The following is a 226,054-nucleotide window of genomic DNA, read 5'->3' on the forward strand; positions in this document are numbered from 1 at the left end:
TCAGGAGGTCGAGATCGGCCTTGCGCACGTCGTCGATCGCATAGGTTTCGTCGAACAGGCGGATGAAGGGGCCGATGGCGGAGGAGGCATTGTTGTCCTTCGCCTTGCCGAGCAGGAGCGCCGACCGGCCTTCCACGTCGCGGAGGTTGACGTCGTTGCCGAGCGTCGCGCCCTTGACGCGGCCCCCACTGTCGACGGCGAGCACGATTTCCGGCTCCGGATTGTTCCACTTGGAGATCGGATGCAGGCCGACCGAGGCACCCCAGCCGACGGAGGCAAGAACCGGCGCCTTGGTGAAGACTTCCGCATCCGGCCCGATGCCGACTTCGAGATATTGCGACCAGACGCCTTCCTCGATCAGCGCCGCCTTGACCTTGGCGGCGGCGTCCGAGCCCGCCTTCAGGTCACGCAGGCTGTCGCCGATGATGGCGGTGACGCGGCCGCGCACCTTCTCCGCCATGGCCGGATCGCCCGCCGCCTTCTCCTCGATGACGCGCTCGATCATCGAGCGGGCGAAGGTGACGCCGCAAGCTTTGACGGCCTGGAGGTCGCAGGGGGCGAGAAGGTGAAGACGGGAGAAATCGTCTGCACCTTCGACCGAGGTTTCGAGCACGGCATCAACGGCGCCGAGAGATTCGCCCGGCGCAGCGCGGGCAATCGCGGCCGGATCGTCCTTTTCCAGCAGATCGCGCATCGTCGGCAGATCGGCCGACGTGATGTCGAACAGCGCGCCGTCACGCACGACCACGATGGCCGGTCCCTGCACATCCGGACGCCAGACGCGCCCGACAAAGGTTCCCCGCGAAAAATCTCCTGCCGTCACCGCCACGCGCTGTTCCTCCCAGAATTCCTCGACTGGAGTTCTAGACCGAAAAGCCGCGTCCGGAACAGGGCCAAAAGACGTGCATGCACCGATGTGCGGGATGGCGGGGACAGACGCCGCCATCCCGTTCTCTCAGGCCGGGCGGGTGTGCACGGCCGAGACGATGGTGATCGCGGCCAGGAACAGCACCACGCCGCTTGCGACGAAGACGCTCGAAACACCGTTGGCATCGAACAGCGCTCCCCCGGCGGCGGCACCGGTCGCGATCGCGAAATTGATCGCGGCGACGAAGAGGCCGCCTGCACTTTCGGCTTCATCCGGCACCGCGCGGGTGATCCAGGTCGACCAGGCGACCGGCACCGCGCCGAAGGCAAGACCCCAAAGCGCCACCATGGCGGCATCGGCCACGAGATCGCCGCCGAACATCGAGAGCGACAGCGCCAGCGCGCCCATCACGACCGGCATGATCGTCAGTGTCAGGCGCATGGAGCGCTCCAGCAGCACGGCGCCCAGATAATTGCCGAAGAAGGTGGCGATGCCAAAGCCGAGCAGCACGGCCGAAACACCCTCCACGCCGACGCCCGTCACCGTTTCGAGGAACGGGCGGATGTAGGTGAAGAATGCGAAGTGGCCGGTGAAGACGAGCAGGATCGCGAACATCGCAAAGCCGACGCCCGGTCGCGCCAGAACCTCGACCAGCGTTCCGAAGCGCGAATGCCCGCGCGGCGGCAGCGACGGCAAGGTCGCAAGCTGCACGACGAGCGCCAGCGCGCCGAGCACGGCGGCCCCGAGGAAGACATTTCGCCAGCCGACGATATCACCGACATAGCTGCCGACCGGCGCAGCGAACACCGTCGCCGCCGAAACGCCGAGGAACATCACCGACAGCGCCTTCGGCACCACGGCCTCCGGCACCAGCCGCATCATGGTTGCCGCCGACAGCGTCCAGAACCCGCCGAGCGCCATGCCGAGCAGCACGCGGCCGACGAGCAGCATGGCGAGGTTCGACGACATCGCCACGAGCAGGTTGGAAAAAATCAAGAGGACCGAAAGGCCGATCAGCACGAGCCGGCGGTCGAGCTTGCGCGTCACCACCGTGATCAGCAGGCTCGTCACCAGCGCCACGGCGGCGGTCGCCGTCACCGCCTGTCCGGCCATGCCCTCCGAAATCCTCAAATCCGCCGCCATCGGCGTCAGCAGGCTTGCGGGCAGAAATTCCGCGCCCACCAGCCCGAACACGCCGAGCGTCATCGCGATCACGGCCCCCCAAGCCGGCCGGGCATCCGCCTCGCTCTCAGCCTCGCTCTCCGGCGCGGCTATCGTTGCATCCGTCATGTGCAGTCCCTTTCCTGTTGCAATGCGTGCTCCAACAGGTGGGTTGAAATGCCAGACGCACAATGCCATTTTATCCGCAATGTTTGATCGATCGTCCGACCCGGCCAAAAATACGCATGATCCCGTCAGCGAACTTCTGATGGGCATGCGCCTGCGCGGTGCGAGCTATGGCAGGCTCCAGCTGACGCCGCCCTTCGGTATCCGCTTTCCCGCGGGTCCGGAAGCCCGCTTCCACTTCGTCGCCCGCGGCAATGTTGTGCTGCGGACGGCCGGCGAGACCGTGCGCGAGCTCGGCTGCGGCGATGCCGTGCTGCTGCCGAGTGGCGAACCACACGAGATCGTCACCGGGCCGAACGTCCAGATACGCGACTACGACAGCTACAAGATGACACCGCTCTGCCCGGATGTGGCGGCGGTGGAGGCCTGCATCAAGGAGACGAGCCGGGAAAACGACGCGCTGATCTTTACCGGCCGCATGGAATTCGAGCTCGACACGCTGCATCCGCTCGTCGGCCTCATGCCGCAGGTCATGTCCGTCGGCGCGCTGATCGGCCGCCAGCCGGAGCTGATGCCGCTGCTCGACGCCATGGAACGGGAAATGTCGGAAGAGCGTGTCGGCTCCGCCGGCATCCTCGCCCGCCTTGCCGACGTCATTGCCGCCTCTATCGTGCGTGGCTGGGTGGAATGCGGCTGCGGCGATGCGACGGGCTGGATCGAGGCGTTGCGCGACCCCCGTCTCGGCCGCGTCATCGCAGCCCTCCACCGCGAACCCGGCCGCAACTGGACACTCGCCGAGATGGCGCAGGAGATGGGCAGCTCCCGCTCGGTCTTCGCCAAGCGCTTCGTCGAGGTAACCGGCATGACCCCACAGCGTTACGTGCTGGCGCTGCGCATGCGGCTTGCCGAACAATGGTTCCGCCGCGACAAGCTCGCCATCGACACCGCCGCCCGCCGCCTCGGCTTCGGCTCCCAGGCCGCCTTCGCCCGCGCCTTCAAACGCGTCGTCGGCGAACCACCCGGCCACACGCGCAAGAAGACGGCGGCGAACGCAGCGGAGATGGGCAAAATGGGACAGGGAAATGGCGCTGCCGGAAGGCCTTGACTCGGATCGCGGCGTTCACGGGCATTGACGCCGTTTAGCGGGAAGGTAGGCTGACGGCGAAAGGTTTTTGAGCCTATTCCTTGCCACCATGCTCGCTATTGGCTTGATGGCGGGGACTTCTGCAACTGATACAACACCCTAGAATTGCATTCCATACCAAGGATAGTCTTTTGAGCGAGGCCGGCCGGCCTCAACATTGGGGGATGATCAATGACATTTGAGAGCATGGGTGACCTGAACAAGGGCTGGGGAATATGCGGGTTCACCAGTTGCTTCTACGCACTGTACGAGGATCTGGCCGGCACGCCGACCCATGCCAGGATCATCAATGGATCCGTGGCGTTCAATGTCCTCGCGGAAATCAAAACCTATCTCCGAATTCTTCAGGCGGAAGGGCGGTTGGCCGATATCCAGGACATTGAAGCTTTTTGCCAGTCCTTCGGAGGTGCCTATGCCAAGTTCACGGTCACCGACTACTGCAAGAAGATATCGGACGCCGTTCGGTACAGCGACGCGGAAGTGCTGAAAGAGGACTTCTCCATCGGCCTGCCACCCACAACCGTCAAGGACTACCTCACCAGAATCTGGGGAATGGATTCAAAAGTCTATCGAGGCTCCGACCCCGGCGGCCAATCCATAATCGGCATGACGCACAAGGGATCGTCGACCGGGTGCGACGGCCTGGTTCACTACATGTACAGGGCGAGAAACGGGAAAATCTACAGCTGGGGCCATCCGCCCTATGCGACAATCGAAGATGCTGCCGATGGCGGCGCACCCCGCAGGAAAGGCTGGCAGATCGGCTGGGTGATCACCCTAAAATAGATCCGTGCCGGCCCGTAGCCAGATGTCAGGGGATGACGCATTGAGGTGGCGCGGGGCGGAAGTCCCGCAGCCGACGCTCAAGCTCGTCAGGAACGTCCCAGCGTTCGAAACGAGGTGACTCTCCCAGCTTCCAGGGCCTCCGGGATCGCCACCAGTTGCTCGCGACCGGACCCGAACGACCGCCTATCGCCGCGACATGGAACGGCAGCATGCCTCGTACGTTCTTCAAATGAGTATCAAACCCGAGGAGAACGTGATGGACGACGACCTCATTGCCCGGCTTAACACGACAAGCGCCGATTTGCGTCAGAGAGCGCTGGAAATCGACAAATCGAGCGAAGAGCCGGATACGGCGCTGATTATGCACGGCCTGGCGACTGCCATGGATGCAATCCGGGCTCTCGCGGCGACAACAGGACGACTGGACGGCCCGCCTGGCCTCGGAAAGAGCGGCCACTAGAGTTTGTCAGGGAAGTGGGAATCGGTTTTCCCGAAAAGACGAACGAAAACAAAAGAATCGAGAGTCCGTCTGGTTCAGTCTGAACCAGACATACTCTGGGGTTAGCAAGCTTCGAGCAGTTAACGCGGCTTCGCTGAGGGGCTTTCTGGCTGCTACTCGCCTGATTTGCTCAAGTGCTCGATCAGCGGCCGAACTTTTCCTGTCGCGTAGACGATATCTTCGATCGGCGTGTGCATGGTTATCGGCGGAACCGCGCAGGCATCTTTCCGTTCTCCCTAATTAAGTTAAACGGGAGGGTGGAATGTTTCAGGCATCTCTTGGCGGCGGCTTCGGCGCGCAGGAATATGGGCTGCATGCCTCGATAAGGGCCGCGGTAGCATACGATGAGCTTTGCTCTCAATACAAAATTGGTATCATTTTCGAGCCTCAGGCAATCATCATATCCGGGCGCGTCCCTCCCGCAGCGGCTAGGCGAGCGCGCGAAATCATTCTGGAAGTATGCGGACGTGTTTCGGTCTGGGACCGGACATTCTGGCTGTAGTATCAGCCCTCGCCGCCCGTTCGATTAACCCTTATCCGGTTTGCCCAGACTGGACCAGAGCGACGGCCAGAACTCAAGCAATTGCAATATGTTCAATCATTTCAAGGAGATAAAATGGTGCTGCTAGAGAGATTTGAACTCTCGGCCTCTCCCTTACCAAGGGAGTGCTCTACCCCTGAGCTATAGCAGCATCTTGCGAAGCAGAAGAGTGCTTCTGCGTGAGCGAGGGCCTATTGCCACAGGTGATCGGGCAGCGCAAGCGGCGATGTGGCGATTGTCGAAACAAATCTGACATGGACCACGCTTTTTTCCCAAGGGTAATTTCGCTAAGAGAGCAGCATGAGCGAAAGCGACGACAAGAAAAGCACGAAGATCCGGACCGAAGCGGAGATCCGCGCCGAGCGGCTGGCCAAGACGCTGCGTGACAATCTCCAGCGCCGCAAGCAGCAGGCGCGTTCGCGCCGCGCGGGGGCGGCCGATGAGACAGTCGGGCTGCCTGCCGCAAAAAAAGACGAATCGGACGGTTAGTCGAAAAATGTCTTCATCATGAAGGCTGCGGGGGTGGGTTTGCGAACCGGGCGCGTGAAAAAAGTCGGCGGCCGGCATGGCCTTCATTTTTCGATCGCAATGCTCTAAAGAGGCCGCCATCTCCGAAAGCCGAATTCTTTGAGAAAGGCGGGCCCGGCCCGTAATCGCACATGGATCGCATCCGAATTGTAGGCGGCAACGAACTCAAGGGCACCATCCCGATTTCCGGCGCCAAGAATGCCGCGCTGCCGCTGATGATCGCCTCGCTGCTCACCGACGACACGCTGACGCTCGAAAACGTGCCGCATCTGGCCGATGTCGAGCAGCTCATCCGTATCCTCGGCAACCACGGCGCCGATATTTCCGTCAACGGTCGCCGTGAACGCCAGGGCGAGGGTTATTCCCGCACGGTCCATTTCACCTCGCGCAACATCGTCGACACGACAGCGCCCTACGAGCTGGTCTCGAAGATGCGCGCAAGCTTCTGGGTCATCGGCCCGCTGCTCGCCCGCGAGGGCAAGGCCCGTGTCTCGCTGCCGGGCGGCTGCGCCATCGGTACGCGGCCGGTCGACCTCTTCATCGAGGCGCTGACGGCGCTCGGTGCCAAGATCGAAATCGATGGCGGCTATATCGAGGCGACGGCGCCGCAGGGCGGCCTGATCGGCGCGCGCTATACCTTCCCGAAGGTTTCGGTCGGTGCCACGCATGTCATGATGATGGCGGCGACGCTTGCCCGCGGCACGACGGTGATCGGCAATGCCGCCCGCGAGCCGGAAGTGCAGGACCTCGCCAAGTGCCTGAACGCCATGGGCGCCAAGATCACCGGCGCCGGCACCGCAACGATCACCATCGAAGGTGTCGACCAGCTCTCCGGCGCCCGCCACCGGGTCTTGCCGGACCGCATCGAGACCGGCACCTATGCCATGGCAGTCGCCATGACCGGTGGCGACGTCGTGCTGGAAGGCACCGATATCGCGCTGCTCGACACCGCGATCGAGGCGATCCGCCGCTCCGGCGCCGAGATCACCTCCACGGAAAGCGGCCTGCGCGTCGTGCGCAACGGCGGCGGCATCAAGCCGGTCGACGTGGTGACCGACCCCTTCCCCGGTTTCCCGACCGACCTGCAGGCGCAGTTCATGGGCCTGATGACCAAGTCGAGCGGCGTCTCGCACATCACCGAGACGATCTTCGAAAACCGCTTCATGCATGTGCAGGAGCTGGCCCGCCTCGGCGCGAAGATCTCGCTCTCCGGCCAGACGGCCAAGATCGAGGGTGTCGAGCGGCTGCGCGGCGCACCCGTCATGGCGACCGACCTTCGCGCCTCCGTGTCACTCGTCATCGCCGGCCTTGCCGCCGAGGGCGAGACCATGGTGTCACGCGTCTACCATCTCGACCGCGGTTTCGAGCGGCTGGAAGAGAAGCTGACGCGCTGCGGCGCCGTGGTCGAACGCGTCAGCGACTGATCTTCGAAACGCGGCGGAGTTGCAGTCCGCCGCATACCGTCCTATCTCGTGATGGAAGATCGGGATGCCGCAACCCGCGGCGTCCCGGCATTGCGACGCAATGCGGACGCAAAAGCGCTTTACGCTTTTGCCCGATTGCTCTTGAAGGACACCTATGGACAGCCTGAAACTGCTTGCCCTCGACACGGAAGACCTCTCCGTCGTCTCAGCCCACCTCCAGGACGCGGTCTTCAAGACCGACGGCCTCTCCTATGACGCCCGCCACCACGTCTTTTCCGTCGTCGTCAACCGCTTCGTCTGGGAAAACGCAAGCGGCCGCGGCAAGGCCTTCGAGCGCCGCCGCGCTGTCGTCGCCTTCAAGCGCGTCAATGCCGTGCGCTCGATCGGCATCGACCGCAAGGACACGACCAGCGTCTTCTCCCTGCTCGCCGTCAATTTCACGCCGCAGGGCGAAGGACCGGACGGCACGCTCGAACTCGTGCTCTCCGGCAATGCCTCCGTCGCGCTCGATGTGGAATGCGTCGAAGTTCAGCTTGCAGATACCGGCGGAGCGTGGGAAACCAGCTTGAAACCCCGCCATCCGGCGGTTTGAGGCAGGCGCCGGCGTCTTTTCGCCGGAAGACGACAGGGACGGACGACTTGGCGATCAGACTTGACTACCAGAGCAGCGATTTCGAAAACCGGTTCGCTGCCTTCCTGACGACCAAGCGGGAAGTCTCCGAAGACGTCAATGCCATCGTGCGCACGATCATCGACGATGTACGCGCCCGTGGCGATGCGGCGCTCGCCGACTATTCCAAGACGTTCGACGGCCTCGATTTCGCCACCACCTCCATGCGCGTGTCGCTGGAAGAGATCGATGCCGCCTTCGATGCGGTTGATGCGAAGATCATCGCCGCCCTGGAACTCGCCGCCCAGCGCATCGAAAAACATCACGCCCGCCAGCGGCCGAAGGACGACATCTACGTGGACGATCTCGGCGTGGGCCTCGGCTCGCGCTGGACGGCGATCGACGCCGTCGGCCTTTATGTGCCGGGCGGCACCGCGAGCTATCCGAGCTCCGTGCTGATGAACGCCGTGCCGGCCAAGGTGGCCGGCGTGCCGCGCGTGGTGATGGTCGTGCCGGCCAGGAGCGGCGAGATCAACCCGGCCGTGCTTGCGGCCGCGCGCATTGCCGGCGTCGACGAGATCTACCGTATTGGTGGCGCGCAGGCCGTTGCAGCACTTGCCTACGGCACCGAGACGATCCGCCCCGTCGCCAAGATCACCGGCCCGGGCAATGCCTTCGTCGCCGCCGCCAAGCGCCATGTCTTCGGCACCGTCGGCATCGACATGATCGCCGGCCCCTCCGAGGTCCTCGTCATCGCCGACGCGGAAAACGATCCGGACTGGCTGGCCGCCGACCTGCTCGCCCAGGCGGAACACGATGCCGGCGCGCAGTCTATCCTCGTCACGGACAGCGTGGCGCTTGCCGACGCGGTGGAAGCCGCCGTGGAGCGCCAGCTGAAAACGCTGGAACGCGCCGAAACGGCTGCGGCCAGCTGGCGCGACTACGGCGCCGTCATCATCGTGCCAAACCTGCAAAAAGCCATCCCGCTGGCAAACCGCATCGCCGCCGAACACCTGGAGATCGCGACCGCCGATCCGGACGCCCTGATGGGCGACATCCGCAATGCCGGCGCCATTTTCGTCGGCCGCCACACGCCGGAAGTCATCGGCGATTATGTCGGCGGTTCCAACCATGTGCTGCCGACCGCCCGTTCCGCGCGCTTCTCGTCCGGCCTGTCGGTGCTCGACTATATGAAGCGCACCTCGATCCTGCGCCTCGGGCCGGATCAGCTGCGCGCGCTCGGCCCCGCCGCCATCACGCTTGCCGAAGCCGAAGGGCTCGGCGCCCATGCCCGTTCGGTCGCCATCCGGCTCAACCGGAAAGGATAGGCGATGGGCACGAGTGGCAGTTTCCGCCTCTGCGACCTGGTGCTGGACGACACGATCGGTCGCGCCACGCCGGACGTGGAGCACGAGCGTGCCGTTGCCATCTTCGACCTCATCGAGGAAAATTCCTTCGAGCCGATCGGACACACCGGCGGCCCCTACCGCCTCCACCTGTCGCTTCTCGATTCCAAGCTCGTCTTCGCCATCCGCACCGAGGCCGGCGAGGCCGTCGCCACCCATATCCTCTCGCTGACGCCCTTCCGGCGCATCGTCAAGGACTATTTCCTGATCTGCGAGAGCTATTACCAGGCGATCCGCTCGGCGACGCCCAGTCAGATCGAAGCGATCGACATGGGCCGGCGCGGCATCCACAACGAGGGCTCGCAGACGCTGATGGACCGCCTCTCCGGCAAGATCAAATTCGATTTCGACACCGCCCGCCGCCTGTTTACGCTCGTCTGCGTTCTCTATTGGCGCGGGTGAGCGGATGGAAGGCGTTTTCCCCGGACTGCAGGACGCCCGGTCGCGAACGCCCCGTTCGATCCTCTTCATGTGTCGCATGAATGCCGTGCGTTCGCCGATGGCCGAAACGATCGCCCGCAGCCTGCTGCCCGGCACCTATGTCGCCTCCGCCGGCGTGCGCCCCGGCGAGCGCGATCCCTTCGTCGATGCCGTGCTGAACGAGGTCGGCCTCACGCTCGGCCGCCATTCGCCGCATTCGCTGGACGAGCTGGAGGACGACTATTTCGACCTCATCGTGACGCTGGCGCCCGAGGCGCATCATGCGGCCCTCGAACTCACCCGGTCCATGGCCGTCGACGTCATGTACTGGCCGACGCCCGACCCGACGGTGGCGACCGGCACGCGCGAGCAGATCCTCTCCTCCTACCGGGAGGTTCGCGAGTTCCTGAAAATGCTGATAGAGAAGCGTTTGAAGGCCCCCGGATAGGCGCCAGACAGCCCGATTTCCGGCAAATGCAGAAAGCCGGCGCTTCGGTGTTCACAAAGGACCGGGGATTGTGTAGTTTCCGGCAAATTTTTCGAGGCGGGCATCCGGCTCGCCCTCATCCACCCTACAGGAATAACATCACAAGATGGCAAAAGAAGAAGTCCTCGAATTTCCCGGCGTCGTGACCGAACTGCTCCCGAACGCCACGTTCCGCGTCAAGCTCGAAAACGAGCACGAGATCATCGCGCACACCGCAGGCCGCATGCGCAAGAACCGCATCCGCGTTCTCGCCGGCGACAAGGTTCTGGTCGAGATGACCCCGTACGACCTTACCAAGGGTCGCATCACCTACCGTTTCAAGTAAGCCCCCTTTTCAAAGCAGGACTGGGGAGCGCGCCTTCGCCTCGGCCGATACCGGGGTTCGAACAAGGCGCTTCCCGGAGACCCCATGGCGCAGAACGACAAGCTTATCCTTGCATCCGGCTCGCCGCGCCGCGTCGAGCTGCTCGCGCAGGCGGGCATCGAGCCCACGCGCCTGATGCCGATGGATATCGACGAGACCCCGAAGCGCTCCGAGCATCCCCGCTCGCTGGCACGGCGCCTGTCGACCGGCAAGGCGCAGGCGGCCCTTGCCGCCGTCAAGGGCGACCCGGCCTATGCCGGCAGCTATATCCTGGCCGCCGACACGGTCGTCTCGGTCGGCCGGCGCATCCTGCCGAAAACGGAGATGATCGACGAGGCGTCGAGCGCGCTGCATCTCTTGTCCGGCCGCAGCCACCGCGTCTTCACCGGCGTGTGCCTCATCACGCCGGATCGCACCGTGCGCCAGAAGGTCATCGACACCAAGGTGCGCTTCAAGCGCCTGTCGACCACCGACATCGAACGCTACCTCGCCTCCGGCCAGTGGCGCGGCAAGGCGGGCGGCTACGGCATCCAGGGCATTGCCGGCAGCTTCGTCGTCAAGCTGGTCGGCTCCTACACCAATGTCGTCGGCCTGCCGCTCTACGAGACGCTCACGCTGCTCTCCGGCGAAGGTTTCGATGTGCACGCCGGCTGGGCGGACGCCTGACATGAGCGATGAAAGCGAAAAGCCGGTCGCAAAGGTCGCGCCGCTGCGCAAGGCCGTGCCCTGCCCGATCTGCCGCCGCCCCTCCGCGCGCGAGCACTACCCCTTCTGCTCGGATCGCTGCCGCAACGTCGACCTCAATCGCTGGCTCTCCGGCTCCTACGCCATCCCCGTTGCCGACGACGAAACAAAAGCCGACGAAGACGACGTGTGACAGCCTCTGTCGCACACAAAAAACCTAATCTTTTCCACATCTTGAAAAGCCGGAGATTTTTCCCGCAAAAAACCGCCGACAGGGCTGGACACATTTTTGCAAGATGCTATAACCCCGCTCGCTTCCGGGGCGCAACCAAACGCCCCCACGGATTTCAAACCGAAATCCAACAGATGCCCGGATAGCTCAGTTGGTAGAGCAGCGGATTGAAAATCCGCGTGTCGGTGGTTCAAATCCGCCTCCGGGCACCATTAAGCCTCAACAAAATCAATAACTTGCGACTTTGGCGTCAACCAATTGGCGTCAATCATGTTGCATTCCTGAAGTCTCTACCGTTTACCTACCGTTCACCCTAAAACCGAGGGCGTAAGGTCTGGTCAACTTTTTTGTCAGAAGACTTCCATTTTACCTCTACCATTTCCGTCGGTGTTCCTACCGTTTGAAGGTCCGCGCCGTCGGATTCGAACCGGTCTACCCGCTGTCGCGGTGCGTGCTACCATCACACTCCCGGCGCAGACCACGAAGTGGTGTCGAGCGCTATCCCGATGCAACCCCATGCAGGTCGGGATAGCGCCCCAGCCAAAAGGACATCCTGAGGATAAGAAGTGATTGCCTGAATCGAAGACCTCGGAAGCGCGCAGCAGGAACATGTCGTGCATACGCGACAAAGACACAAAACCCGAAATGGTCGTCCGACGTCTCGTCCACTCGATGGGATATCGATATCGGCTTCACCGGAAGGACCTCCCCGGCAAACCCGATCTAACGTTCGGGCCGCGTAGGAAGATCATCGAAGTTCGGGAATGCTACCGGCATGCTCACCTTCGTTACAATCCGACATGCTGGGAAGCGCGATCGGAGGTCGTCCCGGTTTATCAATCGCTGTGCCCGTTGAGTCCGTTAACGATCCGATCGCCATTTCGCGTCTGTCGACTTGCCGGAGTCCATCGAGCCCGGCACAAAGACCTCCGACAACGACGGAGATCGCACATGGCAAATTTTGGCTCCCCCGCCCATACCGCAGCCGTAGGAAATCTCGGCGGAATGATGCTCATCGCCGGCGGTGCGATGGCACTCGCCCACGGCATCGGCGACGCCATGGCCCATGCCCGCCGCCGACACGCCTATGGCGACGCCCTCTCGGCGGCTACCGCGCATGCCGACGACATCGAAGACATCGCCCGCACGGCAGTCGTTATGGTCGCCGAGCTTGAAGCCGAAGTCGCGTCTTTGCGCGCAGCGTGCCGCCAGCGCCAGCAGGTCATCGACGTCCTTGCCGGACGGGGGCGCGCATGAGCGATGTCTCGGATCAAGAATGGAAGCTCCTGCGCTACGTCTACGGCGACATCGCTTACGAGGAGCCCCACAACCACGCAGCGATGCTCGTTGGCGCTCGGGAGAGCGTTCTGGAAGAGTATTCGGCAGGCAGGATCGCGGCACGCAAGGCTGCCGAAGTTCTGGGCCTCCGAGACTCCGCCGACCTCCTCGTAGTCCTCGGGGATGCCGGTCTTCCGATGCCGCAACCGCCCGAGGGCGAGCTCAGGGAGCAGGCCTCGACGTTCGCCAGGCTCTTCCGCGAGAACAAGGAAGCAAAGCCGGCCCTTTCTGCTGAGATGCCAGAATGAAGAAGCCCTCCGAGATTGCGGGCTTTCGGTTTTCATCCGAGCTTGAAGCGGTTCTCGATGTCTTTCTTCATGACCGCTTGCGTTTTCCAGCGGCGGTGGTCGAACGAGGGCCGCGGGGACCGGTTATTAGCGGGGACTGCGGCGTGATCCCCGACGACGGGAACGCCAAAAACTCCGTGCTGCTTACCGTCAACAAACTTTTTGATCTGCCCAGGGCCAGCCTTTCCAAGAGCAGATAGCTCGTCATCGCCCATCGTCAGGAGCATCGCCCTGGCGTTCGAGGGAACGGCACTGATGTCCATGTGGGCACGACGTTGAGGAGGTGCTGCGCAGAACTTGCGGACGGTCTCGATACCGCTCGGATCGATCGTTTGAAGCGATGCAGCACGCCGTGCCTGCTTGAAGTCGTCGAGGATGCCGGATTTCGTAATCGTCGGCTCGTAGTGCGGTAGCGGGCTTCCGCCACCTCCGAGAAGTCGGAACGGCCAAGAAATGACATCGTCGATCCCGCGTCCGATGGCGGGCAGCGATGCCCAAAAATCCTTGCCCATTGTCGCAATCGCCCGAGCTATCGCGGCGGCTAATCTTCCGAACATGTTGTCCCCTCCTTGGTTGCCGGGAGATCGTGGGCCTCGGGAACGCAAGCAACAAAAAAACGGCGGAGCCGAAGCACCGCCGCCTATTGTCAATGGCCACAAACAAAGCCGGTGAATGAGCTTATGCCTTGGAATTACGCAGGACGAACAAGTGGCTGAAGACCGGTGTCGGCCTAACCTATCGTCGCCAGGACCTCGCAGCGCACGGCCGCTTAGCAGACCGGGAGCTTTTCGCGATCTGACCCGTATGCAGGGAACTGGTCGCCAAAGATCGATCGCCAACCCTCAATCGCTGTTTTCGTGAGCCCTCGATTCAGATTGGTTTCGGCAGCGAGTGCGGAGCGATGTGCATAATCGAGTTCGGCGATCATCTTGTCGGCGTCTACCTTGCAAAGATATGGCGCTACATCGTCGCTATAGCCAGCGGGATCGGCAACCTTGCTCCAGACCTTACTTCTCATTTTGTCGAATACAAAACGGGCACCGCTGGGATAGTCGGTGATAGTTACGCCCGACAGGACATGACGAACGAGAACTTCGAGATGGAAGGATCGGAAGAGGTCGCCTCTCTGGCGGTTCCAACACTTGAGCATCTTGATCAGCGGGACCAGCGATCCGACATGGGCTTTGCTCGATGCAGACCACAATTCGACATGCTTTTTCGGATCGGTTGAAAGCCACTTCTTCATATTGGCGTCGGGAATGAGAAATCCTCCGCCCGTTGGAAAGAATCCCGGCACCACGTCCACCTTGAAATCCGAGAATGTGATGGTGACGGCCTGACCGTCGGTGTTGGTTTCCACGCAGAACTGAGCCGGTTAGGCGCATAATTTCCATTGAGAATTGAGCCATGTGACCTTCCCCCAACGCGGTCAGCGACGGGGGCAACGGAGTGATCCACATGGGACTTTTAAACATCATCCGGCGAATGAAGCTGCGCGAGAAGCAGTCGATCCGCGAGACAAGCCGCCGCGAACGATTTACGACTGGCGACATTACCTTGCCGTCATCCAGCGCAAACCCGGTGCCCTGCGCAATGGTGCATCCTTCCTGGAATTGCCGCTGGCCAAGACAGTTGCAAGACCAGATGCTTCGCCGCCCCGGCGGTGATCATGAGATGGCCGATGTCCTTGCTCTCGTTCTTCATCACGACGAGCAAGTCGTCGTCCGGGCTGTGGAGCTGGCACTGGATGCGGGCGTGGCGACCAAGACGCATGTGCTGAACCTGCTGCACCGCCTGATCGACGGCAAGACCACCGACGGTCCCGACATCGACACGCCACATGCGCTGACCTTGATGCGTGAACCCATCTGCAACGACGGGTCGGTAAGCGGAAGCGAGAGGTCGTGCACCGCATACATGGGAGTGTCGCGCTTGCTCGGAGCGGCAGCGGAGATGAATCCGGGCGTCGAGGGGGCTTCACGACAGGGGTCGAGACCCGGCGGCAATAGCGTCTTCGAACCGTCCGCGACATTCGTCCGCCCGTCAGACATGACGGGGTAGCGCCGGCTCGAGAAAGTAAGATGCAGGTCTCATCGTTAATATGAGTGATGCGTTCGGCGGAGACACCAGCCGATAGAAATCAGGGGTGGCGCTGATACTCAACACGCTGATCCTTTTGTGGAAATCAGCAAAGTTGCATCATTACACCTGCGTCGGAGCCAGAGGCGACGCCGATAAGGCTTCAACATTCTGCGTCGATTTCCAGTCCGCGCCTGTGACGTCAACGCTTTTCACTTGTCGTGATATAGATTTGGGTTCCGCTTTCGACGACGATGTGAAGGTCTCTGAGCATTTCGGCAGCGTGGAGCAGTCCGTGATACCACTCCTGCTTAGATATCCTGTCAGCGCCTGCCGCTACCGTCTGGATGTAGACGATGGCGTCCCGCCCCGAGATTGGAACAATCCTTGCTCGCGTACGGAGTTCTCTGATCATCGATATCGCTTGTTCGAGCAGTCTGCGGACCTCGATTGGTGATAGCCGGTCGACCTCGTTTGCGGACCTAATTAGACGAGCGATGATGTCGTTGATGATCATACGCGGATTTGCCTCCTACGTTTCACCGTAGGTTCTCTGCCACGGGCCGATAACACGCCTCGGCTGCTCCCACTTCCACCTTGCTGATCAGGTTCCACCTTGTGTGATCATAGTCGAAGAACTCGATGAAGCACTTGTTGGCACTGAAGTTGAGCCACTGTGCCGCCAACAAGCGGCTTCCAGTCTCGAACTGCAGTTGCATGTATGTGTTTTCCTCCCCGCCTCTTGGAAAGTCGGCTGGCCGTCCCGTGTTGTTGTCCCCGACGAACGCGAACGAACATCCCGTCCCGCAGCCGATCTGGATAACGGAGAAATGCCCAGCGAAGTTGGGGCCTTCACGCATGCCGTTTTTGATGCGGGTGCGGAACGAGTTGAATTTGCGGTCTCTGCCGCGGAAATCCGGAAGTTTGGTTCTGCCCGTGAAGCGCTCCGTCGCAGCGTAACGCGCGGCGTGCGGACGGTTTGCCTTCGATGACAGACCTTCTGTCGCAAAGTCCTGCACTTGTCCCTTGGAACCGCATCTGTGCCAGTCCATCTGGTATCCGGCCTGTCCGTCTTCGCCGTAGCAATAGCCGACCGTTTTCAGTTTTGTTGCAATGATTTCACGATGCGTGCAAGCCGCTACCGATGTCTCGGCGTCACCGGCTGTTCCGCGACATATGGCATTCTGATCGTACCACTGCGAAAAAATGCGGATCGGAGCCACGGCATCCTTGTCCGTATCGAGGACCTCGCCGCTTTCGGCAGCGATTTTTCCTGTCGATGGGTCCCAGGAAAGGAGAAAGCGTGCGGAGCCAGAAGACAGGCCATAGCCGACGTCTCGTTTCGCATACCAGTCAACGATGCCTGTGACGACGCAGTAGGCGGCGCATGAGACAGTCGCCGTTCCCGGCTTTACGTTGTAAGCCCGGACTGGCCAACGCATCACGAATTTCACCTTCTCGTCGACCACATAAATTCGAGACCTGGGTTTTCCATAGAACCCCACGGTCTCATTGTATGCGCGGTCCATGAAGACGAGTGCCTCCGCATTGCCGCGCGACCATGCCTTGTAGTAGGCGGAGACAAAAGCTAGGGCCTTGTCCTCGTTGGTGAGGGGCTTTGCTTTTTCCTCCTGCGCGGTGGTTTCTGAGGTGGGCATGGTGGAGGCTGACGACAGTGTCTCGGGGACGGTGCTATTCATCCCGGCTGTAACTTTGTATTCTCCCATCTCAGCGGCGGTCAGGTATCGCATGTCGTTCGGCGGCACCGATAGGCTGAGTTGAAGAAGTTTCGGGTCTACGCCCATCTCCAGCAGATATGTCATTATCTGCGCAGTCATCTGCTGTACTGCTGCGACTGCTAAATGCCCGTCGAGAACAGTGTCCGCTGAGAAGGACGATTGGTGAACTCCAATCGCGCCGGGCTCCGCATGGCGCACGACGCCACCGACGAAGGCCAGGGCGCAGGCGGAAGCACACTGTGTGGCCCGCAGTTGGAAACTTGAAAGGCCCAGCGACCGGATGATGCGGCCATAGGCGATCGCAGACACCACATTTCCGCCGTCGCTGTCGAAAGTGACTATCCGGGCTCCGGTGGCCGAAATCTCCCGAGTGAGTGCCTGGGGATCATCTGAGAGTGCAAAAGCCCCTTTTATGAGGATGACCACACCTCGATCCGTATCAATGCGCTGGAGTGTGACGTCCGCCCGCGCGGGCATATCAAAGACGGCGAATGCGGCCAATGCCAGCAGAACGATACGCAAGACAGCCATTTTAGTCCCCATATAAACAGGAGCACATGTTAGCAAGTCGCGGCGCGAGTGCAATCTGCACGCGATTATTCTCAGGCTGGGCGGCAAGAATTAGTGTTGGGCACAAAGAGGCTTCAGCGGGACGTCGATGGTCACGCCATATTGGACGCGTTCCACTCTAGTTGTATTTTTTTAGTTGATGCTCGCGTTTTCACATATTCGTTGCTAGGTTGCATCCCAGTTAATCTCGAAGGGGAGGACGGGATGGCCGACATACGGGGAACATTCGAGCAGGGAGGTGCGGCCCTCGGACGCGTTCATGCTAGGTCGAACAATCGGAAGGCGCTCGCCTATTGGCTTGGCTTTCTCAAGGGCATTCTAGCGAGTGAGAAAGTCGAGTCCGCTGAGTTCGCGCCGCTTCACGTCGAGGCGGAGAATTTCCTCAAGCTTCTCCACGATCCAGACGCATATGAACTCATTGAGGACCTGCGGATTTGGAAAGACGAACCGAACGAAATCTATGACATCATAGAGAACATAGTAGCAATGCGTTCTCGCGACTTCGTCATCGATGGCGAGAAGGACGAGATCAATGAGCTTTACGGCTTTTGCGCCGGAATAGCCTGCGACAATCGGATAACCGCCGAAGAGGTGGCCAAGCTACTCGGCAGGCTGGACACCTATCCCAGAATCCAAGGTGACAAGAGGGTAGCCAACCTGAGGAACGCTGCGCGCCGTTCAATCGCGGATGGAAGGGTTACGCCGGAGGAATCGGACGACATTTGCACTTGGATCACCCATCTCGTGGGGGACAGCGCAAGTGACACGGGGATGGCTACATTTGGAAACGTCGGCGTTATCGAAGGGGCGCTGGAGGATCACAACGAGGTGTTCTTCGATGGCCAGATGTTTGTCCTCACCGGAAAATTCACTCTTGGTCCCAGAAAAGCGGTCCAGGGAATGATCTCGGATCGAGGGGGCGAATTCAAAAGCACCGTCTGCAGAAACACGCACTATCTATGCGTCGCTACAGAGGCATCGCGCGACTGGAAGCATAGCCATGAAGGCCTCAAGATCATTCGAGCAATGGAGCTTCGTGACGAGGGAAAAGGTCCGCATCTGGTGCACGAGGGGACGCTGGCACGCGCACTAGGGAGATAAGCGGTCGGACGGCCCGTCCGGCGATCTTAATCTGAATGGTCGGTTCCGGTCCGATGCGCACATCCTTTGCAAGCGAAGCAAGCCTTATACTACCGCTATCAGGTCGCTGAGGCTGTGCCGCTCACTTATTAAACGGCCAGCCTCTGTTAAGATGGAGGCAGGCTAGTACTGTCCGACTGCGAGAGAGAAGAAGAAGATGGGGGCGCATGTCCAAGACGACGAGATGATATCTTGGAAAACGGCCCATGCGCACTCAGCTCTCGGCAGCATCATGCCCTACAAAGGCGGGATTCGCTTCTGTCTGAGAGTGTGGCCTAGCCTCATCTCGCGGCGGATTTGTTCGTTAGAATCATCTGTGCTTCTTAGGTTTCCAAGAATTTTCTGCGGTTGTTTGTGCAATGTCGGTGGCAGCCTCATCGTTTTCCGCATCTCCGACTGAAATCCCCGTGGATTACCAATGTCTGGAGTTCCTTCCGCAATGAAAAGGCGATAGTCTCACTTGCTAATTACTTCAGGTAGCGCGAATCTTGGAAGACGTCACTTATCTTTGGGTTGCCGAAACGGTCTTGAGAAAGCATAAGCGTCCGCTCACGGCTCGCGCACTCGTTAATTACGGACTTGAGGACGAGTTGTTCCCCGCAGCGGGATTAAGTCACACGCCACAGAAATCCATGCAGGCAAGGTTGAGCATGGACATTTTGAATAACGATAGCTCGACCTTCATAAGAACCGGTCGAGGCCGTTTCTACCTCCGCGAACTGCTTGCGCAGCAGGGCCCCGATGATCCCACGGCCTTAAAGGTTTACCACGCGGAGCGCCGGGTTCCAGTCCCGTCGTCGGAGATGGTTCTCTGCATCCCCAAGTCGGTATATGAATATTTCCTTAAGTATCAGGGCATAGGCAATGAAAGTCCGCCCAACCCGCTGCTGGGACTTCAAGATGCCGCCGTCACCTATCTGCCGCGTTCAGTTGCGGAAACGGACGATGAATTTAAGCAGGTTATCACCTACACGATCATACAGTATCAATCGAAGATACTGACCTTCCGCCGAGGTCTTTACAACCGAGCTGCAAAATTCCTCCGAGGAGCGCAGTGTGTCGGTTTCGGTGGCCACGTGAACGAGAATGATCGGGATTTGTTTTCGCTCGACGACCTGGGCATTCGGCAAAACGCTGCGCGGGAAATCTCTGAAGAACTGATGCTGCCGGCCGGCCGACCTCACTTGAATCCGGACGACTTAGAGTTCCTCGGCATACTAAATGACGATTCTTCGGATGTCGGCATCCGCCACATGGCTGTCGTCCTTAGATACTGGGTCGATGACTGGTCTCAGTGGAAATCTGTCGGCCGCGGCGAGGCTTCGATCAACAAGATCAGATGGCTCGACACGTTGAAGGAGACGATAAACCTTTCGGAGTTTGAATACTGGTCGCAGCTCGTTGTCAGGGCGTTTTTCAAGAGCTCGATGGAAATGGTCCCGAGCTATAAAATCCAACGTAAGTCAATATTCCAGGGGCCACACATTCTGTGCGTCGTGGGATCGATCGGATCGGGCAAGTCCGCGACGAGCAATCTCCTGCGTGAGAAGTTTGGCTACAGCAGCGTCAATTCAGGCCAGGTCTTGGCCAAACTGATGAATATTCCTTCCGTTCCAGCCACGCCCCGGGACATCTTTCAATCGGCAGCCGAAGCTTTCATAACTGGCACGGACGGTCCGAACGAGCTCGGCCGTGCGCTTGCTTCCGAAGCATCCAGCACCAAGTCGGACCGCGTGTTGATCGATGGGATCAGACATCCGGAAACGCTTGAGGTCCTCAAACAGCACGCGACGTTGCCGGTGGCTCTTATGTATGTCTATACGCCTCCTGACGTGGCGTTTGAGATGTATAGGGACCGGGAAGGACATGGTGAGCAGGCCATCGACTTTCCGGATTTCGTGAAGCTCTACACCGCGCCCGTGGAGAGCAAGATTCGGTACATGACGGGGGACGCCGACACCATAGTTTTCAATTGGCTTGGGTTTGAAGCCTACGAACGGGCGCTGTCTGACCTAATGGAGGAACTTGATGCTCGTTGAGACGAAAGGCGGCTATGACGAAGGATATGAGGCCATCACCGGTTTCTGGGGAACCAAACCGGGATCGCTCGTCCGCAATTATCTTGCCGACCATGATGTCGTCGGATCACGGGTGTTGGACGTCGGCGCAGGGGAAGGTAAGAATTCTGCCGCGTTTGCCCGCGCTGGAGCAGAAGTGGTCGCAGTGGAATGTTCCGCGGCCGCCATCAGGAACGGTCGGCGACTATTTCCCAGCGAGGTAATCGAATGGACGCACCGCGACGCTGTTGAAATGGATTATCCTAAGAACTCCTATGACGTCATCGTTTCTTACGGCCTGACGCATTGCCTGCCTTCCGAAGTCTTGGCGCGCCGGCTGATTTCCGAATTGCAGGCGGCGCTCGTCCCCGGCGGTACCTTCATCTTGGTGTCGTTCAATTCCGGCAGTCATGACCTGTCGGCACATCCCGGGTTTCAACCACTGCTTCTCAGCCACGCCTGGTTCGTCTCGATGTTCGACGGCTGGCAGTTTCAGAACCTGTCAGACTCCATACTTTTCGAGACGCATCCTCACAACAATATCCCCCACCATCATTCCCTCACCAGATTGACGGCAACTAAGCCATGAAAGCCACCGTTCCATCTGAATTGAAGAAGCTCTATCGCCAAGGCCGGGTCGTCCCCTTCGTCGGGGCAGGAGCTTCGATGTCGCTAGAGTGGATCACTTCTGTATCGGCAGCCGCTCAAAAAGGCCCTTCGTGGTCTGAAATGGTCAGCGAAGCGTGCCGCATCATGGGTTATTCCGATCCCGAACTTCTCAGATACCGAGGAACCGACCTCCAGATTCTCGAGTTCTTCGGGCAAAAGATGGGAAACTTCGCACCGCTGACGAATTGGCTAGTCCGCAAATTCGATGTCGACGATTCTGCTATCGCGGGCTCAAAGGTGCACACCGCGCTCGCGGCCCTGATCAACTCGCGGACTTACTACACTACGAACTATGATGACCTACTCGAACGAGCCCTGCGTCTCGGCGGAAGGCAAGTCAAAGTGGTCGCTCGGGAACGCGACATGGGAGGCACCGAACCAGTTGAGGTAGTGAAGTTCCACGGAGACTTCAACAATCCCGACCTGATGGTGTTTTCGGAAGCGCACTATTACAAGCGGCTTCGATACGATTCTCCCCTCGATCTCAAACTGCGATCTGATCTCTTGAACCGGGTCGCCCTGTTCGTGGGCTACAGCTTCAGCGACGTAAACATCGGCCTCCTCTTCGACCAGTTGAACGAACTGCTCAAGTCCCTGCCGGACAGCGATAACGGAAAGCGTGCCTACATCGTCGTCAACAATCCGTCCGACTTCGAATATACTCTCTTCAAGAGACGCAACATCGAGATCATACCAACTTACGGTGACAAGCGCACCGAAACACTATTCGAGGTCTTAGAGGAGATTGTGGCATGAATAGGCGCACTATCTTCTACGCTACGCGTAGCATCTTCAAGGGCGAGGAGCTCTCTATCATAGCCGACAACAATTTCGTCGATGGCGTGGGCATAGAGCGCCGGATTGGCGATTTGATTGACTTCCGAGTTTCCGCCATTATGACGGAGGAGCCACTCGAGATCGACATCGAGGCAATGGTGCGCCATAAGGCGCGCTCCGCGTACAAGCGAATTCTCGCGCCGTGCATTGTCGAGCATGCCGGACTGGTTCTCGAAAAGAACGCCGATCGCGGCTTTCCTGGCGGACTGACACAGCCCATGTGGGACGCATTGGGGCCGGACGGCTTCCTCGATCGAATAGGATGTGGAGGCGAGCGTGCGACCGCGCGTGCCGTCGTGGGATATTGCGATGGCATGTCGACATACACCTTCGTCGGTGAAACGAGTGGCGAACTCGCGACGGCTCCCACTCTTGGGCGGGGTTTCTATTGGGACGTCATCTTCAGGCCAGATGACGATGCGTCGAGACGTACCTACGCCGAAATTGCGGATGCAGACGGGGGCCTTGAGGCCAAGCTGCGAGTCTCGCAATCTACCAAGGCGATCCAAAAATTCGCATCATTCCTGTCGACTCAGTCTGGGGAAGCGCTCTTCAACATCGCTTAATAAAGTTGGTCGTCCGCGGAGAATTTTGCTCAGTGCACCCCTAGACGGGTCGGCTATGCCGTGGCGAGCGGTTATTCGCCGAACGCGCCTCTGCCGACCTCGCGGGCGTGCCCGTCGCGGCTTCCTATCATTTTCCGTTGCTCGCGGAAGTCGAAGTCTTTTAGAATGCAACGCCGAGGCAGAGACTCGGAGAGCATCCCAAGGAACTGCGACATGCCGGCGATAAGAAAACTCGAAATTGAAAACTTCAGGGGCATCAAAAGGCTGTCCTGGACGCCCAGCCCAGGTTTCAATTGCCTCATCGGGCCTGGCGACTCCGGCAAGACGTCAGTGCTCGACGCGATCGACCTGTGCCTCGGCGCAAGGAGGATATTCGCGTTCAGTGACGCGGATTTCCATAATGTCGAGGTATTGCAGCCGATATCCATTGCTATCGTCTTGGGAGCGCTTGAAGACACGCTGAAGGGCATTGACGCCTATGGGGACTTCTTCCGTGGATACGACGCCACGACGAAGGAACTAGAGGATGAGCCGGGCAATGGCCTCGAAACCGCCCTGTGCCTTCGCTTGACCGTCGCCCAAGACTTGGAGCCGGTGTGGGCACTGGAATCGACACGGGCCGCCGCCAAGGGATTGGAACGCAACTTGAAATGGGCGGATCGGGAACGCCTGTCGCCATTGAGACTGGGTACTGGTGGCGACAGTCATCTTGCATGGCGTCGTGGGTCGCTGTTGACCAAGCTGTCGGACGAGAAACCCAATACGTCCGGAGTTCTTTCCGCCGCGGCCCGTGACGCAAGGACGACGTTCGGCGACAAGGCAAAGGATCAGTTGAAGGACGCGCTCGATATCGTCAACAAGACGGCAAACGCCTTGGGCATTTCGGTCGGCTCCACTGCGACCGCAATGCTCGACACCCATTCGGTCGCGTTCGGGTCGGGCTCAATATCGCTGCATGACGAGACCGGGATTCCGTTGAGGGGAATGGGGACGGGGTCGAAGCGTCTGCTCACCGCAGGGCTGCACAAGGAGGCGTCGAAGTCCAAATCGATCGCTCTGATCGATGAGATCGAAACGGGATTGGAACCGCATCGGATTGTGAGATTCCTGAAGTCACTTGGCTCCAAGGACGCCGACCCGACGATGCAGGTCTTCGCTACGTCGCATTCCCCGGTCGCGCTGCAGGAACTCTCGTATAGCCAAGTCTTCATCGTCCGGCAGGACAAAGTTGGCGGCCGGACCTTGGTTCTTCCCGCACCTGCCGACGCCCAAGGCGCGCTGAGGGCCACATCGCGTTCTTTCCTGTCTAAGTCGGTCCTTGTTTGTGAAGGGAAAACCGAGATCGGCTTCGTCAGAGGCATCGACCTATTCCGCGTCGAGAAGAACGGGAAGGATTCGATCGAGGCAGCGGGGGTCTCTCTTCTCGACTGCGACGGAGGATCGGAAACGCGGCCATTCGAGAGGGCTGCCGTCTTTCAGACGCTGGGATATCGTGTCGGGGTCTTCATCGACAATGACAGGTCCATCCCACAAGCGGAGGCGAAGACATTCACAAACAATGGCGGGACCCTCTTTCATTGGGCTGAGGGCCAGTCGATCGAGGACGCCATTATCCGCTCAGCGACTGACACGACCATCCTTGACATCTTGAAGGCCGCCGAGCGGGTGAATCCGGATGACCTTGAGCTCCTGGACAGCAAGATGAAATCGGCGTCGGGTAACCAGCTTGATTTTGAGAGCGCGAAATCAATCGCCGAGGTGGTTGGCCTACTGCCGGAACAGAAGGCATGGATTGCCAAAGCGGCAGGTGGCAAGAAGGGTTGGTTCAAGGACATTGGGAGAATGGAGTCCTTGGCCAGGGAGGTGATTGGGCCGCAATTCAAAGACTTCGATGAGCCCTTCAAGACGGTCGTCAAGTCGATTGTCATGTGGGCGACCCAATGAAAGAGGTCCCGGACCTCCTAACGATTGATCGAGGATGTGTCAGCGCTCCGGCCGGATGCGGCAAGACACATCTGATTGCGTCCACGCTCGCTCGGCATCGCGGCCCGAAGCCAATTCTGGTCCTGACACATACCAATGCAGGCGTCGCGGCGCTGAAGAAGCGGCTCGACGGACTCTCCGTTCCGACCCGGAACTATCGTCTGGCGACCATCGACGGATGGGCGCTGCAGTTGATTTCCACCTTCCCGCTGCGCAGCGGACATGATCCCATCCTCCTCGAGTTGAAGTCGCCGGGAAGCGACTATCCGACGCTCAAGGCCCACGCGTTGTCTATCCTGACCGAAGGCCATATCGACGATGTCGTCAGGGCCAGCTATTCGCGCCTTTTCGTTGACGAGTACCAAGACTGCATGAAGCCCCAGCATGACATCGTCGTAGCTTTGGCCGGGCTGCTTCCTACCTGCGTCCTCGGAGACGACTTGCAATGCATTTTCGGATGGACCGGCCCTAAAGTAGATTGGCTGTCGAAGGTTCTAAAGTTCTTCCCGCTCATCGCGGAGCTCGACGTCCCCCACCGCTGGAACAACGCGGGATGTCATGACCTCGGTCAATGGCTGTTCGATATTCGCCCCCTGCTGCGCGCGGGCTTGCCCATCGACTTGTCGACAGCGCCGAAAGAAGTCGAGTGGGTGGAAATCTCAGGCCCCAAGGACTCGACCACACTGTTGAAAGCGGCCCGAAGCGCGCCGCCCAACCCGGGCGGCTCGGTCCTTATCCTCTGCGCCGGCCACAACAAGAAGAGGCAACAGGATGTCGCCCGGCATACTCCGGGGGCGGTGGTAGTGGAGAACGTCGACCTTACCGACTTTATCACGTTCGCCGAGACGTTCTCCTTCGACGCCATAGCGGCGACGGACGGCCTGATCGATTTCGCCACATCTGTCATGACGGGCGTTGACGGGTCGCACATGAAAGCCAGGATCAATTCGCTTCGAAACGGTACGGCGACGAAAGCGGCGTCCGACGCGGAACAGGCCGCATTGGATTTCGCGTCGCATCCCTCTCCGGCGAGTGCGAACGCCATGTTAGTGGAAATAAATAAGCAAGGAGGCGTGAGACCGCATCGTCCAGCGATCCTATCGGCCTGCCTTAGAACGCTGAATTCATGTGACGACGCCGAAGGGTTTCACGAACTCGCAATGGCCGTGCGTGAGCAGCAAAGAGTGGTAGGGCGCGAAATCAAAGGGAGAGCGGTTGGCAGCACCCTACTATTGAAAGGGCTCGAAGCGGATGTCGCGGTGCTTCTGGACACGTCGTCATTTTCTGCACAGAACCTTTATGTCGCTCTCACGCGAGGTGCCCGTAAGATCGTCGTATGCTCCGAAACCTGCATAATCAAACCCAAATGATCGAGTTGATTGCACACAAACATCGCCACTTGAGGTCGTCACGTTCCCAAAGCGCACATAAGAAGCCAATCCGTTGTCGATAGTAGCATATCGCCGTGCCAATCTTACTTCGCAATTAAGTGGGCCGAGCGAATATTTCTCCTTGCGCCATTTGGCGTCTTGAACACGCAACCTGAAGTCGCTCTAGAAGAACATCTTTGTAGGTGGAAAAAATATCGTGGTAATAAGGTCCGAGGCGGCGCGGTATAGAAGATTTCTTGATTTTGGCTACTTCGCCCCCGAGCTTCCTCCTTGTTTCTCTTCGCGGGGGTTCGGCGCGAAGGGAGCCTCCCTGCTCGCCGAGATAAAACGGCTGCCCAAGGTTCAAGGTAAGCCTGCTTATCGCAAGTTCGTGTCGGAGAAAGCCACCTTTTACCATCCAAGGTTCAACAACACCGACCGTCTTCACTCCGTCGTTAATCCAATCTCTCATCTACTCCTTTCGAGTCTTGTCGCGAAGCATTTCCACAAGCTGAAAAATGTCGAACGAGAGTCCGGTTATTCCCTGTCACCGTCCGTATTCGATTGGAGCGGGCAACGAGCGCTTCCGCGACCGGTCTTCTCGAAGCGGGATGAATTCACATCCCAGTTGTCACCGCGCTTCGAATACACCGTCACCACAGACGTCCGAGCGTTCTATCCCTCCGTCCACACGGGATCGATCTCATGGGCCGTACACGGCCGCGGCGCGAGCAAGCAGCTCTTGCCCGCCCTCTTTGCCAATGAGATTGGCCTTATTATTCGCAATGGTCAGGACGGACACACCACTGGGCTTCCCGTAGGTCCCGACACATCGCGGATATTGGCCGAAGTTGTCGCTTCCCGGATTGATACGGATATCGACGAAGCGTTGAATATGAAAACGGGCGATGCCGCGCGTTTCGTCGACGACTTTACTTTCGGCTGCAATTCGGTCGAGGAAGGTCGGCGAATAGTCGCGGAGGTCAGACGCGCTGCGGCAGCGTTCGAACTTGATATAGGTAAAGATAAAACGAGTATAGAGCCAACTAACCATCTCGCTTACGTCGGATGGGAGGCTTACCTGAAGTCCCATCTACCGCAGGGCGATCTGGACAAGGCATCCTTTGAGCGCTTTTTCTACGTTGTACACGACATGACGAAGCGCCACGCGAACCTTAATGTAGAGAGGTACGCTATGTCAAATTGCCGCAAAGCATTCGTAGCGAGCGAGGATTGGAATTTTCTCCAGGAGCATATCGTCTCTTCATACCGAAAAAACTCGACTTTGATCGAAAACCTTGTTGAGATCGTCCTTTTCCGACACAAGGCGCATAACGACGTCGATATGGCGGCCCTCTCCGATTTCATCGCCGCCCGCCTCCCGGTGCTGGGCGCAAGCCAAAGGACCGGCGAAATCCTCTGGCTGCTTTATCTGGCATGCTCTCTCAGGATCAAGATCAATGCAGACGCGCTATCGATGTGTTTGCGAATGCCCAACGCTTTGATCGCCATCTTGGTCACGCACGCCGAGGCCGAAGGCTTGATCGAGGGCGCGATCGACAGGTCGTTCTGGCGGTCCTATGCCAATAAGAAGGGTCTGAGATCGACCATGTTTCTTTTCGCCTACGAAGCAGCGGTGAAAGGATGGGAGAAGGACGGTGCATATTGTGAAAGCGACGAATACTACGGTCTCTTACATAGGGAAAAACTCTCCTTTTTCGACGTTGCGCGCACCGCGAAGGACCTCTCGCAGGTGCTGAAGGAACGTCAAAAAGAAAATCATTTTTCGCGTGTTCACGCTGCTTGGAACGAGTTCACACCCGATCCCGACGACGACCTCGATGACTTAGACGTAAGCGACTTCGAAATGCCGCCCGTAGACCCGAACACTTATTAGGTCCCACAAAAATGACCATCGATCAGATGAACACCGCTGTGAATGCTTCCGAGCCCGCCGCAAAGACGCTCGACTATTATAGGTATCTCGCGGAGAACGTGATGGCGGGAACGAGAGGTGCGAGGTTCACCGCAGCTCGACTTCTTGTCCTGAAGGAGCGGGTGAGCCTAGTCATCCAGTGCGTTTTAACTGTGCTGTTGATTGGAGTGTCAGTCTACCTTCTCGCTTACCCAGGTGTTGATGAAACTGATGCAAGGAGGCTGGGCCTCATCTCGACGATGTCCTCTGTATCCATCCTGGCGATCGTACTTTTCGAGTATGCGCTCGGGCGCGGGTTGTTGGCTTCCAAGCTCCACGACAGCGCGTTGAGAGCAACCGCCCTCATGCGCACGGTTGAGCGCGAGCTCGCCGCTTCGGAGCCTTCGTTGACAGTATTAGCACAGACTGCCGAAGCCTACGAACAGGAGAATATCTTGACGAACGTGAACCACTCGGCAGTGGATTTTACGTTGCACCGATACTCGCGAGCCAAATCCAAGTGTGCCCCGGTTAATTTCTTCTATCAGATAAGAAGCATCGTCGCCCAAGCTCTCGTTGTCGCGCTCGCGGTGTGGCCGGGGCTGCTTACCTTGGGGGTAGTCGGCTACCAGACCTTCGCCTTCCTGGCCTCAAGGCCTTAGCAAAGCGGCGGTAGATTAGTGGGTCACTGACACATGAAGCTGTACGACGTCTGTCGCCAGCCTCGCGGCGATCGGGTCCTTCAAAAGGCATGATCGATGATATCATGTCGGCGTCGGAAACGGTTCGCTATCTAATGGCTGTGCTTGCTGCCGGGTCGCTTTGACAATCAGTCTCGGCTTCTATCAGACGTAGGCGATCCACCTCCTGAAGCTCAGCGCCGCATAGAAAACCGTGATCCCGCCGAACCCGGCCTGGCGTAGAAACCTACTTCGTCCTTGGGCGAGAACCTCGACAAGGACATGACCGTCGTGCGCATTGGCCCGGATTGGCGTCTCGTTGCGTTTGGCGCGCCCCTCGTATTTCGAGAGCCATCCCGTTCCCGAAGTTCCGCAGGACTTGGTGGAGCACGTCTGCATCAACACTCGACAATCCCGATCGGGCGGTTTCTATGCATGGGAGTTCGGGAAGGAGGGGCGCGAACTACGCGTTCGCGTCGACGGACAGATCACGTGAACAGGTAGATGGCGCAAAACGAAGCAGCCGTGGCGGGCTACGGTATCGCCTACGTCCCGGAGTGGAACGCCAGATCGCCGACGGGAGCTCACTCAGGTTTTGGACGACTGGTGGCCTATGTTCACGGTCTACTACCTCTACTATCCCAGCCGACGTCAGAACTCGGTGGCGTTCCTGCTAATCATCAACGCTTCGCGGTTTCGGGCCGAGTGACGTCATAGTGAGCCTGTCTGCTTTTGGCGCTTCAGCGCCATGGCGGCATCCGGCCAATCGTGGACAGCCTCCACCAAAACGGTTCAACCTCGGTAGCACATTGACACGCCTGTCAGCCGACGCAACCGAGCCGCAGACCTCATCATCAATTACGCGGCCTCAGCGGCTGGCCGGCAAGTAGCGTTAAAATAAAGCGTTTGATGGCCTGTCCGCACTTAGCCCGCGGTTCAGCTGCGCCTGATATAGTAGAAGTTGATATTCTACCTACTGGACGTACAACCTCGTTTATGCATGACTTGCCCCAGCATGGGAGTGGGGCATGGTATATCAAGAATCCGAGTATGATCAGACGGCCGAACAGTCGGTTTTTCAGTCAAGTCTTTCGGTCGAAGCCAAGATCGAGCGAGCAAGAACCGAGCTCCTCGATTTCTCGGCCCGCAACAGGCTGCTGAACGTCCCGAAATTCTCTAAGAGCGCGAAGACTATCGACATCGTCGACGAGAAGGCTGCCGAGGTCTTTCGTGTACTCGTGACTGACGCAAAGGCCATGACTTTCCTCGCTGGGGCGAAGGGGCGCGAACCCAAAGACGGTGAGGCCACCGAAGAACTGATAGAGCTCGCGCTGCCGGACGACGATGACCGGGACGAAACTGGGCGGCTCCTACGTCATGGTGACACGAAGCTCCAGACTAAAATGACTCCGAACGCGCTACAAAAAAGGTTGCTGGACCTCTACTTCGACGCGCGTACGCTCGAGGAGGAGCAGGGCGTCAATATCCTCTACCTCGGCCTCGGAACCTTGAAATGGATCGATCCGAACAATTCCGAAAACATCAGATACGCGCCCTTAATCCTTGTCCCGGTTCTCCTGGAGCGAGGTAGTGCTGCGGAACGTTTCAAACTGCGCGCGCGCCAGGAAGATTTCGCATCAAATCTCTCGCTCGAAGGTTTTCTCGACCGCATCCACAAGATCACGATGCCCGCTTTCGAGGTGTCGGATCAGTTTTCCTTCGACGATTATGCCGCCCAGGTCGCGGCCGCCGTATCGATCAAGCCTGATTGGTCCGTGCAGCCTGATGACATCGTCCTTGGCTTCTTCTCGTTCGCAAAGTTCCTGATGTATCGCGACCTCGATCCAAGCCTTTGGCCTCAGAACGCCAAGTTCACTGACCGTCCACTCGTGACCTCGTTGGTCTCGAACGGGTTCACGGCAGGCGAAAGCCTCCTCTCGGAAGACGACAAGATCGACGCCCACATCTCGCCAGCCGAAATGACCCACATTGTGGACGCCGACAGTTCCCAGTCGATCGCGATCCACGAGGCCCGCAAAGGTAGGGACCTCGTCATCCAGGGACCTCCTGGGACCGGAAAATCCCAGACCATCGCCAACATTATCGCCGCCGCTGTCGCGGACGGCAAAACGGTATTGTTCGTGGCAGAGAAGATGGCCGCCCTCGAGGTCGTCAAAAGGCGTTTGGATCAGGCTGGCGTGGGCGACGCCTGCCTTGAATTGCATTCGAACAAGGCCAACAAGCGCGCACTTCTCGCAGAGCTACAACACACATGGAATCTTGGCGCACCCAAGCGGGAAACCTCTGATGCCGTCGATCGCGGCCTGACGGAAACCCGGGATGCCTTGAATTCTCACGCCGAGCGATTGCATACGGTTTACGGCCCCTACGAACTGACCCCATACCAGGTGATTGGCCACCTTTCCCGGCTGCGCCGACAGGGGGTGCCACCCGCCGATATCGAATTCTCGATCGCAGTCTCCTGGAACCCTGAATCCCGCCAGAAGATTGTCGCACTACTCTCGGAGTTGGCGCAACGGATTGACGACATCGGCCTACCCCGGGACCATGCCTGGCACGGCGTCAGGCTGACGGGCATAACTCCGCTCGATCTCGAGCGCTTGGTTGGACGCCTTGGGGACGCACATGCGGTGTCGACCCAGCTTGCCATGGACATGGAAGCCGTCACAGATACGCTGGAGCGACGACCGGTCGACACGCTCGAGGCTTTCTATGCCGAGACGGCGCTCTCCGCGCGGATCGCCACGAGACCGCAGGGGATAGACCTGACGGCGCTAAGGCACCCGACCTGGGCGAACGCCCCCGCAGATATCGGCAAGCTTCTGAGAGACGGGGCCGAGTATGTCAGATTGGCCGAGCGGGTCTCGGCGCAATTTACGGATGCAGCATGGGCGGTCGATACGACCGCCATTGGCGTATCCTTCCGCCGATTGCCAAATCAATTCTCGGATGCGGCTTTCGAAGACTTGGCGCGGCTAAACGCGGCGGTGCCCCGTTTCCTCACCGCGGCGGCGTCCCTGCGTTCTATGCTCGGCGTCAACGCCTCTCCCACGCTTGGGTCCATCGGACGGTTGCTTACCATCGGAGAGCGCGTGGCCGATGCCCCGGACGTGAGTCCGGATGCCTTTGTTTCCGCGATCTGGGAGCGCGGGCTCGAACAAGCGGGCGACCTCGCCGAGGCCGTGGCGACCTATCGGCAGGTCAGGTCGGAACTGTCCGGAAAAGTAGCAGATCAGGCTTGGGATATCGATCTTGCCGCGACCCGCACGGCAGTGGCGCTCCATGGAGATCGCTTCCTCAAGTTCGTGAGCGGCGACTGGCGGCGGGCCAAGGCGCTCCTCAAGACTGTCATGTCCGAGATGCCGCCCGCGGAGACCGTTCGCCTCCTTGATCTTCTCCAGCAAGGGAAGGAAGCGCGCTCGACAATCAAAGACGGTGACGGACTGGGCCGCGCGGCATTCGGTGCCGACTGGCGTGGTGAGAAAACCGATCCCAAGCCACTGGCGAGCCTCGTCCTCTGGATGCGGAGTCTTCGAGGGGTCGGCACCGAGGCTCGCCAGATCGCCGGGCGTTTGACCGACAAATCGGCTGTCGCCGCTAGATGCGAGCAGGTTCGCGCTCTGCTTGAAGAGACCCGGCGTATCCTCATATCGGTATGGTCGGAACTCGGCGATAATCCCGCGGCGATCTTCCCGGGATTGATCGACATTGACGAGGTCCCCCTGCCGCAGGTCGTCCCGGTTCTGAAGGAACTCAACGCCGCGGACGTCGCTTTCAAAGAACTCGCACGTCAAGGTTTCCCAGATGTAGGGGCGCGCGTCTTCGCATTGGAAACACTTTCCTCCGCAAAGGCAAGCAAACGTACGTTGGATACATCCGAGCACCTCGGAAGGTCGGCGTTCGGCACGCTTTGGCAGAGCGGCGCGTCCGATTGGTCGAAACTATCGGAAATCCTCGCATGGACGACCGCGAATTCGGATATTCGAGAACTCGCTTCCAGGATCGCTGATCCCCACCGGAACGCCGAGATGGCTAATGCCGCCGTGCAGCTGGGGCAGAGATTTATCACCACGCTGGAGGAGCTGTTGGCTTTTCTCAAAGCCGACCTGAACGAAGTCTTGGGCGTGCAAAACCTCTCCAGCGTTTCCATAGCCGCCGCTTCCCAGAAACTACTTCGCTGGATCGATAACGAGGAACAGCTCTCGAAGTACGCCGCATATAACGCTCGCGCGATGGACGCCACGCAAGCCGGTGTGGGCGCAGTGGTCGAAAGGCTGAAAGACGGACGTCTCGCTACCTCTGATGTCGTCTCCTATTTCGACATGGCTTTCTACGAAGCGATCCTGCGCGATCAGCATGAACGCGATCCGGCACTGGCCCGTTTTGACGGCGAAGTGCATGGTCGCCTAGTCGGCGAATTCGCCGAGCTTGATCGTGCTCGCATGAGGCTCTCGAGACTTGATGTCGTGCGGGCGCATCACCGGAAAATCCCTTCCGTGAGCGGGATTGGTCCGGTCGGCATTCTTCGGGGCGAAATGGCCCGCCGCCGAAACCACATGCCTATCCGCCAACTCATGCAGCGCGCGTCCCAGGCTATACAGGCTCTCAAGCCCGTTATGATGATGAGTCCGCTGTCTATCGCCCAGTTCTTGCCTCCCGGCGTTATCGAGTTCGACCTCCTCGTCATGGACGAGGCTTCCCAGATTCAGCCCGTCGATGCACTCGGAGCGGTAGCTAGGGCGAAGCAGGTAGTGATTGTCGGCGACGAGCGCCAGCTTCCGCCGACCAAGTTCTTCTCGAAGATGACCTCTGGCGGCTCCGATGAAGACGACGAGGACCAGGACGGCGCGAAGGTCTCAGACATCGAGAGCATATTGGGGCTGTTCTCAGCTCGGGGCCTCCCCGAACGTATGCTTCGATGGCACTACCGGAGCCGTCATGAATCACTCATCGCAGTCTCGAACAGCCAATTCTATGATTCCAAGCTGTTTATAGTTCCCAGCCCCTACACGAAGGACGCGGGCATGGGTCTTCGCTTCCATCATGTCGAGAACGGGGTTTTCGAAGACAGCGTCAACAAGGTCGAAGCAAAAGTCGTCGCTGAGGCGATCATCCGACACGCACTCGATACGCCTCAGCTTTCTCTGGGCGTCGCGGCCTTCTCGATCAAGCAACGCCGCGAAATACAGGATCAGCTGGAAATCCTTCGCCGTCTCAACCCGAAGACGGAAGAATTCTTCCATTCCCATCCAAGCGAACCGTTTTTCGCCAAGAACCTAGAAAACGTCCAGGGTGACGAGCGCGATGTGATCCTGATCTCGGTCGCCTATGCGAAGAACACCCAAGGTTATATGAGCATGCGGTTCGGGCCATTAGGAGCCGAGGGCGGGGAGCGACGTCTCAACGTTCTCATCAGCCGCGCGAAACGGCGGTGCGAGGTCTATTCGTCGATCACCGACGAGGACATCGATCTGGAGCGGGGTAAGGGCAAAGGCGTCTTCGCGTTCAAACTGTTCCTACACTACGCGCGGACGGGCCGTATATCCATGTCCACAAGAGCTGATCGCTCGATGGACAGCGTGTTCGAAGAGCAGGTGATGGCCGCCCTTCAGGAGAGGGGATATCAGGTCCACCCGCAGGTCGGTATCGCGGGCTTCTTTATCGATCTCGCCATTGCCGACGACAATGTCCCCGGACGGTATCTTATCGGTATCGAGTGCGACGGTGCCTCGTATCATGACGCCAGGTCCGCGCGGGACCGCGATCGCCTCCGTCAGGCGGTCCTCGAAGATCACGGGTGGACGATACATCGCATCTGGAGCACGGATTGGTTCCAGCGGCCTCGAGCGGAACTCGAACGCGTGGTTTCAGCGATCGAGCGCGCCAAGGCTGAAGCCCTCTCGGGCGGGACTGTGGGATCGAGAGCATCCCGGGCGGTCCCCGTCGAAGTCGTCACGATCGAGCGTACCGATGTCACGGAGATCGGACTTGAGCAGGTGGATCAGCCTACTGGGTCGTCGCCATTCTACGAAGAGGCCGTCCTGAATCCTCAAGTCACGGGGGAGCTACATGAGGCTCCTACAGCGATGATTGCTACCCTGGTTCGGGAAACGGTGGACGTCGAAGCACCGATCCATACCGACGAGGTCGTGACACGTATTCGGACCGCTTGGGGATTGCTGCGTGCGGGGAACAGGATCGACGCCCATGTCGGCAACGCCATACGTGTAGCGGTAAACAACGGCGATGTCGTCAGGTCGGGGGAGTTTCTTCTCAAGCCGGGCGCGGAAATCGGTCTAAGGGACCGCAGTGCCGCCGTATCGCCAAGTCTGCGACGCCTCGAGCTGATACCGCTCATGGAGATCGACGCGGGCCTCAAAGTCGTCGTCGGACAAAGCCTCGGAGCAACCGACGACGAGGCGGTCAACGCCATTGCTCGGGGTCTGGGATTCAAGGCCACGAGCGCGCAGCTTAGAGAAATCATCCGCTTGCGCATCGACGCTCTCAAGGCATCGGGTGAGCTTGAAGATCGGGGCGGGATGCTCACGCTCGGGAGCGGAGCGGCATCTCCTTGATACGAGCACGGGAACGAACGGTTGGAAGACGCGGGCGCGCCTTCGTACTGGCCGCGCTCCTTTGCGTCCCGGCCGGGACCGGTTTCGCGAACGAGCCATGCAGCGGCCGGAAAGGCGGAATTGCAACATGCCAAGGGGACACCTTCATCTGCAACGACGGGTCAGTAAGCGGAAGCACGAGGTCGTGTACCGCATACACGGGAGTATCGCGCTTGCTCGGAGCGGCAGCGGAGATGAGTCCGGGCGTCGAGGGGGCTTGCGTCTGCCGGAGCGGCAACTTCTGTGTTGGCCCCAGGGGCGGTCGTTATTGCTTGAGGGACAATGGACAAAAGAGCTATTTGAAGAAGTAGTAAACTGCCTTCTCTCTCTCTCTCTCTCTCTTTCTCTCCGAGGGATCAGCCGCTGCGGCCGTCAAAAGACGATAGGGTGTCCTCCTCCGCTTCTTGCTGTTCGTAGTCGCCACCGCGATGGAGTGAGGCTTCTCTGGTAAGCTGTCGTTCGGCGTTGAAAGCAGACGGGCGGCTTCGCGCCCGCATGTCGGTCGTTCGGGCGGTGCCCAAACAGTCCCGGAACCCGTCGTACGTCCGCCCCGCAGCGGAGCACCAAAATGGCGGAGAGCTGCCGGTCGGTGTGCCACCCTGGTAGTGAAGGACAGAGCAGGGGTCGGACTTTGCGCCTGAAACAGACCGTAGCACGTCAATCAACGTGGCCGGCCGAGGCTGACGCCAATCCAGGCCGACAGGAGGCGCTAAGAATCTTCGTCCAGACGTAATAACCCGATCGCCCGCACCGCCGTTCATATAGACAGTAAGGCAAATTGCCTCCGGCCGGGCCTGCCGGTTTTCGGGGGGCGTTGCTACTGTGGGTGCCGATAATGAAAGTTATCGGTAGCCAGGCTCTTTCGCGGTGCATAGGCAGGATGTGAACTAAAACCCTCTTCGGTTCCGCTAGCGTTCGGAAAGCCGATGAATAGTCGAGACTTGTCGACTGATTTTATTATATTTCTAGGGGCTACAGGGCCGTGGTTCATAGCCCTGCAACTTGACCAAGCCGTTTCTGATATTGTGTTCCACCTGTCCGGGAAGCCGCAGCAGGTTCAGCATCGCGTCGCCCCTTTGGTGGGCACCGGGTCCGGCTGCCCCCGGCGAAGTACTGCACTTTGTGAGGACGGTGGAGCGGGTAAATCTACCCTCTGAATTAGCGGTTTTCCTAACCTGGAATCTTACGCAACCCTTAATCGCCGTCGGGCACTGATGCCTCCGTTCTGATTGATCAACGGGGGTAAGCCATGAAACCAAGAACGATGTGCGTGGTGGCGGTGCTTTTGCCGTTTGCGGCGCATGCCGAGGAAAGCATCTGGCCGGGAGAGTATGCTGGCGATTGCGGCAGCAAGGTCCAGTGCATCATCGAGATAGCTGACGACGGTGGCGATAAGGTCGACGTCAAGCTTGTCGTCGCCAACCGCATCGACTTCAACGACGTCAAATGCAAGCTCGAAGGGCGGTTTAACCGAGCGGCAGTGCTCGGCATTTCCGGGCAGTTCAAGGGTACGCACGAAGTGCTCATTGGCAGGTACCCGGATGGTATCGAGGTGGTCGGGATACCCAAGAAGGCCTGTGGTGTGGCGTTGAACAAAAAGTACGTGATGTTCGGAGACTGAGAATATGAAAACGTTTTTGAGAATTACTCTGGTATCCGCCATCGCGGCCACATCGTCCGCCCATGCGGGAACCCTCGATACGTCGATCCTCGATCTGAAAGTGGGCATGCCGTTCGAGAGTGCTATGCAATGGGTGCGAGAAAGAATTCCGAACGCCAAGACCCAAATGGTGAACCAGTCAGATGGCGCTGACGGAAAGCCATTCTACACGTATCTGCAACTGACGACGTCCGGAACTACGAGCGAAGGGATCGAGAAACTGAAAGCCGAGAACGGTTTCCGGGGAGAAAGCTGGACGTTGTACGGCGGTGGGCCGGCATCGGGAACGCAGACCGTCGGGATCGCAAGGTCAGTGCGTTATGACGATGGCAAGGGACCCGATGTTGAGGAGTTAAAAAAAGCGCTGGTCGCCCGTTATGGCGAGCCATCGGAGACTAGGGGCGACGGTGAAGGGCTATTCTGGGTGTCGAAGGGTTCCGCATTGGATCAGTCGTCCTCGGCATGCGCACCGGATTATCGCCGCCTAAAATACTCCTTGGAATGCGGCACCTACATATTCGCGTCTCTCGACGCTGGCACAGACCGTCTCGTAGGGGAGTTCTCGATTTCGATTCTCGACCATGACCTGGCGATATCCACCATCGTGGCGGAGACAGCGGCTTTGGAAAAGGCCGCCGAAGAGAAGATGGAAAGCGATCGTCAGAACAGAGCGGCGGTGCCGAAGCTTTGATGTCCCACGTCGGCTCCATCGCCGACCTAATTGGTAGCGTGGCGAGATGCGCCACGCTATGCGCACCGAACGCCGCTTTGAGGTTTTCGAGCTTGTGTTCCAGGCGAGGGGTATGATGCAGGAATCGGCTGATGCCGAGACCGGATGCATGGGCAGCCGCAGGAGGAGCAGCGGAGCGCTGTCGCTTCGGCCGGCACCGGGACCCATGGCCCCCGGCGAGGTAGTTCAGAGCCGCCGCGGCCATTCGCTAGTTGAACAGACGGAGGATCGCTTCCGGCTCGGAGTTGGCGATCTGAAGCGCCTGCATTGCGAGCTGCTGTTGGGTTTGCAGCGCCTTGAGACGCGTGGACGCTTCGTTCATATCGGCGTCGACGAGGCGGCCGATGCCTTTGGTGACGGTCTCGATCCGTTTCTTGTTCAGTTCGTCGTGCGTGTCGAGGGAATTCTGGAGAGTGCCGAGATAGGCCATCCGGTCCGTCAGTCCCTGGAGCTTTGTATCCAGATAGTCGATAAAGTTGGAATACAGCCCCGCTCGATCTCCGCCGTTCCGCGCGATGTTGTTCTCTAGCCGCATCAGCGTATACGACGGATGGACGTCATACGCCTCGGGGTCTCCTGTCATTGGGTTCGTCAGCAGAATGTTGTACCAGGTTGCGGAGGCGGGAACGAACGAACCAGGCGTATCGATCATGTCGGAAAGATCGAATAGCGAGCGCTCGGGGTTGTGGTCCGACGGATGGCTCATCGGGTAGCCTGCGTCGTCGTTCAGAAGAAGCAGGTCCATGGCCTTCACGTCCAGCGTCTGAACCCTGGCCTCGCCGTATCCTATAACGAACGAATAGGTTCTTTCGCTGGCGCGATCAGGCTGGCCCTTGGGGTTATAGAGCAGGTTCACGCCCGAGAAGGAGGCGGACATCATCGCGTCCCGCGCCTGGTCCTGCAACTGCTGCATCTGTTGCTCGATCTTGGCGACGTCGGATTTGCCGTACTCCTCGTCGAGTGAGAAGCCCCCGATGACGAGGTTCTTGAACCCGGGTTGCGGCATATCACTGACGATGATGGCGAGGTTCCTGATCTCGACAAAACTCTTGTGAACATTTTCCATTGCGGCATAGGCGGTGTCTACGATGCCAGAGGCAAGCCCGATACTGTCTGTAACGGCGGACATCGCCAGTTTCTCCGAATGCATCGTCGTGGAGATCGACCAATAGGCAGCGTTATCGCCTGCGGTCTTCACGCGAAGCCCGGAACTGACCTGCTGGCTGGTATCGGCAAGGGAAGAGCCGATGCCCCGCAAGGTCTGGAGAGCGGACATTGCGGCCATGTTCGTCAAAATGCTTGTCATCGGACCACGCCGTTTTATCGATTCTTGAAAGGAACGGTATCGTCATGACGCCAGCGCGGCCTGACACCGCGCTCCGACTATGGTTCACAAGACATTAAGAGATGCGACAACCTGGGAGGGTAGAAATACCGGATTGGCTCGGAACGTCGGTCAACCCTGACCCATGGCGGCAGTGACGGAAAGAATGGCGAGATGCGCCACGCTACGCGCACCGAATGCGGCTTTGAGCTTTTCGAGCTTGTGCTCGACGGTGCGGAACGAGAGGCCGATCTGGCCGCCTATCTCTCTTGCGGTAAAGCCTTCCCGAAGCAATTGCAGGATCACGAGCGAGGTGGCGTCCAGGTCAGGCACCGTCGGTGCGATAGGCAGAATGCAGCGAACCCGCACGAGAGATGCGCACCAGGCGGCATGTCCGCCCGTCTTCCTGTCGGGCAAGACAATGCGATCCCCGACGATCCGGGCATGCAGAAGGCGGGCATCGACAGGCTCGATCTCCGGGCGCGCCTGCAGGATCGCCCGTTGCCGTCCCGCTACCAGTGTTTCGAGCGCGAACCGCTGATCTGCAAAATCGCGAAACGGACGGCCGGGTTCGAAGGCGAGGATATCGGCAAAGCCCGAAGGAAGCGCGTAACCGCGAACGAAAGAAAAGGTCCAGTCAAGTGGGTCGGCTGCCGACGTGTTCGTGACGGTCAACATCATGTCAGGACCCAGATATGGCATGACGTGGGCGCAGAGGACGTCAGCCCCGTTCGTTTTCGCCGTGCTGGTGATCCAGGCGTCCATAAGTCGGGCCGCGCATTGAGTGAACGAGGCCAGCGCGCGGGGACCGGATAGAAACGAACCCTTTTGTCATCACCGCCGAAACGGGTTTGTTCCATGCAAACTCCCTTGCCACGATCGGAAATCTCAAGGGTCGCCCCTCCGCATGCCTTCCCCGCGAAAAGGTTCCTTTTTGTCAAGATGACGGCGGCACGGTACGGCCAGCACAAGGTTTTCCACCGTTATGGCAATGATCGGATATGCAAGGGTTTCGACTAACGACCAAAACCTCGACCTTCAAGTGAATGCCCTGTGTTCGTCGGGATGCGAGAAGGTGTTCAAGGATCACGGCGTATCGGGTGCGGTGGAGAAACGCAGGGGCCTGAATACGGTCATGCGCAATCTCCGGAGGGGCGACACGCTCGTCGTGTGGCGGTTGGATCGCCTCGGCCGCTCGATCCGCCACCTGATCGACGTCATCAGCAAGCTACAGGCGCGGGGGATCGAGTTTCGTTCGGTGACCGAAAACATCGACACCAGTTCGGCAGGCGGGCGGATGATTTTTCATGTCATTGCGGCAATGGCGGAGTTTGAGCGGTCAATGATAAGCGAAAGGACGATTGCCGGGATGGAGGCGGCGCGCCAGCGCGGCCAGAGTCTTGGACGCCGTCGCTCTCTAACGGAGGAACAATGCGCCGATGCGGTCAAGGCGCTACGGCAGGGTCGTGAAACTCTGACGGATGTCGCCCGCCGCTACAGGGTCCATCCGCGAACGCTCAAACGGCTTATCGGCTGAGCGCTTGCAGGATGCTTCACGGCCGGACGCGGAAGCTTTGTTAGGGCAAAGCATGCCGGGGCTTGTCCTGAAGTCTGAGGCCGCGGGCGCTGGGTAGGCATCGACACATTCCCGGTTTACATCGTTCGTCAATGCGGAACCGGGTTGGTCGCCTGGGATAGCTCTCTCGGCCGCCGTCGCATACAGAGGGGAGCTGCTTGCAGAGGGAAGAACCGAGCGCAACGAAGTTTCTACCCGCTTGGACGGGAACGGATACCAAGTCGTCCACAGAAGCAAAACATTGTCGCCGAACTCGTATTCCCTCATCATCACAGACGTCATCCCCGATTTCGATGAGCCCGTGACTATGCTGCCCCGGAATTTCGGGCCTCTGCAACCCGTCGACGCTAGAGTCCGGCGCGCCGCACGCTGCGGGCGATGGTGACGTCCTTTAAGGACACGAGGTTGGACGCCAGGGGCCGTGCCGGTGCAACTTTCTCTGAGATAGAGTTTGAGCCAGACGTCGGGGTGGGCAAACAGTAAGCTGGTCGCAGGGTCCCGGTTCAGCACGCAGCGCAATGCGAGACTTCGTCGGCGTCCCTGCTGAGGCTTTCGATTATCGCTTCAAGTCGATAGGGCTTGGGTATGAATTGGCAGGATGCGGGAAGTTCGGCGTCACTCGGGTTCCTACCCCCGGAAGCGACCACAACCGTCATGCGGGCATCGAAGCCCCGCACGAATTTCACAAGATCGAGCCCGTTCAGTCCCCCCGGCATATCTATGTCGGTAACCAGACAATCGACTTGCCAAATTCCCAAGACTGCAACGGCTTCCAGAACGTTGGAGGCCTCGATCACGAGGAAGCCCTCGTCTTCGAGTGCATCCGCCAAGACCATTCGGATCATCGGCTCGTCTTCGACGACAAGGACGGTACGCTGTGACATGCTCGCCTCCGCGGTTGGTTACATAGTCAACTCGATCCCAACGCGTTTTGATCGTCCCCTACCTGAGAGACTTTGCCAACAAACTTAATAAAATGCCAACAAAGGGGCGTGCCTCCCTGATGCCGAAGTACTAGCTTTGGCTAGAGCAGGTTCCCCTCGCTTCACCCACACGATGGTCGCCGTACTCCCCGGTTTGCCGTCATCGCCGCCAAGCGGAACTTGTGGTCTTCCAAGGCGTTACCGCGAAGATCACGAACCCGTGATGTTCAGCCTGGAGCACCGCAAATGACGATACCCGTCTCTACCGCCCTTCCCCACGAAACCGTCCAGACGAGCGTCTCGACAACCGCCGCGATCAACAAGGTCAGCTGGGGCGCGATTTTCGCTGGCGTTGCGATCGCGCTCGCGGTCCAGTTTCTGCTGAACCTCCTCGGCGTCGGCATCGGAGCGGCCGTACTTGACCCCGCGACATCGGACAATCCGGCGGCCAGCACGTTCTCCATCGGCGGCGGCATCTGGTTCGTCGTCGCGGGCATCGTCGCCTCCTTCCTCGGAGGTTACGTCGCCAGCAGGCTTTCCGGTCGACCAAGCACCTCTACAGGCGGCTACCACGGCCTGACGACCTGGGCCGTCACGACCCTCGTCGTCCTTTACTTGCTGACGACGTCGGTTGGCGCGCTCATCGGCGGCGCGTTCAACGGCCTGACCAGCATAGTCAGCGGTGTCGGCCAGACGGCGGCAACTGCAGTCACTGCGGCCGCGCCCGCTCTCGCGGATTCCACCAATCCGATGGCGGGGATCGAACAGCAAATTCGGTCCACGACGGGCAACGATCCTCAGGCCCTGCAGAGCGCGGCGGTCGCGTCGGTCCAGGCACTGGTCACCGGTGACGAGGCAACTGCCGAGGACGCAAGGAACCGCGCGGCGGAAGCTGTCGCCCGTGCCCAGAGCATTCCAGTTGATCAGGCACGCACACAGGTCGAGCAATACGAGAAGACCTATCGCGAAAACGTCGAAGCCGCGAAACGGAAGGCGATCGAAGCCGCTCAGGCCGCTACTGCGGCAGTGTCGGCGGGGGCGATCCTCGGCTTCATCGCCCTGGCGCTCGGCGCGATCGCGGCGTGGTTCGGCGGTTCGTACGGCACGAAGCGTAATGTCATCGTCACGGAGACCGTGGCGCGCGGCGTCTAATCCCTGGGACTTGTCGAGGCCGGGAGCTCTTATCTTCCGGCCTTTCGCTTTATGAAGGAGAAACCAAATGGCAAGCGGTGCACTGAAAGCGCTTTTGGGCGTACTGGCCGTCGCGGGATATCAGAACCGCGACAAGATCGCCGAAATTCTGAAGGGCCTGCGTAACCCACAACAGCCCGGTCCCGACGGAAAACCCCAATCTGGCGGCGGCCTCGGCGACATCCTCGGGGGCCTCTCAGGCAACTCCGGCACGGGCGGAGGTCTCGGCGGCCTCGGCGGCCTGGGCGGGCTCTTTACCGGAGCGGCGGGCGGCGGCCTCGCGGGGAGCCTTGGCGAACTGCTTCGCCAGTTCCAGCAGAAGGGTCAGGGCGAAACGGCGGACTCATGGGTGAAGCCCGGCGACAACACGCCCATCGACGACACTCAGTTGTCGGCGGTCCTCGGCCCCGAAATCCTCGATGACCTTGCAGCCAGAACAGGGCTTTCAAAGGAGGAAATCCTCAAGCGCCTCCGCCAAGAGCTCCCGACGGCAGTGAACGACCTGACCCCGGATGGCCAACTTCCCGCGGATGATGACGATAACGACAGTTCCACGGGGCATGCGAATCCATCAACAAGGCCTGATATCGTGTGACAAGACTCGAACTCTAAGGCAGGGGGGCGGCGTGTGGACGCCGCTCACTGTGCCTGGATGGGTCACAGCCGCCGTACATTGATCCCGCTCCGCGTGACAACCCTTTGGTGCTTCACTACATTCCAAGGAGGAACGCACGGGGGCGGGAACACTGATGAAGCTGGGGTTTGGTGCGCAGAAGGTCGCCACAGCGGCGACAGCGGTAATCGTGGCGATGTTCGCCGCCCTGCTCGTTCTTCTTTGCCTGTGGCTCTACGAAAGCTACTCGTCCTCGGTCCGCCGCACACAGGAACGCGCGATTGCCGCCTCGAAGATCGTCGCGACCAACGTGACATGGATAAACGCCCTCGCCTGGCAGGCGCTCCAAAAAATCGACGGCGCGCTCGGGCCAGACATCGGCATCGCCACGGATACCGTCAAGGACATCGACGCGACGATTTCGGACCTGCCCGGAACCGTTCAGGCATATGTGGTGGACCGAAACGGAAACACGCTGCTGTCGACCGACCCCGCGATCAAGTCCATGAACATCACGGATCGCGAATACTTCTCGGCGCTCGCCAAGGGCGCGCCGACGTTCGTTTCCGACCTTCTCGTGAGCCGCCTGAATGGCCAGCAAATTTTCGTCTTCAGCCGTCGGTTGGAACGTGACGGCCAGTTCGCAGGGGCCGCGATGGTGTCGTTCCAGGGAGATTTGCTCGAGGAAGTCTGGACTACGGTCGATCTCGGTCCTGGCTCCACTGTCGGCATCATTCGTCGAGACGGCCATTTGGTCGCCCGCTTCCCGCCCCCGGCAGGGCCAGTCGACATGGCGAAATACGTGCTTTTTACCGATCTCATTCCCAAGGCTACTTCCGGTACCTACGATGCGGTTTCGCCAGCCGACGGTGTCGATCGCATCGTCGCCTACAAGGTTGTCGATGGAACGGAATTCGTCGCCGTGGGATCGGCGGCCACGGAGGTCGGGATGGCATCGTTCTGGAAAGACGCATTCGTGGCGGGGGCGGTACTGATCCTCGCCGCCGTCGCATCGTTCGCGGCCGGAACCTGGATCAGGCACCTTCACGCAAGGGACGCGGCCAAGTCAGCGCGGCTCTCCGAGGCACTGGAGGAGAACCAGTTGCTCATGCGAGAAATCCATCACCGGGTTAAGAACAATTTCCAGTCAGTGCAGGCCCTGATCCGCACCCAGCAACTTCCGAAGGACATGCAGCAGTCGTTGCTCGACCGCATCTCCGCGATGATTGCCGTGCACGAACAGATTTACAGCCATGACCAGTTCAGCACGGTTTCGGCAAAGGCCCTGATTCCCGCCGTGGTCGACACATTGTTAGCGGCATGCGGGGATCGGGTGAATGTTACCTACGATATCGAGGACATCTCCATTTCCGCGGACCACGCGACCCCGCTCGCACTTCTGGTGAACGAGATCGTCACCAATGCTCTCAAATACGCATTCCCGGGAGATCGAAAGGGTATGATCTCGATCTCCCTGAAACGACTGTCTGGTCAGCGGGCCTGCCTTGTGATCGCGGACGACGGGGTCGGTTTCGATAAGTCGATATCGACAGCTGGAATGGGCACCAGATTGGTCCGTGGGGTGATCGGCCAATTACATGGCGAGCACATCTACGAACGGAGAAACGGGACCGTGTTCACCGCCGAGATGGAAATCGTGGCTCTCCCGGATACGACAGCCGCGATGGGATGACAGCATGGAGGGCCGCAACGCGCTGTGTCAGGTTGCCGGAGGTATAAGCTCCGCGATCTAGAATTCACTCTTCGGCACGTTTCGCCTAACCGCATGGTGAGGCTGGAAAAAACGGTGAAAACGCCTTACCTATGCCCCCGGATGCATCCGGGGATGGGCGATAATATGGCGTTGAGAATAGCGAGCGCGGCGGAGTGGCCGATCGGCGGCGGCGAATTGGGCGGCCGGGTCCGGGACTTCGACTGGTCCCAGACATCCCTCGGACCTGTCTCGACGTGGCCCCAGCATCTTCGGATCAAGGTGAACTCGATCGTCAACTCGCCAATTCCGCAGGTTCTGATGTGGGGTGAAGATCACCTCATGATATACAATGACGGATATGCGGAAATCGCAGGGGGATATCATCCGCAAGCCCTCGGCGGACGTGTTCCTGATATCTGGCCTGAAATCTGGGATTGGAACAAACAGGTCCTCGAAGCTGGCTTCAGGGGTGAAGTCCAGGCGTTCAGAGACCAGCCGATGGTCCTGAACAGGGCGGGCAAGCCAGAGACCGTCATCTTCGACCTTTTTTACACCCCGATCTACGCCGAGGACGGCACGGTAGACGGCGTTCTGTGCACCGTGCTCGAGAACACGGAAAAGTTCGACGCGCTGAGCGCCCTGGCAGAAAGTCGGTCGGAACTGGTGCGGCTTACAAACGCGTTGCCGATCCTCGTTGGCTTTGTCGATACCGACCTCGTCTATCGGTTTGCCAATGACGCCTATATGGAATGGTTCGGCCGTAGTCCCGTCGAAGTCGTCGGTAGCCGCGTCAGCGAAATCATCGCTCCGGAGTATTTCGAACAGCGCCTGCCACTGCTCAGGCGTGCCTTGGCCGGAGAAACGATCGTCACCGACTCGCCCATCGTGCGCCCGGATGGCAAGTCCCGTCATGCCGAGACACGCTACGTTCCGCGTAAAACGGAAAACGGCGTCGAGGGCATTTACGTCCTGATCATCGACATCGATGACCGCAAGCGTTTCGAACTCGATCTCGCCGAGAGCAACGGGCGCTTCCGGGCGGCCGTCGACGCAATGCACGGGGTCCTCTGGACGAACAGCGCCGACGGACGAATGGTCGGGGAGCAGCCTGGATGGGCCGCGCTCACCGGGCAGGGTTACGAGGAGTACCAAGGATACGGCTGGGCCGACGCGGTTCATCCCGAAGACCGCGTGCTGACGGTCAGTGCATGGGAAGCGGCCGTCGCGGAGAAGCGTACATTCATTCACGAGCATCGCGTCCGCCGTCAGGACGGCGTGTGGCGCTCGTTCGCGATCCGCGCCGTGCCTCTCATCGCGAAAGACGGCGAGATCGCTGAATGGGTCGGCGTCCATACCGACGTTACCGAGCAGCGTATCGCCGAGCAGGCCCTCCTCGAACGATCGGAAGACCTTGAGCGGCAGGTTCACCACCGCCAGCGAGCGGAAGACCAGCTTCGTCAGCTCAACGAGAACTTAGAAAGTCGCGTCGCCGAGGAGATCGAAGAGCGCCGAAAGGCCGAGGCGAAGCTCCAGCAGTCCCAGAAGCTCGAAACCATCGGCAAATTGACCGGGGGCGTGGCCCACGACTTCAACAATCTGCTGCAGGTGGTCGCCGGAAATCTCCAGCTCCTGATGAAAGACGTGAGCGGAAACGAGAGGGCGGAACGCCGCGTGACAAACGCGCTTGCTGGCGTCAGCAGAGGTGCGAAGCTGGCAAGCCAGCTCCTGGCGTTCGGACGGCGGCAGGCGCTTGATCCGAAAGTTATCAATGTCGGTCGCTTCGTCCAGGGGATGGACGACCTGTTGCGTCGCTCTCTCGGCGAAGCGATCGAAATCGAAACCGTGATTGCAGGCGGCCTGTGGAATTCCCTGGTGGACCCCACGAACGTGGAAAACGCGCTCCTCAATCTGGCCATCAACGCGCGCGACGCGATGGACGGGGCGGGCAAACTGACGATAGAGGTGGGCAATGCCTATCTCGACGACGACTACGCCCGGGCGCATGACGAGGTTACGGCTGGACAATACGTCGTCCTGTCGGTCACTGATACGGGCACGGGTATACCCGGAGACATTCTCCAGCACGTTTTCGAGCCGTTCTTCTCTACAAAGGAAGAGGGCAAGGGTACGGGCCTCGGCCTCTCGATGGTGCACGGGTTCGTTCGCCAGTCGGGCGGGCACGTCAAGCTCTACAGCGAGGTCGGCCACGGGACGACAGTGAAGATGTATCTCCCCAGGGCGACGCAGAAGGAAGATCGCGAAGTCGTTCTACAGTCCGGGCCTATCGTCGGCGGTACGGAGACGATTCTGGTCGTCGAGGACGACGACGAGGTTCGGGAAACGGTCGTCGAGACGCTGACGGACCTCGGCTACAAGGTGCTGAAAGCTCCGAACGCCGATGCCGCCCTCAATGTCGTCGAAGCGGGCATCGCCATCGATCTGCTGTTCACCGACGTTGTCATGCCCGGTACGTTGAAAAGCCCGGAACTGGCGAAGAAGGCACGCGAACGACAGCCGGATATCGCCGTGCTCTACACCTCGGGCTACACGGAAAACTCGATCGTTCACGGTGGCCGGCTCGACGCGGGCGTGGAACTGCTGTCGAAGCCGTACACGCGAGAAGCGCTCGCCCGGAAGCTGAGGCATGTCCTTGCCAATCGCGCGCAACGCTTCCAGGCCTCCGGGTCACCCCCGGTGACCGCTTCACACGTAGAGGAGGCGCGAGCCTTGTCGCTTTCCATATTGCTTGTCGAGGACGACATGCTGATCCGCTTTAATACGGCCGAGATGATTGCCGAGCTGGGACATTCGGTCGCCGAAGCGGGATCGGGTAGCGAAGCGCTCGAACTCCTCGGGTCGCGCGCGATCGATCTCATTGTTACCGATCTGGGGCTGCCCGACATGGACGGTTCCCAGCTCGTGACCGAAGCGCGCACGAGACAGGCGTCGGTGGGTGTGGTCTACGCGACCGGGCACGACCGGAGGTCGGCGGCGATTGCGTCGGATGCGGTCGTCGTCACGAAGCCTTATGGGACCGAGGATTTGCGGATCGCCATTGAACAGGCGTGGAATGCCGTCGCGACACGCTGACGGGACTAATGTCAGCCACGGCGTGGTTAGAACGCTGAGGGTGGCAACCTCCGGCCCAGGCTTGGTCAGCGAGGCGTGCGCCGTCATGTTCGATCCGTCGGCAGGCACTTCGCGGCTGTATTCAAAGCTTGCCGTTGAAATCCTTGCTGTTCGTTTTGTTGCCCTCACGCCGTGGGCGGGCAAATTTCCGCGATGGTTTCGCGCACCATCGCGTGGCTGATCGGCTTCCCGATAAAGCGCGCCGTTTCCGGAAGGTCATCAGCGCCTGGAGTGACAGCCCCAGATGCAACGATCACACACATATCGGGCCAGTGCTCGCAAACGTGTCTGGCGAGATCGAGCCCGTCCGTATGGCCTGGCATTTGAATGTCGGTAAAAACCAATTTCAGGGACGGATGTCGCTCGAGCATGGTCATCGCTTCGTCGGCGTTTCGCGCCTCTATGACCTCGAACCCCTCCTCTGCCACCATGTCGGCGGTATCCATGCGAATAAGGGGTTCGTCGTCCACGACGAGGGCAACTGGAGGAGGTGAGTGGTGATGATCGTGTGCCATCGCCCAGAAACAACCTTTCAGACCAATGGTTCCTCGAAAAGAGCGAAGGCCACCGTCGGTCGCTCGAAACTGTCCTGTGTGTCTGCATGATGTCGTGATCCTCACGCCCAGGGCGGGTAGGTCCGAGCTTCAGGTGCAGCCCCACCTGGACCAGCGGTGGACTCACGTACCACCACTTCAGTCGTTCGCCGTTCCCGGCGCAGCCATCTTCGCGTGTTGTTCCGCAAGGATGCCTGATGGCGTGACGTTGGCCATGACTGTCTGGAGTTTGTTTTTCCATCCTGCGACGACATCGCCTTCATCGTTCATCATCGCCTGGAACCCGACCTTGGCGACGTCGGCCGGATCGTCTTTGTCCGACTGGCCGACTTCGGTATCGAGCATGTCGGCGCGTTCGAAGAACCTCGTTTCCGTAGGCCCGGGCATCAGGCAGGTGACAGTCACGCCGGTATCCTTGAGTTCGTGACGTAGTGCGAAGGAGAACGAGTTCAGGAAAGACTTCGTGCCGTTGTAGATGGCCTGATAGGTGCCCGGGATGAACCCGGCGATAGACCCCGTTATCAGAATCCTGCCCGCGCCGCGGGCGCGCATCTCGTTTGCGATAATATGGATAAGGGCAACCGTTCCGGTCACGTTGGTGTCGACGATATGCAATGCTTCGTCGAGGGCCTGGTCGAGAAACCCCTTGCCAAGCCCCCTGCCCGCATTCGCCAGCAGGATATCGACGGGCTGCCCCTTGTCACCGACGAAGTTCGCCAACGCGGCCGCACCTTCCCTGGTCGACAGATCGACTTCCATGGCGTCGACGGTAACGCCCGACGACCGGAGTTGCTGTGCCGCCGTCTCGATCGCGGGCTCGTCGGCCGCTATGATGAGATCATAGCCTTCCGCTGCGGCGATCTTTGCAAGTTCCAGACCAATCCCGGATGACGCCCCGGTGATGACGGCCAATTTCTTGAGTTCGTTGCCCATGTGGGTTTGTCTCCGGTTCTATGGCTTGAGGACAACTTTTACGCAGCCGTCCTTCTTCTCAAGGAAAGTCTTGTAGAGGTCAGGACCGTCTTCTAGTGAGCCCGTATGGGTGATGATGAAGGACGGGTCGATTTCGCCGTTCTGGATGCGCTCCATCAGGATCGGCAGGTAGTGTTGAACGGGTGTCTGGGCCATCTTGAAGGTCAGGCCGCGGTTAATCGCCGACCCCATCGGGATTTTGTCCAGGAAGCCGCCGTAGACCCCGACGATCGAGACCGTGCCGAAGTTGCGGCAGCAGTGGATCGCCTGGCGGAGAACATGTGGGCGGTCCGTGCCCATGAACGTCGCCACCTTGATGCGGTCGATACGCGCATCCCAGCTGGCCGCTGGATCGGACTCCGTCCCGACGGCGTCGATGCAGGCGTCTGCCCCACGGCCGTTAGTCAGTTCCATGATCCGATCGTAGATGTCCTTGTCCATGTAATCGAGCGTGATGGCTCCCGACTTTTCGGCGAGCGCCAGTCGTTCGGGGACGGTATCGATGGCGATGACGCGCTCGGCCCCGAGAATGAATGCCGACTTGATGGCCATCTGGCCGACTGGCCCACAGCCCCAGATGGCGATCGTGTCGCCTGGCTGGATGTTGCAGAACTCGGCGGCCATGTAACCGGTCGGGAAGATATCCGACAGAAACAACACCTGCTCGTCGGTCAGGCCGTCCGGCACCTTGATCGGGCCGACGTCGGCGTATGGTACGCGGAGGAATTCCGCCTGTCCGCCACTATAGCCGCCGAGGAGATGGGTGTAACCGAACAGGCCCGCGGGCGAATTCCCCCACATTTTGGTTACCTTTTCCGGCTTCGGATTGGACCGCTCGCATCCCGAGAAGAAACCGCGCGTGCAGAAGAAACATTCGCCGCAGGCGATGGTGAACGGCACGACGACCCTGTCGCCGACCTGCAGCTTCTTGTTATCCTTGCCGACCTCGACGACTTCCCCCATGGTTTCGTGACCCATGATGTCGCCGCTGTGCATCTCCGGCATGATACCGTTGTAGAGGTGCAGGTCGGAGCCGCAGATCGCACAGGCGGTGACTTTGATTATAGCGTCACGGCCGTCCTCGATCTGGGGATCGGGCACGCTGTCGCAGCGGATGTCGTGCTTTCCATGCCAGGTCAGGGCTTTCATCTGTCGGTCCTCTCAAAGGTTTTTTGTCTAGAAACGGTTTCCACGAGGGTCAGGGATGACCGCCGCCCCCGGCCGCCCCGTAGATTTGCCCGGTCGCAAAGCTTGCGTCATTGTCTGCGAGCTGGACATAGATCGAGGCGAGTTCAGCGGGGTGGCCCGGTCGGCCGAGCGGCGTGTCGCCGCCGAATTCGACGAGTTTTTCCATCGTCTGGCCTCCGCACACCTGCAACGGTGTCCACACGGGGCCCGGCGCGACGCCGTTCACGCGAATGCCCTTTGGCCCCAACTGTTTTGCCATCGACTTGGTGAAGCTCAAATTGGCCGCCTTCGTGATCGCATAGTCGACGAGGTTCTCGGAAGGGTCGTACGCCTGTACCGACGTCGTCTGGATGATCGACGAACCCGGGGGAAGATGTTTGACAGCCGCCTTGGTGAGCCAAAACATCGCATAGATGTTGGTTTTCATCGTCGCGTCGAACGCTTCCGTCGTGAGGTCGGAGATCGAGCCCACTTGTTGCTGTCGGCCAGCATTGTTGACGAGGATGTCGAGTCCACCCAGTGCCTTCACGGCGTCTTCGACGAGCTTCTCGCAAAAGGCTTCGTCGCGCAGGTCGCCCGGAAGAGCGATGCCTTTACGTCCTTCATCCTGGATAAGCGCGATGACCTGCCTCGCGTCGGATTCCTCATCCGGCAGATAGTTGATGGCGACGTCCGCGCCCTCGCGGGCGTAGGCGATGGCAGCGGCACGGCCCATTCCGGAGTCGCCGCCGGTGATTAGAGCCTTTCGGCCCACCAGTCGTCCGGAGCCTTTATAGGACCTTTCGCCGTGGTCCGGTTTTGGCGTCATTTCGCTGGCGAGGCCCGGGAACGGTTGCTTCTGTTCCTCGAATGGCGGCTTGGGGTGCTTGCTTGTCGGGTCTTGCATGGAATGGTCCTCTTTTCGTGTACCGCAAGTTGCGCAACACTTATGCGTTTGGCGGCACGGATGTTGTGCAGGCGCTGACTGATGAGCAGCGTCGTGGCTACGGGCGCGTAGGTTCAAGACAGCTCGAAGCCTGAACTCGCCGCCTGGGCAACTGTTCCGGGTTATGGACAGGAACCCTATGGATCGAGGTGACGCCGGAGGAACCCAAACGCCGCCTCGGCTTCCCTTCGAGATCGGGGCCAACACCGGGAAGGACCCTGACGAGAACGTCAAATCTCCCGGCTTCGAGCTGTCGGCCCGCTGCCAGGGAGGCTGCCGAGGGACTAATGTGATCGGGTCCTCGTGCACGGAGGCACTTCCGTCCGCTTGCCGACCCTTGTTGGGAGGCAGGGGTCGGCGATTACTCGCCTCGAAGAGAGCGCTGAAAAGAGCGAGGTCTGCACTTCAAGAAGAGAGTCTACAGGAGCCGATAAGACGTTGAAAAACGATTCGTTTCAGCGCGGAACGAATCGCCTCCGTAATGATTGATTCGCGAATCAGTCTTGGGAGTAGAGCGTCATGGCACAGCGAGCGCAGTGGAAGGGGTTTATCAAGTTCGGCGAGGTGACTTGTGCGGTCGGCCTCTACACCGCGGCATCGACATCGGACCGGATCACGTTCAACACCATCAACACGGCGACGGGCAATCGCGTCAACCGCGTGTTCGTGGACAGCGATACGCAGGAGGCGGTTCCGAAGGAGGCCCAGACAAAGGGCTTCGAAATCGAGAACGGTCAATACATCCTTATCGATCCCGAAGAAGTCGCCGCCACGATCCCGGAAAGCAATAAGACGCTGGAGGTCGAGGCCTTCATCCCTTGCTCCGATGTCGACGACGTATACTTCGACAAACCGTACTACCTCACACCCGACAGACTTGGTCAGGATGCATTCGCGGCGCTCCGCGACGGCATGCGGAAGTCGAAAGTGGCCGCCATCGCGCGAACGGTGCTGTTTCGCCGTCTCCGAACGGTTCTCATCCGTCCGCACGGCAACGGGCTGATCGCCACGACCCTGCAATATGACTATGAGGTGCGCTCGTCGAAGAAAGCCTTCGAAGAGGTACCGAAACTGAAAATCGAGGGCGAGATGCTCGACCTCGCCAAACACATTATCTCGACGAAAAAAGGGGAATTCGACCCGGCGGCCTTCGACGACCGCTACGAGGATGCCCTCGCCGAGCTCGTGAAAGCCAAGGTCGAAGGCAAGGCGTTGCCGAAGCGCAAGCCCGTCGCGGTATCCAAGCCCAACGACCTCCTGGCGGCACTCCGCGAGAGTGCAGGACTTTCGAAGAAGGGGTCGGAGCCTAAGCGTGCCGCCGCGAACACCAACGCGGGTAAGGACGGCGGCAAGCCCCGGCGCGCGTCCACCGCCAAACCGCGCGTATCGGCCGCGTCACAGCGCAAAGCGAGCTAGGAGACCTGGCAATGGCAAGACCGTACTGGAAGGGCTATCTCAAGCTTTCGCTCGTGACCTGCCCCGTCGCAATGTCCCCCGCAACCTCGGAGGCGGAGAAGGTCCGCTTCCATACGATCAACCAGGAGACAGGCAACCGCGTTGTATCCCAGTATATCGATTCCGTGACCGGAAAGCCCGTGAAGGAAGAAAACGAAGCCAAGGGCTACGCCCGAGGGGAAAACGACTACGTAATCCTCACCGACGACGATCTCGATGCGGTCGCTCTCGATACGGTTCGGACAATCGACATCGAGAAATTCGTGCCGGCCAACAGCATCGAGTGGGTTTACCTTGATACGCCGCACTACCTCGTTCCGAACGACCAGGTCGGAAACGAAGCGTTCGCCGTCATCCGTGACGCGATGAAGGCCGATAAAGTCGTCGGGGTGTCAAAGCTGGTGATCGGCCGTCGCGAGCGTGCCGTGATCCTCGAGCCACGCGACGAGGGCATCGTGCTATGGACACTGCGCTTCGGCGACGAGGTTCGGCCGGAAGAGAACTACTTCGAAGATATCGAGGACGAAGCTGACCCTGACCTCGTCCCCCTCGTGCAAAAACTCATTAAGCAGAAAACCGAGCGGTGGTCGCCGGACATGGTCAGTGACCCCATTCAAGAAAGCCTCCTGAAACTGATCGCCGACAAGAAGAAGGCCCTCAGATCGCCGAAGAAGCCTGCGAAGGCCAAGGGCCAGGCCGCTGCCCCGTCGAACGTGGTCAACATCATGGACGCCCTTCGCAAGTCCGTCGCCAGCGAGATGAAGACCAAGAGAAGCGGTTAGGATTCGTCCCCGGTCGTTCACGGCTCGGCGGAGGGCCAGTCGTTCGAAGGCTCGCCGATCTCATCGGTATGGTCTTCGGCTGGGTCGGGATCGCGCTCGAGGGCCGCGCGCAGTCGGTCGATCTCGCTGAGGATTTCCGCGAAAATTTGGGACTGCGTCGCCCCGGCGATAACCGCGCCGTCTACTGCCTTTTCGATCTCGAGCCGCAAGGCCGTACGCCAGTCGTCATCGTCCATTTGCTTTCCCTCCTCGTTTCGGTTTGGCCGAGAGTTCGATCCACGTCGGCGCATGGTCGCTTGTGTGCTCCCATCCGCGAACATCCTTGTCGACACCTGCTTTCGATAGCCTCGCCGCGACGTCGGGGCTGAGCAGGAAATGGTCGATCCTAAGGCCCGCATTCCTGGCATAGGCGTTCCGGAAGTAGTCCCAGAAAGTGTAGATCGTCTCGTGTGGATGTAGCGTTCGTATGGCGTCGGTCCAGCCTTGCTCGACGAGTTGCCGAAAGGCGTACCGAACTTCGACGCGAAAGAGCGCGTCGTTTAACCAACGCTCGGGTTTGTAGACGTCCAGCTCAGTCGGCATGACGTTGTAGTCACCCGCAAGGATCACGGGGACCTCAAGTTCAAGCAGTTCGGCGGCATAGGCGGTGAGCCTGCGAAACCACGCCAGCTTGTACTCGAATTTCGGCCCGGGGTACGGATTTCCGTTCGGAAGGTATAGGCAGCCGATGACCATTCCATCGACGGCCGCTTCGATGTAGCGACTGTGCGTGTCGTCCGGGTCGCCGGGGAGCCCCTTCCGAGTGAGCAACGGCTTCTTGCCCCGAGCGAGGATTGCCACGCCGTTCCAACTCTTCTGCCCATGCCAGATCGCGCCATATCCGGCCGCCTCGATCTCCCGCGCCGGAAACCGCGTGTCGGGAGCCTTCAATTCCTGAAGGCATACGACATCCGGCTTGGCAAGCTTCAGCCACCTCAGCAGGACCTCGAGGCGGCCGTTGACGCCGTTGACGTTATAGGTTGCTATCTTCACGGTAAGCACTTGCCGTCGGCTTCGTCGCCGACGGGAGTGGCACCTGTCAGGCGCGACTCCTCGTCCAGCGTCGCTAACCTCGCGTTCGCTACGTCGATGATGGACGCCAGGAATTCCGCGCGCCGCCAGCCGATTAGGTGGGCCTCTTCTTCGAGAAACTGAATGGCATAATCGACCGTCTGGTCGAGTTCGACCTCACGTTCAGCGCTTCCGGGTTCCCTGGTAGGAGGGTCGATCATCGGCGGCTTCCGTTTCGGGTCAGATCGCGGCGGACAGGTTGGGTGCTCGCCTGGCGTTTCGTTGCCCACGGAGAGAAATCGGATAAATCCCCGTGTTCACCGTCTCCGTCATGTCCGGTTGACACGCCGCGATCTTGAAAGGAAACCTCCGCCTCGCTCGAAAGTTCCTTCTTGTATGGAGGAGCCGAGCGAATGGACAAGAACGCGTACCCCGACACGCCGGACGGCCGCTACTTCGTCGTCCGAGGCCGCCTGTGGAGAAAAAGTAATCCGTCGTTGCCCGCCGAGACCCGCGATCGCCTAGTAAGCGAATTGATGTCGGCACGGCGAGCCGTCAAAGACGCCTCGGGCGATCCTGACGCAATGCGTGAAGCACGTAGCTGCGTGAACGATGCGAAGACGGCGCTCGGTGAACGTGGGCCAGTCTGGTGGAGCGACGGAGCGCCAGACTGCAACAAGCGTCTCGCGAAAAACACCGGTTACGCCTCGTGGTACGCCACCCTGAAATCAGGCTTAGATCGCAGGTGATCCAGCAGTGGAGCAACCAGATGCGCCGCTGACACGCGCCCAAACGAAAAGCCCGGCTTGAAAGCCGGGCTCCAGGTCTGCGGGCATCGCGTCAGTGATGGTGTTCGGGCATTTCCTTCAGCTGATCCTTGGTCCAGGTCGTCACCGCGTGGACGTCGCCGTCCTCGTCGCGCATGAACTCAAGATCAGTGAGCGGCACGCCCACGGGCTTTGCGCCGATTCCGAGGAAGCCGCCGACGTCGATTACGGCAGTGCTGCTCGGACCAGCACCGTGGACATGATCGAGTTTGCCAACCTTGTGGTCGTCCGCACCGTAAATCGTTGCGCCTTCGAGAACGTCAGGGGTCAGTTCGCCAGCAGTAAGGCGTACGTGGTTCGTATGGTCCATCTCGATTTCCTCCTTTTGAATTGGAGTGTGATGAACCCGAGCCGATCTTCTTTGTTCCGAATTACTGCCATCCCTCGCTCATCGTCACGGCAACGCCGCGACGGCGGCGGGCGAAGGAAGAGACGCTTGGCGGCTTATTTGATCGCGGGACCTCGGCAGTCTGTTAGAGGTGCAAAGAGAATTTTGGGGATCACCCCAGCGCGTTCGGCATCCGGAACTCGAACAAGGTCGTCTCGCCCGAGGTCACAGAAAGCGTCCCGCCATGGGCCTTGGCAATTTCGCTGGCAATATGTAGACCGAGGCCCAAGCCTTGTTCGCTCGCGGTTCTTGAACCTGCGCCACGGAAAAACGGCTGGAACAGCCGCTGTGCGATTTCGGGAGCAATAGGATCACCGCCGTTTTCAACGGTGATCACAAGATCGCCTTTCGCCACGTGGGCCGAAAAGGATATTGGCTTCTCCGGGTCTCCGTGCGCCAGCGCGTTGCCGAGGAGGTTGGAAACAAGCTGGGCTATCCGCGAAGCATCAACATGGGTTGTCTCCGGAAGATCGATCGCAGTCTCTATAACCCTGCCGCTCGAGGATTCCATTTCGGCCACGACCTGTTCGAACTCGAGTTTTAGGCGATCGCCGTACCCCCGGAGGACTGGGATGCCGCCGCCGAGACGACCACGGGTAAAATCGAGGACATCGTTGATCAGCTTGCTCATCCTGGTGACGCTACCCTCGATCAGGCGCACAACCTGCTTTCCCTTGGGAGTAAGAGGTTCGTTGGAGAGGATGCGCATTCCGCTTCCGATCGAGGCCAGCGGATTGCGCAGGTCATGCCCGAGGATCGCGATGAATTCATCTCGCAAAAGTCCCGTCTCCGTCAGTCCCGCATTGAGACGCTCGATCTCCTTGCGGTTTAGCTCACCAGCCTCGTTTGCATCGTGTAATTCGCGCTCGTACTTCCGTCGACTCGTTGCCTGGAATAGCGCGATCCTCGTCTCGGATACCTCTCCGTCGGCGTCCACGCGTTGCGTTGCGTTGGCGAGAACGGTCAGTCGCGTCCGATCCCGCCGAACGAGGTCGAGAGCAACTTCATGGAAGTAGCCCTGCATTCGGAGAAGTGGAGCGAAATGGGTCTCGTAGAAGACGCGCCCAGCCACCGGGAGCAGTTCTAGGAGGCGTTTGCCGAGCAAATCCGTGTCGTCGAGATCAAGCCATGTCCGAAGGGTGGCGTTGACCAGGACGATCCGTCCCCTGTCATTCATCACGATGTAACCGCAGGGGGCGTTGTCGAACAGATCGCGAAATTCGGGAGCGTGATCCATGGGGCGCTTAGACAAATGCGCGGATGGCCGCGACGACCTCTTTCGGAGCCGATAGATTGGGGCAGTGCCCCGTTGCGTTTAGAATGACCATCTCGCTTCCCGGGATGTGATCCCGGACGTACTCGCCGACTTCTTCCGAGGCGATGATATCTTCCCTGCACTGCAGAACAAGTGTTCTAGCGGTGACCCGCGGCAAGTCGGTGCGGTTGTCCGAGGTGAAGGTCACACGCGCGAAGGCTCTTGCTATCGCAGGATCGGTGCGACAGAAACTGTCGGCCAGCTCCTGTGCGAGGTCGGGATTGTCGGGATTTCCCATGATCGCCGGGGCCATGGCCATCGACCAGCCCATATGATTGTCCGCCAGGGATGCGAGCAACTCTTCGATGTCGTCCGCGCTGAAGCCGCCACGGTACCCGCTATCGTCGATATATCTGGGTGACGGCCCTACAAGGACCAACGCCTCGAACATCCCAGGTGCTTTGATGGACGCAAGCGCTCCGATCATGGCGCTCACCGAATGACCTACGAAGATCGCCTGTCTCAACCCAATCGCCTCCCCGATTTCAACGACATCGTCGGCATATCCGTCGAGGCTGCTGTATTTTTCGGAGTCGTAGGCGCTCAGATCGGATTTGCCAGCGCCGACATGATCAAACAGAACGGTCTGAAACCTGTCCTCGAACGCAGACGCAACGAAGCGCCACATATTCTGGTCACAGCCAAAACCATGGGAGAAGACAATCGCGCGCTCCCCTGTGCCGTTTATCGTTACGTTATTGCGGTCAAATACAGACATTCAGGCTCCCGATGGTCGGGATACAGTAACACGTCCTCGCCTGCCCTGTCGGGAAATCGACTCCGAAAGCTAGCTGTCAGTTGGGGAACCGTGAAGACCCGCAACCTCGACTTACAGTCTGGTGGAGGCGCGCGGCGGTAGCCGGAAGGCGTTCGGATCACCCTCAGGCAGGCATCTAGATACGTCAACTTGAGCCCATTTCATGGTCGGATCAAGGGCGTGCTCTCACAGAGATCGTTCCGTATCGAAGTCGCGGCGACGCCAGCCTGTCCCATGGCGTTACTGATCTGGTCGAGGCCGATTACCACGTCCCCGGCAGCGTAAAGCCCGACAACGGTGGTTCGTTGATGCGCGTCAACGGTGACACATCCCTCGTCTGACAATTCCGCACCAACCATTGCCGCGAGGTCCGAGCGCACATCGGAGCCAAGGGCGGGGTATGCCGCGGCGAACGAAAAACGTTGGCCACTTGCCGTTATCTCGATCGCACCTCCGTCGGCAGAAACGAATTCGACAGGTCCCGTCTTCACAGCCACCCCCAACTCTTCCAACCGTGCCGCCTTCTCCGCGGATAACCCATGCTCGGCCACATCCAATACCAAAGTGAGGTTCTTGGTATAGCTGCGAAGAAACACAACTTCTTTGAAAGCCCGCGAGCCGGAGCCTATGACGGCAATCGGTTTATCCGTAATTTCGTACCCGTCACACACGGGACAGTATCGGATGAGACCCGCGGACACGGCCCTGTCGTGAAGCTCGGCCGACATGGCAGGACGTCTGTTCACTACCCCGGTCGCGATTAGTACGGATCGCACATCCAGTGGTTCATGGGACAGCACCCTGAAGCCATTGCTCGTGCGATGAAGTTCCGTCACCTTTTCCGCCCGGATGTCGACACCGTGTTTTAGGGCCTGGGTCCGCATCCTGTTCAAGAGATCGCATCCCTTAATACCGTCGGGAAATCCTGCGTGATTGTGGCTCATCGGAATCGACGCCGCGCGGCTCGTGCCGTCGTCGAAGACGGCGACGGAGAGATGGTATCTCGCCAGATATATTGCAGCGGTCAGGCCCGCGGGTCCGCCGCCGATAACAGCGCAGTCGTGCATCACCCGCTCCAAAGCCTGATTATGAACGCAAAAGAAGGCGGGGCGGCAGGTTTTTGCCGCCCCGCACGCACGATCAAGCAGCCTTGGTCTTGCCCTTGCGATTGACCTTCGCATCAGCGAGCTGGGTAAGGGCCTGGTCCGTTTTTTCTTCCTCGGCGAGGGTCTGCTCGAGAAGCTGCGCCACGTCTTCCTTGCCGAGTTCCAGCGCCCAGTTGCGCAGCGTACCGTAGCGGGCGATTTCGTAGTGTTCGACGGCCTGCGCGGCGGCGAGCAAGCCTGCATCCAGCGCCGGCGAATCTTTGAACTCCTCGAGGATTTCCTGGCCTTCCTCGATAATTCCGTCGATGGCGGGGCAGGTCTTACCGCGTGCCGGCTTTCCGAGAAGTTCGAACACCTGAACGAGGCGCTCGATCTGCCCTTCGGTTTCCTGGAGGTGAAGGTCGAAAGCGGACTTCAGGTCTTGGGACTGCGCGCCTCGGGTCATTTTCTTGAGAGCGGCGATGATCTTGCGCTCGGCGTAGTAAATATCCTTCACGCCGTCGATAAACAGGTCTTCAAGGGTCTTCGTGGCCATTGTCGTCTCCAACGTGAGGTGATTTTCCGGCGGGATGAATAACCCACGGTGCAACTGAACTTCGGAGGCGCGAAATGGTTCCGCGGTGGTCTCGCTCTGGCGTTCGCGATGGGTGCGGTTGCCACTTTTGACCAACACTGGAGAAACTGGGGGAGTCAGGTCTTCGGGACCCTTGACGCAAATGTCGTGTATCCGACGCTCACTGAAGAAACCCGTCCCGAACGAACTCATCCCAGCCAGGAAGTTGAGCAGCCGCTTCGTCCTGTCTGCCCGAAGATGGCTTCGAATTTTTGCCGTTCCTCAGAGACCGGGTCAGTTTTGCCTTGTACGCGGCCCGCCGTCTGTTTTCCGCAGCGGCTACAGCGTCCTCTTCGCGCCATTCGTCGACAAGACCCTGGTCAAGCAGTTCCTCGACCATCCGGGGTTCGAAAACGTGAAACGTTATCTTCCTCGCTCGTCCCCGTAGTTTGACCGTGCGGGTCCCGGCACTCGGCAACCTGCCGTCTTTCAGCCAACGATGCCTTTCTGCCGTCGAAATCGAAAGGATGTCCTCGATTTCGCGAGGTATGACGGGCAGGTTTTCGATCCCATCCAGTTTGGCGGCGATGAGCGACAAGGATTCGTCAAACTGGCGCTCCAGGCCTGCTGGCAGGCTCAGCGTAAGCTCGTAGCCGCCGAGATCGAGGGATTTCCGCAATTCCGACGGGAGGGACGCCCTCAACTCCAGAAGGATTCCCCTCGCGCGTACAGACGAGCCTAGCGTCGCCGCCGGCGGCAGCGTCCACCTCGCGACCAGTTGCACTGTCTCGTTCGTCTCGTGTTTAGGCATCGGACAACAAATGGGGCGGCGTGGTCGCATCGTCAACAATCCTGCAGGCCCCGTGGCTGTCGGACCTAAAGCAGGAGCGGGGTTTCGGTCGACGCCTTCTTCTTCACCCAGAGCTCGCTGGTTTTGTCCATCGCCATCAACTCGAACGGGAATGTTCGTTTCTGCAAGCCGAGGATGTCGTCAAAGCTCCCGCGAAGCCAACGATCGTACTCGTCGCGGTGAAGGATAACCGGCATGCGGTTGTGCACGGGAGCGACAAACTCGTTCGCATCGGTCATTGCGCCCGAGTAGACAGGACCCCATTCGTCACTGACCCGCCAAAGCCCGGCCCACGCGAATATCGGCTCCTCCGGCAACGAGAACCATGTCCTTGTCATCGCCCCTTTGACGCCCTCGGGTTCAGCGAAGCGAGTGACGGGGATCAGGCATCGCCACTGTGGCTTGCGTGCGAGGCCCACCCAGACGCCTTTCGTAAGATCGGCGATGTTGTTGACCGCCTTGGGCTTGGCGTCCGGTTTCATCGTCGCGAACCGCATCGGAAAACCCCACACCATCGACTGCATCTCGCGAACGCCTTCACGCTCGGTCACCACCATCCCCGGCGTTCCCGGATAAACCTCGTCGGGGGCATTGGACTGCGACGGATTTGGAACGCGAAAGTGAGCGGCTACTTCGGCAGCGGATACACGGACGGTGTAGAGATTGCACATGCCATCACCTTCGAATGGGTTTATTGCTCTACAACATAGGGCGACTGGTTCTGCTGGGAATGGCCGTGGTTGGTGCACGTGCCGCCGTTCCGCCGGTGTTCGTACAGCGATCTAAGTGCTTCTTGCGTATGATCGGTGGTTCAGACGATCTTTCGGGGCCGAGAGCCAGCCGGGAGGAAAGGGTTGGTCACGCGCTCTAATCGTCTCCTCTACGCGATTGCATTTCAACCTTCCTAGTCGTGTGTTGATCAGCGTCAACGACTTTGCGCCGGTCATTTTATGACCTCAAGATAGTGTCTAGCCAATGTTTGGAGCAAAGCCGTGTGTCACAATATCAGTCCATCGCTAATCTCGGACATGTTGGGAGCGATGGTTGATCAATGGGCTTTCGGTAACCGTCGGGTACTACCAGCGCAGCATAAAAAGTGCGCGCCAGTGGTTCGCGAGTTCGGTTCGAAGGAAGACAATACGACACTCGAGGAGCTGGAGCGCTCGATGCGGCAAGCATGTTTGTTGTGATCATCCAAGCTTTGGACCCGAAATTTCATCGGATACTATGTCAGACTGATCGAGTTCAGTGAAAATTCCGGGACTTCACCTTGAGCGTATCGATGTGGAGATCGGGGACATATATGTCCCTGGCCTGCACGGCGGATTTCGGAGTGTCGCGCGGGTCGGGGCCACCGCCGTTCTTTACCTGGTCGCCACGACCATGCGGCAGGGGGAAGTCCCCATCTCGTTCGCCGAGGCTCGATAGATCAGAAGAAAAATCGAACAAACGCTGGGCGACCAGATGCACGACCTCTCCCTCTCGCTGAATCTTCCCGTGGATGCCCATCATCGACGCCGTCATCAGTACCCGTCGTTGGCGCTCGAATAGTGACGGCCAAACGACGGCGTTGACGATCCCGGTCTCGTCCTCAAGCGTCAGGAACATGACGCCCTTGGCCGATCCCGGCCGTTGCCTCACGAGAACCAGCCCAGCCGTCCAGAGCCATCGACCATCCCGCTCGCCCATTGCCTCCGCGCACGTGACGATACGCTTGGCCTTGAGATCGTTGCGCAGAAAGGACATCGGATGCGCGCGAAGGGTGAGCCCTGTATGGGAGTAGTCCTCAACGACCTCCCTGCCCTCCGTCATCGATTTCAGCGTGACCTCGGGTTCTTGCGTTTCCGACACTGTCCGCGCCTCGCGTTCGGCGGCCGCCGCCCAGAGTTCGAGCGGCTCATCGCGCAGGGCCTTGATGTCCCACAGTGCTTGACGGCGTTCGAGTTTCAACGACGGGAGGAAGGCGTCCGCCTCTGCGAGTTTCACCAAGGCCGCCGTCGGCACGCCTGAACGCCTCCACATGTCATCCGCGCTCTCAAATGGATGGACGGCGCGCGCCAGAACTATCCGCGCGGCATCGTTCTGCGAAAGCCTTTTGACGACCCGCATGCCGAGGCGAACGGCAAACCGGTCGCTCTCCCCGATCCGCTCCATCGTGCAGTCCCACCGGGAAGCGTTTACGCAGACGGGTCGGACTTCGACACCGTGTTGTCGGGCGTCGGTGACGATCTGCGCGACCGAGTAGAAACCCATCGGCTGGCTGTTGATCAACGCCGCGCAGAAGACGTCGGGATGCCAGCATTTCACCCAGGACGAGGCGTATGCGATTAAGGCAAAGCTCGCGGCGTGGCTCTCGGGAAAACCGTAGCTGCCGAAGCCTTCAAGCTGGCTGAAGGTCCGTTCGGCGAACTCGGCCGTGTAGCCGTTCTTTACCATCCCGCTCACCAGTTTGTCCTTGAACTTCGAGACGCCACCCGTAAATTTAAACGTTGCCATCGCGCGCCTAAGCTGGTCCGCCTCGCCCGCAGAGAACCCCGCGCAGACCATCGCCACCTTCATGGCCGATTCCTGAAAAAGCGGGACGCCCAGCGTTTTTCCGAGAACCGCCTCGAGTTCCGGCGTGGGGTATTCGACCTTCTCCTTGCCCTCGCGCCTTCGCAAATATGGATGGACCATATCGCCTTGAATCGGCCCAGGCCTCACAATCGCGACCTGCACCACGAGGTCATAAAACGTCCTCGGTTTGAGCCGGGGCAGCATAGCCATCTGCGCCCTCGACTCGATCTGGAACGTACCGAGCGTGTCGGCCTTCCGTATCATCGCATAGGTGCGCTGGTCTTCCTGCTCGATGTCGGCCAGCACCATCGAAACACCCTTGTACTCAGCGAGCAGTTCGAACGAGCGCGCCATGCACGAAAGCATACCGAGCGCCAGGACATCGACCTTCATGAATTTAAGGGCTTCGATGTCGTCTTTGTCCCATTCGACGACCTGACGGTCATCCATGGCGGCCGGCTCGATCGGAACCAGGTCGTCGAGGCGATCCTGCGTGAGTACGAAACCGCCGGGATGCTGGCCGAGGTGCCGCGGCGCGCCCATGAGCTGGCCCGCGAGATCAAGGGCGAGCTGGAGACGGTAGTCCGACGCATTCATGTTGTTTTCGCGGAGCTGCTTCTCGCCGACACCGTCTTTCGACCATCCCCAAATGCCCGACGACAGTTGTCCGATGAGGTCTTCCGGAAGTCCGAGGGCTTTGCCGACATCGCGCAGTGCGCCCTTCGCCCGATACCGGGTGACGGTTGAGCATAGCGCAGACCTCGAGCGTCCGTATGTCTCGTAAATCCACTGGATGACCTCCTCGCGGCGGGAGTGTTCGAAGTCCACGTCGATATCAGGCGGCTCGTTGCGCTCCATGCTAACGAATCGTTCAAACAGAAGATCGCCCGTCTCGGGATTGATGGAGGTGATGCCGAGGCAATAGCACACGGCGGAGTTGGCAGCGCTGCCCCTGCCCTGACAGAGGATATCCTTCGACCTCGCGAAACGGACGATGCTGTAGACGGTCAGGAAATATGGCGCGTACTTCATGACCCTGATCAGCTCGAGCTCGTGAAGAATGGCTTTGCGGACCTTGTCGGGAATTCCCTCGGGGTAGCGGTCGGCCGCACCTTCCCAGGTGAATTTCGTCAGTGATTGCTGCGCATCGAGACCCGGCACGATTGCCTCCTCGGGATACTGGTACTGGAGCTCCGACATGTCGAATTTGCAGCGATCGACGATCTCGCGTGTCCGCGCCAGCGCTTCCGGGTACTCGGAGAACAGGCGATGCATCTCCTCTGGGGCCTTTATGAAGCGGTCGGCATGGCGTTCGCGGTCGTAGCCGACGTCGTCGACCGTGGTCCGGTTCCGGATGCACGTGACGATGTCCTGGAGTTGGCGACGGCCGGGGCCGTGAAACAGGACGTCGTTGGTAACGACCGTCTTGACCTTGTGCCGGATGGCCATGTTCGAGAGGTTGTGCAGGCGCAGTCGGTCGTTCGGTCGGCGGCGAAGACAGAGGCTCACGTACGCCCGATCACCGAATACGGCGGCGACTTTGCGTAACTGTCCCGCGCAGACATCGTCGGCTTCGTCTGGGACAAGGACGGCGATCAGGCCCTCGCTGTAGGCTTCGGCATCCGCGAGATCGAGGATACACTTGCCCTTGCCGCCCCTGCTCTTGCCGAGGGACAGCAAGCGGGTCAGCCGGGAGTATGCCTGCCGATCGGTCGGGTAGACCAGTATTGACATGCCGTCGGAGAGATCGAGGCGGCAACCGACGACAAGACGGACGTTTGTCGTTTTGGCGGCCTCCCAAGCTCGCACGATGCCCGCGAGACTATTGCGGTCCACCACGCCGACTGCCTCGATGCCAAGTTCGGCGGCCTTCGCGAAGAGCTCCTCGGCACTCGACGCGCCGCGCAGGAACGAGAAATGGGTAGTGACCTGAAGCTCGGCATACCTCATCCGAACACCCCGTGGATGAACCACAGGTGCGACCCTGTCTCGAGATCGACGCCATCGCCAGCGCGATACACCCAGTACCGCTCGCCCTGCTCGTCTTCGACAACGAAGTAGTCGCGAACCGCCTGCATCTCGCGCGGCCGCTGCCACCATTCTCCGAATATCCGCTCGGGTCCGTCCGCCCGCTTCACGCGACGACGCTTGCCACGCCAGGTGAAGACGGCAGGCGGCTGGTCCGGCAAGAGTGCTGTGACCTCGATGCGTTCTGGGTGGGCGAACAGGCGCGAGGGCCTCGGCCATTTCACCGCCCAGTCGGCCCCGGTCTCGGGAGCCGTCGGCGCGATCCGCATGACCGAGCGCTCAGGCACGTCGGACGCGACAGGCGACAGGCGATAGAGGCGCTGTCCCCGGTTTACGAGAACGTCGATGACGGGCGTGATGTCGACAACGTCTTCCTCGATCAACGACGACGCGACCTGTCGCTCTTCGAGAGGCTCCGTCATTACGGCGACGAGGTCTAGGCGTTCGATGCCGAACCCGGGATCGATTTTCTCGATGCGGTCGCAAAGGAGTTTCGATAATCGGGATGGATCGCGCACGGGCTTGGCCAAGCCGGCCCTCAAGCATTGGCGCGTGTTGTCGACGCGATGGATGACAAGGTCAGATCGGCGGACGCCGAGGCCGAGGTGTTCCAGTTCCGTCGTAAGCCTGCCGACCAGACGTCGGACATACTTCCCGATGGTTTCCGCAGCACCGATCGGCTCTTGGAAATTCTTGGATACGACCACGAGTTCAGGCGTTCGCAGCGGCTCGATCGGTTCCGCCACCCGGCCGAACAACTGGTCCAGCCTCCTCCCCGGCTCGGGACCGAACCGCAGTGTCACAGGAGCGCGTGGCATGGCCGACAATTCACCGACCGTCTCGACGCCAAGGATACGTAGCCCCTGAATGGTGTCCGGCGGCAACCGAAGGCAATGGATCGGCAGGCCGACGACAGCTTTCGCCACCCCGCCAATGGGAACGACGGTGGTCTCTGGGGTCATCAGACGTGCGATCGCATGTGCGGCACCCCAGGTGTCGGCCACGGCGGCCCTCGCCGTCAGGCCGCGCCCGCGAAGCATGTTCACGAGTCCGGTGATCATCATCTCCTCGCCGCCTCGAAGATGGTCCGCGCCCTCGGTGTCCATCGCGATGCCGTCGGTACCATCCACGGCGACGACAGGGCTGTATTGGCGGAGAGCCCACAGAGCCAGGCGCTCGAGAGCGGCGGCATCCGCAACGGGGTCGGCTTCGATCATATTCAGGCCAGCGATGACGGCTTGGGCTTTGCTGGCGGACATACCGATACGCAAGCCGACTTTCCGCGCCGCCGTGTCGGCGGCGGAAACCCACCGTTTTGCTCCCGACCGCGATATGACGACGAGCGGTTGATTAGCTGGCACGGCTCCCTCGCCATGCCGACGTATCCTGTCTGTCGGCAGATAGGGGAAGTAGACAGATACGACCCTTGGCATCGGGGGCTCCTATTTCGAACTCGGCACACTCGCCCGCCTTCACACGCATCAATTCCGCCAGCCACCGCGCCCTCCCCACGCCCGCGACTGGCAGCGGCTCAGACGGCAGGACGCTCACGCGCCACCTTGTCGTCGAAGCCGTGGGATTTCCGTAATCGGAAGCCTCGTTCTGTCTTCGCCACCTTCTGACGACCAGGCCCAACGTCCCGGACTTCTCCGCGGCGAGGTGAAGGCGACGGGACGCTGTCATCGGCAACCTCACCAATTCCCCGACGACGGCCGCGAAACCTCCGAACGACAGCCCTTCTTCCATTGACGCCAGGACATCCTCGTCCTTCTCGCCCTCGCAATAGACAACGCGATCGGGATGCAAACCCGCCTGCGAGACCGAAGGCGCGAACAGGTCGGGCCGTGTCAGGCACCAGAGGACTTTCCCCTTGGACCTCGCGGCTATCCCCGCGGCGAACAGGGCGGCGGCCGCACCGTCAACCGTGCCGGAACCGCCACCCGCAACCTCATGCAATGCACCGAAAGCCAGCCCACCGCCAGGAAGGTGATCATCGATTTCCGGCACGCCGAACGGGAGCGTGACCGCCTTGCGCGCCGAGCCGCCTTCAAGATGGGCGATACGCTCGCGAAGATCGTCTATGAGCCTAGAAGTCCGGGCGTGCGACATCGATCACGGACCTCCTTCGGTTCGCGTTGAACGCGGGCTTCATGCCCAAGAATGTTGATGTTCTTCTTCTGTTCCTATAGGAGAACCGAGTCAAGTCGGCTCGAAACAATCGTTTTTGGGCTGGAGATTATCTCGCAGGCGGAATTCATAGCTGAATCAGGACTCTAACGACAACGCGTAAGTAACCGGCGCGATTGAATTTTTTTTGGGGCGGCGCGAGCGCTTGCGAGTAGAAAGGACTAGGCCCAGTATGCGAGCCTGCTTCATAGGGGAATACGATGGCGTCACGTTCGAGCGTTGGCGATACCGGGTCGGCGGGAAGCGTGTTGACCGAGATCGGGCAGAAGGCGCGTCCGAAGATCAGGGTGAAGCCAGGAGATCGCCACACTCCACTTCGGCGTCCATCCACAGCGGCGCGCTCTACCAAAGCGAAGTAAGCGCCTCAGCCCGCGTTTACGGCTGACACCCGATGTCTGAGGTTCCCACATTGCGCACTCTGAAAGGCGAGTTCATCGCCGTCGAGTGCAAGTCCTGCCGTCTTTACGGGCGTATGGAACGGAAAGCGCTCGTCGCCAAGTTCAAAGCGAGCGTCACGCTCCCGAAGCTGAGGCGTTCCGTCGTCGGCCGATGTGAGCGGATGTGCGAGGGCGGCGTGGATCGATGCGATGCTCGACTGTCCGCTTGCGTACCGAAGGATCGCGCCGCACCCCGCTAACCGTCAAGCCGCCCCTTGAGGTAGGAAACGGCGTGCCTCGCCTGCTCTGACGAGATTGTGTGACCGACGTTCGGGAAGATTTTTAGCGTGACATCATAACCAGCGGATTTCAGCTGTCCACTTGCCGCCACGGATGCCGTAGACGGTATCGTCCCGTCGGCTCCCCCATGTATCAATAAGATTGAGGTGTCAGATGACGATGATGTCGGGGGTAACGGCATGAGGCCAGCGAAGCTTACAAGTGCGCCGACTTTCCACCGTCCCGAGGCGACGGCGTCGAGTGCCATGATCGCGCCCTGCGAAACGCCGACAAATGCGACGTCCTGCAAGTCGTTCTGAAACCCTTCACGCTGGATGATGTCGCTGACCACCTCGTCGAAAGCACGACGCGCGGCCTTGATGCGATCCGGGCGAAGGACCTGGTCGTCGACAGTGAACCATTGTCGTCCGCCGGATCGATGGGCGAACGGAGCGTCGGGAGACACGAATTCCGTCTCCCGTAACGTTGCTTTCCATGACTCTCCGATCGCAGCCATGACGGAGCCGCGTCCCCGTATGCCGTGGAAGAATATCACCAGACGGCGGGCTTGCCGGGTCTCCGACGCGCCGATCACGTCAGCATCACTTCCCTGAACACGGCGGCCGGCGACAACATCCGCGCGTTCCGATGCCGCGGCCTTCATGGGAGGGACCAACGATGTCATAGCCATCACAAGTGCGATGGCGGATTTTAGAAAATTGCCTGAGTTTGACGTCAACTTGATATCCCTGAAAGAGGCCGCAACTGGCGGCAGGTCTGTCATTCGGCTGGACACGCGAAGGGCGCTCGACCCTATCAAGGGGAGCGCCCTTCAAACCCGGACAGCCACGAACGCGCGACGGCATCGTCACAGCAGGCAGCTATCAGGCGGGGTGTAAAACCTAGATGAGAGCTCGACTGCTAGATTTCAAGATCACAGCGCTTTCGCCGTCGTCTCGAACCACTGCCGATGGCGCAGCTCGTCATGCAATGCCTTCAGGAAGAAGGCTTTCGACTGCGGGATGGCATCCTCGTGCCGCGAAGCCCGCTCGTAGGCCGTGACCGTGTCGTCCTCGTTGGTCTTCATCGCTTTCAGGATCGCCGAGTCCCCAAACAGGTCCGCCAGCGCGATCTTGCCCGTGGTCAGCATCTGCTTCATGTCGCCCTCGGTCGGCGCGTCCGTGCCGATTTCGCGCGCCATTTCGTTGAGAACCTGAAGATGCTGGAGATGGTCGTCACGGAAAGCCGCTACTTGGGCGCTGAGCTGCTTGTCGTCGAGACGCTCGATGACGGACTCGTACGCGGCGATGGCGTCGTGTTCAAGATAGATGAGGTTCGTGACAAGCTTATCGATGGCGTCTTCAGTGCCGACCATGGTGACCATTGTGTTCTCCTCGTTTAGATGACGGGTCAAGAACCGTGTCGCCACCGATATGTTCCAGTGCAGATCGGGTTCCAGCCGATGGATGCGGTTAAATCCTTTCGTAGAACGCCTGGATTGTGGCGAACTCGATGCCGAGCTTCGTCAACGACGCGTGAACGGTCATATGGTTTTCGTCATGCAGGAAAAACCAGTCGTTGAAGCCGAATTTCGTCTTCGAACCGTCCGCCGCGGGAACCTCCCGCTGATACTTCCACTGAAAGGCGTTGCCGCTCTGCCTACCGTCGGCAGTGCCATCGATTAGGGTCTCGCGTCCCTCGTACCGTCCCTCTCCGCGATTGATGATAGTCCATGTCAGGATGTCGCGATGGCCATCCTCGAAGGCGTACGTCTCCTTCAGAGACAGCGTGTTCGCAGAAGCGTCGTAACGGCCTCCTGCCTCGATCGAGAAGCGGTTCTGAAGGTTTCCCATGCGGCTGAGGGTAATGCCCCAGCCTCTGAGCGAACCTGAAAAGAAGTTCTCGAGTACGAAAAGCGGGCGTTGGTTGGCGAAGTCGTCGATGTTCACGGGAATGCCTCCACGATTGGTCCGGATAACAAACCCGCGTCCTCCTGCGAGGTTCCGTGTTGGCATTCCTCACCGCACAAGCGACGCGCGGCCGAAATATGCAGCCTCGGCGCGTCAGCCATCCCGTACTTCCGCCCAGTGAGGATAGGTCACGAATGCGGTAAGAGCGCCATCGCCTTCGGTGGTGATCGTAACCGCCTGCCCCTTCGGCATGTAGACGATGTGACCCGGACCAGCCGTGATCGTACCGTCGGACGTGGAGACAGAATTCGACCTTCGAGGACGATCATCGTGTCGTCTACCTCCATCGTCTCCGTCAGCGACTGATCGGGCGCATAGCGTCCGTATCCGATGGTGACCGGGCCGCCATTTCTTTCGTCCACGAGGTTGCCGACATAGATTTCCGCATCCTGCCCGGGCGACTTGACCATCTTCGCGTCCGAGACACTGAACTTTTGGACCTTCATCTGACTGCTCCTATGTTGTCTCCAACACATAGTGCGCAAGCGAAACCCGCCAACCACTGCCGACGGAGAAGACATGACAGAGAGCACGTGCTCGATCCCGACACCCGAACAGCGCAAGTATCTCGAAATCAGGGAGGCGGCCGAGCGCGCGATGCTGGACAAGGTCTTCAAGGCGATCGATGACGCGGCCGCGGATGTGGCGGAACGTTTCGCGAAAGCGGGCCTCGAGTTCGAGCCGACCAGTCGCGATTACTTTACGTTCGCTACCCAACAGGTGCTATTCATGCGTCTCTGCGGCGGTGATCCGGATACGTTAAAGGGTGGTGATCCGGAAATCGGACAGCGTATCGTAAACAACGGGCAGCACATCATCGACGCCCATTGGCGCGAGAAGACGTAGAGAAACGAGGTGGCTTTCATCCCATAGGCTCGGCCCGCCCATGCTCACGAAGCGTGAGTTTTCCGACTTTTGCCGCCTTTGTTAATCGGGACCCGTGAGTTCTCAACCCAGAAGCGTGTGCTTCGTTCGGCGCATGAAGACGCCAGATAGCATTCGGCTTGGGCGGCATTCGTGACCAGCATACTGACGAACACATCAGCCATGGCGGCGCTTCAAACCTGAGGGGTATCGGCAACGATCTCGGGCGCGAGCAATCGAAGATTTCGACAGGGTTGCGCGTGGCAAGCGCATCCGACAACGCTGCCTACTGGTCGATATCGACGACGATGCGCTCGGAGACCATGGCGATGTCCGCGGTCACGGATGCGATAGGATTTGCATCCGGCATCGTAGATACGGCCTACGCCGCGATGGAAACGGTCCACAAGAATTTCGTGGAGATCAGGAATCGCGCGATTGTCGCCAGCGACATGCCGCAGCCGGTAGCCACCTGCGTTCTCGCGCCTGATGGTCGTCTGTTTTGCGAAATTGACCTCCAGGCCTTCGACTGCCAACGACGACAGCTCGGCTGCCTTTTTGGCCAACTCGAGAAGAAGGGTCAGGTCTTCCCGTTTTGGATAGGCGTACGGTTTCTTCGTGAACAGCAAGTGGGCGAGCCTGCGGTTCCGGAGCGCTTTGACATGGGATGCGATTGTGAACATACAATTGCCCTCGTTTGCGTTGGTCATCACGCCCGAGTCCACGGGCCACCATTCATCGCGCACCCGCCAAAGGTCTCCCAGGCGAATATCGGATCGTCGCTGCGCGAGAACCAACTGAGCACTGGAACAAAGCTCATCGGCCACGGTTTTCCCGACCACAAACGGGAGGACCGGCGATGGAAGAGATAGGCTCGGCTGTGCCGAAAGGTGTCGTGGATGTTCAGAAGGGATTTGTCGGCATCCAGTTTCAGAAAATGAATCCACATAGGGAGCTTGCCCGCCTCAGGAAGCAGGTCCGTCAGATACGAACCCGCGCCGAGAATATGGGCCTGCTCTCTCAAGATGGGCGACAGCGGACGAACAAAATTGCTGCGCTGGCGGTGATCGCCGGGATCACTGGATTTGCGGTAGCGGTGTGGCGATCTCGGAGCTTTTAAACGGCGTCCCGTTCGCGTTTTACTACAGGCGGAGTATCCCGGCTTCGGCGGCAGCAACTTTGAAAGCTTCGACGGCCAGGGAAGCATCGATGCGCCCGTCGATAGCGCCGATGCATTCCTTGCGGGCGACCGCAAAAGCCTTACCGCGAGGGTCCGGCCAGTTGGTCTCCACGACTCGGCAGCAGATAGTTTAAGGGAACGGACGGCCCTAGCCCCGGGGGAGCTGCTGTTTTCAAAAACGGTGCCTTAGTGGCTCCCATGTGTCAAGCGCGGCGTTTTCGCCGGCGGAAGGCAATGTGAAGCCCGGATACGAAGAAGTCCCACGAGAGGGGGGCTAATGCAAAGCTTGCAGACTTACCTACTCCAATGCCACGGTCACATCGACCATGTTCTGACCCCTAAGGCTACTCAGGTACGCTACCAGATCGTTGCACGAAACGATGTTTTCTCTGCCAAACACGCCCATCGTACCTACATCCAAGGTGCGAAGATCGATATCATCTTCCTGGTCAATGACGTCGAAGATGACAGGGACATCCAGTTCAGCCGCTGCGTGAGGGCGATGCGATCCCTCGAAGGCGACATAGAAGTCCCCTGCGTCGGCGACCCGTACTGTGGGCGAGACAAGCGTCTGCATCTCGGCCTTCACGTTCTCAAGATGTTCGGCCTCCGGCCTGTTGATCAGTCTCACTGACACGTGCGGCAACCGATATTCTTCCCTTTCTTGCTCGCCTTGCTCGCCCGGTTCCAGTGGGCGGTGGCCGCGACGTAGATGTCATCGTTGTCCTCGTCGCCTCAGGCTGCTGGCTCAGTTGCAGCCGGGACGGCGAGAAATGAACTTGTTCCATCTTCGCCGAGGAATTCCCCGCTGTCTGCGTCGTACCATTTGATGCGACTTTCCGTGATCGCTTCCACAAGTTCGCCATCGTCCAGGTCAGCTGCGACCCGCAGCATCTCGGCGACGGCACTGCGGACAATGACTCTCTCATCGTCGTCGACGCCGATCCGCTCGGCGACGTTCACGCGCACCTCTTCACCAATATAGTCCACGAAGAGGTCGATATCGGCGCACAGGTAGTCCTGGGTGTACTCACGGCTGCCGCAGTAAACATCGACCGCGAGGAGACGGACGGTCTCGTTGTATGGAATATGTTTCATTTCGATATCCTTCCTGTGTTCGCTCGGTTCCAGCGGGCGGTGGCTTTGGATCATCCGCTGCTCTCATTTCTAAAGTGCTCTGTCCCCGCGCCGGGGACAATACGCCGGAGGAATAAAAGTGTATACAAATCAATTATTTGAAGAAACATTGTTGACGCGGAATGCCCCCGGATGGGCTCTCCCGAGATCAGAATGGCAGGTCGTCGTCGTGAGCGGTATAGGCGGCCGACTCGATACGCCTGATACGCTCCAGACGAGATCGTTCAGCAGCCTCCGTTTCCCTGCGTTCGAAATCCGGATCGCGGCGCTCGAACCAGATCGGGTCGGCGGTCTGCATCTCGGGCGAGTGCCGGACGATCTCGGACGCCACGCGCTCGACGACCCGGCCGCGGCAATCTTGGACGATAAACGAGCCGACGAATGGCGCGTGCATATCATCTTCGTCCTGATCCTCGACGGTCTCAACCTCGTCATCACCAAGATGCAACTCGTAGAGATACCGAGCAAGCTGCTCAGACTGGTTGCAATACCAGTTCGCCATGACCTGGCGGACGTCGGCCAGCGCAACCTCCTCGTCGACGGTGTAGAACCCCACCGGCGACTGGTGTCCTTGCAGGCCGTAGAATTCGATTTTGTAAAGTTCGATCACGTGCGCGCCTCGATTGCTTTGAGTTCGTAGCCTGCCGCCTGGGCAAAGCGGCCGATGCGTTCGAGGACATGGGCCTCGAGGCGGCTGAGGATCACGGCCGACACCTGACGGCCCTTGGACGCCTTGCGGTATGTCGCGATCGTCGATGGCGCGACGCCCGCGATCTCGGCCGCTTCCGCGGAGTCCAGGCCACCGAGGTCGAGGAGCAGCGCGAGCTGCTCCTGCGACGTCATGAGACGTCCGTCGTCAGTGAGGTAGAGGGTGCTGCGGCTGATCACACTGCCCCCCTTTCATAGGCCAGGATGGCTCCTTCGACATCGTCGGCATCGAGCCAGACGTTGTCGCCGTTGCCTGTCACGCCGGCTCTTCCGGCATCTTCGACCACGACAACGAAGATGTTACCGTCGACATAGCCATCCTTGCCGTAAGTGTGCACGAGGTACGACTTAATGCCCTCGACATATTCGACGTAGACGGGGTCGCCATCGAAGTCCTTGATTTCTCCAGCTCTCGCCAGGTCATCCAAAAGCCCTCGTCCGACTGCGAACAGCGGCACTTCCTGAGGTTGTCCATAATCCATTGTATTCTCTCCTGATTGCCCCGCGGGACTGATTGATCGGTGCGACGGGCAGGTTCCAGATGCTCCGTCTCAGACGGCACCCGGGTGAGGTGCCGTCGAAGAAGTGCATCAGGCGGCGATGCGGCGCTGAACCCTCTCCATCGCTTCGACGAAACTTATGACCTTGGAGCCGTCGAGCCTCCAATGACCGCGGTTGATGTCCTGGCTCGCGAAAGCGGCGCGGATGGCAGCGCGAGGGGTCAACGTGAGGCCCGACAGATAAGCGTACTCGTCCGCCGCGATTTCCATCCTGATTGCCGCCATTGCGATGTCCCGGGCGGCATCGGCATCCGTGCGACCGAGCGCGCGGTGCAGGTCATCTTGGCAGCCGAAGAAGGCCACCAGTGCGTAGGTCGGGTAGCAGGCCGAGGTCTGGCGCTTTGCCAGCGACACCGTGGCCTTGGGTGCAGCCTTGCGGAGCGAGACCGGGCGCGTCAGCGAGATGGTGCAAGCGTGGTTCGTCAACGGGCGGGTCTCGCGGACCGGCTTAGCGAGGCAGACAGGCTTGGCGAGGGAAACGTAGATACGGTAAGTGCGAACATGTGATCTTCCTTTGTCGATGCGCCCGGTTCCAGCGAGCGGGGTATTGGGTTTGGCTACCGCGACCGGGTTTCCCCGGTTTCGGTCCCGGCCAGGGACCATCGTCAGGCGGCTTCTGAGGCGTTCACCTTTCTCAAGTCCCGCGCGATGGCGACCAGCTTCTCCGTGACCATGTAGGCAATGTCCCCGAGGACTCCGGAGCGGGCGTCGTCGCTGGCTTCATCATAGAGTTCCCTGTCGTCGCCGAGCGCCATCGCAACCGCATCGCGGTACTCGTTGTTGACGTCCAAGTTGCAGTCTTCGGTGACCAGGTCGAGATCGGCGTCGAGCCACTCGAGCGCGCTGTGAACAGCCGTGCCGTCTACGGCGATGTCGAAGGCAACATGCAGGTTCTCATCGGTGACGACTGTCGCGTTGACGATGGAAATGCGTTCCCACAGCGGTGCCAGGAGTTCGACCTGCGTTTCGTAGATGAAATCCTCGACAGACTTTTCGAGCACGGCTGCCGCATCTTTGATGCTCGTGTATCCCGCGTCCTGCACGTGAGCGAGAAGCGCGGCGTCGCGATCGATGCCAGCGTAAACACCGAAGACTGTGCCGTTCGCCGAGACTTTGAAGTTCTTGAGTACTTTGGTCATTGTTCTTTCCTTCCATGTTCGCCCGGTTCCGAGGGCGGTGAGAGTGCTAATTCCACCTCTCATGTAAGTATGATTACCTATCTCTACGGCGGGGACAACCCCTCTTTCCAATAAAAACTAAGCAACTTTCGTGTCTTGAATTGCGGAGTCTTGAATCTGTTGAGTTTGTAAACGAATTTAATATTCAAGAACTCGCGGTACATTTATGTTTTTCATGAATAACACACCGATGTGTGTGACAAGTATTCGGAAAATTGTCAACACTTCTATATGGATGGATACTGGGGCCGTTGGCCGCGAATACTGGTATAGAGGGATTTGGGGTCAGAACCGGCCGGTGTAAGCCGCGTTGTCGAAACAGACGCCGAGGCGCTCGACACCGCGGTAGACATCGGCGAGGTCTTGGACTGTGAGGCAGGCGTCGTCGCCGACGTCGATGACGTCACGGCGCTGGACGTAGCCGTCGGAGACGGGGACGGCAAAGAGGCGGCCGCCGACGGCGATGTGCAGGTCCGTGCCGGCGGCTTCGAGTGTGACGAGACTACTCCTCATCGTAGTCATCATCGACGTCATCGTAGCGCTCAGTCTCTCTGGCACCGATCTCGGTGACGAGCATGTCGTGCAGCGCCGCCGAGATCGGCTTCCGGACGTTCGCTTCCCAGTAGTTGCGATGCGGGGGTCCAGGTAGAATTGGCCTGGGCGTTCGACGAGGACAATTTCAGCGTTGCCGACGTCAAGCTCGATGCGCTTCTCCTGTCGGCGCAGTTCGCACTCGATGGCTGCCAGCCGTTCGTCCTCAGCACGCTGCCGATCATGCTCCTCCCGTGCGATCCACGCCTGCCGGATGATCTCGCGGGTGCCGGCAATGGCGGCGGGAAACTGATCCTCGAACGCCGCCCATCGCTCGGCGGTGACGTCGAAGTCCCTGCGCCACATCTCCGTCTTGTAGAACGACAGGTCGATGCCGGTACGAGCCGCAGCAGTTCGGCGACATCCGGGTCGTCATCCCGGGACGCAAGCCAGAACCGACGTCCCTCGAATACGAAGCTAAGGCTCATGCCGACCTGGATTTCGCTGAAGGTCCTCATGCCGCCTCGCTTTCCGGCGCAGCCTCGGCCTTCGGCACCCTCTCGCCTTTGATGACCGTCTCCACGATGCCACAAAGGACCTCATCGCGGCAGACATGGTACTGGTTGCCGTTGACAACATAGGTTCCCTGATCCCGGAGGAAGGATTTGATACCGAGGCGGATGGCCTCGAAATCGGCAAGGGAATGGTTCTCCTCGAGACAGAGCTTCTTGATGTCGTCTTCGTCGACAAAAATGGAACAACCTGCCATCGAATTGACGGCCTTAATCGGCAGATGAAACCTTTTCTCGAAAGGCTTCGAAAGATCAGCGAAGTAAAAGAGGATGAGCATATTCTCGTAGTCGATCGCCATGAATTCCGGCTGGCGGCTCGTGGTAGTTTTGGTGTCGGTGTCGGTCATACGTCCTCGCTTTCTTATTCCTCGGCATCAGGCTCACGGTATTCGACACCCCTGACGTCAGGTAGCGCGTCGATCCATTCGAGGACCTCGGCCGCGTTCGCACAGTCCGGCGTCAGGTCGTCGAAGTCGGAATCGGCTGTGATGACCAGGTCCTCGCCCCGCTCGTCGAGGGCAGTCTCCCAGCCGCCGGTCATTCCACCGGGGCAGTCCGAAAAGTTGTATACGAGCATGCTGCAGGACAGGCCCTTGCGACGGAGGGCGGATTCGATTTCCTTTTGCTGCTGTGGAGGCATCGCGCCGATCCATATTGAACAAGCAAATAAGGCGAGTTATTTTTAGCGCGAAGGGAAGTTTAAGAAGGCTGAGATGGGTACCAACTTTTTCACCAGAGGGACATTTGAACCCGAAGAACTGGGCGCGCTGAAGCAGGTTTTCGACGAAATCACAGCGCAGCCGTGGTTCGATAATTCGCAGGAAAACAAGGAGAGCTTTGCGAGGTATCTCTTTGATACTTTCCCGGCCGTGCACTTTGACCCGCGAAAGCATCGCTCGATAATCGAAGTGTCGGCGCGCATGTTCTGCACGCGCGACGACGCCAGCTAATTTCGATAGGCGATGATTGCCGATCAAATCACGCTTAAACCGGACGGCTAGATTTTTCGGATCGCCCTTGGAACGAATCTGCCCCTCCCGCATTTCACGCGAAAATATGGGAGGACACCGATGCCGACGATTGAATGGAAAGAGCCAATCGAAATCCAGCTTGGGCTGATCGGGACACGAAAAGTGGAAGGGCCCTTTGAAGCGCTGATCTATCTCATCGACAACTGGCCCAATCGCTCTGGCCCCGATTTTGTCAAAGCGAAAGTTACATGCAAGGCAGCGGTTGAAGGCCGCGTCGATGCCGAGCTTGCTCGTCGCGACTTCATTGCAGCCGCGAAAGAAGTTCATTGCTACATGAACTGACGAATGCCGGAGCATCTGCAATGAACACTAATACGCCTGGGCCAGCTTATCGGTCGTTGTGGGGTGATCTCGATGAGAGCGCACGCGTTGCGCGGGAGATTGCAACCCAGGAAAAGAAAGCGCGCGACGAGAAGACGCGCAAACTGAAGGAAGCTCGTATGCGGTGTGCGCCCGGTCATCGAGCCTTGCCGCAGATGCCGTCGAACGTTCAAAGTAGCGAGGGTGCCGTTTATTCGTTGCCGTCTCCGCATGTGACAGTGGTGGCCTTGGCATCGATGACACCACCGTTGGCTCGATAGGCCATGATCCGATCCGCGACGATCGAAAGCGTTTTCTCGTCAATGACGTGAGTATCGGCATCGACCTCATCTTCCGGAGTCTGGATTCCACCGGCATGGCAAAGATCGGCGGCTCGGGATCGGGAATTGGTTGGTCGCCGACAGGAACTTCCCATGCGGCCACCCGAGCGCCGAGACGGGGATGACGGCGGAAGCCGCGGAGGTCGGCGTAAATGTCTAGGCCGCGATCGACGATATCGGCGCAGCGCGAACGGCGGAGATGAACGTGGGCGGCGATCTGCCGGAGGCTGTGACCCACCGCGAATAGCTCGAAGATGTAGTGTTCGAGATCGGCGGCGCGGCATGCCTGGACCCATCGGCCGTGGCATGTGCGGTTTTCGATGTTGGCAGGGGTGGTCGGGATGAAGGAGCGGTCGCCGCTCAATGCGCCGCCGCCCATACCGATGCGGACCATGTCCAATCCGGGTGCGCTGAGGCCATCCTCGAGCGCTGCGCGGATCGCGAGCGCTGCCTGGAGCCGATGAGGTTCGATGTCGGACGAAAGCAGGGGATCGGACGTCACACGGCGGCGGGTCTCGGGCGTGCCGAGATCGCGCGTTTCAACAGTTTTGCCGGATTTTTTCTTCCTTGCCACTTAGCCGTTCCCCAACTGTTGAGTATAGCGCTGGGCTATCGGCGGCGAGGAACAAGTATTTATCGCCTTCCATGGGTGAAATTAACCATGAAATACTTCAATGATACTTGTGGCCATTATACAGACGAAGAAGGCGCAGGTCATTTTGGAACCCCTGCGCCCTTCCGGAAAGAATACAGCATGTTTCGACTGCACTCATGCGCGTACTATCCGTCGACATCGTTAATGTGTCAAGACAACGAAAAACCCCGGCGTCGGTGTGGACGCCGGGGTTTAGCTTACAGGCCCTGATCTTCGAGGTACCTCTCGAAGCCCACTGCCAGGCGTTCACCCGCCCAAGCAGCGAGGCGGAAGACAGAGCGCTTGAGGCGGCGGACCTCAAGGTCTTCCGCCGGTCCCGAGAGCGGGATCGTTACCACGACGCCGCGACGGGGGTCCTCTGCTCCGACGATACGAGAGTTCGTCGGATAGAGAAGCACTTCACCCTCGACGAGCAGCTTATTATTGACGCGAAGAAGACGAAGGGTCCACTTGCGCGAAATGTTGAGCTTCCCGGCGCGGGGGCCGCTGATCCAGCCCGTCAAGCCAAGGACCGTGTACTCGCGGTAAGCGCCACGTTCACGGTCACTCAGCATGATATTGTCGAAGCGAAGAACGTGGAACTTCTCCTCGTGCAAGCCAGGCCAGTACCCTTGAGGCAAAAGCTTCGGCTCGGGAGCCTCAGCGATCGGCGGCTTGGCAGGGCGGGTAACGTAGGTGTTGGTATTCGCCATGAGCGAAGTCTCCAACGGCAAAGGGTGCCGGACCCACGTTGCAAGATAGTTTGCAACGTAAAAGTCCAGGCTTTGTCATGCACGCCATGTCACACCTCCGTTCTTTGCACGGCCGATGTACGCGTCAGAAATCAAGAAACCCCTTCGGAAATCCCTCGCATTTTAACCACAGTCCGTCAGTGTGCACTTTTTTGGTGCTCAATTGCGCTAAAGCCGGACAGGCGACCGTCGAGGCCGACGTCTACATGCGGTCAATAAAATTTTCGGCAACTCGTTAGCTTTCACGCAACCTGCCCGCGTTAACATGCTATCGAGGATTGCAGAGGGGCGGACATGACATTTGCTAAAGTCGTAGCGATTTCGATGATGTTCGCGTTCGCGTCGGGCGCGACGGCAATGTATCTGATCAGCGGCAACATCGTCCCTCCCGCGAACGCGGTCACGCAGGTATCGGCCAAGCCCTTCTCACGTTGCGCCGGTGCGGTCCGCACGCACTGCGTTGTCGACGGCGATACGCTCTGGCTTTCGGGGGTCAAAGTGCGGATCGCAGATATCGACACCCCCGAAATATCGGAGCCGAAATGCGCAAGCGAGGAAGCCCTTGGGGAAAAAGCGACGGCACGGCTAATCGAGCTCGTCAATGCCGGACCGTTCGAGATGAGAGCTTGGCAGGGCCGTGACGAAGACCGGTATGGCAGGAAGCTCCGTGTCCTGGTCAGGAACGGAAAGTCCCTCGGCGATGTCCTCGTGAGTGAGAGTTTGGCGCATACCTGGTCAGGTCGGAAAGAACCTTGGTGTTGATGTCGGACACACATACCTGGTGATAACCGGAGACTGAGATGAGCTATCGAGTGCTGCGGGCTCTGGAGGAATGGCAGGCCCGGAAAACTGAAGACCCCGTCTCGTCTGCGGGGTCTGGTTTACCTGATGATGGCCGGCTGGCAGATGGCGTCGGCGGTGTCGATAATGCACTGGTCTTCCTGTCGCCTGATCCAGGCGGCCGTTGTACCATACACCGGGATCGCCCTGATCAGCCCGCTGCCGTCGAGCGCGGGTAGGTAGTACGCGTTATCCCAATCGATATGTAGCGTGTCGTCGTCGCCAGGGGTCTCGCTTGTCTCGAGGTCGTCCCAATCCAACAACTCGTCACCGAAGACTTCTAATTCGCTCGTCATCGTAAACTTCTCAACCGAATTCATCGACACGACGATGCTGACCGGCTTTCTGAGCCTCGGCAACCCATCGGCGCTGGACCTGGGCGCACTACACACGGCGGGCAAGGCTAGCGTCCTCGAAGGACACGACTTTGGACGTCGCGGACTGTGCCGGTGCGGCGCGGGTTTCGTCGAGGTAAAGTTCCAAGCACGCGATGTAGGGGTCGACGAGGGACCGCTCGGCAGGCGAGAGCATGCCGAGTTTGCCGAGGAGCTTGAGGCCGCGCGCGGTGAGGTCTTGGATATCAGGCGTCGTCATGCAGCCTCGCTTTCCACGCCGTCACGGGTGGAGATGCACACGACGGCGTCGATGATTTTTTCGGCGAGTATATGAGCCTCGACCTCGGTCAAGCGCGCGCCTTCGAGGTATTCCCGGAGCCGGAGGAGCTCACGGCTTGATGCGGTTGCTCCGACCATCTTGAACTCGAAGCCTTCGTCACCCGGCAGGCGCAGCACGACTATGGCCGTGATGGCGTCCTCGTCATCGACGGCGTAGACCCATATGCTGTCAAGGATACTAAGCTCATAGCGCGCCTCGGCACGGAGCATCCTGGGGCTATATAGGTAGCCGTCGGCATGCCTTGTCAGTTTGGTGAGGCGGACGTTACACAGATAACCGGTGAGGGTGACGTCAGGCTGCATCGGCGGCCTCCCCGGGTATAGGCTTGACCTCGTAAGAGAGTTCGACGTCGGCGTCATCGAACAGTTCCTCCCACATGCCGTCGGGCCAACCCGTGTAGCAACCGTTGAGTGACAGCACGAGGTAGTACTGGCGCTTGACGGGCAGCACGTCGAAAGCGGTGCTGGGCGGCGTATCCGAAGGCCTTGGCGATACGCCAGGCGTCGCGGGCGGTGATAACTTCGAAGTCTTGGTATTCCTCTTCGACCCGATGGACGTCGTGCTTGAACAGAACCCAGAACACGTCCATCGGGTCGATGGCACCGCCTGGAAAATGGATTGTCAGATGAATTTTGTTCATGTCGCTCTCCTCAAAAGCTTGTCTGGTTATGTTTCCGAAAAAGACCGGCATCAGACCCGCCGGCGATTTTCGAACACGGGAACGGGGACCACTGGCTCATCGTCGTCAGGCGCAGGAAAATCCAGTATTGCCGTATACAGATCGCTCCACCCCCAGGAGGTCGCCATGGGCGTAACGCGGTCGATGACGTCGGATGTCGGTGCCAGGTTGCATGGACCCGCGAACTGTCGGACGTGGCCGAGGTGGACCTCGAGCGTGCCTAGCGGCTTGTCGCTGGAATCTCGGACGCTGTAGTGGCGGGTCAGCGTCGTAGTCAGGACGTTCCCGTGATCGCCATGGCGCAGGCAGTTATGCATGCGGATGCCTTCCCGGCGGAGAGCATGCGGCGTCAGTATCTGGACGAGACTGTAGCCGTCGCCCAGGTCAGCGACATGGACCTCTTCATCGCGGTCGAGGACTATCTCGGCGGTGGCGTTACGATAACGCAGGCCCTTGGTCGCCTCTACGACCAGACGCTCGAGCGTGCCGCATTTCGTCAGCTTCGTCGGATGCCCATCGTCGTCGAGATTATACAGCCAAGGATGGTTGTCGCGTTCGGCTGTCGCAAGCCAGTCGATGACGTGCCAGACGTCTATGCTGTCCCAGTCGACCCATAGCCGCGCTCGCTGCATCCATTTCCGGTCAAGGACGCCGTCTCCCTGCTCGGGCCACCCGTCGATGCGGTGGAATGCGGGACGACCGTCAATCAGTTCACCAACGGCAATCCAGACGGCATCCTTGGCCGCCTGTTGAAGCCAAAACCGAAAGAACACTCGAACGAGGCTACACTCGATCAATGCCCGCATTTCACCGGCGTCGTACTCCGGCATGTCCAAGGCGTAGATGAAGTGCTCTGCCGCCGCATTGAACTCAGGGTGCGACGTCAGTTTGCTCATCGCATGCCCCCAACCCGTCTGGCGGGCGCATACGTCGGCAGCGGGCGCATGGACCTGCTGTTCTGGACGTCTTGCAAGATGCCGTCGGCGGCGTCGATTGCCTCGTCGAAGGACTTCACCGTCATGCCGGGACTGCTGAATTTCATCCAGTTTGCACGTAGGCGCTCGTAGTCCGCGACGTCGAGGCTGTCAGGCAGCATCAACGGATCGATACCGCGGTGACGGCAAACGCGTTCGATTTCATCGGCGATCTGGTCGGTATCAACGCCGTCCCACAGGCGCTCGTCGCCGACGTCGGCGAGATGTTTGACGCGCATGTCTGTCTGCGGCTGGCCGATGACAGCGAGGAGTTTTTCCGCGAAGGCGGCTTCTAGCGGTCGGCATGCGATCGCCAGCGGAGGAAGGCGCGAGACCAGAGACGGGATTTCCGTCATCTCGATCGCCGGGGAGAACGCGCCCGGGCCTCGGCCGAACGAGATGTAGAGCTGTGTATGTGCAAGAACGCCCCCTACGGAGCCGCGGATAGTCCAGCGCTCGACGGGATCGCCGCAGCCGACGTCTATCGGCTGCGGCAGATCGGAGAGATAGTCGATATCCATTCCCTCGGTCTGAAGCAGGGATCGGATGATCAGGAGACCGCGATGCATTTCGTGCGGCATGTAGCGGCGGACTGCCGTGATGTCGGCGTCGGAGGTCGGGCGGGCGTGCTGATCAAAGAGCATACCGCCCTTCAGCTCCACGGGCGACGGGCCCATGCCCAGGTGCCAGTGGCGCAGCACGCCTTCTGCGAGCGTGCGGCCGGCGAGATCGTTGATGTTCAAGCCATAGGTACGAACGGCGGCCTTGAGACGCCCATCCAGGCTTTCAGCTATTCCAGAAACTTTTGCCATGTTGATCCCCTCAGATTTGTTGGCTGAGGGGATCGTGTGTGCCGGCGATGCAAGGGACTAGATCACTACCTGATCAGTACTTGATTTTACGGAAAGAGGATACATTTCAAGGAAGTAATGGGGGGAAACGGATAAAAACCAGAATCTCGGAAACATTGGGAAATGCCCCAACAATCAAGGTCGCGTCATGTGATAGAGGTCGTGAGCGGGACCAGGACGGCCGTCGTCGAGTGGGTGGCTAGCCAGAACACGAAGCTCGTCGACATCAAGACGTCGGGTTCGGAGACGGACAGCGCGAAGAACTGGTGTGGGCTTCCCACCGCGTGAAACCAGAATAGACGCCGCCATCCTTTCGATGCCCTCCAGGCGCTCGAGGTTCTTTGCTTGTCGCCGTTCCTCGGCCTCGGCCCGATAGATCGCGACCGCAGCAGAGATTGCCGCATCTACGGCGTCCGTCGGCTTGCCGCCGATCTTGGCAAGCTTCTCTGTGTACCGCTCTTGAGCGGCCCGTCCGGCTTCGTTCGCGGGGTTTCTTGGTCTCGGCATCGCGATTATCTCTCTCACTACCTCATCACTGCCTGACGAGAATGGAACCTTCGGATGCAAGGAACCAATGGGACATCAGCGTCCCATTCTCAATTCAACGAGACTTGAAAAACCTCGGCTCGATCTTTCCCGCATCGACCTTCGACAGCGCCAAGGCGGCATTACCCTCGAACACGGAACTGAAGACGTCGCGGATCACGTCGGCACCAGGTCCTTCCGTAACGAGGAGGTGCAGCGCTGCATCCGTCAGGGCGTCACGGATGTGCTGCCGATTAACCGGCACGACCCCGGAAGCGAGAGCCGCCTCGACCTTTGCCCGAGTCTTATCGACGGCCATAGCGTGATAGGCCTTCCGTTTGCCCGTTGCCAGCCGACGGATCGGCGTCGGGCGGAAAGCTTCGTCTATGAGTTCGGCGAGAAGTTGTAGCGGGAGGTCGGCCATGGTTTGATCCTTGCGGCTCTGATGCTACTATCGTTTGTGCCGGCGCTCCTCGGGGCAAGTGTTTTTCATGTAAACGCTCAATGCTTGGCATTACACTGCCGCTCAATGCGTTCTCGGCATCGGCTCCGATCTCCGGGCAAGAACAGCAAAATAAGCGTAGCGCCCCGTTAAATCCAAAAATCAAAAGTCCCATGTAACGTCCGCGCCTGAAGCGCGTATCTACTTAGAATCGTGCAAAAAATCAAGAAATGCTGACGAGAAAACCCTCGCGGCACGGGGATTTGTCAGCTTCATCAAATCCCATATATCCCGGTTTTCTGACCGACCCCGAAAACCTCTAATCCCATATATCCCGGTTTTGAGGCACATAATCCCGCGAACGCTGATGCGCGGGATTTACCTTCAACTATCACCCTACTATTCGCGGGAAATTGTAATTTGAATGAAAGACTTAAATAGTAAATCCCATTACAACTCCGATTGGGAATCCAATTGCAAGTATTAAATGGGATTTACTGTTGACTGCAGCAGTGCCGGCGGCCACGATTGAGGTAGAAATACTTCTGAGGGAACTATGACGATACCACCCTTTCTAGTGCGCCAGCCATTTCAGCCGTCTCCGAGAGGCAGCACGTCCGAAGCCCTCGCCAAGGGAGCGTCCCTTGCTGTCATCGCGCCCCAGTCGCCGCGACCGGCGGAAATGCTGGCGGGCGTCGTCATCGACAACGGAGACGTCGATCTGACGGGCTTCGATCTCGCCCTGCACGAACTGCTGATATCCCGGGCGTATGAGAACGACCGCACGATGACCAAGACTTCGTACGAGATTCCGCTTGCAGAATGTCTGCGCTTCCTTGGCCCTGAAGCCCGCCGGGACGCGATCGAACGGTCTATGGCGAAGATGGAGCAGATCAAGCTCTCGTTCGCGGGCGAGGACGGCCGAAGCTTCCGCGGTGTCAAAATGCTGACGTCGTGGCAAGTCACACTGAATAGCGAGACATCGCTCGGCTACCAGTTTCCGGACCCAATCCGCTGGCTGATGAGAACGATGCCAACGTACGGCTACATCGAGCTCAACGCGCTCGGCCGCGGCAGCATGAGGTCAAAGTACAGTCACATGCTCTACAAGAGGATCGCGCTTGAGGTTGCCAGGAACCCCTGGCGGGCAGGCGAAGACAACAGGTTCGATCTGGCGTTCACGCCGGAGCAACTCGCCGAGGTCGTCGGCTTTCCCTCGGTGAAGGGCACTGTTCCGTTCGGCAAGCTGCAGGAACGGGTCCTATCAAAAGCCATCGATGACTTCTCGGCTGTCCGAAAATTCGACGTCCGGATTTCATACGACGGGTTGCCTGCGCCGAAGAAGGGTACATCCGTCCGACAGATCGAGTTCGGCGTCAGGGTCAATGCTGATCCGCATCACACCGTGCGCGCCAACACCGTCCCGCTTCAGAAAGCCGGTTACCGCATTGGAGCGCCAGACGAGCCGCGATACAGGATCAACAGCGTCTTCTGGCTGCGGGTCGCCAAGAAGTTCAAAACCCTCGGCATCGACCACTCCTTCGCGCATGCGACGTGGCTGGTCGCTCTCAAGGAGGCTCTGGACAGTTTCCCGCTGACGCCTGGCGGCTCGACCCGGATGTATCGCGGCGCGAACCTGCTTTCCTCGATCGATGCCGATGGCGTCGAAGCCGCTGCCTGGGGCTTCTTCGGGGAGGAAGCCGAACTCGGCCGCGATCTTGTCGGGTCTCTGCACGTGATCAAGAACCGCGTGCCGGCCGAGAAAGCCCGCAAGAAGAGAATGGAGCCTGTTCAGCGTCTGAAGGACACCGCGACGTCTCCAACTCCCGTATTTCCCGAAGTTGCCGTTGGCACGCGACCTGAGCCGACGTTCGACACATGCACCCACATCGACATCGAAATCGATCCTGCGGCATCGGCTGCCGAACTCGATGACTACATCTTTGCACACTTCAGCAACGTCGTCTGGGACGGCAATCGTAAGATCGTCTTGAGGGCGCATTTCTACGTCCCTGGACAACGAGACGTCCGTGACCATTTCCGTTTCCTAATCTCTCCCGCAGACGAGGAAGAACTGCTGCGCGCCGTAGGGCATCGTCGTGTCGAGAAATGGATCGATGGATATCCGGCGTATGTAATCGACGATGAGAAGAAGGCTGCCTGACATGACGACAGAGATTTCCCAAGAACGCTACGACGAACTTTTCTCCGTGGCACATCAGGCAATCCTGCTGACCGTCGAAAAAGAAGTCAGTACGGAGGAGGCCTCGGCTATCAACAAGGCCATCGCTGATCATCTCGTTCTCATCGAGGAGGCGGGTGACATGAGACCGGTATGGGTCCGGTTCCAGGCTGTGAGCCGTTGCGATATCCACCACCTCCAGTGCTACATGGCACCGTCCGATAGGTCGATTCTGAACGGCCTCATCCTCGCGGTGGATGCCGTCAACAAGTATACGATGGTGTCCTCCTTCGACTTCAGGAGCCGTCAATGGCCCAAGAAGGCCGTGAAGAAGACCAAGCTGACGACACCGCCGCGGACAAATGGAAACGACGCAGCGAATCCGGCGATCACGAGAAAGCTCGAATTCAATATACCTCCGAACCCTAGCGCGTTGCCGATGAAACTCCGCTTCATGGCCTGCGAAGAGGCAATGCGGGAAGCATACAAACTGGGCGACATCTACGACCGGTGGCCGTTCTTCGGGTTTGACCGTGACGATCTCCGTGTCTGTTCGGACAAGCTCGTCGCCGAATTCGGCACGCGCTATCCCTATCTCGCCGAGGCGGATGCGGCATTGGGGGGAAAGATTACCGCAGTGGTTACTGAGCTAGGCAAGCACCCATATCAGCCGGCCTTCGAGCGCAAACGATTCTGGATGTCTGTGAAGGCCGGTGGCGTCAATTCGTGGACGCACCTTGCTGACGAACTACTGGCTGTGATCGCAAAAGGTGCCGGGGACGATTTCAAGTATTTCGAGGAGCCGACGGCGGACACCCTCGCGTCGTCGTATATCTATTCCGACGATCGCACTGCGTTAACCGGACGTCGACACTTCGTCCCGGCCCGGAGAAAGCCCCCGTTGACAACCGGAAACGCACGCGGCATGGTTGCGGAAGATTAAGGAGTTCAAGCGATGACGTCTGCACTGCGAATAGCCCGATAGCCCCACACGCCCGCCGACCGGCAGGGCGACGCTATCATCTATTTGCAGGAGCTACCCATGTCGCGCTTCGATTCCCGGCCCTCGTTTGAATCCGCCATCGCCCGCCTCCATTTCATCAACGTCATCACCACCCTCGGACAAGGGGCGTCGGGAACGTATATCGTCACCGTCCCCGACGAGACGACGGAAGCAGAGAAATGGCTGCGGCCGGCACTCGCGTATATCCAGGCAATCCAACACGTCAGCGACATCGAAGAAGCTGTTGACGGTGAAAAGCCGCCCGCTGCGTATGATGTCGCTCTGCTCACGTCTGACGGCATTTTCGGCGGTCATACCGGTCCGCGCTGCATGCTCTATATCACCGAGGCCAGACACGAAGACCTTGGTCATCCGTCGGTCCGCCTGGCCGACGGCGTCATCGAGATCGACCTCGACCCCGAACTCGTCGTCCAGGCCGCGAAGGAGATGGGCCACGGCATCTCGGCCGACGACGCCCAGCTCTTGGTCGCGATGCCGTGGCGTCACCGCCGCCTCGCGCTTCTATCGCCGCGTCCGATTTCCGAGAGCTATGAGCTGCACCTCCTTGCGCTCGAAGCCGAGGAAGCGGTGAAGGTCGCCGAGAATCTCAAAGCGGAAAGGAGGGCTCCGATCGCTAAGAAGCGGGTTCCGGTAGGGACGCGCCTGGAAGACCTGCACGGCTACGGTGAGGCGAAGGCGTGGGGTCTTGAAGTTGTCCGTGACGTCCACGATTACCTTGCCGAAACCATCGCTTGGGAAGACCTTGACGGCGGCATCCTCCTCAGTGGTCCTCCCGGGTGCGGGAAGACGACGTTTGCAAGAGCACTGGCAGTGAGTGCTGACTGCCATTTCGTGGCAGGCTCTTACTCGCAATGGCAGTCGGCGGGTCACCAGGGCGACATGCTGAAGGCTATGCGCGCCGCATTCGAGGAAGCGAAGCGGTTCGCGCCGTCGGTGTTGCTCATCGACGAAATCGATGGATTCGTCGATCGCGACCGCGCTAATGATAGCTCGGATTATATGCGCGGCGTCGTCAACGGCGTCCTCGAATTGCTCGACGGTTCGTTCGATCGTACGGGCGTCATCGTCGTCGGCGCGACGAACAATCCGGACATAGTTGATCCTGCGCTCCGTCGTGCCGGCCGGCTCGATCGGCACGTTGTGATCGGCCTTCCCGACTGCGAGGCACGCCTGGCAATTCTCGCGCAGCACCTCGGCGTCGACAAGGACACTGGCTTCGGCCTCAAAGCGTTCAGCCGGCACACCGAGGGCATGTCCGGAGCTGACCTCGAACGTCTGGCCCGCGATGCCCGCCGTCTGGCTCGTCGTGACGGCACTGCGCTCAAGCACGCCCACGTCTGCCGCGCGTTTCCGAAACGCGTGAAGCGCACTTCGGATGAAATCCGAAACATCGCTGTCCACGAAATCGGGCATGCTGTTGTAGCGGCCGTCCTCGGTGCAAGCATCCGTGAGGTCGCGATCTACAAGGATCGCGATCCAACCGTAAAAGACGCCGTCGCGGGCTACGCGGCTGTCGAGGCGCGCACGGGCCTTCGGGATTATGAATGGTATGCCGACCGAGTTGCGCACGCGCTCGGCGGGATGGCGGCCGAGGGGATGCTTTTCGGCGCTCATGGCGACGGTGTCGTAGCGGACCTCAGCGAGGCCACGAACGTTGCCACGTTCGCGTTGGTATCGCTGGGCATGGGCGACACCCTGGTATCCGACGGCAATCGCGATCCGGCGGCGTTGGCAGCCGACCGGCAGTTCGATCCCGGCCTCCGACGACGCGTCGACGAGGCCCTGCAAGTGCAGGCCAACCGTGCGCGGGACATCCTCGAGCGCAATCGCAGTGCCGTCGAAGAACTCGTCGAAGTCCTAATTTTGCGCGGTCGGATCGACGGTGACGTCGTGAATGAAGCAATCCGGGCGAATGCACCGGTGCAGCTGTCGCTTGCGGTCTGAGGAGGGTGAGATGTTCGTTCGAAAGTTCTACATTTCTGACACCCATTGGTGCCATGAGCGCTTGCTTCAGATGCAGCCTCGCCCGTTCTCGACGATCGAGGAACACGACGAGTATCTCGTAGAAGCTTGGAATTCGGTCGTGGGCGACGAGGACATTGTCTATCACCTCGGTGATGTGTTCTTCTCGCTGAGCCGGAACGCCGAGCGGGTGCGGGAGATTTTCGCTCGTCTCCGAGGCCGGAAGCATCTCGTCATCGGAAACCATGACATCGACAAGCAGGGTCGCCTTCACCCGACACTGGCTTCGCTGGACTGGGCGGCAAGACCGGAACACGCGCTACGCACACGCGACGGCGGCCGCGATGTCTACCTTTCGCACTACGCCGCAAGGACGTGGCCGAGCCAACACCACCGCGCTGTCCACTTCTACGGTCATTCCCATGGCCGCCTACCGTCCTATGGTCTTAGCCGCGATGTCGGCGTGGATGTCCCCGACGTCGCCTTCACACCGAGGACCTTCGTCGAGCTGACCGCAACGATGGAGCTTCCCGATGACCGATGAGATCGCCGAGGCGGCCGCCTACTTCCTCTCGGTCTGCCGGGAGCATGACCGCCTGTTTCCGTTACGTAACATCCTCGTCGCCGTGCAGGCCTACCAGGCAGCCGACGACAAGGACCAGTTCGTCGCTGATGTACGTTTTTTTCTAGAACCCGAAAAGGGCAGCTCTGCCGGCGATTAGCTTCCGCCGGCTGAAGCCCGAGCACAACATTGATGTCAGTAACTCTGAGGGGAGAGACATCAATGAGATGGGATAGCGAAACGAACGCAAGGCTGATCGAACTCTGGGAGCGGGGTCTTTCGATCGACAGCATCTCCGAGCAGATCGACCGCACGCCGTCTGCAGTGCAGAGCCGGGCGAGCAAGCTGAGGCTCCGCAGGCAGCCCGGAGACAGGTCCCGGTTTGCACCGGTCACCGCTGACGGCAAGGTTATTGGACGGTGGCCGACGATGACCAGCTCCGGGCGTTGATGGCCGCCCGGATCAGCGTAGAGGACATTGCCCGACGCCTCGGCCGAACTATGTCAGCCGTCGAGACACGGCGGAAAAGGCTGTCACAGGCGAGGTCGCCGCGCGTCCAGGTCAGCGACGCCGCGAAGACACGCAGCTGCATGTGCTGCCACACGCCGTTCAAGTCTCGTGGAAAGGGAATCGTCTGTGCGCGCCCTGCGGTTCTTACGCCTCAGGGACGCGGGCACAATACGATTAGGCCGCTTGTGCCTCATTGACCTCGATGCCTTTCTGGCGGGCATATTCGTTGAGGATCGTATCGCACCAAAGCTTCATGCCCTCTTTCTTGAGTCCGAGGTGCTGCGCTCCTCCGTATGCCATCGCGGTGACCTTCGCCTGACGATGCTTCAAAAAGTCGGCGCGCTGCTTGTCGGTAGCGGTGACTGCGAGGGCTTCTTTCTCATCGAGCTCGTGCGCCAGGATCACCGACGCCCCACCCGGCAGTCCGGCCTCGTTGAGGAGCGACGTCAACGCACGACGGCAGTCGTGCAAGCTCCACCAAGGAATGCCAGCCTCTTCCAGCAGGTTCCGCCTCTCGCCGCGCGGGCGGATGGGACGTGGTGCCTCTTCCCTCTTCTTCCTTACCTTCTCGCCCCCCGCGTAGACCTTGGGGATATGCTTCTTGTTCGGCGTCGGCTCGTCGCGAGCCGCTAGGCGATACAGAATGCGATAGACGCCCGAAGCCGTAACGTGGACTTCGCCGCCCTTCGTTTCGCTCGGGAACGCCCACTCATGGCCCGCCGCCGCATGCTTTGCCTTGGCCCTCAACCGATCCACCATGGCCCAGGCATCGCTCGGGATCGGGAGTGCGTGCGACTTGCCTGCTTTCATGACGTCCTTTGCCCAAGCCGCAAGCTTCCAGCCCTCTTCCTTGTCGTCAACGACGTCGTGCGCCAACAGCGACAATCCCGCGTTGGCTCGTTGGCATGTCAGGACGATCCACCACAGACCGGCTAGGGCTGCGTATCCCACGCTGGGCGTCACCTGAGCGCGTCCCGGCAGTGGCCTATCGAGGTATTCCTCGGCCAGCAGGAGGGTTTTCACGATAGCAACGACTTCCGGCTGTCTGTCTCTTGGATTGATCTCGTAAGACGCGTTGATTAGGTCCCACCACCGATCGCCGGCGATACCGCTGTTCTTGTAGTGGTTTCGCCCGCACCACGTCATGACCGCCCGGAAATAGGTCACAGCCTTAATAGCCCCCGCTGGGGACTTGCCGACGGTGGCCAAGATTTCATCGCGGACGTCTTCGATATCACCACGAGTTACAAGCACCGCAGGCTTGTTCATTAGATGAGCGTATGCAGGGCGGTTAAAGGTCAGGCGGTAGTCCTTGACCGTATTTGCCGTGATCCGATCCTTCTCCCGGCATTCGGGCTTTGTTTTGTCGTGAATCGTCTGCTCGATACATTCTCGCAGAGTCCATGTCGTAGGACGCGAGGCCTCTTCCTCGGCAGCCTTGCGTGCGGTCTCCTCTCTCTCGATGAGTTCGGCGGCCGCCTTGCGGACGTCGCCCTTACCCTTGCTGTTGCCGTAATAAACGGACAGGAACGCCTTCACCTGGTCGACCGTCTTTCCGTCGCCGAGCATCGACCTGACAGCCCTAGCGAGTTCTCTCACTTTCGAGAGAGCCGTCAGCCGACGGTCGTTTTCGGGGTATACGTAGCCGATGGTTACGGAGCTATCACGAAAGCGGACGACCCACGCCGCCGTCTTCCCCTGCATCTGTAGACGCAGTCCAGTCTCCTTCTGATCGGCAAAGATCGTGATGTCCTTCCCGAAGCCCTCCTTCTCGGCCTTGTAGGCCATCTGTCGGACGTGGTGGTCCTCGATAGTCAGTTTCTCTGTTGGCATGCCCTACCTTACCCCGCTCCAAATCCCTACCGTTCTCTACCGTCTCTCTACCGTTTTAAAATTGGTTGACAAGAGTATGTGTGGCAGGGATTTTCATATTAGAAAAAGCTTCATTTAAGCTCTTCAGTGTTGACAATGTCCTTGTTTACCAAGGGTTTCATCAACTAGGGTCGTTGACATACGGGGGCTTGTCAACCTACTTTGATTTCCAGACATGAGGATTGAAAATCCGCGTGTCGGTGGTTCAAATCCGCCTCCGGGCACCATTAAGCCGTTGTTATCACTATCGTTTCCATGTCCGCATCGTTTCTAGAACGGCGTCGGTGTCGCATTTACGCGCCGGGTTTGACACCTTTCAATTGTTCAGTTCGGCCTTGAGGTCGGCCACTACGGCGGTTGCCTTCCGGGTTATGTCAGCGCGCGGGAGCAGTGCTTCGCCATCGCTCGGTGGCATGGCCAAGCACGAGCTGAACCGTGCCGCTGTCTTTTCCCATTTCAGCCAGGATCGTTGCGACGGTGTGACGAAGGCTCTTCAGCGTTCGTCCCGGCTGTATCGAACCGTCTTTTTCAAGTGCCTTTTTGAATTTGTCCCAGTTGGTGCTGAAGCCGTTATAGGTCCACGGCTTTCCGATTATCAGGATGAACGGTGGGGCTATCGACAGTCTAACGCTCCCGGCTAATCAGCTACCTCGAATTGCTATCGGCATGATCGGCTTCCTAGCTCGACTGCTGTCCGCTTTGCGGGAATGGTGTCGGGATAGGCCGCGAGGGAGCGCGACGCAGACGCGTCTGCGATGCCGGTCGACGCGGTCAATTGTTGACGAAAGGCCAAGTCATGGGAATGGGTGCTCTCCGAACCGTATTGGCGTTATCCGTTATATGCGCTCACGGCGGCGGCATTCTTGGTTATGACATGGCGACCGGTCGTGGTGCCGTTCAGGGGTTTTTCATGCTGTCGGGATTTCTCATGCAGCTGGTGCTTGCGGAGAAGTACAACCCTCGAAGCGATATGTTTCTATTTTATTCAAATCGCGCACTGCGTATCTATCCAACATATTTTCTCGCATTACTATTCGCCATGATGGTTTCGGCGTGTCTTCTCCCGTATTCATCCGGATTTTTTTATGACATCCGCGCCGCGCTGCCGGCGCTCACCCCCTTCGACTGGATAAGAATAGCGCTCTCCCACATCTTTATCCTGGGGCAGGACGTGTTTGTTTTTGAGCAATTCGATACGTCGTCCTTGCACTACACGTCAGCGGGTGTCGGCAACGCCGCAGAAACATTACTTCTCCTCCCCCCGGCATGGTCGATATCGTTGGAGTTGTCTTTCTATCTTCTCGCACCGTTTCTTGCGCGGCTTTCGACGGTTTGGCTCCTGGTTATCATGGCCGCGGCATTTTCATTGCGTTGCCTCGCCTGGTCGAACGGACTCGACTACGATCCCTGGACCAACCGCTTCTTCCCTTTCGAGATAGCCCTGTTCCTCGGGGGAATGGTTTCCTATCGATGCCGCAACTTTATAATCGGCGCCCTGGGATCTCGCGGGCTGCGACGGATCTTTCCGATTGCCTTACTCGGCGTTTTATCGGTTCACCCCGCCGTTCTTGCGGCAATGGCGCTCCACATAAATGTCGAATTAATCTATCTTGCTTTCTATGGCTTCGTCTTTTGCGTGTTACCCGGCCTGTTCGAACGATCAAGAAGCTCGAAATTCGATAGTTTCCTCGGTTCCTTCTCGTTCCCGGTCTATCTTTTCCATTGGCCGATCCTCTTGGCATACAACGCTTTTGCCGGAACTCATCAAGACATCTACCAAGGCACGTTGCGGACGATTGCCTGTACCGTCATCACGCTCGCCATATCTTATGGGGTCGTCATTTTGGTTGAACTGCCGCTTGAACGAATACGTTCGCGAAGGAACCAATCTGGCAAGCCGGAGGCAGCAGGCTTGGCCCCAGTGCAGCTGGCAACGACGTCGTCGCAGCTTTAAACTGGATCTCGAATCGCTGTCCTCGCCTGATTCCGCAATCGGAATGTTTTCGACATGTGCTCAAAATTCATGGAGCGGCCGGCGCGGGAAACGGCGCCTATTCGCTCAATAACGCGCCTTCCGCCGGGGGTCATATACTTTGCCGACTTCCTTTCCACCGAGGAAGAGAACGCCGTTAAAGCGCGGCTCGACGCCGGTGAATGGAGCAATACCCTCAAGCGTCGCGTGCAGCATTTCGGCTATCTCTATGACTATACGGCGCGAACCGTTACGGCGGACGCCTATCTGGGCAAGTTGCCGGAATGGCTTGAAAAGCTCGCGGAACGATTGGTCGCAAGCGGATATTTCCTCGACTTGCCGGACCAGGTTATCGCGAATGAATATTTTCCGGGCCAAGGCATAAGCGCCCACATCGATTGCGTGCCGTGTTTCGATGATACGATCGTTTCTATAAGCCTCTTGTCCCAGTGCGAGATGGTTTTTCGGGAACGGTCTACGTCCAGGTCGCTTGCTGTGCTGCTCCAACCACGCTCCGGCATAGTGCTGAAGGGGGCGGGCCGTTATGACTGGACACATGAAATTCCCGCTCGAAAGTCGGATGTGGTGGACGGTGTGAAAGTGGCTCGGGACAGACGGATTTCCCTGACGTTTCGGAAGATCACCCGTGCCATCGGGAAACCTTCTTGAAGCAGGCCTCGGCCGCCATCCGGGCCGCCATCCAGATTGTGGGCGGCTTGACGCCCTCATCGTGCGAGGGTGGACGAACAGTCCTTGGTCTGCCACAACCGTCTTGGACGCGACTGCCGATAGTTTTAGATCGGGGTCGGGCAACCGATTGACGTCACGTTGCTGCCGCGAGATCACGCTGGCCGTCCTGTCATGTCGCATTCTCCGATGAGGGCACCGGGTGTGCCTGGTCGGAAGGCGCGCTCTTCGAGGATATCCTGCCGTGGCCAAACAACCGAAACTGGAACATTCCGAACTCTCCGGGGAATATACCGAGGAGGACATCACCGTGCTCGTCGATATCTACCGGCCGGCCGGCACGCAGAACGACTGGAAGCTCGAGGTCGTCACGCAGAACGAGGACCTGTTTGAATGGGACGAACCATTCGCCACGGATCGTGAAGCCTTCGATGAATTCCTCGCCACCGTGGCGCGGGACGGCATACGGTCGTTCCTGGAAGAGGACGACGTGCCGACGACGCACTAACCCGGCTTTCGTACCTACTCCGCAGCTCGCGGAAGGGCACGCGCGGCGGGGAACCTGGGCTGGTTTCCGGAAAACAGCGCTTCGTTGCTTTTCAGCAGCGCCGCCAGACGGTCGAGGGTGATGCGGACTTCGGGGCGTTGGCGGTCGTCGTCGTTGACGGCGAGCCAGATGGGGTGGGTGAGGTCCTCGATCAGGTCGCCCTCACGCATCAGGGCGGGCAGGCTGTCGCCGAGATAGGCGGGCAGCACGCCGCGGCCGGCACCGCCGGCGATCAGCTTCGGCAGGAGTTCCGGGGCGTTGGTCCAGGTGTGGATCTGGCCCTCGCGGTGGCGGAAAACCCATTTTTCCACCGCCGACAGGGCGACCTCCGTGCCGATGGAGATCCAGGGTAGATCGTCACTGGTGCTGGACGCGACCGCGCGGTAGGCGCAATAGGCGACATCGACGGTGCGGCGTACCGCGAAATTGCCGCTCTTCGGCGCGGCGGCGAAAAGCGCGACGGTGCCGCGGCGGAAGGTCAGGTCGTCCTCCGGCAGCCAGCGTTTGCAGCAGAGACGGAAAGCGTCACCCGCGTGGCGGAGCGCTGCGGTATTTTCCGCGACGAAGCCGGAGAGCCAGATATCGCCGGCAATGGAGACGATCGGCAAGGTGAAGGCATCGCCGTGCCATTGGGTAATGTCTGCGACGGTCTTGCGCAGCGTCTGCACGTGTTCCATCAGGAACTGGCCGTCGGGCGCCAGCCGGTAGCCCTGCTGGCTGCGGATGAACAGGGTGCGGCCCATGGTGCGCTCGAGCGCCAGCATGCGCCGGCCGATCGTCGGCGGGCTGATACCGGTGAGCATGGAGGCGCCGGCAAGGCCGCCCTCCGCGGCCACATGATAGAAAAGCTTCAGATCGTCCCAATCGACTTCGCTCACATTCGTCTCCACGTGCCTTGCAAGACTATAGCGGAAAGTCCCGCCTTGCGTATCGAACGCCGGTGAAACGGCCGTTTCACGCCTGCGTCTACGATCCCATCCCGCGCCCGCCTATCTCTCCTGCAACACGGAACACGTTCGCAAGGAGAAGACCATGAGCCCGGAATGGATGATGGCATTCGATATCGCCGCCATGCGGAACGATAAACGCGGGAAGACGCTTGTCGATCCGCTGGAGCGGGCGGAATGGGAAGGGCTTGATCTTGTGTCGCGCCTTTTCTCGCGCTGGCTTTCGGCCGATGGTCGGGAAAGCCGGCGGTATCGCCCGATGCCGCACTTCAAGCCTGCACGCTTCCATCAATGAATTCAATGGGAGCGTCAGATAAACTGGCGTGAACAGAGGCGCGAAACCGGCTAGAGCTTGTCCGCCCATGCGTGGCGAGATCCTGCCGGAGTGATTTGCATGACCCTTATCGAAAGCCTCAGCCCCCGATCGCTGCGCGCGCCGGAAAGCGGGATCGTCGAGGTGGTGAATTATGCGCGCGAGCGCGAGGGGCTGATCCCGCTGTGGGTCGGCGAAGGGGATCTGCCGACGCCGGAATTCATTTCCCGCGCCGCCTCCGATGCGCTGCTGCGCGGCGAGACGTTTTATACCTGGCAGCGGGGCATTCCGGAATTGCGCTCGGCGCTTTCGCGCTACTATGCCCGTCGCTTCGGCGCGGCGCTGCCGGCGGAGCATTTCTATGTCGTCGGCTCCGGCATGCAGGCGATCAAGCTTGCCATCGAAGCGCTCGTTTCGCCGGGCGACGATGTGGTCTACCTGACGCCGGCCTGGCCGAATTTCGCGGCGGCGGCAGAGCTTTCCGGCGCCAATCCCATCGCCGTGACGCTCGATTTTGCCGGCGGGCGCTGGCAGGTGGATCTCGACCGCGTGGAGGCGGCAATCACGCCGAAGACGCGCGTGCTCTTCGTCAACACGCCTTCCAATCCGACCGGCTGGACGGCGACACGCGAGGACCTCGCAAACCTGCTGACGATCGCCCGGCGGCATGATCTCTGGATCATGGCCGACGAGATCTATGCGCTTTATCACTATGCGGGCGGGCGGGCGCCGTCCTTCCTCGACGTGATGGAACAGGGCGACCGCGTCGTCTTCGTCAATTCCTTCTCGAAGAACTGGTCGATGACCGGCTGGCGCGTCGGCTGGATCGTCGCGCCGCCGGAAATCGGCCAGGTTCTGGAAAACCTCATTCAATATTCCACCTCCGGCGTGCCGCAGTTCCTGCAACAGGGCGCGATCGTGGCGCTCGACGAGGGCGACGCCTTCGTGCAGGCGAATGTCGACAAGGCGGCGAAGAACCGCGACGTCTTCTGCGATGCGCTGATCGCCACCAACCGGGTGGAGACGCTGAAGCCGGATGGGGCGCTCTATGCGTTCCTGAAGATCGACGGCGTCACGGATTCGCGGCTCACGGCGCTCGACATCGTCGATCGGACCAATGTGGGCCTGGCACCGGGAACGGCCTTCGGCCCGGGTGGCGAGCTCTTCATGCGGGCCTGCTTCCTGCGCGATCCGAAGGACGTGGCGGAAGCCGCGGATCGCCTTGCCCGCTATATCGCGGCGCGCTGACCGTCAGGACAGGTGGCGGAGCACGACATCAGCGCGCTCCGCCACCGTTACCTTGGGCAGGATGATCGCCTCGTATCCGAGCGCGGGATAGACGTTTTTCAGGCGCTCGTATTCCGCCACCGCCGCGTCGAAGCCGTGCCGGCGTTCCGGGTCGCCCGCATAGATTTCCGGCCAGGGCGGCGTGAGGAAAACCAGCCGGTTGTAGCGATGTTCAGCGGCGAGCGTGGCCAGCACCGGCTCGCCGCTATGTGCCTCAAGCGCGGATGCGGCATCGATCAGGCCGCGGTCGAAGAAGACGAGGCCGGGGTGGTCCTGCATCGCCTCTCTGTCAGCGAGCGCCATGTCGATCGCGCGGCGGGCGAAGGCCGCGAGGTCCTGCCAGGGCAAGGCGCTGCCGCCGGTCGCAAACTCCTGCTGCACGATGCGGCGGCCGGGCTCCTCGACAACGGCATGGCCGCGCTGGCGGAGCGCTTCGAGCAGGGTGGATTTTCCGCCGCCGGAGCAGCCGGAGAGCACGATGAAACGGTCGGACATTTCGTCTATCCTTTGAAGCGAGGGGCGTGCGCGGGGTTGCGTCCGGCCGGTGTGCGGGGTGATATGCCTGCCATTCGGACGATTCGGAGGTTGGCATGGCGGTTCTGGTTACGGGTGGCGCGGGATATATCGGCAGCCACATGGTCTGGGCGCTCGTCGATGCCGGGGAAGAGGTCGTCGTGCTCGACCGGCTTTCCACCGGCTTCCGTTGGGCCGTGGCGCCCGAGGCGCGGTTCTACGAGGGCGACATCGCCGATCCGGCCGTGCTGGCGACGATCTTTGCGGAAAACCGCATCGATGCGATCATCCATTTCGCCGGGTCGATCATCGTGCCGGAATCGGTCGCCGATCCCCTCTCCTATTACGAGAACAACACCGTCAAGTCACGCGCGCTGATCGCGGCCGCCGTCGCGGCGAAGGTGCCGCATTTCGTGTTCTCCTCCACCGCCGCCGTCTACGGCACGCCCGATGGCACCGAGCCGGTGCTGGAAAGTGCGGCCCTTCGGCCGGAATCGCCCTATGGCTCCTCGAAGCTGATGACCGAGATCATGCTGCGCGATACCGCCGCCGCGCATGACTTCACCTATACGGCGCTGCGCTATTTCAACGTCGCCGGTGCCGATCCACGCGGGCGCACCGGCCAGTCGACGGCGGGCGCCACGCATCTCATCAAGGTCGCCAGCGAAGCCGCACTCGGCAAGCGCAACGGTATGGACGTCTACGGCACGGATTATCCCACACCGGACGGCACCTGCGTGCGCGACTATATTCATGTCACCGACCTTGCCAATGCGCATCTCAAGGCCTTGCAGCGCATGCGGGCCGGCGGCGGCTCGATCGTCGCGAACTGCGGCTATGGTCGCGGCTTTTCCGTGCTGGAGGTGCTGGAGCAGGTGAAGGCGGTGTCCGGCGTGGAGTTCCCGGTGCGTTTTGCCGCCCGCCGGCCGGGCGATGCGGTGCTCATCGTCGCCAATCCGTCGGTCGCGATGAAGGAACTCGACTGGAAGCCCGAGCATGATAACCTCGCCTTCATCGTGCGCACGGCGCTCGATTGGGAAGATCATCTCGGCAAGCGAAATCAGCTGTAAGATTCAGGCTTCGCCGAGCAGCTTCTTTTCGTGCTCGATGGCGTGCTGGATGAGCTCAGCCCAGATTCCTTCGTAGAAATCGCCGTCGAGGCCGTGGTCCGTCGCATTGCGTTGCGCGTTGTCGCGCACTTCTTTCACGCGCTCCGGCACGTCGGCGGGGATGCCGAGGCCGACCTTGATCTCGGCCGCGCGGTTGATGAAGCTCCAGCGTTCGGCGAAGAGCGCCATCAGCGCCTGGTCGACCCGGTCGATGTTTTCCCGGATGTCCGTCATCGTCGTGCAGTCTGCCGCAGTCTTCACCATGCCGGTCTCCTTCATGGGCAACCGGATAGCAGAGGAATGTTTGGGGGGAAAGGCATCTCTCTGTCGCGAGACACTAGGCCACATGCAGGTCCGGGGGTTAAGCGAAAGGAGGGTGCGGTCCTGTCTTCCACTTGCGGACCTGCATGCTGGCCGAGGCGGAACCTAGGCATGTAAGCTGGCGCGAAGCTGGCTAATTTAACGTTACGTAAGGTTACGTGCCGATGACGAGCTTGATGGCGAAGCCGAGGATCGTCACCGCCAGCACGCCGCCCGCCCAGAGCCCGAAGAACCACAGAAGTTTTCGCGCGGTGGAATTCTCCGTCATCAGTGATAGCCCTCCTCCGGATCGACCTTGCCGCGGAAGACCCAGTAGGCATAGGCGGTGTAGCCGAGGATCATCGGCACCAGCACGACCGCACCGACGAGCAGGAAGGCGAGGCTTTCATGCGGGGCGGCGGCCTCCCAGATCGTCAGCGAGGTCGGCACGATATAGGGATAGAAGCTGATGCCGATGCCGGCGAAACCGAGCACGAAGAGGCCGAGCGCCGCAAGGAACGGCCGGGAATCATGCTCGGTGCGCAGGCCATGGATCAGCAGCGCGAAGCAGCCAAGCACGAGCAGCGGCACCAGCAGGCTGAAGATGACGGTCGGCCAGCCGAACCAGCGTTCGAAATAGAGCGGCTCGAGGAAGGGCGTCCACAGGCTGACGATGCCCATGGCCAGAAGCATGCCGATGCCTGCCCTCAGCGCGTAACGCCGCGCGCGTTCGGCAAGCGGGCCGCTCGTCTTCATCACCAGCCAGGTGGCGCCGAGCAGTGCATAGCCGACGAGGAGTGCGAAGCCGGTCGCGATGGAGAACGGCGTCAGCCAGTCCCACCAGCCGCCGGTATAGGCGCGGTTTGCTACCGGAATGCCCTGCACCAGCGCGCCCAGCGCCACGCCTTGCGAGAAGGCCGCGACCATCGAGCCGCCGGCAAAGGCGATGTCCCAGAGGAACTCGCCGCGCTTGGTGCGCCAGCGATATTCGAAGGCGACGCCGCGGAAGATGAGGCCGAGCAGCATCAGCACGAGCGGCATGTAGAGCGCCGGAAGGATCGTCGCATAGGCGAGCGGGAAGACCGCCATCAGCCCGCCACCGCCGAGTACCAGCCATGTCTCGTTGCCGTCCCAGACGGGGGCGACGGAGTTCATCATCACGTCGCGGTCGTGTTTTTCCTTGAAGAAGGGAAAGAGGATGCCGACGCCGAGATCGAAGCCGTCGAGGATGACGTAGGCGAGCACCGCAAAGGCGATGATGGCCGCCCAGATGAAGGGAAGGTCAAGCGCCATGGTGGTGGCTCCCGGGTTTGGTGGCGATGGCAGCTGCGGGCGTGATGCCGGCGGTGCGGAGCGGGCCGTCCTGAAGATCGGGCATCGGATCGCGCGGCAGGCGACCCATCAGGCGCAGGATGTAGAAGGTGCCGGCGCCGAAGACGAGGAAATAGACGACGATGAAGGCGATGAGCGAGGTCGCGACGGCGGGCGCATCGATGGGTGCCACGGAATTCGCCGTCAGCAGGTGGCCGTAGACCGTATAGGGCTGGCGGCCGACCTCCGTCGTCACCCAGCCGGCGAGCACGGCGACGAAGCCGGCAGGACCCATCAGGACGGCGGCGCGGTGCAGCCAGCGGTTCTCGCCGAGCGAGCCCCGCCACCGACACCACAGCGACCAGAGCCCGATGCTTAGCATGGCGAAGCCGATACCGACCATGATTCGGAACGCCCAGAAGACGATGCCGACCGGCGGGTGCAGCTCCTTCGGCACGGAATCGAGGCCGGCGAGCGGGGCGTTCAGCTCATGTTTCAGGATGAGGCTCGAAAGCTTCGGGATCTCGATCGCGTAGTCGACGCGCTGTTCGGCCGAGTTCGGAATGCCGAACAGGATGAGCGGTGCGCCGTCCGGATGGCTCTGGTAGTGCCCCTCCATCGCCATCACCTTGACCGGCTGGTGTTCCAGCGTGTTGAGACCGTGCATGTCGCCGGCAAAGATCTGGATGGGCGCGACGATCGCCGCCATCCACATGGCCATGGAAAACATCTTTTTCGCGCGCTTCGGGGCATCGCCACGCAAGAGATGGTAGGCGCCGACGCCACCGACGACGAAAGCGGTCGTGAGATAGGCGGCGAGCACCATGTGCACCAGCCGGTAGGGGAAGGACGGATTGAAGATCACCGCCCACCAGTCGGTGGGCACGAACTGGCCGACATCGTTGACCGCAAAGCCGGCCGGTGTCTGCATCCAGGAATTGGCGGCGAGAATCCAGGTGGCGGAGATCAGCGTGCCGACGGCGACCATGAGGGTCGCGAAGAAATGCAGCTTCGGACCGACGCGGTTGAGGCCGAACAGCATGACGCCGAGGAAGCCCGCCTCCAGGAAGAAGGCCGTCAGCACCTCGTAGCCCATCAGCGGTCCGATGACCGGCCCGGCCTTGTCGGAGAAGACGCTCCAGTTCGTGCCGAACTGGTAGGACATGACGATACCGGAGACGACGCCCATGCCGAAGGCGAGCGCGAAGATCGTCTTCCAGAAATTGAACAGGGCGAAATAGACCTCGTCCTTCGTCCAGAGCCACAGCCCTTCCAGCACGGCGAGATAGCTCGCAAGGCCGATCGAGAAGGCCGGGAAGACGATGTGGAACGACACCGTGAAGGCGAACTGGAATCGGGCGAGCAGCGTTGCGTCCAGCGATTCGAACATGGACCGCGTCCTTTCATGAGGCTGCCGCAGGTGACTGCACGCTGCGGCTGCACGAAAGAATGCGGCCTAAAACAGGCAAAGGTCAATTCGCCGGCCTCGCCCACGTTGCCGCACCGCGACAATCGCCCGCGTGCGGCATTTCGGCCGCCGCCGACGGGCCACGCCGAAACGAACGAAGCCCCCGGCGGGTCACCGGGAGCTTCGAGACGGGAATGGCGAAAGATCTTCGTCGCTCAGCGATCGGCCAGCGTGGAGCTGTCGAGGCCAGGATAATAATCGCCATCGGCCGGGCCGATACGCTTCGTTCGAACATCTTGCGTCGTATAGGCATGCGGGTTGCGTTGGCGCTTTTCCGCAATCATCCGGTCCTGTTTGGCGCTGGGCCAGATACCTTCGTAGTAGCTACCGCCGGCCAGCGTGGCGGCACCATCGGCCAGCGCGGCGGAACCGCCGAAGAGCGTGGCAGCCACCAGCGTGGTGGCGAAGGCGAGGTTAAGGGTCTTGGTCATTGTCGTGGTCCTGATTCAGTCTTGAGAGGAATATCGGAATAAAAGCCGGGTCAGCGGTCGTTGCGATCGACGCCGCGGTAGTAGTCGCCGTTGGCCGGGCCGATATTTTCAGTGGTCCGGGTGCTCGTCACTGCATCGCCGTTGCGAATGCTCTGCGTGGTGAAACGGTCGATCTTCTGGCTTTGGGTCGGCTCGCGGGAGACACCCGAATAGTAGTCGCCGTCACCACCGGCGAAGGCTGCGGTGCCGCCGAAAACGGAGGCGGCGACGAGAGCGGCGGCAAAGGTCTTGTTAAGGGTCTTGGTCATTGTGGTGTCCTTTTCCTATAAGCTTTTGATATGTCTCTGCTTCAAAACTGACGGGCGAATTTCACCGCGGCCGCGTGACAACGCGCGCTGGTGGCGGGGTCGGTGGGGAGCGCCTTTCCGTCGGCACGCTTCGACATCGTCATCTCCCATCAGTCTTCCGGGAGCGTTATGTCGCTCTCGTGAAATAAAGATGGTCCCTCAAATTGAAGGATGGAAGGGTCTCAAATTGGAAACAGGCGTCAACGTTTATTGAACGATGAAAACCGTGCTTGCGGAGCACAACCGGAGGCGCCAGAAAATGAACAAACCGTCCGGATGGACGGTTTTTTTATCAAATTGGAGCTCTGGCAATACACTGATTTCAAATGGGGAATTTTAAGGTGCTTCGCGCGGCTACAGCGCCTGCGCGGCAAAGGTGCAGCGAGACGGTGCGCTTTTAACGATTGTGGCGCTAAAAATCCGCAGCGCGATTTCAAGGGTTTCACGAATGTGTGACGCCGCAAAAATCGGCAGAAAGACCCGCCCCGGCGGGCCTCAATTGTGGCCGGATTGTGTCGCTCAGCCGGCCCGGAGGTAGTGTTCGGCAAGCTCCGTCCAGAAGGCCGCGCCGACCGGCAGGAGATCGTCGTTGAAATTGTAACCGGGGTGGTGGAGCGACTTGTCGTTCTCGCCACCCTTGCCGCCGAGGAAGAAATAGGTGCCCGGCCGTTCCTTCAGCATATAGGCGAAATCCTCGCTGCCCATGAAGGGGCGGGCAAGGTCGACGACCTTGTCGGCGCCGGCAAAGCGGATGGCGAGTTCGCGCACCAGGTCCGTCTCGGCCGTATGGTTGACCGTCGCGTCGTAGAAGCGCTGGTAATCCACCGTCGCCGTCATGCCGTAGCTTTCGGCCTGGCGCGAGGCGATGAGGCAGATGCGGCGCTCCAGCTCGTCGCGCACCGCGGGATCGAAGGAGCGGATACCGACGACGATTTCGGCGCGGCTCGGGATGATGTTGCTGGCAGAGCCCGAATGGAAGGAGCCGACCGTCACCACCGTCGGATCGAGCGGGTGGATGTTGCGCGAGACGATGGTCTGGAGCGCCATGACGATGGAGGCGCCGCAGACGATCGGGTCCAGCGTCTCCTGCGGCTCCGCGCCGTGGCCGCCGACGCCGTTCACCGTGATGCGTGCCTCGTCGACCGCCGCCATGATCGGGCCGTCACGCAGCCCGAACTGGCCGAAGGGCAGGCCCGGCTCGTTGTGCAGCGCGAAGACGGCGTCGCAGGGGAATTTGTCGAAAAGCCCCTCCTCCACCATGATCTTGGCGCCGCCGAAATTTTCCTCCGCCGGCTGGAAGATCAGGTGCACGGTGCCGTCGAAATTGCGCCGTTCGGCGATCGCCTTTGCCGCACCGAGCAGCATGGTCGTGTGCCCGTCATGGCCGCAGGCATGCATCTTGCCCGGCGTCTTGCTGGCATAGGGAAGACCGGTCTCCTCGAAGATCGGCAGGGCGTCGATATCGGCGCGAATGCCGATCGACTTGCGGCTGGTGCCGTTCACCAGTGTCGCGACCAGGCCGGTCTTGGCGAGGCCGCGCGTGACCTTGTAGCCGTAGCTTTCCAGATGGCGCGCGATGACATCGGAGGTGCGCACCTCTTCAAGGCCCAGTTCCGGGTGCTCGTGCAGGTCGCGGCGGATCGCCACCATTTCGGGCATGGAATTTTTGAGCGTCGTATGGATCGTCATTTCAGGCACCACGTGTGGGAATTTTGCTCTCGAAATAGCGGAAGGCGGCCACCAGGATGGCGGTCAGGCAGAGATAGATGAGCGCCAGCAGCAGCAGCGGCTCATAGGTAATGTAGGTCTCCTGCCGCACCTTGGAGATGACGGCATAGAGGTCGATGACGGTGATCGTCGCCACCAGCGGCGTCGCCTTCAGCTGCAGCACGGTCTCGCCGTTCAGCGTCGGCAGGGCACGGTGCACGGCGCGCGGCAGCCAGATGCGGCGGAAGACGGTGAAGGGGCTCATGCCATAGGCACGCGCGGCCTCGAGCTCGCCCGGCGGCACGCCGGCGAAAGCGCCGCGCATCACCTCGCCCTCATAGGCGGCAAAGGAGAGGGTCAGCGCCGCCACGCCGTAAGGCCAGGCTTCGCGCAGATAGGGCCAGAGGAAGGAATTGCGGATTTCCGGAAACTGCGGGAAGAGCGAGCCCAGACCGTAATAGAGCAGCCAGAGCTGCAACAGCAGCGGCGTGCCGCGGATGACCGTGCAGAAGACCCGCGCCAGCGCCTTGAGCGGCCACGGCCCCGTCACCTGCACCAGGCCGATCGGCACGGCGAGAATGAAGCCGAGCATCGCGGTCGAAAACAGCATCAAGAGCGTCACACCGGCGCCATGGGCGAGGCGGCCGGAATATTTCGGCACCCAGTCCCAGCGCATGAACCAGACGATGCAGAAGACGAGGATCGCGGCGATCGCCATCAGCACGATGCGATGCGGTTTGAACATGCTCGCCTTCGTCGGCAGTTCGGTCAGCGCGAGGGCGGTAACGGTCGGATCGCTCATCAGGCGGTCCTCGCCATGCCGCGCCGGTAATGGCGCTCGATGAAGCCGATCAGCACGTTGGAGACCAGCGTGATCATCAGGTAGAGCACGCCGGCCGCGCAGAAGAACAGCAGGTAGGCCTTGGTGCTGCCGGCCGCCTGGCGGGTAACCAATGTCAGTTCGCTGAAGCCGACGACGGCGAGAAGCGCCGTGTCCTTGGTGGCGATCAGCCAGAGATTGGAGAGGCCGGGAATGGCGTGCGGCAGCATGGCCGGCAGCGTGATGCGGCGCATGACCTGGAACGGCGACATGCCGTAGGCGCGTGCCGCCTCCATCTGCCCCGCCGGCACCGCCTTGATCGCGCCGCGCAGAACCTCGGTGGAATAGGCGCCCTGCACGACGCCGATGACGAAGATGCCGGCCGCAAGCCCGCTGATATCGACGGGGCCGAAGCCGACGAGCGCCGAGAGTTGGTTCAGCACGTCCGTGCCGGCATAATAGAGGATGAGGATCAGCACGAGCTCCGGCACCGCCCGCACCAGTGTGGTGTAGACCTCGAGCAGATCCTTGGTGACCGGGCCACCATAGAGCTTGCCCATGGCGCCGCCCGTGCCGAGGATCAGGCCGAGCGCATAACCGCCGACGGCAATCTGGATGGAATTCCACAACCCCGCCAACAACACCCCGCCCCAGCCGGGCGGCTCAAGCGCAAGCAGGCTCCAGTTGATCAGCGATCCGGCATCGGCCATTAGGTTTCCTTCATTCCTTCAGAGGAATCGCATTGCTGCGGCCTCCCCACCCTCCCCTCGAGGGGGTGGGGTGACGCGGCCTCTCCGGAAGCTACGCCGGTGCGGATGGGGTCGCCCCCACCCGCCGCTTTGCGGCGACCTCCCCCTCAAGGAGAGGTAGGCAGCCTCAGCCGCCGTAGATGTCGAAGTCGAAATACTTCTTCGAGAAGGTGTCGTAGGTGCCGTTGGCGCGGATCGTCTTGATGGCGGCGTTGATCTTGTCCTTCAGTTCCGTCTCACCCTTGCGCAGGCCGACGCCGACGCCAAGCCCGAGGACTTCCGGATCGTCCTTGACCATGCCTTTCATGTCACAGCAGGCGGCACCCTGCTCGCTCTTGAGGAACTCCAGCATTGCGACGGAGTCGGCCTGCACCGCGTCGATGCGGCCGGAGGCGAGGTCGTTGTTGGCCTCGTCCTGCGTCTGGTATTCCTTGATCGTCACACCGGCCGGCGCAAAGTACTTGTTGGCATAGACCTGGTGGATGGTCGCTATCTGTACGCCGAGCGTCTTGCCGGCGAGGCCTTCCGGCGTCGGCTCGAACTTGGCGTCCTTCGGCCCGATGACGCCGGGAAGCGAGTTGTAGTATTTGTCGGAGAAGTCGATCGTCTGCTGGCGCTCCGCCGTGACCGACATGGAGCCGATGATCATGTCGATCTTGTTGGTGGTCAGCGCCGGGATGATGCCATCCCAGGAGACCGGCGTGATGACGCAGTCGAGCTTCGCTTCGGCGCAGATCGCCTTCATGAAGTCCACTTCCCAGCCCTGCCAGTTGCCGGAGGCATCCGGCGAGGTGAAGGGCGGATAGGGCTCGGCGGCAAAACCGACGCGGACCTGCTGGGCAGCCGCGCCCGAAATGGCCGCGAGGCCGATCGCGGCGGCAAGGGCGATTGTCTTCAAGGCACTCTTCATGATTTTCCCTCTGTTGGTTTTTTTGGTTCTCAGTGGATGGAGCTGATGAATTTCTTCAGCCGCTCCGATTTCGGCGATCCGAACAGTGCGTCCGGCGGGCCTTGTTCCTCGATGACCCCGTTGGCCAGGAAGACGACGTGGCTCGCGACATTGCGCGCGAACTTCATCTCGTGCGTGACGAGGATCATCGTGCGCTTCTCCTTGGCGAGGTCGCCGATGACGGAGAGCACTTCGCCCACCAGTTCGGGATCGAGCGCGGAGGTCGGTTCGTCGAAGAGCATGACATGGGGCTGGATGGCGAGCGCGCGGGCGATGGCCGCGCGCTGCTGCTGGCCGCCGGAGAGGAAGGCGGGATAGGCGTCGCGCTTCTCGTAGAGCCCGACGCGGCGCAGCAGCGCCTCGGCGCGGGAGATCGCCTCGTCCTTCTTGACGCCCAGCACATGCACGGGCGCTTCGATGACGTTTTCGAGGATGGTCATGTGCTGCCAGAGATTGAAGCTCTGGAACACCATGCCGAGGCGGGAGCGCAGGCGCTGCACCTGCTTGCGGTCGGATGGCGTCATGCCGCCGTGGCCATCCTTCTTCATGGCGATCGTCTCGCCATGGATCGTCACCGATCCGGCGCTCGGCAGCTCCAGCATGTTGATACAGCGGAGAAACGTGGACTTGCCGGAACCCGAACCGCCGATGATGGCGATGACATCGCCCTCATGCGCGGTGAGTGATACGCCCTTGAGAACTTCAAGCGGCCCGAAGCGCTTGTGCAGGTCCCTGACCGCGATAGCCTCGGCGCGTTCCGTCATCGTGGAGAGGTCTCCAGCGCACGGAAAATCGATGCATGGATCATGCCAAACTTCCCCTGTTTTTCAGCGTTCCCGCGGGCATCTTCGGCCCGTCGTGGCGTCTTGTGGAAAGCATCGTGGCACTTGTTAAGAAATTATTCAAGCGTATAATAGGTCAAACGCTGACTTTTCTGGCAGCGCCCGCCCATGATCAAATTTCCATGAGGAGCAGTGAATGACCGCCTACGGTTCGCAGGAAATGTCGGCCCCCCTGATGCGCGTTCTGATGCGCCGCCCCGGCGAGAGCCTGAAGGGGGCCGATGCCGCCAAGTGGCACTACGGCCCGACCTTCGACGGCGCGCGTGCCGTGCACCAGTACAAGGCCTTCGCCGAGCTAGTCGAAAAATCCGGCACCGAGATCATGTGGCTGGAGGACGAGGGCGACGGGCTGGCCGACGCCATGTTCACCCACGACCCGTCGCTGATGTCCGACCATGGCGCGATCCTGCTTCGCATGGGCAAGCCGCTGCGCGTCGCCGAAACCGCCCTGCACGAAAAGGCCTATGCCGAGCGCCAGATCCCGATCCTCGGCCGCATCCAGGGTGAAGGCACGGTCGAAGGCGGCGATTGCATCTGGCTCGACGCCAAGACGCTGATCATCGGCCGCGGCGTGCGCACCAACCAGGAAGGCATCGACCAGATTTCCGCCATCCTCGCGCCGCACGGCATTTCGGTGCTCGCCTACGATCTGCCGCTCTGGCATGGCGAGGAGGCCTGCCTGCACCTGATGAGCGTGATGAGCCCGCTTGCGGAAGACCTCGCGCTCGTCTTCGCGCCGCTGCTGCCGGCGGCCTTCTACCAGTTGCTCAAGAAGCGCGGCATCCGGCTCATCGAGGCGCCGGCCGACGAGTTCCATGCCAGCAACGGCCTGTCGCTCAACGTGCTGCCGACCCGGCCTTACGAAGTCATCATGGTGGAAGGCTTCCCGGCCACCAAGGCGGCGATGGAAGCGGCCGGCTGCACCGTCGAGACCTTCGAGGCGGATGCGCTGTGCATCGCCTGCGAAGGCGGCCCGACCTGCCTGACGCGGCCGGTGCTGCGCCGGGCGGCCTAAAGCAGTTCCAGCAAAAGTGTGCGCGGTTTTGCGTCCGGAACTGCGTAAAAACTAGAGGAGAGCCGATGGCCCGCCGGACCTTTCATCGCGCCCCCGAGGCTGAACGCCGCCACGACCTGATCGAGGCGACGCTCGACTGCATTGCCGAATACGGCCTGGAGGGCGCGACGGTCCGGCAGATCGCCATCAAGGCGGGCGTGACGGCGGGCCTCATCCGGCACTATTTCCAGTCGAAGGAGCATATCCTTCAGGAGGCCTATCGCATCGTCATCGGCCGTCTCACCGAAAAGGCCGAGCGGGTGACGGGCGATGCGGAAACGCGGCTGCGCGACTTCATCGTCATCAACCTGACGGAGCCGGTCGCCAACAGCCGCAGCCTCTCGCTCTGGGCCTCGTTCATCAGCCGGGTCAGCGTCGATCCCGAACTCGCCGCCATCCACCGTGAAGGCTATCTGAGCTTTCGCAACGCGCTGGAAAGCCTGCTTGCCGATTTCCTGGCCGAGCGCGGCAAGGATGCCTCGCCGGAGCGCTGCCGAACGCTTGCCATCGCCATCAACGGCCTGCTCGACGGGCTGTGGCTGGAAGGCTGCCTTGCCGGCGAGCTTTTCGGCGAGAGCGAGCTGGTCGAGATCGCGCTCAACTCGATCGAAACGCTGCTGGGACTACGCCTGAGGCCGGTCGACGCGACGAGCGCCTGAACCTAAACGACATCAATTGAAATGCGGAGAACGGCCATGCGCTATGCATCCATCACAGACCGGCTTCAGAATCTCGGCTCGGAAAAATGGGCCATCCATGCCGAAGCGCGGCGGATGAAGGCCGAGGGCAAGCCGATCATCGAGCTCACCATCGGCGAGCCGGACGTGCCGCCGGACCCGATGCTGCTGGCCGAGGCCGTGCGGGCCATGCATGCCGGCCGCTACCGGTACTCCAACGGCCGCGGCGAGCCCTCCATCGTCGATGCGCTGGTGCGCAAGTATCGCAAGCGCCGCAGCGACGTGACCGCCGAAAACGTGCTCTGCTTCCCCGGCACCCAGACCGCCCTCTTCGCCGTCATGCTCGGCCTTGTCGAAGCGGGCGATGCCGTGCTCGTCGGCGACCCGCTCTATGCGACCTATGAGGGCGTGATCCGCTCCACTGGCGCAGCGCAGATCCCCGTGCCGCTGCGGCCCGAAAACGGCTTTCACATGAAGGCCGCCGATCTCGAAGCCGCCATCACGCCGGAATGCCGCGTGCTGCTGCTCAACACGCCGCACAACCCGACCGGCGCGGTTCTCACCGCCGACGAGATCGCCGAGATCGGCGCCGTCTGCCGCAAACACGACCTGTGGATCGTCTGCGACGAGGTCTACGAACAGCTCGTGTTCGGCGCGACCTTCGCCTCGCCCTTCGACAATCCCGACCTTGCCGAACGCACCATCGTCGTCTCCTCCATTTCGAAGTCCCATGCCGCCCCGGGCTTTCGCAGCGGCTGGGCGATCGGGCCTGCGGATTTCTGCACGCGGCTGCTGTCGGTGTCCGAAACCATGCTGTTCGGCGGCCAGCCCTTCATCGCCGACATGACGGCCTATGCGCTCGACAATCCGATCGCCACCGCCGCCACGATGCGCGAGACCTACAAGGCGCGCGCCGCCCGCTTCGTCGCCGCCCTTTCGCGTGCGCCCGGCCTCGTGCCGCTGCCGCCGGAGGCCGGCATGTTCATCGTCGTCGACGTCGCCGAAACCGGCATGAGCGGCGAGGACTTCGCCTGGGCGCTGCTCGGCGAGGAACTGGTCGCCGTGATGCCGGGTTCGTCCTTCGGAGACGAGGCGGAAGACTATATCCGCCTCAGTTTGACCGTACCCGATGCCCATATCGACGAGGCCTGCCGGCGCATTGCAGCGCTTGCCGCCCGATCCGCAAGCCCGAAGGAGCGCCGCGCATGACCACCAAAACCGTAGGCGAAGTTCTCGTCGACCTGCTGGAGGCCAATGGCGTCGACGTCGTGTTCGGCATTCCGGGCGTGCACACGGTCGAGCTCTATCGCGGGCTCGCCGCCTCGAAGATCCGCCACATCACGCCGCGCCACGAACAGGGCGCCGGCTTCATGGCGGATGGTTATGCCCGCGTTTCCGGCAAATCCGGCGTAGCCCTCGTCATCACCGGTCCGGGCCTCACCAACACCATCACGGCGATGGCGCAGGCGCGGCAGGATTCCGTGCCGATGCTGGTGATATCGGGCGTCAACAAGCGCGATTCGCTCGGCCATGGCCGCGGCCTCCTGCATGAGCTGCCGGACCAGCAGGGCATGATGAAGACGCTGGCGCTCTACTCGCACACGCTGCTCAACCCGGCCGACCTGCCGCTCGTCGTCGAGCGTGCCTTCGCCGTGCTGCTCTCCGGCCGCCCCGGCCCGGTGCATATCGAAATCCCGACCGACGTGATGGCCAAGCCCATCGAGACCGGCAGTTTTCCGCGTGCCGTCGCGACCCGTCCGCGCGCCGATGCGGAAACCCTGCAGCGCGCGGCGATCCTCTGCACCAATGCGACGCGGCCCGTGATCCTCGCCGGCGGCGGTGCGGTGACGGCGGAAGAAGAGATTCGTGAGCTTGCGGAGCGCATCGGCGCCCCGGTCGTCACCACGGTCAATGCCCGCGGCATGCTGGCCGGCAATGCGCTCTGCGTGCCGGCGAGCCCAAGCCTCAAGGCCGTGCGCCGGCTGCTTGCCGATGCCGACCTCGTCGTCGCCTTCGGCACGGAATTCGGCCCGACCGACTACGACATCAATGTCGATGGCGGTTTTCCGCAGCTGAAGACGCTGATCCGCATCGATATCGACGCCGCACAGCTTGCCCGCACGCCGCAATCGGGCCTGTCGATCTTTTCCAGCGCCAAGACGGCGGCGGCCGGGATGCTGGGTTTCCTCGAAGGGCACAAGCCGATCGGCAACGGCGCGGCGCGCGCCGAAACCGCGCGCAAGAACGCCTGGAAGGAGCTGACGCCGAAGATGCAGGTGGAGGTGGGCGTCATCGACGCGGTCTGGCGCGCGCTGCCGAAGGCGATCATCGTCGGGGATTCCACCCAGGCCGTCTATGCCGGCAACTACTATTGCGATGCGCCGCGCGCGCGCAGCTGGTTCAATGCGGCGACGGGGTATGGCGCGCTCGGTTTCGCCCCGCCGGCGGCGATCGGTGCTGCCCTTGCCGAGCCCGATGCGCCGATCATCTGCCTCGTCGGCGATGGCGGCCTGCAATTCTCGCTGTCGGAAATCGGCTCGGCCGTCGATGCCGATGCCCGCGTGATCTTCCTCGTCTGGAACAATGACGGTTACCAGGAGATCGAGAACTACATGGTCGATGCCGGCATCACGCCGGAAGGGGTCAAACCCTCCGCCCCCGACTTCATCGCCATCGGCACCGCCTATGGCGTGCCCTCCGAACGGCTCGCGGACGTGCGCGATCTGCCGGCGGCGCTGGAGCGGGCGGGTTCGCGCAACGGCCCGAGCCTCATCGAAATCCACCAGACGAAGACGGCCGGCGCGACGGCCTGATTCGCGGGCTCGGTGCGCCCGGCGACAAAAACGGCTCTGGCCGGGGCGGATGATCCCGCTCCGGCAAAGCCTGAAATCTCCGGGGTTTCGGCCGGGCGGACGCCTCGTTCGGCCGCCTTGCTTTGCAAAACCGTCGTTTATTTGTCATGGATGGCCGCGCTGTTTGCCGCCCACCCGCGTCGACGGCGATGGCAACGGGCTCGGGCAAAGGTTGACGGACCAGCAGAAACTTCCACGACCTGTCTATCAAAGGGTGCCGCCCGGTGCGCGGCCGCCTGCGCCGTCGCTTGTCCAGAAGGTGCTCGACTGGGTGCCGATGCGCGACTTCCTGGCGGCGCAGGCGGGCTTCACCGGACGGTTCAACCGCGCGGTCAAGCGACTCGATCGCGAGGGCGGCCCGGCACTCCCGGCCGCGCAAAGCCATTTCCATTTCGGCGAACGGCTGGTCATCCCCGTCGCCGCAAAAAGCCTGACGACGCGGCTTCGCGACAATATTTCCGATCGCGGCCGGTTGCGCTGGATCGGCACGCATTTTCTCGACGGCAGCGACTGGAGCGGGATCGTCGAACCGCTGGAAAACTCCTCCTCCCATGCGGAGATCCTGGAACTCATCCGCACGCGGCAGGATTTTCGCGCGGGCGCACGCTATCGCGGCTATGCAAAACGCATCGACGATGGCGGCATCGTCAAGCGCAACCGCATCGTCATCGACACGATCGACAAGCTCGACAACTATTTCGAATACTACCTGGCGCTGATCGCCGACATCGAGACGAACGGCATCGTGCCGCATTCCGATCTCGGCCTGCTCGGCCAGACCGGCCGGCGCCACCGCTGGACGCGCACGCTCTGGCAGGACCTCGCCGAACGGGACATCGGGGTGGCGATCGATGCGGAAGGCCGCCTCGTCCGCCACACCAACGGCAAGCACCGCATGGCGGCAGCACTCGCGCTCGGCATCGAGCGCATCCCGGTCGAAATCCGCCTCGTGCATGCCGGCTGGCTCCGGCAGCAGGCCGACCGGCTCGGCCTTTCCCCAGCCGATGCCCTGCTCGCGACGCTCGAACAGGCCCGTGCCACGGGCTGGCCCGCAACGTAAAAAGGCCCGGCGAACCGGGCCTTCTCGACATATCGGCCTGCGAAACCTCAGACGGCTGAACGGCTCTTCAGAAGGTCGCGAATTTCGGTGAGGAGCAGCACGTCTTCCGGCGGCGGCGCGGGCTCGGCGGCACCGGCGGCCTTTTCCTTTTCCAGCGAAGCGCGCATGCGGTTCACACCCTTGATCATCAGGAAGATGATCCAGGCGAGGATCAGGAAGTTGATGAGGACGGTGATGAAGCTGCCATAGGCGAAGACGGCGCCCTGCTCGCGGGCGGCGGCGAGCGACGTTGCCGTCACATTGCCGGAGAGCGCGATGAAGTAGTTGGAAAAGTCGAAGCCACCCCCGGTCAAAGCACCGACGATCGGCATGACGAGGTCGTTGACGATGGATTCGACGATCTTGTTGAAGGCTGCACCAATGATGACACCCACGGCGAGGTCCATGACATTGCCGCGGGCGATGAACGCCTTGAACTCATTGAGCATGCGGGTCTCCTTTTGCTGCGACGCAAGGGCAACCTAGTGTAGTTTTTCACGGGAGGAAACTGGGGCCTATCAATATCTAGGGGTTTACGCACCGTGTATTTCAGCCCCCAACCTTAGACGCAATTTCTTTCCCGGCGTCTTTGGCCTATTCTGCGCAAAGAAGGCCGAAGGACTGCGGGAGGAAGCATGCCGGGCTCGCTGATATTCGCCTTGGCGCTGGCCTATCTGCTGCTGCTCTTCGCGGTTGCAAGTTACGGCGACCGCAAGGCCAAGCGTTCCGGCCATACATCCAAGGGCCGGCCGCTGGTCTATGCGCTGAGCCTTGCGATCTACTGCACGTCCTGGACCTATTTCGGCGGCGTCGGCCTCGCGACCACGCACGGCCTGGAATTCGCCGGTATCTATATCGGCCCGATCCTGATGTTCACGCTCGGCATGCCGCTGGTGCGCCGCATCGTGACGCTGGCGAAATCCGAACGCCTCACCTCGATCGCCGACTTCGTCGCCGCCCGCTACGGCAAGAATCCCGGCGTCGCCGCCGTCGTCGCGCTGATCTCGCTGATCGGCTATATTCCCTATATCGCGCTCCAGCTGAAGGCGGTCTCGAGCTCCGTCTCGGCCATGGTCGATACGACCGGCTTCGGCATCGCGGCCTCGGGCGGCCTCGTCGACCTGCCGCTGGTCGTGACGCTCTTCCTCGCCTGTTTCGCCATCGTCTTCGGCACGCGGCATACGGACGCGACCGAACACCAGGACGGCCTGATCCTCGCCATCTCGATGGAATCGCTGGTGAAGCTCGTCGCCATCGCCTCGATCGGCATCTACGTCATCTATTTCATGTTCGACGGCCCCGGCGACCTCTGGCAGCGCGCCTCGGAAAACGAGCGGGTCATGCAGTCGCTCACCTACGAGACGCCGGTCGCCCGCTGGATCCTGCTGATCGTGCTGTCGGCCTTCGCCATCATCATGCTGCCGCGCCAGTTCCACGTCACGGTCGTGGAGAACCGCACGGCGGGCGAGTTGCGCATGGCGGGCATCCTCTTTCCGCTCTACCTCGTCGCCATCAACCTCTTCGTGCTGCCGGTGGCGATCGGCGGCGTCATGACCTTCAACGGCACGGGCGACGGCGACCTCTACGTGCTGACGCTGCCCATCGCGCTCGACCAGCCGCTGTTGACGCTGGTCGCCTTCATCGGCGGCTTTTCCGCCGCCACCGCCATGGTCATCGTCGCCTCGGTCGCCCTTTCCATCATGGTGTCAAACGACATCGTCATCCCCGTGGTGCTGCGCCGCAACCTCATCGGCGGCGTCGAGCAGCAGGACGACCTTTCGCGCATGCTGTTGCGCATCCGGCGGCTCGCGATCTTCTTCGTGCTCCTGCTCGGCTATGCCTATTACCGTGCCGCCACCACCAATGCCGGCCTCGCCTCGATGGGCCTGCTCGCCTTTGCCGCCATATCGCAGGTGGCGCCGACGCTGCTCGGCGGCCTGTTCTGGCGCAATGCCAATGCGCGCGGCGCCATGGCCGGCATGATCTGCGGCCTCGTCGTCTGGGCCTATCTGCTGTTCCTGCCGAGCATCGGCGTCGCGGACAATGCCTATGTCGCCGAAACGGTGCTCGGTTTCCTCTTCCCCGGCTCCACCATCTTCACCGGTGCCAATGCCGATCCGCTGGTCAACGCGACGTTGCTGGCGATGATGGTCAATATCGGCGCCTATGTCGTCGGCTCGCTGACGCGCAACCCGACCTCGCTGGAGCGGGTCCAGGCCGCCACCTTCATCCGCTCGAAGCCCCGTCTCGAGCGCGCCTTCCGCGGCCGGCGCACCAAGGTGACGGTCAAGGACCTCAAGACGACGATCGCCAAATATCTTGGCGAGGAGCGCATGCAGCGCTCTTTCCACACCTATGAACGCCAGGTCGGCCGCTGGCTGGAGGACAATGCGCCGGCGGACGCCGCCATCGTGCACTTTTCCGAACAACTGCTCGGCAGCGCCATCGGCTCCTCGTCGGCCCGTCTCGTGCTGTCGCTGGTGCTGCAACGCATCGACGACACGCCGACGGATACCGACTGGCTGCTCGACCAGGCGAGCGAGGCGCTGCAATATAACCAGGACATGCTGCAGACAGCACTCGGCCAGATGGACCAGGGTATTGCCGTCTTCGACAGCGCCGGCAACCTCACCGTCTGGAACCGCCGCTTCCGCCAGCTGCTCGACCTGCCGGAATATGTCGGCCAGGTCGGCTTTCCGCTGGCCGACATCGTCGACATCCTCGTGGAGCGCGGCGATATAGCCGAGGCCGACCGCGAGGTGGCGGTGACGCGCATCATGATCTATGACGAACCCTTCGCCTTGGTGCTTTCGGGCGGCGAGCGCATCATCGAAGTGCGCACCAATGCCATGCCGGAAAAGGGCTTCGTCTCCACCTATACCGACATCACCGACCGTGTGGCGGCCGACCGCGCGCTGAAACAGGTCAACGAGACGCTGGAACAGCGCGTCGTGCAGCGCACCGCCGAACTGACCCGCGTCAACACCGAGCTTGCCGAAGCCCGCGCCGCCGCGGAAGAGGCGAATATCAGCAAGACGCGCTTCTTCGCCGCCGCCGGCCACGACATCCTCCAGCCGCTCAATGCCGCGCGCCTCTACTCCTCCTCCCTCGTCGAGCGGCTCGGCGAGACGGAAAACCGGGAGATGATCCACAACATCGATTCCTCGCTGGAATCGGTGGAGGCCATTCTGGGCGCGGTGCTCGACATTTCACGCCTCGATACCGGCGCGATGAAACCGCGCGTGCAGACAGTTCCCCTCAAGGACCTTCTCAAGCGCATCGAGACCGATTTTGCGCCGATGGCGCGGGCGAAGAACCTCAAATTTACCGTGCTGCCCTCGTCGCTCGCCATCCGCACGGACCCGAACCTGCTGCGCCGCGTCGTGCAGAACCTCGTCTCGAACGCCATCAAATACACCAATTCCGGCAAGGTGCTGGTCGGCGTGCGGCGCAAGGGCGGGCAGGCCTTCATCCAGGTGCTCGATTCCGGCATCGGCATCCCCGCCTCGAAATTCCGCACCGTCTTCAAGGAGTTCGCCCGCCTCGACGAGGGCGCGCGCACGGCGCCGGGCCTTGGCCTCGGCCTTTCCATCGTCGACCGCATCTCGCGTGTGCTCTCCCACCCGGTCGAGCTGCAATCGACGCCGGGGCGCGGCACTAGCTTCAAGGTGCGCGTACCCGTCGATGCCGCCGCAAGCCGCCCTGTCGCCGACAAGCCGGCGATCGTGCCGGCGAGCGACGAGCCGCTCCGGGGGCTGCGCGTGCTGTGCATCGACAACGAGCCGAAAATCCTCGACGGCATGCGCCTCCTGCTCTCCGGCTGGGGCTGCGCGGTGACGCTCGCCGAATCGGTGGCGGCGGTCGAGGCGCTGGTCGCGGCCGGCCCGCCTTCCATCGACGCCGTCATTGCGGACTACCACCTCGACGATGGTACGGGGATCGCCGCGATCGCCACGCTGCGGCGCGCGGCGGCGCGCGAAGTGCCGGCGCTGCTCGTCACCGCCGACCGCACGCCGGATGTGCGCGCCGAGGCGGAACGCGACAATATCCTCGTGCAGAACAAGCCCGTGCGCCCCGCCTCGATGCGAGCCTGGTTAACGCAGTTTTCCGGATTGGAAAGAGCGGCCGCCGAATAGGGCTCTTTGGTTTTACGCAATTCCGGACACAAAACCGCTTCGCACTTTTGCCGGAATTGCTCTACGCCGCCGCCTGCGCGCTGCCGATCTTGCCGAGCTGGATGACCGCCTGGGTTCGGCTGTCGACATTGAGCTTCAACAGGATTGCCGAGACATGCGCCTTGATGGTCGCCTCGGAGACGCCGAGTTCGTAGGCGATCTGCTTGTTGAGCAGGCCCTCGGCCAGCATGGCGAGCACGCGCGACTGCTGGGGCGTGAGCGTGCGCAGGCGCGCGATGAGATCGGCCACCTCGCTGTCCTGCTCCGGCGCGCGCACATAGCCGCCCGGCGTGTAGATATTGCCGTCGAGCACCGAGCCGATGCCCTCGCGGATGTCCTCGATGGAGGCGGATTTGGAAATGAAGCCGGAGGCGCCGAGATCGAGCGCGCGGCGGATGGTGGCCGGATCGTCGCTTGCCGAGACCACCACGACCGGCAGGCTCTGGAATTCGGCGCGAAGCGAGATGAGGCCGGAAAGGCCGCTGACGCCGGGCATGGCGAGATCGAGCAGCAGCAGGTCGGCGTTCGGACTGGCCGCGGCCGCCTGGCGCGCCGCCTCGAAATCGCCAGCCTCGACGATATCCGGATTGCCCGCCATTCCGGTGAGCGCCTGTTTCAAGGCGCCGCGGAACAGCGGATGGTCATCCGCGATGATGATCGTGAGTGCCGATGCCATGCGCTCCCTCCCCAGAGTACAAAGACCAGTATGGACCTCGCGACGGATGCGGCACGGTCTTCGCCGGCTAAGGATGCTCCGTCAGGTCTTTCCGGGGATCGCGTCCGTCCCGGGGGCGGTTTCCTCCTCGCCGTCCTCCAGGTTTTTCACGATGCCCATGAACCTTTGCATCATCTTTTCCATGATGCTCATCGTCCGGTCAATCTCTTCATCCGTGGGTAGTGACGGTTTTACGGCTGTTTGCCCGGTTGCGCCGCCTTTTTCCAAAGCTTCGATGCGCTTGGTCAGAAGATCGAGTTCCTTCTCGAAGGCCGCGCGCTCGTCGGCCGCCATGCGGCAGACGATCTGGCCGTCCTGCTCGCGACACAGCGAAACCTCGCCCGTCACCGTATCGAGGCGCACGAGGCCGCTGTCGGTCTTGTCCATGCGATAGCGGCCTTCGCCCTCGGCCTGGGCGGAACCCGCCAGGAGGAGAGCGCCGAAGACGAGGGGCAGAGAGCGAATTCGCATGCAAAATCCTCCAAGGACCGGTTCCCGGGCGTGTCGCCGGTGGACATTCGCCGTTCTTTGCGGCAAGCGCTACCGTGAGAACGGCAGGCAAGGGAGAGACGGACGAGATGGCCAAAACAATCTACAAGATCGTTCCGGCAAGTCTGTGGCAAAAAGCAAAGGACGCCGGGATTTTCGAGGGCGCCGCGATCGACCTCACCGACGGCTTCATCCATTTCTCCACAAGCGCCCAGGCGATCGAGACCGCCGCCCGCCATTTCGCCGGCCAGAGCGATCTCCTGCTGGTCGCCGTCGACGGCGACGCGCTCGGCGAAAAGCTGATCTACGAGACCTCGCGCGGCGGCGATCTCTTCCCGCATCTCTATGCCACCCTGCCGCTTTCCGCCGTGCTTTGGGAAAAGCCCTTGCCGCTCGGGGACGACGGCGCCCACCAGTTTCCGGAGATGACCGCCTGATGTCGCTGCTTTCGACGCTCGGCCGCAAGGGCCTCTTCCTGTTCGATCCCGAAACCGCGCATGGCATGTCGATCGCCGCGCTGAAGACCGGCATCGTGCCGGCCTGCCCGGCGAAGGCCGATCCGCGTCTCGCGCAGACCATCGCCGGCCTCACCTTTCCCAACCCGCTCGGCATGGCAGCCGGCTATGACAAGAATGCCGAGGTGCCGGAAGCGCTGCTGCGCCTCGGCTTCGGCTTCACGGAGATCGGCACGGTGACGCCGCGCGCGCAGGAGGGCAACCCGAAGCCGCGCATCTTCCGCCTCGTCGAGGACGACGCCGTCATCAACCGCCTCGGCTTCAACAATGCCGGCCATACGGCCGCGCTCGAGCGCCTGAAGGCCTGCCGGCGCGATGCGCTGATCGGCGTCAATATCGGCGCCAACAAGGACAGCGCCGACCGCGTGGCGGACTATGTCGCGGGCATCCGCACCTTCTACGATGTGGCGCGCTACTTCACCGCCAACATCTCATCGCCCAACACGCCGGGCCTGCGCGATCTCCAGGCGAAGGACAGCCTGCACGCACTGCTTTCCGCCGTGCTTTCCGCCCGTGCGGAGGAAGCGGCCCGCAGCGGCCGGCAGGTGCCGGTCTTCCTGAAGATCGCGCCGGACCTCACGGAAGAGGGCCTGGACGACATCGCCGAGGTGGCGCTTGCCCATCCGCTCGACGGCCTCATCGTCTCTAACACGACGCTGTCGCGCGCCGGTCTTCGCGATACGCGCCAGGCCGGCGAAGCGGGCGGGCTTTCCGGCAAGCCGCTCTTCGAGAAATCGACCACCGTGCTCGCCAAGATGCGCCGGCGCATCGGCAAGAACCTGCCGCTCATCGGCGTCGGCGGCGTCTCTTCCGCCGAGACGACGGCAGAAAAAATCCGTGCCGGCGCGGATCTCGTGCAGCTCTATTCCTGCATGGTCTATGCCGGTCCGGGACTGGCCGGCGAGATCGTCGGCGGCCTCTCGCGGATTTGCGATCGCGCGCAGATCGCCTCGATTTCCGCGCTTCGCGATACGCGGCTTGCGCATTGGGCCGACCGCGCGCTTTGAGCGCCACAACGGAACCAAACTCGCCCGCCAGGGTTTCTCTCCTGCGGGTGGAGTGCTCGGCAAAAGCCGACACGCAGGGCAATTCCGGCACGCGCGACGCGGTTTCGCGTCTGGAATTGCCGAAGATGCACTGTCGACGGTAGCCTGCACCGATCTCGCCCGAAACGGCCGAAAAGGCCAGGAAGGGACGATACCATGGACGACCATGACGAACGGATCCGGCAAAGGGCTCACGAAATCTGGGAGGAAGAAGGCCGCCCGGAAGGCCGCGAATATTCGCACTGGCTGCGCGCGCGGGCGGAGATACGCGAGGCGGACAACGGTGCCCCGGAGCGGGCCAGCAAGGCCGATATCGCTCTGAACACGCTACCGCCAGGCACCGTGCCGGAAAATCCGACGGCGGAAAACCCCGACCGCATCGCCCGCCCGAAACCGGTGCGTGCAAAAAAGCCGCTTGATGCCCGGGACATCGATACCCAGCTCGACCAGCCCTTCTGACGGTCGAGCGCCCGGGCCGGGGTTGCGCTCCGGCCCGACGCGCTAGCCGAATTGCCGGCCGGCCAGCGCCGGCAGGCGCAAGGCCAGGAAAATCCCACGGAATGCCAAAAACAAATTGAGCGCCAGCCAGAGGCCGTGATTGCCGAAGAGCGGCACGAAGACGGCGAGGGCCAGCAGATAGCCGGCAAAGGCCACCAGCATCATGTTGCGCATGGCCGACGACCAGGTGGCGCCGATGAACACCCCGTCCATCTGGAAGGCGAGCGCGCCGGTGATTGCCGTCAGCGCCGCCCAGGGCAGGTAGGCCGCCGCTTCCGCCCGCACGCTTTCCGTCGTGGTGAGCAGGCCGATCACATCCGCCCCGAAGACGAGGAACAGCGCCGTGGTAATGGCGCCGAGACCGAAGGACCAGAGCATGGTCAGCTTCACCGCGCGGTCGAAGGCCGGCCGGAAATTCGCGCCGAACGCCCGGCCGACGAGCTGTTCGGCCGCATTGGCGATGCCGTCGAGATAATAGCCGGCGACGAGGAAGATGTTCATCAGCACCGCATTGGCGGCAAGCACGAGCGGGCCGAACGACGAGCCGATGCGCGTCATGATGGCGAAGGCGCCGATCAGCACGAAGGTGCGGATCATGATATCGCGGTTGAGCGAGAAGAGCGCTTTCAGCCGCGCGCGGGCGAAGATTTCCGCGCGCGTCGGCCGGTTCGCGCGGTCGAAACGCGAGACGACGATGAGGAGGCCCGCCAGCATGCCGATCGTTTCGCCGGCAAAGGTTCCCCAGGCGATGCCGGCAATGCCCCAGCCGAGCCCGAGGCCGAGCGTGATCGACAGCACGATGTTGATGCCGTTGATGATCGCTTGTAGCAGCAGCCCCGTCATGCCCTGCCCGCGGCCGAGCACGAAGCCGAGCAACGCATAGTTGGCAAGCGCCATGGGGGCGGATAGCACGCGGATCGCGAAATAGGTCGAGGTCACCGCCGCAACGCCCGGCCCGGGCGCCATCAGGAAGAGGCCGGCGGAGAGCAGCAGCGGCGAAAGCAGCGCGATCGCCAGCCCGCAACAGAGCGCGATCGTCAGCGAACGCCAGTAGACCGCCTGTTCCTCGCGCCGGTCGCCACGGCCGAAGGCCTGGGCAACGAGGCCCGTGGTGGAGGCGCGCAGAAAATTGAAGCTGCCGAGCAGGAGATCGAACAGCACCGCGCCGACGGCCATGCCGGCCAGCGCATCCGCCGAGCCGAGCCGACCGGCAACCGCCGTATCGGTGAGCCCGATCAGCGGCGTCGTCAGGAAGCCGAGCGTCATCGGAATGGCGATCGCCAGCACGAGGCGGTGCGTCACCTCGAAGGGGCCGGCCTCACGGTTTTCGCTTGCTGCCGTCGCGTTCATGTCCCCGCCCCTGGCTTTTGCTTAGCTCGACAGTACCATCGCCCAATAGGGCCGGTTTCCGGTTGCGGGATTGGAGACGACCGCGACGCCAAGGCCGCGATAGCCGGCGCCCAGCATGTTTTCGAGATGTTTTGGCGAGCGATACCAGGCGTCGAACGCGTCTGCGGCGCTGTCCTGCCCGGCCGCAATGTTTTCCGCCGCCGGCAAGGCGACTTCCATGCCCTTCATGCGCTTCAGGAAATTCGCGCCGAAGCCGATATTGTGTTCCATCTTGCCCGCGGACGCCATGCGGCTTGCCTGGTCCATCGCGGCGCGGCTCGCCGCCTTGTCGATGGCGAGCGCCGGCAGACCGCGATCACTGCGCAGCTTGTTGACGAGGGCGAGCGAGGGCGGCGTCTGGTCGCTGCCGGTGCCGGCAGAGGGCGTCAGCACGCTCGTGGTGGAACAGCCCGCGGCAAGTGCTGCGACGGCGGCCGCGGAGGCGGCAAGAAGAGTGCGGCGGGAAACCATGGTCAGCGGCGATAGCTCAGCATACGGATGAGGATGAAGATCGGCACGACGATGACGGCGCCGAGCAGCAGGTAATCACCGATGCGGCCGAGCGCCTTGAAGCCGGTGTTCCACAGGTCGACCACGAAATCGCGGGCGGCAAAAAGAATGTCGTCCGGGTAGAGCCCGAAGACCGACATCAGGAAGCCCACGGCCACCGACAGGATCAGGAGCTTGATAAACACGCGCAGCGGTGTGTCGCCGAGAAACCCGTTCACGCCATTGGACATGGGCTGATTCTCCAAAAATTCGTTCGCTTCCAGATAAGCTGTCACCGGTCCCGCGGCAAGCAAGCGGCTTCTCAACGAGAATTCGCTTGCCTTTTGCCGCGGCCCTGCCATGTAGCTCCGCCAGTTTCCCCGTTTCCACAGGCCCCGATGACGAGCCCGCATTTCTCCTCCGGCGACCTCATCGCCGACCGTCGCGCCGACTATGCCCGCATGTTCGCGGAATCGGGCGAGTTCGCGGAGGCGCAGGAACTCATGGAACAGGCGCTCGAGCAGGTGCCGATGTGGGCCGCCGGCTGGTTCCGGCTCGCCGAATATGCGGAAAAATCGGGCCGGAAGGAGGCGGCGACGGCAGCCCTCGAAAAAGTCCTGGCGCTCGACCCGACCGACATTTTCGGCGCCGGCCTGAAACTCGCCGTGCTCGGCGCCAGCGCGACGCCCGCCGCACCACCAAGCCCCTATGTCGCGCGCCTCTTCGACGACTATGCCGACCGTTTCGACACGGCGCTCGTCGAGCGGCTGGAATACACCGTGCCCCGCACGCTCGCCCGGCTGGTGCGCGAGCATGCAGGCGAGAACGCGCAGTTCGGCCTCGTCTCGGATATCGGCTGCGGCACCGGCCTGTTCGGCGTGGAAATCCGTCGCCATGCCGGCCGGCTGGAAGGCTTCGACCTTTCCGCCGGCATGCTGGCCAAGGCGGGCGAGAAGGCCGTCTACGACCATCTGGCGCAGGCCGACCTGTCGCGGCCAGCGGAGACGAGCGGCCTGTTTGCCGATGCGTCGGAAGCCCGCGCCGACCTCGTCAGCGCCGCGGATGTGCTGATGTATCTCGGCGATCTCGCCGAAGTCTTCCCAAGCGTCGCCCGCCTTGCCAGGCCCGGCGGCCTTTTCGCCTTTTCCGTGGAGGATGGCGGCGACGGCGACGCGCCGCTGCTGCGCCCGTCGCTGCGCTATGCCCATCCGGAAGCCTTCATCCGTCGGCGTATGGCGGAGAACGGCTTCGATCTCATTGCGCTCGAAAAGAGCGTGATCCGGCAGGATGCGGGACAGCCGGTGCATGGCCTGCTCTTCCTCGCGCGCCGGCAGGCATAGGCTTGCGCCGGCAGCGCGGCGCTATACAACTGAAAAACACCTTCGGAGATCAGGCATGGACGTGGACAAACGGCGTTTCGGCTTCTGGAATCCCACCCCTACCCGCCATACGCCGCTGGAAGATGCGCAGGGCCTGTTTGCGAGCAGCATGATCGCGGCGCTTGGCCTCGCGCTGATGAGCAGCGCCGGGCTGGTGGCCAGCGGCACCGCCGGCGTCGCCTTCATCCTGCACTATCTCACCGGCTACAGTTTCGGCCTGTTCTACACCGTCGTGAACATCCCCTTCTACGTTCTGGCGTTGAAACGCCTCGGCTGGGCCTTCACGATCAAGACCATCATCGCCGTCTCGCTCACCTCTCTGATCACCGAGTTGCAGCCGCATTTCGTCAGCATCGAGAGCATCGATCCGATGTGGACGGCGGTGCTGGCCGGCATCCTGCTCGGCTTCGGCCTGCTCGGCCTCTACCGCCACCGTGCGAGCCTCGGCGGCGTCGGCGTGCTGGCGGTCTACCTGCAGGAGCGCTTCGGCATTCGCGCCGGCCTTGTGCAGCTCGCCTTCGACCTCGTGGTGCTGGTCGCGGCCTTCCTGGTCGCCCCGCCCTTCATCGTGTTTTGCTCGGTCGTCGGCGCCGTGGTGCTCAACCTCTTCCTGACCGTAAACCACCGCGCCGACCGCTATATTGCCATGTGATCCCATTTTTCGCGGGGTGCGGCTTCACATTCGATGGGCCGTCACTAGCTTAAACGCGTGAACAGCTTCGATTCTACCTCTGGCGAAACCGCCGCCGGCCTTGCCCTGCTGCCAAAACCCTTCGCCGACTGGTTCGCGGCCAAGGGCTGGCAGCCGCGCGCGCACCAGATGGAACTGCTCGCCCGTGCCACGGCCGGCAAAAGCCTGCTCCTCATCGCGCCGACCGGTGCCGGCAAGACACTCGCCGGTTTTCTTCCCGCGCTGACCGATCTTACGCGGCGCGGAAAAATCCCGCCTGGCTCCGCCTTCACCGGGATCCACACGCTCTATATCTCGCCGTTGAAGGCGCTCGCCGTCGATATCGAGCGAAACCTGATGAAGCCGGTTTCCGAGATGGGCCTGCCGATTTTGGTCGAGACGCGCACCGGCGACACGCCACAGGCCAAGCGCCAGCGCCAGCGGCTGAACCCGCCCGATATCCTGCTGACCACGCCCGAGCAGGTGGCGCTGCTGATCGCCAACGGCGAGGCGGAGCGCTTCTTCAAGGACCTGAAATATGTGATCTTCGACGAGCTGCATTCGCTCGTCACCTCCAAGCGCGGCCACCTGCTTTCCCTCGGCCTTGCGCGACTGCGCCGGCTGGCACCGGGGCTTCGCACCATCGGGCTTTCGGCCACCGTCGCCGAGCCGATGGACCTGCGCCGCTGGCTGGTCGAGCAGGCGACGGACGCGGAAAGTCATGCCGGGCTCGTTACGGCACCCGGCGGCGCTAAGCCGATCATCACCATCCTGAAGAGCGAGGAGCGCGTGCCGTGGTCCGGCCATTCGGCGAAATATGCCATGCCGGAGGTCTATGAGGCGATCAAGGCGCACCAGACGTCGCTGCTCTTCGTCAACACGCGCAGCCAGGCGGAAATTCTCTTCCAGGCGCTCTGGAGCATCAACGAGGACACGCTGCCGATCGCGCTGCATCACGGCTCGCTCGATGTCGGCCAGCGCCGCCGGGTGGAGGCTGCGATGGCGGAGAACCGGCTGCGCGCCGTCGTCGCCACCTCGACGCTCGACCTCGGCATCGACTGGGGCGACGTCGATCTCGTCATCCATGTCGGCGCGCCGAAGGGCGCCTCACGGCTGGCGCAGCGCATCGGCCGCGCCAACCACCGCATGGACGAGCCGAGCCGGGCCATCCTGGTTCCCGCCAACCGTTTCGAGGTGATGGAGTGCCAGGCCGCCCTCGACGCCAACTATCTCGGCGCGCAGGATACGCCGCCGGTCGGGCAAGGCGCGCTCGACGTGCTCGCCCAGCACGTGCTCGGCATGGCCTGCGCCGCGCCCTTCGACGAGGATGCGCTGTTTGCCGAGATCACCTCCGCTTCGCCCTATACCGAGCTTTCGCGCGAAAAATTCGGCCGCATCGTGCAGTTCGTCGCGACGGGCGGTTATGCGCTGAAGACCTATGAGCGTTATGCCCGTATCCGCAAGACGGTGGACGGATTGTGGCGCATCTCCAACCCTGGGGTCGCTCAGCAGTATCGCCTGAACCTCGGCACGATCGTCGAAATGCCGATGCTGAACGTGCGCATGGTCAAACGCGGTGCAAAAGGCATGGTCGGCCGCGGCGGCGCGGCGCTCGGCAAGGTGGAAGAGTATTTTCTGGAGATGCTGGCGCCCGGCGATACGTTTCTGTTTTCCGGCAAGGTGCTGCGCTTCGAAGGGATCCGCGAGAACGAATGCCTCGTCTCCCAAGCCTTCTCGCTCGATGCGAAGGTGCCCGCCTATGCGGGCGGGAAATTCCCGCTTTCCACCTATCTCGCCGACCAGGTGCGCAGCATGCTGGACGATCCGCAGCGTTGGGGCGCGCTTCCCGATCAGGTCCGTGACTGGCTGGCGTTGCAACGGGACGTCTCTGCCCTGCCGAAACGCGACGAGCTTTTGATCGAGACCTTTCCGCGCGGCAGCCGCCACTACATGGTTGCCTATCCCTTCGAGGGGCGGCTGGCGCACCAGACGCTCGGCATGCTGCTCACGCGCCGGCTGGAGCGCGCCGGCCGCCGGCCGCTCGGCTTCGTCGCCACCGACTATTCGCTCGCCATCTGGGCGCTCGACGACCTCGGCTACACCTTTGCCATCGAACGGCCGTCGCTTTCAAACCTCTTCGACGAGGACATGCTGGGCGACGACCTGGAGGCCTGGCTCGATGAAAGCTTCATGCTGAAGCGCACCTTCCGCAATTGCGCCGTGATTGCCGGCCTTATCGAGCAGCGCCATCCGGGCAAGGAAAAGACCGGGCGGCAGGTCACCGTTTCCGCCGACCTGATCTACGACGTGCTGCGCAGCCACGAGCCGGACCACATCCTGCTCGAAGCCACGCGCAACGATGCGGCGGCCGGGCTTTTGGATATACAGCGATTGGGCGATATGCTGGTGCGAATCAAGGGCCACATCACCCACCGCCGGCTCGACCGCATTTCGCCGCTCGCCGTGCCGATCATGCTGGAAATCGGCAAGGAAACGGTGGCGGGCGAGGCGCAGGATTCGCTGCTGGCGGAGGCGGCAGAGGACCTGATCGCCGAGGCGATGGGCGAGACACAGATCTAGGGATTTAATGCACGCATGCAGAGGCTGGCTCTGGCATCGATGGAGATACAGGATTTCGGCGCCGTCTCGGCCCGCACCGTCGTTGCCGGCGTGGAGGCGGTGTGCGATCCGCTCGGCGCGCTCTACCTGCCGGAAACCCGCCTGCTCGTCGTCTCCGACCTGCATCTCGAAAAAGGCGCCGCCTTCGCGCGCCGCGGCATGCTGCTGCCGCCCTACGATACGCTGGCGACGCTGAAGGTGCTGGAAGCCGTGATCACCCGGCACGATCCGGCGATCGTCGTCAGCCTCGGCGACAATTTTCACGACCGCGTCGGCTCCGCCCACCTGCCGGAAATGTTCCGCACGAAGATAACGGAGCTCGCGCGCGGGCGAGACTGGATTTGGATCAACGGCAACCACGACCCCGATGGCACCGTGGACCTGCCCGGCCAGTCGGCCGACGAACTGCACTATGCCGGCCTCGCCTTCCGCCACGAGCCGTCGCTCATTTCGCCGGCCGGCGAGATCGCCGGACACCTGCATCCGGCCGCCACCGTCATCCGCCGCGAAAAGGCGGTGCGCCGCCCCTGTTTTGCGACCGATGGCAAGCGCATGCTGATGCCCGCTTTCGGCATCATGACCGGCGGACTCGATCTCCGCCACAAGGCGATGACCGGCCTCTTCGACCGGCCAAGCCTCGTCGCCCACATGATGGGCCGCGACCGCATCTATTCGGTGCGCTTTGCCAATCTGATCGGCTAACTCGCCTTCACCAGCCTGAGGATCGTCGAGCCACCACCGCGCTGCTCGGTGATGGCGAAGACCGTGCCGTCGGGTCCGACCTTGACATCGCGGATGCGGGCGTCGAGGGCCACGCGCTCCTCGTGGCGCACCCGGTCACCATCCATGTGCAGCACGACGAGGCCCTGGCTGACGAGGCCGCCGATGAGGAATGCGCCTTTCCATTCCGGAATGGCATCACCATCGTGGAAGGCCATGCCGGAGGGGCCGATGACCGGATCCCAGTAATAGACGGGCTGCTCTGTGCCTTGCAGCGTCGTGATGCCCTCGCCCACCGGGCCGCCGCTATATTCGATGCCGTAGGTCACCTTCGGCCAGCCGTAGTTCTTCCCCGCTTCCGGCCGGTTCAGCTCGTCGCCGCCCTTCGGCCCGTGCTCGACGGTCCACAGCCGCCCCTGGCCATCCAGCGTGGCGGATTGCAGGTTGCGATGGCCATAGCTCCAGATTTCCGGCAGCGCGCCGTCCGTGCCGACGAAGGGATTGTCGGAGAGTGCCTTGCCGTCCGCATCGATGCGGAAAACCTTGCCGAACCCCTTGTCGAGATCCTGCGCGCCGACGCGGGTCTCGCGGTCCGAACGCTCGCCGACCGTCACATAGAGCTGGCCCTCCCGCCCGAAAACCAGTCGCGAGCCAAAATGCTTGTCGCCGTCATAGGTCGGCATCTGCTGGAAGATGACTTTCACGTCCTTGAGCGCCAGCTTGCCGTCCTCCTCGGTCAGCTCAGCCGAGGCGACCGACGTGCCGTTGCCGCCGTCGCGCGGTTCGGCGAAGGAGAAGTAGATGCGGTTCGAGCTTTCGAAATCCGGCGCCAGCGCCACGTCGAGCAGGCCGCCCTGCCCCTCGGACATCACCGCCGGCACGCCTTCGATCGGCGGGCTCGCCTCGCCGTTCTCCTGCGAGACGACATGCATGGCGCCTTCCTTCGTCGTCACCAGGATGCGGCCGTCCGGCAGAAATTCCATCGCCCAGAGCTGTGGCAGGCCTTCCGCCACGACATCGACGCTGATCTGCGGCACCGCGGCGGGAAGGGCCGCGCGGGTCTGGTTCTCGAAGGCCGGGGTCTGGTCCGGCGCGTTGGCCTCCGCGGTTTCCGCCGTCTGGGCGAAGGCTGGTGCGGCGAGGAGGGTGGCGGCGAGCATGGTTCCGGCAAGAAGAGACGTCGTGCGCATGGCTGTTTCCCTTGGGTTCGATCGCAAACGAGACGGCGGATCGCGCGTCCGCGATCCGCCTTAATGACCGAAGGGGTCGACAGCTTGATTTGTTTCAACACATCTCTTCAAGAAATGTTTATCGGTCTCAGGCCGCGCTCGGCGCGTAGCGCGCGAGGATCGCGCCGTTGGAAAGCGGCTTGGCCTCGATCAGGTCGAAGTCGCGCCGCCCGCCCTGCTTGAAGAAGGGCGTGCCCTTGCCGAGCTGCACCGGCACGATCGCCAGCATCACCTCGTCGACGAGCCCGGCCTCTAGGAGAGAATCCGTCAGGTCGGCGCTGCCGAAGACGTAGATCGTCTTGTCGAGCGCCTGCTTGCGCCGGGTGATTTCGCCGGCGATGTCGGTCGTGACCTCCGTGTTGTTCCAGTCGGAGGCCGTGATGGTGCGCGAGGCGACGAGCTTCGGCAACGCGTTCATATAGGTCTTCACCTCGGTCTCGCCTTCCGCCGTCGTCCAGTAGGCCTTCATGCCCTCATAGGTCACACGGCCGAAGACGAGCAGGCCGGCGCTTTCGCCGAATTCGCTGCTGAGCTTTTCCAGCTCCGGACCCCAGGCCCTGTTGTGGAAGTCGAGGTCCCATTTCTTCTCGCCCTCGAAGAAGCCGTCGAGCGTAACGAGGTTCCAGACGATTACCTTTGCCATCTTCCCGTCCTCCCTTGCGGCATCTGCCGCGTGAAACTTAACCGGTTGCGATTTGCAACTGGTTGATGGATAGCGAAACTGATTGTACTATGCAAGCAGTTTTTGGAGAATCGCATGAAAGATGCCCGCCGCTCGGGTTGCCCGATCAACCTGACGCTTGAAATCCTGGGCGACCGCTGGAGCCTGATCGTGCTGCGCGACATGATGTTCGGCAATCGCCGCCACTTTCGCGAACTGCTGACGAAATCCGACGAAGGCATCGCCTCCAACATCCTGGCGGACCGGCTGCGCCGGCTGGTCGAGGAAGGCCTGATCAGCAAGGCGGACGATCCGAGCCACAAGCAGAAATCGCTCTACAGCCTCACCGAGATGGGCATCGCGCTGGTGCCGGTCTTCGCCATGATGGGCGCCTGGGGACGGCGCTTCCTGCCGGTGACGGAGGAACTGTCGATCCGCGCGGAACTGCTGGAGGATGGCGGTCCCGCGCTATGGGACGATTTCATGGAAGAGTTGCGCGCCATTCATCTCGGCGCGCCGCGGCCGGCCCGCTCCGTCTTCGGCGAACTGCGCGCCGCCTATGAGGCGACCGTAGCACGGCGGCTGGCCGCAGCCGCCTGCTGATCAATCCTTGCGGAAGACGACGCTTGCCAGCCAGCCGGTGATGAGGGCGAGGAAAACGGAGAAGGCGCCGTAGGCGAGCGAATTGCTGTAGGCGGCGTTCGAGATCATCTGCTCGATGCCGGTCTTCATCACGCGCAGCGGCAGCGCCTTCTCGGCGATGAAGACGCCGTCGCGGAAGAGGTGGGCGCGCACGACATGGGTGCCGTTCGGCACGCTCGCCGGCAGCTTCACCGTCGCCTTGAACAGGCTGGCGCTGATGAACTGCACGCCACCCGGATCGCGCTGATAGAAACCGCCGCTTTCCTTGAGCCGGCGGAAGGCCTCGCGGAATTCGGTGATGTTGCTGCCGTCGCCGAGGAAGCCGACCGGCGACAGACGGATATGCTGGATGCCGACGCCCACACCGTTCAGCATGGCGGGTTCGGCGATCGTCTCGACGTCGCGCGTGCTCGACAGCGAATAGGATTCCGGCACGAGCTCGAAGGTCATCGAGCGGCGGTTGACCCAGATGCCGAAGATGCGCTCCTTGATGCGCACCGTATTGTTGTCCTTCGGTCCCTCCAGCGCCACGACGATATCGTATTTGCGCTGGGTGAGCAGCGCCGGGTCGTAGCCTTCGATGGCGCCGAAGATCGTGAGGTCCGCGCCGCGGAAATCCGAGGAGATCGCGATCTCGTCGGTCGAGATGCCGATCTCCAGCTTTTCCGGAAATTCCACCGGCGGGTCTTCCAGCACCTGGGCTGCGGCCGGAAAGGCCAGGCCAAACGCAAAGAGAAGGGCGAAGAGCGCTCTCATCGATAGACCCCCTCGCTGACGACGGAGTAGATATCGGCGGGTGTCGCGACGAGATCGACGGCCAGGCGGGCGCCGACGGCGAGCACCAGCAGCGCCAGCAGGGCGCGCAGCTGTTCGCCGCGCAGCTTCTGGCCGACGCGCACGCCATATTGCGCGCCGATCACACCCGCCACCATCAGGATGAAGGCCAGCACGATATCGACCGAATAGTTCGTCGTCGCCTGCACGACGGTCGTATAGGCCGTGACGAAGATGATCTGGAACAGCGAGGTGCCGACGACGACGTTTGTCGGGATGCGCAGCAGATAGATCATGGCCGGCACCATGATGAAGCCGCCGCCGACACCCATGATGGAGGTGAGGATGCCGATGCCGAAGCCGAGGCCTATGACCGGAATGATGCTGAGATAGATCTTCGATTTCTTGAAGCGCATCTTCAGCGGCAGGCGGTGCACCCAGCTGTGCTGGCCGGGGCGGCGCAGCGAGACGGGCTGGTTGTTTGCCGCGCGGCGCAGCGCCCGGATGCTTTCGAGCAGCATCAGCGTGCCGACGGTGCCGAGCAGGACCACGTAGAGAAGCGAGATGACGAGGTCGAGCTGGCCCATGCTGCGCAGGATCGAGAAGATCCATATGCCGGCCGTGGCGCCCGCGAGGCCGCCGGCAAGCAGCACGGTGCCGAGCTTGATGTCGAGCGTGCCGCGCCGGAAATGCGAGAGCGCGCCGGATACCGACGAGGCGACGACCTGGTTGGCGCCGGTCGCCACGGCAACGATCGGGGGAATGTTGTAGAAGATCAGGAGCGGCGTGATGAGGAAGCCGCCCCCGACGCCGAACATGCCGGACAGGAAACCGACGGCAGCACCCATGCCGAGAATGATGAAGATGTTCACCGAGAGCTCTGCGATGGGCAGATAGACAGTCACAATGATACCCCGATCGGCACTATTTTTCCCGCACGCGCGGATTTATCCAGCAGTCGCTTCACCTGTTTTGCCCGCCGCCGAGCTTGCTCGTCCGGCCAGGCTGCGGATGCACGGAAACGCCGCGCCGCGGGAAGGGAGGCCCCCTCCATCGGCCGGTCGCACCTTGCATCACACAAGGATCGGTCATGTTGCCGTCCTCTATGATAAGACGTCTCAGCGACGCGTATCATCTTGGAGCGACACGTAATTTTTCTACTGCATAATTCCTCAAATCAGGGCCGATTTAAGGATGAGACGTGCAGCACATACAAAATGCCACAGCGACCTTTGCGTATCATTAACGACACGCGGTGCTGTGGCGACTGTCATGCCCGCAGGGTATGGTCAAAGCCGGAGAACGAGGTTCTCCGGCGATCGGCCGATCAGCTCGGCTGCTTGTTGCGCTTCAGCAACTCCGTCACCAGCGCATCGTCGATCTCGCCGGTTTCCTTCTGTCCGACGGACTTCTGGAAGGCCTTGATGGCGGCGACCGTCTTCTTGCCCATCTCGCCATCCGGTGCGCCGGCCTTGAAGCCGTTGTTGTTGAGGATCGCCTGGATGTTGCGGATCGCCTTCTTCATGTCGACGCTGGCGGTCTTGGTCGGCTTGCCGACCCATTCATCCGGCAGGTCCGCCGAATTGGCCTTTTCGTCGAGCGGCTGCGGCTTCCACAGTTCCATCTTCGCCTTGGCGCTGGAAAGCTGCTCCGGGCGCATGGCGTTCGCCACCTCGTCGCGCTTCTGCGCCGCATCGTTGTCGCCGTCGCGGGCGGCGATGGCGAACCACTTGTAGGATTCTTCCAGATCCTGGTTCACGCCGTTGCCGCGGGCATAGAGGATCGCGAGGTTGAACTGGCTGTCGCGAACGCCGAGCTCGGATGCCTTCTGGAACCACTTTGCGGCGCCGTCGAAGTCTGGCTGCGCCGTGCCGATGCCGGTGGCGAGCAGGACGGCGAGGTTGTGCATGGCGCTCGCATTGCCCTTGTTGGCCGCGATTTCGTAAAGTTCGCGGGCACGGGCGAGGTCGCGCTCGACGCCCTGGCCCTTTTCGTAGAGGTTGGCGAGGCGGTATTCGGCCGGCGCGAAGCCGCGGGCTGCGGCCAGCTCGTACCAGCGGGCGGCTTCCGCCAGATCCGTCGCGACGCCGCGGCCTTCCGTGTAACGCGCGCCGATCTCGAACAGCGCCAGCGCATCACCCTCGGTCGCAGCCTTGGAGAGCGAGGCCGGGGTGATGGCTTCCGGAACGACGATCGCCGCCGTCTGGGTCTGGTCTACCGGCGCGGTCTCGGTGACGGCACTCGTGTCCTTGCCGTCCGCAAGCGGTTCGGCTTCCGGCGTCGTGACCGGCTCGAAGCCGGCGGTGGCGTTGTCGTCGGTCGTCGCCGGGGCCGTCAATGCGTCGGAACCGGTGGCGGACGTATGGGTCGGGGCGTCGATGACGAGGTCGTTGTCCGTGCCGGCAAGGCCGCGCGCCTCGGCATCCTCGATAGGGGCAGGATCTGTCAGGGCAGCGTCGCCCGTGGGCTCCGTCGCGACGCTGTCGCCGGCGGGCTCCGTTACGGCCTCTTCGCCAGCGACCGGTGCGGCGGCGGTGTTCGCCGTCACGGCTTCGCCCGTGCCCGTCACCGTATCGACCGGCGCGGCTTCGTTCGTGTCGATCGCCGTCTGCTCGACGACGACCGGGGCTTCGTCGCCCGTCACCAGCGTGCTGACCAGCGGATAGGACATGATCACCAGCAGAATGGCGCCGACGGCAAGCAGGATCGGCCGGCGGTGGCGCGAAAGGGCGGAGGCAGGTGCATCACCGTTGGCGACCTTGTCCGACTTCTTGGCCGGGGCGACGCGGGAAATCGTGTCGGCTTCCTCGGCGGCAACCTTTGCGGCGCGGCGGGCGGCGGCGATCTGCGCGGCCACCCGGTCGCCCTCGCCGGCCGTTGCCGTGCGATTGCCCGAGGCCTGGCCGGCGCGCACGCGCTCCAGAATGCGGCGGACGTCCGGCACGCCGGAGCCGGGCTCCAGGAGCTGGTTCGCCTCTTCCGGCGCCAGTTCGTCGGTGGGGTCGATCGACGGCGTCGGGTCGATCTGGCGGCGCTCGACGACGGGAGCGGCCTCCTTGCGACCCGGCTTGAAGCGGCGCTTCAGGCCGGCCAGCAGGCCGACCTTCTTCTGGGCTTCCGCCGGCTGCTCGACGGCAAGGGCCACGGTCTCTTCCCCGATCGCTTCAACCGGTTCCGGCCGCTCGGGAACGGGAATCGTCTCGATCTCGATCTCGGCGAAGCGGGTTTCTTCCTCGCGCGGCTCCACGACTTCGGCCGTGCGGGTCTCGCCGGCGCCGAAGCCGTCATCGTCAAAAGGGTAGTCGTTACCGTACTGGCTGGAGGCGCGTTCGTTGCCGCGGTCCATATCCATGGCCATGGCAGGCATTTCGGCGCGCGGCATCGGGCTCTCGCGGCGGCCGAAATTTTCGCGCGGGGCGTCGAGATGTTCGAGGCGGCCGGCGATCTGCACCAGCGTGTCGTGCAGGGCATCGAAGGTGCGCGCGGTGCGCTCCTCGCTGGAGCGGGTCAGCTCCTCGAGCATGCGCAGGTCGTCGGCAAGGCCGGCGATCGCTTCCATGTCGGTCGAGGCGGCCGCAGTCGGGCCGGCATGACGATAGGCTTCCATCACCGCTTCTGCGGCCTGGCGGGCGGCTTCGACGATATATTCGTCGTTGGTCGCCATGTAGTCCTCGATCGTCGCGAGGCGGTTCTCGACCTCGACCGGCACGGCAGCCGTCGACGGCGTGCTAATCAGCGTGGAGAGATGGGCGATCTGGGCTTCCAGGCCGCGCAGCGCCTCATGGTCGCCGACGGGCGCTGTGCGGGTCGCATCCAGCCGATCGGCGATTGCCGAAAGACGGCCCTCGATATGGTTGAAACGGTCTTCCTGGAACGGGCTGCCGACGGGCGCGTCGAGGCCGTCGATGCGGCGGGCGAGTGCGTCCAGGCGCTCGGCCAGCTCGCCGGTGACGCTGCCCTGGTCCAGCGCGTCGATCTTGCGGGAGATGTCGGAGAGGTAATAGGCGAGCTCTTCGTTGTCCTGGTTCTGGGCGGGCGCGGCCTGCTGGCTCTGCTCCAGCATCAGCGATAGCTGCTCGATGCGTTCTTCGAGGCGCAGTGCTGCCCGCTCGTTCGACATTTCCTCGATGCGGCTCGCCAGCGCCTCGATGCGCAGGCCGAGGCCCTGCTCCGGCGCCACCGGGGCCGGGCGGCGGGCGATCAAATCGAGCTGGCCGGCGAGATCGGCGATGCGGCCTTCGAGGCGCTGCATCATCGGATTGTCGGTGGCGGATGCCTGCTGCATGCGGCCGGCGGCGGCAATCGCCCGGCTGATCTCGTCGAGGCGCGAATCCAGCCCCTCGAACTGCGAGGTGACGGCGGAGACGAAACGGCCGTCGTCCGGCTGGGACTGGCGGGCCAGCATGTCGATGGCGCGGGCGATCGTCTCCAGCTTGCCTTCCAGCGCATGGATGGCCGGCGTCGCGCTGAGGCCGCCGATCTGGGTCTTCAGCTCGTCGAGCCGGTAGGCAAGCGCCACCAGCTCGTCGTCCCGCGTCTGGTCGAAAATGGTGAGCTTCTGCTCGACACCGCTCCAGCGGTCTTCCATGCGGCGCACGGAATCCTCGCGGGCAAGGCCGTCCAGCACCGAGCGCAGTTCGTCGAACTCGACGCGCAGCCCGTCCGTCTGGCCAGACTGGCGGCCGAGCTGGTTGATGCCCGTGGAAAGACGCAGCAGTTCCTCGCGCACGTCGTCATTGCCATTGCGGCCTTCGGCCACCTGGCGGATGCCGCGGATTTCCGAGCGCAGCGACTGCATCTCGCGCTCGAGCCCGTCAGCAATGTCCTTCTTCAGGTCCTGGCGCAGCGAAACGAGCGCCTTGGCGATGTCCTCGACAGAGCCTTCCGCGCGTACCGGTGCGGCGGTGGACGTGCCATAGGCAGCGTGCGCCTGCTGGGCAGCGGCGTAATGATCGCTGGAAACGGGGCGGCGCTCCATGCGGGGGACGACACGCTCGCGCGTGCCTTCGATGGCGCGCTGGCGCTGCATGATCTCGGAGACCGGATCGTCGCGGAGCGGAATGGTGCGCGCCGGCTCGTAGCGGGCGGTTTCGCCGCGCGGCGCGAGCCGCTCGTCCGTCCGCCCGCGCGCCTCGCGGCCGTTCGCCATCAGTCCCTCGATACGGGCTTCGAGCCCTTCGATGGTGCGATTGAGCGCATCGAGCGAGGATCTTTCGCCTGGGCGTTGCGGGTTTCGCGATCCGTTCATCTTTTGCCTCACTTTGGCGGCCAACCGGCCTGCCGGGAGATACCCTTGAGGCGCTGCCGCCCGGCTGCGCCATTTTATTTCCACTTCGGAACGGGGTCTTCGCCCGCTGCCGTCAGCCGTTGGAAACAGTATCGTCCCCGTCTCTCCCGGGTCTGCCGCCCGGAAGGAACAGAGGGAAACGAAGTGATTCCCGATCCCACGCCCTCAAGCGCCACAATTCATGAAACGTGGTAAACAAGGCGTTAACTACCCCGGAAATTTTTTAACGATTTACTCATAGAATGCCGTTTGGGAGCAAAGACGACCGCTAGCGGCACAGCGACGGTGCAGCGCCTCCTTCCGCTCCCCCCTCCCCGGCGAAAAATTCGAGGCCCTTGCGTTTTGACGTTTACGCAAACGTCAAAGTTTTATAGTATTCCAATCCAAGGACCGGACTCATGTCCGTGGGATAGGTGAGGAACGCGAAAGATGCCGATCTACAAGGCCCCCGTGAATGACACGCTTTTCATCCTGAACGACGTTCTGGCGCTGGAGCGGTACAACAACCTGCCGGGCTTTGCCGACGCGACGGGGGACATGGTCGAGGCGATTGCCGGCGAGGCCGCGAAGGTGGCGGAAGAGGTGCTGTTCCCGGTCAACCTTTCCGGCGACCAGGAAGGCTGCATGCGGAACGACGACGCGACCGTGAAAACGCCGAAGGGTTTCAAGCAGGCCTATGACCTCTACCGCCAGGGCGGCTGGATCGGCCTTGCGGTTCCCGAAGAATTCGGCGGCCAGGGCCTGCCCTATGTGCTGCACACCGCCGTCGGCGAATATATGTCGTCCGCCAACATGGCGCTCACCATGTATCCGGGCCTGACGCAGGGCGCGATTGCCGCGATCCTCGTGCATGGCTCCGACGAGCAGAAGGCCGCCTATCTGCCGAAGATGGTGGAAGGCACCTGGACCGGCACGATGAACCTGACGGAGCCTCATTGCGGCACCGACCTCGGGCTTCTGCGCACCAAGGCCGTGCCGCAGGGCGACGGTTCTTATAAAATCTCGGGCCAGAAGATCTTCATCTCCGCCGGCGACCACGACATGTCGGAAAACATCGTGCACCTGGTGCTTGCCCGCATCGAGGGCGCGCCGGAAGGCACCAAGGGCATTTCGCTCTTCATCGTGCCGAAATTCATGCTGAAGGACGACGGTTCGCCGGGCACGAAGAACGGCGTCTCCTGCGGCGCGATCGAGCACAAGATGGGCATCCACGGCAATGCCACCTGCCTCATGAACTATGACGAGGCGACCGGCTTCCTGATCGGCGCAGAGAACAAGGGCCTCAATGCCATGTTCGTCATGATGAACGAGGCCCGCCTCGGCGTCGGCCTGCAGGGCCTGTCGATTGCCGAAATCGCCTACCAGAATGCCGCCAACTATGCCCGCGAGCGCCTGCAGGGCCGCTCGCTCTCCGGCGTCAAGAACCCGAACGGCAAGGCCGATCCGCTCATCGTGCACCCGGACATCCGCCGCACGCTGATGACCATCAAGGCCTGGACCGAGGGCGGCCGCGCTTTCACGCTCTGGACGGCGCTGAAATCCGACATCGCCCACCGCTCCGCCGACGAGAAGGAACGCCAGGCGGCCGATGACATCCTCGGCCTGATGACGCCCATCCTCAAGGGCGTGCTCACCGACAAGGGTTTCGACCACGCCGTCATGGCCCAGCAGGTTTTCGGCGGCCACGGCTATATCGAAGAACACGGCATGAGCCAGTATGTGCGCGACGCGCGCATCGCCATGATCTACGAGGGCGCCAACGGCATCCAGGCGCTCGACCTCGTTGGCCGCAAGCTCGGCATGAATGGCGGGCGCGCCGTCATGGCGCTCTTCAAGGAAATCGGCGATTTCTGCGAGGAGAACCGCGACGACGAAAAACTCGCCTTCTTCACCAAGCACCTCAAGAAGGGCTTGAACGACCTCCAGGCCGGAACCATGTGGTTCATGCAGAATGCCGTGGCCAAGCCCGACAATGCCGGTGCCGGCTCGACCGACTACATGCACCTCTTCGGCCTCGTCGTCGTCGGCTACATGTGGGCGAAGATCGCCAAGGCTGCCGAGGACGGCCTTGCGGCAGGTGCCGGCGAGCGCGAGGACTTTTTGAAGAACAAGCTGATCACCGCAAAGTTCTTCATGGAACGCCTGATGCCGGAAACGGCGCTGCGCAAGACCCGCATCGAGGCCGGCGCCGACACGACGATGGAATTGGCGGCCGAAGCGTTCTAGCCTCGAAGAATCAGGCGACCCATTGCGAGTTTGACGGCGCCCGGCGCCGCTAGGGAGAAGAGACCAATGACCGACGTCTTCATCTACGATCATGTGCGCACGCCGCGCGGGCGGGGCAAGAAGGACGGCTCGCTGCACGAAGTACCGTCCGTCCGCCTCGCCGCCAAGGTGCTGGAAGCGGTGCGCGACCGCAACGGGCTCGATACCGCCAAGGTCGACGACATCGTCATGGGCTGCGTCGATCCGGTGATGGATGCGGGCTCGGTCATCCCGAAGGCCGCCGCCTTCGAGGCCGGCTATTCGACAAGGGCACCCGGCATGCAGATCTCCCGCTTCTGCGCGTCGGGCCTCGACGCCGTCAATTTCGGCGCGGCGAAGATCGCGCAGGGCGCCGACGATATCGTCATTGCCGGCGGTGTGGAGAGCATGTCCCGCGTCGGCCTCGGCATGTCGGGCGGCTCGTGGTTCATGGATCCTTCGGTCAATTTCCCTGCCTATTTCATGCCGCAGGGTGTTTCGGCCGATCTGATCGCCACGAAATACGGCTTTTCCCGCGACGACGTCGACGCCTATGCCGTCGAGAGCCAGAAGCGCGCCGCACACGCATGGCAGAGCGGCTACTTCCAAAAATCCGTCGTGCCGGTGAAGGACATCAACGGCCTGACGATCCTCGCCCATGACGAACACATGCGTCCCGGCACCGACATGCAGGCGCTCGCCTCGCTCAACCCCTCCTTCCAGATGCCCGGCGAGATGGGCGGCTTCGAGGCCGTCGCCATCCAGGCGCATCCGGAAATCGAAGGCATCAATTACGTGCACCATGCCGGCAATTCCTCCGGCATCGTCGACGGTGCTGCCGCCGTGCTGCTCGGCTCGAAGGAGGGTGGCAACATCCTCGGCAAGAAGGCGCGCGGCCGCATCAAGGCCTTCGCCAATATCGGCTCCGACCCGGCGCTGATGCTGACCGGCCCGGTCGACGTCACGGAAAAGCTGCTCGCCCGCAGCGGCATGACGCTCGCGGACATCGATCTCTTCGAGCTCAACGAAGCCTTCGCAGCCGTGGTGCTGCGCTACTGCCAAGCCTTCGACATCCCGCACGACCGCATCAACGTCAACGGCGGCGCCATCGCCATGGGCCACCCGCTCGGCGCGACCGGCGCGATGATCCTCGGCACCGTGCTCGACGAGCTGGAACGCCGCGACTTGAACACCGCCCTCGTCACGCTCTGCATCGGCGCCGGCATGGGCACCGCGACGATCATCGAACGCGTCTGAGAAAGTGGGCCACGCTCTCTCCGGTCGTCATCCTCGGGCTTGACCCGAGGATCCACCACCCGGAGCGGGATGGTCGGGTCAAGCCCGACCATGACGGAGGAGAGGATAGCGTGTGAGGCCAGATAGATTTCAGGGAAGAGGAATCCCATCATGAGCTACACGAACTTCACCATCGAGACCGACGCCGACGGCATTGCTCTGGTCACCTGGGACATGCCCGACAAGTCGATGAACGTCTTCACCATCGAGGTGATGGACGAGCTGGACAGGATCGTCGATCAGGTCGTGGCAGACAGCAGCGTCAAGGGCGTGGTCATCACATCGGGCAAATCCTCCTTCTCCGGCGGCGCCGATCTTTCCATGATCAAGGCGAGCTTCGATCTCTTGAAGGATGCGCAGGCGAAGCACCCGGCGACCGCCGTCGAAAAGCTGTTCGAAGCGACGGGCCGCATGACCTGGCTGTTCCGCAAGCTCGAAACCTGCGGCAAGCCGTGGGTCTCCGCCATCAACGGCACCTGCATGGGCGGCGCCTTCGAGATGTCGCTCGCCTGCCATGGCCGCGTCGCCTCGAACGCCAAGTCGGTCAAGATCGCGCTGCCGGAAGTCAAGGTCGGCATTTTCCCGGGCGCCGGCGGCACCCAGCGCGTGCCGCGGCTTGCCAATGCGCAGGATGCTCTCCAGATGATGACGACCGGATCGTCGCTGACGGCTGCGCGCGCCAAGGCGATGAACCTCCTGCATCAGGTTGTCGAGCCCGACCAGCTGATCCCGGCCGCCAGGCAGATGATCAAGGATGGCCTGAAGCCGGTGCAGCCGTGGGACGAGAAGGGTTTCAAGGCGCCCGGCGGCGGCATCTGGACGCCGGCCGCGGCCCAGCTCTGGCCGGCAGCACCCGCGATCCTGCGTCGCGAGACGGCTGGCAACTATCCGGGCGCGCTCGCCATTCTCAAATGCGTCTATGAGGGCCTGCAAGTGCCCTTCGAGACGGGGTTGAAGATCGAGCAGCGTTACTTCACCCATATCCTCCAGACGACCGAAGCGTTTTCGATGATCCGGTCGCTGTTCATTTCCATGCAGGAACTCGGCAAGGGCGCGCGCCGCCCGGCGGGCGTGCCGAAGGCGGAGTTCAAGAAGGTCGCCGTCATCGGCGCCGGCTTCATGGGTGCGTCGATCGCCTATGTGACGGCGGCTGCCGGCATCCCGGTCGTGCTCGTCGACCGCGACCAGGAAGCGGCCGACAAGGGCAAAGCCCATTCCGAAGGCCTCGTCACCGGCGCCGTCGGCAAGGGCCGCATGTCGAAGGAGGACGGCGAGAAGCTGCTCTCCCTCATCACGCCGACGCCGGATTATGCCAATCTCGCCGATGCCGACCTCGTCATCGAGGCGGTCTTCGAGGATCGCACCGTCAAGAAGGAGGTCACCGAGAAGATCGAGGCTGTGTTGAAGGAGGACGCGATCCTCGCTTCCAACACCTCGACGCTGCCGATCACCGGGCTTGCCAAGAACTCGAAGCGGCCGGAGCAGTTCATCGGCATCCACTTCTTCTCGCCGGTCGACAAGATGATGCTGGTGGAAGTCATCCTCGGCAAGGAGACGGGCGACAAGGCGCTTGCCACCGCGCTCGACTATGTCGCGGCCATCAAGAAGACGCCGATCGTCGTCAACGACACGCGTGGCTTCTACGTCAACCGCTGCGTCTTCCGCTATATGGCCGAGGCCTATGACATGCTGATCGAAGGCGTGCCGGCGGCGATGATCGAGAATGCGGCGAAAATGGCCGGCATGCCGGTCGGCCCGCTGTCGCTGAACGACGAAGTGGCCGTCGATCTGTCCTACAAGGTCTTCAAAGCCGCCATTGCCGATCTCGGCGAACAGGCCGTCGATCCGCGTCATCTGGATCTCGTGACCAAGCTGGTGGAGGGCGAAGGGCGCCTCGGCCGCAAGGCCGGCAAGGGCTTTTACGACTATCCGCCGAAACCCGCCAAGAAGAAGCTGTGGCCGGGTCTGAAGGACCTGTATCCGCAACAGAAGCCGGAGGATGTCGATGTGAAGGTGCTGAAGGAGCGCCTGCTCGTCACCATCGCGCTCGAAGCCGCACGCACCATGGAAGAGGGCATCGTCACCGATCCGCGCGAGGCCGATGTCGGCTCCATCCTCGGCTTCGGCTTTGCGCCCTATACCGGCGGCACGCTGTCCTATATCGACGGCATGGGGGCGAAGGCCTTCGTGGCGCTCTGCGAAAAGCTTGCCGCCAGCTACGGCAGCCACTTCCAGCCGACGCCGCTGCTGAAGGACATGGCCGCCAGGGGCGAGACCTTCTATGGCCGCTTCGCACCGCAGGAAAAGAAGGCGGCCTGAACCGCCGAGGTCGCTTGCGGTCTATCGAAAGCGTGATCCGGCGGGTCGCTGCCGGATCACCACGGACGTGTCGTGCTCTCCGTCGCAAAGCGCATTTTCGGTCCCTGTTCCGCGCGGAACAGCGGGCGGCGGGGCGATGTGGGAAAGTCTGGTCACTGGATGAGAGAGGCTCATCCATCACAGAGATCAGGCCCAACCAATCAGGAGAGACCCCATGCGCAAGATCATCGTTTCCGCCACCGTCGCAATCGTCGCCGCCGTTTCCTTCGCCGCCCCGTCGCAGGCCGGCTACTACAGCTACGGCTACCAGCCGCATTGCTTCGTCAAGAAGATCCATTCCTACGACTACTACGGCAACCTGGTCGTCAAGAAGATCAAGATCTGCAAGTAAGCGTTGCCCCACTGACCTCCCCGAAGGCCCGGATGTTCCCTGCATCCGGGTCTTTTGCCGTGCAGGGTCAGGGTTTCACGCCGGGCGCGGGGCCTCGGCCATCTGCACCAGCAGTTCCGCCCGCGTGCCGACCGGGCGGGCGGCATAGGCGAGCTTGGCGCCGAGGCTGGACGCCATGGCGCCGATGATCTTCGTGCCGAGGCCGGTGCCGCGCACCGGGCCTTCGCCGCGCCAGCCGATGCCGTCGTCCTCGACGAAGAGCAGCGCGTTTTCGGAATCGAGGCGGGTGAAGCCGACGCGCACCTCGCCGCCCGTTTCGCCATAGGCATATTTGAAGGCGTTGGTGACGAGTTCCGTGACGATGACGCCGAGCGAGACGGCGCGGTCGGTCGGTACGTGCAACGGCTCCAGCGTGCGGTTGAGGCGCACATTGCGGCCCTGGCCCTGCATCGAGGTGTCGAGTTCGGACAGCAGCGTCGAAAGATAGGCGCCCATGTCGACATTGCGCACGTCTTCCGACGTATAGAGACGGCGGTGGATGCCGGCGATGGCGGTGATGCGGGCCTGTGTCTCGGAAAGCGCTTGGCGGACCGCCTCGTCGGAGGCGCTCGACATCTGTAGCCGGATAAGGGCTGCGGCGAGCGCCAGCGAATTGCCGACGCGGTGGTTGACCTCGGCGAGCAGCACCTCGGCGCGTTCCTTGGCGCGCCGGATTTCCAGCTCCGCCTTGAGTTTCGCCCGCTTCAGCTCGGCATTTTCCAACGCCTGGCCGAGCGCATTGGCCAGCAGCGGGATGAAATCGTCGCCGACCGACTTGATGACATAGTCGGCGGCCCCCGCCTTCAGCGCCTCGACGGCGACCTGGGCGTCGTTCGAGCCCGTCACATAGAGGACCGGCACCGCGCCCGGCGCATCGGCGAATTCCTTCAGGAAGGACAGGCCCGTGCCCGCCTTCAGGAAGTGATCGAGCACGACGGCATCGACGTCGCCTTCGGCCAGCAGTTCGCGGCCGCGCTCCAGGTCCTCCGCATGCAGCACCTCGTAGCCGAGACGGCCGAGCGCACGCTGGACGAGCCGCGCGAGGATCGGATCGTCGTCGATATAGAGGATGCGGACGGGGCCTTCCTTCATTTACTGCGTCTCGGGTATCTGGATGACCGAGAAGAACAGGCCGAGCTGGCGGATCGCGTGCGCAAAGCTCTCATATTCGACCGGCTTGGTGATGTAGACATTGGCGCCGAGATCGTAGCAGCGCTGGATTTCCCGCTCGTCGTCCGTCGTCGTCAGGATGACGACCGGCAGGCGCTTGGTGTGGGGGTTGGTCTTGATCTTCTGGAGAATATCGATGCCCGACATGTCCGGCAGGTTGAGGTCGAGCAGGATCAGCAGGAAACGGCCGGCGCTGGCGAGGCCGGAGCGGTCCTTGCCGAGCACGAAATCGAGCGCTTCCGTGCCATTGAGGAAAGGCACGACCTCGTTGTGCACGCCGGCACGGCGAATGTTCTTCTCGATGAGGCGCGCATGCCCCTCATCGTCCTCGATCATGACAATGGTGACTTCCTTGCCCAATCCGTTCATCCCTGCATACTCCTGACCAATTTACTGAGATCGGGCGGCAGACGCAGCACGAAGGTCGTCCCCTGCCCGAGTTCCGATCGAATGACGATATCACCGCCGAGATTGCGCATCAGTGAACGCACATGCGCAAGGCCGATGCCCTCGCCGGGTTTATCCTGGGCGCCGGAGCGACGGAAGAGTTCGAAGACCCGCTCGTGATCTTCCGGCGCGATGCCGCGGCCGTTATCGGTAAATTCGATGACGAAACCAGCGCGGCCGGCATTGCGAGCGCTGATGGAAATCCTGAGCGGCTTGTCGGGCGTGCGGTACTTGATGGCATTGTCGAACAGGTTGCCGAACACCTGTTCCAGTGATAGCCGGTCGGAGGTCAGCGTCGGCAGGTTGTCGGCGACGACGACCTCGCCGTCGGCTTCGCCGACCTGGTGGTTGACCGCGGCCGCCCCCGCCTCGGCGAGTGCCTTCAGGTCAACCCGCTCGACCTTAAGTTCCCTTCGCCCGTCGCGCGAGATCTTCAGGATCGCGTTGATCAGCCCGTCCATCTTCTTGGTGGAGGAGCGGATGAAGCCGATCGCCTCCGGCAGATCTTCGGACGCCGCGCGGCGGGCTTCGAGGATGTCGGCCTCGCTCGGCGACTTGCCGTCGGCGAGCACGTAGTTCTGGATGGAGGACAGCGAGGCCTGGAGCTCACTGGTGAAGCCCATGATGTTGACGAGCGGCGCGCGCAGGTCGTGCGTGACGATATAGGCGAAGCGCTGGACCTCCTGGTTCGCCCGGATCAGCTCCTCCGTGCGCTCGTCGACGCGCCTTTCCAGCGTGGCGTTCAGCGTCTCGACCTCACGCCGGGCGACGACGATGTCACGGGTATATTGCGCGACGACCAGGGCCGCACCGCCCATGACGCCGATGATGGTGATCGCGCCGATCACCGTCGTCCATCGTAGCGCGCCGGCCGACCACAGCGTATCGAGCACGCCCTCCTGCAAGCGGAGATCGGCATCGGCCATGATGGCGCCAAGCTGATCGCGAAGCTCATCCATCAGCAACCGGCCGCGATCGGTCTTGACCTGTGCGACAGCGCTCGCCGACTGCCCGTCCTCGACAGCCGCCACGGTCTCCGCGAGTTCCGCGAGCTTGTCGGTGACAAGACGTTGGATCTCGGACAGGCGCTCGGCATAGTCGGGGAAGCCGGCGACCTTTTCAGCGAAAGCCTGCTGGCGTTCCGCCACGCCTTTCAACGCGTTGTCATAGGGCTCGCGGAAACTCGCCTCGCCGGTAATGACGAAGCCGCGCTGGCCCGTTTCGGCGTCCTTGAGCGTGGACAACAAATCTGCGGCGGCGCTACGCACCTCGCGCACCTCCACCAGTTCAGCGAAATAGGTCTGCACCTTGCTGACAAGCCACAGCGACGTGCCCACGATGCCGAGCAGCGCGATCATGCCTGCAATCAGCAGGATAACGGTCGAGCGCACGAATGCGGCGTTCGAAATCGGCATTCCACCCCCGGTTAGAGCCGTTTATTCGCGGCGACAATATCGTTATGGCACCGGCTTGCAACCGACCGGAGCCAAGAATACGGGGATTCTTTTGGTCGTTTCGCCACTTAACGGCTCAAACCCGTGCCCGGAACCGACCGGCGAACCGTTCGCTGGCAATGATGATCATGCCTGCCGAAATGATCAGCACGGCGCCGGCGAAGACGTTCGAGCCGGGCACGTCGCTCCAGATGAGATAGCCGAGCCCGAAGGCCCAGACGAGCGAGGAATATTCGAAGGGCGCGAGCACGGAGACCGGCGCCCGGCGCATGCCTTCGAACATCGCGAACTGGCCGATGCCGGCCACCACGCCCGTTCCCGCCATCAGCGCGAGATCGGTCGCCGAGATCGGCAGCCAGACGAAGGGCATGGCGACGGCCGTATAGAGCACGAAGAAGCCGCTCGATATGGTCATCTGCACTGGGGTGCGCTCTTGCAATGCGGTCTTGCGCAACAGCACCGTCGCGATCGCCCAGAAGACGGCGGCCTGCAAGGCCAGATAGACGGGCAGTGACAATTCGAGACCCTTGACCGCCACCCCGCAGGCAATGACCACGCCGACGAAGCCGGTCGCCACCGCGAGCCAGCGATAGCCCGGCACCTTCTCGCCGAGGATCGGCACCGAGAGGATCGTCATGACGATCGGCGAGGCATAATAGAGCGTCGTCAACTCGGCGAGCCCGAGATCGCGCGCGGCGGTGTAGTAGGAGAGCCAGGCGGCGAGAAGCAGCAGGTTGCGCAGGAAGAGCGGCATCAGCACCGGCGAATGGCGCGCGCTGCGCAGAAGCGGCCGCCCGCCCCAGGCAAGACAGAGCGCGAAGATCGTGACGCTGCGCACGAAAAGGATCTGCCAGACCGGCAGCGCCGCGACGAGCCATTTGACCGACGCATCCTGCACGGAAAACAGGAAATAGGCGAAGGACGTCAGCAAAATGCCGGAAGTGACCGTCTTGTGCACGGAAAGGACCTCGAAAGCGCGACGAAGCCGCGTTTTTCCTTGATAGCCTGCCGTTCGTTCCGGCGAAAGTGGCTGAAAATCACGGGGGAGGAAATTTTTCCCACCCCGTCACGCCGCCTTTCGCGACCGCCCAAGAAAAATCCGCCCGGACGCCAAGTTTCAGCGTGCAAGCGGGGCGGGACGGGTATATGCGCGGAAACCATGGACTCCAAACGACTAGGCTACGTCTTCACCCTGCTCGCGATCTTGATCTTCAGCCTGCAGGATGCCATCTCGAAACATCTCGGCAGCGTCTATCCGCCGGTTTTCATCGCCATGATGCGGTTCTGGGCGTTTGCCGCCTTCGCGATCGTGCTCGGCGCGCGCAGCCCGGGCGGATTGCGGGCGGCGGCGGCAACGAAACGGCCGATCCTGCAGATCATGCGCGGCGCCATCCTCGCCTTCCAGATCGTCGTCACCATCACCGCCTTCACCACGGTCGGCCTCGCCCACTCGCAGGCGATCCTGGCCTCGGGGCCGATCTTCGTCGCGCTGCTCTCGATGCCGCTGCTCGGCGAGCGCGTCGGCTGGCGGCGCTGGACGGCGATCGGCATCGGCCTTTGCGGCGTGCTGATCATCGTGAAGCCGGGCGGCAGCACCTTCGATCTCAGCGTGTTGCTGCCGCTCCTCTCCGCGCTGATGTTTGCGATCTATGTCATCGCGACCCGGCTCGTCAGTCGCGACGACAGCGCCTCGACCAGCTTCTTCTATATCGGCGTCGCCGGCGCGGTGGCGATCTCGCTCGTCGGCCCGTTCTACTGGACCAACCTTGCGCCCCTCGACTGGGTCTGGATGGGGATCGTCTGCATCACCGGCATGTCGAGCCACTATTTCCTGATCCGCGCCTATGACCTGCTCGATGCGGCCGCCGTGCAACCCCTCACCTATCTCCAGGTCGTGCTGGCGGCGATCGTCGGCGTCAGCGTCTTCGGCGAAACGCTGAACCTCAACATGGTGGTCGGCTCGGTGATCGTGGTCGGCGCGGGCATCTTCACCATCTGGCGCGAAAGCGTGGTGGCGCGGCGGCGGGCGGCCGAAAATCCGTCCGGAAACGACACAGGAAAATAATCCTTTTTTCTTTACTCGGAAACCGTCCTTCGCTATGCTTCTGGGCAATCGGACCGGCGCGTGCCGGTCCGTCGCCTTGGCAGGGTTTCTCAATATGTTCTCCCACGACCGGATCTGGGCGGCAATCGACGCCCTCGCCGAGCGCAACCGGCTCTCCCCGTCCGGCCTTGCCCGCCGCGCCGGGCTCGATCCGACGTCCTTCAACAAATCGAAGCGACAGGGCGTGGACGGCCGCCAGCGCTGGCCCTCCACGGAATCGATCGCCAAGGTGCTCGACGCGACCGGCGCCTCGATCGACGAGTTCTTCACGATCTCCGACATCGCGCGTGATATCGCCCTGCCGCAGGGCGCCTTTCCGCCGCAGACCGGAACCATTCCGCTGCTCGGTTTCGCGCAGGCGGGCGCCGGCGGCTTTTTCGACGATGGCGGCTTTCCCGCCGGCCAGGGCTGGGACGTGGTCGAATTCCCCGCCGGGCCTGAACGCAAGGCCGGCGTCTATGCGCTGGAGGTGCAGGGCGACAGCATGATGCCGCTCTATCGCGACGGCGACGTGCTGATCGTCGAGCCGGGCGCGCAGGTGCGTCGCGGCGACCGCGTCGTGGTGAAGACCCGCGAAGGCGAGGTCATGGCCAAGGTGCTGCACCGCCAGAGCCCGCGCACGATCGAGCTCGTCTCGCTCAATCCCGAGCACCCAAACCGCAATTTTGATATGGACGAGGTAGACTGGATCGCCCGCATCATCTGGGCGAGCCAATAGGGCGAGGGTCCTTAGAGTGTCTCCGCAATTCCCGACGCAAAACCGCTGTACACTTTTGCTGGAATTGCTCCTTAGCCACCATAGAGATTGACCGGGAAATAGCGCAGGTAGATTTCCTGCAAACGACCGTTGCGCGACAGCGCCAGAAGCGCGTGGTCGATGGCGCCGGCGATCGCCGTGTCCTCCTTGCGGAACATGATCGTCAGGCCTTCGCCGAGGAACTGTTCCGACACGTAAGGCCCATCGAACAGGCGGCAGCAGCCGGCGGATTCCGTACCGTTCGTCCAGAAGGCGAGTTGCATGCCGTCGCCGAAGACCGCGTCCACCTTGCCGTCCTTGAGACTTGCGAGCAGCGCTGTGCGATCGGGAAACACTTCGGCTTTCAGGCGCGGGAAAAATGCCTTCAGCATGGCCTCGTGCGCGCTTGCCGCAACGACCCCCACCCGCTTGCCATCCAGGAACGCCGCCGTCTCGCCGGCCGGCGGCGCCTTCTTCGTCACGGCAAACCGGGCCGGCAGGCGCATGAAGGGGCGCGAGAAGAGGAAACGCTTGCGCAGATCAGCGGTGACCGCCACGCCCGCGGCGACCGCCTCGCCATTGCCGTCGACCAGCGCCTTTTCCAGCTCCGGGAAGGTCACCGCCTGGATCTGGCACTTCTCCGTCAGCGCCAGCTCCCGGCAGACCTCGCGCACCAGATCGACATGGAAGCCGGCGAGCTTGCCGGTCTGGTCGATGAAGTTGAACGGCGGAAAATCGACCGTCGTCAGAAACCGCAGGCGCACGATACCCGACAGATCCGGCCGCGCGATGCGCTCGCGCGTGTCGAACAGGATCGGCAGGTCGACCGCCGAGCGCTCCTGCGCCGCAGCGACCCGCGGCGTCATCACCGCCATCAACAGGCAAAGCGCAAGAAGCCTATAGATTTTGAGGGGTGAAATTTCGCTATGTCTCATTATAATCAACTTAGAGTTAAAAAAGGGTAGAACCGATAAACGGGAGCGATAGCTGCATGCGACTGGCAGAATATCCTGACGATATCGCTTTCGCCACCGCAATCGGCATTCTGCCGGCGCCATGCGGCCCACCCTGCGAGGAACACATCCCACCGCGCCTGATGACGGAAGCCCGGCTCTTCCGTCGGCTCGGCCTGTCGAAGACGCTGATCTCGACCATGCTGGTGCGCGCCAGCCAGCATGGCACGACGCTGGAATCGGAATTGCTGGCGAGCGGCGCGGTCTCGGAAGAGATCTATTACGAGGCGCTTGCCGAAATCCTGCACCTTCCGTTTCTCACCCGGATCGACCCGTCTCAGCTCGAAGACCTTCCCAGCGTGGATACGCAACTCGTGGAGCCCACCGTCGTGCGGCTTCGCCATCCCGCTCGCGCGCCGACCACGGCGATCGTGCCAAGCGCCGAACGGCTGGGTTATCTCACCGAGCGGCTTGCCCAGGCGCCTGCCCTGCGCACGATGATGGCCGCGACCACGCCCTCGGCCTTGCGGGCCGCACTCTGGCAGGCCGGCTGCAATCGGCGGGTGCGCGATACGGTGGACCAGCTTTTCGCCACGATGCCGGAGGCGAGCGCCCGCATCACGCTTTGGGGACGGCAAGGTTTTTACACCGGCATCGTGTTGGCGCTCCTGCTCTCGCTCGCCATTGCCGCGCCGACGCTCGCGCTGATGCTCCTGCACATCGCGACGACCCTGCTTTTCTTCGCCACCTTCCTCGTCCGCCTTGTCGCACTGCTCGCCAAAAAGCGGCAGGAGGGGCGTGCACTGGCCCGCCCGCCTGCCCGGCCGCGCCCGGTCTATTCCGTCTTCGTCGCGCTCTACCGGGAAGCGGCCGTCGTGCCGCAACTCGTCGCGACCCTGAACAAGATCGAGTGGCCGGTCGCCTGTCTCGATATCAAGCTGATCTGCGAGGCCGACGACCAGGAGACGCTCGACGCGCTGGCCGCCATGCCGCTCGGCCGGCAATACGAGGTGGTCGCGGTGCCGCCCGGCCGGCCGCGCACCAAGCCCAAGGCGCTCTCCTATGCGCTGGGTGCCGCGCGCGGCGAATATCTGGTGATCTACGACGCGGAGGACCGGATCGATCCGCTCCAGCTCGAGGAGGCTTGGCGCACCTTCGAGAGCGGTCCTCGCGACGTCGCCTGTCTGCAGGCGCCGCTCGTCATCACCAATGTGCGGGAAAGCTGGCTCAGCGCCCTCTTCGCGCTCGAATACGCCGGGCTGTTCCGGGTGCTGCTGCCACGGCTCGCGACCGCCCGCCTGCCCATGCCGCTCGGCGGCACGTCCAACCATTTTCGCACGCGCGTGCTTCAGCAGGTGGGCGGGTGGGACCCGTACAATGTCACCGAGGATGCCGACCTGGGCCTCAGGCTCTACCGCCTCGGCTATCGCTGCGGCACGATCACCCGGCCAACCTACGAGGAGGCGCCGAGCGGGCGGGATGCCTGGCTCGGCCAGCGCACGCGCTGGTTCAAGGGCTGGCTGCAAACCTGGCTGGTGCTGATGCGCCGCCCCTCGCGGCTGGTGCAGGATATGGGCCTCTGGCCGAGCTTCGTCTTCCAGGTGCTGATCGGCGGGCTCATCCTCTCGTCGCTCGCCCATCCGCTCATCATCGCCTATATCGGCATGATCACCTGGTCGCTGTTCTTCCAGTCCGCTTATACGGTCGGGCCGTTCGAGCTCACGATGTTCGCCATCGACATGGTCAACATCTTCGGCAGCTACGCAATCTTCGTCGCCCTCGGGCGGGGCGGAATGGCGCCCGGTGAACGGGCCGCCGTGGGCTGGCGCTGGGTGCTGACGCCGCTCTACTGGCTGTTCCTTTCGTTTGCCGCCTGGCGCGCGGTCAGGGAACTCTGCAACGACCCGTTCTTCTGGAACAAGACAGCCCACCGCCCGGCGCAGACGGAGACAAAGGTGGAAGCCGGGTAAGAAAGAGGATGTCGGGCAGCTGGAGCGGGTAGCGGGAATCGAACCCGCGCGTTCAGCTTGGGAAGCTGACAGGCTACCATTACATCATACCCGCAAGGCAGCGCGACGGCGCAGTCATTCAACAGTTCGCCCGGCGTGTCAAGCGCGCGACATGCCCGGTGGGCTATACTAGATTGACGTCCGGATTTCATCGATTCGTTCGGAGCCAAAACAACCTATGATCCAGTTCACCACCTCCACCGGCACCGTCTCGGTCAAGAATTGGGGCTATGAGCTGCAAGGGCTGAACGGCAACGCCCTCGATCCGACCCTCATCGCCTCGGCCACCCACGACCTGCTGGTGATCGACGCCTCGCGGGACGGAACCGATGCCGGCCGGTTTTCCCGGGACGAAATTACGCGCATGAAGGACGGCATGGGCGGGCGCTCCGTCGTCGTCTCCTATACCTCGATCGGCGAAGCCTCGGACTTCCGCAACTATTGGGACAAGGACTGGACGACGACCGGCACGGCGACCGGACGGTTGACCGGCGAAGCGCCGGACTGGCTGGGGCCGGTCAATCCCGACTGGCCGGAGAGCCGAAAGGTCCGCTACTGGGATTCCGACTGGCAGACGATCATCTTCAACGACCAGAAGACCGGCGAAGTCGATGCCATCGTCAAGGCGGGTTTTGACGCGGCCTATCTCGATATCGTCGACGGCTATTACTTCTGGGGCGCGGAGGTTTCCGCGAAGGACAAGCAGGCGGGCGATCCGAGGACCGTGAAGCAGGCGGCGCAGCGCATGGTCGATTTCATCGTGGACCTGACCGCGCATGCACGCGAGAGCAACCCGGATTTCTTCGTGATCCCGCAGAACGGCGCCTGGATTCTCGACGACCTCGGCTCCGACACCGCGCGCAAGAAGGCCTATCTCGATGCCATCGGCGGCATTGCGGTGGAGGACCTGTACTTTCGCGGCGATGCGGACGAGAACAATCCGCTGCGCCCGGACGAGGAGACCATCGCCACCCTGAAGCGGGATTTTCTCGACAAGGGCATACCGGTCTTCGTCGTCGACTACATCAACGGCAGCAAGCGGGTCGCCGACTTCAACAAGATGGTGCTGGAAGACGGTTTCATCCCCTTTGCCTCGCCCGACCGGGATCTCGACCGGCTGGTCGGCACCCATGACGGCGACCCGGCCTATATAAAACCCTCGGCAAAGGCGGATGTGTTGCGCGGCTCGAAGCTCGCGGACACGATCCATGGGCTGGCCGGCAATGACAGGATCGACGGCCGGGCCGGGAACGACTGGCTCTATGGCGGCGCGGGCAAGGATACGCTGACGGGTAGCGCAGGCGCCGACAGGCTGAAGGGTGGTGCCGGCGCCGATACGTTCGTCTTCAAGTCCATCAAGGATTCGACGGTCGCTGCCGCCGGGCGCGATACGATCGGCGACTTTTCGGCAAAGGAAGGCGACAGGATCGACCTGAAGGCCATCGATGCGAGCACGAAATCCGCCGGCGACCAGGCCTTCGTCTTCATCGGCACCCAGGCTTTCCACAAGAAGGCGGGCGAGCTGCGTTATGAGACCAAGGCCGGCGACACATATGTGTTTGGTGACGTGAACGGCGACGGCAAGGCCGATTTTTCCGTCCGGTTCGACGCCGCGATCACATTCACGAAGGGCGACTTCATTCTTTAGCCGGCTTAAGGCTTCGCCAGCTCAGCTTTGGACAATCGGCGCGTATGGCAATCAGCCCGCCTCGGCGGGCATAAGCCCCCGCACTTACAAAATTATCCCGCGCGAAAATGCTTGGAGAGTTTCAGGCCCTGCGCCTGATAGTTGGAGCCGAGGCCGGAGCCGTAGAGGCCTTCGGGCGCATCGAGCATGTGCTCGTAGACGAGGCGGCCGACGATCTGGCCGTGTTCGAGGATGAAGGGCACCTCGTGGCTGCGCACCTCCAGCACGGCGCGGCTGCCGGAGCCGCCGGCGGGCGCATGGCCGAAGCCGGGATCGAAGAAACCGGCATAGTGCACGCGGAATTCGCCGACGAGCGGGTCGAAGGGCGTCATCTCGGCGGCATAGAGCGGCGGCACGTGCACGGCCTCGCGCGAGACGAGGATGTAGAACTCGTCCGGATCGAGGATCAGTTCGTTGCGGCCGCGGCTGAACAGCGGCTCCCAGAAATCGAAGATATCGTGCTGGTTCTTCCGGTCGACATCGACGACGGAGGTGTGGTGTTTGCCGCGATAGCCGATGAGGCCTTCCGGACCGGTGCCCTTGAGGTCGATCGACAGCGCGATGCCGCCGCCGGAAACGTTCGGCGTGTCGCTCGCCACCAGCGTATCGCTGCCATGCAGCGCCAGCAGCTCGCTTTCGCCGAGCAGGGCATTGCCCTTGCGGAAGCGGATCTGCGACAGGCGCGAGCCGCGGCGCACGACGATCGGGAAGGTGCGCGGCGAGATTTCGAGATAGAGCGGGCCGGAATAGCCGGCCGGGATCTTGTCGAATTCCTGCGCGCGATCGGTGATGACGCGGGTGAAGATGTCGAGGCGGCCGGTGGAGCTTTTCGGGTTGGCGGAGGCGGCGAGTTCCGCCGGCAGGTCGAGGCTTTCCATCAGCGGCACGATGTAGACGCAGCCGGTTTCCAGCACCGCGCCGACCGAGAGATCGATGACGTGCAGTTGCAGCCGGTCGAGCTTGTCGGCGACGAGATGGGCCGGGCCCGGCAGGAAACTTGCGCGCACACGGAAAGCCCGCGCGCCGAGGCGCAGGTCGAGGCTTGCCGGCTGGATCTGGTCGTCGTCGAGCGGGGCCTCGCTTTTCAGCCGGCCGCCGTCGAACAAGCCACGAATGGCGTTGTCCGCCAGAATACCTGTGCTGCGCACCGCAGAGCCACCCATCATCATAAAGTCCCGTCAGAAGGCCGCACAAAACCAAATGCCGGCAATTGACGCAAGCGCGGGCGCGCAGTATTAGCAAAGTTATCCCGTGGTGATTTGGCCGGCCGGCTTGCAGCCACGTAAAACAAGTAGCTAAAAAGGCCGGGTTCAAAACCGGCCTGCTTTTGCGGCCGGTTTTTTTGTTTGAAGGCGAAGATCACATGAGCAAGTCCTGGCGCGCAGCCACCCAACTCGTTCACGGCGGAACCACCCGCTCCCAGCACGGCGAAACCGCAGAGGCAATCTTCCTCACGCAAGGGTTCGTCTATGACACGTCCGCGGCCGCCGAAGCCCGCTTCAAGGGCGAGACGGACGGCTTCATCTACGCCCGCTACGGCAGCCCGACCAACGACATGTTCGAAAAGCGCATGTGCCTGCTGGAAGGTGCCGAGGACGCGCGCGCCACCGCGTCCGGCATGGCGGCCGTCACGGCTGCGATCCTCTGCCAGTTGAAGGCCGGCGATCATATCGTCGCCGCCCGCGCGCTGTTCGGTTCCTGCCGCTGGGTGGTCGAGACGCTCGCGCCGAAATACGGCATCGCGTGCACGCTGATCGACGGCCGTGACCTTTCCAACTGGGAAAAGGCGATCCAGAAGAACACCAAGGTGTTCTTCCTCGAAAGCCCGACCAACCCGACGCTGGAAGTGATCGACATTGCCGGTGTCGCGAAACTTGCCAACCAGATCGGCGCCAAGGTCGTCGTCGACAACGTCTTCGCGACGCCGCTCTTCCAGAAGCCGCTCGAACTCGGCGCGCATGTCGTCGTCTATTCCGCCACCAAGCATATCGACGGCCAGGGCCGCTGCCTCGGCGGCGTGGTGCTTTCGGACAAAGCGTGGATCGACGAGAACCTGCACGACTATTTCCGCCATACCGGCCCGGCCATGTCGCCGTTCAATGCCTGGACGCTGCTGAAGGGCATCGAGACCCTTCCGTTGCGCGTCAAGCAGCAGACGGAGAATGCGAGCCGCATCGCCGATTTCCTCGCCGACAGCAATAAGGTCGCCCAGGTGATCTATCCGGGCCGCAAGGACCATCCGCAGGCCGATATCATTGCCAAGCAGATGACCGGGGGCTCGACGCTGGTTTGCTTCGAGCTGAAGGGCGGCAAGGAGGCGGCCTTCGCGCTGCAGGATGCGCTGGAGGTGGTCAAGATCTCCAACAATCTCGGCGATGCGAAGAGCCTGATCACCCATCCGGGCACGACCACGCACAAGAACCTGACGGACGAGGCGCGTGCCGAACTCGGCATTTCTCCCGGCACGGTGCGCCTGTCGGCCGGCATCGAGGACAGCGAAGACCTGATCGAGGATTTTGCGCGCGCCCTTGCGAAGATCAACGCCTGATCCTCGACATTGCGAAACGGACAATGCGAAAGCACCGGCCAAAGCCGGTGCTTTCTTTGCTTATTCTTGACGAAACCATATTCCTGTAGAATAGCAGGAGCTAATCAGTTCAAGGCTTGCCCATGTATCGTGCGCTTACCCGCGACATCGAAGTGACTGTCGAGCCGTACTACCTGGCCGATCAGTCCGATCCCGACGACAGCCGTTATGTGTGGGGTTACCGGGTGGTCATCGCAAACCATTCCGATGTCGTCGTCAGGCTGATGACGCGCTACTGGCACATCACCGACCAGAACGGCCAGGTGGACGAGGTCAACGGGCCCGGCGTCATCGGCGAGCAGCCGGTGCTGCGCCCTGGCGATACCTACGAATATTCCTCCGGCTGCCCGCTCGAAACCCCGTCGGGCATCATGTTCGGCCGCTACCGCATGGAAACAGAAAACGGCGACGCCTTCGACGTCGCCATTCCCGCGTTTTCACTGGATACACCGGGGCAGCCGCGCGTCCTCAACTGAGGACGCGGGCTCTTTACTGCGGCAAAACTTCCGCCGCCTCGAAGCGGTAGGTGGTCGAGCAGAATTCGCAGGTGATTTCGATCTCACCCTTGTCGTCCGTCGTGTGCGCGATCTCCTCGGCGTCGAGCGCGGCGAGCACGCCCTTCAGCTTCTCGCGCGAGCAGGAGCAGCGGTCGAAGACCTGCTGCGGCTGGTAGACGCGCACGCCGCGCTCGTGGAAGAGGCGGAACAGCAGCCGCTCGGTGCCGACATTCGGGTCCGTCAGTTCATCGGCGTCGATCGTCTCGACCATCGCCTTGGCTTCCGCCCAGTTGTCGTCGTCGGCGATCTTGTGGCCGGCCTCGTCGCCGTCGCCGCCCGGAAGATCGGGCTGGCGCATGCGCTCCGGCGCCTGCGGCAGAAACTGCGCGACCATGCCGCCGGCACGCCAGCGGTGGCGTGCCTTGCCATCCTGATCGCGATCGAACAGCTCGGCGACACCGAGGCGCACCTTGGTCGGGATCTGTTCCGACTGGCGGAAATAGACGCCGGCGATCTCTTCCAGCGTGTGGCCGTCGAGAGGCACGATGCCCTGGTAGCGCTGGGTATGCGCGCCCTGGTCGATGGTGAAGGCGAGGATGCCCTTGCCGAGCAGCTCGTGCGGCTCGGTCCGGCCTTCGGCGATCGCGGCGTCGAGCGCTTCCTGGTCGAAGCGGGCATAGGCGCGCACATTCTCCGGCGCGGAGAAATCGGCGACCAGCAGGTCGACGGGGCCGTCGCCCTTGGTCTGGACGATCAGCTTGCCTTCGAACTTCAGCGAGGTGCCGAGCAGGACGGTGAGCGTGATTGTCTCGGCCAGCAGACGCGCGACGGGTGCGGGATAATCGTGCCGGCCCAGAATGGTGTCGAGCATGGGGCCGAGCTGCACGGCGCGGCCGCGCACGTCGAGACCCTCCACCTGGAACGGCAGGACATGGTCGTCTCCGGAAAAACCGGGCTCACCGAGTTTCAGGGCAGTCTCCGCCATCATCATCATTCCGCTCCTTGCACGCTTCGGCGCCGCCGAGGCCATGGGCCCGGCCTGCTTTCCGACAGGCGTTCTACCGTGATTCAGCGCTCGCTCTCGCCCGATCATTCCATACCGGGCAGGCAAGCGCCAGAGAAAGCGCCCTTCGGCGCTTCGTGATGGTCCCTAGATCGTGCCGCCCGCGGCGTTTTTCAAGACGGGCGTCAGACGGCGCCGAGGCACCAGGCGAGGATCGATTTCTGCGCATGCAGGCGGTTTTCCGCCTCGTCGAAGACCACCGACTGCGGGCCGTCGATCACCTCGTCGGTGACCTCCTCGCCGCGATGCGCCGGCAGGCAATGCATGAAGAGCGCATTCTCGTTCGCCCGCGCCATCAGCTGCTTGTTCACCTGGTAGGGCTGGAAGATGTTGTGTCCGCGCGCGCGGTGTTCCTGGTTCATCGAGACCCAGGTGTCGGTGACGATCAGGTCGACGCCGTCGACGATGGCGTCCGGATCATGGCCGAGCAGGATGTTGCCGCCATTGTCGCGCGCCCAGTTCAGGATCTTGTCGTCGGGCTCGGAGCCCATCGGCACGGCCATCCGCATCTTATAGCCGAAGCGGGCAGACCCCTCGACGAAGGAATGCAGCACGTTGTTGCCGTCGCCCGTCCAGGCGAAGGTCTTGCCCTTCGTGGAGCCGCGATGCTCCTCGAAGGTCATGACGTCGGCCATGATCTGGCAGGGATGGGTGAGGTCCGTCAGCGCGTTGATGACCGGCACGGTGGCGTGTTCGGCGAGCTCCAGCAGACGATTATGGTCGGTCGTGCGGATCATGATGGCGTCGACATAGCGCGACAGCACCTTGGCCGTATCGCCGATGGTCTCGGCGCGGCCGAGCTGCATTTCCGTGCCCGACAGGAACAGCGTCTCGCCGCCGAGTTGGCGCATGCCGACATCGAAGGAGACGCGGGTTCGGGTGGAGGGTTTCTCGAAGATCATCGCGAGCATCTTGCCGGCAAGGGGCTTGGCTTCCGTGCCGGCCTTGCTGGCGGCCTTGCGCGCGTGCGCATCATCCATGATGACGCGAAGATCGCTTTCCGAGACGGCGGAAAGGTCGAGAAAATGCTTGGCCATGATGTGTCCTGTCTGTCCCAGTCCCTTAAGCGCTCAGGCGGCCTTGGCGGCGGTGAGCTTTTCGGCAGCCCGCTCGATGCGCGCAAGCCCCTCGCGCGCTTCTTCGGCGGTCACCGTCAGCGGCGGCAAGAGCCGCAGCACATTGTCGCCCGCAGGCACGGCGAGCAGCTTTTCCGCACGCACGGCCTTGAGCAGCTCGGCGGTCGGAATCCTTGCCTTGATGCCGAGCATCAGACCCTCGCCGCGGATATCCTCGATGATCTCGGGGAAACGATCCTTCAGCGCCGCGAGGCCCTGGCGGAAGACCAGCGCCACGTCGCGGACGTGCTCCAGGAAGCCCTCCTCCAGCACGACGTCGAGCACCGCATTGCCGACCGCCATGGCGAGCGGGTTGCCGCCATAGGTGGAGCCGTGCGTGCCGGCGACCATGCCGGCGGCCGCTTCGTTCGTGGCAAGGCAGGCGCCGAGCGGGAAGCCGCCGCCGATGCCCTTGGCGACGGCCATGATATCCGGCGTGACGCCGGACCATTCATGGGCGAAGAGCCGGCCGGTGCGGCCGACGCCGGATTGCACCTCGTCGAGGACCAGCAGCAGGCCGTATTCGTCGCAGAGCTGGCGCAGCTCCTGCATGAATTCCTTCGGCACCGGGCGGATGCCGCCCTCGCCCTGCACCGGCTCGATCAGGATCGCCGCCGTCTCCTCGGTGATCGCGTCCTTGACGGCGGTGATGTCGCCGAAGGAGACCTGGAGGAAGCCGGGCGCCTTGGGGCCGAAACCTTCGAGGTATTTTTCCTGGCCGCCGGCGGCGATGGTCGCGAGCGTGCGGCCGTGGAAGGCGCCTTCGAAGGTGATGATGTGGAACTTGCCGGGATGGCCCTTGGCGAAATGATAGCGCCGCGCGGTCTTGATCGCGCATTCCAGCGCCTCGGCACCGGAATTGGTGAAGAACACCTTGTCGGCGAAGGTCGCTTCCGTCAGGCGCCGGCCGAGGCTCTCCTGGCCCGGAACCTCATAGAGGTTCGACAGGTGCCAGACCTTGTCGGCCTGGTCCTTCAGCGCGGCGACGAGATGGGGATGCGCATGGCCCAGCGAGTTGACGGCGACGCCGGCGGCGAAATCGAGATATCGCTCGCCATCCTCGGCAATCAGCCAGACGCCCTCCCCGCGCGTGAACCGCAGGGGCGCACGCATATAGGTTTCATAGAGCGGCGCGGCATCGGCCATGGCGCGGATCCTCCGAAAAGAGATGCGGAAAACGTGAATACTGCTTGACTTTTCCAGGCTCCAGAAAAATCAAAAGCCGCCTTTCGGCGGCATGCGGCACTATCGGCATTTAAGGCCGGGATGTCAACAAATCGCACCCCGAAATAGTGCTGAACCTCCCGCAAGGTGAGGATTCACGCTACGCGCGGAAGGTGTCGCTATCGAGTCACACCCGACCAGCAAGTTGGGGAAAACTCCAAATTCGATTCGCGCGGATTCGGCCGACTCTTGTCACAGAGTCCCCCTGTCTCTAGGTTAAAGACCAATTACTAGACTGCATGCGGCGGAACTAGTCACCACAAGAGTTAGGGCGTTCATGTTCCGGACCCGTCCGGAATGCGATGAGGGATTCCCGCATTGCGCGCGTCGAGCGGAGACAAGAGATGAACTGGACAGACGAGCGGGTCGAGAGACTGAAGAAGCTCTGGAGCGAGGGCCTGAGCGCGAGCCAGATCGCGGCACAGCTCGGCGGCGTCAGCCGCAACGCGGTGATCGGCAAGGTGCACCGGCTGAACCTGCCGGGCCGCGCCAAGGCCGGCGGCACGCAGAGCGCGTCGCGCGCCAAGCGCCCGGCGCCGGTCGCCCCGCGCCCCGCGACGACCTTCCAGGCACGCGCCGTCACCGCCCGCTCGGTCGTACGTCCGACCGGCAACGCGATTGCCAAGGAAGAGATCGAGACGGATTTCGAGACGCAGCGCGAACAGCTTCCGGTTCCGTCCAACGGCAACAATGTGGTCGTGCCGATGTCGCGCCGGCTGGAGCTGACCCAGCTCACCGAGCGGACCTGCAAATGGCCGATCGGCGACCCGCTGAACGACGACTTCCACTTCTGCGGCAACGAGTCCCCGGACAACTCGCCCTACTGCACCTACCACCAGCGCCTCGCCTACCAGCCCTCGGCCGAGCGGCGTCGGATGCGGTAATTTTTTCCACGACAGCCCATGCGATGCGGACCCGAAAGGGTCCGTTTTCGTTTCCGGCTCGCGACGGCAGGCCAGACATGTTCCTACCTCCCCCTTGAGGGGGAGGTCGCCGCAAAGCGGCGGGTGGGGGTGACCGCATCCGCACCGACGTCTCTTGCGGAGAGGTCCGTCACCCCACCCCGGACCTCCGGTCCGACCCTCCCCCTCAAGGGGAGGGTGAGCTGCCGCGCAGCTCCAGCGAACGCAAACAGGCCCCGAAGGGCCCATTTTCGTCCTTGGGAGGAAAGGGATCGCTCAGGCTTCGAGCGAGTAACCGGCGCCGCGGACCGTGCGGATGACGTCCTGCATGTTGGCGAAGTTGAGTGCCTTGCGCAGGCGCCCGACATGCACGTCGACGGTGCGTTCATCGACATAGATGTCATGCCCCCAGACGCCATCGAGAAGCTGCGAGCGCGAGAAGACGCGGCCGGGCGAGGTCATCAGGAATTCCAGCAGGCGGAACTCCGTCGGGCCGAGGCGCACTTCGCGGGTGCGGCGATGCACGCGGTGCGTCTCGCGGTCGAGCTCGATATCGCCGCAGCGCAGCACGGTCGAGACAACCTCCGGCTTCGCCCGGCGCAGCATGGCGCGCACGCGGGCGACGAGTTCCGGTGTCGAGAACGGTTTGACCACGTAGTCGTCGGCACCGGTGGCGAGCCCGCGCACGCGCTCGCTCTCCTCGCCGCGCGCCGTCAGCATGATGATCGGCAGGCGCTCGGTCTCCGGCCGTTGGCGCAACCGCCGGCACAGTTCGATGCCCGAAACGCCCGGCAGCATCCAGTCGAGGATGAGGAGGTCCGGCATGCGCTCCTGCAAACGCACTTCGGCCTCGTCCCCGGAGAGGATCGTATCGACCTCGAAACCTTCGGCTTCAAGGTTGTAGCGCAGGAGCACGCTCAGCGCCTCCTCGTCTTCCACGACGGCGATTCTGGGCACCATGGAGGCAGAACTCCTTATTCGGACGCTTCGGTGACGTCGGCAGTGACCACTGACGTCGAGGTGTCGTCCTTCGGGCGTTCGCCCTCGGGCTGCGAGCCGGTCGCCATGTAGTAGATGGTTTCCGCGATGTTCGTCGCATGATCGCCGATGCGCTCGATGTTCTTGGCGCAGAACAGCAGGTGGGTGCAGGGCGTGATGTTGCGCGGATCTTCCATCATGTAGGTGAGGAGTTCGCGGAACAGCGAGGTGTAGATCGCGTCGATCTCGTCGTCGCGCTCGCGGATGGCCTTGGCCTTTTCGACCGAGCGGACGGCGTAGACGTCGAGCACCTCCTTGAGCTGTATCAGCGTCAGTTCGGCGAGGTGCTCCAGGCCGCGGGTGAGCTTGCGGGGCATGCCCGAGCTCTGCACGGCGATGACGCGCTTGGCGGTGTTCTTGCCGAGGTCGCCGACGCGCTCCAGCTCGGCCGCGATGCGGATCGCGCCCATGATCTCGCGCAGGTCCGCCGCCATCGGCTGGCGCTTGGCGATGGTGACGATCGCCTTCTCGTTGATCTGGCGCTCGGCCGTGTCGAGGATGATGTCTTCCGAGATCACCTTCTGCGCCAGCGCACCATCGGTGGTGACGAGCGCGCGGACGGAATCCGCCACCATCTGCTCGGCCGTGCCACCCATTTCGGAGATGCGGCGGGATAGGTACTTCAGTTCTTCGTCGTAAATCGACATGATGTGGGTCGATGACATGGTTCTGTCCTTAATGCGCTCGATTTTTCAGGGTGTTCAGCAACGATAGCGTCAGCCGAAGCGGCCCATGATGTAGTCCTGCGTGCGCTGGTCATCCGGGTTGGTGAACATCTTGTCGGTGTCGTTCTCCTCGACGAGGTTGCCGAGGTGGAACATGGCGGTTCGCTGCGAAACGCGGGCCGCCTGCTGCATCGAATGCGTCACGATGACGATCGTGAAATTGGCGCGCAGCTCATGGATCAGTTCCTCGACCTTGGCCGTCGCGATCGGATCGAGCGCCGAGCAGGGCTCGTCCATTAGGATGACTTCCGGGCTGACCGCGACGGCACGTGCGATGCACAGGCGCTGCTGCTGACCGCCGGAAAGGCCGGTGCCGCCTTCCATCAGGCGGTCCTTCACCTCGTTCCAGAGACCGGCCTTCTGCAGGCTCTGTTCGACGATGATGTCCATGTCGGCCTTCGCCTTGGCAAGGCCGTGGATGCGCGGGCCGTAGGCGACGTTCTCGTAGATCGACTTCGGGAACGGGTTCGGCTTCTGGAAGACCATGCCGACACGGGCGCGCAGTTCGACGACGTCGATCGACGGATCGTAGATGTCATCGGTGTCGAGCGTGATGCGGCCGGTGACGCGGCAGCCCTCGATCGTGTCGTTCATACGGTTCAGCGTGCGCAGGAACGTCGACTTGCCGCAGCCCGAAGGGCCGATGAGGGCGGTGACGGTGTTCTCGCGGACGTTCAGGTTGACGTCGTAGAGGGCGCGCTTGTCGCCGTAATAGACCGAAACGTCCTTGCCGATCATCTTGTAGGAAATGTCGTTCATTTTCTTGTCCAGCGCTTTCTCGACTGCTGCTTCTGACATCATATTCATCTGTTTGGTCCTTCTACCAACGCCGCTCGAAGCGGCGGCGCAACAGGATGGCGCCAACATTCATGAAGATAAGGAAGATGAGGAGGATGATGATGGCGCCCGACGTGCGCTCAACGAAAGCACGCTCCGCCTCGTTCGCCCACATGTAGATCTGGACCGGCAGCGCCGTTGCGGGATCGAGCGGCGTCGACGGGATATCGGCGACGAAGGCAACCATGCCGATCAGCAGCAGCGGCGCGGTTTCGCCGAGCGCATGCGCCAGGCCGATGATCGTGCCCGTCAGGATACCCGGCATGGCGAGCGGCAGGACGTGGTGGAACACGGTCTGCATCTTGGAGGCGCCGAGGCCGAGAGCGGCCGCGCGGATCGACGGCGGTACGGCTTTCAGCGCGGAACGGGTCGCGATGATGATCGTCGGCAAAGTCATGAGGGTCAGCACCAGGCCACCGACGAGCGATGCCGAGCGCGGAAAACCGGCGAAATTGATGAAGACAGCAAGACCCAGCAGACCATAGACGATCGATGGCACCGCAGCGAGATTGTTGATGTTGACTTCGATGAGGTCGGTGAAGCGGTTCTTCGGAGCGAATTCTTCGAGATAGATCGAAGCCGCCACGCCAATCGGCAGCGCGAGCACGAGCACGATCAGCATCATGTAGAGCGAGCCGACAACCGCAACGCCCACACCGGCTGCTTCCGGACGGCTCGAAGCGCCGTTGACGAAGATGCCTGTGTTGAAGTGTTTGGAGAGTGCGCCGCTTTCGGCAAGCTGGTTCATCCAGCCGACCTGCTTGTCGGAAATCTTGCGGTTGTTTTCAGCGACCGAAAGATCGATCTGGCCCTTGAAAGCGGAATCGAGGTCGCCGTGTGCAAGGAACGTCACGGTTTGCGTCGTGCCGATGATCGACGGATCGGCGGTGACGAGATCGCGCAACTGTGTGCGAACGCTATCCGAAATCATGCCGTTGACAGCCCGCAGGCCCGCACGGTCGTCTTCGCCGACACCAAGCACCTTGGCGAGCGCATTGCGGGCGACGACCGGATAGTTGGCCGATACCAGCTTCTGCGGGTTGGTGGCGCGTTCGTTGTTCTTGTCGATGATCTGCTCGGAGAACTCGACCGGGATGGTGATCATCGACTGCTGGAACGCGGTGTAACCCTTGGAGACAACCGAGAACAGCAGCAGGAACAGGAACAGCAGGCCGAAGGCGACGGCGGCCATGCCGTAGAGGCGGAAGCGACGCTCGGCGGCGTAGCGGCCACGCAGGCCGATATCGCGGCGTTCGGGCTTGGAGGCAGCGCCTAGGGCGGCCACCGAGGAACTCGTGGAGACCTGGCTCATTCGTACTGCTCCCGGTATTTGCGCACAATGTAGAGGGCGTAGATGTTAAGGCAAAGCGTGATGACGAAGAGCGTTATGCCCAGCGCGAAGGCCACCAGCGTCTGAGGCGAGGTGAACTCGAGGTCGCCCGTCAGCTGGCTGACGATCTTGACCGTCACGGTCGTCATCGGATCGAAGGGATTGAGCTGGATGCGGGCGGCAACGCCGGCGGCAAGCACCACGATCATGGTTTCACCGACAGCGCGCGAAGCCGTCATCAGCAAGGCGCCGACGATGCCCGGCAACGCGGCCGGCAGGATAACGCGCTTGATCGTTTCGGACCGCGTAGCGCCGAGGCCGAGCGAACCGTCGCGCATTGCCCGCGGAACGGCGGTGATGATGTCGTCCGACAGCGAGGAGACATAGGGGATCAGCATGATGCCCATGACGAAACCTGCCGTCAGAACGCTCTGCGCCTGGATGAAGTTGGAATAATCGCCGGTGACCAGGCCGTTGAGCTGCTGAGAAAGGTCGCGCAGGAACGGACCCACGGTCACCAGGGCGAAGAAGCCGTAGACGATCGTGGGAATACCGGCCAGCACCTCAAGCAGCGGCTTGGCCACCGAACGGACCGTGCGCGAGGCGTATTCCGACATGTAGATGGCGGCGAAGAGGCCGACCGGCACGGCGACCAGCATGGCGACGAAGCCGATATAGAGCGTGCCGGCAAGCAGCGGGATCAGGCCGAACTGGCCGGAGGAGTCCGTCGAACCTGCAGCGGCGAAGCGCGGATCCCAGGTCGTGCCGAAGAAGAATTCCCAGGCAGGAACCATGTTGAAGAAGGTGATGGCTTCCGTCAGCATCGACGCGACGATGCCGACCGTCGTCAGGATGGCGATCGAGGATGCGGCGATCAGGGCCACCAGCATCACGTTTTCGACGCGGTTCCGGGCCCGGAAACGCGGTGCGATCGTGCGGTAGGCGAATGCGCCACCGGCAGCGGCAACAACCAGCACCACGATCGACAGGAGCGTACTGCTCGCCTTCGTCATGCGGTTGAGATCGTCAGCCGACTTCAGCATGTAGGGCGCCGGATCCGACGCGAGCGGCACGCCCTTGGAGGCAAGCACCGTGCGGGCGGTCGCGCCATCCGCATACATTGCCGTACGCTCTTCCGATGACAGCAGAGACAGGCCGCGCGAGATGGCGCTGATCATGTTGTAGTTGAGGTTCTGCGTCGCCTGCGGCTCGGCCTTCACCTCGTCGGGAAAGCCGCCGCGGACTGTCGAGCTGATGTAGATCGGGCTCGCGATGATCCAGACCACCAGCACCAGCACTGCGGGAAGCATGGCCCAGATGGCGACGAAGGAACCGTAATAACCCGGCCGGGAGTGCAGATTGGATAGTTTGCCGCCGGCAAGCGCGTTGGCGCGCCAGCTTCCGACCAGATAGCCCGCCACGCCGATGAGGGCGACGACGAGCAAGAGAAGGGAAATACTCATTTAGGAAATTCTCCCGGCGAGATCATCCGCGCTGTCATTTTACGTCTCGCAAAGCTGCCAGAGCCTTGCTGGAATTGCCCCCGGGCGCGCAAGCCGCTCAAAAGGGGCGGCCGGCGCGAAGACCGCGCCGGCCAAAGACAATTACATGATCTTGCCGTCTACGAAGGCCTTGCGGATCTCTTCGCGCTCTGCGTCCGGAGCCGAGACGAGACCGTATTCAGCCAGCGGGGAGTCGGGGCCGATCATGTCGTCGCTCGTGAAGAACTCGACATATTCCTTCAGGCCCGGGATGACGCCGAGATGTGCCTTCTTGACGTAGAAGAACAGCGGGCGCGAAACCGGATATTCGCCGGAAGCGATCGTTTCCGTCGACGGAACGATGCCGTTGATGGTGGCGACCTTCAGCTTGTCGGCGTTGTTTTCGTAGAAGGAAAGGCCGAACACGCCGATACCGGACTTGTTGGCGGCGATGCGGGCGAGGGTTTCCGTGTAGTCGCCGTCGATGTCGACAGCCATGCCGTCCTTACGAACGGCTACGCACTTCGCAGTCTGCTCCTTGGCATCGGCGATAGCAGCCTTGATGACGTCCAGAGCGCCGGAGTCCTTGCAGCCGTGCGCGAGGACCTTTTCTTCGAAGACTTCGCGCGTGCCGTGCTTGGAGCCCGGGATGTAGGCGGCGATTTCGGCGTCCGGCAGAGCGGCGTTGACTTCCGACCACTTCTTGTAGGGGTTGGCGACCAGCTTGCCATCGACGACGACTTCAGCGGCCAGCGCCAGGTAGAGGTCCTTCGGCTCGAGCTTCAGGTCGGCATTGCCGGAGTCGGTCGCGAAGACGATGCCGTCGTAGCCGATCTTGACTTCCTGGATTTCCGTCACGCCGGCCGTCTTGCAGGCTTCGACTTCGTCAGCCTTCATCGAACGCGATGCATTGGCGATGTCGATGGTGTCCGGGCCGACGCCCTTGCAGAATTCCTTCAGACCGCCGCCCGTGCCGCCGGATTCGACGATCGGGGTCTTGAAGTCGGGGAAGGTCTCGCCGAACGTCTCGGCAACGATCTTGGCGTAGGGAAGGACGGTGGAGGAGCCTGCGATCTGGACCTGGTCGCGCGCAACGGCAGCGCCTGCGAATGCGGCGGAAGCGACGAGCGCCGCGACTGTGAGCTTAAGAGATTTCATCTGGGTTCTCCCGAAGAGGACATATGTGGGAAGCGCAGGTTTCGCGCTCTCTGCCGTTGACCGGCGGCTCTTCTCTAACCCCCGATCGCCCTCTCTTTTATGTCAGTTTGACGAAACATTTGTGACATGCCAAACAACTGAAATTATTTCACTTTTTCGAACGATGCGACGACGGCATCATTTTTTGTGTCAAAACTTCACGGTAAACACCGTGCCCTTGCCCACCTCGGACTTCACGACGAGGCGTGCGCGGTGGCGCGTCAGGATGTGCTTGACGATGGCGAGCCCAAGGCCTGTGCCTTTCTTGGAACGGCTCGCCTCCACGTTAACCCGGTAGAAACGTTCGGTAATCCGCGGCACGTGTTCCGGCGGGATGCCGGGGCCGTAATCGGTGACGCTGAGTTCGACGGGCGTGTCGCCGCCGCCGGTGAGCGAAACGTCCACCCGCTTGCCTTCCTGGCCATATTTGCAGGCATTCTCGATCAGGTTTTCGAAGACCTCGACAAGCTCGTCGCGGTCGCCCGGCACGATGACGGGATATTTCGGCAGATCCAGCACGACCTCGATGCCGAGATCGCCGGCGAGCGGCTGCAAGCTGTCGCGCACATGGCCGAGCAGCGGCACGAGATCGACGGTCTGGTCCGGCGTGAGGTTGGAGCGCAGTTCGAGGCGGGAGAGCGACAGCAGGTCGTCGACGAGGCGGCTCATGCGCGTCGCCTGCTCGTGCATAATGCCAAGGAAACGTTCATGCGCCTTGACGTCGTTCTTGGCAGGCCCCTGGAGGGTCTCGATGAAACCGCGCAGCGACGCCAGCGGCGTGCGCAGCTCATGGCTGGCATTGGCGATGAAGTCGGAGCGCATGCGGTCGATGCGGCGAGCCTGCGAGACATCGCGGAAGGTGAGCAGCCAGAGCGGCTCGCTCGTGCGGTCGGCGAGCGGCGCGATGCGCACCACATAGACGGTCTCGGAGGGCAGCCGCTCGGCATGTTCCGTCTCGCGCGGCTGGCCGCTCGCGATCGCGTCACGCACCATGTCGAGGATGCCGGGCGCACGGATACGGCCGGCAAGGTCGCTGTTGCGGGGAATCGCGCCGAAAATCGCCTCGGCGGCACGGTTCTGGAGTTTTACGGTTTCGCGCCCCGAGAGGAGCAGGGCCGGCGCATCGAGCGCGCCGAGCACGGCGGCGATGGCGGAGAGGTCCTCTGCCGGCGGAACGGACGGGGAATCCGTCGGCACGGGCACTGCGACCGGGGCCGTGGCCCGGATGGCGGTGTCGGCCATGCGGCGCTCGGTGCGCAGCAGGCCGGCGATGACGAGCAACAGCACGGCAAAGAAAACCCAGCCGAGATGCATGCCGGCGAGCCACATGACGAAGCCGACAAAAACAGCCGAGGCGATAAGGACGCGTTCGCCCCACAGTTGTATTGCCAGCCAGCCGAGGACCGTCCGCTGATCCGTCACCGCCACCCATTCCCTTGCAAGCATCCTATCCTCCGCACCTCCATCGATTCTCCATGGATAGCGCGGCTTCATGACATGTTTTTCACGGCGCGCTTGAATTCGCAATCCGGTTGTGGCCACCTCTCGGTTTGGCGGCCTTGGCCGCAGCCAATTTCTGAAGGAGTGGACGATGGCGGAAGAAGCCGAAAGCCGGGCTGTTGAGCTGGATATCGACGGCAAGAAGCGGGTGTTCGATATCGACGATCCCAAGCTTCCCGACTGGATCGACAAAAAGGCTTTCAGCTCCGACGACTACCCTTACGACAAGAAATTCGACGGCGACGAATACGAGGAGACGCTCGAGGCGCTGCAGGTCGAGCTCGTCAAGGTGCAGTTCTGGCAGCAGAAGACCGGCAAGCGCATCATGGCGGTCTTCGAGGGGCGCGACGCCGCCGGCAAGGGCGGCGCGATCCACGCCACCATGTCCAACATGAACCCGCGCTCCGCCCGCATCGTGGCGCTGACCAAGCCGACCGAGACCGAGCGCGGCCAATGGTATTTCCAGCGCTATGTCGCGACCTTCCCGACATCGGGCGAATTCGTGCTGTTCGACCGCTCCTGGTACAACCGCGCCGGCGTCGAGCCGGTCATGGGCTTCTGCACGCCGGAACAGTACGAAAAATTCCTGAAGGAGACGCCGCGCTTCGAGAAGATGATCACCTCGGAAGGCATCCATCTCTTCAAGTTCTGGCTGAACATCGGCCGCGAAATGCAGCTGAAGCGCTTCCACGACCGCCGGCACGATCCGCTGAAGATCTGGAAGCTCTCGCCGATGGACATCGCCGCGCTCAACAAGTGGGACGACTATACGGAAAAGCGCGACCGCATGCTGAAGACGACCCATACGGACCATTCGCCCTGGACCGTGATCCGCGCCAACGACAAGCGCCGCGCACGCATCAACCTGATCCGCCACATCCTGACGACGCTCGACTACGAGGGCAAGGACAAGAAGGCAATCGGCGAGATCGATGACAAGATCGTCGGTTCGGGGCTCGGCTTCGTCAAATAAGGGTCATTCGCCCGGCAGGATGCGGACGGCATAGAGGTTGATGCTCGCATCCGCGCCGGTGATATCGCTGTTGACCAGAAGGTGACCCGGCTCGCTCGGCGAGAGCGAGCCTTCGAACTCCACCTGGAACAGGATATCGGTGCGTTCCGAGATCGTGAACCGATGGCGGCCGCAGCCGCCCATCGAGCCGAAATCACATTCGACGGAAACCTGGACCGGCTTGCCGCTGACCGACTGCACGGAGAGCGCCACCGTCGAGGTCTTGCCGCCCATTTCGCCGAGAACGTCCGGCGATACCTCGATCAGCACCGCGCCGTCGCGCTCCGGATTGGTGGAGGTGAGGCGTGCTGCGGGGCCTTCGTTCGTGCTCACCGCCTCGAAACGGCCTGCCGCCCCTGCGGAAAGCTTCGCCGTATCGGCCGGCGCGAAAACGGAGCGCCAATCGGCGGAGAAGCGGCTCTGCGTATCGAGCGCCGTCTTGAGCGGGTCTTCACCCGAAAAATCCTCGCCGGAGACGGTGGCCGGCGGATTGGAACCGTCGCCACCCTGGAGATCGTCGAGCAGCCCGCTCGTCTGCACCCACCAGGCCAGCGCGCCGAAGGCCGCAATCAGCGTCGCGACGACCAGCAGGAACGAGAACAGCCGCCCGCGGCGCCGGCGCGCCTTGGCGACGCGCTCCGGACGGAAATCCGAGGCCTGGCTTGCTGCCGCAGCGCTGGCTGCGGAGGTCGTGCCCTTGCCGCCCTTGGCAAAGCCGTCCGCGCGCTCGGGCCGCATGGCGCCGAGATCGCTTGCGCCGGCCGACTGGCGTTCTTCCACGCGCGGCTCGGCGTCGATCGTCGGTTCGGGACGTGTGTCGCGCTCGGCGTGCAGCACCGGCTCCGGCCGCGCCTCCACCACCGGCTCGACACGAACCTCGCGGGCTGCGGCGGCGTGGAGTTCGGCGCGTTCCTCGGCCTCGATCTGGTGAATGGTCGCTTCCAGCCGGTGGCGCTGGGAGGCGATCGTCTCAGGGTCGTTGATCTCCTGCTTGCGCAGGCCCGCTTCCAGCGCATTGCGCGCCGACTGGTAGATGCGCGCCCGAACTTCGGCATTGGCGCGTTCGGAACGCGCCAGCGCGTTTCTGATTGCCGTTTCCAGTCCGCTCACATCCGACCCTTCTACGGGAGCCGCCAGAGGCTGCGGCTATGACACATCTGTGGAGAGGGCTCCACTTCCGGCGTTCGTTCGTTTTTGCGTAACGTTTGCGGGGAATTTGCGCAAGCCTTCCGGCAGAAAGTGCTCATGCTTCACGGGGATAAGCCGCCGAGTGACGTGCTGCGGACGCATTTCGCCGCCCGATGCCGAAAAGCATCGGAGGTGCCTGCCTTCCTCGCAACCCCTTTTCAGAACCGTACACCGCTGTTATTGTTTTGACGTTTTCGTAAACGTCAAAACAGACTGGACTTCCGCCATGGCCCTGCCCGCGATCCTCAAAGACAAGCTGCGTCTGCCCGTCGTCGGCGCGCCGCTCTTTATCGTCTCGCACCCCGCCCTGACCCTCGCACAATGCAAGGCCGGTGTCATCGGCGCCTTCCCGGCGCTGAATGCGCGCCCGGAATCCCAGCTCGACGAATGGCTGGCGGAAATCACCGAGGGCCTCGCCGCGCATGACGCGCAAAACCCCGACCGCCCCGCAGCGCCTTTCGCCGTCAACCAGATCGTGCACCGCTCCAACAAGCGGCTGGAGCACGACCTGATGATGTGCGTGAAATACAAGGTGCCGGTGGTGATCTCCTCGCTCGGCGCGGTGCCGGAGGTGAATGCGGCCATCCATTCCTATGGCGGCATCGTGCTGCATGACGTGATCAACAATCGCCACGCCAATTCGGCGATCCGCAAAGGTGCCGACGGTCTCATCGCCGTTGCCGCCGGTGCCGGCGGCCATGCCGGCCCGCTCTCTCCCTTCGCGCTCGTCCAGGAGATCCGCGAATGGTTCGACGGCCCGCTGCTGCTTTCCGGCGCGATCGCGACCGGCGGCGCGATCCTCGCCGCCCAGGCGATGGGCGCCGACATGGCCTATATCGGCTCGCCCTTCATCGCCACGACGGAGGCGCGCGCCAGCGACGCCTACAAGCAGACGATCGTCGACAGCGCCGCCGCCGACATCGTCTATTCCAACTATTTCACCGGCATCCACGGCAACTACCTGAAACCCTCCATCCTCGCCGCCGGCCTAGACCCCGATAACCTGCCCGAAGCCGACCCCTCCAAGATGGACTTCGAGAAAGCCACGACCGGCGCAAAAGCCTGGAAGGACATCTGGGGCTGCGGCCAGGGTATCGGCGCAATCAAGGCCGTCGCCCCTGTCGAAGCCCTCGTCAGCCGGCTGGAACGCGAATACCAGGCCGCAAGAAGCCGCATCTGCGCGCCATGAGCGGCCAATAACGCTGCAATGCACAAGGAAAAATGCGGAAGCTGAAACTCCGCGCTTGAAATCTCCTCCCATTGCGGTTATCAGCGCACCCATTCCGGTCCCACACACTTCGGGACCCGGTCAGGCCGCTTTAGCTCAGTTGGTAGAGCACGTCATTCGTAATGACGGGGTCACGTGTTCGAGTCACGTAAGCGGCACCATCAATTCCAGCACTTAGCGAAGTTTTTGATTTAGCTAGATATCGCTAGTAATCAAATAGCAATCAGCCCTGCCGGAAACGGCGTGGGCTACCGGGAACCCTGTGGCGACCGACTGACGCTACCCGAAGCAGCGGATTGCGCGTCGAAATAAGCTCATTCGTCGCTTGAAACCCTTATCGAATCAACTCCCTGCGACACCCCCATGTTTTTCGGCCTTTAGATAAGCCATTGACTTTTATTGATAAATCCTTATAATTACTGATATCGTCGTATTGAATAACCTTTTTTTTCGGGCGACGATACTGGCGAACGTGTCGGGTTATTCAGGCTCGGCGGCATCAAACTTTCACAGAGAGCGTCCTTCGGGGCGCTCTTTTTCGTTAAAGGAACACCTTTATGCACGCTGCCTACCCCTCGCCGATCAACCCGGCCGTTTCGCTGCCCCGGCTGTCGATCCTCGGCCACCCGCCCATGTCGCGGCCCGCATCAAAACCCCAAGCCAAGAAGCCCAAGGAGGGACTACCGCCGCACTGGCGCTGTTCGGCCTTGATGATCGCGGCAAGGCCCATGCGGCTTGGTTCGCCGAGGATCACGCCGATGCCAGTGCCGCTGCCGCCGAGGCCATGGGTAGGCTCGGAGACCAGACGACCAGCGAGGCTGGGGCGATGGGTCTGTTCGCCGGGCTGCTGTTGTTCTTCGGCGGCGCGTTCGCCTTCGGCCTTCCGATCGTTTCCGCCTGCCTGTTCACGCTGGCTGGATTGATGGCGCTCCTCGGTGCGGCTGAGTTTCCAGACCTGACGATCTGGGCCATCGTCGCCTTCGTGCTGGCGGTCTATCCTTTTTCGCATGGCGGTCGGGGAAGAAGAAGGCTGCTGTCCTCGCGAGCAAGGCGTCAGCCTGATCGGTTTGATCACAGGCGAGCCTAGGGAGCACCAAATGATTAGGCGACTTTGTATCGGGCTCTTTGTGGCCCTCATGGCTGGGCCGGCATCGGCGCAGACGCAGGAAGAATTGAACGCCTACGAAGCCGAATACGACATGCCGCCGCCCAGCGGCATCGTCCGCTGCGTTCTCGACGCCAACATGCTCTATGGCCCGCGCGGTATCGTCAAAACCGACTTCATGGCCGTCACCTTCCAATTGCGCGCGGATGGCATGGGGCTGGTCAACGGCAGATTGGTTGAACCGCTTGATTTCCAGCTTGATGGCGAAAGCAGTACCGCGACTTTCTCCGTGGCCAGCTTGTTGATTGCCACTGAGAACTGACCCGGCGTGGCCTAATATTTCCATTGAGAATTGGCTCTGACGCACATTTGCTGAAGTGGAGGCCCTACGATGCGCCGATCAATCGCGCTTGCAGCAGATCGAGCTTTGCTCTCCCGTACATCTGGCGTTTGATGAGCTTCAGCCGTGTGATCTGACCTTCCGTTTGCCCATTCGACCACGGTGAGATGATTGCGTTTCTTACAGCGTTGAGGTCCTTTTCCACGCCACCGGCGAACGATCCGACTAGGCTGTTCCTAGCAGCTTCCAGCCACTCGTCGAGCTTTCGTACGGTCTTCGAGCGGATCATGGACTGGAAGTCACCGATAGCCGTGCGGGCGACCACAAGCTCCGGGACGTTCACTTCGATCGCTGCCACCAGGATCGCTTCGGATTTTGCAAGGTCATCGCGTGCGGTGGTCATAAGCCGGGCGATGACCCGCGCCGATGGTGTTCTGGCGAGCCCACTCTGATTAGTCTTTTCCGCAAGACGTCGGCGTTGAGCCCATTGCGAGACGACGCCGCTCTGCCCCGGAAAGCCCTTTGCCTTCATTTCACGCCAGAGTGCCAGGGCGTTCCGCGCCCCTTCCTCCCAGCGGCTGTTAAGCCAGGGCAGCCAGCTATCCAGAGAGCTGGGTCGCGTTCGGAAGACGTCGAGGCGCTGGCCCCTTAAAACGTCGCGAACAAGCTTCCGGCTATGACCGGTTTGCCGCACGATCTGTCGAATTGATGTCCCCTTCTTCGACAGCTCCCGGACCGCCTCGTTCGTTTCCTGGCGGCGTAAATATCCCTCGTACTGCAGCTTCTCAGCGTATGTCAGAAGCTTGGGATCAACGACATTGCTGCCGACCGCCTGCCTAATCTGGCGCATCGACTTGCCAACCGCATCGAGAAAGGCCCGGCTGGAGTTCTCCATCAGGTGCCACCGATCGGCGACCTGCGCAGCATCGGGTAACGCCTTCGCTATGGCCTCACCATAGCCACCGCCCCGATCACGGGCGACGATCGATATCGATGGATGCTCGGCAAGCCATGTTCGAGACGTATCCAGCGCACGATCCGGCAACAGGGTGACGGGTCTCCGCCGTTCAAGGTCACAAACGATCGTTCCGTAGGTTTGCCCGCGCCTGAAGGCAAAATCATCAATGCCTATGACGTTGAGGTTTTCGTTCCGATCAGCAGTACGGCGACGAACCACCCGCAATAGCGTGTCGTTGCTCACCGGCACCATTAGACGATTAGCAAAGGCTGCGGCAGGCCTGCCGCCAAGTGCCAAGCCGAGATGGTGAACAATCGTCTCCAGCCGCTGGGTGCGCCGACCATAGCGAGCCAGCACGTTGTCACCGAACTGCTCGCAGAAGATACGCCGGCCACACAGCACGGCATCGCACCAGAGCCGACGCGTCACGACTGTCAACTCTACCCGCCGGCCGCCGAGAGGTAAGTCAGCGGGTCGCCTCTCATATCGGCTTTGAATTCGTCGGCTTGATCGCCCGCACTCTGGACAAGCTGCGGAGAGATTGCGTGATCGAAGCCGAACTTGAACGTATTCCCCAACGATCTTCACTGCTTCTACTGCAAAGCCGAACGGCGCGAGACTCGCATGCGGCAATCGATGGCCCATTGCTGATCCTCCCGTGAATCAGCGAAAACCTCCCTCACGACAGCAGCAAATATGAGTCAGAGCCAATTCTCGGTGGAAACGCCGGGTCAGTTCTCAGTGGCAATCAACAATCAACGCCTATTTTATCGCCGCTGCCTGCTTTTTCATTGCCTGTTCGCTCTTTCAACATCGGCAGAAACCAGATTTGATCACGCTGCGGTGTCGATACCCGGCGAAGAGCTCCCAGTTTCCATCCGAAACCTTCGAGGATCAAACGGTCCTTAACCCGGTGCTGGCCGTAGTTGGACATGAGTTCGCGCAACTCGTTGGACCTGGGGGCTCTGGCGTACGCCGGGCTCGTCGTGGTGGCGCTTAGACTTTTTCGTCAAAGGCTGCTTGAAGACATAGGTGAAGGCGCTGAAGAAATTAACCGGCACGACGTCTATGTCGTTCGACGGGATTAAGGGTTGGCGAGGAAATCCAACCGTTCTTTCTCGCCTTGGAACAATTGCCAGGAACCGCGCTGAACGAAAGCCGTTTTATTGAACGTGCCAAACCGAACGTCGCGCTCGGAGTCCAGCCAGCTGTAGAAGAGGGCGGCCTGATCGGCATACCAGATTGGTCGGTCTAGCGTTCGCGCGTTCTGCACGACCGTCTGAAGATATGAGCCGACCCGATTGGCGAACCGGCGCGCACCGGGCGTCCTCCTTGCCATGAAGGAGCATGCTGTAATCGACTCCCACGGGAGCCTATTGAGGATTCGCGAGTTGTCCAACAACCTTGTGCTCAGGATGATGTCGAGATCGGCATGCTCACCATGCATCTCGCGAACGTCTCGCGCCACATGACCGTCGACGTCCCCAACGAAAACCGACTGGTATATCTGGAGGTAGCGAGCGAGGTGGATGTATCTCGAGCTCGCGAAATATCCGCGCTGCTGGCGAATAGTAAGATGCGAAAGGTCGGCATGGTCAATCGTGAAGCCGAAACTGGTCGGGAGGTCCCATGAGGCAAACGCCTTGCGCGGATCAAAGCCGACACAATGGAAGTGCAGGCCGTTGCTCGGGTTCGTCTTCGAATATCGGCGAGCGACAAGATAAGCATACTTCTCGAAGTAGATAGGATCGAGGGAAAGCAGTGTGACGTGCTCTGCCGCTGACGGCATCACTTCAATGTCCCGATCTGGGATGGCCGTGCTTTGGTACTCGGATTCCAGGAGGACGCTCGATATCCCAGCAAAAGGTTCGATGAAACTGAGATCGCCGAGAGAGACGAACGTACGGCGCGCCTGAACGGCATTGCCGGTCGCGTGCGTGACCATCGCATCGAATGCAGCGACATGCCTCTCAGCGCCCGGCCAGTGGGCACTCAGGAAGCGCACAGTCTCGTTGCCGTCAATCGCGAAGCCGTCCGCATCTTTACCGGCCAACAGGCGCTCTCTCTGCGACCGGTAGAAGGCGAGAAAGATCAGGTCTGCGATATGGAGCGGGAGATCTCCCAGCCTGTTTCCGATCAACTCCGCAGTTGCGCGTATACGAGACCAATCCTTTTGCGAGAAGAGGAACCAGAAGAATTCCGTCAACGCCTCGTCTGACAGACAGTCCGACACGGCGCGCGCTGCATTGGCGGCCAGATATCGCTGAAGGGCAGGCGCGTGGATCGCCTGTCGCGCTGCCGCACCAAACGCGAGCACCGACTGTTCGAAAGTAAGTGAAGGATCAAGAGTTTGGTCGACTCGCGCGGGCAGATCGACGTTGGAATAACACTTGGTGAGTTCCGCCAACTCTTGATTGATCACGATGTCGTCCGCCGATTGCAACTCAGGACTTTCATCTGCCTGATGCAGGCAGAATGGGCAACCCTTCGCAGAGCCCGCCAAACGCAATTGGGGCGCAGCTTATTCGTCGCCTTCGATACTTTCCTTTCGAATTATCGCAGAGGCGCTTTTCCCGCGAGTTTCGCCGCAAGCTCCTCGGCAACATTATTCGCCGCATCATGAACCGGGTCCGGTGCAAGGTGCGCATAGCGCTGCGTTGTCTGGCTCTGACTATGACCAAGGATAGCAATCAAATAGTAATTACTTTAGCGGGAAAGTAAGGCCTCGCGCAAGGAAGACACGGAAACAAATACCTATGCAAACTATTAATTTGAAATGACTTTGTGAGGAACACCGGGAACTTCCGGGAAACCTGTGGAACGCAATCAATGACTTTCGCAATGACGAGGCCACGTGTTCGAGTCACGTAAGCGGCACCATCAATTCAAGCACTAGCAAAGTTTTTGATTTAGCCCGGGAAGCGGCGTGGGCTGGTGGGGACCTTGTGGCGACCGGTTGATCCTACCCGAAGCAGCGGATTGCGCCTCGGAATACGCTCATCCACCGCTTGAAACCCTGATCGAATCAACTCTGCCAGAAGACCAGAAACGCGCGCTGCAGCAGATGAACGACGATCTGTCGATGCAACGAAGCGGTGGCTTGCGACGGCATGTCACCGCCAACTTCCTCGATCACACGGCCGCCGCCGCCTCGCGCGAGGATGGACGGGATGTCGATATGATGGCGGACCAGTGCCGATGAAGCCGCAACGTCCCATACGGATTACAACGCCGGACTCTCCGCACACCCATCGCGAGCCAGTAAATTAAAAATTTACTTAAGGTTGATATTTCCGAGTCGACTTGCTTTTCTGTGCCCGGTCAATCTCGAGAGTGGCTAGGCCGAGGGAGAAAAACAGATGGTAATTGCCGGCAGTCTTGAGACAAGCGTCAACACCTTTACGACGGGCAATCAATATGAGCCCAGCGTCACGGCGCTCAAGGATGGCGGCTGGGTTGTGACGTGGGCCTCCTACGGGCAGGACGGTTCGTGGTATGGCGTCTACCAGCAGGCCTACGATGCCAACGGCACCGTCAGAGGCACCGAGACGCAGGTCAATACCTATTCTACAAACGATCAATATCTGCCCAGCGTCACGGCGCTCGCCGATGGCGGCTGGGTCGTGACGTGGACCTCCAACGGGCAGGACGGTTCGGGGTTTGGCGTCTACCAGCAGGCCTACAATGCCAACGGCACCGCCAGAGGCACCGAGACGCAGGTCAATACGCATTTTTTTAACTCACAATATGATCCCAGCGTCACAACGCTCGCCGATGGCGGCTGGGTCGTGACGTGGACCTCCGTCGGGCAGGACGGTTCGGGGCTTGGCGTCTACCAGCAGGCCTACGATGCCGACGGCACTGCCAGAGGGACCGAGACGCGGGTCAATACCTATTCTACAGACAATCAATATCAGCCCAGCGTCACGGCGCTCAAGGATGGCGGCTGGGTCGTCACGTGGACCTCCAACGGGCAGGACGGTTCGGGGTTTGGCGTCTACCAGCAGGCCTACAATGCCAACGGCACCGCCAGAGGCACCGAGACGCAGGTCAATACCTATTCTACATTCGATCAATGGACATCCAGCGTCACGACGCTCGAAGATGGCGGCTGGGTCGTCACGTGGGCCTCCAACGGGCAGGACGGTTCGGGGTATGGCGTTTACCAGCGCATCTTCTGGCTGAACGATGCGCCGACGTCGCGCGTGATCGTCGCGCAGACGGCAACGGTGACCAAGCCGTTCAACTTCACCTACGCCGCAAATACCTTCTCCGATCAGAACCCGCATGACACGCTCAGCGTCACGGCGACACTTGCCAATGGTGATCCCCTGCCGTCCTGGCTGGCCTTCGATCCTGCAACGGGCACCTTCTCCGGTACGCCGGGCAAGGGGAATACCGGCGCGCTGACGGTCCATGTCACCGCAACGGACACGAGCGGTGAAACCGCCCTCGCCAGCTTCACCCTGACCGTCAAGAGCCAGCCGCTTCCGCCTGATGATGGCAAAATATTCAACGGGACATCCGGCGACGACATCATCGTGGGCACTGCCGGCAATGATACGATCTACGGCGGTGCGGGCAACGACAAGCTCTACGGCGGGGCTGGCAACGACGTGCTGTACGGCGGCACCGGCAACGACGTGCTTGCAGGCGGCAGCGGCAATGACAGGCTGTTCGGCGGGGCAGGCAACGACACGATCTATGCAGGGGCTGGCAATGATGCGGTCTATGGCGGAGCCGGCCACGACACCCTGTTTGGCGGGGCGGGCAACGACACGATCTATGGCGGGGCCGGCAACGACACCCTGTTTGGCGGCACCGGCAATGACAGGTTGATCGGCGGAGCGGGTGCTGACAAGCTTTATGGCGGTGCGGGGGCCGATGTCTTCGTCTTCACCTCGATCAAGGACAGCACAGTGGCCGCGTCGGGTCGCGATACGATCTTCGACTTCAGCCGCAAGCAGGGCGACAAGATCGATCTGAAGGCCATCGATGCCGATACGGGCATCGCTGGTCTTCAGGCTTTCCGCTTCATCGGCGCGGACACCTTCCACAACAAGGCGGGCGAACTGCGCTACGAGAAGAAGGGCGGCGACACCTTCGTCTATGGCGACGTGGACGGTGACGGCAAGGCCGACTTCGCGATCCGGTTCGTCTCGGCCATCGACTTCGTGAAGTCCGATTTCCTCTTGTAGGACGGCGGCTGTCAACCCGTTGAAGCCGCTTCTACTGAACTGATGAGTGCAGGGCCGTTCGCGGCGGTCACCCCGCTCGCTAGGCGGAGTTATGCGGCCCCCTCACTGATCCCAGAGACCCCGGGCACGGATGGTGGCCGATTGTCACGATCCGGGCCTCTGCCCGCCAGGGCATGCGGCTTCACCCTTGCGTGCCCGCCTTCAGCGACGTGGCGGAGATCTGCTTCTTCAGGCGGGTGGCGGCCATGGCGTAGCCGCCGGCGGCGCCGTCGATGAAATGCATGTGGTCGCGCTTCAGCGCCGTCGGCACGATGCAGGTCATCAGCGCCGAATCCTGCCGGTGCAGGCCGAAGCGGCAGATGCCGGCGCTTGCGGCCTCCTCAAGCCGTATTTCAATCTCGCGAAGCCTTTTGGGATCGACGTCGATGGTCATTTTCAGGCCGTCGTCGAACTTGCGGAAATCCGCATTGCGGGCAACATCCTGCCGATAGACCTTCGCGTCGAAACCACCGAGCGTCAGGCCAAAGCGATAGAGTGCGACCGTCAAAAAATATTGCCCCAGAATGAACAGTCGGTGCGAAAAGCGTTTTCCCTTCGGCGCGGTCTTCGTTTCCGCCGAGAGGCCGGCCATCGACAGCCCGATCTGCGGCCCCTCCTGCGCGACCGGATGGCCCTCCCGCTCCTCGCCGGCGGCGAGCGCGACGATGTCGACGATCAGCGCCTGAAATGCGGAAATGTTGTCTGGCGCGACGGGAACCGCGATGATCGAGACGATGTCGCCGTGGCGCGACCGGATCGGGTTCCAGCGGCAGGACAGGCCGGTCAGGTCCGGGCGGGCGCCGGGCGGTGCCGGCGGAACGGCAAAGAGGCCTTCCTTCATGCGGGCTTCGGCCCAGCTCGAACCGCCGCCGGCAAACATCGCATAGGAAAGGTCCGGGGTGACCTGGAACCGCGCGACGCGGACTTCGAGGCCGGCTGCGTTGACATCGGCAACGGGAACCAGAGCGGCGCGCAGCGTCAGCTTCAGCTCCTCGCTGACCCAGGACTGCACCGCCGAAAGCGCGTCGCGCGCCTTCTCCACCCCCGATTGCGGCACGGCGACCACGGCGCCATCACCGCCGAAGACAAAGGGAAGGTCGCTGTTGCCCAGCGCGTTCAGGATGGCCGAGATGACGCTGGCGCCGGCCATGTTGACCGCCTTGTAGCGGCCGGCCTCGATCGTGCCGGTGGAATCGACGATATCGGCCGTCGCCAAGGCCCAGTCGGCCGGCAAAGCCCGGTAGTTCCCACTATCGGCAACGCCGGCGAAATCGACGAAAACGGGAAGCGTGCTGAAAAATGTTTCGCTGGAAAGACTGTCCATGCTTCGAGGCTACCATATTCGCGCATGGCAGGCGACGGCTCGTGTCTTCGAGAGCCGTTTCAAGCCAGTCATGAGCCTCCCCTTTCGACGTAGGCATCCGGAGAGCTACCGACAATGGCCCCGGGCACGTGCACCATCGGTGGAAGCACACTCAATTGAGCGGATCGATGCCCTACCAATGCTCAAGTATGCGGCGCTTTCTGCTCCGCTAGCCTGTCTCGCCTGGAGAGGGTTTGACAGATGCCGAGACATGGTGTGGCCGGGCTGGCAGAGGATGAAGGCCGCATAGATGCGCTGGATGGACTGCGCGGCCTCGCAATATTGCTGGTCATGATATTCCATCTCACGCTCGTCTACCCGTTTGGAGCGGCGGAGAAGTCCATTCTATATATGGCCGGAGGGATAGGATGGATCGGGGTGGACCTGTTTTTCGTCCTGTCCGGCTTCCTGATCACCGGTATTCTGATCGACACCAAGGACAACAGGAATTTCTTCAGCAACTTTTTCGCACGCCGTACATTGCGGATATTTCCACTCTATTACGCCACGCTAATCGTCGTTTTCCTGCTTATGCCGGCTGCGGGATACTTCAACACACCGGAACTGAATTTTATCCGGGAGCATCAGGTGTTTTCCTGGACCTATATGACGAACTGGGGTTTTGTCGCAGCCGGCGGCGCCCGATTTTTCAACGTCGAATGGTTGACGCTGATACACTTCTGGTCCCTCGCCATCGAGGAACAGTTCTATCTCGCCTGGCCTTTTGCAGTCTATTTTCTCAACCGCAGAAAGTTTGTCGGACTGTGCATCCTGCTGATGGCCGGCGCGGTTTGTGGGCGGCTCGCGGTCGCGGCGCTGGGGATACCGCAGGGCGCGGCCTACACGCTCACACCCTTCCGTATAGACACTTTGGTCACAGGTGCGCTCATCGCCGTGGCCGTGAGAGACGGGACGGCGAAACACCGTGTTTTTGCGGCAGCCCCATGGGCGGCGGCGATAGCGGCGACATTGGTGCTTTCGGTTTTCATGCTGCGTGACGGCGTCTGGTTCGCCGACCGCTGGATGCACACGCTGGGCTTCTCGGTTCTTGCCATCGGCTGGGGCGGTCTATTGGTTATGTGCCTACCAGACTATCGAGGCGGTGGCTTGGGACTGCTGTTCAAGCCGCATTGGCTGCGCTTTTTTGGAAAATACAGCTACGGTCTCTATGTCATTCATCCCTTCGTGCTGGCACATTTCTCACCGGCCCCCTTCGCGCGGTTTGGAATGCCGGAGCCGCTTGCCGCCTGCCTCTACATCGCGTGCGGCATTGTCGCGTTCATCGTTCCGGCCTGGCTTTCATGGCACCTTCTCGAAAAACATTTCCTGAAACTGAAACGCTTCTTCGCAAGTGCGCCCGACATGGCCAGCCCGAAGAGAAACCTGGTGAGAACATAGCGATCGCGGGTCCGCCCCGCTTTCCGCGAGCAGGATCAGGTGCCGGAGCCCGCCGGTGAGGCGGGCTCCTTTTGCTTATTCGCTTTCGTCGCATTCGGTGATTTCGCAGACGGATTCTTCCGTCGTGCGGTTGGCGCATTCGGTCAGCGCCTTTTCCCGGGCAGGGGCTTCATTGTCGTAGCTGTAGCTGTAGCCATAGCTGCCCTCCTCGGAAACTGCGATGCAGCCCCAGGCGAGCGCCGAGGTGGTGGATGTGGCGAAAACGGTCGCCAGGACGAGGGCGGCGAGCCCTGTCCGCTGAACGGATGTCATGTTTTAGTCCCCCAAGAAACTGCGCAAGACGCGCGAGCGGAGACTATGGTTGCGGCCGTGAAATTTGCAAGCGGATGCAGGGGCTTCGCGTGTGCAAATTCTGTCTTGCAACCGGATCAGCCGACATTGCGCTCCTGCTCGATGCGCGTGGCGGCCTCGGAGGACGGGTCGAGGATGATCGGCGACGGCGCTTCGGCGGCGTCCACTTCGCGGATCCATTCGCGCCAGATGGCGACGAGGAGCGCCATGAGGACCGGGCCTATGAAGAGGCCGAGGAAGCCCATGGTCTTCACGCCGCCGATGAGACCGAAGAAGGTGGGCAGGAAGGGTAATTTGATCGGGCCGCCGACGAGGCGGGGACGCAGCGTCTTGTCGACGATGAAGAGTTCCACCGAGCCCCAGATGAAGAGCGCGAGGCCCGCGACGGGCGAGCCGCTGGAGACGAGGTAGACCGAGACGAGGGTGAAGGAGAGTGGCGCGCCGCCGGGGAAGAGCGCCATGATGCCGGTGATCACGCCGAGCGTGACGGCGGACGGCACGCCGGCGACCCAGTAGGCGACGCCGAGCACGATGCCTTCGCCGATGGCGATCAGCGTCATGCCCGTCACCGTGGAGCTGATCGTCGCCGGCACGATGCGCGAAATGCGCTCCCAGCGCATCGGCAGGATGCGCTCGCCGAGGCGGTCGACCTGGCCGGCGAAGGACTGGCCGTCGCGGTAGATGAAGAACAGCGCGATCAGCATGAAGAGCATGGCGAGCAGCAGGCCGAAGGCCTTGCCGCCGGCGGCCAGCGCCACGCGGTAGATATTGCCGATATTGGCGCCGCTGACGATCTGCGTCAGTTCGCCGATCGCGCCCGGATGATCGAGGAAACGCGTCCATTGCATGTCGAGCCAGCCGCCGATGACCGGCAGTGCGCGGATCCAGTCCGGCGTCACGGCCCCGGTGCGGTTCGTCTCCACCGCCCAGCCGATCCAGTCGCGGATCTCGTGGAAGGCATAGGTCGAGGCGATCATGATCGGCCCGATGATGAAGGCGAGGATCAGCAGGATGGCGATGGAGGCGGCAAGCGTGCGGTTGCCGCCCACCTGAGCGAGCAGGCGCGCATAGAGCGGCCAGCTGGCAAAGGCGATGACGAGGGCGGCGAGCACGGGGACGACGAAGCCGTGGAAGAAATAGATGCCGGCGAAGACGACGAGGACGAGGAGCCAGCGCGCCGCCGAGATCGGGGATATGAGCGCGACGCTGCTCGGGCGCGCCGCGCCGAGAAACCGAGGCTCACTTTTGCGATGTTCCGAATGCAGCAAACTCGTCCACTCCCATGAGGCCGGCAACCGGCCGGACCATCTAGATAAGGTCTACTAGAAGAATGTTAAACATATACACGGTTTTTAGGGCCGGGGCGCGCTGAGACGCCGCAGTCCGCCGCAATTACCCGCCTTGTAAAAAAGCTGTGTGACGTTGCACCGCCTGATTATTGACGTTTACGTCAATGTAAGCTAGCGATAGACCTTGATGGCGCCCGCCAAAAGCATCATCTTGTCCGCATCGGATGGTTGGAGGAACCTTCGGTGCCGGCGGGACGGATGGTGCCGCGCAAGAGGAGGAGCATGCATGTCGGCCACAGTCCAGGACACTTCCACGCAGCCGACCGGCCGCTTCTGGCTCGCCTCCTATCCGGAGGGCATGGCGGGCGAGATCGCGCCGCTCGGCCATGCGTCGATCGGTGCCCTCGTCGAAAGCTGCTGCGCCCGCTATGCCGAGCGTCCCGCCTTCACCAGCATGGGCAAGACGCTGAGTTTCAAGGATTTCGAAGCGGCCTCGGCAAAGATCGCCGTCTGGCTGCAGGCGCAGGGGCTGGAAAAGGGCGACCGCGTGGCCGTCATGATGCCGAACATCCTACAGAACCCGGTGATCATCTTCGGCATCCTGCGCGCCGGCCTCGTCGTCGTCAACGTCAACCCGCTCTACACGCCGCGCGAGCTCGAGCACCAGCTGAAGGATGCGGGCGCCAAGGCGCTGTTCGTGCTGGAGAATTTCGCGAGTACTGTGGCGCAGGTCGTGTCGCGCACGGCGGTGAAGCACGTGGTCGTCACCACGATGGGCGACATGCTCGGGCTCAAGGGATTGATCGTCAATTTCGTCGTGCGCCGGGTGAAGAAGCTGGTGCCGGCCTGGTCGCTGCCGGGACATATCCCGTTCACGCAGGTGATGGCGGAGGGCGCGCGCGGCGCGCTGAAGCCGGTCAGCGTTGCGCCGGGCGATACCGCCTTCCTGCAATATACCGGCGGCACCACGGGCATCTCGAAGGGTGCGACCCTGACCCATGCCAACCTGCTCTCCAACATGGAGCAGATCAAGCTGTGGATCGAGCCGACCTTCAGCATCAAGACGCGGCCGGACCAGCTCGTCTTCATCTGCGCGCTGCCGCTCTACCATATCTTCGCGCTGACGGTGAACGGGCTGATGGGCATCGCGCTCGGCGGTCATAACGTGCTCGTCGCCAATCCCCGCGATATCCCGGCCTTCGTCAAGGAGCTGGCGAAATACCGCGTCCACATCTTCCCCGGCCTCAACACGCTGTTCAACGCGCTGATGAACCATCCGGACTTTTCGAAGCTCGACCTCTCCGAGCTTGTGCTGACGCTTGGCGGCGGCATGGCGGTGCAGCGGCCGGTGGCCGAACGCTGGCAGGCGATGACGGGCTGCGCCGTCACGGAAGGCTACGGACTTTCGGAAACGTCGCCGGTCGCCACCGCCAACCGCTTCGACAGGCCGGAATTCACCGGCACGATCGGCCTGCCGCTGCCCTCGACGGATATCGAGATCCGCGACGACGACGGCAACACGCTGGCGCTCGGCGGGATCGGCGAGATCTGCATTCGCGGCCCGCAGGTCATGGCCGGCTACTGGCAGCGGCCGGACGAGACGGCGAAGGCGATGACGGCGGACGGTTTCTTCCGCTCCGGTGACATCGGCTTCATGACACCGGACGGTTATACCAAGATCGTCGACCGGAAGAAGGACATGATCCTGGTTTCCGGCTTCAACGTCTTCCCGAATGAGGTGGAGGAAGTGGCGATGTCGCTGGCCGGCATCCTCGAATGCGCGGCGATCGGCGTGCCGGACGACCATTCCGGCGAGGCGGTGAAACTCTTCGTGGTGCGCCGCGATCCGGCGCTGACGGAGGCCGACGTCAAGGCCCATTGCGCGGCCAACCTCACCAACTACAAGCGCCCGCGCTTCATCGAGTTCCGCACCGAACTGCCGAAATCCAACGTCGGCAAGATTCTCCGCAAGGACCTTCGCGGCTGAACGGCAACGCGGGTTAAATCGATTTAGTTTTTTCGGGCAAGCCGCGTTTTCGGTCTTGATTTGCGCATGCCAAAGCGACTAGCTAACCGGCATCGTCCAAAGCCAAGGAAGACGCCGATGAACGCGCTTGTCGAAAAGCTGAAATCCATCGTTCGCGATACCAACGCCACAGACATAAGGGCCGCCTTCGCGGCCGATCCTGAACGGTTCTCCCGCTTCAACGCCAAACTCGGCGACTTCCTCTTCGACTATTCGAAATGCGCGGTGAACGACGCCGTGCTCGACGGGCTGGAGGCGCTAGCCCGGAATGCCGGCGTCGAGACGAAGCGCGACGCGATGTTCGCAGGCGCGATCATCAACATCACGGAAGAGCGCGCGGTGCTGCACACGGCGCTGCGCAACCGTTCCAACACGCCTGTGCTGGTCGACGGCAAGGACGTCATGCCGGACGTGAATGGCGTGCTCAATGCCATGGGCGCCTTTTCCGACGGCATCCGTTCCGGCGCGTTGAAGGGCGCGACGGGCAGGAAGATCACCGACGTCGTCAATATCGGCATCGGCGGCTCGGATCTCGGCCCGGTCATGGCGACGCTGGCACTCGCCCCTTTCCATGACGGCCCGCGGCTGCATTTCGTCTCCAACATCGACGGCGCGCATATTGCCGATACGCTGAAGCTGCTTGAAGCCGAGACGACGCTCGTCATCGTCGCCTCGAAGACGTTCACGACGATCGAGACGATGACCAATGCGGCGACGGCGCGCAAGTTCATCGCCGATGCGCTGGGCGACGCCGCTGTCGGCAGCCATTTCTGCGCGGTCTCCACGGCGCTCGACAAGGTTTCGGCCTTCGGCATCGACGGGACACGCGTCTTCGGCTTCTGGGACTGGGTCGGCGGGCGCTATTCGATCTGGTCGGCCATCGGCCTGCCGCTGATGATCGCAATCGGCAAGGAAAACTTTGCCGAGTTCCTGGCCGGCGGCCATGCCGTCGACAATCATTTTCGCGAGGCGCCGTTTCGCGAAAACATCCCGATGCTGCTCGGCCTCATCGGCTACTATCACCGCAACGTGCTCGGCTATCCGTCGCGCGCCATCCTGCCCTATGACCAGCGCCTGTCGCGTTTTCCGGCCTATCTCCAGCAGCTCGACATGGAATCGAACGGCAAGTCGGTGACGATGGATTCGACGCCGGTCGAGGGCCAGACCGGTCCGGTCGTCTGGGGCGAGCCCGGCACCAATGGCCAGCACGCATTCTACCAGCTCATCCACCAGGGCACGACGATCATTCCGGCCGAGTTCATGATCGCGGCGAACGGCCACGAGAAGGACCTGCGCCACCAGCACCAGCTTCTCATCGCCAATTGCCTGGCGCAGTCGGAAGCGTTGATGAAGGGCCGCACGCTGGACGAGGCAAAGGCGCAGCTCACCTCCAAGGGCATGGACGAGGCGAAGGCTGACAAGATCGCGCCGCACCGGGTGTTCTCCGGCAACCGCCCGTCGATCACCATGGTCTATGACAGCCTTACGCCCTTTGCGCTCGGCCGGCTGATCGCGCTCTACGAGCACCGCGTGTTCGTCGAGGGCGCGCTGTTCAACATCAACTCGTTCGACCAGTGGGGCGTGGAACTCGGCAAGGAGCTGGCGACGGGCCTGCTGCCGGTCGTCGAGGGCAAGGAAAGCGCGGACGGCCACGATTCGTCGACGGCCGGCCTTGTTGCGGCCCTGCTGAAGGCCGCGAGCTGAGCGGTCTTCAGGATCGCAGGCTGAGACGGCGTGCCGCGAAAGCACCGCGCGGCACGCGGGTGAGGTTTCCGAGGAATTCGCGCGCGCAGGCGCTCCAGCTATAGGTCATGGCGCGACCGCGGGCGATGTCCTTGGGGATGTCGAGCGCGGCCAGGGCCGCCTCCCGCAGGTTTTCCGACAGCGCGCCGCCCTCGCCCAGAACGTCCTTCGGGGCGGTGACCGGAAAGGCTGCGACCGGGACGCCGCTTGCCAGCGCTTCCAGCATGACATTGCCGAAGGTATCGGTGCGGCTCGGGAAGACGAAGACGTCGGCCGAGGCGTAGACGCCTGCAAGTTCCTCGCCGGTCTTGCGGCCGAGGAAATGCACATCCGGATAACGCTGGCGCAGCATGGCAAGGTCCGGCCCGTCACCGACGACGACCTTGCTGCCGGGCAGGTCGAGGCTCAGGAAGGCGGGAAGGTTCTTTTCCACCGCGACGCGGCCGACATTCAGGAAGATCGGCCGCGGCAGGCCGAGATCGCGGCGTTTTGCCGGATCGAACAGTTTCGTATCGACGCCGCGCGACCAGCGCTTGATGCGCACGAAGCCGCGCGCCGCCATTTCCGCGCCCAGCGACTTGGTCGCCACCATCATGCCGTTGCCGGCATTGTGGAAGCGGCGCAGCCACCAGTAGCTGACGCTTTCGGGAATGGGGAGGCGGGCGCTGATGAATTCGGGAAAACGCGTGTGATAGGCCGTGGTGAAGGGCAGCCGGCGCTCGAGGCAGGCGCTGCGCGCCACTATCCCGAGCGGGCCTTCGGTGGCGATGTGGATATAGTCCGGCGCGATCTTCTCGATCTCGGCCAGCACGCGGCGCTTCGAGGTGATGGCGAGCCGGATTTCCGGATAGGACGGCAGCGGCACCGTCGTGAACTCCTGCGGCGTCAGGAAGACGACGTCGATACCCTCTTCCGCCATCGAGCGGGCGAGCTCTTCGAGCGTGTGCACGACGCCGTTCAATTGCGGGCGCCAGGCATCGGTGACGACAAGAATGGTGGGAGCCCGGCCATTCGACCGGGCGGCGGCAAGCGAATCTGGGGCCGAATCTGGAGCGGTGTGGTCGAGCATGGCCCCTTTGACCATGCTGCGATGACAGGCGAATGAAAGGCTCAGGCGAGCCCGATTTCCTTTGCCCAGGGCGGGTTTGCGCCGGCGCGCGAGACGGTGACGGCAGCGGCCTTGGCGCCGAGCGCCAGAACCTTGGCGATCTGGTCCTGGTCGAGCTTCGCCACCTGCTGCTTGGTCAGGAGGTTCTGCATCTTCAGCGAGGCGAGCACGCCCGCATCGAACGTATCGCCCGCGCCGACCGTATCGACCACGCTGACGCGCTCGCTCGGCACCGTGACCTTGTGGTTCGCGGTGTAGCCGACGGCACCTTCCGCGCCGCGCGTCACGACGACGAGTTTCGCGCCATGGTGCAGCCAGTGGCGGGCGAGCGTCTCCTCGTCGCCTTCGAGCCCGAACCAGGCGAGGTCCTCGTCGGAGAATTTGACGATGTCGGCCATCGCCGCCATGCGGCGGATGCGGGCCATATGGGCGTCCTTGTCCTTGATGAAGCCGGGGCGGATGTTCGGGTCGAGCGAGATGACGCGTTTTTCGTGTTCGCGCGCCAGCAGCGCCTCATAGGTCGAGCCGCAGGGTTCCGGAATCAGGCTGATCGCGCCGAAATGCAGCGCCTCGCAATCGTCGCCCAGCGCCGGAAGCTCGGCCTCGGTGATCATGCGGCCGGCGGTGCCCTCGTCGTAGAAGGCGTAGGTCGCGTGGCCGTCGACGAGCTTGACGAAGGCGACGGTGGTCGGGCGCGACAGCGTTGCGCAATAGCTGTAGTCGACGCCGCTGTCCTTCAACGTGCCGCGCAGGATATCGCCCATCATGTCGTCGGAAAGGCCGGTAAAGAAGCCCGTCGGCACACCGAGGCGGCCGAGCGCGATCGCCGTGTTGAAGATCGCCCCGCCGGCATAGGGGGCGTAGGCATCCTCGCCGAGCGTCGACGTGCGCGGCAGCATGTCGATCAGCGCTTCACCACAACACAGGATCATCAGACTTCCTCCAACCGAACTTTCAATCGATTTAAGCGATCATAACGGAAAGCGCTAGAGCCTTTTAAGACGTCGGCAGTTCCGCGACGCCGCCGTGGGCGGCCGACCAGACGAGCGGCGCATCGAAGAAGGCCTCGACGGAGGCGAGCGTCGCGTCGTCGAACAGCTTTTCCTCGCGGGCAACCGCCAAAACGTCCCGCCAGGTGCCGATATGGTGCAGCTTGACGCCGCCATTGGCATATCGGGCTTCCGCTTCCTGGAAGATGCCGTAGTAGAACAGCGCCATGCCGTGATCGACCACGCCGCCGGCCGCGCGGATCGCGTCGATGAAGGTGAACATGGAGCCGCCGACGGTGACCAGGTCCTCGATGACCAGCACGCGAGAACCCTCCGGCATCACGCCCTCAATCTGCGCGTTGCGGCCATGGCCCTTCGGCTTCTTGCGCACATAGACCATGGGCAGGCCGAGGCGGTCTGCCAGAAGCGCCGCGAAGGGAATGCCGGCCGTCTCGCCGCCGGCAATGACGTCGAAGCGTTCGAAACCGGCATCACGGGTGATGGTCGCGGCGGCAAAATCCATGATCGCCGAGCGGATGCGCGGATAGGAGAGCAGCTTGCGGCAATCCATGTAGACCGGGGAGGCCATGCCGGAGGCGAGCTTGTAGGGCTCTTCCGGGCGGAAATGCACCGCCTTGATCTCCCACAGCATGCGGGCCATCAGCCCCGCCATCACGTTTTTGTCCGGAAAGGAATTGGAAAACATCGGCATCTCTCCACATGGCTGTCTTACCGTGCGCATAGCAGCAAGAGACGCGGCTTTCCAGCATGCCCGACACGAAAAACCCTCCCCGGAGGCCGGGGAGGGTTTTTCCTGGAGGATCAGAGTATGGCGGATGCTTAGGCGGCGACGGCCTTGCCGGCAGCCGAACGGGCGTCCAGCGAGTATGCGCCGGGGCCGAAGGCGGCGAGCACGAGGAAGCCGCCGGCAATCGTGATGTTCTTCCACATCATCAGGCCGTTGAAGAGGGTGAGCAGGCCGTTTGCGCCTTCCGGAAAGTCCGGAACGTTGATCGCGCCGCTGTGGAACACGAGGGCCGTGAACACGCTGAAAGCGGCGAGAAGATAGGCGGCGATGCGCGTCTGGAAGCCGACGAGAACGAAGAGACCGGCGACGACTTCAAAGAGGCCGGCGAGGTAGGCAAGTGCGGTGGCAGCCGGCAGGCCGGCGCCGGCGATCATGCCGGCGGTGCCGGACGGATCGATGAGCTTCGGATAACCGGCGGTGATGAACATGAGGGCGAGAAGAATACGTCCGACGAGGACGACGGCGTTCTGTTGCATGGAAAGCTCCTGAGGCTTTGGTTGTTTGCGTTGGCAGAGAGATATCAGTTTTCCGTCGTCAAACTAGACGGGCGATCGGGATACAGATCGTTCGATTTTTGTGAACGACACCTGTTCCCACTGGAACAGAACCCCCACCGCAACCATGGGACAAACGAGGCACGACACCCCGCCTCAAGACCTCCAGCCGGAGCCCTCATGCGCCATTATCTCCTCGCCCTCGCGCTTGCCGCCGCCTCCCTCGCCTTCACCGCGACCGGCCATGCCGGCACGGCCTATGCGGACGGCTATTACGGCCACTACCAGCAGACCTGCATCACCAAGCGCATCCGCACGGAAGGCGCCTATGGCAAGACCATCACCAAACGCGTGCGCATCTGCCAGTAGAAGACGGCACCGCCCCGGAACTCTCCGTTCTTTTCTGTTGCATGCGCCCGGCGGCTGGGCGAAGATTTGAGCCGAGCGGCGCGTCTTCGTTTCGTCAGCGGCGGTCGGGGGAAACCGGATATGAACGAGATCAACAAGAGTAGCGCGTTCTGGCGTTCCTTCCCGATTTTCGAGGGTTTTGGCAAGGACACGATCGGCGAGATCGCGGCAATCGCCTCCTTGCGCAAATGGACGGCCGGCACGGTGATCTTCCAACGCGGCGACGAGGGCACCTACCTCATTGCGCTGGTTTCCGGCCGCATCAAGCTTTCGCTCATCACGCCGCAGGGCAAGGAGCTGTCACTGCGCCAACTCGAAGCCGGTTCGGTGCTCGGCGAAATGGCGATCCTCGACGGCCAGCCGCGTTCTGCCGATGCCACCGCCGTCGTCGCGACCGAAGGCTACGTCATCTCCAAGCGCGATTTCCTGGAGGTGCTCGCCCGAAACCCGACGGCCGCGCAGGCGATCATCCACTATCTCTGCACCAAATTGCGCGAAACGACGGAGCAGCTCGAAACCATCGCGCTCTACGATCTCGAAGCCCGCGTCGCGCGCTTCTTCCTCGCGACGCTGCGCAATATCCACGGCGAGGACCTGCCGGAGAGCGCCAATCTCCAGCTTTCGCTCAGCCAGACGGAGATCGCCAGCATCGTCGGCGCCAGCCGGCCGAAGATCAACCGGTCGATCCTCGCGTTGCAGGAGGCCGGCGCCATCCGCCGCAACGACGGCATCATCCATTGCCATATCGGCCGGCTGCAAACCATCGCCGAGCCGGATGACGACTAGCGGCATGATCGCCAAGAAATACAGACCCCTTGTCGCCGGCCTCGTCGCGAGCCTCGCCGGGGCGCTGGCGTTGTTTTTCCTTGGCGAGACGGCGCTGGAGCAGCAGCGCGAATTCTATTTCGATGCGCTGACCCAGACGGTGCCGGTCGAGACGAGCGACCGGATCGTCGTCGTCGACATCGACCGCAAGGCCTTCCAGAGCGCGCCCGAGAAGGACTGGACACGCACGCAGACGGCGACGCTGATCGAGCGGCTGGCCGCCGCCAAGCCGGCGGCAATCGCCTTCGACTTCGTCTTCAGCACCGATTGCGCGGCGGACGAGCCGGCCAATGCCGCGCTGGCGGGCGCCATCGGCAAGACGCCGACCATCCTGGGTTTCCTCATCGGCGAAACGCTCGACGGCGCGCCGCATCCGGTGCCGGCACTCGCCTTGCAGCGGCCGGTCGACGTGCCGGAGCTCTGGTTCATCGACGGCACGGAAAGCTCCTGTCCGTTCCTGCAGGACAAGGCGGCCGCCGCCGCCGCATCCTTCCTGGTCGGCGACGAAGACGCGGTGGTGCGCCGCGTGCAGGCCTATGCGATCGTCGGCAATGCCGCCTATCCTGCACTCGGCGTCGAGGCGGCGCGGCTGGCGGCGGGGGCGCGCACGCCGGTGCTCGGCGGCACCCCCGCCTGGCTGCGCCACGATTCGCGCATCATGCGGCTCGACGAGGACGGCAGCCTGCGCTTTGTTGCGAGCAGCGCCGGCACCATTGGTGCTCGCACCTTCTCGGCGGCGGATATCGTGGCGGGCCGGGTGCCGGCTGACAAGATCGCCGGCAAGGTCGTTCTGATCGGCAGCAGCCTGCCCAATCTCGGCGGGCTGCGCACCAGCGCCTCCATGCCGCTGGAACCCTCCGTGCAGATTCATGCGGATGTCGCCAACGCCATCCTGACCGACCATATCCCGATGCGCGATGCCGGCCTCATACCGATCGAGGCAGGCTTTGCCTTTGTCGCCGGCGTGGCGGTGGCGCTGGCGGCGGCGCGGCTGCGCCCGCTCTGGGCGGCGCTTGCCGGTCTCGGGCTCGTCGGCATCGTCTTCGGCGCGTCGGTCCTCCTCTATATGCGCACGGCGCTTTTGTCGGATGCGGTCGGCGTCACGCTGATTGTCGCGACGGCGGCGCTCGTCACCGGTCTCCTGCAATTCACCCATGTGCGCCGCGCCGAAGCGACCGCGCGCCTGCGCTTTGCGCAATACCTGCCGCAGTCGGTCGTCTCGCGCTACATCGACAATCCGGACCTCGGCCGCGTGGCCGGCGAGGAGCGGCAGGTGACGGCTTTGTTCACCGATATCGAGGGTTTTTCCACGCTCGCCCAGAAGATCGGGCCACATGACCTCGTGAAATTGCTCGACATCTACTTTTCCGAGGTGAACGCGCTGGTGGCGCGCCATGGCGGCATGGTGGACAAGGTGGTGGGCGACGCCGTGCATGCGCTGTTCAACGCGCCGGACGATCTCGACCGCCATGTCGACAAGGCGCTCGCCTGCGCCGATGAAATCCGCACGCTGACGGAAGAGATGCGCCGCCGGCCGACCTTCCTCGACCGGGACTTCGGCCGCACGCGCATCGGCGTCGAGACGGGCATGGCGGTGCTGGGGGAAGTCGGCATCGGCGGCAAGCTCGACTATACCGCGCATGGCGACGCGGTGAACCTCGCCGCGCGGCTACAGGATGCCAACAAGTTCCTGGGCACGCAGATCTGCGTTGGCCCGAACGCAGCCGGCGAGACCAGCCGGACGCTGCGCCCCATCGGCAGCCACGAAATCCGCGGCTTCGGCACGATGGAACTGTTTACGCTGGATTAACGTATACCGGCGCTCGCATAGGCTTCGCGGATGCGGGCCTCGCCCCATTGCGTGATTTCGCCGGGTGCGGCCCCTACCGAGGCGATCTCGACGCCCTGTCCGGGTGCCACCTGCCGCGTGACGCCACCGCCGGTGACGTCCACGAGGCCATGCTCGACGAAGACGGCGAAGGCTCCGCGGCTGGGGCCTGCGAAGAACTTCGTGCCGCGCACGCCGATCATCCCGAAGGCGGTGCGCACCGTGAGGTCGATCTTCGCGAGGCCTTCCGGACGGTCGAAGACCATCTGGCCGGTGCCGAGCTCGATGACGCCGCCCTGCCCGGCGATGAAGGTGTCGATCAGCAGTTCCGTCTCGCTGCCGAGCAGCAGGCTCGTATCGTCGCCGAGTTCGAGCGAGGCAAAGCTTTCCTTGCCGGTCCTCACGAAATCATGGTCCATCAGGCTCGCGCCGGCCTTCAGGCCTTCGAGGCGCTCCGCCTGCTTGCGCGTGACCTCGCCGGTGATCTCCACCGCCTTGCCGATGATCGCATTGGCCTGCGTGGCGCGGACACCGATGCTGGTGAGCGCAAGCGCCGCGCCGGCGATGAAGAACCGGCGGCTGAGGGTGACCGGAGAAAAAGCGTTGAGCGTTCGCATGACATGCCTTTCGCGCGAGCACAAACCCGACGGATGGAATTGAACCAATACAGGCCGACGCGTCAATCGCGTTTGCCGCCTGACCTGCAAACCTTATGCGCCGCCCTGCCCCTCCCCCACTGTTCCCGCGGAAACAGCCTCGTTTCGCCGGTCCACTAAGGTGCGGTCATCCAACGAAGGGAGACGGATCATGATTTCGCGATCCACAGGAATAAAGACGGCTGGCCGCGCCCTTTTCTTCGCGGTGCTTCTTTCCGGCGCCGCCGGCAGCGTCCAGGCCAACACGCTTTCGATCGAAGCCCGCTGCGATGCCAGCGCCGGCAGCCGCTACGACATGACGCGCAACACGGCCTTCGCGCCGGTTGCGCTTGAAGATATCGAGATCGGCGCGGCCCTTTCCGCCTGCCGCGAGGCCTATAATGCTGGCGGCGGCGCCCGCATGGCCTTCCAGCTTGCCCGCGCCCTGGAACGCGCCGGCCAGGATCTCGAAGCCATGAAACTCTATGCCGAAGCATCGGCTCTCGGCCACACGGTGGCGATGGTGAACTACGGCGCCATGCTCGGCAAACGCGGCGATCCCGCCGCCGAATTCAGCCACTACAAGAAAGCCGCGGAACTGGGCGACATGCTCGGCGCCTACAATCTCGGCGTCGCCTATCGCGACGGCATCGGCACGGAAATCAACGGCGCAGAGGCGACGCGCTGGTTCGACAAGGCGGCCGCTGCCGGCGACGAGACGGCGGCCTTCAATCTCGGCGTGCTGCTCGACGACGGCAGCCTCGTCACCGAGGACAATGCCCGCGCCGCGGCCTTCTACCGGCTGGCCGTCGAGGGCGGCAGCGTCGATGCGATGATCAATCTCGGCCTCATGCTGGAATCCGGCGAGGGCGTTTCGCAGGACCTCGCTTCGGCAGCCGGCTACTTCAAGCAGGCCGCCGATCTCGGCGACAGCTACGGCAAGCTGAAATTCGGCCTGATGCAGCAGAGCGGCACCGGCATCGTGAAGAATGTCGAACAGGCGGTAAACAGCCTCGTCGCCGCCTTCGAGATGCGCGACGTCGATCTCGAAGTGATCCTGCGCGACACACCGGAACAGCTCAGCGCCGATGCCCGCCTCGCCATCAAGCAGGTGTTGGCCCAGCGCAAGCTGATCGCCGGCGCCGAGAATGCCGAGATCGACCCGATCACGCTCGGCGCGATCGAGAAGCACTACGCCGAAAAGTAAGGGGCTCCTTTGCGCAATTCCGGACGCAAAACCGCTGCACACTTTTGCTGGAATTGCTTTAGTCGATCTCGCCCGCCTGCGGCCCCCAGGTGTCCGTCATCGCAAAACCGTTGGCGAGCGGATCGGTCGGGTCGAGCGCGATCTGGTGCAGGCCGAAGGTCCAGCCGCGGCCGGTGATGGTCGGGATGATCGCCTTGCGGCCGGCAACCTCGGTTTCGGCTGCAAGCCCCACCTCGAACTCGGACCCGATGATCGAGCGCGAGCGGAACGTATCGCCCACTTTCGCAAGACCACGGGCGTGCAGCGTGGCGAGGTTGGCGGAATTGCCGGTGCCGCAGGGCGAGCGGTCGACGCGTCCGGGCCACATGGTGGTGGCGGTGCGCACCAGGCCGTCCGGGTCGCGATCGCGGAACATCACATAGGCGATACCGCTGATTTCCGGGATTTCCGGATGCACGACCTTCATCGATTTGTTGATCAGATCCTTCAGCGCCATGCCGGCATCGACGAGCGCGCGGGCATTCGCCTTCTCGATCTTCGTGCCGATCTCGTCGACATCGACCAGCGCATAGAAGATGCCGCCATAGGAAATGTCGAAGCGCACGCGGCCCCAGTGCGGCGTGTCGATCTCGACGTCGAGCGCCTCGACGAAGGAGGGCACCATGGTGAGCTTGACCTTCTCGCAGCGCCCGTCGCGGCAGGTCGCCGTCGCCCTGACGAGGCCGGCGGCGGTATCGAGGATCACCACCGTCTCCGGCTCCTTCATCTCGACGATGCCGGATTCGAGCAGCGCGGTGGTGACGCAGATGGAGTTTGAGCCGGACGAGGCATGCGCCTGGTCGGCCTGCAGGATGATGAAGCCGGCATCGGCCTCCGGGCGCTTGGCCGGCACCAGCAGGTTGACCGAGCCGGTGGCCGCCGCCCGCGGCTCCAGGCAGAGGAAACGGCGCAGGCTGTCATCGACCGTGTTGATGTGGTTGAGCTGCTCGGCGATCGTGTTGCCGGGGATTTTCGGCACACCGCCGATCGCCACCTTGCCGATCTCGCCTTCGCAATGAACGTCCAGCAACTGGATCGTGCGCTTCCATCTCATGTCGTCTCGCTCCGTCTTTGCCGGCCCGCCGGCGATGCTGGTCTCTCTGATATATCAGATCGTCATCCGTTCCAACTGCTTTTCATGCGACAGCATTGCGCGCTACGACATAGCGCCCGCAACGAGATCCTTTTCATGACCAAGCTCATTGTTTTCACCGACCTGCACATGGTGCCCGAGGGCACGACGATCATCGGCCTCGATCCTTACCAGCGGCTGCTCGCCGGCATCGAGCACGTCAATCGATACCATGCCGATGCCGACCGGGTCATCTTCACCGGCGACCTGACGCACCGCGCCGACACCATGTCCTACGAGCGGCTGCGCGACCTCCTCTCCTTGCTCGTGCCGCCAGCCGCCATCACCATCGGCAACCATGATTATCGCGAGCGTTTCCTGGAAACCTTCACCCATGTGACGCCGGACGAAAACGGCTTCGTGCAGCAGGCGATCGACTTTGCCGATTGCCGCGTCGTGCTGCTCGATACGCTGTTCGCCCCGCCCTACGACTATCCGATGAGCCATGCCGGTTATCTCTGTGAGACGCGCCTCGCCTGGCTCGACCGCACGCTTTCGAGGGCCAACGGCCTGCCGGTGCTCATCTTCATGCACCACCCGCCGCACAAGACGGGCTTTACCGGCATGGACGCGATCCGGCTCGGCAACGAGGACGCCTTCTACGATCTCGTGCTGAAACACGGCAATGTCCGCCACATCTTCGCGGGCCATGTGCATCGCACGATCGGTGGCTCGCATCGCGGCATTCCCTTCTCGATCTTCAAGAGTCCGGTTCACCAGCAGCCGATGCCCTTCGACACACCGAACGCCTCGCTCTCCGTCGACGAACCGGCCGCCTACGGCATCGTCGTGGTGACGGAAGAGGGATTGCAGGTGCACCACGAGGACTACGAGATCGCGCGCCGCGATTCGGAAATTGCCTGATAGCGACGGTTAAAGCGCGTTACACAACGTGAAATGCCCGAACCGCGCTCGCGGGGAACCGCGCAGGGCCTATCCCGTTGTCTCCGCCGAAGGGGTGGGAAACCCAACTTTCGAAGGAGAAAGACATGCGCAAGATTCTCATGGCCGGTGCCGCCCTGGCACTCATCGGCGCCACGGTCGCCCATGCGGACGACGGTGACAAGGAAGTTCTCGGCGGCGCTGCCGGCGGTGCTGCGGGTGCTGCCGCCGGTGCCGTCATCGGCGGCCCGGTCGGCGCCATCGTCGGCGGTGTGGCAGGTGTCGCGATCGGCGCGGAAGCCGCCGTTCCGAATGACGCCCGCGTCTATGTGATGGAAAACCCGACGCCGCCGGTGGTTCTGGAAGGCCAGGTCACCGCCGATACGCGCTTCGACGACACCGTCACGCTGACGCCGATCCCCGATCACCCGGACCTCGCCTATGTCTATGTCGACAACCGCCCGGTGATCGTGCGCACCGACAGCCGCCAGGTCGTCTACGCGCCTGAGGTGGAGACGACGGCGAGCATTTCGAGCGACATTCCGGAAGCCACCATCACCTATGTCGAGCGTCATCCGCTCGATCCCGTCGTGCTGGAAGGCCCGGTCGAGGCCGGCGTCGTGATCCCGGAAACGGTGCAGATCGTCGAAGTGCCGGAAAACCCGAACTACGGCTACATCTATGTCGACGAGCGCCCTGTTCTCGTCGACCGCGGCACTCGCGAGGTCATCTGGGTCCGCTGATCCTTGCGGGAAAAGTGGAGGGCGGCCCTTGCGGGGGCCGCCTTTTGCATGCCCAGCCCTACTGGCCGGTCGCGGTGACCGCCGTGTTTTCCACCGAACTGCCGAAGCGCAGCCATTGGTCGTTGTAGTTCTTGCGCGTCACCGGATCGAAGACGGCGATCGGCGTCGAGACCGCGATGCTGGCAGCACTGCCGACCGTCTGCGCCGTGCCGAGCGCCACGGCGCCCAGCCGGTCGCCAAGCCCGACCTCGGAATCGGTGACGGTCTGACCGGCGATCAGGCGGTTGCCGATGAGCCGCACGACCTCCGGGCTTTCGGCAAACTTGCCGTGGTTCAGGTTGTCGCCGGATTTCAGCGCCGTCAGGTCGAGCACCGTAATGCCCTGCTTTTCCAGCATGGAGCGATAGGGCTCCTGGGACGGATCGATCTGGCCGAGGCGGTCGACATTGCCGGAAATGCGGCGCGACAGGGTCAGTGCCCGGTCGTCCCGCGAAACGAAGAGCGTGAAGTTCGGCCGGTCATTGCCGATCGCACGCAGTTGCTGGCCGAAGACGTCGACGTCGAGATCGGGCGAGGCGAGGATGACCTGCTGGATCTTCTTCGGCACGCGGCCGTCGCGGATCGCCATCTGGCGCAGCGTCTCGACAGCCAGCCAGGTGCCCATGGAATGGGCCATGATGGTGATTTCGCCGACCTCCGGCGAATTGACGGCCGCGCGCAGCAACTCCTCCAGCGCATCGCGCGAATAGTTGGTGCTTTCCTTGTCGTAGGAATAATCGAAGATGCTGGCACGCGACGGCCAGGTGAAGATCACCGGCGCCGCATCGGTCTTCGAATCGTGTACGATCTGCGCGAAGCGGTAGACGGCATCCTCATAACGATTGTTGAAGCCATGCACGAAGACCAGCACGCGGCGGCTCTTCGGCAGGTGCGCGCCGAGCCAGGCTTTGCCGGCCTTCGCGCTGTCGATCGGCGTCACGCTGACGGTGGTGAAATCCTTCAACGGATCGGCGGGCAGCTTTTCGGGCCATTGCACCTGGCCGACCTTGCGCTTGTCATCCGCCGGAATGGAAATCGTGATCTCGCGCATCTGGAGATCGGAACCGCGCTCGCCGGAAAACAGCACGCCCGGCTGTTGCGAGGGCGCGCGCGTGGTGGCGACGAGCAGGTCGACCTTCGAGACCCCCGCCGGCGGCTCGCCGCCCGGCAGCAGCACGCCTTCCGGCCGGCCGGCACAACCCGCCAGCACCAGCAGCCCGGCGATGATCACGCGACGCAATACGCGCGGCCTTTCGCGGTTCATCATGCCCCGCTTCCTTCCGCTTTTCAGGTTTGCCGGTGCGGCCTCACCATTCGCCCCTGCTTAGCGGAGCAGCGGGCGGTTTTGAAGCGACGCGATGCGGTGGGGGCCTTGCGGGACGGCATGAGCAAGGCAGGCCGTGGCATATCGGTCACGGCCGGCGGCCTTTTCAGGCCTTTGGCGGCCCGAATGCCTCCATCATCCGCCCCCGGCCGACGCGGATGACGTTTTCCATGGCGCGCCGCGCACCGTCTTCGTCGCGACGACGGATTTCCTCGACGATGCGCATGTGGCTGGCCGCGACATCGCCGATCTTGCCGTGATCGGCGGCCGGCGAACTGAGCTTGAAGACGCCGGCCAGGCCGGCCTCGATTAGGCTGCCGACCGTGCGCATGAAGGGATTGCGCGAGGCATCCATGACGGCGAGATGGAACTTGAGGTCGGCGAGCGCCAGCGTTTCCGGCGTATGATCCGGATCGCCCATGGCGACGGCGAGCAGCATCATCTGGTTGATATCCGCTTCCACCGCATGGCGGGCGGCAAGCGCTGCGGCATGCGGCTCGAAACCGAGACGGATATCGCTCAGGTGGAGGAGGAAACGATCATCGACGCCGACGGCGAAATGCCAGGTAAGGATGTCGCCGTCGAAGAGGTTCCACTCGACCTTCGGCAGCACCCGCGTGCCGATGCGCGCACGCGGCACGACGAGCCCCTTGGCGGCGAGCGTCTTCATCGCCTCACGCAGCACGGTGCGCGACACGCCGAAACGCGCCTCCAGCTCCGCATCGCCCGGCAGCGTCGCGCCGACCGGAAATTCGCCTGAAACGATCGCCTTGCCGAGCGCGTCGACGACCTGCGAATGGCTGGTATGCGCCACGGCTCCATTTACCATTGTTTCAAGCAGGCCCTTTTTGCGCACAGGTCCGCCCTCTCCTACACGCTGAAGCGCCGTGTGAGGGCGTATCCGTCAGGCATATCGCCTCCGTCGCACCGAGAGCTGGATCAGGCCCTTCTGCAGCAGGATGAAGGCGAAGAGCAGCAAACCGATCAGGATCTTCGTCCACCAGCTCGACAGCGAGCCGTCGAAGGTGATGTAGGTCTGGATGAGACCCTGGATGAGGATGCCGACCAGCGTGCCCGCCACGAAGCCGGAGCCGCCCGTGAGCAGCGTGCCGCCGATGACGACGGCGGCGATGGCGTCGAGCTCGACTCCCACCGTCGCCAGCGAATAGCCGGCGGAGGTGTAGAGCGAGAAGACGATGCCGGAAAGGCCGGCCAGGAAGCCGGACAGCGCATAGATGAGGATCGTCGTACGGCCGATCGGCACGCCCATCAGCCGCGCCGTCGCCACACCGCCGCCGAGCGCATAGACATTGGCGCCGAAGCGCGTGCGGTGGGCGATCAGGATGCCCGCCGCAAAGACCAGAAGCATCAGGCCGCCGATCAGCGTGATGCGCCCGCCGCCGGGCAGCTTGTAATAGACGCTTTTCAGCGTCGCGTAGAAGGGGTGTTTGATGGGGATCGAATCGATCGACAGCACGAAGGCCATGCCGCGCGCCAGAAACATGCCGGCGAGCGTGACGATGAAGGGCGGCATTTCCAGGTGGTGGACGATCGCGCCCATCAGCGCGCCGAAGGCCGTGGTCAGCACCAGCGCCAGGGCAAAGGCAGCAAGCGGATGGATCGCCGTCTGTTCGAGCAGCACCGCGAGGAAGACCCCGGTGAAGGCGATGACGGCGCCGATCGACAGGTCGATGCCGCCGGACAGGATGACGAAGGTCATGCCGACGGCCGCGATGCCGAGGAAGGCGTTGTCCGTCAGGAGATTGCCGATCACCCGCGTCGACAGCATGTTCGGGTACTGCGCGATGCAGACGGCATAGGCGATCAGGAAGATCGCGACCGTGGCGATGAACGGAAGGTAACGCGGGTTCATTTCGCCTCCTGCTCCGTTTTCTCCGACGCCGCCCGCGGGCGCGAGAGGAAGACGAAGGCCGACTGCGCACGCGGCGACTGGATGACCAGGATCAGCACGATAATCGCCGCCTTGATGATGAGGTTGAACTCCGGCGGGAAGCCGGACAACAGGATGCCGGTGTTGATCGACTGGATGATCAGCGCTCCCAGCAGCGATGCCGCAATGCTGAACCGCCCGCCGAGCAACGAGGTACCGCCCACGACGACCGCGAGGATCGCGTCGAGCTCCAGCCAGAGACCGGCATTGTTGGCATCCGCGCCGCGAATGTCGGCCGCCGCGATGATGCCGGCAATGGCGGCGCAAAGACCGGAGAGCACATAGGCCGCGATCAGCAGCACGCCCGTCGACACGCCCGACAGCATGGCGGCGCGGCGGTTGATGCCGAGCGCCTCGATCAGCATGCCGAGCGCGGTACGGCGCACCAGGAACGCCACCAGCAGGCCGAAGACGAGCCAGATGACGACCGGCATGGGCAGGCCGAAGAACGAGCCGCTGCCGAGGAAGATCAGCCCTGCATCGTTGAAGGTGAGGATCGCGCCTTCGGTGATCAGCTGCGCGATACCGCGGCCGGCGACCATCAGCACCAGCGTTGCGATGATCGGCTGGATATCGAGCACCGCAACGAGGATGCCGTTCCACAGGCCGCAGAGAATGCCGGTGCCGAGCGTTATGACGAGCGTCATCGCCAGCGAATGGCCGGATGTGATGCAGGCGGCGGCGACCGCGCCGCAAATCGCCATGACAGCACCCACCGAGAGATCGATGCCCTTGGTGGCGATGACCACGGTCATGCCGATCGCCAGCAGCGCCACCGGCGCGCCGCGGTTGAGGATGTCGATCACGCTGCCGTATAGCCGGCCGTTCTGCATTTCGAGCCGGAAGAAGCCGGGAAAGGCGATCGACACCATCACGAGAATGACGACAAGCGCTGCGAGCTGCGGAAAGAGCCGGATGGCGTAGGCTTTCAATGTCGCGCTCATGCGTCCACCCTTCCGGCGGACGCGGCGATCGCCTCGACGATGGCGTCCGTGGTGACGCGTTCGCCGGTCAGTTCCGCGACATGCGCCCGGTCGCGCAACACGATGACACGGCGCGAATAGGCGACGAGTTCTTCGAGTTCGGAGGAAATCACGATCAGCGACATGCCTTTTTCGCACAGGGATTCGATGAGGCGGATGATTTCCGCATGCGCCCCGACATCGATGCCGCGCGTCGGCTCGTCGAGGATCAGAAAATCCGGATTGGTGGCGAGCCAGCGGGCGAGGATCGCCTTCTGCTGGTTGCCGCCGGAGAGCAGCTTGATCGGCTTTTCGCGGTCGGTCGTGCGGATGTCGAGCGCCTTGATGTATTGGTCGGCGAGGCGATCCTGCTCGCCGCGACTGATCGGTCGCGCCCAGCCGCGCCGGGCCTGCAAGGCGAGCGCGATATTTTCACGCACGGACAGATCGCCGACAATGCCGTCCACCTTGCGGTCCTCCGGGCAGAAGCCGAATTTTTCGCGAATGGCGGCGCGGGGCGAGGAGAGGTCGAGCGCCCGGCCATCGGCCTCCGCCGTGCCGCTGTCGGCGCGTTCGGCACCGAACAGGATTTCCGCCGTCTCGGTGCGCCCCGAGCCGAGCAGGCCGGCAATGCCGACAACCTCGCCCACGCGCACATCGAGATCGAAGGGCTGGATATGACCCTTGCGGCCGAAATCGCGGAAACGGAAGCGCACCGTCCCGCCCTCGCCTTTCGGTCCGTGCTCGGCCGCCACTTCCTGAACCAGCTCGCGGCCCAGCATCATGGCGATCAGTTCGCGGCGCGGTAGCGCCGACGTCTCGCGCGTGCCGACGAGTTGGCCATTGCGCAGCACGGTGATGCGGTCCGCTATCTCGTAAACCTGTTCAAGGAAGTGCGTGATGAAGACGATGCCGAGGCCCCGGGCCTTCAGGCGCCGCACGATGCCAAACAACATCGCGACCTCATGCGCATCGAGGCTCGCCGTCGGCTCGTCGAGGATCAGCACCTTGCCGGAGAGATCGACCGCACGCGCAATCGCGACCACCTGCTGCACGGCGACGGAATAGGCGGCAAGCTCGGCGGTGACGTCGATGTCGAGTTCGTATTCGGCGAGCAGCGCCCGCGCCCGCCGGTTCATCTCGCGGGGGCTGACGAGGCCGAAGCGTTTCGGCTGGCGGCCGAGGAAGAGGTTTTCGGCGACCGTCAGGTTCGCAAGCAGGTTCACCTCCTGGTAGACCGTGCCGATGCCCAGCGCCTGGGCTTCCAGCGTGCTCTGCGGGTCGACATCCGCGCCATCGACGAGGATGCGCCCGCCATCGCGGCGATAGGCGCCCGTCAGGCATTTGACGAGCGTCGACTTGCCCGCGCCGTTTTCGCCGAGCAGCGCGTGCACCTCGCCGTGCCGGAGCGAAAAATCGACCCGGCTGAGCGCCTTGGCGCCCGGGAAGATCTTGTCGATCCCCGTCGCCGAAAGAACATAGGAACTGACCGGCTGCATGATTCCGACCCCGCATGAAATTTTTGCGCACCCCACGCCAGGTTAGGAGCTGGGCGTGGGGCGCACCTGGGGAGAGATCAGTAGCCGAGATCCTTCTTCTCCTCGTACACCTTCGCCGGATCGTCGGCCTGGGTGTAGAGCTTCGATTCGGTCTGGATCCACTTCGGCGGCGCCTTGCCGTCCTTGAGGAAGGCGTCGAGCGCGTCGAAGGCGGGGCCTGCCATGTTCGGCGTCAGCTCGACGGTGGCATTCGCCTCGCCCGCGGCCATCGCCTGGAAGATATCCGGCACGGCATCGATCGAGACGACGAGGATATCCGTGCCCGGCTTCAGGCCGGCTTCCTTGATCGCCTGGATGGCGCCGACGGCCATGTCGTCATTGTGCGCGTAGAGCGCACAGATATTCTTGCCGCCGTCTTCCGCCTTCAGGAAGCTTTCCATGACTTCCTTGCCCTTGGTGCGGGTGAAGTCGCCGGTCTGGCTGCGGACGATCTTCAGATTGTCCTTGCCGGCCAACGCCTCCTCGAAACCCTTCTTGCGGTCGATCGCTGGCGACGAGCCGGTCGTGCCCTGCAACTCGACGACGTTGCAGGGTTTTCCGGCGACCGTATCGACCAGCCATTGGCCGGCAACCTTGCCTTCATGCACGAGGTCGGAGGTGACGGCGGTCATGTAGAGGTCTTCCGGCGCATCGACCGTGCGGTCGAGCAGGATGACCGGAATTTCCGCATCCTTGGCTTCCTGGAGCACCTCGTCCCAGCCGGTTGCCACGACCGGCGCGACAAGGATGGCATCGACGTCCTGCGCAATGAAGGAACGCAGCGCCTTGATCTGGTTTTCCTGCTTCTGCTGCGCATCGGCGAATTTCAGGTCGATGCCGCGCTGTTCGGCCTGCTGCTTGGTGAGCGTGGTTTCCGCGGCGCGCCAGCCGGATTCCGACCCGATCTGCGAAAAGCCGACAGTCAGATCGGCGGCAGATGCAGGCCCGAACATCGAGACGGCAAGGATCGTGGCACTTGCGAGTGCGATTTTGACTTTCATGATGTCCTCCCAAAGAAAGCTGCTCCTCAGCAGCCTGAGTAAAACATCATATTATATTACTATTGTAAACTGCCAAATTTGGCCCCCCGCTTTCCGCCTTGCCACAGACAAGCCTCAGGTAAGTCGGCGCCCGTAAGGAGGAATGAAAGATTGCCGTCGCCTTGAGCGCAACGGGAACTCGCCAGGACAAAGGAACCATGCATGCTCAAGACCGTACGGCACGTCTTCCAGAACCCCTTCATCGCCAATGAGTGCAATAGGTTCGGCATCAATCCCGCGCCGATCCCGACGAACATCTACGAGACCTACGGGCAATGTAACGAGGACTTCATCGTCGAATCGGTCCTGCGCGCCCAGATGCGCCGCGCCGGCCGGCCGATGGACTCGATCCGCTACATCGAAATCGGCGCCAACCACCCGTTCCAGACGAGCGCGACCTACCTGCTCTACAAGCTCTACGGCGCCACGGGCGTGCTGGTGGAGGCGATCCCGTCGCTGGCCGAAACGCTGCAGAAGGCACGTCCCAACGACACCGTCGTGAACTGCGCCATCAGCGTCTCGCACGAAAAAACCATCAAGCTGCACATCCACGAAAAGAACGAGCTGTCCTCCATTTCGACGGACCACATCTCGATGTTCCAGAATTTCGGCGGCACCGACAATATCGTCGAGTCCATCGAATGCGAAAACATGCACATCAACGACTTCCTGAAGAAGCACTACGGCACGCATTGCGACTATCTCTCGGTCGACGTGGAGGGCCTCGACGCCGCCGTGCTTTCGGAAATGGACCACGTCTTCCAGCCCACCATCATTCAATGCGAGCACGAGGGCCGCTTCGAGGAATTCGTCGAGATCCTCAAACCTCGCGGCTACGGCTTCCTCGCCCATACGGACGTCAACTCGATCTTCATCAAGACCACGGTGATCTGACGCTCGACGCGACCAGCAATCGCGGGAGAGAACTGAGAGGGTCCGGATTCGGACCCTTTTTCTTTTCTGAGTACCGTGAAGGCGCTGACCAAGATCAACGTCGCGGGCATTCGGTGATTATGGGAAGGATCCAAGCCAATAAGACCGGATTATTCGATCTGGAAAGGAAATGGCGCACCCGAAGAGATTCGAACTCCTGACCCCCAGATTCGTAGTCTGGTGCTCTATCCAGCTGAGCTACGGGTGCGCTGGCAACAAGGCGTCTACTGCCCGGCTGCGAGGCGGTTCCTAAAGGGATCGCCGGCTTATTGCAAGCGGATTTCTGAGAAAAGATGTACTTTTTTCATCGTGCCGTCAAAGGCCGCCCGCAAGGCCCTGGCGATCAGGCCCGGTGGCGGAAGGCGTCGAGGGGGACGGGGCGGTCGGGCAGTTCGATGCGGAAGAGCGTGCCCGGCGTCGCCTTTTCCACAAGCGCGATCGTACCGCCGTGGGCGAGCACCAGTTCGCGGGCGATCGCAAGCCCAAGGCCGGTGCCGCCGGAGCGCACGGAGCCGCGGAAGGCCGCGAAGAGGTTGTCGCGCGCCTTGGCGGGCATGCCGGGGCCGTTGTCGTCGATGGCGATCGACACCACGCTGCCGGTGCGAAGCCCCGTGACGAGCACGGTGCGGCGGTCGGCGGCGGTATCCTGCGCCAGCGCCTCCACCGCATTGCGGCAGAGATTGTGGATGACGCGGAAGAGCTGCTCGCTATCCGCATCGACCTGGAGGCCGGGCTCGACCTGGAGCACGAATTCGATATCGCCGCGCGCATCGATCGCCAGCACTTCCGAGACCTCCTGCACCAGCGGCCGCAGCGCCACGAAGCGGCGGCGCGGCTCGGGTTCGCGCATGCGGCCGTAGGAAAGCACCTCGTTCGTATAGCCCACCGCCCGGTCGATGCTGCGCAGCAGTTTTGGCGCGACGCGTTTGACCACCGGGTCGTCGACATCCGACAGGCGGTCGGACATCAGCTGGGCCGAGGACAGGATGTTGCGCATGTCGTGGTTGATCTTCGATACGGCGAGGCCGAGGTCGGCGAGGTTCTTCTGTTCCTTCAGCGTGCGTTGCAGCGTCTGCTGCATGGCGGCCAAATGAATGCCGGCCACCGCGATCTCGTCGCGCCCGCCGGAGGGTTTCAGCACGCGGGCGGGGTTGGAGGGGTCGGCGGCGAATTCCTGAATGTTCGCCGTCATGCGGCGCATCGGACGGATCAGCAGGCGGTTCAGCGCGAAGAAGATGGGGCTTGCCGTGACGAGCGAGATGATCATCGACAGGATGAAGACGTTGCGCGCATAGCCGAGCATGGCCCGGCGCAGCGCGCGTTCGTCGAGCAGCAGCTCGATGCGCGTGCTCGATTCGCCGACGGGGCCATAGACGCGGATGACGCGGTCGCCGCCGAAGATCAGCGTGTCGAAGGCGTCGTAGACGGCGGTGAGCGTCGAGACGTCGGAGAGATCATATTCCGCATCGATGCTCGGCGGCATCTCGACGGCGGCGACCATGCGCGAGGCATCCTGCTTCTTCAGGATGATCGCCTTGGCGCCGGTCGCCATCAGCGTCTCCTGCTGCACGGCGCGCGGCAGTTCCTGGTCCGGCAGGCCTTCGATGACGACACTGGCGGCCGCGGCCGTGTTCAGGCGGTCGCGCAGCCATTGCAGGCGCATATTGGCGACCGAGGGCACGAAGATCAGCACTTCGGCAATCATGACGAAGACGGCGGCCAGGAGAAGCAGCCTGCCCGAGAGCCCGGACAGGAAGCCGACCGCCGGCACCGGCGTCTCGGTCAAGGACGGCGTCCCGTCTCTGTCCACCATGACTCACCTCCTGGACAAGCCGCAGAACGGCAAACGGCGTCGCCACCCGAGGGTCGACGACGCATCTTCAGCATCAGCCGATAGCCAATCATAGGAGATTACGGCAATTTTTCCAACGGCCGGAACAAAAGCGCGGCGATCGTGCGACCGCCGCGCCTGGCTTCACGGAATCCGGCTATCGATCAGAACTCTTCCCAATTGTCCTGGGCGACGGCCGCCGTTGCGGAGGCGCGGCTGCCGCCGAAGGCGCGGGTGACATTGCCGATCATGCGGCGCGCCGGCGATTCGACCGGGCGGGTATCGGCCCGGACGGGCGCCATGCGCTGCACGGCATCGCCGGTGCGGAAGCGCGCCATGAGATCGGCCAGGCTGTCGGCCTCGCTCTTCAGCTTGTGCGTGGCGGCGGAGGTCTCCTCCACCATCGCGGCATTGTGCTGGGTGACCTGGTCCATCTGGTTGATGGCAGTGCTGATCTCCTGGAGGCCCGTCGCCTGTTCGCGGGCGGCCGTGGCGATCGCGTGGATGCGATCATTGATGGTGACGACGCGCTTTTCGATGTCGGAAAGCGCCGCGCCGGTCTCCTGCACATATTTCACGCCGACGGCCACTTCGCTGCCGGACTTGGTGATGAGGCCCTTGATGTCCTTGGCGGCACTGGCGGCGCGCTGCGCCAGTTCGCGCACTTCCTGCGCGACGACGGCGAAACCCTTGCCGGCCTCGCCGGCGCGGGCGGCCTCGACGCCGGCATTGAGCGCCAGAAGGTTGGTCTGGAAGGCGATCTCGTCGATCACCGAGATGATCTGGCTGATTTCGTTCGAGGCCTGCTCGATGCGGCTCATCGCCCCGATCGCATTGCGCACGATATCGCCGGACTGTTTGGCGCTCTGCGTCGCCTCGCCGACCATGCTGGTCGCCTCGTTCGCCCGCTCCGTCGAATTCTTGACGGCGGCGGTGATCTCTTCCAGCGCGGCGGAGGTTTCCTCCAGGGCTGCGGCCTGCTGCTCTGTGCGCTTGGAGAGGTCGTCGGAGGCGGTGCGCAGCTCGCCGGAATTGGCGTTGATGGAATCGGTCGAAGCGCGCACCTCGCGCATGGTGCGCTGGAGGGTGGCGAAGGTCGCGTTGACGTTCTGCTGCAACTCGGCAAACGCCCCGCGGAACGAGCCGTCCATGGTCTGCGTCAGGTCGCCGTCAGCCAGCGCGCCGATGACGCGGCGGGTTTCGGCAATGCCTCCTTCCACGCCGGCGACAAGCTCGTTGACGCTGCGGGCGAAGCGGTTGAGGTCTTCGTTCTGGTAGTCCTTGCCGATGCGCGAGGAGAAGTCGCCGGCAGCTGCCGCGTGCACGACGGTGGCGATCGACGACTGGAGGTCGGCGCTCTTTTCGCGCAGCACCTGCTCCTGCGCGTTGAGGTCGCGCACGGTGATGGCGTTCTGGCGGAAGATGGCAACGGCGCCGGCCATTTCGCCGATCTCGTCCTTGCGGCCGGCATAAGGCACTTCGGTGTCGAGGTCGCCGCCGGCAAGGCGGTTCATCGTGTGCGTGACATTCTGGATCGGGCGGCTGAGCTCATTGGTCGCGATGTAGAAGGCCGTGCCGCCGCCGATCAGGAGGCCGGCGCCGACGGTGCCGAGCACCAGCGTCAGCATGAGGGTCTCGAAGGCCGCGATGTCGGCCTTGATCGCCGTCAGGTTCTCGTTGTCCGTCTGGACGACGGCGTCGATTTCCTTCTGGAAGGCCTTGCGGTTGGCGCGGTTGAGCTCGTTATTGCCCTGCTCGTTGGCAGCGTCGATCGAAACCGTCGTGCCGAGGCGGGCGGTTTCCGTGCGGAAGGTGCGGAATTCGGCGGAGCGCGCGACGACGGCGTCGAAGGCGGGCTTCTGCTCTGCCGGTACGAGCGGCTGCCACTCTTTCAGCGTCTCGTCGATGCCGTTCAGTTCCTTGGCGATGCCTTCGGCGAATTTCTTGGCGCCTTCCAGATCCTTGGAGGCGTAGATGCCGCGGGCTTCCATCACCACGGCGGTGACCTGGCGGTTCAGGTGTTCGCCAAGGAAGGCGCGGTCGGCGGCATTCTCATATTGGTGGAGCTTCTCGCTGAACTCCGAGACCACATGGACGGCGATGCCGCCGATGCAGACGGAGATGAGGCCCATCACGCCCACGATGAGGTAAATCTTGCCGCGTATCTTCACGTCACACTCCAAAGGCACGGATAAGGATCAAGGTCGTCATGCCATTCGATGCCGACGGTAAACGCTAAAGGTTAATTAGACTTTGATACAACCGCCCAAACAATAGGCGAGTGAACCGTTGCTAATATTGCGAGGCAAAAAATTCTTGAGGAAAATCAGGTATCTCGCCTCACGTTACGTTAGGGAAACGTGATCATGCACAACTGTCCCTCAACTCTGCGTGGCTTTTGTCTTAACGATTGTGACAATGAGAAAGGCCACAGAGCCGGCAATTGACTTTCCACCGGCTTTGCCCTTATAAGCCGCGCACGTCTGGAAACCGTCTTCCCGCGAGGGCCGGGCCGTGCCGGACTTTGAACGCTGCTTGCGTCAACGCAAACCCAAGAAGGGCCGCACACCGCGGTATTAAATAAATGCCTAAGCGTACTTTCCAACCCTCCAAGCTTGTTCGCAAGCGTCGTCACGGCTTCCGTGCCCGCATGGCTACCAAGGGCGGCCGCAAGGTTCTGTCCGCACGCCGTGCACGCGGCCGCGCAAGCCTCTCGGCCTAAGGCCGTGAATGCCCGGAACCGAGGCGACGGGCAATGACGAAAACTGTTAGACAATCTGCTGTCGGACGGCTGAAAAGCCGTCCGCAGTTTCTTTTTGTGCGCGAGGGCGAGAAACGCAGGGGACCGCTGTTCCTTCTCGAAGTGCGCGACCGGCAGGTGCCGGACGAACAGCCCCGTGTCGGCTTCACCGTTACCAAGAAACACGGCAATGCCGTGGAACGCAATCGCATGCGGCGACGCCTGAAAGAGGCGGTGCGGCTATCCGCCGGGTTTGCAATGGAGCCCGGACACGACTATGTGGTTGTCGCCAGACGGGACGTGTTGCACGCGCCGTTCAAAACCCTTGTGGCCGGTCTCAAGGAGAGGATCGCGACAAGGCACAAACAGAAGCAGCAGCAGCGCCCTGCTGCTCCCGGGAAAGAGTGATGGAAAACAACCGCAATTATTTCGTGGCGATCGCGCTGTCCGTGCTGATCCTCGTTGCCTGGCAGTTCCTCTATGTGAACCCGAAGCTCGACAAGGACCGCGCCGCGCTTGAAGCGCAGCAGGCCCAGAGCGGGCAGACGACGACCGCCGGCGGCACCACCACGGGTACCGGCACAGGTGCGGCCACCAGCGGCGCGCTGCCGGGTGGTGCTGCGACGGCCACCACGACCGAAACGCGCGAGGCAGCCCTTGCCAGGTCCGCCCGTATCGAGATCGACACGCCCTCGCTTTCCGGCTCCATCGCGCTCACGGGCTCCCGCTTCGACGACCTGAAGCTCAAGGAGTTCCACCAGACCGTCGACAAGTCGAGCCCGATCATCACCCTGCTCAGCCCCGCCGAAGCAGAACACGGCTACTTTGCCGAAATCGGCTATGTCGGCAGCGAGACGACCGGCCAGGTCCCCGGCCCGCAGACGGTCTGGACGCAGGACGGCACCGGCAAGCTGACGCAGACCACCCCGGTCAAGCTCACCTACACCAACGACAAGAACATCACCTTCACCCGCACGATCTCGGTCGACGAACATTACATGTTCACGATCGCCGACAGCATCGAGAACCGCACGGACGCGGCGATCGCACTGTCGCCCTACGGCCGCTCGACGCGCTTCTTCAAGCCGAGCGAACCGTCCGTCTACGTGCTGCACGAAGGTTTCATCGGCGTGCTCGGCAATCTCGGCCTGCATGAGGTGAAGTACTCCACGACCGAGGAAGACACGACGGTAGCACCCGGCAAGGCGACCGGCGGCTGGCTCGGCATCACCGACAAATACTGGGCGACGGCCATCGTGCCGCCGCAGGCGACGCCCTACGAGACGCGTTTCTCCTACTTCAAGGACGGCCGCCCGCGCTACCAGGCGGATTACCGCCAGGACGACATTTCGATTGCGCCCGGCCAGACGATCGAGGTGAAGAACCTGTTCTTCGGCGGCGCCAAGGAAGTGCCGATCATCGACCAGTACGAGACCTCCTATTCCATCCCGCAATTCGACCTGATGATCGACTGGGGCTGGTTCTGGTTCTTCACCAAGCCGATGTTCCAGCTGATGGACTTCTTCTTCCGCTACTTCGGCAATTTCGGCATCGCGATCCTGATCACCACGATCGTCGTCAAGGGCCTGTTCTTCCCGCTTGCCAACAAGCAGTACGCCTCCATGGCGAACATGAAGAAGATGCAGCCCAAGATGGAAGAGCTGAAGGCCAAGCACGGCGACGACCGCATGGCGCTGCAGCAGGCGACGATGCAGCTCTACAAGGAGGAGAAGATCAATCCGCTCGCGGGTTGCTGGCCGATCCTCCTGCAGATTCCGGTCTTCTTCGCGCTCTACAAGGTCATCTACGTCACGATCGAGATGCGGCATGCGCCGTTCTTCGGCTGGATCCAGGACCTTTCCGCGCCCGATCCGACGTCGCTGTTCAACCTGTTCGGCCTGCTGCCCTACGACGTGCCGCATTTCCTGATGATCGGCGTCTGGCCCATCATCATGGGCATCACGATGTTCCTGCAGATGCGCATGAACCCGACGCCGCCGGATCCGACCCAGGCGATGATCTTCACCTGGATGCCGCTGATCTTCACCTTCATGCTGGCGACCTTCCCGGCAGGCCTCGTGATCTACTGGGCCTGGAACAACACGCTCTCGATCATCCAGCAGGCGATCATCATGAAGCGCCAGGGCGTGAAGATCGAGCTCTTCGACAATCTCAAGGGATTGTTCGGGAAAAAAGCCGGATCACCCTGACGGCACTCCGACGCAACATCCAGACCCCGGCCTTGCGCCGGGGTTTTCTTTTGCCGTTTTTTTATGCACGGCTCGCTTGCGACATCGCCTCGTCGCTGGCATGGAAGCGCCACAGGCGCGGCTTCTGGCATTGTTGCGACAATCCCCAACCTGCGAGCGCCCCATGTCCGCCTCATCGCTTCCGCTCACCCCCACCGTTCCGGACAGCCGGGGGCAAGGCTATGGCGCCGCCCTGGTGCTCGGCTCGGCCGTGGTGTGGAGCTTCGGCGGCACGCTGGCGCGGTTTCTCACCATTGAGGACGGCTGGACCGTCGTCTTCTGGCGCTCGCTCTTCGCCGCCCTGTTCCTGCTCGGCTTCATGCTGGTGCGCGACGGGCCGCGCGGCACGGTGCAGCTCTTCAAGGGCATGGGTCTGGCCGGTGTCGCCGTCGGCGTCTGTTTCGCGATCGCCTCCACCTCCTTCATCCTGGCGCTCGCCTACACGACCGTCGCCAATGTCGTGCTGATCCAGGCCGGCGTGCCGCTGATCGCAGCGCTGATGGCCTGGCTGCTCTTCCGCGAGGGCATCGCCGTCCACACCTGGATCGCGATTGCGGCGGTGATCGGCGGCGTCGCCATCATGGTCTCGGAATCGCTCGGCGGCAGCGTCTCGATGATGGGCGACGCACTCGCCATCCTCATCGCCTTCGCCTTTGCCACCGCGACGATCATCACCCGACGGTTCGCCCATGTGCGCATGACGCCGGCCGTCTTCCTCGGCACGGTCATCGCCTGCCTGACGGCGGCAAGCCAGGCCTCCGGCTTTGCCGTGACGGCAAGCGAACTCGGAATTCTCATCGTCTTCGGCGCGCTCAACTTCGGCCTCGGCCTCGCCCTCTTCGTCACGGGCGCACGCCTCATCCCGTCCGCCCTTGCCGCATTGTTGGGCACGGCCGAGACCGTTCTCGGCCCCCTCTGGGTGGCCGTCATCCATGGCGAGATCCCGGGTCTGAGGACGGTCATAGGCGGCGTGATCGTGCTTGCGGCGCTGCTTTGCTATCTCGGCGTGGAACTCTGGCGCCAGCGCCGCGCTTGACTTTCGCGGCCAAAACCCGGAAGCGAAGGGCCAGACAACAAAGGCGAGATTTATGACCGAGACGACATCCCCGGACGACAAGCCGCTGTTCGGCAGGCCGTGGGTCTTCATCCGCGGCGTGCCGGCCATGAAGTTCCTGCCGCCGGAAGGCCCGGCGGAGGTCGCCTTTGCCGGGCGGTCGAATGTCGGAAAATCGTCGCTGATCAACGCGCTTGTCGGCCACAAGGGTTTGGCGCGCACCTCGAACACGCCCGGCCGCACGCAGGAACTCAACTATTTCGTCCCGGACGGCTTTTCGGGTGCGGAGGGCGACCTGCCGCCGATGGCCCTCGTCGACATGCCCGGTTACGGTTATGCGCAGGCGCCGAAGGAAACGGTCGACAACTGGACCAAGCTCGTCTTCGATTACCTGCGCGGGCGCTCGACGCTGAAGCGCGTCTATGTGCTGATCGACAGCCGCCATGGCGTCAAGCCGAATGACGAGGAGGTCTTCGCGCTGCTCGACAAGGCCGCCGTCTCCTACCAGCTCGTGCTGACCAAGACCGACAAGATCAAGGATGCCGGCGTGCCGCGCCTTGTCGAGGAAACGCTGGCGAAGATCAAGAAGCGCCCGGCCGCCTATCCGGAGGTGCTCGCCACCTCATCGGAAAAGGGCCGCGGGCTCGACAGCCTGCGCGGCGCCATTCTCACTGCCATCCAGCGTTAGGTTTTTTTGCCGCATTATCCGACGCCGATGCGATGCCGCTTCGGCTGGAAATGCTCAATCGAACCGCGCCGCACCCGAAGCGATGACCGGGCCGGTGACGCTGCCGGTCTGCGAGCCGCCGAAGGGCTCGACGCTGACGGCGAGCTGGGCGCCCTGTACGAGGCGGGTGCGCATCTCCGCCGGCACGGCGAGTTCACCCTCGCCGGTCTGCGGCAGCACGCCGAGCGAGACCGGGGCCCTGCCCTCCTGCGTCAGCCAGAGTTCGAGCGACTTTTCCTTCTCCTTGCCGCCGGCAACGGGCGTGATGCGCAGTGCGCCGCTCGTATCGTCGTAGCGCGCCACCAGATTGACCGCCGCCCCTTCGCCCGCGAGATCTGCAACCAGTCGCCCGCCGCTCATCGGGCGCGGCGCCAGGAGCGCGCTCATCGAAAAGGCGAGCCCCGCAGTGACGGCGAGCGATGCCAGGGCGAACGCCCGCCAGAAAGCCAGAGACCCCCAGCAGCCGCCTGCGACCTTGCCGGAAAACGCGGCATCGCGCATATCCGCGCCGAGCAGGCGCTGCTCCATCGGGGAACGGGCGCGCGGCGGCAGGTGCAGCGCCTCGTAGTCGTCGTTGAAGGTGGAAAGGTTTTCTTCCCAGCGGTTCACCATGGCGGCGAACTGGCGGTCTTTCGCCAGCCGCGCCTCGACCTTGCGGCGGTCTTCGGCGGAAAGCACCCCGAGCACATATTCGCCGGCGATCACCTCGTCGCGGCGGGGGTCTCTCATGTCTTTGTCAGGCGCCGTCATCGGCTCATGCACTCTCTCGATTTCGACCGGTTCCCGTCAGGCGCGGTCCTCGTCTTGCCTATATAAGCATGCCGGTACGCTTTTGCTCATCAAACGAATGCGTGGCGCATCATATTCCGCATCGGCTCTCGTTGCCACCGATCCCGCATTGCGGCGCGCCCCTCCATTCTTCTTTTTCTCCCCCTTCGCCGCATTGTGGCCGAGGGATCATTCCATCGTCACAAAACTTGCGTTAAACAGGCGCCCACCCATTCCCACGAGGCCGCCATGTCCCTATCCGAAAGCGAAACCCAAGCCCGCCTTCTCGCACAGGCCCTGCCCTACATGCAGCGCTACGAGAACAAGACCATCGTGGTGAAATACGGTGGCCACGCCATGGGCAATGCGGAACTCGGCAAGGCTTTTGCGAGCGACGTGGCGCTTCTCAAGCAATCCGGCGTCAACCCCATCGTCGTTCATGGCGGCGGCCCGCAGATCGGCGCCATGCTGACCAAGATGGGCATCGAATCGAAATTCGAGGGTGGTCTTCGCGTCACCGACCAGAAGACGGTCGAGATCGTCGAGATGGTGCTTGCCGGCTCGATCAACAAGGAGATCGTTGCGCTCATCAACCAGACGGGCGAATGGGCGATCGGGCTCTGCGGCAAGGACGGCAACATGGTCTTCGCCGAAAAGGCCAAGAAGACCGTGATCGACCCGGACAGCAATATCGAGCGCGTGCTCGATCTCGGCTTCGTCGGCGAAGTGGTGGAAGTCGACCGCACGCTGATCGACCTGCTCGCCAAATCCGAGATGATCCCGGTCATCGCCCCGGTCGCGCCCGGCCGCGACGGCCACACCTACAACATCAATGCCGACACCTTTGCCGGCGCCATCGCCGGCGCGCTCAACGCCACGCGCCTGCTGTTCCTCACCGACGTGCCGGGCGTGCTCGACAAAAACGGCCAGCTCATCAAGGAGCTTTCGGTCGCGCAGGCCCGCGAACTCATCAAGGACGGCACGATTTCCGGTGGCATGATCCCCAAGGTCGAGACCTGCATCGACGCCATCAAGGCGGGCGTTCAGGGCGTCGTGATCCTCAACGGCAAGACTGCCCATTCCGTGCTGCTCGAAATCTTCACCGAACACGGCGCCGGCACGCTGATCGTTCCCTGATCTAAAGCATGTCGCGCAAAAGTGTGCAGCGGTTTTGCGACAACGACATGCTTCAGGAAAAAAGCAGGCCGAGGATGCCGCAGACGATCAGCAGGCATCCGGCCACTTCCGTGCGGTTCACCCGTTCGTGGAAAAGGAAATACGAGGCCATGAAGGTGAAGACCAGCTCGATCTGGCCGAGTGCCCGCACATAGGCGACCTGCTGGAGGCTCATCGCGGTGAACCAGCAGGCCGAGCCCAGCACGCCGGCAATACCGACCAGGGCGGACGAGCGCCAGCTCCGCAAGACCTGCACGATCTCGTTCTTGTCCTTCCACAACATCCAGACCAGCATGAAGGCGGTCTGGAAGGTGGTGACGCAGGCGAGCGTGACGGCGGCGTTCATGATCGGGCCGGGACCGTCCAGCGACAGGGATGCGCTGCGATAGGCGACTGCCGAGACGCCGAAGACGGCGCCGGAGGCGATGCCGATCAGCGCGGTGCGGCTGCTCAGGGCCGCGAAGGTATTGCGCCAGGAGAGCGGCGCGCGGGCGACCGAGATCAGCATCACGCCGATGACGCCGACCACGATGGCGATGACGGCGCCGAAGGTGATGCGCTCGCCGAGCAGCACGAAGCCGAAGATCGCCGCCTGCACCGGCTCGGTCTTGGAATAGGCGGTGCCGACGGCGAAATTCCTGAGCGAGAACAGGTAGACCAGCAGCATGGTGGCGTAAATCTGTGCGAGGCCGCCGATCACTGCCCAGAATGCAAAGGTCCAGTTGAGCGCCGGGAAGGGAAAGCCGACGATCCAGTGCAGCACCACCACGTAGAGGATCGCCAGCGGAAAGCCGTAGCCGAAGCGCACGAAGCTCGCGCCGCGCGTGCCGAGCTTGCCCTGAAGGTGCTTCTGCAGGGCCGAGCGCAGGTTTTGCATGAAGGCGGCGGCAATGGTGATGGGGATCCAGAGTTCCATGCCCTGCCGCTAGCATGCGGGCCGGGCCAAATCCATCGCCAGCACCTGTGGCCACGGAAAATTCCGTTTCCCTCCGCTTTTTGCCCGTGCCATAAGACGGCCCATGACCGATCTTCCGAGCAAAGCCGATTTCGCCCATGTGCGTGACTGGGTCTTCGACCTGGACAACACGCTCTATCCGCATCACGTCGATCTCTTCGCCCAGATCGACAAGAACATGACGGCTTACGTCTCGGCGCTGCTCGGGCTTTCGCGCGAAGAGGCGCGGGCCTTGCAGAAGAAATACTATTTCGAGCATGGCACGACGCTGCAGGGCCTGATGCTGCATCACAGCATCGACCCGACGGATTTCCTCGAGAAGGCACATGCCATCAACTATGAGGTCCTGGCGCCGGACGTCGACCTCGGCGAGGCGATCAAGGCCCTGCCCGGCCGCAAGTTCATCTTCACCAATGGCAGCGTGAAACATGCCGAGATGGCGGCGCGTGCGCTCGGCATCTTCGACCATTTCGACGACGTCTTCGATATCGTTGCGGCGGAATATGTGCCGAAGCCGGCGGGAGCGACCTATGACAAGTTCATGGCGCTGCATCGGGTGGATACGAACCATGCCGTGATGTTCGAGGACCTGCCGCGCAACCTGCTGGTGCCCAAGGCGCTCGGCATGAAGACGGTGCTTTTGACGCCGCGCGACGAGCATCACGAGTTCGCCGACGCCTGGGAGAAGCGCTCGGACGACGACCAGCACATCGACTACACGACGTCGGACCTGACAGGATTCCTCAAGGCGCTACTTTAGCAAGACATATTCCGGACACGGAAAAAACCCTTATTCGTCAAAAGGTTGAATTACCAATTTGTAACTGGTGCAAGCCGGCGTTCTCCTTATCCTGCCCTCAGGGACAAGATGGATAAAGGAAACGACCATGGCTGGAAAAGAACTTCTTCTTAGCGCCGTTGCCGCCGGCTTTCTTCTTTCGGGCCTCACCGCCCCCGCTTTTGCCGCCAAGGGCGAAGGCAGACATGGCCAGCGCAGCGCTGCCATGATCGAGCGCCTCGACGGCAACAAGGACGGCAAGGTCTCGCTCGACGAATTCAAGACGAACGTTTCTCCGACCTTCAAGACCTTCGACGCCGACGGTAACGGCCAGGTGACGAAGGACGAGATCAAGGCCCGCCGCGATGCCTTCAGGCAAGCCCGCAAGGCCGTTCGCGATGCGTCCGGCGCCGACAAGGACAAGGCGATCGATGCGCTGCGCACCGCAGGCCCGGTCATGCTGCCGGGCGCCGGTCGCATGTTCGATCGCGCCGATACCGACAAGAGCGGCACGCTTTCCGAAGCGGAAGTTCTTGCTTCGGCGCAAACCATCTTCGAACGCCGCGACCGCAACAAGGATGGCGCCCTCGACATGGCCGATGCCGGCCAGCGCAAGGGCAAGGGCCATCACGGCAAGAACCGCGAGGCTCGTGCCGAGCGCATGCTGGAGCGTCTCGACGCCAACAAGGACGGCAAGCTCTCCCGGGACGGGATGCTGACACACGCCTCGCAGATCTTCGAACGCTTCGACGCGGACAAGAACGGCGAGGTGACGAAGGCCGAGGTCGATGCGAAGCGTGACGCCTTCCGCGATGCCCGCAAGGCGTTCCGCGAGGTCAAGTCGAGTGATGCCGAAGCGCGACAGGCCGCGCGCACCGCGCTGCGCGATGCCCGCATGGACCGCATGGGCAGCCGCATGTTCGAGCGGGCCGACGCCGACAAGAACGGCACGCTGACCAAGGCGGAAATGGAAACGGCCGCCGCCGCCATGTTCAAGCAGCGCGACACAAACGGCGATGGCTTCATCACCGCCGACGAGATGGGCAGGCGCGGCAAATAATCAGCACGGCCAACTCAAAACGCCCCGGTTGATTGCCGGGGCGTTTTTTTGGACGCCGTCCCTCCCCACCACGTCATCCTCGGGCTTGACCCGAGAATCGATGTGGCACTCAGGGCGTGGATGCTCGGGTCAAGCTCGAGCATGACGGAGGAGAGGTGGCGGTCCGGCCGAGACCGGTTCGTCTGTCTCAGCCGTGCGCGGCAGCGACGGCTACGTTTTCCGCTTCCAGCTTCTCGTAGAAATCCACGATGATGTTCCAGGCCTCGTCGGCCGTCTCGACAAACTGCATCAGTTCGACATCGCCCGGCGCGATTGTGCCGAAGGCGGCGAGCGCGTCGAAATCGATGATCTTGTGCCAGAATTTCTTGCCGAACAGGATCAGCGGCACCAGCGCCATGCGGCCCGTCTGCATCAGCGTAACGGTCTCGAACAGCTCGTCCAGCGTGCCGAAGCCGCCCGGAAACACCGTTACCGCCTTGGCGCGCAGCAGGAAATGCATCTTGCGGATCGCGAAATAGTGGAAGTTGAAGCTCAACTCCGGCGTCACATAGGGGTTCGGCGCCTGCTCGTGCGGCAACACGATGTTGAGGCCGATCGATGGAGCGCCGACATCGGCCGCACCCCTGTTGCCCGCCTCCATGACGCCCGGCCCGCCGCCGGTGACGACGACATATTCCTTGTAATCCAGCTCGGCCGAGCGTTCCGAGCACATGCGCGCAAATTTGCGGGCTTCCTCATAATAGACCGAGGCGGCCTCGAGATTGGCGCGCTGGGTCTCGTTGCGCGCCGCCCAGGCGTCCTCGCCGGGGGCGGGAATGCGCGCGCCTCCGAACATCACGATTGTCGACTTGATGCCGCGCTCGGCGAGCATCATCTCGACCTTCAGGAGTTCCAGCTGGAGGCGCACCGGGCGAAGTTCCTCGCGGCAGAGGAAATCGTCGTCGACATAGGCGAGGCGGTAAGCGGGGTTTGCCGATTGCGGCGTCTGCGGCACGACGGAGGCGCGGTGCTTGTCCTGCGCGCTGTCGGCCAACGGGTCCCAGACGCCGTCCTTGCGGCGCAGGCTCTTCTTCTTCAGTTTTGCCATGTCACTTTCCTGCTTTTCCGTCCTACGGGATTACCATTTCGCCCGTGCGACAGTATCTGCCGGAAAGGGGCTTCATCTTTCCCGGCACTTGCTCTAGAGCATTTTTCAGATTGATGAAATCAACCTTCCGGCATCCCGACCATCGAAAATAAGCGTCGAAGTTTAAGGAATTCCGATGAACACGTCCAACCTGTCCGCCCTTTCCGCAACCATCGACCGCGCCTTCGAGGAACGGGACGGCGTCAGCACGGGCACGCGCGGCGAAATCCGCGATGCGGTGGAGACCGCGCTGAACCTGCTCGACACCGGCAAGGTGCGCGTCGCAGAGCGCGGCGAGGATGGCAACTGGACCGTAAACCAGTGGCTCAAGAAGGCCGTGCTGCTTTCCTTCCGCCTCAACCCGATGGAAATCGTCAAGGGCGGCCCCGGCGAATCCGCCTGGTTCGACAAGGTGCCCTCCAAGTTCGACGGCTGGAGCGTCAACGAATTCGAGAAGGCCGGCTTCCGCGCCGTGCCGAACTGCGTCGTGCGCCGCTCGGCCTATATCGCGCCGAACGCCATCCTGATGCCCTCCTTCGTCAATCTCGGCGCCTATGTCGGCGAAGGCACGATGGTCGACACCTGGGCGACGGTCGGCTCCTGCGCGCAGATCGGCAAGCATGTGCATCTATCCGGCGGCGTCGGCATCGGCGGCGTGCTGGAGCCGATGCAGGCGGGTCCCACGATCATCGAGGACAATTGCTTCATCGGCGCCCGCTCGGAAGTCGTCGAGGGCTGCATCGTGCGTGAAGGTTCCGTGCTCGGCATGGGCGTCTTCATCGGCAAGTCGACCAAGATCGTCGACCGCGCGACGGGCGACGTCAGCTACGGCGAAGTGCCGCCCTATTCCGTCGTCGTCGCCGGCTCCATGCCCTCCGACAAGACCATGCCGAACGGCCTGCCGGCCCCCGGCCTCTACTGCGCCGTCATCGTCAAGCGCGTCGATGCGCAGACCCGCTCGAAGACCGGCATCAACGAACTCCTGAGGGACTAGCCATGGCAGCCGTCGAGGCGCAGAGGCCGAGCCTCGGCTGGCTCTTCTTCGGCTGGTCGGGCCGGGTGAGCCGGGCGCCCTTCGCGCTCGGCTGGGCGTTCTGGCTCATGCTGCTTTCGGCCTCGCTCGCCCGCATCATCATCGTGCCGAAGGAGGATCCGTCCTTCCTTCTCTGGTCCTTCGTCTTCGTCGGCACGGCGATCGTCTCCACGGTTTCCTCCGTCCTGCTGACGGTCAAGCGGCTGCACGACATGAACCTGCCGGTGCCGCTGATCATCTGCCTGTTCATCCCGGCCATCTCCTTCTTCGCGCTGTTTGCCTTCCTGGTCTGGCCGGGAACGAACGGCCCGAACGACTATGGCGACCTGACCAACCGCCCGAAGGATTGAGCGTCGCTCGTGACAGGCCCCGGACGATCGGCTAAACCTCAAACCCTCGTCTCCCCTCTCGCGTTGTGACCGCATGCCCATGACCTCCGCCGATCCGATCGCCAATCTCGCCACGCTCATCCGCTGCCCCTCCGTGACGCCCGCCGAAGGCGGCGCGCTGACGGCGCTTGCCGCCATGCTGGCGCCGCTCGGCTTCACCGTGGAGCGCATGACGGCGAGCGAGCCCGGCATGCCGGATATCGAGAACCTCTATGCCCGCATCGGCACGGAAGGTCCGCATCTGATGTTCGCCGGCCATACGGATGTCGTGCCCGTCGGCGACGCCGCCGCCTGGACGCATGACCCGTTCGGCGCCGATATCGCCAATGGCGAGATGTTCGGCCGCGGCGCCGTCGACATGAAGGGCGGCATTGCCTGTTTCGTCGCCGCCGTCGCGCGCCAGATTGCGAAGAACGGCCCGCCGAAGGGCTCCATCTCCTTCCTCATTACCGGCGACGAGGAAGGCCCGGCCGTCAACGGCACGATCAAGCTCTTGCAATGGGCGGCGACACGCGGCGAACGCTGGGATGCCTGCCTCGTCGGCGAGCCGACCAATCCGGACCAGCTTGGCGACATGATCAAGATCGGCCGCCGCGGCTCCGTCTCCGGCACGATCACCGTGCACGGCGTGCAGGGCCACGCCGCCTATCCGCATCTCGCCGACAATGCCGTGCGCGGCGTGATCGCGCTCACCGGCGCGCTGATGCACCCGCCCTTCGACACCGGTACCGACAATTTCCAGCCGTCAAACCTCGAAGTGACGACGATCGACGTGGGCAACCGCGCCACCAACGTCGTCCCGTCGCAGGCGAGCGCGAGCTTCAACATCCGCTTCAACGACACATGGACGGCCGAAACCGTGATGGAAGAGATCGTGCGCCGGCTCGACGCCGCCGCGCGCGACGAGACGCTGCGACCGGGTCGCGCGCCGGTGCGCTATGACATCAATTGGGCCGAACGGCCGAGTCATGTCTTCCTGACGCGCAACAACCAGCTGATCGCTTCGCTGTCGGGCGCCATCGAGGCCGTGACCGGCCGGGCGCCAAAACTGTCGACGACCGGCGGCACGTCGGATGCGCGCTACATCAAGGACTATTGCCCGGTGGTGGAATTCGGCCTCGTCGGCCAGACCATGCACATGGTGGACGAGCGGGTGGCGGTTGCCGACCTCGAAACGCTGACCGTGATCTACGAGACCTTCATCCAACGCTGGTTCGGCGATGCCCGGGCTTGACGAGGTCCTGCACTACCTGACCGGTGTCCTCCTGCTTGTGCGCCAGAAGCAGGACGGTTTCGGCTGGCTGGACCTGACGATGCGCGGGCTCGCGCGCTCCTTCTGGGCGATCGTCTGGTGCCTGCCGGCCTTCGCCGTGATCTGGGCCTCCTGGCGGCTCTATTATCTCGGCAGCATG

222 protein-coding genes, 5 tRNA genes, 4 pseudogenes and 1 riboswitch (2 of these 232 cut by a window edge) are annotated in these 226,054 nt (G+C 62.2%); of the genes and pseudogenes, 112 read left to right on the forward strand and 119 right to left on the reverse strand.

Annotation, left to right across the window (positions count from 1 at the left end; genetic code table 11):
• Positions 1–823: the 5' portion of a fumarylacetoacetate hydrolase family protein gene (locus VGN93_RS04020; protein WP_414714046.1), read on the reverse strand. 329 nt of this gene lie to the left of the window's left edge; 823 of the gene's 1,152 nt are visible here — the first part of the coding sequence; its start codon is at positions 821–823; its stop codon lies off the left edge, out of view.
• A gap of 132 nt (positions 824–955) precedes the next feature.
• Entirely contained in the window at positions 956–2,158 is a 1,203-nt protein-coding gene (locus VGN93_RS04025) for an MFS transporter (protein WP_327506420.1), read from the reverse strand.
• A 79-nt stretch (positions 2,159–2,237) separates the two neighbouring features.
• Here VGN93_RS04025 and VGN93_RS04030 point away from each other — a divergent pair, with 79 nt between their 5' ends.
• The 4 genes from VGN93_RS04030 to VGN93_RS04045 all read left to right on the forward strand — a co-directional run bounded on the left by VGN93_RS04030 (position 2,238) and on the right by VGN93_RS04045 (position 5,086).
• Entirely contained in the window at positions 2,238–3,260 is a 1,023-nt protein-coding gene (locus VGN93_RS04030; protein WP_327506422.1) for an AraC family transcriptional regulator, read from the forward strand.
• Between the two features lie 225 nt (positions 3,261–3,485).
• A complete protein-coding gene (locus VGN93_RS04035; protein WP_327506423.1) occupies positions 3,486–4,085 on the forward strand; it encodes a hypothetical protein in 600 nt (199 codons plus the stop codon).
• A 256-nt stretch (positions 4,086–4,341) separates the two neighbouring features.
• A complete protein-coding gene (locus VGN93_RS04040; protein ID WP_327506424.1) occupies positions 4,342–4,545 on the forward strand; it encodes a hypothetical protein in 204 nt (67 codons plus the stop codon).
• A gap of 301 nt (positions 4,546–4,846) precedes the next feature.
• Positions 4,847–5,086, forward strand: coding sequence for a hypothetical protein (locus tag VGN93_RS04045; RefSeq protein ID WP_327506425.1), 240 nt, complete (start codon positions 4,847–4,849; stop codon positions 5,084–5,086).
• A gap of 115 nt (positions 5,087–5,201) precedes the next feature.
• On the opposite strand, the gene VGN93_RS04050 is transcribed toward VGN93_RS04045, so the two are convergent.
• Positions 5,202–5,276, reverse strand: a tRNA-Thr gene (locus VGN93_RS04050).
• A 149-nt stretch (positions 5,277–5,425) separates the two neighbouring features.
• On the opposite strand from VGN93_RS04050, the gene VGN93_RS04055 reads away from it, so the two are divergent.
• The 13 genes and pseudogenes from VGN93_RS04055 (at position 5,426) to VGN93_RS04115 (ending at position 12,866) form a co-directional block, all read left to right on the forward strand.
• Positions 5,426–5,614: a hypothetical protein gene (locus tag VGN93_RS04055; RefSeq protein ID WP_327506427.1), complete on the forward strand. Its 189-nt coding sequence runs from the start codon at positions 5,426–5,428 to the stop codon at positions 5,612–5,614.
• A 170-nt stretch (positions 5,615–5,784) separates the two neighbouring features.
• On the forward strand, positions 5,785–7,077 hold the full coding sequence (murA, locus tag VGN93_RS04060) for a UDP-N-acetylglucosamine 1-carboxyvinyltransferase (protein WP_327506428.1): 1,293 nt from the start codon (positions 5,785–5,787) through the stop codon (positions 7,075–7,077).
• A 154-nt stretch (positions 7,078–7,231) separates the two neighbouring features.
• The gene (locus VGN93_RS04065) at positions 7,232–7,669 is read left to right on the forward strand and encodes a DUF2948 family protein (RefSeq protein WP_327506429.1); all 438 of its coding nucleotides are present in this window, start codon (positions 7,232–7,234) and stop codon (positions 7,667–7,669) included.
• Between the two features lie 47 nt (positions 7,670–7,716).
• Positions 7,717–9,015, forward strand: a complete 1,299-nt coding sequence (gene hisD, locus VGN93_RS04070) for a histidinol dehydrogenase (RefSeq protein ID WP_327506430.1) — start codon at positions 7,717–7,719, stop codon at positions 9,013–9,015.
• A 3-nt stretch (positions 9,016–9,018) separates the two neighbouring features.
• Entirely contained in the window at positions 9,019–9,495 is a 477-nt protein-coding gene (locus tag VGN93_RS04075) for a UPF0262 family protein (RefSeq protein ID WP_327506432.1), read from the forward strand.
• A 4-nt stretch (positions 9,496–9,499) separates the two neighbouring features.
• Positions 9,500–9,961 carry a low molecular weight phosphatase family protein gene (locus VGN93_RS04080; RefSeq protein WP_319318141.1) on the forward strand — a complete coding sequence of 154 codons (462 nt, stop codon included), beginning with the start codon at positions 9,500–9,502 and terminating at the stop codon, positions 9,959–9,961.
• 145 nt (positions 9,962–10,106) lie between these two features.
• Entirely contained in the window at positions 10,107–10,325 is a 219-nt protein-coding gene (infA, locus tag VGN93_RS04085; RefSeq protein WP_004435948.1) for a translation initiation factor IF-1, read from the forward strand.
• Between the two features lie 84 nt (positions 10,326–10,409).
• Positions 10,410–11,030, forward strand: coding sequence for a Maf-like protein (locus VGN93_RS04090; protein WP_327506433.1), 621 nt, complete (start codon positions 10,410–10,412; stop codon positions 11,028–11,030).
• Position 11,031: 1 nt separating this feature from the next.
• Positions 11,032–11,241: a DNA gyrase inhibitor YacG gene (gene yacG, locus VGN93_RS04095; RefSeq protein WP_319317896.1), complete on the forward strand. Its 210-nt coding sequence runs from the start codon at positions 11,032–11,034 to the stop codon at positions 11,239–11,241.
• Positions 11,242–11,416: 175 nt separating this feature from the next.
• Positions 11,417–11,492: transfer RNA gene (locus VGN93_RS04100), tRNA-Phe, on the forward strand.
• A 358-nt stretch (positions 11,493–11,850) separates the two neighbouring features.
• Positions 11,851–12,051 (forward strand): annotated as a pseudogene (locus VGN93_RS04105) (very short patch repair endonuclease); the annotation flags it as partial.
• 180 nt (positions 12,052–12,231) lie between these two features.
• Complete coding sequence (locus VGN93_RS04110) at positions 12,232–12,537, forward strand: hypothetical protein (protein ID WP_327506838.1); 306 nt, start codon at positions 12,232–12,234, stop codon at positions 12,535–12,537.
• Positions 12,534–12,866, forward strand: a complete 333-nt coding sequence (locus VGN93_RS04115) for a hypothetical protein (RefSeq protein ID WP_327506434.1) — start codon at positions 12,534–12,536, stop codon at positions 12,864–12,866. Before VGN93_RS04110 ends, VGN93_RS04115 begins: the two co-directional genes overlap by 4 nt.
• Before the next feature lie 32 nt (positions 12,867–12,898).
• On the opposite strand, the gene VGN93_RS04120 is transcribed toward VGN93_RS04115, so the two are convergent.
• Both VGN93_RS04120 and VGN93_RS04125 read right to left on the reverse strand, forming a co-directional pair.
• A complete protein-coding gene (locus VGN93_RS04120; RefSeq protein ID WP_327506435.1) occupies positions 12,899–13,462 on the reverse strand; it encodes a hypothetical protein in 564 nt (187 codons plus the stop codon).
• 212 nt (positions 13,463–13,674) lie between these two features.
• Positions 13,675–14,265, reverse strand: coding sequence for an SMODS domain-containing nucleotidyltransferase (locus tag VGN93_RS04125; protein WP_327506436.1), 591 nt, complete (start codon positions 14,263–14,265; stop codon positions 13,675–13,677).
• A 163-nt stretch (positions 14,266–14,428) separates the two neighbouring features.
• Here VGN93_RS04125 and VGN93_RS04130 point away from each other — a divergent pair.
• Positions 14,429–14,780: pseudogene (locus VGN93_RS04130) on the forward strand (IS21 family transposase); the annotation flags it as partial.
• 406 nt (positions 14,781–15,186) lie between these two features.
• Here VGN93_RS04130 and VGN93_RS04135 read toward each other — a convergent pair.
• Positions 15,187–15,501, reverse strand: a complete 315-nt coding sequence (locus VGN93_RS04135; RefSeq protein ID WP_327506437.1) for a hypothetical protein — start codon at positions 15,499–15,501, stop codon at positions 15,187–15,189.
• Between the two features lie 22 nt (positions 15,502–15,523).
• Positions 15,524–17,254: a hypothetical protein gene (locus VGN93_RS04140; protein ID WP_327506438.1), complete on the reverse strand. Its 1,731-nt coding sequence runs from the start codon at positions 17,252–17,254 to the stop codon at positions 15,524–15,526.
• A 243-nt stretch (positions 17,255–17,497) separates the two neighbouring features.
• Here VGN93_RS04140 and VGN93_RS04145 point away from each other — a divergent pair, with 243 nt between their 5' ends.
• The 13 genes and pseudogenes from VGN93_RS04145 to VGN93_RS04205 all read left to right on the forward strand — a co-directional run bounded on the left by VGN93_RS04145 (position 17,498) and on the right by VGN93_RS04205 (position 37,496).
• Positions 17,498–18,394 (forward strand): hypothetical protein, encoded by an 897-nt coding sequence (locus tag VGN93_RS04145; protein ID WP_327506439.1) that lies wholly within the window; start codon positions 17,498–17,500, stop codon positions 18,392–18,394.
• A gap of 527 nt (positions 18,395–18,921) precedes the next feature.
• Positions 18,922–20,472 (forward strand): HTH domain-containing protein, encoded by a 1,551-nt coding sequence (locus VGN93_RS04150; RefSeq protein ID WP_327506440.1) that lies wholly within the window; start codon positions 18,922–18,924, stop codon positions 20,470–20,472.
• Entirely contained in the window at positions 20,462–21,079 is a 618-nt protein-coding gene (locus VGN93_RS04155) for a class I SAM-dependent methyltransferase (RefSeq protein WP_327506441.1), read from the forward strand. Before VGN93_RS04150 ends, VGN93_RS04155 begins: the two co-directional genes overlap by 11 nt.
• On the forward strand, positions 21,076–21,915 hold the full coding sequence (locus VGN93_RS04160; protein ID WP_327506442.1) for an SIR2 family protein: 840 nt from the start codon (positions 21,076–21,078) through the stop codon (positions 21,913–21,915). Before VGN93_RS04155 ends, VGN93_RS04160 begins: the two co-directional genes overlap by 4 nt.
• Complete coding sequence (locus VGN93_RS04165) at positions 21,912–22,562, forward strand: non-canonical purine NTP pyrophosphatase (RefSeq protein WP_327506443.1); 651 nt, start codon at positions 21,912–21,914, stop codon at positions 22,560–22,562. Before VGN93_RS04160 ends, VGN93_RS04165 begins: the two co-directional genes overlap by 4 nt.
• A gap of 213 nt (positions 22,563–22,775) precedes the next feature.
• The gene (locus tag VGN93_RS04170; protein ID WP_327506444.1) at positions 22,776–24,506 is read left to right on the forward strand and encodes an ATP-dependent nuclease; all 1,731 of its coding nucleotides are present in this window, start codon (positions 22,776–22,778) and stop codon (positions 24,504–24,506) included.
• Entirely contained in the window at positions 24,503–25,915 is a 1,413-nt protein-coding gene (locus VGN93_RS04175; RefSeq protein ID WP_327506445.1) for a UvrD-helicase domain-containing protein, read from the forward strand. Before VGN93_RS04170 ends, VGN93_RS04175 begins: the two co-directional genes overlap by 4 nt.
• A gap of 217 nt (positions 25,916–26,132) precedes the next feature.
• Entirely contained in the window at positions 26,133–27,812 is a 1,680-nt protein-coding gene (locus tag VGN93_RS04180; protein WP_327506446.1) for an RNA-directed DNA polymerase, read from the forward strand.
• A gap of 11 nt (positions 27,813–27,823) precedes the next feature.
• Positions 27,824–28,492 (forward strand): SLATT domain-containing protein, encoded by a 669-nt coding sequence (locus tag VGN93_RS04185; RefSeq protein WP_327506447.1) that lies wholly within the window; start codon positions 27,824–27,826, stop codon positions 28,490–28,492.
• Between the two features lie 276 nt (positions 28,493–28,768).
• Positions 28,769–29,219 (forward strand): annotated as a pseudogene (locus VGN93_RS04190) (LysR substrate-binding domain-containing protein); the annotation flags it as partial.
• A gap of 319 nt (positions 29,220–29,538) precedes the next feature.
• Positions 29,539–35,106 carry a DUF3320 domain-containing protein gene (locus tag VGN93_RS04195; RefSeq protein ID WP_327506448.1) on the forward strand — a complete coding sequence of 1,856 codons (5,568 nt, stop codon included), beginning with the start codon at positions 29,539–29,541 and terminating at the stop codon, positions 35,104–35,106.
• A 1,288-nt stretch (positions 35,107–36,394) separates the two neighbouring features.
• Positions 36,395–36,766, forward strand: coding sequence for a hypothetical protein (locus VGN93_RS04200; RefSeq protein ID WP_327506449.1), 372 nt, complete (start codon positions 36,395–36,397; stop codon positions 36,764–36,766).
• A 4-nt stretch (positions 36,767–36,770) separates the two neighbouring features.
• A complete protein-coding gene (locus VGN93_RS04205) occupies positions 36,771–37,496 on the forward strand; it encodes a hypothetical protein (protein ID WP_327506450.1) in 726 nt (241 codons plus the stop codon).
• A gap of 247 nt (positions 37,497–37,743) precedes the next feature.
• Here VGN93_RS04205 and VGN93_RS04210 read toward each other — a convergent pair whose 3' ends face one another.
• Both VGN93_RS04210 and VGN93_RS04215 read right to left on the reverse strand, forming a co-directional pair.
• A complete protein-coding gene (locus tag VGN93_RS04210) occupies positions 37,744–38,841 on the reverse strand; it encodes a flagellin (protein ID WP_327506451.1) in 1,098 nt (365 codons plus the stop codon).
• A gap of 150 nt (positions 38,842–38,991) precedes the next feature.
• Entirely contained in the window at positions 38,992–39,540 is a 549-nt protein-coding gene (locus VGN93_RS04215; RefSeq protein WP_327506452.1) for a LuxR C-terminal-related transcriptional regulator, read from the reverse strand.
• Positions 39,541–39,844: 304 nt separating this feature from the next.
• Between VGN93_RS04215 and VGN93_RS04220 the strand changes: the two genes are divergently transcribed.
• Positions 39,845–40,396 (forward strand): recombinase family protein, encoded by a 552-nt coding sequence (locus tag VGN93_RS04220; RefSeq protein WP_327506454.1) that lies wholly within the window; start codon positions 39,845–39,847, stop codon positions 40,394–40,396.
• Between the two features lie 542 nt (positions 40,397–40,938).
• On the opposite strand, the gene VGN93_RS04225 is transcribed toward VGN93_RS04220, so the two are convergent.
• Positions 40,939–41,319, reverse strand: coding sequence for a response regulator (locus tag VGN93_RS04225; protein WP_327506455.1), 381 nt, complete (start codon positions 41,317–41,319; stop codon positions 40,939–40,941).
• Positions 41,320–41,604: 285 nt separating this feature from the next.
• Between VGN93_RS04225 and VGN93_RS04230 the strand changes: the two genes are divergently transcribed.
• The 4 genes from VGN93_RS04230 (at position 41,605) to VGN93_RS04245 (ending at position 47,966) form a co-directional block, all read left to right on the forward strand.
• Entirely contained in the window at positions 41,605–42,510 is a 906-nt protein-coding gene (locus VGN93_RS04230; RefSeq protein WP_327506456.1) for a PhnA-like protein, read from the forward strand.
• A gap of 67 nt (positions 42,511–42,577) precedes the next feature.
• Entirely contained in the window at positions 42,578–43,144 is a 567-nt protein-coding gene (locus tag VGN93_RS04235) for a YidB family protein (RefSeq protein WP_327506457.1), read from the forward strand.
• A 154-nt stretch (positions 43,145–43,298) separates the two neighbouring features.
• Positions 43,299–44,855: a sensor histidine kinase gene (locus VGN93_RS04240; protein ID WP_327506458.1), complete on the forward strand. Its 1,557-nt coding sequence runs from the start codon at positions 43,299–43,301 to the stop codon at positions 44,853–44,855.
• A gap of 153 nt (positions 44,856–45,008) precedes the next feature.
• Positions 45,009–47,966 (forward strand): PAS domain-containing protein, encoded by a 2,958-nt coding sequence (locus VGN93_RS04245; RefSeq protein ID WP_327506459.1) that lies wholly within the window; start codon positions 45,009–45,011, stop codon positions 47,964–47,966.
• 164 nt (positions 47,967–48,130) lie between these two features.
• Here the strand turns inward: VGN93_RS04245 and VGN93_RS04250 are convergent, their stop codons facing one another.
• The 4 genes from VGN93_RS04250 to VGN93_RS04265 all read right to left on the reverse strand — a co-directional run bounded on the left by VGN93_RS04250 (position 48,131) and on the right by VGN93_RS04265 (position 51,605).
• Positions 48,131–48,520 carry a response regulator gene (locus VGN93_RS04250; protein WP_327506460.1) on the reverse strand — a complete coding sequence of 130 codons (390 nt, stop codon included), beginning with the start codon at positions 48,518–48,520 and terminating at the stop codon, positions 48,131–48,133.
• A gap of 177 nt (positions 48,521–48,697) precedes the next feature.
• Positions 48,698–49,492, reverse strand: coding sequence for an SDR family NAD(P)-dependent oxidoreductase (locus VGN93_RS04255; protein WP_327506461.1), 795 nt, complete (start codon positions 49,490–49,492; stop codon positions 48,698–48,700).
• A gap of 18 nt (positions 49,493–49,510) precedes the next feature.
• Entirely contained in the window at positions 49,511–50,680 is a 1,170-nt protein-coding gene (locus VGN93_RS04260) for a zinc-dependent alcohol dehydrogenase (RefSeq protein WP_327506462.1), read from the reverse strand.
• 49 nt (positions 50,681–50,729) lie between these two features.
• Positions 50,730–51,605 (reverse strand): SDR family oxidoreductase, encoded by an 876-nt coding sequence (locus VGN93_RS04265; RefSeq protein ID WP_327506463.1) that lies wholly within the window; start codon positions 51,603–51,605, stop codon positions 50,730–50,732.
• A gap of 558 nt (positions 51,606–52,163) precedes the next feature.
• On the opposite strand from VGN93_RS04265, the gene VGN93_RS04270 reads away from it, so the two are divergent.
• Both VGN93_RS04270 and VGN93_RS04275 read left to right on the forward strand, forming a co-directional pair.
• Positions 52,164–53,060, forward strand: coding sequence for a Ku protein (locus VGN93_RS04270; RefSeq protein ID WP_327506464.1), 897 nt, complete (start codon positions 52,164–52,166; stop codon positions 53,058–53,060).
• An 11-nt stretch (positions 53,061–53,071) separates the two neighbouring features.
• Complete coding sequence (locus tag VGN93_RS04275) at positions 53,072–53,881, forward strand: Ku protein (RefSeq protein ID WP_327506465.1); 810 nt, start codon at positions 53,072–53,074, stop codon at positions 53,879–53,881.
• Positions 53,882–53,898: 17 nt separating this feature from the next.
• Here the strand turns inward: VGN93_RS04275 and VGN93_RS04280 are convergent, their stop codons facing one another.
• Genes VGN93_RS04280 through VGN93_RS04290 form a run of 3 tightly spaced genes read right to left on the reverse strand, consistent with a single transcriptional unit; the run spans position 53,899 to position 55,152 of the window.
• The gene (locus VGN93_RS04280) at positions 53,899–54,117 is read right to left on the reverse strand and encodes a hypothetical protein (protein WP_327506466.1); all 219 of its coding nucleotides are present in this window, start codon (positions 54,115–54,117) and stop codon (positions 53,899–53,901) included.
• Positions 54,107–54,913 (reverse strand): exodeoxyribonuclease III, encoded by an 807-nt coding sequence (gene xth, locus VGN93_RS04285; protein WP_327506467.1) that lies wholly within the window; start codon positions 54,911–54,913, stop codon positions 54,107–54,109. The genes VGN93_RS04280 and xth overlap by 11 nt, the downstream gene beginning before the upstream one ends.
• Entirely contained in the window at positions 54,910–55,152 is a 243-nt protein-coding gene (locus VGN93_RS04290; protein WP_327506468.1) for a hypothetical protein, read from the reverse strand. Before VGN93_RS04290 ends, xth begins: the two co-directional genes overlap by 4 nt.
• A gap of 192 nt (positions 55,153–55,344) precedes the next feature.
• Between VGN93_RS04290 and VGN93_RS04295 the strand changes: the two genes are divergently transcribed.
• A complete protein-coding gene (locus tag VGN93_RS04295; RefSeq protein ID WP_327506470.1) occupies positions 55,345–55,680 on the forward strand; it encodes a hypothetical protein in 336 nt (111 codons plus the stop codon).
• Between the two features lie 91 nt (positions 55,681–55,771).
• On the opposite strand, the gene VGN93_RS04300 is transcribed toward VGN93_RS04295, so the two are convergent.
• From VGN93_RS04300 to VGN93_RS04365, 14 genes and pseudogenes are all read right to left on the reverse strand, one after another.
• The gene (locus VGN93_RS04300; protein ID WP_327506471.1) at positions 55,772–56,068 is read right to left on the reverse strand and encodes a PRC-barrel domain-containing protein; all 297 of its coding nucleotides are present in this window, start codon (positions 56,066–56,068) and stop codon (positions 55,772–55,774) included.
• A gap of 190 nt (positions 56,069–56,258) precedes the next feature.
• Positions 56,259–57,383, reverse strand: a complete 1,125-nt coding sequence (locus tag VGN93_RS04305) for a HAMP domain-containing sensor histidine kinase (protein ID WP_327506472.1) — start codon at positions 57,381–57,383, stop codon at positions 56,259–56,261.
• A gap of 7 nt (positions 57,384–57,390) precedes the next feature.
• Positions 57,391–58,179, reverse strand: a complete 789-nt coding sequence (locus tag VGN93_RS04310) for an alpha/beta hydrolase (protein ID WP_327506474.1) — start codon at positions 58,177–58,179, stop codon at positions 57,391–57,393.
• A gap of 200 nt (positions 58,180–58,379) precedes the next feature.
• Entirely contained in the window at positions 58,380–59,285 is a 906-nt protein-coding gene (locus VGN93_RS04315; protein ID WP_327506475.1) for an NAD(P)/FAD-dependent oxidoreductase, read from the reverse strand.
• Between the two features lie 73 nt (positions 59,286–59,358).
• Positions 59,359–59,859 carry a ferritin-like domain-containing protein gene (locus tag VGN93_RS04320; RefSeq protein ID WP_327506476.1) on the reverse strand — a complete coding sequence of 167 codons (501 nt, stop codon included), beginning with the start codon at positions 59,857–59,859 and terminating at the stop codon, positions 59,359–59,361.
• A gap of 199 nt (positions 59,860–60,058) precedes the next feature.
• Positions 60,059–60,688 carry a hypothetical protein gene (locus tag VGN93_RS04325; RefSeq protein ID WP_327506839.1) on the reverse strand — a complete coding sequence of 210 codons (630 nt, stop codon included), beginning with the start codon at positions 60,686–60,688 and terminating at the stop codon, positions 60,059–60,061.
• 65 nt (positions 60,689–60,753) lie between these two features.
• Positions 60,754–61,398 carry an SOS response-associated peptidase gene (locus tag VGN93_RS04330; protein ID WP_327506477.1) on the reverse strand — a complete coding sequence of 215 codons (645 nt, stop codon included), beginning with the start codon at positions 61,396–61,398 and terminating at the stop codon, positions 60,754–60,756.
• 574 nt (positions 61,399–61,972) lie between these two features.
• Positions 61,973–65,233 carry an error-prone DNA polymerase gene (locus VGN93_RS04335; protein ID WP_327506478.1) on the reverse strand — a complete coding sequence of 1,087 codons (3,261 nt, stop codon included), beginning with the start codon at positions 65,231–65,233 and terminating at the stop codon, positions 61,973–61,975.
• Positions 65,230–66,744: a DNA polymerase Y family protein gene (locus VGN93_RS04340; protein ID WP_327506479.1), complete on the reverse strand. Its 1,515-nt coding sequence runs from the start codon at positions 66,742–66,744 to the stop codon at positions 65,230–65,232. The genes VGN93_RS04335 and VGN93_RS04340 overlap by 4 nt, the downstream gene beginning before the upstream one ends.
• A complete protein-coding gene (locus VGN93_RS04345) occupies positions 66,662–67,420 on the reverse strand; it encodes an ImuA family protein (protein ID WP_327506480.1) in 759 nt (252 codons plus the stop codon). The genes VGN93_RS04340 and VGN93_RS04345 overlap by 83 nt, the downstream gene beginning before the upstream one ends.
• A 711-nt stretch (positions 67,421–68,131) precedes the next feature.
• Complete coding sequence (locus tag VGN93_RS04350) at positions 68,132–68,938, reverse strand: alpha/beta hydrolase (protein ID WP_327506482.1); 807 nt, start codon at positions 68,936–68,938, stop codon at positions 68,132–68,134.
• Positions 68,939–69,088: 150 nt separating this feature from the next.
• Positions 69,089–69,538, reverse strand: coding sequence for a ferritin-like domain-containing protein (locus tag VGN93_RS04355; RefSeq protein ID WP_327506483.1), 450 nt, complete (start codon positions 69,536–69,538; stop codon positions 69,089–69,091).
• Positions 69,539–69,626: 88 nt separating this feature from the next.
• Entirely contained in the window at positions 69,627–70,103 is a 477-nt protein-coding gene (locus VGN93_RS04360) for a DUF3833 family protein (RefSeq protein WP_327506484.1), read from the reverse strand.
• A 114-nt stretch (positions 70,104–70,217) separates the two neighbouring features.
• Positions 70,218–70,570 (reverse strand): annotated as a pseudogene (locus VGN93_RS04365) (ethanolamine utilization protein).
• A 73-nt stretch (positions 70,571–70,643) separates the two neighbouring features.
• On the opposite strand from VGN93_RS04365, the gene VGN93_RS04370 reads away from it, so the two are divergent.
• The 3 genes from VGN93_RS04370 to VGN93_RS04380 all read left to right on the forward strand — a co-directional run bounded on the left by VGN93_RS04370 (position 70,644) and on the right by VGN93_RS04380 (position 72,108).
• The gene (locus tag VGN93_RS04370) at positions 70,644–70,970 is read left to right on the forward strand and encodes a hypothetical protein (RefSeq protein WP_327506485.1); all 327 of its coding nucleotides are present in this window, start codon (positions 70,644–70,646) and stop codon (positions 70,968–70,970) included.
• 158 nt (positions 70,971–71,128) lie between these two features.
• Positions 71,129–71,860 carry a hypothetical protein gene (locus tag VGN93_RS04375; RefSeq protein WP_327506486.1) on the forward strand — a complete coding sequence of 244 codons (732 nt, stop codon included), beginning with the start codon at positions 71,129–71,131 and terminating at the stop codon, positions 71,858–71,860.
• Positions 71,848–72,108 carry a hypothetical protein gene (locus VGN93_RS04380; protein ID WP_327506487.1) on the forward strand — a complete coding sequence of 87 codons (261 nt, stop codon included), beginning with the start codon at positions 71,848–71,850 and terminating at the stop codon, positions 72,106–72,108. Before VGN93_RS04375 ends, VGN93_RS04380 begins: the two co-directional genes overlap by 13 nt.
• A gap of 22 nt (positions 72,109–72,130) precedes the next feature.
• Here VGN93_RS04380 and VGN93_RS04385 read toward each other — a convergent pair whose 3' ends face one another.
• From VGN93_RS04385 to VGN93_RS04435, 11 genes are all read right to left on the reverse strand, one after another.
• Positions 72,131–72,280, reverse strand: a complete 150-nt coding sequence (locus tag VGN93_RS04385; protein ID WP_327506488.1) for a DUF982 domain-containing protein — start codon at positions 72,278–72,280, stop codon at positions 72,131–72,133.
• Between the two features lie 186 nt (positions 72,281–72,466).
• A complete protein-coding gene (locus VGN93_RS04390) occupies positions 72,467–72,745 on the reverse strand; it encodes a hypothetical protein (protein WP_327506489.1) in 279 nt (92 codons plus the stop codon).
• A 158-nt stretch (positions 72,746–72,903) separates the two neighbouring features.
• Positions 72,904–73,320, reverse strand: coding sequence for a hypothetical protein (locus VGN93_RS04395; RefSeq protein ID WP_327506490.1), 417 nt, complete (start codon positions 73,318–73,320; stop codon positions 72,904–72,906).
• 133 nt (positions 73,321–73,453) lie between these two features.
• On the reverse strand, positions 73,454–73,915 hold the full coding sequence (locus VGN93_RS04400) for a hypothetical protein (protein WP_327506491.1): 462 nt from the start codon (positions 73,913–73,915) through the stop codon (positions 73,454–73,456).
• Positions 73,912–74,193 (reverse strand): hypothetical protein, encoded by a 282-nt coding sequence (locus VGN93_RS04405; protein WP_327506492.1) that lies wholly within the window; start codon positions 74,191–74,193, stop codon positions 73,912–73,914. Before VGN93_RS04405 ends, VGN93_RS04400 begins: the two co-directional genes overlap by 4 nt.
• Positions 74,190–74,495, reverse strand: a complete 306-nt coding sequence (locus VGN93_RS04410) for a hypothetical protein (protein WP_327506493.1) — start codon at positions 74,493–74,495, stop codon at positions 74,190–74,192. Before VGN93_RS04410 ends, VGN93_RS04405 begins: the two co-directional genes overlap by 4 nt.
• A 108-nt stretch (positions 74,496–74,603) precedes the next feature.
• Complete coding sequence (locus VGN93_RS04415; RefSeq protein WP_327506494.1) at positions 74,604–74,999, reverse strand: hypothetical protein; 396 nt, start codon at positions 74,997–74,999, stop codon at positions 74,604–74,606.
• A 179-nt stretch (positions 75,000–75,178) separates the two neighbouring features.
• Positions 75,179–75,712 (reverse strand): hypothetical protein, encoded by a 534-nt coding sequence (locus tag VGN93_RS04420; protein ID WP_327506495.1) that lies wholly within the window; start codon positions 75,710–75,712, stop codon positions 75,179–75,181.
• A 324-nt stretch (positions 75,713–76,036) separates the two neighbouring features.
• Positions 76,037–76,648 (reverse strand): hypothetical protein, encoded by a 612-nt coding sequence (locus tag VGN93_RS04425; RefSeq protein WP_327506496.1) that lies wholly within the window; start codon positions 76,646–76,648, stop codon positions 76,037–76,039.
• Positions 76,649–76,796: 148 nt separating this feature from the next.
• On the reverse strand, positions 76,797–77,201 hold the full coding sequence (locus VGN93_RS04430; RefSeq protein WP_327506497.1) for a hypothetical protein: 405 nt from the start codon (positions 77,199–77,201) through the stop codon (positions 76,797–76,799).
• A gap of 14 nt (positions 77,202–77,215) precedes the next feature.
• Complete coding sequence (locus VGN93_RS04435) at positions 77,216–77,431, reverse strand: hypothetical protein (RefSeq protein WP_327506498.1); 216 nt, start codon at positions 77,429–77,431, stop codon at positions 77,216–77,218.
• A gap of 136 nt (positions 77,432–77,567) precedes the next feature.
• Here VGN93_RS04435 and VGN93_RS04440 point away from each other — a divergent pair, with 136 nt between their 5' ends.
• Together VGN93_RS04440 and VGN93_RS04445 are read left to right on the forward strand one after the other, a co-directional pair.
• Positions 77,568–77,804 carry a hypothetical protein gene (locus VGN93_RS04440; protein WP_327506499.1) on the forward strand — a complete coding sequence of 79 codons (237 nt, stop codon included), beginning with the start codon at positions 77,568–77,570 and terminating at the stop codon, positions 77,802–77,804.
• Positions 77,805–77,924: 120 nt separating this feature from the next.
• The gene (locus VGN93_RS04445) at positions 77,925–78,167 is read left to right on the forward strand and encodes a DUF982 domain-containing protein (RefSeq protein WP_327506500.1); all 243 of its coding nucleotides are present in this window, start codon (positions 77,925–77,927) and stop codon (positions 78,165–78,167) included.
• Between the two features lie 27 nt (positions 78,168–78,194).
• Here VGN93_RS04445 and VGN93_RS04450 read toward each other — a convergent pair whose 3' ends face one another.
• Together VGN93_RS04450 and VGN93_RS04455 are read right to left on the reverse strand one after the other, a co-directional pair.
• The gene (locus VGN93_RS04450; RefSeq protein WP_327506501.1) at positions 78,195–79,100 is read right to left on the reverse strand and encodes a hypothetical protein; all 906 of its coding nucleotides are present in this window, start codon (positions 79,098–79,100) and stop codon (positions 78,195–78,197) included.
• A gap of 278 nt (positions 79,101–79,378) precedes the next feature.
• On the reverse strand, positions 79,379–79,873 hold the full coding sequence (locus VGN93_RS04455; protein ID WP_327506502.1) for a hypothetical protein: 495 nt from the start codon (positions 79,871–79,873) through the stop codon (positions 79,379–79,381).
• 333 nt (positions 79,874–80,206) lie between these two features.
• On the opposite strand from VGN93_RS04455, the gene VGN93_RS04460 reads away from it, so the two are divergent.
• On the forward strand, positions 80,207–80,674 hold the full coding sequence (locus VGN93_RS04460) for a thermonuclease family protein (protein ID WP_327506503.1): 468 nt from the start codon (positions 80,207–80,209) through the stop codon (positions 80,672–80,674).
• A gap of 119 nt (positions 80,675–80,793) precedes the next feature.
• Here the strand turns inward: VGN93_RS04460 and VGN93_RS04465 are convergent, their stop codons facing one another.
• The 6 genes from VGN93_RS04465 to VGN93_RS04490 all read right to left on the reverse strand — a co-directional run bounded on the left by VGN93_RS04465 (position 80,794) and on the right by VGN93_RS04490 (position 83,892).
• Positions 80,794–81,048 carry a hypothetical protein gene (locus tag VGN93_RS04465; RefSeq protein ID WP_327506504.1) on the reverse strand — a complete coding sequence of 85 codons (255 nt, stop codon included), beginning with the start codon at positions 81,046–81,048 and terminating at the stop codon, positions 80,794–80,796.
• A gap of 88 nt (positions 81,049–81,136) precedes the next feature.
• Positions 81,137–81,346 carry a hypothetical protein gene (locus tag VGN93_RS04470; RefSeq protein WP_327506505.1) on the reverse strand — a complete coding sequence of 70 codons (210 nt, stop codon included), beginning with the start codon at positions 81,344–81,346 and terminating at the stop codon, positions 81,137–81,139.
• Positions 81,343–81,729, reverse strand: coding sequence for a hypothetical protein (locus VGN93_RS04475; RefSeq protein WP_327506506.1), 387 nt, complete (start codon positions 81,727–81,729; stop codon positions 81,343–81,345). The genes VGN93_RS04470 and VGN93_RS04475 overlap by 4 nt, the downstream gene beginning before the upstream one ends.
• A 53-nt stretch (positions 81,730–81,782) precedes the next feature.
• Positions 81,783–82,067: a hypothetical protein gene (locus tag VGN93_RS04480; protein WP_327506507.1), complete on the reverse strand. Its 285-nt coding sequence runs from the start codon at positions 82,065–82,067 to the stop codon at positions 81,783–81,785.
• 50 nt (positions 82,068–82,117) lie between these two features.
• A complete protein-coding gene (locus tag VGN93_RS04485; protein WP_327506508.1) occupies positions 82,118–83,002 on the reverse strand; it encodes a hypothetical protein in 885 nt (294 codons plus the stop codon).
• Positions 82,999–83,892: a nucleotidyl transferase AbiEii/AbiGii toxin family protein gene (locus VGN93_RS04490; protein ID WP_327506509.1), complete on the reverse strand. Its 894-nt coding sequence runs from the start codon at positions 83,890–83,892 to the stop codon at positions 82,999–83,001. The genes VGN93_RS04485 and VGN93_RS04490 overlap by 4 nt, the downstream gene beginning before the upstream one ends.
• A gap of 201 nt (positions 83,893–84,093) precedes the next feature.
• Between VGN93_RS04490 and VGN93_RS04495 the strand changes: the two genes are divergently transcribed.
• Positions 84,094–84,219 carry a hypothetical protein gene (locus tag VGN93_RS04495; RefSeq protein WP_327506510.1) on the forward strand — a complete coding sequence of 42 codons (126 nt, stop codon included), beginning with the start codon at positions 84,094–84,096 and terminating at the stop codon, positions 84,217–84,219.
• A 313-nt stretch (positions 84,220–84,532) separates the two neighbouring features.
• Here VGN93_RS04495 and VGN93_RS04500 read toward each other — a convergent pair whose 3' ends face one another.
• The gene (locus tag VGN93_RS04500) at positions 84,533–84,880 is read right to left on the reverse strand and encodes a hypothetical protein (RefSeq protein WP_327506511.1); all 348 of its coding nucleotides are present in this window, start codon (positions 84,878–84,880) and stop codon (positions 84,533–84,535) included.
• 574 nt (positions 84,881–85,454) lie between these two features.
• Between VGN93_RS04500 and VGN93_RS04505 the strand changes: the two genes are divergently transcribed.
• From VGN93_RS04505 to VGN93_RS04525, 5 genes are all read left to right on the forward strand, one after another.
• Positions 85,455–87,062, forward strand: a complete 1,608-nt coding sequence (locus VGN93_RS04505; RefSeq protein ID WP_327506512.1) for a hypothetical protein — start codon at positions 85,455–85,457, stop codon at positions 87,060–87,062.
• A gap of 1 nt (position 87,063) precedes the next feature.
• Complete coding sequence (locus tag VGN93_RS04510) at positions 87,064–88,023, forward strand: hypothetical protein (protein ID WP_327506513.1); 960 nt, start codon at positions 87,064–87,066, stop codon at positions 88,021–88,023.
• A gap of 99 nt (positions 88,024–88,122) precedes the next feature.
• A complete protein-coding gene (locus VGN93_RS04515) occupies positions 88,123–90,048 on the forward strand; it encodes an AAA family ATPase (RefSeq protein WP_327506514.1) in 1,926 nt (641 codons plus the stop codon).
• Positions 90,049–90,058: 10 nt separating this feature from the next.
• Positions 90,059–90,610 (forward strand): metallophosphoesterase family protein, encoded by a 552-nt coding sequence (locus tag VGN93_RS04520; protein WP_327506515.1) that lies wholly within the window; start codon positions 90,059–90,061, stop codon positions 90,608–90,610.
• On the forward strand, positions 90,600–90,788 hold the full coding sequence (locus VGN93_RS04525; protein WP_327506516.1) for a hypothetical protein: 189 nt from the start codon (positions 90,600–90,602) through the stop codon (positions 90,786–90,788). The genes VGN93_RS04520 and VGN93_RS04525 overlap by 11 nt, the downstream gene beginning before the upstream one ends.
• A gap of 524 nt (positions 90,789–91,312) precedes the next feature.
• Here VGN93_RS04525 and VGN93_RS04530 read toward each other — a convergent pair.
• Positions 91,313–92,971 carry a hypothetical protein gene (locus tag VGN93_RS04530; RefSeq protein ID WP_327506517.1) on the reverse strand — a complete coding sequence of 553 codons (1,659 nt, stop codon included), beginning with the start codon at positions 92,969–92,971 and terminating at the stop codon, positions 91,313–91,315.
• A 413-nt stretch (positions 92,972–93,384) separates the two neighbouring features.
• Positions 93,385–93,633 (reverse strand): tyrosine-type recombinase/integrase, encoded by a 249-nt coding sequence (locus VGN93_RS04535; protein WP_327506840.1) that lies wholly within the window; start codon positions 93,631–93,633, stop codon positions 93,385–93,387.
• 173 nt (positions 93,634–93,806) lie between these two features.
• Between VGN93_RS04535 and VGN93_RS04540 the strand changes: the two genes are divergently transcribed.
• The 3 genes from VGN93_RS04540 (at position 93,807) to VGN93_RS04550 (ending at position 96,177) form a co-directional block, all read left to right on the forward strand.
• On the forward strand, positions 93,807–94,964 hold the full coding sequence (locus VGN93_RS04540) for an acyltransferase (protein WP_327506518.1): 1,158 nt from the start codon (positions 93,807–93,809) through the stop codon (positions 94,962–94,964).
• Between the two features lie 54 nt (positions 94,965–95,018).
• Positions 95,019–95,651, forward strand: a complete 633-nt coding sequence (locus VGN93_RS04545; RefSeq protein WP_327506519.1) for an alpha-ketoglutarate-dependent dioxygenase AlkB — start codon at positions 95,019–95,021, stop codon at positions 95,649–95,651.
• A 262-nt stretch (positions 95,652–95,913) separates the two neighbouring features.
• Positions 95,914–96,177: a hypothetical protein gene (locus VGN93_RS04550; RefSeq protein WP_319323828.1), complete on the forward strand. Its 264-nt coding sequence runs from the start codon at positions 95,914–95,916 to the stop codon at positions 96,175–96,177.
• Between the two features lie 14 nt (positions 96,178–96,191).
• Here VGN93_RS04550 and VGN93_RS04555 read toward each other — a convergent pair whose 3' ends face one another.
• A complete protein-coding gene (locus tag VGN93_RS04555) occupies positions 96,192–97,094 on the reverse strand; it encodes a LysR family transcriptional regulator (protein WP_327506520.1) in 903 nt (300 codons plus the stop codon).
• Positions 97,095–97,248: 154 nt separating this feature from the next.
• Between VGN93_RS04555 and VGN93_RS04560 the strand changes: the two genes are divergently transcribed.
• Both VGN93_RS04560 and VGN93_RS04565 read left to right on the forward strand, forming a co-directional pair.
• Positions 97,249–97,458, forward strand: coding sequence for a hypothetical protein (locus VGN93_RS04560; protein WP_327506521.1), 210 nt, complete (start codon positions 97,249–97,251; stop codon positions 97,456–97,458).
• A 99-nt stretch (positions 97,459–97,557) separates the two neighbouring features.
• Positions 97,558–98,724, forward strand: a complete 1,167-nt coding sequence (locus tag VGN93_RS04565) for a pyridoxal phosphate-dependent aminotransferase (RefSeq protein ID WP_327506522.1) — start codon at positions 97,558–97,560, stop codon at positions 98,722–98,724.
• A 3-nt stretch (positions 98,725–98,727) separates the two neighbouring features.
• On the opposite strand, the gene VGN93_RS04570 is transcribed toward VGN93_RS04565, so the two are convergent.
• Positions 98,728–99,258 (reverse strand): AAA family ATPase, encoded by a 531-nt coding sequence (locus tag VGN93_RS04570; protein WP_327506523.1) that lies wholly within the window; start codon positions 99,256–99,258, stop codon positions 98,728–98,730.
• A gap of 95 nt (positions 99,259–99,353) precedes the next feature.
• On the opposite strand from VGN93_RS04570, the gene galE reads away from it, so the two are divergent.
• Positions 99,354–100,346 (forward strand): UDP-glucose 4-epimerase GalE, encoded by a 993-nt coding sequence (galE, locus tag VGN93_RS04575; protein WP_327506524.1) that lies wholly within the window; start codon positions 99,354–99,356, stop codon positions 100,344–100,346.
• A gap of 3 nt (positions 100,347–100,349) precedes the next feature.
• Here the strand turns inward: galE and VGN93_RS04580 are convergent, their stop codons facing one another.
• The 5 genes from VGN93_RS04580 to VGN93_RS04600 all read right to left on the reverse strand — a co-directional run bounded on the left by VGN93_RS04580 (position 100,350) and on the right by VGN93_RS04600 (position 104,203).
• Positions 100,350–100,649, reverse strand: coding sequence for a chorismate mutase family protein (locus VGN93_RS04580; RefSeq protein ID WP_327506525.1), 300 nt, complete (start codon positions 100,647–100,649; stop codon positions 100,350–100,352).
• A 324-nt stretch (positions 100,650–100,973) separates the two neighbouring features.
• Positions 100,974–101,978: a cytochrome d ubiquinol oxidase subunit II gene (gene cydB / locus VGN93_RS04585; RefSeq protein ID WP_327506526.1), complete on the reverse strand. Its 1,005-nt coding sequence runs from the start codon at positions 101,976–101,978 to the stop codon at positions 100,974–100,976.
• Positions 101,968–103,386 carry a cytochrome ubiquinol oxidase subunit I gene (locus VGN93_RS04590; protein ID WP_327506527.1) on the reverse strand — a complete coding sequence of 473 codons (1,419 nt, stop codon included), beginning with the start codon at positions 103,384–103,386 and terminating at the stop codon, positions 101,968–101,970. The genes cydB and VGN93_RS04590 overlap by 11 nt, the downstream gene beginning before the upstream one ends.
• A gap of 233 nt (positions 103,387–103,619) precedes the next feature.
• Positions 103,620–103,895 (reverse strand): hypothetical protein, encoded by a 276-nt coding sequence (locus VGN93_RS04595; protein ID WP_319323837.1) that lies wholly within the window; start codon positions 103,893–103,895, stop codon positions 103,620–103,622.
• Positions 103,896–103,945: 50 nt separating this feature from the next.
• The gene (locus tag VGN93_RS04600; protein WP_327506528.1) at positions 103,946–104,203 is read right to left on the reverse strand and encodes a hypothetical protein; all 258 of its coding nucleotides are present in this window, start codon (positions 104,201–104,203) and stop codon (positions 103,946–103,948) included.
• 249 nt (positions 104,204–104,452) lie between these two features.
• On the opposite strand from VGN93_RS04600, the gene VGN93_RS04605 reads away from it, so the two are divergent.
• Positions 104,453–104,698, forward strand: a complete 246-nt coding sequence (locus tag VGN93_RS04605; RefSeq protein WP_327506529.1) for a hypothetical protein — start codon at positions 104,453–104,455, stop codon at positions 104,696–104,698.
• Between the two features lie 63 nt (positions 104,699–104,761).
• On the opposite strand, the gene VGN93_RS04610 is transcribed toward VGN93_RS04605, so the two are convergent.
• The 5 genes from VGN93_RS04610 to VGN93_RS04630 form a co-directional block, all read right to left on the reverse strand.
• On the reverse strand, positions 104,762–105,931 hold the full coding sequence (locus VGN93_RS04610; protein WP_327506530.1) for a M20 aminoacylase family protein: 1,170 nt from the start codon (positions 105,929–105,931) through the stop codon (positions 104,762–104,764).
• 1 nt (position 105,932) lies between these two features.
• Complete coding sequence (locus VGN93_RS04615; RefSeq protein ID WP_327506531.1) at positions 105,933–106,751, reverse strand: ABC transporter permease subunit; 819 nt, start codon at positions 106,749–106,751, stop codon at positions 105,933–105,935.
• Entirely contained in the window at positions 106,751–107,479 is a 729-nt protein-coding gene (locus VGN93_RS04620; protein ID WP_319323841.1) for an ABC transporter permease, read from the reverse strand. The genes VGN93_RS04615 and VGN93_RS04620 overlap by 1 nt, the downstream gene beginning before the upstream one ends.
• A gap of 166 nt (positions 107,480–107,645) precedes the next feature.
• A complete protein-coding gene (locus VGN93_RS04625; protein ID WP_327506532.1) occupies positions 107,646–108,428 on the reverse strand; it encodes a transporter substrate-binding domain-containing protein in 783 nt (260 codons plus the stop codon).
• 29 nt (positions 108,429–108,457) lie between these two features.
• Positions 108,458–109,231 carry an ABC transporter ATP-binding protein gene (locus VGN93_RS04630; RefSeq protein ID WP_327506533.1) on the reverse strand — a complete coding sequence of 258 codons (774 nt, stop codon included), beginning with the start codon at positions 109,229–109,231 and terminating at the stop codon, positions 108,458–108,460.
• Positions 109,232–109,266: 35 nt separating this feature from the next.
• Between VGN93_RS04630 and VGN93_RS04635 the strand changes: the two genes are divergently transcribed.
• The 6 genes from VGN93_RS04635 to VGN93_RS04660 all read left to right on the forward strand — a co-directional run bounded on the left by VGN93_RS04635 (position 109,267) and on the right by VGN93_RS04660 (position 114,952).
• Positions 109,267–109,449 carry a hypothetical protein gene (locus tag VGN93_RS04635; RefSeq protein WP_327506534.1) on the forward strand — a complete coding sequence of 61 codons (183 nt, stop codon included), beginning with the start codon at positions 109,267–109,269 and terminating at the stop codon, positions 109,447–109,449.
• Positions 109,446–110,324, forward strand: coding sequence for a dimethylarginine dimethylaminohydrolase family protein (locus VGN93_RS04640; protein WP_327506535.1), 879 nt, complete (start codon positions 109,446–109,448; stop codon positions 110,322–110,324). The genes VGN93_RS04635 and VGN93_RS04640 overlap by 4 nt, the downstream gene beginning before the upstream one ends.
• Before the next feature lie 65 nt (positions 110,325–110,389).
• A complete protein-coding gene (locus VGN93_RS04645) occupies positions 110,390–111,022 on the forward strand; it encodes a TetR family transcriptional regulator C-terminal domain-containing protein (protein WP_327506536.1) in 633 nt (210 codons plus the stop codon).
• Between the two features lie 36 nt (positions 111,023–111,058).
• Positions 111,059–112,249, forward strand: a complete 1,191-nt coding sequence (locus VGN93_RS04650; protein WP_327506537.1) for a pyridoxal phosphate-dependent aminotransferase — start codon at positions 111,059–111,061, stop codon at positions 112,247–112,249.
• The gene (locus tag VGN93_RS04655; RefSeq protein WP_327506538.1) at positions 112,246–113,853 is read left to right on the forward strand and encodes a 5-guanidino-2-oxopentanoate decarboxylase; all 1,608 of its coding nucleotides are present in this window, start codon (positions 112,246–112,248) and stop codon (positions 113,851–113,853) included. Before VGN93_RS04650 ends, VGN93_RS04655 begins: the two co-directional genes overlap by 4 nt.
• Positions 113,854–114,016: 163 nt before the next feature.
• Positions 114,017–114,952: a hypothetical protein gene (locus VGN93_RS04660; protein WP_327506540.1), complete on the forward strand. Its 936-nt coding sequence runs from the start codon at positions 114,017–114,019 to the stop codon at positions 114,950–114,952.
• Positions 114,953–114,999: 47 nt separating this feature from the next.
• On the opposite strand, the gene mscL is transcribed toward VGN93_RS04660, so the two are convergent.
• On the reverse strand, positions 115,000–115,440 hold the full coding sequence (mscL, locus tag VGN93_RS04665) for a large conductance mechanosensitive channel protein MscL (RefSeq protein WP_319323849.1): 441 nt from the start codon (positions 115,438–115,440) through the stop codon (positions 115,000–115,002).
• A 186-nt stretch (positions 115,441–115,626) separates the two neighbouring features.
• On the opposite strand from mscL, the gene VGN93_RS04670 reads away from it, so the two are divergent.
• Positions 115,627–119,127, forward strand: coding sequence for a PAS domain-containing hybrid sensor histidine kinase/response regulator (locus tag VGN93_RS04670; RefSeq protein ID WP_327506541.1), 3,501 nt, complete (start codon positions 115,627–115,629; stop codon positions 119,125–119,127).
• A 61-nt stretch (positions 119,128–119,188) separates the two neighbouring features.
• Here the strand turns inward: VGN93_RS04670 and VGN93_RS04675 are convergent, their stop codons facing one another.
• On the reverse strand, positions 119,189–119,842 hold the full coding sequence (locus VGN93_RS04675) for a response regulator transcription factor (protein WP_319323851.1): 654 nt from the start codon (positions 119,840–119,842) through the stop codon (positions 119,189–119,191).
• 81 nt (positions 119,843–119,923) lie between these two features.
• Positions 119,924–120,352 (reverse strand): hypothetical protein, encoded by a 429-nt coding sequence (locus VGN93_RS04680; protein ID WP_327506542.1) that lies wholly within the window; start codon positions 120,350–120,352, stop codon positions 119,924–119,926.
• Between the two features lie 107 nt (positions 120,353–120,459).
• On the opposite strand from VGN93_RS04680, the gene VGN93_RS04685 reads away from it, so the two are divergent.
• From VGN93_RS04685 to VGN93_RS04695, 3 genes are all read left to right on the forward strand, one after another.
• Entirely contained in the window at positions 120,460–120,807 is a 348-nt protein-coding gene (locus VGN93_RS04685) for a DUF952 domain-containing protein (protein WP_327506543.1), read from the forward strand.
• On the forward strand, positions 120,807–121,892 hold the full coding sequence (locus tag VGN93_RS04690) for a quinone-dependent dihydroorotate dehydrogenase (RefSeq protein ID WP_327506544.1): 1,086 nt from the start codon (positions 120,807–120,809) through the stop codon (positions 121,890–121,892). Before VGN93_RS04685 ends, VGN93_RS04690 begins: the two co-directional genes overlap by 1 nt.
• A 195-nt stretch (positions 121,893–122,087) precedes the next feature.
• Positions 122,088–122,390: a DUF2934 domain-containing protein gene (locus VGN93_RS04695; protein WP_327506545.1), complete on the forward strand. Its 303-nt coding sequence runs from the start codon at positions 122,088–122,090 to the stop codon at positions 122,388–122,390.
• A gap of 42 nt (positions 122,391–122,432) precedes the next feature.
• On the opposite strand, the gene VGN93_RS04700 is transcribed toward VGN93_RS04695, so the two are convergent.
• From VGN93_RS04700 to VGN93_RS04710, 3 genes are read right to left on the reverse strand one after another with little or no spacing between them, the layout of a single operon-like run.
• The gene (locus VGN93_RS04700) at positions 122,433–123,779 is read right to left on the reverse strand and encodes an MATE family efflux transporter (RefSeq protein ID WP_327506546.1); all 1,347 of its coding nucleotides are present in this window, start codon (positions 123,777–123,779) and stop codon (positions 122,433–122,435) included.
• A 21-nt stretch (positions 123,780–123,800) separates the two neighbouring features.
• On the reverse strand, positions 123,801–124,289 hold the full coding sequence (locus tag VGN93_RS04705) for a CAP domain-containing protein (RefSeq protein WP_327506547.1): 489 nt from the start codon (positions 124,287–124,289) through the stop codon (positions 123,801–123,803).
• 2 nt (positions 124,290–124,291) lie between these two features.
• Positions 124,292–124,558, reverse strand: coding sequence for a DUF6460 domain-containing protein (locus tag VGN93_RS04710; RefSeq protein ID WP_319323857.1), 267 nt, complete (start codon positions 124,556–124,558; stop codon positions 124,292–124,294).
• Positions 124,559–124,705: 147 nt separating this feature from the next.
• Between VGN93_RS04710 and VGN93_RS04715 the strand changes: the two genes are divergently transcribed.
• Genes VGN93_RS04715 through pdeM form a run of 4 tightly spaced genes read left to right on the forward strand, consistent with a single transcriptional unit; the run spans position 124,706 to position 129,677 of the window.
• Positions 124,706–125,647 carry a methyltransferase domain-containing protein gene (locus VGN93_RS04715; RefSeq protein ID WP_327506548.1) on the forward strand — a complete coding sequence of 314 codons (942 nt, stop codon included), beginning with the start codon at positions 124,706–124,708 and terminating at the stop codon, positions 125,645–125,647.
• 55 nt (positions 125,648–125,702) lie between these two features.
• Complete coding sequence (locus tag VGN93_RS04720) at positions 125,703–126,338, forward strand: YitT family protein (protein ID WP_327506549.1); 636 nt, start codon at positions 125,703–125,705, stop codon at positions 126,336–126,338.
• 57 nt (positions 126,339–126,395) lie between these two features.
• Entirely contained in the window at positions 126,396–128,936 is a 2,541-nt protein-coding gene (locus tag VGN93_RS04725; RefSeq protein ID WP_327506550.1) for a ligase-associated DNA damage response DEXH box helicase, read from the forward strand.
• Between the two features lie 15 nt (positions 128,937–128,951).
• Complete coding sequence (pdeM, locus tag VGN93_RS04730; RefSeq protein WP_327506551.1) at positions 128,952–129,677, forward strand: ligase-associated DNA damage response endonuclease PdeM; 726 nt, start codon at positions 128,952–128,954, stop codon at positions 129,675–129,677.
• Here pdeM and VGN93_RS04735 read toward each other — a convergent pair.
• Together VGN93_RS04735 and VGN93_RS04740 are read right to left on the reverse strand one after the other, a co-directional pair.
• Entirely contained in the window at positions 129,674–130,885 is a 1,212-nt protein-coding gene (locus tag VGN93_RS04735; RefSeq protein ID WP_327506553.1) for a PQQ-dependent sugar dehydrogenase, read from the reverse strand. The genes pdeM and VGN93_RS04735 overlap by 4 nt on opposite strands.
• A 127-nt stretch (positions 130,886–131,012) precedes the next feature.
• Positions 131,013–131,567 carry a dihydrofolate reductase family protein gene (locus tag VGN93_RS04740; RefSeq protein ID WP_327506554.1) on the reverse strand — a complete coding sequence of 185 codons (555 nt, stop codon included), beginning with the start codon at positions 131,565–131,567 and terminating at the stop codon, positions 131,013–131,015.
• Between the two features lie 114 nt (positions 131,568–131,681).
• Here VGN93_RS04740 and VGN93_RS04745 point away from each other — a divergent pair, with 114 nt between their 5' ends.
• Complete coding sequence (locus VGN93_RS04745; RefSeq protein WP_319323863.1) at positions 131,682–132,188, forward strand: helix-turn-helix domain-containing protein; 507 nt, start codon at positions 131,682–131,684, stop codon at positions 132,186–132,188.
• Here VGN93_RS04745 and VGN93_RS04750 read toward each other — a convergent pair whose 3' ends face one another.
• From VGN93_RS04750 to VGN93_RS04760, 3 genes are all read right to left on the reverse strand, one after another.
• Positions 132,189–132,983, reverse strand: a complete 795-nt coding sequence (locus VGN93_RS04750) for a TIGR02186 family protein (protein WP_319323864.1) — start codon at positions 132,981–132,983, stop codon at positions 132,189–132,191.
• Positions 132,980–133,906, reverse strand: a complete 927-nt coding sequence (locus VGN93_RS04755) for a sulfite exporter TauE/SafE family protein (protein ID WP_319323865.1) — start codon at positions 133,904–133,906, stop codon at positions 132,980–132,982. The genes VGN93_RS04750 and VGN93_RS04755 overlap by 4 nt, the downstream gene beginning before the upstream one ends.
• Positions 133,907–134,328: 422 nt before the next feature.
• Positions 134,329–138,249 carry a peptidoglycan-binding protein gene (locus VGN93_RS04760; RefSeq protein WP_327506555.1) on the reverse strand — a complete coding sequence of 1,307 codons (3,921 nt, stop codon included), beginning with the start codon at positions 138,247–138,249 and terminating at the stop codon, positions 134,329–134,331.
• A gap of 468 nt (positions 138,250–138,717) precedes the next feature.
• Here VGN93_RS04760 and VGN93_RS04765 point away from each other — a divergent pair, with 468 nt between their 5' ends.
• From VGN93_RS04765 to VGN93_RS04780, 4 genes are all read left to right on the forward strand, one after another.
• On the forward strand, positions 138,718–140,514 hold the full coding sequence (locus VGN93_RS04765) for an acyl-CoA dehydrogenase C-terminal domain-containing protein (protein ID WP_327506556.1): 1,797 nt from the start codon (positions 138,718–138,720) through the stop codon (positions 140,512–140,514).
• Positions 140,515–140,580: 66 nt separating this feature from the next.
• Entirely contained in the window at positions 140,581–141,789 is a 1,209-nt protein-coding gene (locus VGN93_RS04770; protein ID WP_327506557.1) for an acetyl-CoA C-acetyltransferase, read from the forward strand.
• 147 nt (positions 141,790–141,936) lie between these two features.
• Positions 141,937–144,147 (forward strand): FAD-dependent oxidoreductase, encoded by a 2,211-nt coding sequence (locus VGN93_RS04775; RefSeq protein ID WP_327506841.1) that lies wholly within the window; start codon positions 141,937–141,939, stop codon positions 144,145–144,147.
• A 214-nt stretch (positions 144,148–144,361) separates the two neighbouring features.
• On the forward strand, positions 144,362–144,538 hold the full coding sequence (locus VGN93_RS04780; protein ID WP_319323869.1) for a hypothetical protein: 177 nt from the start codon (positions 144,362–144,364) through the stop codon (positions 144,536–144,538).
• A gap of 75 nt (positions 144,539–144,613) precedes the next feature.
• Here VGN93_RS04780 and VGN93_RS04785 read toward each other — a convergent pair whose 3' ends face one another.
• The 4 genes from VGN93_RS04785 to VGN93_RS04800 form a co-directional block, all read right to left on the reverse strand.
• The gene (locus VGN93_RS04785) at positions 144,614–145,669 is read right to left on the reverse strand and encodes a sensor histidine kinase (RefSeq protein ID WP_327506558.1); all 1,056 of its coding nucleotides are present in this window, start codon (positions 145,667–145,669) and stop codon (positions 144,614–144,616) included.
• Positions 145,670–146,116: a response regulator gene (locus VGN93_RS04790; protein ID WP_319323871.1), complete on the reverse strand. Its 447-nt coding sequence runs from the start codon at positions 146,114–146,116 to the stop codon at positions 145,670–145,672.
• Entirely contained in the window at positions 146,113–147,609 is a 1,497-nt protein-coding gene (locus VGN93_RS04795; RefSeq protein ID WP_327506559.1) for a sensor histidine kinase, read from the reverse strand. The genes VGN93_RS04790 and VGN93_RS04795 overlap by 4 nt, the downstream gene beginning before the upstream one ends.
• Positions 147,610–147,724: 115 nt before the next feature.
• The gene (locus tag VGN93_RS04800; protein ID WP_327506560.1) at positions 147,725–148,606 is read right to left on the reverse strand and encodes a DMT family transporter; all 882 of its coding nucleotides are present in this window, start codon (positions 148,604–148,606) and stop codon (positions 147,725–147,727) included.
• A 201-nt stretch (positions 148,607–148,807) separates the two neighbouring features.
• Here VGN93_RS04800 and VGN93_RS04805 point away from each other — a divergent pair, with 201 nt between their 5' ends.
• Positions 148,808–149,713 carry a DMT family transporter gene (locus VGN93_RS04805; RefSeq protein WP_327506561.1) on the forward strand — a complete coding sequence of 302 codons (906 nt, stop codon included), beginning with the start codon at positions 148,808–148,810 and terminating at the stop codon, positions 149,711–149,713.
• Between the two features lie 94 nt (positions 149,714–149,807).
• Positions 149,808–150,470 (forward strand): helix-turn-helix transcriptional regulator, encoded by a 663-nt coding sequence (locus VGN93_RS04810; RefSeq protein ID WP_327506562.1) that lies wholly within the window; start codon positions 149,808–149,810, stop codon positions 150,468–150,470.
• Positions 150,471–150,541: 71 nt separating this feature from the next.
• Here VGN93_RS04810 and VGN93_RS04815 read toward each other — a convergent pair whose 3' ends face one another.
• Positions 150,542–151,423: a transporter substrate-binding domain-containing protein gene (locus VGN93_RS04815; RefSeq protein ID WP_413818722.1), complete on the reverse strand. Its 882-nt coding sequence runs from the start codon at positions 151,421–151,423 to the stop codon at positions 150,542–150,544.
• A gap of 56 nt (positions 151,424–151,479) precedes the next feature.
• Between VGN93_RS04815 and VGN93_RS04820 the strand changes: the two genes are divergently transcribed.
• Positions 151,480–153,411 carry a glycosyltransferase family 2 protein gene (locus tag VGN93_RS04820; RefSeq protein WP_327506563.1) on the forward strand — a complete coding sequence of 644 codons (1,932 nt, stop codon included), beginning with the start codon at positions 151,480–151,482 and terminating at the stop codon, positions 153,409–153,411.
• A 20-nt stretch (positions 153,412–153,431) separates the two neighbouring features.
• Here VGN93_RS04820 and VGN93_RS04825 read toward each other — a convergent pair.
• Positions 153,432–153,505 (reverse strand) — tRNA-Gly (locus VGN93_RS04825).
• A 123-nt stretch (positions 153,506–153,628) separates the two neighbouring features.
• Here VGN93_RS04825 and VGN93_RS04830 point away from each other — a divergent pair.
• Positions 153,629–155,098 (forward strand): MJ1477/TM1410 family putative glycoside hydrolase, encoded by a 1,470-nt coding sequence (locus tag VGN93_RS04830; protein WP_327506564.1) that lies wholly within the window; start codon positions 153,629–153,631, stop codon positions 155,096–155,098.
• A gap of 92 nt (positions 155,099–155,190) precedes the next feature.
• Here VGN93_RS04830 and VGN93_RS04835 read toward each other — a convergent pair whose 3' ends face one another.
• Positions 155,191–156,300, reverse strand: a complete 1,110-nt coding sequence (locus VGN93_RS04835) for a 2'-deoxycytidine 5'-triphosphate deaminase (RefSeq protein WP_327506842.1) — start codon at positions 156,298–156,300, stop codon at positions 155,191–155,193.
• Positions 156,301–156,378: 78 nt separating this feature from the next.
• Positions 156,379–156,457, forward strand: a riboswitch (SAM riboswitch).
• 43 nt (positions 156,458–156,500) lie between these two features.
• Here VGN93_RS04835 and VGN93_RS04840 point away from each other — a divergent pair.
• Together VGN93_RS04840 and apaG are read left to right on the forward strand one after the other, a co-directional pair.
• Positions 156,501–157,685 (forward strand): O-succinylhomoserine sulfhydrylase, encoded by a 1,185-nt coding sequence (locus tag VGN93_RS04840; RefSeq protein ID WP_327506565.1) that lies wholly within the window; start codon positions 156,501–156,503, stop codon positions 157,683–157,685.
• A 122-nt stretch (positions 157,686–157,807) separates the two neighbouring features.
• Positions 157,808–158,200 carry a Co2+/Mg2+ efflux protein ApaG gene (gene apaG, locus VGN93_RS04845; RefSeq protein ID WP_319323879.1) on the forward strand — a complete coding sequence of 131 codons (393 nt, stop codon included), beginning with the start codon at positions 157,808–157,810 and terminating at the stop codon, positions 158,198–158,200.
• Positions 158,201–158,213: 13 nt separating this feature from the next.
• Here apaG and VGN93_RS04850 read toward each other — a convergent pair whose 3' ends face one another.
• From VGN93_RS04850 to VGN93_RS04860, 3 genes are all read right to left on the reverse strand, one after another.
• A complete protein-coding gene (locus tag VGN93_RS04850; protein WP_327506567.1) occupies positions 158,214–159,206 on the reverse strand; it encodes an Hsp33 family molecular chaperone in 993 nt (330 codons plus the stop codon).
• Between the two features lie 203 nt (positions 159,207–159,409).
• Positions 159,410–160,321: an ornithine carbamoyltransferase gene (gene argF, locus VGN93_RS04855; RefSeq protein ID WP_327506568.1), complete on the reverse strand. Its 912-nt coding sequence runs from the start codon at positions 160,319–160,321 to the stop codon at positions 159,410–159,412.
• Positions 160,322–160,354: 33 nt separating this feature from the next.
• On the reverse strand, positions 160,355–161,545 hold the full coding sequence (locus VGN93_RS04860) for an aspartate aminotransferase family protein (RefSeq protein WP_327506569.1): 1,191 nt from the start codon (positions 161,543–161,545) through the stop codon (positions 160,355–160,357).
• Positions 161,546–161,967: 422 nt separating this feature from the next.
• Here VGN93_RS04860 and VGN93_RS04865 point away from each other — a divergent pair, with 422 nt between their 5' ends.
• Positions 161,968–162,507 carry a GcrA family cell cycle regulator gene (locus tag VGN93_RS04865; protein ID WP_327506570.1) on the forward strand — a complete coding sequence of 180 codons (540 nt, stop codon included), beginning with the start codon at positions 161,968–161,970 and terminating at the stop codon, positions 162,505–162,507.
• A 294-nt stretch (positions 162,508–162,801) separates the two neighbouring features.
• Here VGN93_RS04865 and phoB read toward each other — a convergent pair whose 3' ends face one another.
• The 7 genes from phoB to phoR all read right to left on the reverse strand — a co-directional run bounded on the left by phoB (position 162,802) and on the right by phoR (position 170,579).
• Positions 162,802–163,485, reverse strand: coding sequence for a phosphate regulon transcriptional regulator PhoB (gene phoB, locus VGN93_RS04870; protein ID WP_319323884.1), 684 nt, complete (start codon positions 163,483–163,485; stop codon positions 162,802–162,804).
• A gap of 14 nt (positions 163,486–163,499) precedes the next feature.
• Positions 163,500–164,228 (reverse strand): phosphate signaling complex protein PhoU, encoded by a 729-nt coding sequence (phoU, locus tag VGN93_RS04875; RefSeq protein WP_327506572.1) that lies wholly within the window; start codon positions 164,226–164,228, stop codon positions 163,500–163,502.
• Between the two features lie 51 nt (positions 164,229–164,279).
• On the reverse strand, positions 164,280–165,095 hold the full coding sequence (gene pstB / locus VGN93_RS04880; RefSeq protein WP_319323886.1) for a phosphate ABC transporter ATP-binding protein PstB: 816 nt from the start codon (positions 165,093–165,095) through the stop codon (positions 164,280–164,282).
• A 13-nt stretch (positions 165,096–165,108) separates the two neighbouring features.
• The gene (gene pstA / locus VGN93_RS04885; RefSeq protein ID WP_327506573.1) at positions 165,109–166,437 is read right to left on the reverse strand and encodes a phosphate ABC transporter permease PstA; all 1,329 of its coding nucleotides are present in this window, start codon (positions 166,435–166,437) and stop codon (positions 165,109–165,111) included.
• Entirely contained in the window at positions 166,434–167,918 is a 1,485-nt protein-coding gene (pstC, locus tag VGN93_RS04890; RefSeq protein WP_327506574.1) for a phosphate ABC transporter permease subunit PstC, read from the reverse strand. Before pstC ends, pstA begins: the two co-directional genes overlap by 4 nt.
• Positions 167,919–168,059: 141 nt before the next feature.
• On the reverse strand, positions 168,060–169,094 hold the full coding sequence (locus tag VGN93_RS04895) for a substrate-binding domain-containing protein (RefSeq protein ID WP_327506575.1): 1,035 nt from the start codon (positions 169,092–169,094) through the stop codon (positions 168,060–168,062).
• A 189-nt stretch (positions 169,095–169,283) separates the two neighbouring features.
• Positions 169,284–170,579, reverse strand: coding sequence for a phosphate regulon sensor histidine kinase PhoR (gene phoR / locus VGN93_RS04900; protein WP_414714016.1), 1,296 nt, complete (start codon positions 170,577–170,579; stop codon positions 169,284–169,286).
• Between the two features lie 145 nt (positions 170,580–170,724).
• On the opposite strand from phoR, the gene ppk2 reads away from it, so the two are divergent.
• Positions 170,725–171,606, forward strand: a complete 882-nt coding sequence (gene ppk2 / locus VGN93_RS04905) for a polyphosphate kinase 2 (RefSeq protein WP_319323890.1) — start codon at positions 170,725–170,727, stop codon at positions 171,604–171,606.
• Between the two features lie 3 nt (positions 171,607–171,609).
• Here the strand turns inward: ppk2 and VGN93_RS04910 are convergent, their stop codons facing one another.
• On the reverse strand, positions 171,610–172,755 hold the full coding sequence (locus tag VGN93_RS04910) for a biotin transporter BioY (RefSeq protein ID WP_327506576.1): 1,146 nt from the start codon (positions 172,753–172,755) through the stop codon (positions 171,610–171,612).
• Between the two features lie 304 nt (positions 172,756–173,059).
• Here VGN93_RS04910 and VGN93_RS04915 point away from each other — a divergent pair, with 304 nt between their 5' ends.
• Complete coding sequence (locus VGN93_RS04915; protein WP_327506577.1) at positions 173,060–174,022, forward strand: nitronate monooxygenase family protein; 963 nt, start codon at positions 173,060–173,062, stop codon at positions 174,020–174,022.
• Between the two features lie 124 nt (positions 174,023–174,146).
• Positions 174,147–174,222 (forward strand) — tRNA-Thr (locus VGN93_RS04920).
• Between the two features lie 407 nt (positions 174,223–174,629).
• Here the strand turns inward: VGN93_RS04920 and VGN93_RS04925 are convergent.
• Positions 174,630–175,136, reverse strand: coding sequence for a hypothetical protein (locus VGN93_RS04925; RefSeq protein WP_327506578.1), 507 nt, complete (start codon positions 175,134–175,136; stop codon positions 174,630–174,632).
• A 22-nt stretch (positions 175,137–175,158) separates the two neighbouring features.
• Between VGN93_RS04925 and VGN93_RS04930 the strand changes: the two genes are divergently transcribed.
• Positions 175,159–175,488, forward strand: a complete 330-nt coding sequence (locus VGN93_RS04930) for a hypothetical protein (RefSeq protein ID WP_327506579.1) — start codon at positions 175,159–175,161, stop codon at positions 175,486–175,488.
• A gap of 64 nt (positions 175,489–175,552) precedes the next feature.
• Here the strand turns inward: VGN93_RS04930 and VGN93_RS04935 are convergent, their stop codons facing one another.
• The 3 genes from VGN93_RS04935 to VGN93_RS04945 form a co-directional block, all read right to left on the reverse strand.
• Positions 175,553–177,109, reverse strand: coding sequence for an ISL3 family transposase (locus VGN93_RS04935; protein ID WP_327506580.1), 1,557 nt, complete (start codon positions 177,107–177,109; stop codon positions 175,553–175,555).
• Positions 177,110–177,212: 103 nt separating this feature from the next.
• Positions 177,213–177,398 carry a hypothetical protein gene (locus tag VGN93_RS04940; protein WP_327506581.1) on the reverse strand — a complete coding sequence of 62 codons (186 nt, stop codon included), beginning with the start codon at positions 177,396–177,398 and terminating at the stop codon, positions 177,213–177,215.
• 150 nt (positions 177,399–177,548) lie between these two features.
• Complete coding sequence (locus VGN93_RS04945) at positions 177,549–178,886, reverse strand: hypothetical protein (RefSeq protein ID WP_327506582.1); 1,338 nt, start codon at positions 178,884–178,886, stop codon at positions 177,549–177,551.
• 504 nt (positions 178,887–179,390) lie between these two features.
• Between VGN93_RS04945 and VGN93_RS04950 the strand changes: the two genes are divergently transcribed.
• Together VGN93_RS04950 and VGN93_RS04955 are read left to right on the forward strand one after the other, a co-directional pair.
• Positions 179,391–179,666, forward strand: a complete 276-nt coding sequence (locus VGN93_RS04950; RefSeq protein WP_327506583.1) for a hypothetical protein — start codon at positions 179,391–179,393, stop codon at positions 179,664–179,666.
• 157 nt (positions 179,667–179,823) lie between these two features.
• Positions 179,824–181,662 carry a calcium-binding protein gene (locus VGN93_RS04955; RefSeq protein WP_327506584.1) on the forward strand — a complete coding sequence of 613 codons (1,839 nt, stop codon included), beginning with the start codon at positions 179,824–179,826 and terminating at the stop codon, positions 181,660–181,662.
• Positions 181,663–181,843: 181 nt separating this feature from the next.
• Here the strand turns inward: VGN93_RS04955 and VGN93_RS04960 are convergent, their stop codons facing one another.
• Positions 181,844–183,025: a DUF3095 domain-containing protein gene (locus VGN93_RS04960; protein WP_327506585.1), complete on the reverse strand. Its 1,182-nt coding sequence runs from the start codon at positions 183,023–183,025 to the stop codon at positions 181,844–181,846.
• Positions 183,026–183,265: 240 nt separating this feature from the next.
• Here VGN93_RS04960 and VGN93_RS04965 point away from each other — a divergent pair, with 240 nt between their 5' ends.
• Positions 183,266–184,462: an acyltransferase gene (locus VGN93_RS04965; RefSeq protein WP_327506586.1), complete on the forward strand. Its 1,197-nt coding sequence runs from the start codon at positions 183,266–183,268 to the stop codon at positions 184,460–184,462.
• Positions 184,463–184,537: 75 nt separating this feature from the next.
• Here VGN93_RS04965 and VGN93_RS04970 read toward each other — a convergent pair whose 3' ends face one another.
• Both VGN93_RS04970 and VGN93_RS04975 read right to left on the reverse strand, forming a co-directional pair.
• Positions 184,538–184,774, reverse strand: a complete 237-nt coding sequence (locus VGN93_RS04970; RefSeq protein WP_327506587.1) for a DUF4189 domain-containing protein — start codon at positions 184,772–184,774, stop codon at positions 184,538–184,540.
• Between the two features lie 116 nt (positions 184,775–184,890).
• Positions 184,891–186,081: an AI-2E family transporter gene (locus VGN93_RS04975; RefSeq protein WP_414714019.1), complete on the reverse strand. Its 1,191-nt coding sequence runs from the start codon at positions 186,079–186,081 to the stop codon at positions 184,891–184,893.
• A gap of 307 nt (positions 186,082–186,388) precedes the next feature.
• Here VGN93_RS04975 and VGN93_RS04980 point away from each other — a divergent pair, with 307 nt between their 5' ends.
• Positions 186,389–188,089, forward strand: a complete 1,701-nt coding sequence (locus tag VGN93_RS04980) for a long-chain-fatty-acid--CoA ligase (protein WP_327506588.1) — start codon at positions 186,389–186,391, stop codon at positions 188,087–188,089.
• A 117-nt stretch (positions 188,090–188,206) separates the two neighbouring features.
• Positions 188,207–189,832: a glucose-6-phosphate isomerase gene (pgi, locus tag VGN93_RS04985; protein ID WP_327506589.1), complete on the forward strand. Its 1,626-nt coding sequence runs from the start codon at positions 188,207–188,209 to the stop codon at positions 189,830–189,832.
• Between the two features lie 7 nt (positions 189,833–189,839).
• Here the strand turns inward: pgi and VGN93_RS04990 are convergent, their stop codons facing one another.
• From VGN93_RS04990 to VGN93_RS05005, 4 genes are all read right to left on the reverse strand, one after another.
• On the reverse strand, positions 189,840–190,940 hold the full coding sequence (locus VGN93_RS04990) for a glycosyltransferase family 1 protein (protein ID WP_327506590.1): 1,101 nt from the start codon (positions 190,938–190,940) through the stop codon (positions 189,840–189,842).
• Positions 190,941–190,981: 41 nt separating this feature from the next.
• Complete coding sequence (locus VGN93_RS04995; protein WP_327506591.1) at positions 190,982–191,911, reverse strand: carbohydrate kinase; 930 nt, start codon at positions 191,909–191,911, stop codon at positions 190,982–190,984.
• Positions 191,912–191,975: 64 nt separating this feature from the next.
• Positions 191,976–192,674, reverse strand: coding sequence for an orotate phosphoribosyltransferase (locus VGN93_RS05000; RefSeq protein ID WP_327506592.1), 699 nt, complete (start codon positions 192,672–192,674; stop codon positions 191,976–191,978).
• A gap of 134 nt (positions 192,675–192,808) precedes the next feature.
• Positions 192,809–193,252 carry a DoxX family protein gene (locus VGN93_RS05005; protein ID WP_327506593.1) on the reverse strand — a complete coding sequence of 148 codons (444 nt, stop codon included), beginning with the start codon at positions 193,250–193,252 and terminating at the stop codon, positions 192,809–192,811.
• Positions 193,253–193,450: 198 nt separating this feature from the next.
• Between VGN93_RS05005 and VGN93_RS05010 the strand changes: the two genes are divergently transcribed.
• The 3 genes from VGN93_RS05010 (at position 193,451) to VGN93_RS05020 (ending at position 196,313) form a co-directional block, all read left to right on the forward strand.
• A complete protein-coding gene (locus VGN93_RS05010; RefSeq protein WP_319324589.1) occupies positions 193,451–193,639 on the forward strand; it encodes a hypothetical protein in 189 nt (62 codons plus the stop codon).
• A 120-nt stretch (positions 193,640–193,759) separates the two neighbouring features.
• Complete coding sequence (locus tag VGN93_RS05015; RefSeq protein WP_319324588.1) at positions 193,760–194,464, forward strand: Crp/Fnr family transcriptional regulator; 705 nt, start codon at positions 193,760–193,762, stop codon at positions 194,462–194,464.
• Between the two features lie 7 nt (positions 194,465–194,471).
• Positions 194,472–196,313 (forward strand): CHASE2 domain-containing protein, encoded by a 1,842-nt coding sequence (locus VGN93_RS05020; RefSeq protein ID WP_414714048.1) that lies wholly within the window; start codon positions 194,472–194,474, stop codon positions 196,311–196,313.
• Here the strand turns inward: VGN93_RS05020 and VGN93_RS05025 are convergent.
• Positions 196,310–196,948, reverse strand: a complete 639-nt coding sequence (locus VGN93_RS05025) for a FecR family protein (RefSeq protein ID WP_327506595.1) — start codon at positions 196,946–196,948, stop codon at positions 196,310–196,312. The two genes, VGN93_RS05020 and VGN93_RS05025, sit on opposite strands and share 4 nt — an antisense overlap.
• A 190-nt stretch (positions 196,949–197,138) precedes the next feature.
• Here VGN93_RS05025 and VGN93_RS05030 point away from each other — a divergent pair, with 190 nt between their 5' ends.
• Positions 197,139–198,173 (forward strand): tetratricopeptide repeat protein, encoded by a 1,035-nt coding sequence (locus tag VGN93_RS05030; RefSeq protein ID WP_327506596.1) that lies wholly within the window; start codon positions 197,139–197,141, stop codon positions 198,171–198,173.
• A gap of 58 nt (positions 198,174–198,231) precedes the next feature.
• Here VGN93_RS05030 and VGN93_RS05035 read toward each other — a convergent pair whose 3' ends face one another.
• The gene (locus VGN93_RS05035) at positions 198,232–199,266 is read right to left on the reverse strand and encodes a proline racemase family protein (RefSeq protein WP_327506597.1); all 1,035 of its coding nucleotides are present in this window, start codon (positions 199,264–199,266) and stop codon (positions 198,232–198,234) included.
• A 135-nt stretch (positions 199,267–199,401) separates the two neighbouring features.
• Here VGN93_RS05035 and VGN93_RS05040 point away from each other — a divergent pair, with 135 nt between their 5' ends.
• Both VGN93_RS05040 and VGN93_RS05045 read left to right on the forward strand, forming a co-directional pair.
• A complete protein-coding gene (locus VGN93_RS05040) occupies positions 199,402–200,208 on the forward strand; it encodes a phosphodiesterase (protein ID WP_327506598.1) in 807 nt (268 codons plus the stop codon).
• Between the two features lie 125 nt (positions 200,209–200,333).
• A complete protein-coding gene (locus tag VGN93_RS05045; protein ID WP_319324581.1) occupies positions 200,334–200,969 on the forward strand; it encodes a DUF1236 domain-containing protein in 636 nt (211 codons plus the stop codon).
• A gap of 58 nt (positions 200,970–201,027) precedes the next feature.
• Here VGN93_RS05045 and VGN93_RS05050 read toward each other — a convergent pair whose 3' ends face one another.
• The 6 genes from VGN93_RS05050 to ytfQ all read right to left on the reverse strand — a co-directional run bounded on the left by VGN93_RS05050 (position 201,028) and on the right by ytfQ (position 207,784).
• The gene (locus VGN93_RS05050; RefSeq protein WP_327506599.1) at positions 201,028–202,275 is read right to left on the reverse strand and encodes an alpha/beta hydrolase; all 1,248 of its coding nucleotides are present in this window, start codon (positions 202,273–202,275) and stop codon (positions 201,028–201,030) included.
• A gap of 163 nt (positions 202,276–202,438) precedes the next feature.
• Positions 202,439–203,161, reverse strand: coding sequence for a FadR/GntR family transcriptional regulator (locus VGN93_RS05055; protein ID WP_327506600.1), 723 nt, complete (start codon positions 203,159–203,161; stop codon positions 202,439–202,441).
• A gap of 75 nt (positions 203,162–203,236) precedes the next feature.
• The gene (yjfF, locus tag VGN93_RS05060) at positions 203,237–204,205 is read right to left on the reverse strand and encodes a galactofuranose ABC transporter, permease protein YjfF (RefSeq protein WP_319324578.1); all 969 of its coding nucleotides are present in this window, start codon (positions 204,203–204,205) and stop codon (positions 203,237–203,239) included.
• A complete protein-coding gene (locus VGN93_RS05065) occupies positions 204,202–205,227 on the reverse strand; it encodes an ABC transporter permease (protein ID WP_327506601.1) in 1,026 nt (341 codons plus the stop codon). The genes yjfF and VGN93_RS05065 overlap by 4 nt, the downstream gene beginning before the upstream one ends.
• Positions 205,224–206,744 carry a galactofuranose ABC transporter, ATP-binding protein YtfR gene (gene ytfR / locus VGN93_RS05070; protein WP_327506602.1) on the reverse strand — a complete coding sequence of 507 codons (1,521 nt, stop codon included), beginning with the start codon at positions 206,742–206,744 and terminating at the stop codon, positions 205,224–205,226. Before ytfR ends, VGN93_RS05065 begins: the two co-directional genes overlap by 4 nt.
• Positions 206,745–206,821: 77 nt before the next feature.
• Positions 206,822–207,784, reverse strand: coding sequence for a galactofuranose ABC transporter, galactofuranose-binding protein YtfQ (gene ytfQ, locus VGN93_RS05075; RefSeq protein WP_327506603.1), 963 nt, complete (start codon positions 207,782–207,784; stop codon positions 206,822–206,824).
• A gap of 201 nt (positions 207,785–207,985) precedes the next feature.
• On the opposite strand from ytfQ, the gene VGN93_RS05080 reads away from it, so the two are divergent.
• Positions 207,986–208,717: an FkbM family methyltransferase gene (locus VGN93_RS05080; RefSeq protein WP_319324574.1), complete on the forward strand. Its 732-nt coding sequence runs from the start codon at positions 207,986–207,988 to the stop codon at positions 208,715–208,717.
• Positions 208,718–208,887: 170 nt separating this feature from the next.
• On the opposite strand, the gene VGN93_RS05085 is transcribed toward VGN93_RS05080, so the two are convergent.
• From VGN93_RS05085 to VGN93_RS05095, 3 genes are all read right to left on the reverse strand, one after another.
• Positions 208,888–208,964: transfer RNA gene (locus VGN93_RS05085), tRNA-Arg, on the reverse strand.
• A 135-nt stretch (positions 208,965–209,099) separates the two neighbouring features.
• Positions 209,100–210,569 carry a HAMP domain-containing sensor histidine kinase gene (locus VGN93_RS05090; protein WP_319324573.1) on the reverse strand — a complete coding sequence of 490 codons (1,470 nt, stop codon included), beginning with the start codon at positions 210,567–210,569 and terminating at the stop codon, positions 209,100–209,102.
• Positions 210,570–210,751: 182 nt separating this feature from the next.
• Positions 210,752–212,758: a methyl-accepting chemotaxis protein gene (locus VGN93_RS05095; RefSeq protein WP_327506604.1), complete on the reverse strand. Its 2,007-nt coding sequence runs from the start codon at positions 212,756–212,758 to the stop codon at positions 210,752–210,754.
• Between the two features lie 413 nt (positions 212,759–213,171).
• On the opposite strand from VGN93_RS05095, the gene rpmH reads away from it, so the two are divergent.
• From rpmH to yihA, 5 genes are all read left to right on the forward strand, one after another.
• On the forward strand, positions 213,172–213,309 hold the full coding sequence (rpmH, locus tag VGN93_RS05100; protein WP_319324570.1) for a 50S ribosomal protein L34: 138 nt from the start codon (positions 213,172–213,174) through the stop codon (positions 213,307–213,309).
• Between the two features lie 33 nt (positions 213,310–213,342).
• On the forward strand, positions 213,343–213,735 hold the full coding sequence (gene rnpA / locus VGN93_RS05105; protein ID WP_319324569.1) for a ribonuclease P protein component: 393 nt from the start codon (positions 213,343–213,345) through the stop codon (positions 213,733–213,735).
• Complete coding sequence (gene yidC, locus VGN93_RS05110; RefSeq protein WP_319324568.1) at positions 213,735–215,537, forward strand: membrane protein insertase YidC; 1,803 nt, start codon at positions 213,735–213,737, stop codon at positions 215,535–215,537. The genes rnpA and yidC overlap by 1 nt, the downstream gene beginning before the upstream one ends.
• A 163-nt stretch (positions 215,538–215,700) precedes the next feature.
• Positions 215,701–216,612 carry a DMT family transporter gene (locus VGN93_RS05115; protein ID WP_327506605.1) on the forward strand — a complete coding sequence of 304 codons (912 nt, stop codon included), beginning with the start codon at positions 215,701–215,703 and terminating at the stop codon, positions 216,610–216,612.
• Between the two features lie 52 nt (positions 216,613–216,664).
• Positions 216,665–217,318 (forward strand): ribosome biogenesis GTP-binding protein YihA/YsxC, encoded by a 654-nt coding sequence (gene yihA, locus VGN93_RS05120; RefSeq protein ID WP_327506606.1) that lies wholly within the window; start codon positions 216,665–216,667, stop codon positions 217,316–217,318.
• Between the two features lie 54 nt (positions 217,319–217,372).
• On the opposite strand, the gene VGN93_RS05125 is transcribed toward yihA, so the two are convergent.
• Complete coding sequence (locus VGN93_RS05125) at positions 217,373–218,107, reverse strand: anti-sigma factor (RefSeq protein WP_327506607.1); 735 nt, start codon at positions 218,105–218,107, stop codon at positions 217,373–217,375.
• Between the two features lie 267 nt (positions 218,108–218,374).
• Here VGN93_RS05125 and argB point away from each other — a divergent pair, with 267 nt between their 5' ends.
• Positions 218,375–219,262 carry an acetylglutamate kinase gene (argB, locus tag VGN93_RS05130; protein ID WP_319324563.1) on the forward strand — a complete coding sequence of 296 codons (888 nt, stop codon included), beginning with the start codon at positions 218,375–218,377 and terminating at the stop codon, positions 219,260–219,262.
• Between the two features lie 52 nt (positions 219,263–219,314).
• On the opposite strand, the gene VGN93_RS05135 is transcribed toward argB, so the two are convergent.
• Entirely contained in the window at positions 219,315–220,217 is a 903-nt protein-coding gene (locus VGN93_RS05135; RefSeq protein WP_327506608.1) for a DMT family transporter, read from the reverse strand.
• Between the two features lie 103 nt (positions 220,218–220,320).
• Here VGN93_RS05135 and VGN93_RS05140 point away from each other — a divergent pair, with 103 nt between their 5' ends.
• Both VGN93_RS05140 and VGN93_RS05145 read left to right on the forward strand, forming a co-directional pair.
• Positions 220,321–221,016, forward strand: a complete 696-nt coding sequence (locus VGN93_RS05140; RefSeq protein WP_327506609.1) for a pyrimidine 5'-nucleotidase — start codon at positions 220,321–220,323, stop codon at positions 221,014–221,016.
• Positions 221,017–221,143: 127 nt separating this feature from the next.
• Entirely contained in the window at positions 221,144–222,094 is a 951-nt protein-coding gene (locus VGN93_RS05145; RefSeq protein WP_327506610.1) for an EF-hand domain-containing protein, read from the forward strand.
• 187 nt (positions 222,095–222,281) lie between these two features.
• On the opposite strand, the gene VGN93_RS05150 is transcribed toward VGN93_RS05145, so the two are convergent.
• A complete protein-coding gene (locus tag VGN93_RS05150) occupies positions 222,282–223,181 on the reverse strand; it encodes an LOG family protein (RefSeq protein ID WP_327506611.1) in 900 nt (299 codons plus the stop codon).
• A gap of 175 nt (positions 223,182–223,356) precedes the next feature.
• On the opposite strand from VGN93_RS05150, the gene dapD reads away from it, so the two are divergent.
• The 4 genes from dapD to VGN93_RS05170 all read left to right on the forward strand — a co-directional run.
• On the forward strand, positions 223,357–224,214 hold the full coding sequence (dapD, locus tag VGN93_RS05155; RefSeq protein WP_319323819.1) for a 2,3,4,5-tetrahydropyridine-2,6-dicarboxylate N-succinyltransferase: 858 nt from the start codon (positions 223,357–223,359) through the stop codon (positions 224,212–224,214).
• Positions 224,215–224,216: 2 nt separating this feature from the next.
• Positions 224,217–224,603 carry a DUF805 domain-containing protein gene (locus VGN93_RS05160; protein WP_319323818.1) on the forward strand — a complete coding sequence of 129 codons (387 nt, stop codon included), beginning with the start codon at positions 224,217–224,219 and terminating at the stop codon, positions 224,601–224,603.
• A 79-nt stretch (positions 224,604–224,682) separates the two neighbouring features.
• Complete coding sequence (dapE, locus tag VGN93_RS05165; protein ID WP_327506845.1) at positions 224,683–225,876, forward strand: succinyl-diaminopimelate desuccinylase; 1,194 nt, start codon at positions 224,683–224,685, stop codon at positions 225,874–225,876.
• Positions 225,863–226,054, forward strand: partial view of a hypothetical protein gene (locus tag VGN93_RS05170; protein WP_319323817.1) — the 5' portion only. It continues 405 nt past the right edge of the window; only the first 192 of its 597 coding nucleotides appear in the window; its start codon is at positions 225,863–225,865; its stop codon lies beyond the right edge, outside the window. Before dapE ends, VGN93_RS05170 begins: the two co-directional genes overlap by 14 nt.

Origin of the sequence: Shinella sp. (assembly GCF_035998705.1) — a bacterium.
GTDB lineage: Bacteria > Pseudomonadota > Alphaproteobacteria > Rhizobiales > Rhizobiaceae > Shinella.

Coding starts and splice junctions, on each gene's coding strand:
- VGN93_RS04025 (WP_327506420.1), bottom strand. CDS start 2,158: ATGACGGATGCAACGATAGCCGCGCCGGAGAGCGAGGCTGAGAGCGAG.
- VGN93_RS04030 (WP_327506422.1), top strand. CDS start 2,238: ATGTTTGATCGATCGTCCGACCCGGCCAAAAATACGCATGATCCCGTC.
- VGN93_RS04035 (WP_327506423.1), top strand. CDS start 3,486: ATGGGTGACCTGAACAAGGGCTGGGGAATATGCGGGTTCACCAGTTGC.
- VGN93_RS04040 (WP_327506424.1), top strand. CDS start 4,342: ATGGACGACGACCTCATTGCCCGGCTTAACACGACAAGCGCCGATTTG.
- VGN93_RS04045 (WP_327506425.1), top strand. CDS start 4,847: ATGTTTCAGGCATCTCTTGGCGGCGGCTTCGGCGCGCAGGAATATGGG.
- VGN93_RS04055 (WP_327506427.1), top strand. CDS start 5,426: ATGAGCGAAAGCGACGACAAGAAAAGCACGAAGATCCGGACCGAAGCG.
- murA (WP_327506428.1), top strand. CDS start 5,785: ATGGATCGCATCCGAATTGTAGGCGGCAACGAACTCAAGGGCACCATC.
- VGN93_RS04065 (WP_327506429.1), top strand. CDS start 7,232: ATGGACAGCCTGAAACTGCTTGCCCTCGACACGGAAGACCTCTCCGTC.
- VGN93_RS04075 (WP_327506432.1), top strand. CDS start 9,019: ATGGGCACGAGTGGCAGTTTCCGCCTCTGCGACCTGGTGCTGGACGAC.
- VGN93_RS04080 (WP_319318141.1), top strand. CDS start 9,500: ATGGAAGGCGTTTTCCCCGGACTGCAGGACGCCCGGTCGCGAACGCCC.
- infA (WP_004435948.1), top strand. CDS start 10,107: ATGGCAAAAGAAGAAGTCCTCGAATTTCCCGGCGTCGTGACCGAACTG.
- VGN93_RS04090 (WP_327506433.1), top strand. CDS start 10,410: ATGGCGCAGAACGACAAGCTTATCCTTGCATCCGGCTCGCCGCGCCGC.
- yacG (WP_319317896.1), top strand. CDS start 11,032: ATGAGCGATGAAAGCGAAAAGCCGGTCGCAAAGGTCGCGCCGCTGCGC.
- VGN93_RS04110 (WP_327506838.1), top strand. CDS start 12,232: ATGGCAAATTTTGGCTCCCCCGCCCATACCGCAGCCGTAGGAAATCTC.
- VGN93_RS04115 (WP_327506434.1), top strand. CDS start 12,534: ATGAGCGATGTCTCGGATCAAGAATGGAAGCTCCTGCGCTACGTCTAC.
- VGN93_RS04120 (WP_327506435.1), bottom strand. CDS start 13,462: ATGTTCGGAAGATTAGCCGCCGCGATAGCTCGGGCGATTGCGACAATG.
- VGN93_RS04135 (WP_327506437.1), bottom strand. CDS start 15,501: ATGATCATCAACGACATCATCGCTCGTCTAATTAGGTCCGCAAACGAG.
- VGN93_RS04140 (WP_327506438.1), bottom strand. CDS start 17,254: ATGGCTGTCTTGCGTATCGTTCTGCTGGCATTGGCCGCATTCGCCGTC.
- VGN93_RS04145 (WP_327506439.1), top strand. CDS start 17,498: ATGGCCGACATACGGGGAACATTCGAGCAGGGAGGTGCGGCCCTCGGA.
- VGN93_RS04155 (WP_327506441.1), top strand. CDS start 20,462: ATGCTCGTTGAGACGAAAGGCGGCTATGACGAAGGATATGAGGCCATC.
- VGN93_RS04160 (WP_327506442.1), top strand. CDS start 21,076: ATGAAAGCCACCGTTCCATCTGAATTGAAGAAGCTCTATCGCCAAGGC.
- VGN93_RS04165 (WP_327506443.1), top strand. CDS start 21,912: ATGAATAGGCGCACTATCTTCTACGCTACGCGTAGCATCTTCAAGGGC.
- VGN93_RS04170 (WP_327506444.1), top strand. CDS start 22,776: ATGCCGGCGATAAGAAAACTCGAAATTGAAAACTTCAGGGGCATCAAA.
- VGN93_RS04175 (WP_327506445.1), top strand. CDS start 24,503: ATGAAAGAGGTCCCGGACCTCCTAACGATTGATCGAGGATGTGTCAGC.
- VGN93_RS04185 (WP_327506447.1), top strand. CDS start 27,824: ATGACCATCGATCAGATGAACACCGCTGTGAATGCTTCCGAGCCCGCC.
- VGN93_RS04195 (WP_327506448.1), top strand. CDS start 29,539: ATGGTATATCAAGAATCCGAGTATGATCAGACGGCCGAACAGTCGGTT.
- VGN93_RS04200 (WP_327506449.1), top strand. CDS start 36,395: ATGAAACCAAGAACGATGTGCGTGGTGGCGGTGCTTTTGCCGTTTGCG.
- VGN93_RS04205 (WP_327506450.1), top strand. CDS start 36,771: ATGAAAACGTTTTTGAGAATTACTCTGGTATCCGCCATCGCGGCCACA.
- VGN93_RS04210 (WP_327506451.1), bottom strand. CDS start 38,841: ATGACAAGCATTTTGACGAACATGGCCGCAATGTCCGCTCTCCAGACC.
- VGN93_RS04215 (WP_327506452.1), bottom strand. CDS start 39,540: ATGATGTTGACCGTCACGAACACGTCGGCAGCCGACCCACTTGACTGG.
- VGN93_RS04220 (WP_327506454.1), top strand. CDS start 39,845: ATGGCAATGATCGGATATGCAAGGGTTTCGACTAACGACCAAAACCTC.
- VGN93_RS04225 (WP_327506455.1), bottom strand. CDS start 41,319: ATGTCACAGCGTACCGTCCTTGTCGTCGAAGACGAGCCGATGATCCGA.
- VGN93_RS04230 (WP_327506456.1), top strand. CDS start 41,605: ATGACGATACCCGTCTCTACCGCCCTTCCCCACGAAACCGTCCAGACG.
- VGN93_RS04235 (WP_327506457.1), top strand. CDS start 42,578: ATGGCAAGCGGTGCACTGAAAGCGCTTTTGGGCGTACTGGCCGTCGCG.
- VGN93_RS04240 (WP_327506458.1), top strand. CDS start 43,299: ATGAAGCTGGGGTTTGGTGCGCAGAAGGTCGCCACAGCGGCGACAGCG.
- VGN93_RS04245 (WP_327506459.1), top strand. CDS start 45,009: ATGGGCGATAATATGGCGTTGAGAATAGCGAGCGCGGCGGAGTGGCCG.
- VGN93_RS04250 (WP_327506460.1), bottom strand. CDS start 48,520: ATGGCACACGATCATCACCACTCACCTCCTCCAGTTGCCCTCGTCGTG.
- VGN93_RS04255 (WP_327506461.1), bottom strand. CDS start 49,492: ATGGGCAACGAACTCAAGAAATTGGCCGTCATCACCGGGGCGTCATCC.
- VGN93_RS04260 (WP_327506462.1), bottom strand. CDS start 50,680: ATGAAAGCCCTGACCTGGCATGGAAAGCACGACATCCGCTGCGACAGC.
- VGN93_RS04265 (WP_327506463.1), bottom strand. CDS start 51,605: ATGCAAGACCCGACAAGCAAGCACCCCAAGCCGCCATTCGAGGAACAG.
- VGN93_RS04270 (WP_327506464.1), top strand. CDS start 52,164: ATGGCACAGCGAGCGCAGTGGAAGGGGTTTATCAAGTTCGGCGAGGTG.
- VGN93_RS04275 (WP_327506465.1), top strand. CDS start 53,072: ATGGCAAGACCGTACTGGAAGGGCTATCTCAAGCTTTCGCTCGTGACC.
- VGN93_RS04280 (WP_327506466.1), bottom strand. CDS start 54,117: ATGGACGATGACGACTGGCGTACGGCCTTGCGGCTCGAGATCGAAAAG.
- VGN93_RS04290 (WP_327506468.1), bottom strand. CDS start 55,152: ATGATCGACCCTCCTACCAGGGAACCCGGAAGCGCTGAACGTGAGGTC.
- VGN93_RS04295 (WP_327506470.1), top strand. CDS start 55,345: ATGGACAAGAACGCGTACCCCGACACGCCGGACGGCCGCTACTTCGTC.
- VGN93_RS04300 (WP_327506471.1), bottom strand. CDS start 56,068: ATGGACCATACGAACCACGTACGCCTTACTGCTGGCGAACTGACCCCT.
- VGN93_RS04305 (WP_327506472.1), bottom strand. CDS start 57,383: ATGGATCACGCTCCCGAATTTCGCGATCTGTTCGACAACGCCCCCTGC.
- VGN93_RS04310 (WP_327506474.1), bottom strand. CDS start 58,179: ATGTCTGTATTTGACCGCAATAACGTAACGATAAACGGCACAGGGGAG.
- VGN93_RS04315 (WP_327506475.1), bottom strand. CDS start 59,285: ATGCACGACTGCGCTGTTATCGGCGGCGGACCCGCGGGCCTGACCGCT.
- VGN93_RS04320 (WP_327506476.1), bottom strand. CDS start 59,859: ATGGCCACGAAGACCCTTGAAGACCTGTTTATCGACGGCGTGAAGGAT.
- VGN93_RS04325 (WP_327506839.1), bottom strand. CDS start 60,688: ATGCCTAAACACGAGACGAACGAGACAGTGCAACTGGTCGCGAGGTGG.
- VGN93_RS04330 (WP_327506477.1), bottom strand. CDS start 61,398: ATGTGCAATCTCTACACCGTCCGTGTATCCGCTGCCGAAGTAGCCGCT.
- VGN93_RS04335 (WP_327506478.1), bottom strand. CDS start 65,233: ATGAGGTATGCCGAGCTTCAGGTCACTACCCATTTCTCGTTCCTGCGC.
- VGN93_RS04340 (WP_327506479.1), bottom strand. CDS start 66,744: ATGCCAAGGGTCGTATCTGTCTACTTCCCCTATCTGCCGACAGACAGG.
- VGN93_RS04345 (WP_327506480.1), bottom strand. CDS start 67,420: ATGTCGCACGCCCGGACTTCTAGGCTCATAGACGATCTTCGCGAGCGT.
- VGN93_RS04350 (WP_327506482.1), bottom strand. CDS start 68,938: ATGACAGACCTGCCGCCAGTTGCGGCCTCTTTCAGGGATATCAAGTTG.
- VGN93_RS04355 (WP_327506483.1), bottom strand. CDS start 69,538: ATGGTCACCATGGTCGGCACTGAAGACGCCATCGATAAGCTTGTCACG.
- VGN93_RS04370 (WP_327506485.1), top strand. CDS start 70,644: ATGACAGAGAGCACGTGCTCGATCCCGACACCCGAACAGCGCAAGTAT.
- VGN93_RS04380 (WP_327506487.1), top strand. CDS start 71,848: ATGGAAGAGATAGGCTCGGCTGTGCCGAAAGGTGTCGTGGATGTTCAG.
- VGN93_RS04390 (WP_327506489.1), bottom strand. CDS start 72,745: ATGCAGACGCTTGTCTCGCCCACAGTACGGGTCGCCGACGCAGGGGAC.
- VGN93_RS04395 (WP_327506490.1), bottom strand. CDS start 73,320: ATGATCCAAAGCCACCGCCCGCTGGAACCGAGCGAACACAGGAAGGAT.
- VGN93_RS04410 (WP_327506493.1), bottom strand. CDS start 74,495: ATGGATTATGGACAACCTCAGGAAGTGCCGCTGTTCGCAGTCGGACGA.
- VGN93_RS04420 (WP_327506495.1), bottom strand. CDS start 75,712: ATGACCAAAGTACTCAAGAACTTCAAAGTCTCGGCGAACGGCACAGTC.
- VGN93_RS04425 (WP_327506496.1), bottom strand. CDS start 76,648: ATGTGGCGCAGGGACTTCGACGTCACCGCCGAGCGATGGGCGGCGTTC.
- VGN93_RS04430 (WP_327506497.1), bottom strand. CDS start 77,201: ATGACCGACACCGACACCAAAACTACCACGAGCCGCCAGCCGGAATTC.
- VGN93_RS04435 (WP_327506498.1), bottom strand. CDS start 77,431: ATGCTCGTATACAACTTTTCGGACTGCCCCGGTGGAATGACCGGCGGC.
- VGN93_RS04440 (WP_327506499.1), top strand. CDS start 77,568: ATGGGTACCAACTTTTTCACCAGAGGGACATTTGAACCCGAAGAACTG.
- VGN93_RS04445 (WP_327506500.1), top strand. CDS start 77,925: ATGCCGACGATTGAATGGAAAGAGCCAATCGAAATCCAGCTTGGGCTG.
- VGN93_RS04455 (WP_327506502.1), bottom strand. CDS start 79,873: ATGGCGAATACCAACACCTACGTTACCCGCCCTGCCAAGCCGCCGATC.
- VGN93_RS04460 (WP_327506503.1), top strand. CDS start 80,207: ATGACATTTGCTAAAGTCGTAGCGATTTCGATGATGTTCGCGTTCGCG.
- VGN93_RS04465 (WP_327506504.1), bottom strand. CDS start 81,048: ATGACGAGCGAATTAGAAGTCTTCGGTGACGAGTTGTTGGATTGGGAC.
- VGN93_RS04470 (WP_327506505.1), bottom strand. CDS start 81,346: ATGACGACGCCTGATATCCAAGACCTCACCGCGCGCGGCCTCAAGCTC.
- VGN93_RS04475 (WP_327506506.1), bottom strand. CDS start 81,729: ATGCAGCCTGACGTCACCCTCACCGGTTATCTGTGTAACGTCCGCCTC.
- VGN93_RS04480 (WP_327506507.1), bottom strand. CDS start 82,067: ATGAACAAAATTCATCTGACAATCCATTTTCCAGGCGGTGCCATCGAC.
- VGN93_RS04485 (WP_327506508.1), bottom strand. CDS start 83,002: ATGAGCAAACTGACGTCGCACCCTGAGTTCAATGCGGCGGCAGAGCAC.
- VGN93_RS04490 (WP_327506509.1), bottom strand. CDS start 83,892: ATGGCAAAAGTTTCTGGAATAGCTGAAAGCCTGGATGGGCGTCTCAAG.
- VGN93_RS04500 (WP_327506511.1), bottom strand. CDS start 84,880: ATGGCCGACCTCCCGCTACAACTTCTCGCCGAACTCATAGACGAAGCT.
- VGN93_RS04505 (WP_327506512.1), top strand. CDS start 85,455: ATGACGATACCACCCTTTCTAGTGCGCCAGCCATTTCAGCCGTCTCCG.
- VGN93_RS04510 (WP_327506513.1), top strand. CDS start 87,064: ATGACGACAGAGATTTCCCAAGAACGCTACGACGAACTTTTCTCCGTG.
- VGN93_RS04515 (WP_327506514.1), top strand. CDS start 88,123: ATGTCGCGCTTCGATTCCCGGCCCTCGTTTGAATCCGCCATCGCCCGC.
- VGN93_RS04520 (WP_327506515.1), top strand. CDS start 90,059: ATGTTCGTTCGAAAGTTCTACATTTCTGACACCCATTGGTGCCATGAG.
- VGN93_RS04525 (WP_327506516.1), top strand. CDS start 90,600: ATGACCGATGAGATCGCCGAGGCGGCCGCCTACTTCCTCTCGGTCTGC.
- VGN93_RS04530 (WP_327506517.1), bottom strand. CDS start 92,971: ATGCCAACAGAGAAACTGACTATCGAGGACCACCACGTCCGACAGATG.
- VGN93_RS04540 (WP_327506518.1), top strand. CDS start 93,807: ATGGGAATGGGTGCTCTCCGAACCGTATTGGCGTTATCCGTTATATGC.
- VGN93_RS04545 (WP_327506519.1), top strand. CDS start 95,019: ATGTGCTCAAAATTCATGGAGCGGCCGGCGCGGGAAACGGCGCCTATT.
- VGN93_RS04560 (WP_327506521.1), top strand. CDS start 97,249: ATGAGCCCGGAATGGATGATGGCATTCGATATCGCCGCCATGCGGAAC.
- VGN93_RS04565 (WP_327506522.1), top strand. CDS start 97,558: ATGACCCTTATCGAAAGCCTCAGCCCCCGATCGCTGCGCGCGCCGGAA.
- VGN93_RS04570 (WP_327506523.1), bottom strand. CDS start 99,258: ATGTCCGACCGTTTCATCGTGCTCTCCGGCTGCTCCGGCGGCGGAAAA.
- galE (WP_327506524.1), top strand. CDS start 99,354: ATGGCGGTTCTGGTTACGGGTGGCGCGGGATATATCGGCAGCCACATG.
- VGN93_RS04580 (WP_327506525.1), bottom strand. CDS start 100,649: ATGGTGAAGACTGCGGCAGACTGCACGACGATGACGGACATCCGGGAA.
- cydB (WP_327506526.1), bottom strand. CDS start 101,978: ATGGCGCTTGACCTTCCCTTCATCTGGGCGGCCATCATCGCCTTTGCG.
- VGN93_RS04590 (WP_327506527.1), bottom strand. CDS start 103,386: ATGTTCGAATCGCTGGACGCAACGCTGCTCGCCCGATTCCAGTTCGCC.
- VGN93_RS04595 (WP_319323837.1), bottom strand. CDS start 103,895: ATGACCAAGACCCTTAACCTCGCCTTCGCCACCACGCTGGTGGCTGCC.
- VGN93_RS04600 (WP_327506528.1), bottom strand. CDS start 104,203: ATGACCAAGACCCTTAACAAGACCTTTGCCGCCGCTCTCGTCGCCGCC.
- VGN93_RS04610 (WP_327506530.1), bottom strand. CDS start 105,931: ATGACGATCCATACGACGCTCAAAAATTCCATGCCCGAAATGGTGGCG.
- VGN93_RS04615 (WP_327506531.1), bottom strand. CDS start 106,751: ATGAGCGATCCGACCGTTACCGCCCTCGCGCTGACCGAACTGCCGACG.
- VGN93_RS04620 (WP_319323841.1), bottom strand. CDS start 107,479: ATGGCCGATGCCGGATCGCTGATCAACTGGAGCCTGCTTGCGCTTGAG.
- VGN93_RS04625 (WP_327506532.1), bottom strand. CDS start 108,428: ATGAAGAGTGCCTTGAAGACAATCGCCCTTGCCGCCGCGATCGGCCTC.
- VGN93_RS04630 (WP_327506533.1), bottom strand. CDS start 109,231: ATGACGGAACGCGCCGAGGCTATCGCGGTCAGGGACCTGCACAAGCGC.
- VGN93_RS04635 (WP_327506534.1), top strand. CDS start 109,267: ATGGATCATGCCAAACTTCCCCTGTTTTTCAGCGTTCCCGCGGGCATC.
- VGN93_RS04640 (WP_327506535.1), top strand. CDS start 109,446: ATGACCGCCTACGGTTCGCAGGAAATGTCGGCCCCCCTGATGCGCGTT.
- VGN93_RS04645 (WP_327506536.1), top strand. CDS start 110,390: ATGGCCCGCCGGACCTTTCATCGCGCCCCCGAGGCTGAACGCCGCCAC.
- VGN93_RS04650 (WP_327506537.1), top strand. CDS start 111,059: ATGCGCTATGCATCCATCACAGACCGGCTTCAGAATCTCGGCTCGGAA.
- VGN93_RS04655 (WP_327506538.1), top strand. CDS start 112,246: ATGACCACCAAAACCGTAGGCGAAGTTCTCGTCGACCTGCTGGAGGCC.
- mscL (WP_319323849.1), bottom strand. CDS start 115,440: ATGCTCAATGAGTTCAAGGCGTTCATCGCCCGCGGCAATGTCATGGAC.
- VGN93_RS04670 (WP_327506541.1), top strand. CDS start 115,627: ATGCCGGGCTCGCTGATATTCGCCTTGGCGCTGGCCTATCTGCTGCTG.
- VGN93_RS04675 (WP_319323851.1), bottom strand. CDS start 119,842: ATGGCATCGGCACTCACGATCATCATCGCGGATGACCATCCGCTGTTC.
- VGN93_RS04680 (WP_327506542.1), bottom strand. CDS start 120,352: ATGCGAATTCGCTCTCTGCCCCTCGTCTTCGGCGCTCTCCTCCTGGCG.
- VGN93_RS04685 (WP_327506543.1), top strand. CDS start 120,460: ATGGCCAAAACAATCTACAAGATCGTTCCGGCAAGTCTGTGGCAAAAA.
- VGN93_RS04690 (WP_327506544.1), top strand. CDS start 120,807: ATGTCGCTGCTTTCGACGCTCGGCCGCAAGGGCCTCTTCCTGTTCGAT.
- VGN93_RS04695 (WP_327506545.1), top strand. CDS start 122,088: ATGGACGACCATGACGAACGGATCCGGCAAAGGGCTCACGAAATCTGG.
- VGN93_RS04700 (WP_327506546.1), bottom strand. CDS start 123,779: ATGAACGCGACGGCAGCAAGCGAAAACCGTGAGGCCGGCCCCTTCGAG.
- VGN93_RS04705 (WP_327506547.1), bottom strand. CDS start 124,289: ATGGTTTCCCGCCGCACTCTTCTTGCCGCCTCCGCGGCCGCCGTCGCA.
- VGN93_RS04710 (WP_319323857.1), bottom strand. CDS start 124,558: ATGTCCAATGGCGTGAACGGGTTTCTCGGCGACACACCGCTGCGCGTG.
- VGN93_RS04715 (WP_327506548.1), top strand. CDS start 124,706: ATGACGAGCCCGCATTTCTCCTCCGGCGACCTCATCGCCGACCGTCGC.
- VGN93_RS04720 (WP_327506549.1), top strand. CDS start 125,703: ATGGACGTGGACAAACGGCGTTTCGGCTTCTGGAATCCCACCCCTACC.
- pdeM (WP_327506551.1), top strand. CDS start 128,952: ATGCAGAGGCTGGCTCTGGCATCGATGGAGATACAGGATTTCGGCGCC.
- VGN93_RS04735 (WP_327506553.1), bottom strand. CDS start 130,885: ATGCGCACGACGTCTCTTCTTGCCGGAACCATGCTCGCCGCCACCCTC.
- VGN93_RS04740 (WP_327506554.1), bottom strand. CDS start 131,567: ATGGCAAAGGTAATCGTCTGGAACCTCGTTACGCTCGACGGCTTCTTC.
- VGN93_RS04745 (WP_319323863.1), top strand. CDS start 131,682: ATGAAAGATGCCCGCCGCTCGGGTTGCCCGATCAACCTGACGCTTGAA.
- VGN93_RS04750 (WP_319323864.1), bottom strand. CDS start 132,983: ATGAGAGCGCTCTTCGCCCTTCTCTTTGCGTTTGGCCTGGCCTTTCCG.
- VGN93_RS04760 (WP_327506555.1), bottom strand. CDS start 138,249: ATGAACGGATCGCGAAACCCGCAACGCCCAGGCGAAAGATCCTCGCTC.
- VGN93_RS04765 (WP_327506556.1), top strand. CDS start 138,718: ATGCCGATCTACAAGGCCCCCGTGAATGACACGCTTTTCATCCTGAAC.
- VGN93_RS04770 (WP_327506557.1), top strand. CDS start 140,581: ATGACCGACGTCTTCATCTACGATCATGTGCGCACGCCGCGCGGGCGG.
- VGN93_RS04780 (WP_319323869.1), top strand. CDS start 144,362: ATGCGCAAGATCATCGTTTCCGCCACCGTCGCAATCGTCGCCGCCGTT.
- VGN93_RS04785 (WP_327506558.1), bottom strand. CDS start 145,669: ATGAAGGAAGGCCCCGTCCGCATCCTCTATATCGACGACGATCCGATC.
- VGN93_RS04790 (WP_319323871.1), bottom strand. CDS start 146,116: ATGAACGGATTGGGCAAGGAAGTCACCATTGTCATGATCGAGGACGAT.
- VGN93_RS04795 (WP_327506559.1), bottom strand. CDS start 147,609: ATGCCGATTTCGAACGCCGCATTCGTGCGCTCGACCGTTATCCTGCTG.
- VGN93_RS04805 (WP_327506561.1), top strand. CDS start 148,808: ATGGACTCCAAACGACTAGGCTACGTCTTCACCCTGCTCGCGATCTTG.
- VGN93_RS04810 (WP_327506562.1), top strand. CDS start 149,808: ATGTTCTCCCACGACCGGATCTGGGCGGCAATCGACGCCCTCGCCGAG.
- VGN93_RS04815 (WP_413818722.1), bottom strand. CDS start 151,423: ATGAGACATAGCGAAATTTCACCCCTCAAAATCTATAGGCTTCTTGCG.
- VGN93_RS04820 (WP_327506563.1), top strand. CDS start 151,480: ATGCGACTGGCAGAATATCCTGACGATATCGCTTTCGCCACCGCAATC.
- VGN93_RS04830 (WP_327506564.1), top strand. CDS start 153,629: ATGATCCAGTTCACCACCTCCACCGGCACCGTCTCGGTCAAGAATTGG.
- VGN93_RS04835 (WP_327506842.1), bottom strand. CDS start 156,300: ATGGGTGGCTCTGCGGTGCGCAGCACAGGTATTCTGGCGGACAACGCC.
- VGN93_RS04840 (WP_327506565.1), top strand. CDS start 156,501: ATGAGCAAGTCCTGGCGCGCAGCCACCCAACTCGTTCACGGCGGAACC.
- apaG (WP_319323879.1), top strand. CDS start 157,808: ATGTATCGTGCGCTTACCCGCGACATCGAAGTGACTGTCGAGCCGTAC.
- VGN93_RS04850 (WP_327506567.1), bottom strand. CDS start 159,206: ATGGCGGAGACTGCCCTGAAACTCGGTGAGCCCGGTTTTTCCGGAGAC.
- argF (WP_327506568.1), bottom strand. CDS start 160,321: ATGGCCAAGCATTTTCTCGACCTTTCCGCCGTCTCGGAAAGCGATCTT.
- VGN93_RS04860 (WP_327506569.1), bottom strand. CDS start 161,545: ATGGCCGATGCCGCGCCGCTCTATGAAACCTATATGCGTGCGCCCCTG.
- VGN93_RS04865 (WP_327506570.1), top strand. CDS start 161,968: ATGAACTGGACAGACGAGCGGGTCGAGAGACTGAAGAAGCTCTGGAGC.
- phoB (WP_319323884.1), bottom strand. CDS start 163,485: ATGGTGCCCAGAATCGCCGTCGTGGAAGACGAGGAGGCGCTGAGCGTG.
- phoU (WP_327506572.1), bottom strand. CDS start 164,228: ATGTCATCGACCCACATCATGTCGATTTACGACGAAGAACTGAAGTAC.
- pstB (WP_319323886.1), bottom strand. CDS start 165,095: ATGAATATGATGTCAGAAGCAGCAGTCGAGAAAGCGCTGGACAAGAAA.
- pstA (WP_327506573.1), bottom strand. CDS start 166,437: ATGAGCCAGGTCTCCACGAGTTCCTCGGTGGCCGCCCTAGGCGCTGCC.
- pstC (WP_327506574.1), bottom strand. CDS start 167,918: ATGAGTATTTCCCTTCTCTTGCTCGTCGTCGCCCTCATCGGCGTGGCG.
- VGN93_RS04895 (WP_327506575.1), bottom strand. CDS start 169,094: ATGAAATCTCTTAAGCTCACAGTCGCGGCGCTCGTCGCTTCCGCCGCA.
- phoR (WP_414714016.1), bottom strand. CDS start 170,579: ATGCTTGCAAGGGAATGGGTGGCGGTGACGGATCAGCGGACGGTCCTC.
- ppk2 (WP_319323890.1), top strand. CDS start 170,725: ATGGCGGAAGAAGCCGAAAGCCGGGCTGTTGAGCTGGATATCGACGGC.
- VGN93_RS04915 (WP_327506577.1), top strand. CDS start 173,060: ATGGCCCTGCCCGCGATCCTCAAAGACAAGCTGCGTCTGCCCGTCGTC.
- VGN93_RS04930 (WP_327506579.1), top strand. CDS start 175,159: ATGATTAGGCGACTTTGTATCGGGCTCTTTGTGGCCCTCATGGCTGGG.
- VGN93_RS04935 (WP_327506580.1), bottom strand. CDS start 177,109: ATGGGCCATCGATTGCCGCATGCGAGTCTCGCGCCGTTCGGCTTTGCA.
- VGN93_RS04940 (WP_327506581.1), bottom strand. CDS start 177,398: ATGTCCAACTACGGCCAGCACCGGGTTAAGGACCGTTTGATCCTCGAA.
- VGN93_RS04955 (WP_327506584.1), top strand. CDS start 179,824: ATGGTAATTGCCGGCAGTCTTGAGACAAGCGTCAACACCTTTACGACG.
- VGN93_RS04960 (WP_327506585.1), bottom strand. CDS start 183,025: ATGGACAGTCTTTCCAGCGAAACATTTTTCAGCACGCTTCCCGTTTTC.
- VGN93_RS04965 (WP_327506586.1), top strand. CDS start 183,266: ATGCCGAGACATGGTGTGGCCGGGCTGGCAGAGGATGAAGGCCGCATA.
- VGN93_RS04970 (WP_327506587.1), bottom strand. CDS start 184,774: ATGACATCCGTTCAGCGGACAGGGCTCGCCGCCCTCGTCCTGGCGACC.
- VGN93_RS04980 (WP_327506588.1), top strand. CDS start 186,389: ATGTCGGCCACAGTCCAGGACACTTCCACGCAGCCGACCGGCCGCTTC.
- pgi (WP_327506589.1), top strand. CDS start 188,207: ATGAACGCGCTTGTCGAAAAGCTGAAATCCATCGTTCGCGATACCAAC.
- VGN93_RS04990 (WP_327506590.1), bottom strand. CDS start 190,940: ATGCTCGACCACACCGCTCCAGATTCGGCCCCAGATTCGCTTGCCGCC.
- VGN93_RS04995 (WP_327506591.1), bottom strand. CDS start 191,911: ATGATCCTGTGTTGTGGTGAAGCGCTGATCGACATGCTGCCGCGCACG.
- VGN93_RS05000 (WP_327506592.1), bottom strand. CDS start 192,674: ATGTTTTCCAATTCCTTTCCGGACAAAAACGTGATGGCGGGGCTGATG.
- VGN93_RS05005 (WP_327506593.1), bottom strand. CDS start 193,252: ATGCAACAGAACGCCGTCGTCCTCGTCGGACGTATTCTTCTCGCCCTC.
- VGN93_RS05010 (WP_319324589.1), top strand. CDS start 193,451: ATGCGCCATTATCTCCTCGCCCTCGCGCTTGCCGCCGCCTCCCTCGCC.
- VGN93_RS05015 (WP_319324588.1), top strand. CDS start 193,760: ATGAACGAGATCAACAAGAGTAGCGCGTTCTGGCGTTCCTTCCCGATT.
- VGN93_RS05025 (WP_327506595.1), bottom strand. CDS start 196,948: ATGCGAACGCTCAACGCTTTTTCTCCGGTCACCCTCAGCCGCCGGTTC.
- VGN93_RS05030 (WP_327506596.1), top strand. CDS start 197,139: ATGATTTCGCGATCCACAGGAATAAAGACGGCTGGCCGCGCCCTTTTC.
- VGN93_RS05035 (WP_327506597.1), bottom strand. CDS start 199,266: ATGAGATGGAAGCGCACGATCCAGTTGCTGGACGTTCATTGCGAAGGC.
- VGN93_RS05040 (WP_327506598.1), top strand. CDS start 199,402: ATGACCAAGCTCATTGTTTTCACCGACCTGCACATGGTGCCCGAGGGC.
- VGN93_RS05045 (WP_319324581.1), top strand. CDS start 200,334: ATGCGCAAGATTCTCATGGCCGGTGCCGCCCTGGCACTCATCGGCGCC.
- VGN93_RS05050 (WP_327506599.1), bottom strand. CDS start 202,275: ATGATGAACCGCGAAAGGCCGCGCGTATTGCGTCGCGTGATCATCGCC.
- VGN93_RS05055 (WP_327506600.1), bottom strand. CDS start 203,161: ATGGTAAATGGAGCCGTGGCGCATACCAGCCATTCGCAGGTCGTCGAC.
- yjfF (WP_319324578.1), bottom strand. CDS start 204,205: ATGAACCCGCGTTACCTTCCGTTCATCGCCACGGTCGCGATCTTCCTG.
- VGN93_RS05065 (WP_327506601.1), bottom strand. CDS start 205,227: ATGAGCGCGACATTGAAAGCCTACGCCATCCGGCTCTTTCCGCAGCTC.
- ytfR (WP_327506602.1), bottom strand. CDS start 206,744: ATGCAGCCGGTCAGTTCCTATGTTCTTTCGGCGACGGGGATCGACAAG.
- ytfQ (WP_327506603.1), bottom strand. CDS start 207,784: ATGAAAGTCAAAATCGCACTCGCAAGTGCCACGATCCTTGCCGTCTCG.
- VGN93_RS05080 (WP_319324574.1), top strand. CDS start 207,986: ATGCTCAAGACCGTACGGCACGTCTTCCAGAACCCCTTCATCGCCAAT.
- VGN93_RS05090 (WP_319324573.1), bottom strand. CDS start 210,569: ATGGTGGACAGAGACGGGACGCCGTCCTTGACCGAGACGCCGGTGCCG.
- rpmH (WP_319324570.1), top strand. CDS start 213,172: ATGCCTAAGCGTACTTTCCAACCCTCCAAGCTTGTTCGCAAGCGTCGT.
- rnpA (WP_319324569.1), top strand. CDS start 213,343: ATGACGAAAACTGTTAGACAATCTGCTGTCGGACGGCTGAAAAGCCGT.
- yidC (WP_319324568.1), top strand. CDS start 213,735: ATGGAAAACAACCGCAATTATTTCGTGGCGATCGCGCTGTCCGTGCTG.
- VGN93_RS05115 (WP_327506605.1), top strand. CDS start 215,701: ATGTCCGCCTCATCGCTTCCGCTCACCCCCACCGTTCCGGACAGCCGG.
- yihA (WP_327506606.1), top strand. CDS start 216,665: ATGACCGAGACGACATCCCCGGACGACAAGCCGCTGTTCGGCAGGCCG.
- VGN93_RS05125 (WP_327506607.1), bottom strand. CDS start 218,107: ATGACGGCGCCTGACAAAGACATGAGAGACCCCCGCCGCGACGAGGTG.
- argB (WP_319324563.1), top strand. CDS start 218,375: ATGTCCCTATCCGAAAGCGAAACCCAAGCCCGCCTTCTCGCACAGGCC.
- VGN93_RS05135 (WP_327506608.1), bottom strand. CDS start 220,217: ATGGAACTCTGGATCCCCATCACCATTGCCGCCGCCTTCATGCAAAAC.
- VGN93_RS05140 (WP_327506609.1), top strand. CDS start 220,321: ATGACCGATCTTCCGAGCAAAGCCGATTTCGCCCATGTGCGTGACTGG.
- VGN93_RS05145 (WP_327506610.1), top strand. CDS start 221,144: ATGGCTGGAAAAGAACTTCTTCTTAGCGCCGTTGCCGCCGGCTTTCTT.
- VGN93_RS05150 (WP_327506611.1), bottom strand. CDS start 223,181: ATGGCAAAACTGAAGAAGAAGAGCCTGCGCCGCAAGGACGGCGTCTGG.
- dapD (WP_319323819.1), top strand. CDS start 223,357: ATGAACACGTCCAACCTGTCCGCCCTTTCCGCAACCATCGACCGCGCC.
- VGN93_RS05160 (WP_319323818.1), top strand. CDS start 224,217: ATGGCAGCCGTCGAGGCGCAGAGGCCGAGCCTCGGCTGGCTCTTCTTC.
- dapE (WP_327506845.1), top strand. CDS start 224,683: ATGACCTCCGCCGATCCGATCGCCAATCTCGCCACGCTCATCCGCTGC.